207 protein-coding genes, 6 tRNA genes, 5 pseudogenes and 1 riboswitch (1 of these 219 cut by a window edge) are annotated in these 230,686 nt (G+C 44.2%); of the genes and pseudogenes, 87 read left to right on the forward strand and 131 right to left on the reverse strand.

Going from position 1 to position 230,686, the window contains the following annotated elements; all coding sequences use genetic code 11:
• Positions 1-104: 104 nt before the first annotated feature.
• Complete coding sequence (gene gap, locus AAA952_RS04980; protein WP_006081590.1) at positions 105-1,115, reverse strand: type I glyceraldehyde-3-phosphate dehydrogenase; 1,011 nt, start codon at positions 1,113-1,115, stop codon at positions 105-107.
• A gap of 201 nt (positions 1,116-1,316) precedes the next feature.
• Positions 1,317-2,216: a DUF2989 domain-containing protein gene (locus AAA952_RS04985; protein WP_338254963.1), complete on the reverse strand. Its 900-nt coding sequence runs from the start codon at positions 2,214-2,216 to the stop codon at positions 1,317-1,319.
• A 203-nt stretch (positions 2,217-2,419) separates the two neighbouring features.
• Between AAA952_RS04985 and AAA952_RS04990 the strand changes: the two genes are divergently transcribed.
• The 5 genes from AAA952_RS04990 to AAA952_RS05010 all read left to right on the forward strand — a co-directional run bounded on the left by AAA952_RS04990 (position 2,420) and on the right by AAA952_RS05010 (position 6,122).
• The gene (locus tag AAA952_RS04990) at positions 2,420-3,853 is read left to right on the forward strand and encodes a glyceraldehyde-3-phosphate dehydrogenase (protein WP_028759978.1); all 1,434 of its coding nucleotides are present in this window, start codon (positions 2,420-2,422) and stop codon (positions 3,851-3,853) included.
• Positions 3,854-4,226: 373 nt separating this feature from the next.
• Positions 4,227-4,302, forward strand: a tRNA-Gly gene (locus tag AAA952_RS04995).
• A 24-nt stretch (positions 4,303-4,326) separates the two neighbouring features.
• Positions 4,327-4,400: transfer RNA gene (locus AAA952_RS05000), tRNA-Cys, on the forward strand.
• Positions 4,401-4,449: 49 nt separating this feature from the next.
• A tRNA-Leu gene (locus tag AAA952_RS05005) sits at positions 4,450-4,536 on the forward strand.
• 392 nt (positions 4,537-4,928) lie between these two features.
• Complete coding sequence (locus AAA952_RS05010) at positions 4,929-6,122, forward strand: amino acid aminotransferase (RefSeq protein WP_105252476.1); 1,194 nt, start codon at positions 4,929-4,931, stop codon at positions 6,120-6,122.
• Between the two features lie 113 nt (positions 6,123-6,235).
• Here the strand turns inward: AAA952_RS05010 and AAA952_RS05015 are convergent, their stop codons facing one another.
• Positions 6,236-7,156: a YvcK family protein gene (locus AAA952_RS05015; RefSeq protein ID WP_306681979.1), complete on the reverse strand. Its 921-nt coding sequence runs from the start codon at positions 7,154-7,156 to the stop codon at positions 6,236-6,238.
• 310 nt (positions 7,157-7,466) lie between these two features.
• Between AAA952_RS05015 and AAA952_RS05020 the strand changes: the two genes are divergently transcribed.
• Positions 7,467-8,279 carry a glucosaminidase domain-containing protein gene (locus AAA952_RS05020; protein WP_028759975.1) on the forward strand — a complete coding sequence of 271 codons (813 nt, stop codon included), beginning with the start codon at positions 7,467-7,469 and terminating at the stop codon, positions 8,277-8,279.
• Entirely contained in the window at positions 8,272-8,895 is a 624-nt protein-coding gene (locus AAA952_RS05025; protein WP_131524185.1) for a DUF2987 domain-containing protein, read from the forward strand. Before AAA952_RS05020 ends, AAA952_RS05025 begins: the two co-directional genes overlap by 8 nt.
• 184 nt (positions 8,896-9,079) lie before the next feature.
• On the opposite strand, the gene ttcA is transcribed toward AAA952_RS05025, so the two are convergent.
• From ttcA to ccoN, 11 genes are all read right to left on the reverse strand, one after another.
• Positions 9,080-10,048, reverse strand: coding sequence for a tRNA 2-thiocytidine(32) synthetase TtcA (ttcA, locus tag AAA952_RS05030; RefSeq protein WP_173244915.1), 969 nt, complete (start codon positions 10,046-10,048; stop codon positions 9,080-9,082).
• Between the two features lie 78 nt (positions 10,049-10,126).
• On the reverse strand, positions 10,127-11,059 hold the full coding sequence (gene uspE / locus AAA952_RS05035; RefSeq protein ID WP_028759972.1) for a universal stress protein UspE: 933 nt from the start codon (positions 11,057-11,059) through the stop codon (positions 10,127-10,129).
• Positions 11,060-11,281: 222 nt separating this feature from the next.
• The gene (gene etrA, locus AAA952_RS05040; RefSeq protein ID WP_006081599.1) at positions 11,282-12,034 is read right to left on the reverse strand and encodes an electron transport transcriptional regulator EtrA; all 753 of its coding nucleotides are present in this window, start codon (positions 12,032-12,034) and stop codon (positions 11,282-11,284) included.
• Between the two features lie 55 nt (positions 12,035-12,089).
• A complete protein-coding gene (locus AAA952_RS05045; RefSeq protein WP_338254980.1) occupies positions 12,090-12,782 on the reverse strand; it encodes a sulfite exporter TauE/SafE family protein in 693 nt (230 codons plus the stop codon).
• A complete protein-coding gene (ccoS, locus tag AAA952_RS05050) occupies positions 12,779-13,027 on the reverse strand; it encodes a cbb3-type cytochrome oxidase assembly protein CcoS (RefSeq protein ID WP_028759970.1) in 249 nt (82 codons plus the stop codon). Before ccoS ends, AAA952_RS05045 begins: the two co-directional genes overlap by 4 nt.
• 38 nt (positions 13,028-13,065) lie before the next feature.
• Positions 13,066-15,465 carry a heavy metal translocating P-type ATPase gene (locus AAA952_RS05055; RefSeq protein WP_338254982.1) on the reverse strand — a complete coding sequence of 800 codons (2,400 nt, stop codon included), beginning with the start codon at positions 15,463-15,465 and terminating at the stop codon, positions 13,066-13,068.
• Between the two features lie 22 nt (positions 15,466-15,487).
• Complete coding sequence (locus tag AAA952_RS05060) at positions 15,488-15,967, reverse strand: FixH family protein (protein WP_113940485.1); 480 nt, start codon at positions 15,965-15,967, stop codon at positions 15,488-15,490.
• 111 nt (positions 15,968-16,078) lie between these two features.
• On the reverse strand, positions 16,079-17,047 hold the full coding sequence (gene ccoP / locus AAA952_RS05065; protein WP_113940484.1) for a cytochrome-c oxidase, cbb3-type subunit III: 969 nt from the start codon (positions 17,045-17,047) through the stop codon (positions 16,079-16,081).
• Positions 17,047-17,223, reverse strand: coding sequence for a CcoQ/FixQ family Cbb3-type cytochrome c oxidase assembly chaperone (locus AAA952_RS05070; protein ID WP_028759966.1), 177 nt, complete (start codon positions 17,221-17,223; stop codon positions 17,047-17,049). The genes ccoP and AAA952_RS05070 overlap by 1 nt, the downstream gene beginning before the upstream one ends.
• Positions 17,224-17,234: 11 nt before the next feature.
• Complete coding sequence (gene ccoO, locus AAA952_RS05075; protein ID WP_028759965.1) at positions 17,235-17,861, reverse strand: cytochrome-c oxidase, cbb3-type subunit II; 627 nt, start codon at positions 17,859-17,861, stop codon at positions 17,235-17,237.
• 13 nt (positions 17,862-17,874) lie between these two features.
• Positions 17,875-19,311, reverse strand: a complete 1,437-nt coding sequence (gene ccoN, locus AAA952_RS05080; protein ID WP_028759964.1) for a cytochrome-c oxidase, cbb3-type subunit I — start codon at positions 19,309-19,311, stop codon at positions 17,875-17,877.
• A 224-nt stretch (positions 19,312-19,535) separates the two neighbouring features.
• On the opposite strand from ccoN, the gene AAA952_RS05085 reads away from it, so the two are divergent.
• Positions 19,536-20,021 (forward strand): hypothetical protein, encoded by a 486-nt coding sequence (locus AAA952_RS05085; protein ID WP_445190372.1) that lies wholly within the window; start codon positions 19,536-19,538, stop codon positions 20,019-20,021.
• Positions 20,022-20,098: 77 nt separating this feature from the next.
• Here AAA952_RS05085 and AAA952_RS05090 read toward each other — a convergent pair whose 3' ends face one another.
• Positions 20,099-21,670 carry a DUF3369 domain-containing protein gene (locus AAA952_RS05090; protein ID WP_338254992.1) on the reverse strand — a complete coding sequence of 524 codons (1,572 nt, stop codon included), beginning with the start codon at positions 21,668-21,670 and terminating at the stop codon, positions 20,099-20,101.
• Positions 21,671-21,850: 180 nt separating this feature from the next.
• Between AAA952_RS05090 and AAA952_RS05095 the strand changes: the two genes are divergently transcribed.
• Together AAA952_RS05095 and AAA952_RS05100 are read left to right on the forward strand one after the other, a co-directional pair.
• Positions 21,851-22,069: a hypothetical protein gene (locus AAA952_RS05095; protein WP_338254994.1), complete on the forward strand. Its 219-nt coding sequence runs from the start codon at positions 21,851-21,853 to the stop codon at positions 22,067-22,069.
• A gap of 61 nt (positions 22,070-22,130) precedes the next feature.
• Positions 22,131-23,426, forward strand: coding sequence for a tyrosine-type recombinase/integrase (locus tag AAA952_RS05100; RefSeq protein WP_338254996.1), 1,296 nt, complete (start codon positions 22,131-22,133; stop codon positions 23,424-23,426).
• Between the two features lie 109 nt (positions 23,427-23,535).
• Here the strand turns inward: AAA952_RS05100 and AAA952_RS05105 are convergent, their stop codons facing one another.
• The gene (locus AAA952_RS05105) at positions 23,536-23,844 is read right to left on the reverse strand and encodes a hypothetical protein (protein WP_063882988.1); all 309 of its coding nucleotides are present in this window, start codon (positions 23,842-23,844) and stop codon (positions 23,536-23,538) included.
• A 193-nt stretch (positions 23,845-24,037) separates the two neighbouring features.
• On the opposite strand from AAA952_RS05105, the gene AAA952_RS05110 reads away from it, so the two are divergent.
• The 22 genes from AAA952_RS05110 to AAA952_RS05215 all read left to right on the forward strand — a co-directional run bounded on the left by AAA952_RS05110 (position 24,038) and on the right by AAA952_RS05215 (position 35,652).
• Positions 24,038-24,193, forward strand: a complete 156-nt coding sequence (locus AAA952_RS05110) for a hypothetical protein (protein WP_219250734.1) — start codon at positions 24,038-24,040, stop codon at positions 24,191-24,193.
• A complete protein-coding gene (locus AAA952_RS05115; RefSeq protein WP_198573986.1) occupies positions 24,190-24,417 on the forward strand; it encodes a hypothetical protein in 228 nt (75 codons plus the stop codon). Before AAA952_RS05110 ends, AAA952_RS05115 begins: the two co-directional genes overlap by 4 nt.
• The gene (locus tag AAA952_RS05120) at positions 24,405-24,629 is read left to right on the forward strand and encodes a hypothetical protein (protein WP_198573985.1); all 225 of its coding nucleotides are present in this window, start codon (positions 24,405-24,407) and stop codon (positions 24,627-24,629) included. Before AAA952_RS05115 ends, AAA952_RS05120 begins: the two co-directional genes overlap by 13 nt.
• On the forward strand, positions 24,620-24,799 hold the full coding sequence (locus AAA952_RS05125; RefSeq protein ID WP_219250736.1) for a hypothetical protein: 180 nt from the start codon (positions 24,620-24,622) through the stop codon (positions 24,797-24,799). Before AAA952_RS05120 ends, AAA952_RS05125 begins: the two co-directional genes overlap by 10 nt.
• Positions 24,789-26,699: a rolling circle replication-associated protein gene (locus AAA952_RS05130; RefSeq protein WP_338255005.1), complete on the forward strand. Its 1,911-nt coding sequence runs from the start codon at positions 24,789-24,791 to the stop codon at positions 26,697-26,699. The genes AAA952_RS05125 and AAA952_RS05130 overlap by 11 nt, the downstream gene beginning before the upstream one ends.
• On the forward strand, positions 26,678-26,878 hold the full coding sequence (locus AAA952_RS05135; protein WP_338255008.1) for a hypothetical protein: 201 nt from the start codon (positions 26,678-26,680) through the stop codon (positions 26,876-26,878). Before AAA952_RS05130 ends, AAA952_RS05135 begins: the two co-directional genes overlap by 22 nt.
• Positions 26,871-27,101, forward strand: coding sequence for a hypothetical protein (locus tag AAA952_RS05140; protein ID WP_338255012.1), 231 nt, complete (start codon positions 26,871-26,873; stop codon positions 27,099-27,101). Before AAA952_RS05135 ends, AAA952_RS05140 begins: the two co-directional genes overlap by 8 nt.
• Before the next feature lies 1 nt (position 27,102).
• Positions 27,103-27,486, forward strand: coding sequence for a hypothetical protein (locus tag AAA952_RS05145; RefSeq protein WP_338255014.1), 384 nt, complete (start codon positions 27,103-27,105; stop codon positions 27,484-27,486).
• Between the two features lie 57 nt (positions 27,487-27,543).
• Entirely contained in the window at positions 27,544-27,972 is a 429-nt protein-coding gene (locus AAA952_RS05150) for a hypothetical protein (protein WP_338255016.1), read from the forward strand.
• The gene (locus AAA952_RS05155) at positions 27,944-28,609 is read left to right on the forward strand and encodes a hypothetical protein (RefSeq protein ID WP_338255018.1); all 666 of its coding nucleotides are present in this window, start codon (positions 27,944-27,946) and stop codon (positions 28,607-28,609) included. Before AAA952_RS05150 ends, AAA952_RS05155 begins: the two co-directional genes overlap by 29 nt.
• A gap of 71 nt (positions 28,610-28,680) precedes the next feature.
• Positions 28,681-29,616, forward strand: a complete 936-nt coding sequence (locus AAA952_RS05160; RefSeq protein ID WP_338255021.1) for a hypothetical protein — start codon at positions 28,681-28,683, stop codon at positions 29,614-29,616.
• Between the two features lie 241 nt (positions 29,617-29,857).
• Positions 29,858-30,658, forward strand: a complete 801-nt coding sequence (locus tag AAA952_RS05165) for a major capsid protein P2 (RefSeq protein ID WP_338255023.1) — start codon at positions 29,858-29,860, stop codon at positions 30,656-30,658.
• A 9-nt stretch (positions 30,659-30,667) separates the two neighbouring features.
• A complete protein-coding gene (locus tag AAA952_RS05170; RefSeq protein ID WP_198573976.1) occupies positions 30,668-31,048 on the forward strand; it encodes a hypothetical protein in 381 nt (126 codons plus the stop codon).
• 118 nt (positions 31,049-31,166) lie between these two features.
• The gene (locus AAA952_RS05175; RefSeq protein WP_338255027.1) at positions 31,167-31,337 is read left to right on the forward strand and encodes a hypothetical protein; all 171 of its coding nucleotides are present in this window, start codon (positions 31,167-31,169) and stop codon (positions 31,335-31,337) included.
• The gene (locus tag AAA952_RS05180; RefSeq protein WP_206766181.1) at positions 31,277-31,675 is read left to right on the forward strand and encodes a hypothetical protein; all 399 of its coding nucleotides are present in this window, start codon (positions 31,277-31,279) and stop codon (positions 31,673-31,675) included. Before AAA952_RS05175 ends, AAA952_RS05180 begins: the two co-directional genes overlap by 61 nt.
• The gene (locus AAA952_RS05185) at positions 31,675-32,469 is read left to right on the forward strand and encodes a hypothetical protein (RefSeq protein ID WP_219250742.1); all 795 of its coding nucleotides are present in this window, start codon (positions 31,675-31,677) and stop codon (positions 32,467-32,469) included. Before AAA952_RS05180 ends, AAA952_RS05185 begins: the two co-directional genes overlap by 1 nt.
• Positions 32,469-34,025, forward strand: coding sequence for a hypothetical protein (locus tag AAA952_RS05190; RefSeq protein ID WP_338255032.1), 1,557 nt, complete (start codon positions 32,469-32,471; stop codon positions 34,023-34,025). Before AAA952_RS05185 ends, AAA952_RS05190 begins: the two co-directional genes overlap by 1 nt.
• A complete protein-coding gene (locus AAA952_RS05195; RefSeq protein ID WP_338255034.1) occupies positions 34,025-34,726 on the forward strand; it encodes a hypothetical protein in 702 nt (233 codons plus the stop codon). The genes AAA952_RS05190 and AAA952_RS05195 overlap by 1 nt, the downstream gene beginning before the upstream one ends.
• The gene (locus AAA952_RS05200; protein ID WP_198573971.1) at positions 34,680-35,075 is read left to right on the forward strand and encodes a hypothetical protein; all 396 of its coding nucleotides are present in this window, start codon (positions 34,680-34,682) and stop codon (positions 35,073-35,075) included. Before AAA952_RS05195 ends, AAA952_RS05200 begins: the two co-directional genes overlap by 47 nt.
• 8 nt (positions 35,076-35,083) lie before the next feature.
• On the forward strand, positions 35,084-35,308 hold the full coding sequence (locus AAA952_RS05205; RefSeq protein ID WP_219250745.1) for a hypothetical protein: 225 nt from the start codon (positions 35,084-35,086) through the stop codon (positions 35,306-35,308).
• 1 nt (position 35,309) lies between these two features.
• Positions 35,310-35,531 carry a hypothetical protein gene (locus AAA952_RS05210; protein WP_198573969.1) on the forward strand — a complete coding sequence of 74 codons (222 nt, stop codon included), beginning with the start codon at positions 35,310-35,312 and terminating at the stop codon, positions 35,529-35,531.
• On the forward strand, positions 35,509-35,652 hold the full coding sequence (locus tag AAA952_RS05215) for a hypothetical protein (RefSeq protein ID WP_198573968.1): 144 nt from the start codon (positions 35,509-35,511) through the stop codon (positions 35,650-35,652). The genes AAA952_RS05210 and AAA952_RS05215 overlap by 23 nt, the downstream gene beginning before the upstream one ends.
• 60 nt (positions 35,653-35,712) lie before the next feature.
• Here the strand turns inward: AAA952_RS05215 and AAA952_RS05220 are convergent, their stop codons facing one another.
• The 10 genes from AAA952_RS05220 to AAA952_RS05265 form a co-directional block, all read right to left on the reverse strand.
• The gene (locus tag AAA952_RS05220; RefSeq protein WP_242068458.1) at positions 35,713-36,207 is read right to left on the reverse strand and encodes a hypothetical protein; all 495 of its coding nucleotides are present in this window, start codon (positions 36,205-36,207) and stop codon (positions 35,713-35,715) included.
• 960 nt (positions 36,208-37,167) lie between these two features.
• A complete protein-coding gene (gene qatD, locus AAA952_RS05225; protein ID WP_338255040.1) occupies positions 37,168-37,905 on the reverse strand; it encodes a Qat anti-phage system TatD family nuclease QatD in 738 nt (245 codons plus the stop codon).
• Positions 37,902-39,236, reverse strand: a complete 1,335-nt coding sequence (qatC, locus tag AAA952_RS05230; protein WP_338255043.1) for a Qat anti-phage system QueC-like protein QatC — start codon at positions 39,234-39,236, stop codon at positions 37,902-37,904. The genes qatD and qatC overlap by 4 nt, the downstream gene beginning before the upstream one ends.
• On the reverse strand, positions 39,229-40,119 hold the full coding sequence (locus AAA952_RS05235) for a hypothetical protein (RefSeq protein WP_338255045.1): 891 nt from the start codon (positions 40,117-40,119) through the stop codon (positions 39,229-39,231). Before AAA952_RS05235 ends, qatC begins: the two co-directional genes overlap by 8 nt.
• Complete coding sequence (locus AAA952_RS05240) at positions 40,119-41,879, reverse strand: KAP family P-loop NTPase fold protein (protein ID WP_338255046.1); 1,761 nt, start codon at positions 41,877-41,879, stop codon at positions 40,119-40,121. The genes AAA952_RS05235 and AAA952_RS05240 overlap by 1 nt, the downstream gene beginning before the upstream one ends.
• A 148-nt stretch (positions 41,880-42,027) precedes the next feature.
• On the reverse strand, positions 42,028-42,303 hold the full coding sequence (locus AAA952_RS05245) for a transcriptional regulator (protein ID WP_338255047.1): 276 nt from the start codon (positions 42,301-42,303) through the stop codon (positions 42,028-42,030).
• Positions 42,304-42,428: 125 nt separating this feature from the next.
• Positions 42,429-43,685, reverse strand: coding sequence for a Y-family DNA polymerase (locus AAA952_RS05250; RefSeq protein WP_338255049.1), 1,257 nt, complete (start codon positions 43,683-43,685; stop codon positions 42,429-42,431).
• Complete coding sequence (locus AAA952_RS05255; RefSeq protein ID WP_063884436.1) at positions 43,685-44,092, reverse strand: LexA family protein; 408 nt, start codon at positions 44,090-44,092, stop codon at positions 43,685-43,687. The genes AAA952_RS05250 and AAA952_RS05255 overlap by 1 nt, the downstream gene beginning before the upstream one ends.
• 170 nt (positions 44,093-44,262) lie before the next feature.
• A complete protein-coding gene (locus AAA952_RS05260) occupies positions 44,263-44,481 on the reverse strand; it encodes a hypothetical protein (RefSeq protein WP_338255054.1) in 219 nt (72 codons plus the stop codon).
• A gap of 128 nt (positions 44,482-44,609) precedes the next feature.
• A complete protein-coding gene (locus tag AAA952_RS05265; protein WP_263254987.1) occupies positions 44,610-44,762 on the reverse strand; it encodes a hypothetical protein in 153 nt (50 codons plus the stop codon).
• On the opposite strand from AAA952_RS05265, the gene AAA952_RS05270 reads away from it, so the two are divergent.
• Together AAA952_RS05270 and AAA952_RS05275 are read left to right on the forward strand one after the other, a co-directional pair.
• A complete protein-coding gene (locus AAA952_RS05270; RefSeq protein ID WP_338255058.1) occupies positions 44,761-45,525 on the forward strand; it encodes an 8-oxoguanine DNA glycosylase OGG fold protein in 765 nt (254 codons plus the stop codon). The genes AAA952_RS05265 and AAA952_RS05270 overlap by 2 nt on opposite strands.
• A gap of 67 nt (positions 45,526-45,592) precedes the next feature.
• Complete coding sequence (locus AAA952_RS05275) at positions 45,593-45,733, forward strand: hypothetical protein (protein ID WP_014357957.1); 141 nt, start codon at positions 45,593-45,595, stop codon at positions 45,731-45,733.
• A 131-nt stretch (positions 45,734-45,864) separates the two neighbouring features.
• On the opposite strand, the gene AAA952_RS05280 is transcribed toward AAA952_RS05275, so the two are convergent.
• The 6 genes from AAA952_RS05280 to AAA952_RS05300 all read right to left on the reverse strand — a co-directional run bounded on the left by AAA952_RS05280 (position 45,865) and on the right by AAA952_RS05300 (position 51,923).
• Positions 45,865-47,358, reverse strand: a complete 1,494-nt coding sequence (locus tag AAA952_RS05280; RefSeq protein WP_338255063.1) for an Hsp70 family protein — start codon at positions 47,356-47,358, stop codon at positions 45,865-45,867.
• 206 nt (positions 47,359-47,564) lie between these two features.
• A complete protein-coding gene (locus AAA952_RS05285) occupies positions 47,565-48,161 on the reverse strand; it encodes a hypothetical protein (RefSeq protein ID WP_338255064.1) in 597 nt (198 codons plus the stop codon).
• Positions 48,162-48,262: 101 nt separating this feature from the next.
• Positions 48,263-49,255, reverse strand: coding sequence for a helix-turn-helix transcriptional regulator (locus AAA952_RS05290; RefSeq protein WP_338255065.1), 993 nt, complete (start codon positions 49,253-49,255; stop codon positions 48,263-48,265).
• A 383-nt stretch (positions 49,256-49,638) separates the two neighbouring features.
• Complete coding sequence (locus tag AAA952_RS05295; protein ID WP_338255067.1) at positions 49,639-51,009, reverse strand: Fic family protein; 1,371 nt, start codon at positions 51,007-51,009, stop codon at positions 49,639-49,641.
• A gap of 188 nt (positions 51,010-51,197) precedes the next feature.
• Positions 51,198-51,437, reverse strand: coding sequence for a DUF4113 domain-containing protein (locus AAA952_RS22365; RefSeq protein WP_432394285.1), 240 nt, complete (start codon positions 51,435-51,437; stop codon positions 51,198-51,200).
• A gap of 282 nt (positions 51,438-51,719) precedes the next feature.
• Positions 51,720-51,923 carry an MbcA/ParS/Xre antitoxin family protein gene (locus AAA952_RS05300; RefSeq protein ID WP_006087145.1) on the reverse strand — a complete coding sequence of 68 codons (204 nt, stop codon included), beginning with the start codon at positions 51,921-51,923 and terminating at the stop codon, positions 51,720-51,722.
• A 570-nt stretch (positions 51,924-52,493) separates the two neighbouring features.
• Between AAA952_RS05300 and AAA952_RS05305 the strand changes: the two genes are divergently transcribed.
• From AAA952_RS05305 to AAA952_RS05320, 4 genes are read left to right on the forward strand one after another with little or no spacing between them, the layout of a single operon-like run.
• Positions 52,494-53,126 (forward strand): Tn7 transposase TnsA N-terminal domain-containing protein, encoded by a 633-nt coding sequence (locus AAA952_RS05305; protein WP_263237738.1) that lies wholly within the window; start codon positions 52,494-52,496, stop codon positions 53,124-53,126.
• Complete coding sequence (locus tag AAA952_RS05310) at positions 53,107-55,041, forward strand: transposase (protein ID WP_338255073.1); 1,935 nt, start codon at positions 53,107-53,109, stop codon at positions 55,039-55,041. Before AAA952_RS05305 ends, AAA952_RS05310 begins: the two co-directional genes overlap by 20 nt.
• A 9-nt stretch (positions 55,042-55,050) precedes the next feature.
• Complete coding sequence (locus tag AAA952_RS05315; RefSeq protein WP_338255075.1) at positions 55,051-55,965, forward strand: TniB family NTP-binding protein; 915 nt, start codon at positions 55,051-55,053, stop codon at positions 55,963-55,965.
• A complete protein-coding gene (locus AAA952_RS05320) occupies positions 55,962-57,536 on the forward strand; it encodes a TniQ family protein (protein ID WP_338255077.1) in 1,575 nt (524 codons plus the stop codon). Before AAA952_RS05315 ends, AAA952_RS05320 begins: the two co-directional genes overlap by 4 nt.
• 1,839 nt (positions 57,537-59,375) lie before the next feature.
• Here AAA952_RS05320 and AAA952_RS05325 read toward each other — a convergent pair.
• The 5 genes and pseudogenes from AAA952_RS05325 to AAA952_RS05345 form a co-directional block, all read right to left on the reverse strand.
• Positions 59,376-59,573 (reverse strand): annotated as a pseudogene (locus tag AAA952_RS05325) (group II intron reverse transcriptase/maturase); the annotation flags it as partial.
• Between the two features lie 49 nt (positions 59,574-59,622).
• Complete coding sequence (locus tag AAA952_RS05330; RefSeq protein ID WP_338255080.1) at positions 59,623-59,898, reverse strand: hypothetical protein; 276 nt, start codon at positions 59,896-59,898, stop codon at positions 59,623-59,625.
• A 238-nt stretch (positions 59,899-60,136) separates the two neighbouring features.
• A complete protein-coding gene (locus tag AAA952_RS05335; RefSeq protein ID WP_338255082.1) occupies positions 60,137-61,171 on the reverse strand; it encodes a helix-turn-helix transcriptional regulator in 1,035 nt (344 codons plus the stop codon).
• 44 nt (positions 61,172-61,215) lie between these two features.
• A complete protein-coding gene (locus AAA952_RS05340; protein WP_338255085.1) occupies positions 61,216-62,205 on the reverse strand; it encodes a hypothetical protein in 990 nt (329 codons plus the stop codon).
• Complete coding sequence (locus AAA952_RS05345) at positions 62,192-63,145, reverse strand: hypothetical protein (RefSeq protein WP_338255089.1); 954 nt, start codon at positions 63,143-63,145, stop codon at positions 62,192-62,194. The genes AAA952_RS05340 and AAA952_RS05345 overlap by 14 nt, the downstream gene beginning before the upstream one ends.
• Before the next feature lie 401 nt (positions 63,146-63,546).
• On the opposite strand from AAA952_RS05345, the gene AAA952_RS05350 reads away from it, so the two are divergent.
• Both AAA952_RS05350 and AAA952_RS05355 read left to right on the forward strand, forming a co-directional pair.
• Positions 63,547-65,160 (forward strand): MATE family efflux transporter, encoded by a 1,614-nt coding sequence (locus tag AAA952_RS05350; RefSeq protein WP_338255091.1) that lies wholly within the window; start codon positions 63,547-63,549, stop codon positions 65,158-65,160.
• Positions 65,157-65,720 (forward strand): hypothetical protein, encoded by a 564-nt coding sequence (locus AAA952_RS05355; protein ID WP_338255093.1) that lies wholly within the window; start codon positions 65,157-65,159, stop codon positions 65,718-65,720. The genes AAA952_RS05350 and AAA952_RS05355 overlap by 4 nt, the downstream gene beginning before the upstream one ends.
• Positions 65,721-65,907: 187 nt before the next feature.
• On the opposite strand, the gene AAA952_RS05360 is transcribed toward AAA952_RS05355, so the two are convergent.
• Both AAA952_RS05360 and punC read right to left on the reverse strand, forming a co-directional pair.
• A tRNA-Ser gene (locus tag AAA952_RS05360) sits at positions 65,908-65,998 on the reverse strand.
• An 80-nt stretch (positions 65,999-66,078) separates the two neighbouring features.
• The gene (punC, locus tag AAA952_RS05365; RefSeq protein WP_338255096.1) at positions 66,079-67,350 is read right to left on the reverse strand and encodes a purine nucleoside transporter PunC; all 1,272 of its coding nucleotides are present in this window, start codon (positions 67,348-67,350) and stop codon (positions 66,079-66,081) included.
• A 115-nt stretch (positions 67,351-67,465) separates the two neighbouring features.
• Between punC and punR the strand changes: the two genes are divergently transcribed.
• The 6 genes from punR to AAA952_RS05395 all read left to right on the forward strand — a co-directional run bounded on the left by punR (position 67,466) and on the right by AAA952_RS05395 (position 70,810).
• Complete coding sequence (gene punR, locus AAA952_RS05370; protein WP_028759950.1) at positions 67,466-68,368, forward strand: DNA-binding transcriptional activator PunR; 903 nt, start codon at positions 67,466-67,468, stop codon at positions 68,366-68,368.
• Positions 68,369-68,707: 339 nt separating this feature from the next.
• On the forward strand, positions 68,708-69,367 hold the full coding sequence (locus AAA952_RS05375) for a Bax inhibitor-1/YccA family protein (RefSeq protein ID WP_028759949.1): 660 nt from the start codon (positions 68,708-68,710) through the stop codon (positions 69,365-69,367).
• A 69-nt stretch (positions 69,368-69,436) separates the two neighbouring features.
• Positions 69,437-69,826, forward strand: coding sequence for a sulfurtransferase complex subunit TusD (tusD, locus tag AAA952_RS05380; RefSeq protein ID WP_263197202.1), 390 nt, complete (start codon positions 69,437-69,439; stop codon positions 69,824-69,826).
• A gap of 14 nt (positions 69,827-69,840) precedes the next feature.
• Positions 69,841-70,197 (forward strand): sulfurtransferase complex subunit TusC, encoded by a 357-nt coding sequence (gene tusC / locus AAA952_RS05385; protein ID WP_028759947.1) that lies wholly within the window; start codon positions 69,841-69,843, stop codon positions 70,195-70,197.
• Positions 70,197-70,478 (forward strand): sulfurtransferase complex subunit TusB, encoded by a 282-nt coding sequence (gene tusB, locus AAA952_RS05390; protein WP_105252497.1) that lies wholly within the window; start codon positions 70,197-70,199, stop codon positions 70,476-70,478. The genes tusC and tusB overlap by 1 nt, the downstream gene beginning before the upstream one ends.
• Positions 70,472-70,810 (forward strand): TusE/DsrC/DsvC family sulfur relay protein, encoded by a 339-nt coding sequence (locus AAA952_RS05395; protein WP_219252346.1) that lies wholly within the window; start codon positions 70,472-70,474, stop codon positions 70,808-70,810. Before tusB ends, AAA952_RS05395 begins: the two co-directional genes overlap by 7 nt.
• Before the next feature lie 99 nt (positions 70,811-70,909).
• Here the strand turns inward: AAA952_RS05395 and AAA952_RS05400 are convergent, their stop codons facing one another.
• The 7 genes from AAA952_RS05400 to lrp form a co-directional block, all read right to left on the reverse strand.
• On the reverse strand, positions 70,910-71,032 hold the full coding sequence (locus AAA952_RS05400; protein WP_028759944.1) for a hypothetical protein: 123 nt from the start codon (positions 71,030-71,032) through the stop codon (positions 70,910-70,912).
• A 19-nt stretch (positions 71,033-71,051) separates the two neighbouring features.
• Positions 71,052-72,338, reverse strand: coding sequence for a serine--tRNA ligase (serS, locus tag AAA952_RS05405; protein WP_263166176.1), 1,287 nt, complete (start codon positions 72,336-72,338; stop codon positions 71,052-71,054).
• Between the two features lie 18 nt (positions 72,339-72,356).
• Positions 72,357-72,731: a fluoride efflux transporter CrcB gene (gene crcB / locus AAA952_RS05410; protein WP_028759942.1), complete on the reverse strand. Its 375-nt coding sequence runs from the start codon at positions 72,729-72,731 to the stop codon at positions 72,357-72,359.
• Positions 72,724-74,055 (reverse strand): replication-associated recombination protein A, encoded by a 1,332-nt coding sequence (locus AAA952_RS05415; RefSeq protein WP_338255108.1) that lies wholly within the window; start codon positions 74,053-74,055, stop codon positions 72,724-72,726. The genes crcB and AAA952_RS05415 overlap by 8 nt, the downstream gene beginning before the upstream one ends.
• Positions 74,056-74,063: 8 nt before the next feature.
• Positions 74,064-74,690, reverse strand: coding sequence for an outer membrane lipoprotein chaperone LolA (gene lolA, locus AAA952_RS05420; protein WP_028759940.1), 627 nt, complete (start codon positions 74,688-74,690; stop codon positions 74,064-74,066).
• Between the two features lie 55 nt (positions 74,691-74,745).
• Positions 74,746-77,511 carry a DNA translocase FtsK gene (locus AAA952_RS05425; protein ID WP_338255111.1) on the reverse strand — a complete coding sequence of 922 codons (2,766 nt, stop codon included), beginning with the start codon at positions 77,509-77,511 and terminating at the stop codon, positions 74,746-74,748.
• A gap of 342 nt (positions 77,512-77,853) precedes the next feature.
• Entirely contained in the window at positions 77,854-78,360 is a 507-nt protein-coding gene (gene lrp, locus AAA952_RS05430) for a leucine-responsive transcriptional regulator Lrp (RefSeq protein WP_006081649.1), read from the reverse strand.
• A gap of 179 nt (positions 78,361-78,539) precedes the next feature.
• Here lrp and ald point away from each other — a divergent pair, with 179 nt between their 5' ends.
• Together ald and trxB are read left to right on the forward strand one after the other, a co-directional pair.
• On the forward strand, positions 78,540-79,655 hold the full coding sequence (gene ald / locus AAA952_RS05435; RefSeq protein WP_338255116.1) for an alanine dehydrogenase: 1,116 nt from the start codon (positions 78,540-78,542) through the stop codon (positions 79,653-79,655).
• 336 nt (positions 79,656-79,991) lie between these two features.
• The gene (gene trxB, locus AAA952_RS05440) at positions 79,992-80,945 is read left to right on the forward strand and encodes a thioredoxin-disulfide reductase (RefSeq protein ID WP_338255118.1); all 954 of its coding nucleotides are present in this window, start codon (positions 79,992-79,994) and stop codon (positions 80,943-80,945) included.
• Between the two features lie 266 nt (positions 80,946-81,211).
• On the opposite strand, the gene rplT is transcribed toward trxB, so the two are convergent.
• From rplT to thrS, 4 genes are all read right to left on the reverse strand, one after another.
• The gene (gene rplT / locus AAA952_RS05445) at positions 81,212-81,568 is read right to left on the reverse strand and encodes a 50S ribosomal protein L20 (protein WP_006081652.1); all 357 of its coding nucleotides are present in this window, start codon (positions 81,566-81,568) and stop codon (positions 81,212-81,214) included.
• A 16-nt stretch (positions 81,569-81,584) separates the two neighbouring features.
• Positions 81,585-81,779: a 50S ribosomal protein L35 gene (gene rpmI, locus AAA952_RS05450; RefSeq protein ID WP_006081653.1), complete on the reverse strand. Its 195-nt coding sequence runs from the start codon at positions 81,777-81,779 to the stop codon at positions 81,585-81,587.
• 84 nt (positions 81,780-81,863) lie between these two features.
• Positions 81,864-82,406 carry a translation initiation factor IF-3 gene (gene infC / locus AAA952_RS05455; RefSeq protein ID WP_253988118.1) on the reverse strand — a complete coding sequence of 181 codons (543 nt, stop codon included), beginning with the start codon at positions 82,404-82,406 and terminating at the stop codon, positions 81,864-81,866.
• A gap of 3 nt (positions 82,407-82,409) precedes the next feature.
• Positions 82,410-84,338: a threonine--tRNA ligase gene (gene thrS, locus AAA952_RS05460; protein ID WP_028759936.1), complete on the reverse strand. Its 1,929-nt coding sequence runs from the start codon at positions 84,336-84,338 to the stop codon at positions 82,410-82,412.
• Between the two features lie 291 nt (positions 84,339-84,629).
• Between thrS and AAA952_RS05465 the strand changes: the two genes are divergently transcribed.
• Together AAA952_RS05465 and AAA952_RS05470 are read left to right on the forward strand one after the other, a co-directional pair.
• Positions 84,630-84,863: a hypothetical protein gene (locus AAA952_RS05465; RefSeq protein WP_338255128.1), complete on the forward strand. Its 234-nt coding sequence runs from the start codon at positions 84,630-84,632 to the stop codon at positions 84,861-84,863.
• 248 nt (positions 84,864-85,111) lie between these two features.
• Positions 85,112-85,312 (forward strand): CPXCG motif-containing cysteine-rich protein, encoded by a 201-nt coding sequence (locus tag AAA952_RS05470; RefSeq protein ID WP_338255129.1) that lies wholly within the window; start codon positions 85,112-85,114, stop codon positions 85,310-85,312.
• A 34-nt stretch (positions 85,313-85,346) separates the two neighbouring features.
• Here AAA952_RS05470 and AAA952_RS05475 read toward each other — a convergent pair whose 3' ends face one another.
• Complete coding sequence (locus AAA952_RS05475; protein ID WP_338255131.1) at positions 85,347-85,970, reverse strand: riboflavin synthase subunit alpha; 624 nt, start codon at positions 85,968-85,970, stop codon at positions 85,347-85,349.
• 33 nt (positions 85,971-86,003) lie between these two features.
• On the opposite strand from AAA952_RS05475, the gene AAA952_RS05480 reads away from it, so the two are divergent.
• The 4 genes from AAA952_RS05480 to AAA952_RS05495 all read left to right on the forward strand — a co-directional run bounded on the left by AAA952_RS05480 (position 86,004) and on the right by AAA952_RS05495 (position 88,515).
• Positions 86,004-87,383 carry an MATE family efflux transporter gene (locus tag AAA952_RS05480; protein ID WP_168827724.1) on the forward strand — a complete coding sequence of 460 codons (1,380 nt, stop codon included), beginning with the start codon at positions 86,004-86,006 and terminating at the stop codon, positions 87,381-87,383.
• Positions 87,384-87,633: 250 nt separating this feature from the next.
• Positions 87,634-87,710, forward strand: a tRNA-Val gene (locus AAA952_RS05485).
• A 37-nt stretch (positions 87,711-87,747) separates the two neighbouring features.
• Positions 87,748-87,824, forward strand: a tRNA-Val gene (locus tag AAA952_RS05490).
• Between the two features lie 388 nt (positions 87,825-88,212).
• On the forward strand, positions 88,213-88,515 hold the full coding sequence (locus tag AAA952_RS05495) for an encapsulin-associated ferritin-like protein (protein ID WP_338255135.1): 303 nt from the start codon (positions 88,213-88,215) through the stop codon (positions 88,513-88,515).
• A 441-nt stretch (positions 88,516-88,956) separates the two neighbouring features.
• Here AAA952_RS05495 and AAA952_RS22370 read toward each other — a convergent pair.
• The 7 genes and pseudogenes from AAA952_RS22370 to AAA952_RS05530 all read right to left on the reverse strand — a co-directional run.
• Positions 88,957-89,037: pseudogene (locus AAA952_RS22370) on the reverse strand (DUF3309 family protein); the annotation flags it as partial.
• A gap of 214 nt (positions 89,038-89,251) precedes the next feature.
• Complete coding sequence (locus AAA952_RS05505) at positions 89,252-89,437, reverse strand: CsbD family protein (RefSeq protein WP_131524760.1); 186 nt, start codon at positions 89,435-89,437, stop codon at positions 89,252-89,254.
• A gap of 829 nt (positions 89,438-90,266) precedes the next feature.
• A complete protein-coding gene (locus AAA952_RS05510) occupies positions 90,267-90,896 on the reverse strand; it encodes a DsbA family oxidoreductase (protein WP_338255138.1) in 630 nt (209 codons plus the stop codon).
• Between the two features lie 304 nt (positions 90,897-91,200).
• Positions 91,201-91,539, reverse strand: a complete 339-nt coding sequence (locus tag AAA952_RS05515) for a hypothetical protein (RefSeq protein ID WP_338255140.1) — start codon at positions 91,537-91,539, stop codon at positions 91,201-91,203.
• Positions 91,540-92,181: 642 nt separating this feature from the next.
• On the reverse strand, positions 92,182-94,353 hold the full coding sequence (locus AAA952_RS05520) for a TonB-dependent siderophore receptor (protein WP_338255142.1): 2,172 nt from the start codon (positions 94,351-94,353) through the stop codon (positions 92,182-92,184).
• Between the two features lie 271 nt (positions 94,354-94,624).
• On the reverse strand, positions 94,625-95,101 hold the full coding sequence (locus tag AAA952_RS05525; RefSeq protein ID WP_105252512.1) for a hypothetical protein: 477 nt from the start codon (positions 95,099-95,101) through the stop codon (positions 94,625-94,627).
• The gene (locus AAA952_RS05530; protein WP_263199462.1) at positions 95,101-96,270 is read right to left on the reverse strand and encodes a PepSY-associated TM helix domain-containing protein; all 1,170 of its coding nucleotides are present in this window, start codon (positions 96,268-96,270) and stop codon (positions 95,101-95,103) included. The genes AAA952_RS05525 and AAA952_RS05530 overlap by 1 nt, the downstream gene beginning before the upstream one ends.
• Before the next feature lie 128 nt (positions 96,271-96,398).
• Here AAA952_RS05530 and AAA952_RS05535 point away from each other — a divergent pair, with 128 nt between their 5' ends.
• Together AAA952_RS05535 and AAA952_RS05540 are read left to right on the forward strand one after the other, a co-directional pair.
• Positions 96,399-98,486, forward strand: a complete 2,088-nt coding sequence (locus AAA952_RS05535) for a TonB-dependent siderophore receptor (protein ID WP_338255332.1) — start codon at positions 96,399-96,401, stop codon at positions 98,484-98,486.
• 175 nt (positions 98,487-98,661) lie between these two features.
• Positions 98,662-99,624 (forward strand): hypothetical protein, encoded by a 963-nt coding sequence (locus AAA952_RS05540; RefSeq protein WP_338255145.1) that lies wholly within the window; start codon positions 98,662-98,664, stop codon positions 99,622-99,624.
• Between the two features lie 125 nt (positions 99,625-99,749).
• Here AAA952_RS05540 and AAA952_RS05545 read toward each other — a convergent pair whose 3' ends face one another.
• The 7 genes from AAA952_RS05545 to AAA952_RS05575 all read right to left on the reverse strand — a co-directional run bounded on the left by AAA952_RS05545 (position 99,750) and on the right by AAA952_RS05575 (position 108,447).
• Positions 99,750-100,547 (reverse strand): CLCA_X family protein, encoded by a 798-nt coding sequence (locus AAA952_RS05545; RefSeq protein WP_338255148.1) that lies wholly within the window; start codon positions 100,545-100,547, stop codon positions 99,750-99,752.
• A 174-nt stretch (positions 100,548-100,721) separates the two neighbouring features.
• On the reverse strand, positions 100,722-101,756 hold the full coding sequence (locus tag AAA952_RS05550) for a GGDEF domain-containing protein (RefSeq protein WP_338255151.1): 1,035 nt from the start codon (positions 101,754-101,756) through the stop codon (positions 100,722-100,724).
• A gap of 187 nt (positions 101,757-101,943) precedes the next feature.
• Entirely contained in the window at positions 101,944-103,848 is a 1,905-nt protein-coding gene (locus AAA952_RS05555; protein WP_338255153.1) for a hybrid sensor histidine kinase/response regulator, read from the reverse strand.
• Positions 103,838-104,137, reverse strand: a complete 300-nt coding sequence (locus AAA952_RS05560) for a hypothetical protein (RefSeq protein WP_173496906.1) — start codon at positions 104,135-104,137, stop codon at positions 103,838-103,840. The genes AAA952_RS05555 and AAA952_RS05560 overlap by 11 nt, the downstream gene beginning before the upstream one ends.
• A gap of 3 nt (positions 104,138-104,140) precedes the next feature.
• Positions 104,141-105,334 (reverse strand): EAL domain-containing protein, encoded by a 1,194-nt coding sequence (locus AAA952_RS05565; RefSeq protein WP_338255155.1) that lies wholly within the window; start codon positions 105,332-105,334, stop codon positions 104,141-104,143.
• Positions 105,331-106,299: a helix-turn-helix transcriptional regulator gene (locus AAA952_RS05570; protein WP_263202499.1), complete on the reverse strand. Its 969-nt coding sequence runs from the start codon at positions 106,297-106,299 to the stop codon at positions 105,331-105,333. The genes AAA952_RS05565 and AAA952_RS05570 overlap by 4 nt, the downstream gene beginning before the upstream one ends.
• A gap of 1,539 nt (positions 106,300-107,838) precedes the next feature.
• The gene (locus AAA952_RS05575) at positions 107,839-108,447 is read right to left on the reverse strand and encodes a VF530 family DNA-binding protein (protein WP_131524740.1); all 609 of its coding nucleotides are present in this window, start codon (positions 108,445-108,447) and stop codon (positions 107,839-107,841) included.
• Between the two features lie 675 nt (positions 108,448-109,122).
• Here AAA952_RS05575 and AAA952_RS05580 point away from each other — a divergent pair.
• Positions 109,123-110,733, forward strand: coding sequence for an ABC-F family ATPase (locus AAA952_RS05580; protein WP_263197450.1), 1,611 nt, complete (start codon positions 109,123-109,125; stop codon positions 110,731-110,733).
• Positions 110,734-110,830: 97 nt separating this feature from the next.
• On the opposite strand, the gene AAA952_RS05585 is transcribed toward AAA952_RS05580, so the two are convergent.
• From AAA952_RS05585 to AAA952_RS05605, 4 genes and pseudogenes are all read right to left on the reverse strand, one after another.
• Positions 110,831-111,412 (reverse strand): hypothetical protein, encoded by a 582-nt coding sequence (locus AAA952_RS05585; protein WP_338255161.1) that lies wholly within the window; start codon positions 111,410-111,412, stop codon positions 110,831-110,833.
• A 21-nt stretch (positions 111,413-111,433) separates the two neighbouring features.
• A complete protein-coding gene (locus tag AAA952_RS05590; RefSeq protein ID WP_168827119.1) occupies positions 111,434-111,862 on the reverse strand; it encodes a hypothetical protein in 429 nt (142 codons plus the stop codon).
• Positions 111,863-112,188: 326 nt separating this feature from the next.
• Positions 112,189-113,250, reverse strand: a pseudogene (locus AAA952_RS05595) (HNH endonuclease).
• Entirely contained in the window at positions 113,240-113,920 is a 681-nt protein-coding gene (locus AAA952_RS05605) for a class I SAM-dependent methyltransferase (RefSeq protein WP_338255170.1), read from the reverse strand. The pseudogene AAA952_RS05595 and the gene AAA952_RS05605 overlap by 11 nt, the downstream one beginning before the upstream one ends.
• A 391-nt stretch (positions 113,921-114,311) precedes the next feature.
• On the opposite strand from AAA952_RS05605, the gene AAA952_RS05610 reads away from it, so the two are divergent.
• A complete protein-coding gene (locus AAA952_RS05610) occupies positions 114,312-115,946 on the forward strand; it encodes a diguanylate cyclase (protein WP_338255173.1) in 1,635 nt (544 codons plus the stop codon).
• 108 nt (positions 115,947-116,054) lie between these two features.
• Here AAA952_RS05610 and AAA952_RS05615 read toward each other — a convergent pair whose 3' ends face one another.
• The 10 genes from AAA952_RS05615 to AAA952_RS05660 are packed head-to-tail and all read right to left on the reverse strand — an operon-like array spanning position 116,055 to position 126,789.
• A complete protein-coding gene (locus tag AAA952_RS05615) occupies positions 116,055-117,104 on the reverse strand; it encodes a protein-glutamate methylesterase/protein-glutamine glutaminase (RefSeq protein ID WP_338255174.1) in 1,050 nt (349 codons plus the stop codon).
• Positions 117,105-117,107: 3 nt separating this feature from the next.
• Positions 117,108-117,728, reverse strand: a complete 621-nt coding sequence (gene cheD / locus AAA952_RS05620) for a chemoreceptor glutamine deamidase CheD (protein WP_338255176.1) — start codon at positions 117,726-117,728, stop codon at positions 117,108-117,110.
• The gene (locus tag AAA952_RS05625) at positions 117,715-118,560 is read right to left on the reverse strand and encodes a CheR family methyltransferase (protein WP_338255178.1); all 846 of its coding nucleotides are present in this window, start codon (positions 118,558-118,560) and stop codon (positions 117,715-117,717) included. The genes cheD and AAA952_RS05625 overlap by 14 nt, the downstream gene beginning before the upstream one ends.
• On the reverse strand, positions 118,561-120,558 hold the full coding sequence (locus AAA952_RS05630; RefSeq protein ID WP_173496898.1) for a methyl-accepting chemotaxis protein: 1,998 nt from the start codon (positions 120,556-120,558) through the stop codon (positions 118,561-118,563). It lies immediately after the preceding gene.
• Positions 120,559-120,563: 5 nt separating this feature from the next.
• Complete coding sequence (locus AAA952_RS05635) at positions 120,564-121,076, reverse strand: chemotaxis protein CheW (protein ID WP_049821692.1); 513 nt, start codon at positions 121,074-121,076, stop codon at positions 120,564-120,566.
• A gap of 10 nt (positions 121,077-121,086) precedes the next feature.
• Positions 121,087-123,246, reverse strand: coding sequence for a chemotaxis protein CheA (locus AAA952_RS05640; RefSeq protein WP_338255184.1), 2,160 nt, complete (start codon positions 123,244-123,246; stop codon positions 121,087-121,089).
• A gap of 17 nt (positions 123,247-123,263) precedes the next feature.
• Positions 123,264-123,629: a response regulator gene (locus tag AAA952_RS05645; protein WP_011846804.1), complete on the reverse strand. Its 366-nt coding sequence runs from the start codon at positions 123,627-123,629 to the stop codon at positions 123,264-123,266.
• A gap of 3 nt (positions 123,630-123,632) precedes the next feature.
• Positions 123,633-125,339, reverse strand: a complete 1,707-nt coding sequence (locus AAA952_RS05650) for a fused response regulator/phosphatase (RefSeq protein WP_338255188.1) — start codon at positions 125,337-125,339, stop codon at positions 123,633-123,635.
• A 2-nt stretch (positions 125,340-125,341) separates the two neighbouring features.
• The gene (locus tag AAA952_RS05655; RefSeq protein WP_011846801.1) at positions 125,342-125,632 is read right to left on the reverse strand and encodes an STAS domain-containing protein; all 291 of its coding nucleotides are present in this window, start codon (positions 125,630-125,632) and stop codon (positions 125,342-125,344) included.
• A gap of 14 nt (positions 125,633-125,646) precedes the next feature.
• A complete protein-coding gene (locus AAA952_RS05660) occupies positions 125,647-126,789 on the reverse strand; it encodes a methyl-accepting chemotaxis protein (protein WP_338255191.1) in 1,143 nt (380 codons plus the stop codon).
• 276 nt (positions 126,790-127,065) lie between these two features.
• Here AAA952_RS05660 and AAA952_RS05665 point away from each other — a divergent pair, with 276 nt between their 5' ends.
• Positions 127,066-129,771: an acetate--CoA ligase family protein gene (locus AAA952_RS05665; protein ID WP_338255193.1), complete on the forward strand. Its 2,706-nt coding sequence runs from the start codon at positions 127,066-127,068 to the stop codon at positions 129,769-129,771.
• Positions 129,772-129,903: 132 nt separating this feature from the next.
• Here AAA952_RS05665 and AAA952_RS05670 read toward each other — a convergent pair whose 3' ends face one another.
• The 5 genes from AAA952_RS05670 to AAA952_RS05690 all read right to left on the reverse strand — a co-directional run bounded on the left by AAA952_RS05670 (position 129,904) and on the right by AAA952_RS05690 (position 137,038).
• Complete coding sequence (locus tag AAA952_RS05670; protein WP_028759897.1) at positions 129,904-130,932, reverse strand: GGDEF domain-containing protein; 1,029 nt, start codon at positions 130,930-130,932, stop codon at positions 129,904-129,906.
• A 188-nt stretch (positions 130,933-131,120) separates the two neighbouring features.
• Complete coding sequence (locus AAA952_RS05675) at positions 131,121-132,746, reverse strand: phosphoethanolamine transferase (protein WP_263191838.1); 1,626 nt, start codon at positions 132,744-132,746, stop codon at positions 131,121-131,123.
• Positions 132,747-133,014: 268 nt separating this feature from the next.
• Positions 133,015-135,108, reverse strand: a complete 2,094-nt coding sequence (locus tag AAA952_RS05680) for a prolyl oligopeptidase family serine peptidase (protein WP_338255199.1) — start codon at positions 135,106-135,108, stop codon at positions 133,015-133,017.
• A gap of 211 nt (positions 135,109-135,319) precedes the next feature.
• A complete protein-coding gene (locus tag AAA952_RS05685) occupies positions 135,320-135,784 on the reverse strand; it encodes a MarR family winged helix-turn-helix transcriptional regulator (protein ID WP_263181385.1) in 465 nt (154 codons plus the stop codon).
• Positions 135,785-137,038 (reverse strand): cation diffusion facilitator family transporter, encoded by a 1,254-nt coding sequence (locus AAA952_RS05690; RefSeq protein WP_338255204.1) that lies wholly within the window; start codon positions 137,036-137,038, stop codon positions 135,785-135,787. It lies immediately after the preceding gene.
• A gap of 640 nt (positions 137,039-137,678) precedes the next feature.
• On the opposite strand from AAA952_RS05690, the gene eco reads away from it, so the two are divergent.
• A complete protein-coding gene (gene eco, locus AAA952_RS05695) occupies positions 137,679-138,230 on the forward strand; it encodes a serine protease inhibitor ecotin (protein WP_028759893.1) in 552 nt (183 codons plus the stop codon).
• A gap of 86 nt (positions 138,231-138,316) precedes the next feature.
• Here the strand turns inward: eco and AAA952_RS05700 are convergent, their stop codons facing one another.
• From AAA952_RS05700 to AAA952_RS05715, 4 genes are all read right to left on the reverse strand, one after another.
• Positions 138,317-138,592 (reverse strand): hypothetical protein, encoded by a 276-nt coding sequence (locus AAA952_RS05700; protein WP_028759892.1) that lies wholly within the window; start codon positions 138,590-138,592, stop codon positions 138,317-138,319.
• On the reverse strand, positions 138,585-140,573 hold the full coding sequence (locus AAA952_RS05705; RefSeq protein WP_338255207.1) for a RecQ family ATP-dependent DNA helicase: 1,989 nt from the start codon (positions 140,571-140,573) through the stop codon (positions 138,585-138,587). Before AAA952_RS05705 ends, AAA952_RS05700 begins: the two co-directional genes overlap by 8 nt.
• Positions 140,574-140,920: 347 nt before the next feature.
• Complete coding sequence (locus AAA952_RS05710; protein ID WP_105252539.1) at positions 140,921-141,259, reverse strand: hypothetical protein; 339 nt, start codon at positions 141,257-141,259, stop codon at positions 140,921-140,923.
• Between the two features lie 166 nt (positions 141,260-141,425).
• Positions 141,426-141,953 carry a hypothetical protein gene (locus tag AAA952_RS05715; RefSeq protein ID WP_338255210.1) on the reverse strand — a complete coding sequence of 176 codons (528 nt, stop codon included), beginning with the start codon at positions 141,951-141,953 and terminating at the stop codon, positions 141,426-141,428.
• Positions 141,954-142,542: 589 nt separating this feature from the next.
• Here AAA952_RS05715 and AAA952_RS05720 point away from each other — a divergent pair.
• A complete protein-coding gene (locus AAA952_RS05720) occupies positions 142,543-143,658 on the forward strand; it encodes a tyrosine-type recombinase/integrase (protein ID WP_219250821.1) in 1,116 nt (371 codons plus the stop codon).
• A gap of 420 nt (positions 143,659-144,078) precedes the next feature.
• Complete coding sequence (locus AAA952_RS05725) at positions 144,079-146,136, forward strand: PhoX family protein (protein ID WP_338255213.1); 2,058 nt, start codon at positions 144,079-144,081, stop codon at positions 146,134-146,136.
• Positions 146,137-146,283: 147 nt separating this feature from the next.
• On the opposite strand, the gene AAA952_RS05730 is transcribed toward AAA952_RS05725, so the two are convergent.
• The gene (locus tag AAA952_RS05730) at positions 146,284-147,048 is read right to left on the reverse strand and encodes a tRNA-uridine aminocarboxypropyltransferase (RefSeq protein WP_105253122.1); all 765 of its coding nucleotides are present in this window, start codon (positions 147,046-147,048) and stop codon (positions 146,284-146,286) included.
• Between the two features lie 408 nt (positions 147,049-147,456).
• On the opposite strand from AAA952_RS05730, the gene ampC reads away from it, so the two are divergent.
• A complete protein-coding gene (gene ampC / locus AAA952_RS05735; protein ID WP_105252543.1) occupies positions 147,457-148,641 on the forward strand; it encodes a class C beta-lactamase in 1,185 nt (394 codons plus the stop codon).
• A gap of 377 nt (positions 148,642-149,018) precedes the next feature.
• A complete protein-coding gene (gene emrD / locus AAA952_RS05740; RefSeq protein ID WP_338255217.1) occupies positions 149,019-150,251 on the forward strand; it encodes a multidrug efflux MFS transporter EmrD in 1,233 nt (410 codons plus the stop codon).
• A gap of 153 nt (positions 150,252-150,404) precedes the next feature.
• On the opposite strand, the gene pssA is transcribed toward emrD, so the two are convergent.
• Together pssA and AAA952_RS05750 are read right to left on the reverse strand one after the other, a co-directional pair.
• The gene (pssA, locus tag AAA952_RS05745; RefSeq protein ID WP_028759883.1) at positions 150,405-151,718 is read right to left on the reverse strand and encodes a CDP-diacylglycerol--serine O-phosphatidyltransferase; all 1,314 of its coding nucleotides are present in this window, start codon (positions 151,716-151,718) and stop codon (positions 150,405-150,407) included.
• Between the two features lie 11 nt (positions 151,719-151,729).
• On the reverse strand, positions 151,730-152,062 hold the full coding sequence (locus AAA952_RS05750; RefSeq protein WP_028759882.1) for a DUF1904 domain-containing protein: 333 nt from the start codon (positions 152,060-152,062) through the stop codon (positions 151,730-151,732).
• Positions 152,063-152,491: 429 nt separating this feature from the next.
• Between AAA952_RS05750 and AAA952_RS05755 the strand changes: the two genes are divergently transcribed.
• Both AAA952_RS05755 and dacB read left to right on the forward strand, forming a co-directional pair.
• A complete protein-coding gene (locus AAA952_RS05755) occupies positions 152,492-152,668 on the forward strand; it encodes a hypothetical protein (protein ID WP_006081710.1) in 177 nt (58 codons plus the stop codon).
• 59 nt (positions 152,669-152,727) lie between these two features.
• On the forward strand, positions 152,728-154,221 hold the full coding sequence (gene dacB / locus AAA952_RS05760; protein ID WP_338255223.1) for a D-alanyl-D-alanine carboxypeptidase/D-alanyl-D-alanine endopeptidase: 1,494 nt from the start codon (positions 152,728-152,730) through the stop codon (positions 154,219-154,221).
• 101 nt (positions 154,222-154,322) lie between these two features.
• Here dacB and AAA952_RS05765 read toward each other — a convergent pair whose 3' ends face one another.
• The 10 genes and pseudogenes from AAA952_RS05765 to aroA all read right to left on the reverse strand — a co-directional run bounded on the left by AAA952_RS05765 (position 154,323) and on the right by aroA (position 164,521).
• On the reverse strand, positions 154,323-156,080 hold the full coding sequence (locus tag AAA952_RS05765; RefSeq protein ID WP_338255225.1) for an acyl-CoA dehydrogenase family protein: 1,758 nt from the start codon (positions 156,078-156,080) through the stop codon (positions 154,323-154,325).
• A 229-nt stretch (positions 156,081-156,309) separates the two neighbouring features.
• Entirely contained in the window at positions 156,310-156,852 is a 543-nt protein-coding gene (locus AAA952_RS05770; protein WP_338255227.1) for a DUF2058 domain-containing protein, read from the reverse strand.
• 70 nt (positions 156,853-156,922) lie between these two features.
• The gene (locus AAA952_RS05775) at positions 156,923-157,744 is read right to left on the reverse strand and encodes an SDR family oxidoreductase (protein ID WP_338255229.1); all 822 of its coding nucleotides are present in this window, start codon (positions 157,742-157,744) and stop codon (positions 156,923-156,925) included.
• 185 nt (positions 157,745-157,929) lie between these two features.
• Positions 157,930-158,625: an orotidine-5'-phosphate decarboxylase gene (pyrF, locus tag AAA952_RS05780; RefSeq protein ID WP_113940395.1), complete on the reverse strand. Its 696-nt coding sequence runs from the start codon at positions 158,623-158,625 to the stop codon at positions 157,930-157,932.
• 45 nt (positions 158,626-158,670) lie between these two features.
• On the reverse strand, positions 158,671-159,831 hold the full coding sequence (lapB, locus tag AAA952_RS05785) for a lipopolysaccharide assembly protein LapB (RefSeq protein WP_113940394.1): 1,161 nt from the start codon (positions 159,829-159,831) through the stop codon (positions 158,671-158,673).
• Between the two features lies 1 nt (position 159,832).
• Positions 159,833-160,108, reverse strand: a complete 276-nt coding sequence (locus AAA952_RS05790; RefSeq protein WP_263167349.1) for a LapA family protein — start codon at positions 160,106-160,108, stop codon at positions 159,833-159,835.
• Positions 160,109-160,230: 122 nt separating this feature from the next.
• Positions 160,231-160,518 carry an integration host factor subunit beta gene (ihfB, locus tag AAA952_RS05795; protein WP_006081718.1) on the reverse strand — a complete coding sequence of 96 codons (288 nt, stop codon included), beginning with the start codon at positions 160,516-160,518 and terminating at the stop codon, positions 160,231-160,233.
• Between the two features lie 73 nt (positions 160,519-160,591).
• A pseudogene (rpsA, locus tag AAA952_RS05800) lies at positions 160,592-162,262 on the reverse strand (30S ribosomal protein S1); the annotation flags it as partial.
• A gap of 99 nt (positions 162,263-162,361) precedes the next feature.
• Positions 162,362-163,054, reverse strand: a complete 693-nt coding sequence (gene cmk, locus AAA952_RS05805; RefSeq protein WP_220590307.1) for a (d)CMP kinase — start codon at positions 163,052-163,054, stop codon at positions 162,362-162,364.
• A gap of 186 nt (positions 163,055-163,240) precedes the next feature.
• A complete protein-coding gene (aroA, locus tag AAA952_RS05810; protein WP_338255237.1) occupies positions 163,241-164,521 on the reverse strand; it encodes a 3-phosphoshikimate 1-carboxyvinyltransferase in 1,281 nt (426 codons plus the stop codon).
• A gap of 435 nt (positions 164,522-164,956) precedes the next feature.
• On the opposite strand from aroA, the gene AAA952_RS05815 reads away from it, so the two are divergent.
• The 3 genes from AAA952_RS05815 (at position 164,957) to AAA952_RS05825 (ending at position 168,949) form a co-directional block, all read left to right on the forward strand.
• Positions 164,957-166,147, forward strand: coding sequence for an amino acid aminotransferase (locus AAA952_RS05815; RefSeq protein WP_338255239.1), 1,191 nt, complete (start codon positions 164,957-164,959; stop codon positions 166,145-166,147).
• Positions 166,148-166,521: 374 nt separating this feature from the next.
• Positions 166,522-168,081, forward strand: coding sequence for a YjjI family glycine radical enzyme (locus AAA952_RS05820; RefSeq protein WP_338255241.1), 1,560 nt, complete (start codon positions 166,522-166,524; stop codon positions 168,079-168,081).
• Positions 168,053-168,949: a YjjW family glycine radical enzyme activase gene (locus AAA952_RS05825; RefSeq protein ID WP_338255243.1), complete on the forward strand. Its 897-nt coding sequence runs from the start codon at positions 168,053-168,055 to the stop codon at positions 168,947-168,949. Before AAA952_RS05820 ends, AAA952_RS05825 begins: the two co-directional genes overlap by 29 nt.
• On the opposite strand, the gene AAA952_RS05830 is transcribed toward AAA952_RS05825, so the two are convergent.
• The 3 genes from AAA952_RS05830 to gyrA all read right to left on the reverse strand — a co-directional run bounded on the left by AAA952_RS05830 (position 168,946) and on the right by gyrA (position 174,201).
• Complete coding sequence (locus AAA952_RS05830) at positions 168,946-169,866, reverse strand: LysR family transcriptional regulator (RefSeq protein WP_338255245.1); 921 nt, start codon at positions 169,864-169,866, stop codon at positions 168,946-168,948. The genes AAA952_RS05825 and AAA952_RS05830 overlap by 4 nt on opposite strands.
• 357 nt (positions 169,867-170,223) lie before the next feature.
• Positions 170,224-171,315 (reverse strand): 3-phosphoserine/phosphohydroxythreonine transaminase, encoded by a 1,092-nt coding sequence (serC, locus tag AAA952_RS05835; protein WP_131524063.1) that lies wholly within the window; start codon positions 171,313-171,315, stop codon positions 170,224-170,226.
• Positions 171,316-171,450: 135 nt separating this feature from the next.
• Positions 171,451-174,201, reverse strand: coding sequence for a DNA gyrase subunit A (gene gyrA, locus AAA952_RS05840; protein ID WP_028759867.1), 2,751 nt, complete (start codon positions 174,199-174,201; stop codon positions 171,451-171,453).
• A gap of 385 nt (positions 174,202-174,586) precedes the next feature.
• Here gyrA and ubiG point away from each other — a divergent pair, with 385 nt between their 5' ends.
• The 5 genes from ubiG to yfaE all read left to right on the forward strand — a co-directional run bounded on the left by ubiG (position 174,587) and on the right by yfaE (position 180,429).
• Positions 174,587-175,297 (forward strand): bifunctional 2-polyprenyl-6-hydroxyphenol methylase/3-demethylubiquinol 3-O-methyltransferase UbiG, encoded by a 711-nt coding sequence (gene ubiG / locus AAA952_RS05845; RefSeq protein WP_028759866.1) that lies wholly within the window; start codon positions 174,587-174,589, stop codon positions 175,295-175,297.
• A 1-nt stretch (position 175,298) separates the two neighbouring features.
• Positions 175,299-175,970: an HAD family hydrolase gene (locus AAA952_RS05850; protein WP_338255249.1), complete on the forward strand. Its 672-nt coding sequence runs from the start codon at positions 175,299-175,301 to the stop codon at positions 175,968-175,970.
• Positions 175,971-176,472: 502 nt separating this feature from the next.
• On the forward strand, positions 176,473-178,761 hold the full coding sequence (gene nrdA / locus AAA952_RS05855; RefSeq protein ID WP_105252559.1) for a class 1a ribonucleoside-diphosphate reductase subunit alpha: 2,289 nt from the start codon (positions 176,473-176,475) through the stop codon (positions 178,759-178,761).
• 74 nt (positions 178,762-178,835) lie between these two features.
• Complete coding sequence (nrdB, locus tag AAA952_RS05860) at positions 178,836-179,966, forward strand: class Ia ribonucleoside-diphosphate reductase subunit beta (RefSeq protein WP_263172069.1); 1,131 nt, start codon at positions 178,836-178,838, stop codon at positions 179,964-179,966.
• A 37-nt stretch (positions 179,967-180,003) separates the two neighbouring features.
• Positions 180,004-180,429, forward strand: coding sequence for a class I ribonucleotide reductase maintenance protein YfaE (gene yfaE, locus AAA952_RS05865; protein WP_338255252.1), 426 nt, complete (start codon positions 180,004-180,006; stop codon positions 180,427-180,429).
• Between the two features lie 344 nt (positions 180,430-180,773).
• On the opposite strand, the gene AAA952_RS05870 is transcribed toward yfaE, so the two are convergent.
• The gene (locus AAA952_RS05870; protein ID WP_338255254.1) at positions 180,774-182,792 is read right to left on the reverse strand and encodes an NADPH-dependent 2,4-dienoyl-CoA reductase; all 2,019 of its coding nucleotides are present in this window, start codon (positions 182,790-182,792) and stop codon (positions 180,774-180,776) included.
• A gap of 165 nt (positions 182,793-182,957) precedes the next feature.
• Here AAA952_RS05870 and sppA point away from each other — a divergent pair, with 165 nt between their 5' ends.
• Both sppA and ansA read left to right on the forward strand, forming a co-directional pair.
• Positions 182,958-184,805, forward strand: a complete 1,848-nt coding sequence (sppA, locus tag AAA952_RS05875) for a signal peptide peptidase SppA (protein ID WP_338255257.1) — start codon at positions 182,958-182,960, stop codon at positions 184,803-184,805.
• A gap of 137 nt (positions 184,806-184,942) precedes the next feature.
• The gene (gene ansA / locus AAA952_RS05880) at positions 184,943-185,956 is read left to right on the forward strand and encodes an asparaginase (protein WP_006086774.1); all 1,014 of its coding nucleotides are present in this window, start codon (positions 184,943-184,945) and stop codon (positions 185,954-185,956) included.
• Between the two features lie 304 nt (positions 185,957-186,260).
• On the opposite strand, the gene AAA952_RS05885 is transcribed toward ansA, so the two are convergent.
• The 11 genes from AAA952_RS05885 to AAA952_RS05935 form a co-directional block, all read right to left on the reverse strand.
• The gene (locus tag AAA952_RS05885) at positions 186,261-186,542 is read right to left on the reverse strand and encodes a YeaC family protein (protein ID WP_338255261.1); all 282 of its coding nucleotides are present in this window, start codon (positions 186,540-186,542) and stop codon (positions 186,261-186,263) included.
• A complete protein-coding gene (locus AAA952_RS05890) occupies positions 186,539-186,856 on the reverse strand; it encodes a hypothetical protein (protein WP_028759858.1) in 318 nt (105 codons plus the stop codon). Before AAA952_RS05890 ends, AAA952_RS05885 begins: the two co-directional genes overlap by 4 nt.
• Positions 186,857-186,868: 12 nt before the next feature.
• Positions 186,869-187,996: a M14 family metallopeptidase gene (locus AAA952_RS05895; RefSeq protein WP_105252564.1), complete on the reverse strand. Its 1,128-nt coding sequence runs from the start codon at positions 187,994-187,996 to the stop codon at positions 186,869-186,871.
• A 224-nt stretch (positions 187,997-188,220) separates the two neighbouring features.
• Complete coding sequence (locus tag AAA952_RS05900) at positions 188,221-188,901, reverse strand: response regulator transcription factor (RefSeq protein WP_028759856.1); 681 nt, start codon at positions 188,899-188,901, stop codon at positions 188,221-188,223.
• A 223-nt stretch (positions 188,902-189,124) separates the two neighbouring features.
• Positions 189,125-191,662: a TonB-dependent receptor plug domain-containing protein gene (locus tag AAA952_RS05905; protein ID WP_028759855.1), complete on the reverse strand. Its 2,538-nt coding sequence runs from the start codon at positions 191,660-191,662 to the stop codon at positions 189,125-189,127.
• 744 nt (positions 191,663-192,406) lie between these two features.
• On the reverse strand, positions 192,407-193,411 hold the full coding sequence (gene ruvB / locus AAA952_RS05910; protein WP_028759854.1) for a Holliday junction branch migration DNA helicase RuvB: 1,005 nt from the start codon (positions 193,409-193,411) through the stop codon (positions 192,407-192,409).
• Positions 193,412-193,458: 47 nt separating this feature from the next.
• Positions 193,459-194,076 carry a Holliday junction branch migration protein RuvA gene (gene ruvA / locus AAA952_RS05915; RefSeq protein WP_006081742.1) on the reverse strand — a complete coding sequence of 206 codons (618 nt, stop codon included), beginning with the start codon at positions 194,074-194,076 and terminating at the stop codon, positions 193,459-193,461.
• Positions 194,073-194,594, reverse strand: coding sequence for a crossover junction endodeoxyribonuclease RuvC (gene ruvC, locus AAA952_RS05920; protein ID WP_006081743.1), 522 nt, complete (start codon positions 194,592-194,594; stop codon positions 194,073-194,075). The genes ruvA and ruvC overlap by 4 nt, the downstream gene beginning before the upstream one ends.
• Before the next feature lie 103 nt (positions 194,595-194,697).
• On the reverse strand, positions 194,698-195,444 hold the full coding sequence (locus AAA952_RS05925; protein WP_338255268.1) for a YebC/PmpR family DNA-binding transcriptional regulator: 747 nt from the start codon (positions 195,442-195,444) through the stop codon (positions 194,698-194,700).
• Positions 195,445-195,757: 313 nt separating this feature from the next.
• A complete protein-coding gene (aspS, locus tag AAA952_RS05930; RefSeq protein ID WP_338255270.1) occupies positions 195,758-197,536 on the reverse strand; it encodes an aspartate--tRNA ligase in 1,779 nt (592 codons plus the stop codon).
• Positions 197,537-197,720: 184 nt separating this feature from the next.
• On the reverse strand, positions 197,721-200,531 hold the full coding sequence (locus AAA952_RS05935) for a transporter substrate-binding domain-containing protein (RefSeq protein ID WP_338255271.1): 2,811 nt from the start codon (positions 200,529-200,531) through the stop codon (positions 197,721-197,723).
• A 150-nt stretch (positions 200,532-200,681) separates the two neighbouring features.
• On the opposite strand from AAA952_RS05935, the gene cmoA reads away from it, so the two are divergent.
• The 4 genes from cmoA to AAA952_RS05955 all read left to right on the forward strand — a co-directional run bounded on the left by cmoA (position 200,682) and on the right by AAA952_RS05955 (position 205,669).
• Positions 200,682-201,413 (forward strand): carboxy-S-adenosyl-L-methionine synthase CmoA, encoded by a 732-nt coding sequence (cmoA, locus tag AAA952_RS05940; protein ID WP_263202463.1) that lies wholly within the window; start codon positions 200,682-200,684, stop codon positions 201,411-201,413.
• On the forward strand, positions 201,410-202,402 hold the full coding sequence (gene cmoB / locus AAA952_RS05945) for a tRNA 5-methoxyuridine(34)/uridine 5-oxyacetic acid(34) synthase CmoB (protein WP_263161339.1): 993 nt from the start codon (positions 201,410-201,412) through the stop codon (positions 202,400-202,402). Before cmoA ends, cmoB begins: the two co-directional genes overlap by 4 nt.
• A 295-nt stretch (positions 202,403-202,697) precedes the next feature.
• On the forward strand, positions 202,698-204,557 hold the full coding sequence (locus tag AAA952_RS05950; protein ID WP_338255275.1) for a peptidase M3A: 1,860 nt from the start codon (positions 202,698-202,700) through the stop codon (positions 204,555-204,557).
• A gap of 203 nt (positions 204,558-204,760) precedes the next feature.
• Complete coding sequence (locus tag AAA952_RS05955) at positions 204,761-205,669, forward strand: LysR family transcriptional regulator (protein ID WP_268649249.1); 909 nt, start codon at positions 204,761-204,763, stop codon at positions 205,667-205,669.
• A gap of 147 nt (positions 205,670-205,816) precedes the next feature.
• Here AAA952_RS05955 and AAA952_RS05960 read toward each other — a convergent pair whose 3' ends face one another.
• The 9 genes and pseudogenes from AAA952_RS05960 to AAA952_RS06000 form a co-directional block, all read right to left on the reverse strand.
• Entirely contained in the window at positions 205,817-208,021 is a 2,205-nt protein-coding gene (locus tag AAA952_RS05960; RefSeq protein WP_338255279.1) for a putative metalloprotease CJM1_0395 family protein, read from the reverse strand.
• 5 nt (positions 208,022-208,026) lie between these two features.
• Positions 208,027-208,290 carry a chemotaxis protein gene (locus AAA952_RS05965; protein WP_263161351.1) on the reverse strand — a complete coding sequence of 88 codons (264 nt, stop codon included), beginning with the start codon at positions 208,288-208,290 and terminating at the stop codon, positions 208,027-208,029.
• Between the two features lie 102 nt (positions 208,291-208,392).
• Positions 208,393-209,508, reverse strand: a complete 1,116-nt coding sequence (gene thiH, locus AAA952_RS05970) for a 2-iminoacetate synthase ThiH (RefSeq protein ID WP_338255282.1) — start codon at positions 209,506-209,508, stop codon at positions 208,393-208,395.
• Positions 209,505-210,269, reverse strand: a complete 765-nt coding sequence (locus tag AAA952_RS05975) for a thiazole synthase (protein ID WP_338255284.1) — start codon at positions 210,267-210,269, stop codon at positions 209,505-209,507. The genes thiH and AAA952_RS05975 overlap by 4 nt, the downstream gene beginning before the upstream one ends.
• A 1-nt stretch (position 210,270) precedes the next feature.
• The gene (thiS, locus tag AAA952_RS05980) at positions 210,271-210,474 is read right to left on the reverse strand and encodes a sulfur carrier protein ThiS (RefSeq protein WP_338255286.1); all 204 of its coding nucleotides are present in this window, start codon (positions 210,472-210,474) and stop codon (positions 210,271-210,273) included.
• A gap of 16 nt (positions 210,475-210,490) precedes the next feature.
• Complete coding sequence (locus AAA952_RS05985; RefSeq protein ID WP_338255288.1) at positions 210,491-211,387, reverse strand: HesA/MoeB/ThiF family protein; 897 nt, start codon at positions 211,385-211,387, stop codon at positions 210,491-210,493.
• Complete coding sequence (locus AAA952_RS05990; RefSeq protein ID WP_338255291.1) at positions 211,380-213,332, reverse strand: bifunctional hydroxymethylpyrimidine kinase/phosphomethylpyrimidine kinase; 1,953 nt, start codon at positions 213,330-213,332, stop codon at positions 211,380-211,382. The genes AAA952_RS05985 and AAA952_RS05990 overlap by 8 nt, the downstream gene beginning before the upstream one ends.
• A gap of 2 nt (positions 213,333-213,334) precedes the next feature.
• A complete protein-coding gene (gene thiC, locus AAA952_RS05995) occupies positions 213,335-215,470 on the reverse strand; it encodes a phosphomethylpyrimidine synthase ThiC (RefSeq protein WP_338255294.1) in 2,136 nt (711 codons plus the stop codon).
• A gap of 200 nt (positions 215,471-215,670) precedes the next feature.
• A riboswitch (TPP riboswitch) is annotated at positions 215,671-215,769 on the reverse strand.
• 167 nt (positions 215,770-215,936) lie between these two features.
• A pseudogene (locus AAA952_RS06000) lies at positions 215,937-217,321 on the reverse strand (hypothetical protein).
• A gap of 507 nt (positions 217,322-217,828) precedes the next feature.
• Between AAA952_RS06000 and trhA the strand changes: the two are divergent.
• Positions 217,829-218,512 carry a PAQR family membrane homeostasis protein TrhA gene (gene trhA / locus AAA952_RS06005; RefSeq protein WP_338255296.1) on the forward strand — a complete coding sequence of 228 codons (684 nt, stop codon included), beginning with the start codon at positions 217,829-217,831 and terminating at the stop codon, positions 218,510-218,512.
• A 162-nt stretch (positions 218,513-218,674) separates the two neighbouring features.
• Here trhA and AAA952_RS06010 read toward each other — a convergent pair whose 3' ends face one another.
• From AAA952_RS06010 to AAA952_RS06020, 3 genes are all read right to left on the reverse strand, one after another.
• Complete coding sequence (locus AAA952_RS06010; protein ID WP_338255298.1) at positions 218,675-219,238, reverse strand: tRNA-uridine aminocarboxypropyltransferase; 564 nt, start codon at positions 219,236-219,238, stop codon at positions 218,675-218,677.
• Between the two features lie 193 nt (positions 219,239-219,431).
• Positions 219,432-219,962, reverse strand: coding sequence for an NUDIX hydrolase (locus AAA952_RS06015; RefSeq protein ID WP_012089309.1), 531 nt, complete (start codon positions 219,960-219,962; stop codon positions 219,432-219,434).
• A 253-nt stretch (positions 219,963-220,215) separates the two neighbouring features.
• Positions 220,216-221,007, reverse strand: coding sequence for a tRNA (adenine(22)-N(1))-methyltransferase (locus AAA952_RS06020; RefSeq protein WP_338255300.1), 792 nt, complete (start codon positions 221,005-221,007; stop codon positions 220,216-220,218).
• Positions 221,008-221,274: 267 nt separating this feature from the next.
• Here AAA952_RS06020 and AAA952_RS06025 point away from each other — a divergent pair, with 267 nt between their 5' ends.
• The 3 genes from AAA952_RS06025 to AAA952_RS06035 all read left to right on the forward strand — a co-directional run bounded on the left by AAA952_RS06025 (position 221,275) and on the right by AAA952_RS06035 (position 225,243).
• On the forward strand, positions 221,275-223,407 hold the full coding sequence (locus AAA952_RS06025; protein ID WP_338255303.1) for a glycoside hydrolase family 97 protein: 2,133 nt from the start codon (positions 221,275-221,277) through the stop codon (positions 223,405-223,407).
• Positions 223,408-223,847: 440 nt separating this feature from the next.
• Positions 223,848-224,750 carry a helix-turn-helix domain-containing protein gene (locus AAA952_RS06030; RefSeq protein ID WP_338255305.1) on the forward strand — a complete coding sequence of 301 codons (903 nt, stop codon included), beginning with the start codon at positions 223,848-223,850 and terminating at the stop codon, positions 224,748-224,750.
• A 43-nt stretch (positions 224,751-224,793) separates the two neighbouring features.
• On the forward strand, positions 224,794-225,243 hold the full coding sequence (locus tag AAA952_RS06035) for a carboxymuconolactone decarboxylase family protein (protein WP_338255308.1): 450 nt from the start codon (positions 224,794-224,796) through the stop codon (positions 225,241-225,243).
• 94 nt (positions 225,244-225,337) lie between these two features.
• Here AAA952_RS06035 and AAA952_RS06040 read toward each other — a convergent pair whose 3' ends face one another.
• From AAA952_RS06040 to AAA952_RS06050, 3 genes are all read right to left on the reverse strand, one after another.
• Entirely contained in the window at positions 225,338-226,345 is a 1,008-nt protein-coding gene (locus AAA952_RS06040) for a class I SAM-dependent rRNA methyltransferase (protein ID WP_338255310.1), read from the reverse strand.
• A 325-nt stretch (positions 226,346-226,670) separates the two neighbouring features.
• Positions 226,671-227,540, reverse strand: coding sequence for an alpha/beta fold hydrolase (locus AAA952_RS06045; protein ID WP_338255312.1), 870 nt, complete (start codon positions 227,538-227,540; stop codon positions 226,671-226,673).
• A 149-nt stretch (positions 227,541-227,689) separates the two neighbouring features.
• Positions 227,690-227,983, reverse strand: coding sequence for a YciI family protein (locus AAA952_RS06050; RefSeq protein ID WP_338255313.1), 294 nt, complete (start codon positions 227,981-227,983; stop codon positions 227,690-227,692).
• Between the two features lie 294 nt (positions 227,984-228,277).
• On the opposite strand from AAA952_RS06050, the gene AAA952_RS06055 reads away from it, so the two are divergent.
• From AAA952_RS06055 to AAA952_RS06065, 3 genes are all read left to right on the forward strand, one after another.
• Complete coding sequence (locus tag AAA952_RS06055) at positions 228,278-228,832, forward strand: DUF6795 domain-containing protein (RefSeq protein ID WP_338255315.1); 555 nt, start codon at positions 228,278-228,280, stop codon at positions 228,830-228,832.
• 38 nt (positions 228,833-228,870) lie between these two features.
• Positions 228,871-230,031 (forward strand): lipase family protein, encoded by a 1,161-nt coding sequence (locus AAA952_RS06060; protein ID WP_338255317.1) that lies wholly within the window; start codon positions 228,871-228,873, stop codon positions 230,029-230,031.
• Between the two features lie 187 nt (positions 230,032-230,218).
• A protein-coding gene (locus AAA952_RS06065; protein WP_259579437.1) for a hypothetical protein crosses the window boundary here: on the forward strand, positions 230,219-230,686 show its 5' portion. 132 nt of this gene lie beyond the right edge of the window; 468 of the gene's 600 nt are visible here — the first part of the coding sequence; it begins with the start codon at positions 230,219-230,221; the stop codon falls past the right edge of the window.

Genomic DNA, 230,686 nt, shown 5'->3' on the forward strand with positions numbered 1-230,686 from the left:
TAGTGTGGGGATTTTTTATGCCTGTTGTTTTTATTAAAACTAAGGCAATAAAAAGCCCCGCAAATGCGAGGCTTAATTGAGTAACGCGGAATCTAGTGACTAGATTACTTTGCGTTCATCAGTGCAACCGCGTTATCTAACATACGGTTACTGAATCCCCACTCGTTATCATACCAAGACATCACTTTCACTAAACGACCGTTTACACGGGTTTGAGTTGCGTCAAAGTTTGAAGAAAACGCATTGTGGTTAAAGTCGATAGACACCAATGGCTCTTTGTTTACCGCTAACACTTCGCTCAATGGCGCAACGCTGGCAGCGCGTTCGATAATGGCATTCACTTCTTCAACTGTCGTGTCACGGGCAGCGATGAAAGATAAATCCACGAGTGATACGTTAACTGTAGGTACACGAACCGCTAAACCGTCGAATTTACCTTGTAATTCAGGTACAACCAAACCTACAGCAGCAGCTGCGCCAGTTTTAGTTGGGATCATTGACAGTGCCGCAGCACGGGCACGACGTAAATCTGTATGGTACACGTCAGATAAACGTTGATCGTTGGTATAAGCGTGAATGGTGGTCATCAGGCCTGATTCGATACCAATCTCGTCATTTAACGGCTTAGCAAAAGGGGCTAAACAGTTAGTCGTACAAGAAGCATTTGAAATCACTGTCATGTCTGACGTCAGCACGTTGTTGTTCACACCGTAAACAACTGTGGCATCCACATTTTTACCTGGAGCAGAAATAATCACTTTCTTCGCGCCAGCGGTTAAATGTGGTTGAACGGTTTCTTTAGAAGTGAAGATACCGGTACATTCGAAAACCACGTCAACTTGCAACTCTGCCCATGGCAGTTTTGCAGGATCACGTTCTTGGAAAGTGAGGATCTTATCGCCATTCACATAAATAGCTTCGGCATCATGGTCAACTTTGGCATTGAAACGACCGTGAACAGAATCGTATTTTGTCAGGTGAGCGTTGATTGAAGCATCGCCTAAATCATTAATAGCGACAATCTTGATTGGGTAAGCTTTTTCGCTTTCGTACAAGGCGCGTAATACGTTTCTACCGATACGGCCATAGCCATTTATTGCTACACGGATAGTCATCTCATATCCCTCTGGTGATTATAAAATTCAACTGGTAGTAAAATTACCAAACTGACAGCTATCGTCAAGTTAAATCGGCATTTTACCGCTGTCTTGATTAACAAATTAGGTATTTTTTTTACATCGGTCGCGAAATCGCCATTTTTCACGCGTTAATTGGGTAAAAAATTACAAGATGGCAAACATTTTGCCATCAGTTGCTTAGTTTACTTTTTCGACAGGCGCAGGCGGCACTGCTTCGGTTTCAGTTGGCGCTTGGGCAACCGCTTGAGGATCAAGCCATTGTCTTACTGGACTCATAGAATAAGTGCCCTTTTTTAGCACATCGATAAGGGCTTGGGCTTTTAGATCGAGTTCAGTCGCCAGCGTTTTATTGCCACCGAGCAAGGCTAGCATTTTTTCCTCAGAATACTTCTGCTGCGTAAGTAGTAAATTTGCTTTCGTCAGCATATAGGATTTATCTAAAACTTGTTGCTGGCGATAGGCAGATGCGAGCCCAAGTAACCAGTTAACGTCGAAATCATCGTAATGGATCTCCGCAAAGACTTTAAGATAGAGTTGTTGCGCTTTGATGGCATTTCGATTGCTGTAATAGGTTGCGACTTGGGCAAGTAGAAAGGGGTCAGTCACTTCGCCGGCGTTTTCCTGTTCTAATAATCTATTTAACGCTGCGGTATCGCCAAAGCGAGTCCATTGGTAATAGGACATAAAAGGGTCTTGCCGTTCACGGGTTTGATCTTGTAGTAAACTTAAATTTTGAGTGCTTAGTCTAAAGGCTCTGGCTCTATCAGCTGTGCGATTGGTGTGGATGATATGCTGAACGCCAGAGGCGAGTTCAATGCAACGGCTGTAATCCTCAAGGTAGGTTAATTGTGAGTAGAGCTGCTTACCAGTGAGGTTTTCGTTGTCTTTTAACTTGTAGCGGTTTTGGATAAGTTTGGTCTTTTCAGTCAAACACCAGCTGTCCTTATGCAAATCGGCACAAATTTCAGGATTATTTTTACAAATCGCTGAGATATTTCGGTCATTATCACAACCGAAAAGACCGAAAAAGCTCATCCCTAAGGTAAATGATGTAATTATTACTAGATTTTGTCTCAAAACACTCTCCAAACGATAATTTTTCTAATAAAATTACAGATTTACAGAAAATATCTTACTGGCAACAAAGCGCGACTTTCATTACAATGGCGCCGACCAAAACAGGGTTTTCCCTAAAACCCGCATTAGATTATTGGTCTTTTCGTCATGTTACTCAAACCTTTCAGTACATTTTATTGAAAAGTGAGATAAAGGATCTGTAAATGAGCGCTGATAAACACCTACAAAGTTGGCAAGAACGTTTTGAAATGGCAGAGGCGATGCAGCCTTTGTTAGGCAAGTTGTACCGTAACCAAGGCGTTGAAGTCGTGGTCTATGGCAAGCCGTTACTCAATGCTTCTACGATTGAAATCATTAAAGCGCACCGTTTAGTTCGTCGTCATGTCGGTGAAAAATTACGTTTACGCGAGAGTTTCCCCTTCGTTCAAGCTTTGAGCAAACTCGCAGTTAAACAATGTAAAGTGGATATTGGTAAACTCGCTGTCAATTACTGGCGCGACCATACTGATGTCAGCGAAATTGAAAGCTATATGGCAAAAGAATTGGCCGATGCTATCGACCATGCCGATGATGTCGCACCGCGTGACGTCGTGCTTTATGGTTTTGGCCGTATCGGTCGCTTATTGGCACGCTTGTTGATTGAACGCACAGGTCGCAGCAATAAGTTAAGGTTACGCGCTATCGTTTTACGTGGCGGTAAGAAAGGCGATTTAGAAAAACGCGCGAGTTTACTGCGTCGTGACTCAGTCCATGGTCCTTTCAATGGCTCTGTTGAAGTTGACGAAGAGAACAACGCCATCATAGCCAATGGCACTTATATCCAAGTGATCTATGCTAATTCACCCGACGAAGTGGATTACACTAAATACGACATCAATGATGCATTGATTGTTGATAATACAGGTATTTGGAAAGATGAAGCGGGTCTTGGTTTACACCTTAAGAGTCCAGGTGCCAGCAAAGTATTACTGACTGCTCCTGCAAAAGGCGCGATTAAGAACATCGTTTACGGTGTGAACGAAGGCGATATTACCCCTGAAGACATTATCGTTTCTGCGGCGAGTTGTACCACCAATGCTATTACGCCAGTACTGAAAGCTGTGAATGATAAATATGGTATCGAGAATGGTCACGTTGAAACGATTCATTCTTATACCAACGATCAAAACCTGATTGATAACTATCATACCGCAGACCGTCGTGGCCGTAGTGCACCATTAAACATGGTGATCACTGAAACGGGTGCAGCAAAAGCGGTTGCTAAAGCTTTACCTGCATTAGCTGGTAAGTTAACTGGTAACGCGATTCGTGTGCCGACGCCTAACGTCTCTATGGCGATCATCAGCATGAACCTGAATGCTGAGACCAGTAAAGATGAGCTTAACGAGTATCTGAAAGATACGGCGCTACAATCACCACTGCAAAATCAAATTGACTACACAGACTCTACTGAGATTGTATCGAGCGATTTAGTGGGTTCTCGCTACGCGGGTGTGGTTGATTCACAAGCGACTATTGCAGAAGGCAAGCGTGCCATTCTTTATGTATGGTATGACAACGAATTTGGTTACAGTTGCCAAGTGGTTGGCGTAATGCAAACTATGTTAGGTTTAACGACGCTATCTCTACCTGCGTAAATTGCCCACCTAGGTTTTGCTCGCGTGATTAATGAGTTTGCCTAACCTTTGAATAAAGCGCCCAATAGGGCGCTTTTGTTTTTCTATACTTCTACAATTTTATTGGACTCGACTCCATAACTCACCATGATCCCCTGTTTATCTGCCGCGTTTAATTAGCGGTAGCATCGGCATCAGTATCGGTACAAAGCCTAAATTGATGAATGAAACATCAACTTTACTGAGGTGTGGCGGTTTATTGGGCAAACGATGCGGCTTAGATCATTTTTTAAAAATTGTTGATTGACTCTGAGGTCTAAATCGGTAGAATGCCAATCCGCAGTCAGGGGAAAGCATGCCGAGCATGAGTTCAAATGATTAAGCGCAATGATAGGCGACATTAGCTCAGTTGGTAGAGCGATACCTTGCCAAGGTATAGGTCATCGGTTCGAACCCGATATGTCGCTCCAAATTTTAATAAATTTGGCAGTTTGGGCGCGATGGCAGAATGGCTATGCTGCGGATTGCAAATCCGTCGATCTCGGTTCGACTCCGGGTCGCGCCTCCATAGATTAAAGTATTAATGACACGATTCCCGTCGTTAATATAAAGAGTTTGCCCGAGTGGTGGAATCGGTAGACACAAGGGATTTAAAATCCCTCGCTGGTAACAGCGTGCCAGTTCAAGTCTGGCCTCGGGTACCAAAAAACAGAAAAGCCCTGACTGATGTCAGGGCTTTTTTGCTTTATAACTTCTACACCCACATTTCATGATTCTTAATCTAGTATCACTACAGCTATAGATTGGTTAGGCCAAAGCCCACTATTTTACTCATTCAGTATTGCGACTTCTGACCTGTTTCTTTTCTACAATACAAAACTGAGTGATTTTGTGATCTAGATGTTGTAAATCGCTTTATTTAAGTAATGTCACTATTTGGCTAATAATTGCGTAATAAAATGTACTTTTTATTGTTGAATCGACAATAGTGTAATAATTTCCCTAAGAAGGGACTTAAGTCGCTATTACCCCCTTAAAGACAGTGGTATAAATAAGCCGAAATTTCCCCTACACGCGCATATTAGGATACGTAGTCATGATTTTCTCTCAAGTATTACTCGCACCCGCTGATCCAATTCTTGGTTTAACCGATACCTTTAAAGCTGATCCGCGTCAGGATAAAGTTAATCTTGGTGTTGGCATTTATAAGGATGAGGCAGGACAGACTCCCGTTCTGGCTTCAGTGAAAAAAGCCGAGGCCATTTTACTTGAGCAAGAGAAGACCAAAAACTACTTAGGCATTGAAGGCGTTCAAGCTTATAACCGTGTAGTACAAACCTTGTTGTTCGGCGAAGGCAGTGCATTAATTTCTTCTGGCCGTGCTGCCACAGCGCAAGCTCCTGGTGGGACAGGAGCACTGCGTATTGCTGCTGAGTTTTTACTGCGTAATACCGATTCGCACACGATTTGGGTGAGCAATCCAACGTGGGCCAACCATCAAAATATTTTTGAAACGGCGGGTTTAACGGTTAAAGAGTACGGTTATTACAAAGCAGAAGCCCATGACATCGATTTCGATACCATGATGACTGACTTGTCTCACGCCAATGCGGGTGATGTCGTGCTGCTACACGGTTGCTGCCATAACCCAACGGGTATCGATTTAACGTTGGCGCAATGGGAACTTGTTGCTCAATTGTGTGCTGATAAGAAACTCGTGCCACTGTTTGACTTTGCTTATCAAGGTTTTGGTGCTGGCATTGAAGAAGATGCGGCAGGTCTGCGTTTAGTCGCGTCTAAAGTGTCTGAGTTACTGGTCGCTAACTCTTTCTCTAAAAACTTTGGTCTATACAACGAGCGTATTGGCGCCGTGACTGTGGTGGCTGAAGATGCTGATGCTGCCGTACGTGCTTTTAGCCAAGTGAAACGTACCATACGCGCCAACTATTCTAATCCGCCAGCCCACGGCGCACTGATCGTCAGCACGATATTAAATGATGCAGCTCTGAAAGCCATGTGGGTGCAGGAAGTCAAAGAGATGCGTGAACGTATCGCCGAAATGCGTACTCTGTTTGTTGATAGCTTAAAGGCTGAGGGCGTGACTCAGGACTTCAGTTTTATTTCTCGCCAAAATGGCATGTTCAGTTTCTCAGGTTTAAACAAAGCCCAAGTGGCACGTTTGAAAGACGAATTTGGTGTTTATATTGTCGGCTCTGGACGCATTAGCGTTGCAGGCATGACTAAGACGAATATGCCTGTTATCTGTAAAGCCATAGCACAAGTGTTGTAATGGTTATTGCAGCCTTATAGACAGACTAAAGGGACATTCCTTTTAGCTTTACAATATAAAGGACAGCACTTGCTGTCCTTTATTATTTTGATTGAATGATTAACAGGTAAGCGTTAGCAGGCAAGCGGTTGTTGAGTGAGATCATTGAGTCGCAGCAGGGCGCTTAATGCATCTAATAGGTTCGCTTGATCATGCAAGTTTGGATTATGGCGATTCTTCAACGGAAAATAGTTAATCAGTGGCCCTAAACGCGTTTGTTCACCGTGGCGAAGTACTTTGTGAATAATGGGCTTGCCAATCACTTGGTGACACCAAGCGATACGTTGCTCAATGCTAAACCGACCCGCGGGTGAGGCCTCTTCGGCAAGGTTGTCGATAAAGATCACCTGCGCTTTAGTTGCTGCAAGACTTTTGGCAAATTTAGGTAACAGCAGCGGTGGCATGATACTGGTTAAAAAACTTCCAGGGCCTAAGATGACCAAGTCTGCCTGACGAACAGCTTCACAGGCTTCAAAGGTGGCATCGACCTGTGGTTCAAGGCAGAGTGCAATAGGAGCCTCATTCATACTGTCAACATTAATCTCCCCAAAGACTTTACTACCACAGGCTTGCAGGGCCACTAAGTGAGTGGGCTGCTCTGACATGGGAATAAGTTGGGTTTCTATCTTAAGTAAGTTACGGATGAGATTAACCGCTTCTAATGGACGAACGCAGAGTTGATCAAGAGCCAGTAAGATTAAATTACCTAAATTATGGCCACTGAGTTCAGTGGCACCTTGGAAACGGTATTCGAACAATTGCGAGCCAACGGAAGGACGATTAGCTAAATGGGATAAGCAGTTACGTAAATCACCCCAAGCAATGCAGTCTTGTTCGGCTCTCAGTCGACCAGTAGAACCGCCATTATCAGTGGTAGCGACAATCCCTGTAAGGCGGTTGCCTAAAAAATCGAGCGAGGATAATACTCGGCCTAAACCATGGCCTCCGCCGATGGCGACGACACGTTCAAATTGATTTAACATCAAATGCTGCATCTGGGTTTTTCCTTCCTGAATACCCGAAAATTTAATGTCATAGCCATCCATTGTCGCTATAAGCGGGATGACTCATGAGCCGTTGTGCAATGGTGATAACGCTAAGGAACCTTAGTATAAATACTCAGTCAAATGCTTGCATCTATAAATGACGGCGTAATAGCAAGCTCGACTCGATAATGGTGCCTCAGGCGTAATATTGTACCTGAGTTCGTGATCATGATGATGGGCAAATTTCGTGAAATCTGACAAATAGCTTATAATCCGGCCTTTATTTGCCCAATAAGGGCGTTACACCTAAGGTGAATGATTGAAAACGGGTAGAATCGGTTCGTTTACATTGGCATTAGCCATGGTCATAGTGGCGATTTTTGCATTACGAGTTTGGATCATTCCTCACTCGAATGACTCATCCGCTATTGCGCCCCAATTCGTTAGCGATGTCGATCCTGTTACGCAAGTCCCTGACTTTTCAGCGATCAGCGACATTACCGAAAAGAAGAAAGCTTTTTTTGATTTCCTGCGGCCGATTGTTCAGCAACAGAATGCCATTATCTTGATGGAGCGTGGCTTTATCAATGAGATGCTTGCCTTAGTCGATAATGGTAAGAGTTTATCTGATACTGAATTAGCGCAGATCAATGCGTTATTTGATAAATACCAATATGCGGCGCGTAACGTAGATGCTAAGTCATTAGCAAGCTTACTTAAACGTGTAGATATCGTGCCGGAATCTATGGTGTTAATTCAAGCCGCGAATGAATCGGGTTGGGGGAGTTCACGTTTTGCCAGAGAAGGTTTTAACTTTTTTGGTGAATGGTGTTTTACTTCTGGCTGCGGCATAGTGCCGTCTTCACGTGGTTCGGGTAAAAGTCATGAGGTAAAAGTGTTTTCATCGGTCGATGAATCGGTTTCATCCTATATGCGTAATTTAAATTCTAATACTGCCTATGCGTTATTTCGCTCTATTCGAGCAGATTTACGTTCACAGGAGCTAGAGCCAACAGCGGATCAATTGATTTACGGTTTAGTGAATTATTCTGAAAGACAAGAAGCTTATATTGATGAGCTGCTTGATATGTTACGTCATAATGAAAAATATTTGGTGAATGTCGATGTATAAAAAACTGTTGTTTAGTAGCCTGTTTTTTTTGGCAACTAGCGCCGCTGCAGAAACTGTATCCCTTGAATATAAAGGCTTTTATGATAGGTTAAAACAAGTCAATAAAGGCGGTTATCAACTCGTGGAAGTGGCTTTTAGTGTTCCAATGCAAAAGAATTGTTTGATCCAAAGTGGTTCTATTTCCAGTGAAAAAACCTCAACGCCACTGACGTATACTGATGCTCAGCGGTTATTCATTCCCTTAGATGATGATTTAAAAGATCAGCGAGCCTTGGTTAATCTGCATTTCGCTGGCAGCGCTGAGGGATGTGGTATTGCAATGCAAGTTAGAGCAAAACAGACATTAGCCGAGTACGATAAAACGCGCTTACAACAAATCATGACTGAGATGGACACGCTGCTCGGTGCTATGCAAGGCTTCCCGATGCGTTATTTTAGGGAATCCATTACTGGCTTAAACTTTGAATTCTCACCTGAACAAGAAGTCTATGTACGCCTTAATGGCCGTGAAAAAGCGATAAAAGGCAGTTATAAATTAGCCGCTAATGAACTTGAAAGCATCACCACGCTCAGCTTCAGTGCCCAGCCATTAGTGTTGAGTCCTTGGGTGAAGTAATCATCTTTGTATCTTGAATAGGTGTCTTGAGATAAGCGATTCAGAAGCGCTGGCTCAAAGATAAACTTATTCTGTAGCCATAAAAATGCCCACATTAAGTGGGCATTTTTGTTGTGTTAATTTATCTTGTTTACTTTCGTTGCGTTAACTTCTCTTACTGAATAGGCGCTAAATTCAGTCTAAGTTAGACTTCGTAAGTGTTAACAATATCAATGCGTTTTGCTGCATCCAAATCGATACGACCGCTATTGGCGATATCAAGAAAATCGAATGCAGGTAGATTGGCTTCAGCAACATCACCACGCATAGGCGCATCTGGGTCACGTGTTAGAGACACAAAGTCGAACTGTTCACGGTCAACACCCTGTGATGGTGCGGTGTTTTGCATGGCGGTGAAAATCGTTTCAATGCGGCCTGGGTATTGTTTATCCCATTGATTTAGCATGTCTTTGACTGCGGCGCGCTTTAAGTTTTCCTGTGAGCCACACAAGTTGCATGGAATGATTGGAAATTCTTTTAAGCTGGCATATTCTTCGAGATCTTTCTCGCGACAATAGGCTAGGGGACGTATGACGATATTAGCGCCATCATCCGACAGCAGCTTTGGCGGCATTGCTTTCATCTTACCGCCAAAGAACATATTTAAGAACAAGGTCTCGATAATGTCATCCCTGTGATGGCCTAGGGCGATTTTAGTGGCGCCGATACGCTGAGCAAAGCCATAAAGCGTGCCGCGGCGCAGGCGAGAGCACAAGGAGCAGGTGGTTTTACCTTCAGGGATTTTGTCTTTCACTATCGAGTAAGTATCTTTCTCGAGGATGTGATAAGGCACATTGAGCTTATCGAGATAGGCAGGCAATACATGTTCAGGGAAGCCTGGTTGCTTCTGATCTAAATTAACCGCAATGATTTCAAACTGAATGGGCGCGCGTTGCTGCAGATTCATCAAAATATCGAGCATGGCGTAGCTGTCTTTACCGCCACTGAGGCAGCACATGATCTTATCGCCATCTTCAATCATATTGTAATCGGCAATCGCGCTACCCACTTCACGACGAAGCCGCTTCTGTAATTTATTCAGACGGGTAGTTTGTTTTTTTGATAATTCTTCCGGCATAGGATTTACCGTAACTTCAGATATAGCTTCAAGCATAAAAAAGCGCCCAGTAACACAGTTTCAGGGCGCGTATTATTCCAGCTATCTTTGGCGGGGTAAAGAGCCGCGTATTGCTTAGGCTTCTTCTAACGGTGATTTATAACCGTCGGGCTTTATAGCCAATAAATCGCAGTTGATGCTATCGATAACATGTTCAGCGGTATTGCCTATCAGTGCTGCTGAAAATCCGGTACGACCGACAGTCCCTAGGATCACCAATTCAGCATCAAGTTTTTCAGCCAGTTCAGGGATCACATCCTCTGGTAAACCTTCTTTTACATGGCAATGACTTGGATTAATATCATAAGCGCTCGCAAGATAACTCACGCGCTGCTCATGCTGCATGCGAATGGTTTCGTTGTATGACTGGGCATCAAAGTCAGGAAGCTCGATGGCTAAGTTAACTGGCGTGCCGGGATAACCATTAACTAAATGTACTTCAGCAGAGAACTTTTTCGCCAAATCTTTTGCATGCTCAATAATTTTACCGTTAAGCATTTGATGATCGGTATCTTCGGTTGCCACATTCACAGCACAGAGGATTTTGCCCGCGGCTGGCCAGTCATGGGCTTTCACCATCAACACTGGCACAGGGGCTTTACGCATTAAATGCCAATCAGTTGGAGTGAAGATCACCGCCTTGAGTTTGTCGTGGGCATGGGTGCCTTTAACAATCAAATCATATTGCCCTGAAATAGCATGATTAATAATGCTTTCAAAGGGGCGATTATGCCAAATGACTTGAGTATCGATATTGAGTTGCAGATGAGTATAAGCGGCGAGTAAGTCTTGGATCCAGGCGAGCCGTTGATCTATGACACCTTGACGCATGGCTTCGCGTTCTTGATTCGACAGAATCGAAGTCATTTCGTAAGAGAAGTCGAAGATAGAAAGAAACACAGTGACTTGAGCGTTGCATTTACTGGCCAAGGCGACCGCTCGTGCAAGGGCAACTTGATTCTCAGTGGTAGGGTCAACCACAACCAGTATTTTTTGATAATCCTTCATGTTTGGTTCCTTTAGTCATAGGCTCAATATCATCATGAGCCTTTGGCAGTGAGCTGTATTGTTCTAGATCAAACTCATTTGAAATTGATTAAAACTCGCTTAAAAATCATGCCTTAATCTGCATGACATGTCTAGCAAGCACAGCTTTTACCATTAAACTGTTATGCTATTGGCGACAATTATTTAGGCTTGACCTCTCACGGTTAATGCTCTTGCGATTGGCTATCTCGCGATGCGAGAATTACCCGCTAACAGATTTAGCTCTTGCGAGTCGAGGATAGTGATGTACTTACCCTTAACCTCAATCAAGCCTGACTTTTGGAAGCGTCCAAGTAAGCGGCTGATGGTTTCAACGGTTAAACCGAGATAATTACCAATGTCACCGCGGGTCATGGTTAAGCGGAATTCTTTGGGTGAGAAGCCACGGCTGCCGAAACGATTTGCTAAATTGCTGATAAACGCTGCTAGACGTTCTTCGGCATTTTTCTTACTGAGCAGCAGGATCATTTCTTGATCGCTCATGATCTCATTACTCATTAGACGCATGATCTGCTGACGTAACTTAGGCATAGTGCCTGAAAGTTCATCGAGGATATTAAAGGGGATTTCACAGACCATAGAGGTTTCGAGGGCCTGCGCAAAACTCTGGTGCAACTGAGCGTGAATACCATCAAAACCAATCACATCACCCGCGAGATGGAAGCCTGTTATCTGCTCATCACCTTGCTCGGTAATAGTGTAACTTTTGATGGTGCCAGAGCGGATCGCAAACAGGGATTTCAACGCGTCACCTGACTTAAAAATTTGCTCGCCTTTCTGGATTGGCTTTTTACGCTCAATAATATCATCGAGCTGATCTAGCTCACTTGCATTGAGGGTAAAAGGAATACAAAGGGTACCCATACTGCAATCGTGACAATGGATTGTGCATCCGCTAGCGGCAGGACGACGATTCTTATTTTGTTCAATTGTCATGTTGATTCTCAAGTTAATCCACTGCTGCCATGTTAAACCAATTCACTCACTTGGGCTAGTTTAGCTGCGCGAGTGCGATATATAAAGTTTGACCACCAAAGGCGATTAACAGTAAGCCGCTCAATAGTCTAACGGTTTTCTTTTGTACCCATGCAGCAAGGCGTTTTGCCACCACGCCAGCGCTTAATAGGGCGGGTAAAGTACCCAAGCCAAAGGCTAACATAATCAAGGCGCCTTGGCTGGCAGAGCCAGATGCAACCGACCAAGTTAAGGTGCTATAGACGAGGCCGCAGGGGAGCCAGCCCCAAATGAATCCCGCCATGACTGCTTGGCTCGGATTCTTGATTGGCACAAGGCGCTGCGCTAGCGGTTTTAAATATTGCCATAGCCATTGACCTACACGCTCAATTTGCACTATTCCAACCCAAATTTTAGCGATGTAAAGTCCTGTTGCGATCATCATCAGTCCGGCAATAATGCGCAGGACAATCAGATAAATATCCAGCTCAAATAAGTGACCAAGACCTGCCGACGATGCGCCTACTAAGCCGCCTGCTAAGGTGTAACTTAAAATACGGCCTAAATTGTAACTCAGTAAATATTTAAGCTGATGGGCCAGCTGGTTACCTATTTTAGGATGAGGGATTTGGGCGGAAAACGCGCCCACTAAACCGCCACACATACCAAAACAATGTGCAGCTCCCATCAAGCCGACGAGAAAGGCACCGGTGACATTGTACTCAATCACAAAGGCATGCCTTTTTGCTGATTTTTTATCGCTTGCTGCGCTGCGATGTCATCATGTTCTGCTGTTGACTGAATGGCGGGGGTGGCTAGATGGCCAGGTTTGTCAGTATTTTCATCAAACAATATAGAAACACTTTGACGGTCAAGATCATCAAATTGCTCAGATTTCACTGCCCAAAAAAATACCATTACCGCAATGGCGACGAAGATCATGGCAATGGGGATAAGCACATAAATAATTTCCATAATGACCTCTTACTATCTGGTTAAACGTTTTATTATGATCACACTTTTACCCGTAATAATCTCAGGCTATTACCGACCACAATCAAAGAACTCGCCGACATGCCAATCGCGGCAATATAAGGTGCCACATGACCAGTGACAGCTAAAGGCAAGATAAGGGCGTTGTAACCCAGCGCCCAAGCTAAATTTTGTTTAATAATTTGCGTGGTCAGTTTAGCGACCGCGACAGCTTGGGTGAAACGGGATAGATGATCGCCCAGTAAAATCAAATCGGCACTGTTTTTGGCAATCGCACTGCCACTGCCCATGGCGACCGACAAATCAGCCCCCGCAAGTACAGGCGCATCATTGATGCCATCGCCAAACATCGCCACGCGAGTATGCTGTTGTAATTTCGTCACTAGTGCAAGTTTGCCCGCGGGGGTTAATCCGCTGTGCACATCTTCAATTCCCAGCTCTTTGGCCAGTTGATGCACATGTCCGGAGCTATCGCCACTGGCAATACTAATGCGGCAACCTTGTTGCTTTAATATCTCAATCGTGGCCTTACTGTCTTGACGAATATTGTCTTGGATCTCAAAACTGGCAAGCACTTCAAGCTGCTCATTGGCTGAGCGTGCTAACCAAATCTTTTGGGTTGGGTCCTGAGTATCGACACGTGCGCCAGTAAATACAGCATTACCAATTAAATAGTCAGTCCCCTCGATACGGCCTCGAACACCAAAGCCGACTTCATGGTGAACTTGCTCCGCGACCAAGGTATTATCGGCAAATAGGGCAAATGCAGCCGCAATCGGATGGCGAGAGCCCGTTTCCAGCGCCGCTGCAATGGCTAAGGCCTGCGTCTTTGTTAAATCGGCCATGCACTGCGTTTGCCCGATAGAGAGCGTACCACAGGTAAGGGTGCCAGTTTTATCAAAGACCACATGTTTAATCTGCGGCAGTTTTTCAAATACGCCGGCTTTGCGGGTAATGATCCCAAGACGGGTAAAAATGGCGGTTGCACAGGTGACGGCGGTCGGTGTCGCTAGCGCTAAGGCACAAGGACAAGTGGCGACTAGAACCGATAGCGTTACCCAAAAGGCATCCTCTGGGGAAACCTGTTGCCAAACCAAATAAGTCATCGTCGCGATTGTTAGAATCGTACCCGAGAAATAGCGGGATAATTTATCGGCTAATAGGGCTATCGCAGGTTTTGTATTGGATGCCAGTTCCTGCAGTCGAATAATTTCAGCCACGAGTTGGTCTTGCCCCAATGCGGTAACTTTAACTTTTATCGGTTGGTCGACGTTGATAGTACCAGCGTATACTTGCTGATCTTGCTGTTTTTCAATGGGCATTTGCTCACCTGTGAGCATAGCTTCATTGATGTTTGTGTGGCCTTCAATCACCACACCATCGGCCGCAACCATTTCCCCTGGTTTCACAAGGATCACATCATTGAGGCGTAACTTTTTGGCCGGAATTTCTTCTTGACCATTTTCGGTGATTAAGTGTGCAGTGAGCGGCACCAGTTTATGTAAATTACTGGAGTTGACCGAGGCCTTTTGTCTTGCCTTTTGCTCGAAGTAACGCCCAAGTAACAAAAAGAAAGTAAACATGGATACGGATTCAAAATACACTTCGCCTGTGCCATTCACTGTGGCAAAACAGCTTGCGGTATAGGCACCACCAATGGCAATCGAAACAGACACATCCATATTGAGTTTGCCGCTGAGCAGGGTACGAATGGCGCTAAAATAGAAGGGTTGCGCCGAATAAAGCACCACAGGCGTGGCAAAAATCATGCTAACCCAGCGGAAATAGTCCCGATACTGCACGTCTAAATCGGTGAAGTATCCAGTATAAAGGGCGAGGGCGAACATCATGACTTGCATGGTCGCAAAGCCAGCTAAGCCTAAACGCAGTAAAAATTTGCGACTATTGAGTTTATTGTTGAGCTCTTGTTCGTCAACTTGGTAAGGCGCGGCTTGATAGCCGATACGACTAATTTGTCCGAGAATATCGCTAAGTTTTACCTTGCGTTTATCCCAACTGATCATGGCGCGTTGGGTGGTTGAGTTGACTAGCACTTGGCTCACGCCCGCGAGTTGTTTGACTTTGTGTTCAATTAACCAAGCACAGGCGGCACAGGTAATACCATCGATGGAGAGAGACACTGATTCGACATTGTCCTCAGAATGCACAAAGTCTTGCTGCACTTCGGGCAAGTCATAGGCGCTAAATTGCGTTAATGCTTCGGGGACCAGGGCATTCTGTTTACTGCCAGGCTCAGTGCGGAACTTGTAATAACTGAGTAATCCCGCATCGACAATCGCTTGAGAAACCGCCTGGCAGCCAGGGCAACACATAAGTTCATCACGGTCATTAATGCGAGTCACAAACTGCTGGCCCGTCAGAACGGGCTCTTGGCAGTGAAAACAACTTGGATACGTCATAGCGCTACTTATTTAACCACAATCAATTCAGCCAAAGTTGGACGTGATCTTTTAATTCAACGCGTTGGTGAATTCGCCATTTACCGTCGTAACTTTCGAGGCGAACTTCCCAAGGGCCGGTTAGGGTAGTAGGGATGGTAATGCGATACACATTGCTGGCATCGGCCGTCGCAGTGAGTTTCATATCTCTGTCGGCAATGGTTGGATGATAGAACTCGACTTTCAAGGCGGCTTGATATGCAGGTCCCCCTTGCTGCGTCAGTAAAATCTCATTATTAGCTTGATCGAGTGAAAAATTCATGCCTATTTGTTTGGCATACTTCACTTTACTTAAGTCCATATTAATGGCTTTGCCATCTTTGTAGTAATCCTCGGCGACTAAAGAGTCCGAGTTCGTAAGGGCAATTTTTAGCGTGGTAAAACTTGCGACGACGGCACATAAAGGAAGAATAATTAAAAACCAAGGCCAGAATTGCTTATACCAGGCTTGTTGTTCGCTCATGTCAGATACCCATTCAAAAAATTTGCGCCATTTTACCGTTAAAAGCCGGTTTTAGCACTTTAAAAAAAAAGGCCTCGAAGTCTTCGAGGCCTTAGTGTTACTTATACCTAATTACTTGTTTGACAAGCTATAAACATAAGCTGTAATGACGTGAACTTTCTCTTCACCGAGAACGTCTTTCCACGCTGGCATCACACCTGCGCGACCATGTTTAATGGTCTCTTCGATCATGCCACGGCTACCGCCATATAACCAAACATCGTCAGTTAAGTTAGGAGCACCCATAAACTTGTTGCCTTTAGCGTCCATACCATGACACGCGAAACAACCTTTCATGAATGAGCCTTGACCTTGGGCAGCGAGTTTCTCGTCATGCTCACGACCAGACAATTTAACAACGTATTCAGCTAAACCAGCAATCTCGCTATCTTCGATTGGCAAACCACCTTTGGGTGGCATCATGCCATGACGACCTGCCATGATAGTGGTCTTAATCGTGGCTAATTCACCACCATATAACCAGTCACCATCGGTAAGATTAGGGAAGCCTTTGCTACCACGTGCATCAGAACCATGGCACTGAGCACAGTTTTGCAGGAACAAACGGCCACCCACTTTCAACGCTTCTTGGTTTTTCACTAATTCTTCTAGTGGTGTTGCCAAGTAAGCCGCGAAGATTGGGCCATATTTGTCATCGGCGTGCTTCACTTCCTGATCATATTGCACCCAGCGACCTTCTTTTGCGGCTAACTCAACCGCGGCAGCAGAATCGGCTTTAATCCCCTGTTCAGTACCAATACTTTGGTTCGCACTGCTCCAGCCTAATAGGCCTTTGTAGTTGCCTAAACCAGGATATAAGGCCAAATAGATCAAGCCAAACACGATAGTGATATAGAACATATAACTCCACCATTTTGGCAGTGGGTTATTGAGTTCTTCAATACCGTCGAAACTGTGACCCATGGATTCGCCTTCTTTTACGTCAGTGGTGTTCTTAGAACACACACGCAGTAATAGAAAACAACCCGCGATCACGACTAACGAGAGTACAGTAATCCAAACACTCCAGAAGCTACTCATCACTTATTCTCTCCTGAGTCCTTCGATACCTTGTTGACTTCCTCATCGGAAAACACAAGGTTAGCTGCTTCATCAAATGATTTTTGACGACGCGAGCTATATGCCCAAGCAAATATACCGACGAAGGTCAGCATCACAATGATGGTTAAAATGCCTTGTAATGTGCCGTAATCCATATATTGCCTCCTTATTTGAGTGCGTGACCCAAAGACTGAAGATATGCAATCAAGGCGTCCATTTCTGTCTTACCCGCAACAGCTTGCTGTGCGCCTGCGATTTCTTCATCGGTATAAAGATCATTACCTTTGTAACCGCCTTTATGCAGGTTACGTAGGATAGTCATCTTGTCACCCGTTAGTTTGCCGTCTAACTTGTTTTCGGCTAACCATGGGAACCCTGGCATATTCGATTGAGGAACTACAGCACGAGGATCGATTAAGTGAACTTCATGCCATTTATCGCTATAACGACCGCCAACACGTGCAAGATCAGGACCCGTACGCTTAGAACCCCATTGAAATGGATGATCCCAAACTGATTCGCCCGCGACAGAGTAGTGACCATAACGTTCAGTTTCTGCACGTAAAGGACGGATCATCTGGCTGTGACAGTTATAACAACCTTCACGAACATAGATGTCACGACCTTCAATTTGCAGGGCAGTGTATGGCTTTAAACCTTCAACTGGCTCAGTCGTATCTTTTTGAAAAATCAACGGTGTGATTTCAACGAGACTACCGAAGCTGATAGCGATAACAGTAAAAATCGCTAACAAACCGATGTTTTTTTCAACTATCTCATGATTAAATTTCATCGAGTTTGCTCCTTTAAGCCGCTGTTGGTTCAGCCAATGCTGGCAATGAATCTTTAGAGGCTTTCACAGTACGGATCACGTTATATGCCATGATCAGCATACCGGTCAGGAAGAAACAACCGCCAAGGAAACGTACGAAGTAGAAAGGATAAGAAGCTTCCAGACTTTCAACAAAGCTATAAGTCAAAGTACCGTCAGCATTCACTGCGCGCCACATCAGACCTTGCATTACACCTGAAATCCACATAGAGACGATGTAAAGCACAGTACCAATAGTTGCTAACCAGAAATGGACGTTAATTAACTTGATGCTGTACATACGGCCGTGACCGAACAATACAGGGATCAAGTGATACAGAGAACCGATTGACACCATTGCAACCCAGCCTAGCGCGCCGGAGTGAACGTGACCGATAGTCCAGTCTGTATAGTGTGATAGCGCGTTAACTGTCTTAATTGCCATCATAGGGCCTTCAAAGGTAGACATACCGTAGAAAGACAGAGAAACAACTAAGAAACGTAACACAGGGTCAGTACGCAGTTTATGCCAAGCACCAGACAAGGTCATGATACCGTTAATCATACCGCCCCAAGAAGGTGCGAATAGGATCAGTGACATCACCATACCTAAAGACTGAGTCCAGTCAGGTAAAGCTGTGTAATGTAAGTGGTGAGGACCAGCCCAGATATACAGTGCGATCAGTGCCCAAAAGTGGACAATAGAAAGACGGTAAGAGTACACAGGACGACCTGCTTGCTTAGGTACGAAGTAATACATCATCCCCAAGAAGCCTGCGGTTAATAAGAAACCTACAGCGTTGTGACCATACCACCACTGCACCATAGCATCGACAGCGCCGCTATACAGAGAGTATGACTTGAACAGACTGACTGGTACTGCCATAGAGTTAACTATGTGTAGTACGGCAACGGTAATAATAAAGGCACCAAAGAACCAGTTCGCCACATAAATATGCGAAGTTGTTCGTTTGATAATAGTACCGAAGAACACGATAGCGTAGGACACCCAAACGATAGTAATTGCGATATCGATAGGCCATTCTAATTCAGCGTATTCTTTTCCTTGGGTGAAACCCATTGGTAAAGAGATAGCTGCTGACAGAATGATGGCTTGCCATCCCCAAAACGTAAATGCGGCTAACTTAGGTGCAAATAGTCGGGTTTGACAGGTGCGTTGTACGACATAATAGGATGTTGCAAAAAGGGCTGATGTACCGAACGCGAAGATCACCGCATTGGTGTGTAATGGTCGCAAGCGACTATACGTTAACCAAGGAGTGTCAAAGTTCAGCTGAGGCCAGATTAACTGAGCCGCAATTAATACGCCGACTGACATACCAACAATACCCCACAAAACTGTGGTTAAGGCAAATTGGCGGACAATGGCGTAATTGTAATCAGCGCCTGTTGGCTGGGAATGGTTCATCATAATGCTTCCACTGCTTATTACTTTTACTTTTAGTAAAGACAAGCTTTACCTGTTATAAATGACATAAAACTCAGCCTCCCTATTAAGGTTGCTGAGTGATGTCAATGCGTTACCCTGCATATTTTTGCTCAAATATGAGGTTTCGCAATGATACTTGAGCCATATCAAAAAAGATACCAAAGAAGGGGTGTGGAAAGTTGATCTAGATCAACCTACGCCATAGAATGTTAACATATTGCATCATAAGGTTAATCTTTGTGCTAACTCGTCTGAGTCCCTATTTATTTATTGCATTATTTAGCTTCAATCTCACAGCTTGTAAGGAAGATGCAAAGCAAGTCACACTTAAAAGCAGTCTTGATCCTTCACTTTGCCAATTTTCTAAGGGGGATTGTGTTAAAGAAGTTGGGGATGTTGAGCTCACTTTTCGCTTGTCACCAGGGAGTGCACCAAGCGAAAAGCCATTGACATTACAGTTGTTATCTTCCATGCCAATTTCTAATGTGCAAATCCGCTTAGAAGGAAGAGACATGTTTATGGGTGTTATTCCTGTAAATGTGAAGCAAACTGACAAAATGACTTATATCGGTCAGTTAGTCTACGGTTCTTGTAGTAGTGGCTACATGGTTTGGCGTGGCTTTGTTAGTTTTAGCGTTAATGGTGAAACTAAAACGGCTGTTTTTGATTTTCTCGCAGATGACAATGGTTAAAACTGCCTTGATATATCTTTGAAAGTGCTTGATATGGCTTTCTAAACATCAAGACCATCAACTGGGCATATTACAGATTAGTGATCCTTCCAGTTTTCTTTTACTTTGACAAAAATGTCTACATTTTCAATAAAGAGTTGTAATAAGTGAGGATCAAAGTGTGTTGCCGCCCCTTTACGCATTTCAGCTAAAACCTCTTCTAAAGGCCAAGCTGTTTTATAGCAGCGGGCATGGGAAAGGGCATCAAACACATCTGCGATTGCTACAATCCGCGAGAAAATGTGAATTTCGTCTTGTTTTAGATTTGCAGGATAACCAGAACCATCATATTTTTCATGATGTTGTAGTGCAATAATTGATGCGGCCTTTAGTATTGGTCGCTCAGAATTTGCAAGAATTTGATGGCCAATCATAGGGTGCTGACGCATAACTTTCCATTCTTCTTCATCTAATTTGCCGGGTTTAAGTAGGACAGCATCGGGGATCGCAATTTTGCCTATATCATGCATTGGTGAGGCACGGCGCAGTAAATCGGCTTCGTATTCACTTAAACCGGCGAGTAATGCTAATTGAGAACAATACTCCGCCATACGTTTCACATGATTGGCAGCTTCTTTCGAGCGGCTTTCAACAACATCACCTAAACGTAAAATAAGCTCTGATTGTGTATCTTCCACCTCCTGATTGAGCAGCAAATTTTCAAAAGCTATGCCCACGTTGATGGCAAAAATATCAATGAGTTTCTTATCAAGATCATCAATTCTATCAATACCATCCATATAAAGTAGATTGATTAAACCGCCTTTGGTGGGAAAGTAACCGATAAAACAATTGTCTTCATAAAGGCACCGCTGTTGGGTGAGCGCACTGCGCAGTAGACGATCAATATGTTCAGGTAGTTGCGTAATGTGGGATTTATTAGCAAATTGGCCAGTACCAGCAAGGATTTCTATATTGACAGGTTCAACATGACCACTAATCGCATCAATTGCATTACAAGTCAGCAGTAGCGTTTCTGAATCGAGATTAAGTAGAGTGGCCACTTGAGTCAGTAGCCCATCGGCGAATTTATGTAGGGTGCGCAGTTCAAATAATCCTGAGGTGGCTTCTAGTACTCTTTCTAAGCCCTTACGGTGATTTATTTGGGTGCGCCTTGCTTGCTCGATTTCCATGATATCGCGATAAGAGCGAAGGGCTGAGTAGACGCTGGTCATCAGCTTACGGGAATCCAGTTCAGCTTTTGCTTTGTAATCATTAATATCGTAATTGACGATAACGTCTTCTTCAGGTGCTTGCCCTGGCTGGCCTGTACGTAAGATCAATCGAGTGGTTTTATTCAGTAATTCTTCACGTATCCACTTTACTAGTTCTAACCCTGCATGGTCACTTTCCATGACAACATCAATAAAGGCAATGGCGATGTCATGTTCTTGATTGAGTAATTCTTTTGCTTGTTCGGCACTATAAGCATTGATAAAGGTGAGGGCACGGCCATCAAGTTTAAAGCGGGAGAGGGCAAGCTTAGTGACGGTATGAACATCAGGTTCATCATCGACCACTAATACCTTCCAAGGAATACCAGACTCTGTTGTCTCGGTAGACTTTTTACCGGAAAAAAGAGGGTTTTTCTTTGCAAGATCAATCAGCATCCGATACCTCATTCAAGTAAAAATAATGATCACATAATCAGTGTAGTAGACACATTTCAAAGCGGTGCAAAATCTTGCATAAAATAGCGAGGTGAGTGGCAATCCTTAAATTACATTGTTGATAACGATTCTCATTTGTGTATTCTGTTACTATCAAACAATGATAGGGAGGGAAAGGGCATGACTAATCGAATTAACTTATCAATTTCAGCGCATAAATTGGCACAGCTAATACATGATGGACACATCTGCGCATCTGACTTCACGTGCTTAGATAGCCAATCGAAACAGCAAGTGTGGCAGCTATGCTTGATCTGTTGCAAAAAGCGTATTACTTGTCAGCAATGTTCATTTTCAATTTGCACTAAAAATCTGACATATCTTGATGCCGATAAATAACATTATCGGCATTTGCGTTTAAGTATTATCATACAAGAAACTCTTATAATTCAGATGTAATATGCAACTTCCTCCAGTAATCCCGCTATTTGACTCATTTGAATTCATACAAGTTGGCAATAGTGTTGTTAACCAATATATCACCCAAATTAGCATGAAAAAGGTGGTTGATGCGGGCTTAGTCATCGAGCATGCCAGTGATTGGCTATTTGAGCAAAAGCATAACGAAAACAACTATAAAGCTTATCGCAGTGAACTCACTACGTTTCTGCATTGGTGTTTTGATGTAGTTTCAATGTCTCCCATTCAAGTTACGCGCAAAGACATGAGCCGTTACGTTGATTATTGCCAAGCACCGCCGATAGCACTGATCGGTTATTTTAATGTGCCACAGTTTAAGTACGATAAACTGCATGATGAACGGGTTCCAAACTCGCAATGGCGACCATTTGTCGGCAAAAAACAACTCGGGCAAATACAGCCTTATGTGTTAAGCGATAATGCGTTAAAAACAAAAATGGCCATTTTGTCTTCGTTTTATTCGTACCTGACAAGTGAAGAATATTGTGAGCGGAATCCTGCACAAATCTGGCTTAATCACAGTCGATTTGCAGCAAACAGGCAATATCAGCGTCAAAGTCATGAAGATGAAAATAGTCTCGCATTCACTGAATTACAGTGGTCATATATTATGGCGACCGTTACTGGACTAGCAGAAGAATTTCCTGAGTTACATCAAAGAAGTTTATTCCTCGTTATATTGATTTATTGCTGTTATTTACGCATTTCAGATGTGTCTGCACGTGCGGGTTATTCGCCGGTGATGAACCAGTTTAAACGTAATCAGCAAACGGGCATCTGGAGTTTTCATATTCCGTTGAGTAAAGGTGGTAAAAGACGCAGCGTTGCGATTTCAAAAGCTTTGCTCGATGCATTAGTCAAATATCGTCAGTTTTTAGGATTAACGGATTATCCAGGACCAAACGAAAATCATCCTTTGTTTGTACGGCATAAAGCTGCTGGACGCGGCCGAGATGTTGGTATCCTCAATGCCAATCTAGGCATTCGTCATGTTCGCGACGAAATTCAAAAAATAATTAATCTGGCTGCAGAACGTATAGAAATCGATGGCTTTACACAAGATGCGGCGCAGATGCGCAAACTTACTGCCCACAATATTCGTCACACTGGTATTACGCACGATATCAATATCAACCGCAGACCGTTATCCCATGTACAAGCCGACGCTGGCCACGAAAGTATCGACACTACATCGCAATATTTGCACACAAGCCAAATTGAACGTCATGAGAGTGCGTTCAACAAACCAATCGATCATTTGAAAGGTATAGAGTGATTCGACACAAAGCTGCGCACAATGTATAGATCGTTACATTATTGCAATTATTGTTAAGTTCTTTATTTCAAAGGTTTAAGAAGGGTAGTCCGACGAAACACTTTCTTGATTACTGACCTACCTCCTCACAAAATGAGTCGTCGAATTTAGCATGTGCTATCGCTTCAATTAGACGGCTTATTTGTGCTTTCGCTTCGGGATCTTTCTCTCGCCATTCAAGGCTATACAGCATTAATACCCCTGCATTTATCTGCAAGATTTTACCGAATTGGATTAAGACTGAATTCTTAGGAAAAGCGGTGTTATTTCGCCAGCATGATACGCCACCCCGAGAAAAACCAAATTTCTGTGAAACCTGATAGTCAGAAGTGAGGCTGTATGCGGCTCGAACTAAATCGAGTAAATCAGATGGGTTCATATTTTCTAAAATCCATTTCCTTGCCTTGTTGGCTAATTTTAGTCCATGTTTCAATCAAGTTTATACGTCAAATGCACATTTGACGGTTCAAAGTAAATTAAACATCATGTTCCTGCCTTGTGTTGGGCGCTGGTCGTAGGACGCGACCAGTTAGCCCAAATCCAAAACAAGGTTAAACACAGGAGCAGACTAAATGACCAGCTACAAGAAAGTACCGAATTCAAATATTGAAGTCCCCGTATGGATGGACGCCACAGCCTTAACTAAGCCAATCAGTAACGCTTTGCGCCAACGGAATGCGGAAATTATCCGCCGCCTGAAAGAAAAATTTTTCGGGGGTGCAAGATGATTATTCAAATGAACATCACCACAGAAATGCGCCAGCGTTTGGCTTTTGCTGAAACGCTTTCGGTTGATATCAGTGCTCACCCTGAAATAGCAGAGCTTAAGGCTGACTTGGTCGCCGCTCATGCGCATATTGAACACCTTCACGGCCTTGTAAAAAAATACAATCTGACGAGAAAAATTGCTGAGGTAGTTAGCGCTTGGGAGGAATCCCAATGTCAACTTTAGCTGCATCTTTTGAAGGCGTTCAGCGTCTAAACCCTAACCCTAAATGGTCGCATGTCCCGTTTTTCCTGTCGCAATGTGAAAAATACATTGAAATGTCAGAGCGCTACATTTTGCGTGGTCATATCAAATTAGCCGTCCAAGCATTTGATTGTGCACAGGGATATTTGAGCCTTGCCAAAGATGCGGAGCTTAGGGGGCGTTCATGCAATTAACCGCCTACGCTCAGAGCCTTGTTGATTACGTCAACACACATACACGTTATGGCGAAATAGGTAGCCAAGTTTTTCTTGATGAATGCTTGGAGCCAAACTGGCGCTTAATGCAGGAACAGCCACCGATTAATGATGTGATCATTAGCGAGGGGGGCGACGATGACGAATAGCGCCGCCTTGCCACGGAATCAGACCAAAACCCTACAACAGAGGAGTAATGAATTATGGACAACCGCTAAACCGATAAAGGGGGCGCGGGTGCCCGTTTCCAGTGTTGAGATAACAGAGGAAACGCCGCCGCTCACCTTCGAGCCGCAAGACTTAACCGCCCCAAGGGGCGGTATTTTTGTATCTGAATTTGAGCAAGCAGCGGCCGAAAAATTAAAACTGGATTTAATGCGTCGCAATGCCAGCTTTTTTGCTGAAATGGCACTGAAAAACCCAAGCCCCGCAGGGCGGCCAACGGCCGAGAAAGCTAGGCTAGTCAAGGATTGCAAAAGTCCGACAGGCCACACAGTTGCCACGACAAACGCCCGTAAACAAGCCCGCATTGGTCGATATCTTGAACATTTACGCGCCAAGGATAGCGAGGCTCACGGCAGTGTTGCCGCCTCGCTTGGCGTGAATCTCGAAGCCTCAGAGCGTTTTATTGTTCGCGACATTTACGAAAAAGCGCCCGATACCGTTGCCCATGTGCCTAAAGTCGGGCGGGTAAATCTGGAAACGGGCGAAATATTGCCGCCGATGGACAACAGTACTCGCCACGACAAAAGCGGGGTGGTGATCTGCAAGACGCCAGTAGTCAGAGTTTCCCACCGCGCATGGTCCAACGAATACCGGTTAAGAGTTCAGGCCGACATGCCGCCGAGCGACGCGCCGCCGCAACAGTCGGGCGATAGAGTGACCAGCGATTTAAGCAGTCGCGGAGCCCGCAATATTTTAGATGCTGGCGCTTATATGGCCGCTGTCAAAGGCGGGTTTACCACGTTCTTAACCCTGACTTTTAATAGCGAAGCCCGAGAGCGGATCATTAGCGGTGATTCGACGATTGGTGCGGAGTGTTCGCGCTTCTTTGATGCCGCCAGCAAAATGTATCAGCGCGGCTGGTCTGCAGATGGGGCAGTCCTAAAAACGGAAAACGGCTTTGATTGCATTGGCGCGACGGATTTTGTCGAGCCGATGGGCGATAAGCTGGATTATTTATGGGTAGCCGAAGCGCCAAAGAACAAACAGGGCGAAGTTAACCCGCATTGCCATGTGCTGTTGCGCTGGCAGGTTGAGCCGTATTTGTTCCATGACTGGGCAAAGCGGATAGAAAATTTATGGGGGCAAGGATTCGCCAACTTGCAGCGCATAAAAAGCGCCAATGCCGCAGGGGGCTATTTACTCAAAGCCTTGGGCTATCTGACCAAAGGCGAAAAAGCCGACCAAGGCGAAATCAAAGGCAACCGCTATAACATTTCAAAAGGTGCCCGCGCCGAACCGTGGGAAACCATCGCCAGCTATCACGCCGAGCACATGGCCTCAATCATTGGCGAAATCAAATACAAGTTGGACAACCGCGCCGCGCCAATCCGCAAAGAGATTGGCCGAGCTTATGGCGCACTCGAAAAAGCAATCCGCGATAAAGCCGTGATGCAAGCGCAAAAACGCGCCGATGCCCTCGCAAAAATCAATAAACGCATTGCCGAGCTTGAGCAAAAAATCAAAACCAGTAAAGCCGCGCTCAAAGCGGGCGAGGTTCGCGCCCAAGATTACCAACTCACTTTTAAAGGTGCCCAATCACTCGCCAAGTTTTTCAATTGGGCGATCGGTGCTCGCCAGTGGCAAGGCTTAAGCCGTGAGAGTGAATTTATCGAAAACCGCATTTGTAAGCGCCTTTGGACAAAAGGCATCAAAGCCGCCCGCGCAACTTATAGCGCTGTGCGCAATCGCATTGCAGAAAAAGAGCGGCTTTGGTCGGCATGGCTGGCCGAGAAGTTAGCGCCTGAGAGTGATCGAGAACTAGAAATCTTAACCCACCAACAAAACCTGAAGGAGTACCACCAATGGCAATTCAAGACTTGCTAAAACAACACACCAATATCGGCGCGACAATTGAAGCCGCGAACAAGGCAATGCCGTTTCAGGCCATGACCTTAGCGAAAAAAGCCGCTAGTCAGAGTCACGAATTAATTGGCGATATTATTGACCATGTGAGCGCCCTTGAAGCCCGTATTAGTAAAATGGAGGCGGCAATCAATGGGTAACGCAGCATATAAACGCAAAATGGCAGCGGAGCACAATGCCCGTTATGCGCAACGCGATGCGGTGCGGCCGAAATTAACCCAAGTGCCAGGTCAAAAGGCGGAGAAAAAAATCGACCTAAAGCCAACCGAGCCAGAGCAACAACCGCCTAAACGCAAAGGTCACTTTGTCAATTTGTTAATGGCTGTATTTGCTGCTTTTATGCCTGCGTCATTAAGGGGGTAACATGGCTAGAAAACCTAAAAACGACGATATAGGCGAAATCCTATGCCCGTTCTGCAATGAAAAAGCCCCAGTGCGCCGCGACATTAACGGAAAACTTTATTATGTGAGCAAGGCGGGCATGATTAAGCCCAATATGCCTAACGGTCAAGACTGGATGTTAGAGAATGCGGTGATCTGGTCGCCAACGCAAAAGGCTGAACACAGCGCCGTAACGGAAACCGAAAAAACCAAACCCGTAACGAGTCCGACCATGCTCAATGGGGTAAAAATTCCGCCAATACCCGCCCGTGTACCCGTTAACGAGTCCACAGGACAAAATCCCGTTACAGGGTCAGAATCGCCGCCAGAGCAAAAGCCAAGCTTTGTGAAGTGGCTAATCGGTTAAAGCCAGTTCATAAAGCCCATTAACGGCGTGATGCCGTAACAGTCCCAAGGGGAAACCATGACACATCCTGACCAACTGCCAGAAGATGACCTCACCAACGTCGAACCCGAGCACTTTAGCGAGTTTGATGCCGCACTTGCCGCAGCTCAACAAATTGAAGGCGGCGACATACCCGCCAACGCCCAAGGCTATCAAGCTGTCGAAGCCGCGCACGTATCGGGTGCCGAGTTAATCGCGCCGATTATCGGCCTTGCTTGCATGGCCTTTGCACCCAATTGGAATATTGCGCCCGAAGAACAACAAGCCCTCGCTGAAAGTTACGGTGCACTTATCGACAAGTATTTCCCCGAAGGTGCGGGCGCGTTTGGGGTTGAACTCAACGCGCTAATCATCACAGGGGCGATTCTCGCGCCGCGCTTCAAAACACCACGCCATGCCGAAAAAGAGGTAAAAAACGATGAGCAGACCACCGAAAAAGCGGGTTGATGTTAGCCGCAAGGCTGATGTGCGCGTCGTGTGTGGGGCAACGGGTTCGGCCAAATCCAGTTATGTGAAAGCCGAGCTTAAACGGCTCAAGTGCTCGCGGGTGATTATCTGGGATCCTGTTGACGAGTACGGCGAGCTAAACGGCATCGTAAAAGTGACCAGCGCCGCCGCGCTGGTCGATTTACTCAGGCGTTACCCTAAGGGCGCTTTAAAGGTGCGCTTTGTGACGACTAACTTTAAGCTGTTTGAAGTGTGGGCACAGTGCGCATTTAGTTGGTGCAATGCCGCCGTGGTCGCCGAAGAAATTGCCGACGTAACCAGCCCGAGTAAAGCGCCGCCGTGGTGGGGGCAGGTTATCCGCAAAGGCCGCGCCCGTGGCCTAGCGCCTATTTTTGCTTTAACTCAGCGACCAGCCGAATCCGACAAAACCGCATTAGGTAACGCGACCATTATTCGCTGTGGCCGCCTAAGCCGCGCCGCCGACCGCAGGATGATGGCCGCCGAAATGGATATCAGTCCAAACGTACTAGCTAAGCTGGTGCCGCTGGATTATGTGATGAAGGACATGAATACAAATAAAGTTGTAAAGGGCAATGTTGCTAATAAGTCAATTACAAATGTTGAGTTACTAACATAGTAGGAGGTTTAACTACTTCTTTTATTGTTGATTTATGGTAGTTTAAGAAAAAATCAACATGAGATATTAAAATGTTTCAAGCTCTAACAACATCTATGAAAGCAACATTATATGAACGAACATCTAGTCCAATATTTAGTTCCTTTATTATTTCATGGTTGATTTGTAATTTTAGGATAGTAATTTTATTTTTTTCATCACTAGAGCCTAGATATAAGATATATGAAATAGAATTGGTGATTTCAAAGGATATTTTAAACATTCCTTTTTTAGAGTCATTCCACATACCATATTTTCATTTGTTTTTTATACCTTTAGCTATATCTTTGTTTTATACACTATTACTTCCTTTTATTGAGGCGAGATTGTATAAAGTATGGCTTAAAGGTCAGCGTGAGTTAATAAATGCAAAAAGTGAAAGTGAAGGGAAAACAACTTGGAGTCAGGCGCAAATAGATACTCTTAGACAAGAGCTACAGACTAATAAATATGAATCACTTACACTTCTAGAGAAAAATGACAGTGAAATAAGGCGCTTGAAGGGTGATTTGGAGTCGCAACGAATTGCGGAAGAAAAAAATACAAATCAAGCGATTGAAATTGAAACGGAACGATACACTGCAATTATCAAAGGTAAAAATAAAGAAATAGATGCTATGGGAGATGAGTTTAACTCGTTAAAAAGTGAAGTTGAAGAAGCAAGGCACACAATAGATGTTTTGTTAAATGAACTTAATGAATTCAAAGGGAAATCAGCTAGATTAGATGATTTGGAAGTTAAGGTTCTAACTGACATCGTAAATAGCAGTAATTATGCTTTATCGAAGTATGATTATATTGAAAGGTTCAAAGGTCCACAAAAAATTCAAGTAGAGAATACGCTAGCATCTCTTCTTAATAATGGATTTATATTTATTGACAGTGACTCATTTCAGTCTGAATACCTCATATTAAGTAATTCAGGAAAGGACTATTATTCGCAATTAACGAATATTAGTACCCGTTAACGGGTACGCTTTTCTCCCGCCTAACATCCCTGTATACCTATAAACCGCAAGCCCGCCAACGCTGTGAAGCGTGGGCACTTTAACTCGCCGTGAGGCGCTCAATTCTGCCGTGAGGCAGTGCATCCCAAGGGGAATAACATGCTTAAAAAATACCTGCCATTTGTGGCGATTGCTGTCGGCGTGGTTTATGCCGCCAATCGTGTTCCATCCGTTCGCCGTTTAATTGGTTAAGGGGTAGAACATGCGCACAACAGTTAAATTACCCTCGTTTTCTAATGTCGCCGCTGGCAATACTGCCACGCTTGAGCTTCCAATCGGCCGCACTTACGACAAAATCCATATTAATTATTCGGGCGTGACTTTAGCGCAGATGAAAAACATCCGCTTAGAAGTCAACGGCAAAGCAATCCTTGAATTTAAAGATGGCCAAGCCCTCGCAGACTACAACAAGTTTTACAAGCGAAACACCGCAGTCGGTGTTTTAGATTTTCATTTCAAGCGCGACGAAATGAAAACCTTGCTTGAATCTCGCATGTTTGGCCTAGGTACTCAGTCGGGTAGTTCAGGGATCATTTCAAACGTTACCATGCGTATTGAAATTGATGCGGCCGCAGCAACACCAAAGCTAGAAGGTTATGCAATCCAATCAGATAAAGCTGAAATTGGATATATTACCAAAATCAAAAACTTCCCCGTTGCCCTCAATGAAGGCATCACCGAAATCGACAAAATCCCGCGTCCAGCTTCGGCAAGTATCGCGGCGTTTCACATTATCACCGCTGCTGTAGTGACTAAGGTCGAGTTAGAAATTGACTCGTTAAAAGCCTTTGAAAGTGGAAAAACACTTTTAGAAAAAATCCAAGTTGACCATGGCCGCAGCCCACAAGCTGGCCGTGTAACGCTTGATTTTGTGCTTGAGGGCGACATGCTCCAAGCCATTCCGCTGGCTGGTTTGCAAGATTTGCGTTTACGGGTTTATACCGAAGGCGCGGGAGCGGCGACAGTTGTGGTGGAATACTTCGACGGCCTAGCGGGCATTTAAGGGGGCGTTATGGCTGTCGATTATCTGACTAGCTCATTTTCCGACATTATCAATTCAAGTGCGTCGGCAACTGCAACACAGTTGCCGAACGTTGCGCCAAACCCTTCAACAACGGGATGGTTTGACCGTGTGAATCAGGGCTTAGGCTCGGCGCTTGGTTTGTATGCGCAATATGAGCAAGTCCGCGCCTTTAAAAACGCCAACGGCTCAGGTGCAAAAGAGCACCTAGAAACATGGCAATCGCCAGCGGCGGGATATTCGGGTTATTACGAAACGCCAGCAGATGAACTGCGTCAGAAAATGGGGCAGGGTCTGCAAATTGGTACAGGGACATTTTTTGTCGTCGTGGGTGCCGTGGCGCTGCTGTACTTTCTCAGTAATAAAGACTAGGGGGCGCTATGAATAAAGCGTTTGTGATGCAAGTTGCGGGAGCAGTCGTCGCGGGATTAATCCTTAACTACATGACCACCAAAAAAGCCGAGACAAAATAATGGGTCCGTCTGGTGGAATGTCTAATTCCAGTGCCGCGAGTTCAGGCACTGGTGATCAGCTTAATAACGCCGCCTTTCAGGGCGGCAATGTGAACTTTGGAATAGGTAGCGGCAGCGGTGGCAATTTATGGCTAATTCTAGGTGCGGCGGCGATTGCCGCTTACTTCCTACTGAAAAAGAAAAAATAGCCGCCCTTGCATGGGAAAAATTAGCGCCCGCCTTAAATGATGACTTGCGCATAATTCAAAGCGAAGTTCAACAAGGCGTGGCGCAATTAATCGCATGGGGAGATTGCGAGTTTTTTACCGTAGTTCGTGGTGAAACTGCCGCTAACGGTAAAGAACTGGTGATTGTCGCCGCAGCGGGTAAGAACTCGGTGCATTACCTTGAAACAATTCACACGCAAGCAAAGGCGCAGGGGTTCGCCAGCGTTAGATTCCATACTAAGCGCCCCGAAGCCATGCTAAGAATGGGCAAAGTTTTAGGCTATGAAAAAGCCGAAACGATATTAAGGGCGGTCTTATAATGGGCTCAAGTTCACGCAGCGCATCAAGCCAAACAACTAACAACACTTCGAATACGTTCGGTATTCAGGGCGCAAACAATGGCCTTGTGATTAATGGCAGTGGCAACACTGTCACCGACGGCGGCGCATTTAAACTTATTGGCGATTTTGTCGATTCATTACCCGTTTATTTCAGCCAAGGCGCGGGCATGATTACAGACGGATTTAATGCTGTGACTGACGTTGCCATGATGGGCGAGCGTCAAAACGAAAATTTCCTCAATGCAGCGGTTGACCTCTTTGGCGAAACCAACTCAGCGCAACAAGATATGTATCGTGTAAGCACCAACGCTTTAACCGAGTTTGGCGACTTGCAATCACGCGGTTTTGAAACCTACACCAACGCCACCCGTGACAATCTCAGTGATTCACTTAAGTTTGCCGACGGTGCCGTCGCGGTTAACGCTGCCGTGTCGCAAGCCTCAATGGATAATTCAAAAAGCCTCGCCACTGTGGTCGCCGATGCACTTGCCAGAGCCAACGAAAACAACACCTACCTAGCAGGCAGCGCCATGAATAACAGCGCAGATTTGGCCGAATCATTAACGAAAGTTGCACTCGATTCAGGCAATCAGGCCAATAAAGACGCCACTGGGCAATTACAGCGTGGTTTTGACTCAATGATGGGCTTTGCCGAGCAATTTAGCCGCAGTGATGGCGCAGCCTTGGCCGAGTCAAACAATAAAACTATGTTGTATATGCTCGGCGGGACGGCATTAATCGCGGGCGCGGTACTTTTAGCAGGGCGCAAATAATGATTATTAATCAGACGATTAAAGACGGTTTTACCGTCGTCAATAAAACGGGCGCTTACTTTAGCCTAATCAGCGCGGGCGGCGTGGTGAATGTGAGCCTATCAGAAAAAGGCCGAACCGTTTTAGACACAAAAATGTGGGTCGGTATGTCCATCGACAAGGCGATCCCGTTTGATGAAATCACCATTAAAGGCGACGACGGCGCGGTCGAGTTTTGGGCGGGTGATGTATCTATGAATCAAAGCCGCGCAACCATTACAGGCGCAAAAGCGATTAGGACAAACAAGCTATTAGTAAATGGTCTTGTTCAGTTGACTAGTTCAGACTTTACCCGTACAGCGGTGAGAGTTCGCACCAATAAAGATGTATTCATCGGCGGCGCGGCAGTCAACGGTTCTGGTTGGCGTTTGGCTGCTGGCACAATGGAGGAGTTTCCTGTTGCTGGCGTCTTGTCTGCGTACAAATCGCCACCGCGTTTAAGTATCAAGGATTCACAATATATCGGCGAGGTTAACGATCTATTTAATGAAGGAGCTGAGGCAAGGGAATTGTTTATATCAGATGATGAAAAATGCCGTCTGTCATGGAATAAAACCCCTTTTGCCAGATTTCCAATTATTTGGACAGAAGACAATCCCGTTTGGTCTGCGCATCCGTCATTTGTCAATTTAGGGATTAATGCGGGGGGATTAATTAACTCACCGCTAACCGATTCGGTATTTTTTGTGCGCATGACTGGCACAAGTGGAAGTAGATCGTTTTCCTATTGCCAATACACTATTTATGAGTCAAAAGATGAAGGTAGAACCTTCTCGCAGTATGCCTATATCAATGCAAACTTAAAAGTTGACCAGAGTTTGATTAATAATTCAGGTATTGGGTTAAAGCTCGCTATTGTCGGAAAAAGTATGACGATTTCGCAAAGCGGGATTGCTATTTGTTTCAATATTATAGACAAATCTTGGTCAGCAATCGGCGGGGGAAGTGTGCCAGCAAATTACCTCTCGTCTGGTTTCAGCAATTTTGTTTATTTATCAGATGACGCCAAAATGTGCGTTTATTTATCGCAGTGGGATAACAAATTAAGGCGCTCAGATAATGGCGGCGTATCGTGGCATGAAATTGGTGGGCGAAGTTTTGGCGATATCGTTTTTGCCGACGCCAATAATTACTTTGCAACCTCAGATGGGTCAAGTAAGAAAAATTTGCTCAGTAATGACGGCGGCTTAAATTGGACGCTGTTTGGTGAATCATCTGTAAATGGCGCCGAGGATTACCCCATTTATTTAGCTGATGGGCTGTGGTTACGCTTTGATGGTCAATATCTAAAAACGATTTCGATTGATGAAAATGGAAATGCTTTAGTTGAAAACGCTACAGTCACACATGCAGCTTCAAGCTCTTCTCAGGATGGGGGCTATCTCACCAATAGCGGCATTTATTATCGGTTGATGAATGTCAACGAAGGAGGCTTTTGCAAAGCGGATAAATGGCAGCTTGATCTAAAAGGCGACCTGAGCCCCGCAGTTGTTGAAGTCATGGAGTTATTAAGCTAATGCGCCCTTTAATCGTAATTACAGCGGGCGCGGCCATGGCAGCGGCGGGGTATTGGTGGCTGAAAAATTCACAAAAGCCATTAACGCCCGTTGCCGTCAATACTGCGCCAAATCAAAGCACCTCAATACCGGTTAACTCGGGCAGCAAGCCGAGTTATGCCGACCTCGGTTTTCTCGATATTTTTTCGACTGACAGCTTTGAGGACATTATTTTCAATCGGGTAAAGCCTACGCCAACTGTGCAAACACCGTACTTGTATCCAGAGCCGCAGGAACCAGCCCCACGTCAAGAGGTCGGGAGCAGCATGTTACCCCCAAAAGGTATTCGCAATAACAATCCATTAAACGTCGAAAAAGGCGAAAACTGGCAGGGCATGACGGGCAATGACGGCCGTTTTGTTATCTTCCAAACGCCGTTTTATGGCATCCGAGCCGCTGCGCGTATTCTCAAAAATTACCGCGACAAATACGGCCTTAACACCGTAAACGGCATTATCAAACGATGGGCGCCGCCAAGTGATAATAATCCCACTCAGAAATACGCTGATTTTGTGGCTGCTAAAGCAGGGTTACAAGTTAACCAAGTTATTCCAGCCCAATATTACACGCGTGTAGTTTCAGCAATGATCCACTTTGAAAACGGATATAACCCCTATGACCAAAGCACTATCAATACCGCAGTTGCCGCAGGGTTTGAATAACGGCCTAATCGCCGTCGCGGTGATTTATGGCGTTTACATGCTCAGCAAAATGTACTCAGTAGGTGACAAACTTGCTGAGCAAGTCACCGAGCCCATCGGGCAAGCGTGGTCAGATTTAGCCGCATGGACAAACGGCTATAAGCCTGTTGAGTTCAGTAATGCCGCGTTTTACCTCAATAGCAAATACGTTGCCGACGATGGAAGCATTGATCCAACGTGGCGGGCTGCCATTGAGCGAGGACATACAGGTATTGCAGCCTTATTCGCCACCATAGCACCCAAAGGCAAACTATTAAGTAAATACAATTACTTGATTAACGGCGAAGTCAGCGCCAAAACCGTAAAATAGGGGAAAGCATGAAAACATTAACCAACTACTTAACCCAGTGGTCAACATGGCGTGGCCTTGTGTTGATTGGTGCTGCGGTCGCGGGGATCCATCCCGACGCTGTTAACGCCGTCGTCAATGTCGGTGACATTATCGTTCAAAGTGTTGCAGCTACTGCGGTAGCAGGGGCGGGCGCGTGGGAAGCGTTCCGCAATGAGCGCAAGCAAGATAAAACCAAAGTATGGCGGGGCTAAGATGGACGAAGAAAAGAAAAAACAGCTAGAGTTACTCAAAGGCAGCGGGATAGGGGGGTTTGGTATCATCCTATTGGGCATGATGTGGAACATTCAAACCAGCATCAACGACCAGCAAACCAGCCTAAACAAAGTGATTAACGAAATAGACAAGCGCGTGGTCGCGGTCGAGGTTCGCCAGCAGCGGGAGGACATTTATAATGTTCAGCGGGTTACCAAGTGATTTTAGTGTGGCGGTCAGAACACCCGACGCTGTAGTGGTAAAAATCCAGCCAAGCCAAGAGCTAATCCTTATTTTTGCCGCCGTTGTTATCGTTGCCGCCGCATGGGTTAAGCGCAGATAGTTATTGTAAAACCCCGAATCCATCAATGCCGATAAGTCACATTATCGGCATTTGTCGTTATTACTTACTCCGTTTAACGGTTCGCTTGGCCGAGGTCGCAAACTGCTTTTTAGGCGCTACAATAGGCGACTGCTTCAATTTAGACAGAGTGCTGATGATAACGTCCAGTTCTTCACGAATGGCGGCGGCTTCCTCGTCATTTCGCAAGCTGTCCACCTGAGCAGCAAGTTTGTCCTTTTCGACACGGTCAAATTTATTGAACTGTTTATCAAAAAACACCATTAATAACTGTCCAGCGGTAAATGTGTGCCGCTTATATGGTGTGATCAGTTTGCCGTCTTGGCTAAAGCTAAAGCCGCGCCAATCTTTAGTATTGGGGATTGCACGCTGATATAACTCAACGTAACGATCAACCCAACTCGGGCATCCAGTAGACCACCAATTATTAATGGTGCGCGTTGTTACACAGAAGAAATCGGCGGCTTGTTGCGTATCAACAGTGCCATTTGTACGAATAAAATGAGTTAAAATAAAAGTTCGGGTTCGTGGTTTCATCGTTTGAAATCCATTTTCACTGTATTTATTAGATTCTTTTCTCATAACGCGGCCGTCCTGATATTCTATTTAGTTACTAATGTTGGCTTTGCAATGTCACAACGACACCAAGAGCCGACCTGTAGAAAAGTAATAAAAAATAGCGTTTCGCGACCATTCCAAAACCAATGTCATTTATATAGAACTTTGACTTAAAGGAAAAACCTTCCTATGCGCACAATGTATATTATGTTAAATGCGCTCTATATGGTTCCCATCGCCGCTCTGTTTGTGTGTGGCTTGTCATTCCAAATGAGTTTTGTGTCATTTCGTGAGTCTTATTTTTGTTTATATATATCAATACTATAAGTTACTCCGTCAAAAACTTTGCTCCATTATAGTGCAAAGCTGTTCATCCAGAGCGCATTAAAGTTTGTGTTTGCTGCTTTTGACAAGGTGCATCTCACTCGCAGCTATGCGAACATCTTTGAAGTATAGATGACATGTTAAAAATGAATTTTATGAAATAATGCCCGAATCAAATCATGTCGCAGCATTAGAATGATTACTTACAATAATTCATAGGTTTACTAAGCTTAATTGGAATTGGTTCGTAGCTATATTTCCACTGCTTAATCTTACCGACTAATTTGTTTTAATGTTGATGACGTGATTTATCAACATCGGAGTCGTTCGAACACATCACCAGTTCCACTTGACTGTATCTTAAACAATTTAATCGTCGCTACGTGAATGCTTTGGCATATTGGACTCGCAAATTAGCCAGAATCACCTAGCAGCGCGCTTATGCTCGTCCAAAAAGTCACAATAACATACTAACATGTTGCTGATTTTGAGCCGCCATGGACATAAATATGTCATTTTCAGGAGTTTTTATAGATATCGAGTGAAGCGCCCTAACCTTCTTTTGGGCAAAGCCAGTGTCTAATACGCTGACTAGTAGTCATAAATTTTACAACACTAAGTTATGCCAACATTCAACAACAAAACCATGTTCCGCTTAAGTTGAGCAACAACATCCTCGGCGGTAACTTTCCACAGCAAAGACAACTCATTAACAGCAAGTCTGGCTTGTGAGGGTAACAGTGGGGAATTATCCACTTTTGCAAATGGACCATCAGTTTCGAGTAATACACGATCTGGCGGTATCCACGACGCAACTTTCATTCCCCGATTTGAATTTAACATTGCCGGGCCGACAGAGAAAAAACAGCCGTGTTCGGTTGCTTCCTGTACTTGCTTTTTGGTTCCTAAAAACCAATGAAGTATTGGGGTTCCTGCTCGGGGGTGTTTTTTCAAACAATCGATTACTTGTTCTGTCGCGTTTAGGCTGTGAATAGATAGAATTTTGTCATTGAACTGAGAACACTTCTCAAGAATATGGTTGAAAACATGGAGTTGATCCTCGATGTACGGTATGTAACCCTTTGAACCATCTAGACCAATCTCTCCTATATATCTAGTTTCACCTACTAATTCATCGAAGATGACTAGCTCATTCTTTCTCAAGTGGGCAAGCTGTGGGTGCAGCCCCAAAGCAGTCTTACAACGGGCGATTCCCTCAGTAAGTTTAACTGTACCTCTCCAAGCGGAAGGCACAGTTGTAACTGACAATACATAGTAATTGCATTCTCTCAAGTCATTCAGTACCTCGTGGTGATCCGGATACAAATCGACATGGCAATGCAAATCCATCATGCTAGGTTGACCGATTTCAAAAATGCTTCAACTTCTGCCAAACCTCTTCTCACCGTAGACTCCAGTTTTTCACGTGTCTCTTTATTTTGTGGCAAGGGTCCAGACTGGCGCAACCAAGCCATGTAGTCAGGACTTTTCTTTAATCTAATTATTGCAGTTTGTACTGCGTGAACGTCATCTCTTTTTTCTGATTCTTTCAGTATGCTTTGAAGTCGTGGAACCGCATAGTCTGCATCTTTTGTAAAGCCTGCATGAAACACCGAAGCTCGCCTGACTAAACATGGAAGACAATAGCCACATTGTAAATGTTCTCGATGCCAGTGACTGCAAGATACACTTAATGGTATCGCTTTTTTTACAGCATCTTGATCTACACAACCAGCTAGCATTTCGCCTTTAGTTTTAAACTGGTAAGGGTTTATAAAGTGAATATTAAATCCAACATCATTAAGCAATAATTCTAGTTGAGATAGAAAGTTAGGGTGAGTCGTCCGGGTGCTATGGCTACCAATGCGCCTTCGAGTTAACGGTGGATTAATCGATATATATCCATTTTCAGGCACAATAATCTGAGAGATAGTATCATCGTTATTTGCTTTCCTAAGTGCCGTAATCCCCAATACAGCCATCGCTAAGAAATTAAAGCTCCTTCCCCTCATGCTGGTATCGTTCGCATGATTAGCCTGACCTGATAGTTGAGGGGCTATCGAGTATGAAAACTCCCCAAATGGCTTTTTGAGCAGTTTTTTAATATCTTGCTGCTTCGCACCATCAGCTCGATATGCGTGGCTTACCAGCATTGGGCGAATATCAGAGTTACCATTAAGAATATCAATCGCTCCAATTGCGCTGTCTAACCCTCCAGAAAAAAGACAGACAGTATTCAATCCTTTCAATGATTCCGTTGTAAGCTTGGCCTGCTTGCTATTTATTGGCTTAGGTCGCTCTAATTCGGACTTGATAAAAGATAATTTCCATTGATCGCCAGTTAAAAAACCTAACAGTGATTCAAGTCTTTTTGCTACTGCTTCCCACTTATCTGGTGCAAATACAGGTATGTGGAGATTTAAGATTCGTGACCAAGAATTTGGCGCATTCTCTCTTGGCTCAAATGTCTCTGCCGAAGTCACTGCTGTTGCGATAGTTACCAAATCAAGTGCATCGGGATTAATCGCAACCCCAAGCTTTCTAATCTTGGTGAGCAACTCTTTCGATGCGTGACTGTATTGATACTTATTTAACGGATGGCTATCAAAAATTTGTACCGGGTGGCATTCGCCAGAGTAGTCAGGAAGTTTATCGGGGTCGTGATGGAAGTAAAAATCAGTCATTGAATTTCTCCCAATGCTCTACAGTTTTTGATATTGCCTCGATTTGAATTTTCTTAATGTTGTTCTTGGTGATATTGCTGGGATTGCCGTTTGTCGCTTTATCCATTTCTTGTTGTGCTATCACTTTAATCAGTTCCCTTAATTCGCTTTCCATTTTGTGATGCTTAGTTGCTACTTCTGCTTTGAACCATGCTTCTCCCATTCCTGTGACTACGTCTTGAAAAATTAAGTCGGTTAAATAACAGGAGATCGCATCTTGGATTACCTCGTCAGTAAAACTTGCAGGATCGAAGTCTTGTGTATCAGGAAGTGCTTCTTCCAAAGCATAATTGAGAGCAATGCGCACCGAGTCAGAATCTGAGTTATCTGGTGCTAAATGAGAGGCAATGCGATCAATCGCTTGATCAGTAGTAAGGCCTCGAAGGTCATTAAGAGATAAGGACTGGTCACCAACAGTAACGCTGTCCCCACGCATCATTCCTACGAGTCCAGCGCCTGCGGTTATACCACTGGCAAGTCTGCGACTTGTCCCTTTCCCGCCACCGGAGGAGTTTTTAGAGTAATGTTTTAGGGAGCGTCTAAGATCTGAACTCGTGCCAGCTGTACCAGCATATTTACCAAATGCTTGTCTCGCACTTATGTATCTGCTCGCGGGCAGTTGTGCTTGACCCGATGGACCAATTTCTTGCTGTACCTTATTGTTATCAACTTCTAGGCTATTGTCAGCACCATCGTTACCTTGGCCGCTGCCGCCATCACCGAGGCTCACGTCTCCATCAGTGTCAGTAGCTGGACCAATTGTTAATCCATTTCCGCCTTCTGCCCATGGTGGTACGAGGGGGTTTTTATCTTTAGGTCCCCTTGACGAGGCTGATGTTCCCATTATTTAGCTCCTTCTAGTTCTTCTATGATTGGTTTCATCCAACGCTCCGGCGGTAGGTGCTTCATAAAATCCAAGAAAGTGGCTTTGCACCTAACATCTTTTTCAGCGAGCAATCTCGCGCCAAAAATCCCGTCTGGGCGTTTGCTCCAATCTGCAATTGGTCTCAGCTTTTCTAGCACTGCATCCATTGCAGGTATGTAGTCATCTGGTGGAGTTTCTTCTATTGCTATAGTACTTGCTTGGCTGATTCTTTGGGTCTGCTTCAATAGTGCCACTACGAGTTTTTGAGCTGCTCCCGACATAACTGTTCCAAAAGCTCCCATAGGAACATTTTCTTTACTCAGGTAGAGAGCTGGGGTCAGATCAATATCAGAAAATTTAGGCGGCAGTTTTGCCCATTTAGCCAGAAAGTTTTTCTCTGACTGCAACTCTTCAGGCAGTTTTATGTCCTCGATATTGGCTCCAGCAGCTTCCAGTTCAGCTAAAATCTTAGGTTTTCCGTTTTCAGTATCAATCATTTGGTAAAGCTTGTTAGTGGCTCTTGTTCCAAGGCAACGTTCAAAGATAACCAGCTTGGTTATCGTTTTCTCATCTAATTGCATTCCGCGTCGGAGAGCTGTCTTTCTTCTGATTCTCACTTGATTAAGAAGGCGCTTAACTATTCGAGGGTTACCATTTATGTTGGATGATTCAGCTAAAAGAGGTGCAAGTTGTTCTGCGACGACAAACTTATTCCTCAACTCAGGAGTTCCTTGAATATTTTTCCCATCAAGTAAATCATCGATGTTTATTGCTTCCTCTTTCCAAGACATTTTTAGATTTATTTCAAGGGCATGTCGTAGTGTCTCTAATTGATCACCTTTAACACCGTGATCAAGTGCAACCAGCATTAACAGGTAGGCTCTAATTTCTAAAGTGCCGGGGCGCGGGACATGTATAGGTATTTGAATCAGTTTGTCCAAATAGTCAGTTTGATGCCGTTGAGATGAACCCTTGTGGTATTCACTGACTGCCAGACGAATCATGTCTTCATCGGCTGCTATTACAAATGCTGTGTTGGGCAGAAACAAGAAAAGGCGTATGGCTTCTAGCGTTGAAATCGCGTTGTAAGGCGAGCAACGGTCTAAATTATCAACGTAGACAATTAATGGCTTACCAAACTCGGCAAGAAGATCTGAGTATGCTTGTCTGAACTCCTTGATTTCTTTAGGTGGAGAGAAATCCTTTTTCTTGCTCAGAAGGTCTTTATTTCTGTTAGCAATCTCTTTAGCACCTTCGACTCCATCCTTAACATCATCGAAATCATACTCACCGTCTTCTCCGCCACTGAACATTCCGAAAAGCTTTTGGAACCCGCCAAATGTGGGGACACCTGCTGTGAGACTGCCTGCATCCATCAGAAGCCCCATAAGTCTGATCTTGTTAACACGGCCAGCAAAGTCTTTGGCCTTCGCGCTTAAGCTTTTGTCTGATTCGGCTCGTTTGACGAGTGTTGCAGCGATTGTCTCCAATAATGCAGCTTTGGCATCGTCGTAACCTTGGAACATCCATGCATCGAAACTTACTTGGATATAATCTTCCTTGTCGTTTGCAAGTGCAGACTTTGTTAGTTCTAAAACTGTTGACTTCCCTGCTCCCCAATCACCAAACACACCAACACTAATTGGCATAAGATTTTTTTCAGTAATTAGATCTTTGATGGATTCGGCAGTTTCATTGAAATTCAGAAAATCAATATTTGATTCTTTATCAGACCACATCTTTATATCCCTATTTAGCGTCACTTAGCGACTCTCAATCGCCACTATTTATGTCGTCACTTTGTGGCATTACTAAAATTTGGTCAACTAAGTCGGTCACACATTTTGCAAGGAGTTCTGCAATAGCAAGCTTTTGGGCAACAGTGAGTTACATTGGGAAGTGTTCATTTTCATATGATTCAACTAATGAAATCCATTTTTCAAGCTCGGAACCTTCAGCGGTATTAGGTATTGCATCAAACAATCCTTCAATTTTCTTTAAAGCTGCACGATACTCATCATCAGAACTCAGAGGTATCTCTTCGCAATAAGTAATAATCTCATTCCCAACAGAAGGAGAATTAACCCTTACCGCGAAGTCATCAGATAGTGGTGCGGTAGCGTCACATTTTGAGAGCAATATATTGATTTTAGTGTTCTTCATTATCAATTCCTCTATTCGAATCGTCATAGTTACAGTAGCCACTCTGTAGTATGACTAAAAATTGGGTCTAAGATATACTGACACGCTTTGAGGCATTAACGTGTTAATCCATCTACTGTCAGATATCAACATTTTATCTCTGGCAGACAATGCCACTTGGTCGTGTATTGCGGTGTGAGTAGGTCGCGGCGCATGGCCCATTTTTGCTCGATACCTTGGGCGGCAATGAATAAGGTGTCTGTGCCATAACGTCGATTGATGCAATCAAGAGTCTTCATTAACGCTGGTTTAGCTTTTGAAACATTGAATAAATCTAACTGGCCATGCTGGGTGCTAACTAAATCAATCAGACCTACACCGACTTTATAATAACGTACGCCTGCACGGAAAAGTTGAGATGCTGCTTGTGTCATACCTTGAGTGAGTTCAATACTGCAATCGGTGGCACAAGCAAAGTGCACTAAGGTCTTAAAGCCTGTTGGGCGTTCATCGTAGGGGGAATTGCTGGCAAACAACAACATCGTTTTACAACTTGAACCTTGCTTACGCGCTTTCGCTGCGGCAATCGCCACATGTTTACTTAAGGCTTGCAGTAAATCCTCATACTCAGTAATACGCTCACCCACACTACGAGTTGAGAATATTTGCTTCTTATCCGCCCTCGCCTCGTCCCACACTTTGCACGCTTGCCCATTGAGTTCACGCACAGTGCGTTCTATTTCAATACTAAATTGCTTTCGCGCTAAGCCTGCAGGGATTTTTGCTAAGTCATAGGCGGTTTTTACGTTCATCAATTCAAGTTTTTTGCTTATCCTGCGCCCAATACCCCAGACGTCATTCACATTCATTGATTGTAAAATTGAAATCCGGTCTTGCTCATTATCGATAACACACACCCCCTGATAGCCAGGTAACTTCTTTGCCGCGTGATTGGCCGCTTTAGCCAGTGTGAGTGTTGAGCCGATACCGACACAAACCGGTAAACGTGTCTCTTTCCAAACCGCTTTTCGAATCAACTGGCCTTGGGCTTGTAAGCACTTAATTGCGGGGTAACAATTTTTAAAGGAGAGAAAGCTTTCATCAATGGAATAGACATGCTGCTCTGGTGCAAATCGGCCAATGATATTCATCATCTTTGCGGATAAATCGGCATAGAGCTCATAGTTACTTGAACAAACAATGACACCAAGTTTTGTACACAGGTCTTTGACTTGAAAGTATGGCGCAAACTTAGGCACACCCCGTTCTTTCGCTTGCTTGTTTGCCGCTACGATGCAGCCATCATTGTTGCTCAACACAATCATTGGCTTACCACGCCAATCAGGTCTAAATACCTGCTCGGCACTGCAATAGAAACTGTTGGCGTCTACCAAGGCAAACATCAGATGTCAGCTAATAATGGACTTTGGCGATGACAACGAATAGAACGAATAACAACACCTTCAATCGTAAAGTTATCGTAATCGTGAATAGGCTGAGGTTGGTGCTGTTCATTCGACGACAGTAGCATGCGATGAGTTTTATCGAGGATTTTACATACAAATTCACCGTTGAAATTGGCAACAATCACATCACCATGACGCGCGGTTTCTTGGCGGTCAACAATCAAAATATCGCCATAAAAAATGCCCACTCCCTGCATTGAGTCACCTTTTGCGACACCAATAAAAGTCGCGCTGGGATGCACAACTAACAGCTCATCAAGGCTGAGACCCAACTGACTATATTCAGCTGCAGGGCTTTCGAAGCCAGTGATACCGGCACTGGCATAGATAGGGATAATACGCATAGTTAACACCACTGTTTTTATATACAGTAATTATAGGCGTTGTTAGGTAACTGGCAAGAATTATTGTGATGTTTCGATGTAACACCATTGGTTCTTTTCTTTATCAAACCCCACGTCAAAATTCACCGCGGTGGTGTCACCCATCTGGTCTCTCTTTGCAACGATATCTTTTAGTTCAGATAAATCATCAACACAGGGGACTCAAGCGCGGCGATGATCATAATTTTTACCCGAATAAACATCATTACCTCACCAAAAGGCGCGACGGACGACACGACTGCAGCAATGGTAAAAAGGCGTGTCCTCAAGACTGATCTGAGTTCTCCTTGAGGGCGGCTTAGCGAGTCTTCCACATCAACAATTTTATTGGCAGTAAGTGATGATTTCAAAGTCAAAGGCTTCCCAGTTTGAAACATTTAGAGCGAATTATTAGAAACATCTAATAAAACAACAATATGAGCAGTCTGCAGTGTGAGCAACTTCAAATACTTACCATGTTATTTATCCAAGAGCATTTTTAACCTGCAATAGACGTCATCGAATGACGCTTGGATAGCGAATACTGGCTCTTCGATACGCTGAGCCATGCCTTGATAGAGTTGTGCTCGGGAATAAAGCGTAAAAATACTTCTAGAACTCCATAGCGATAACCAGAGTGAGAGCCTGTCATGATGACTCCAAAGTTTCTGTTAGATAATATTTCAACAATTCGTGTGAATGATAATACTCAATTTAAAATACAACGCCCATATTACACATTTACACAATATTCTGTGATTGAAGATATTTTGAATAAATGCCCAAATGGTGAAATTAATCGTGGAATAGTCACAGATTTTTTTAAACGTGGAGAGCATGTTCATGGTTTTTTTGCGGCAATGATTTGGGGAGGGATCTCAACCGGAGGACCTACTGGAAATAATTTGTCTCTGTTGTTATCTGTCGAGCCTGAAATGTTGCAGAAACACATAGCGGTAGTGGGTGAGTATGTTAAACACAACAAGTTTTCAGGCGCTTATCATTATATGAACGGTGCTGGTAAGCTCAAAGGATTGGGCGACTCATTTTTTACTAAATTGTTTTTCTTCCTGGGTAATGCCAATGAGCAAGAAATTATTCCTCCAATTTTCGATAAATGGACAAAGTTAGCCTATGCAGCGCTCTTGGCTGATAGTGAAGACGATAAGATATTTCATCGATATATATCATCAGTAAAAGGAGTAGATGTCAGATTCCGTACAGCTTATCAAGGAGATGCATACAATGATTATGTTGTTAAGATGAACTGTTGGGCCAAGAATTGTGGAGTTAGTGTCAGCGATTTGGAACAATTTATTTTTGGTTGCAACAGAAAACAAGATCCTTCGGCGTCGAATCCAAGAATGATTTTTGAGAAGAAGGTCAATGAATTTATGCTTACGGCTGTGAGTTAGTCGATAGCTAAAAATTGAATCTTTGTAGGTTTAGATTGATGACTATTTGAAAGATGGAGATAGAGTTATGAAAGAATATATCGTTACTGGTACCTGTGACGGCCGTCGCGCCATGGTTCGGATTTTTGCCTATAGTGCTGGACAAGCTACCCGCCTCGCCCGTGAAGAACATGGTTTTTCGTCTACTGCAAGCACTAAATTGGCTTGATATTATTGTAACTCTTAATTGGATCAATTTAGACTTTGAGTTACTGTCACTGATTTTTCAGAAGAATCCCGAAATGGTAGAAACTGGTCGATGATAAGGAGGCTGAATTATTCAGCCTCCTTTGTTTGCCGTTATTCCCCGAAAGCAAGATGGGCATGAATGGCTGCGCCTGATGCCACAGAGTTGAATGGATCAGCGATGGTTATTTCTGTGCTGGGGAACCAATCTTTTATTGCTGTTTGTACTGCAGGAGATAAACCCATACCTCCAGTGATATAAATTAATTCAGGCGATGAATTCGCTGTAGTTATTGAATCATCTATTAAATGCTTTAGCTCATTCAACCAAGTAGTCATGGATTTGCTCATATCGATAGACTTGAGGGGAACTGCAGTGTTTTCATCGATGTAATCAAGTGATAGATTAAAACGATTGCAGTCGCTTAGGTTAATTTTAGCTTTCTCTACATCACTCATAAATCTGTGTACTAATTTACTTTTTTGCAGCGTTCGTAACCTATTTAGTTTATTGGCAGATTTGGCTAAACCCATAAAACGTTCAATTTCATGTCGATGCTTGGTTAGATAGAAGTCGTTTAATAAAGGAAAATTATCGATATCGACCATGCCATTGAAAATCATATGTGGAATAGGGGCGCCGTCGCGTAACAATTCCCCCCTTCCAAAATATGGCGATACTGATGTCATGGCAAAATATTTATCGCAGATGATGCCACCGATGCGGTTTCCCTTAACAGATAAAATATCCGCCTGCCGGTCAGTTTGATTCACGCGTTCCGGACTCAATTTACATATAACTACATCTGATGTACCCCCGCCAAGATCGATAATCATCACTGTCCGTTCTTGTTCAAGTTGTTTCTCAAAATGAAGGGCGGCTGCCATGGGTTCAAAAATAAACTGAACTTCATCAAATCCTGCCGCAGCGGCAGCTCTTTCCATTATGCTTATTGCTTGTATATTGCCCGCTTCGCCTAAGGTTGAATGATAATGAACGGGTCTGGCAATCACAGCCTTATCAATCGGTTGACCTAACTCGGCTTCTGCTTTCAAACGCAGATATGACAGCAATCGCCCCACGACGGTTTCGAATACTTGCAGATGTGATTTTCCAATGTCTGCACCAAGAAAATTCTTCGGACTGTTAACCAGTTTTCCAGCCTCGGGAGTAGATAGGTATTGCTGAAAGCCCGCTTCACCAAATTCAATGGTACCTTTAGTTAGCATTTCATCTAGAGACGCTGTTTTTAATTGTGCGTAAATTTCTGAAATAGCCAGGCGCTTAGCCCTACTACTTAATACATTGACGTTCTCTATTTGAGCGTCAACGTTGTTAATGGTGTTTATTAAACTTATGTATGTATTTGAGTTTTTATAAGTTGATGGTACTTTATTCGTCCCACGATTATTTTTTGCACTACCTATTAAATCATCTAATTGGTCTTGTGCACGAACTTTGTTTCTAGTTAGTTCATTTTTAATTTGCCCTATAAAATAGGTTATTCTTTCAGCTGTAGGTGTGGGTAATGGCTTGTCATCTTCTCTTATAAAAATTGAAGATCTTATTTTGAATTTATCATTAAAATCATCATCGACAGGTATCAAGACCACCTTTCCATCTACCCAAGCCGCAACTGAGCAATTACTGGTACCAAAATCAATACCGATATAATTTTTTTTTCACATAAACTCCATTTTTTTGAAAGTGTTTACTTAATCTATGTAACGGCATTTGACGCCGGAATAGTTGATGTTTAACTTATTGATTTCATCTACTACGTTTATCTAAAACAGACCGAAAATGTCTTTTATTATTTCAATAGCATTACAAAACTTGAAAAGGGTAAATTGCTTATCAGACAGCACATCTGTTCAGCCCCTAAGTCATGTTTAAGTTTTACTCCGCGCTGTTCATATTCTTCTATCGACATATCTAATGTTGAACTTGTGAACCAATATAAATATGCCCAAATAGCCTGAGTCGGAAGGACCTCATGCTCTGGAATTAAGACTAATTCTCGACAACGAATGAGTTTTTGCTCCAGTTCCCCCGGAGTGATGCTGAGAATACAATCTGGAGTATCATCAAAGAGACGACCGAAATAGTGGGGGATCAACAGTCGGATAAATTCCGATGCATCCATGTGTGTTTGCTGAACACTGCAGTGTTGCGCCGGAATGTGTTCTAATACAGAGTCATGTGGCAGGTTTGTGCTTGCTAACCACCATAGCGTTGCCCGGGTGCGCTTGCTGGCCCATTCAAGTACTGCGGCGTTTGGCAGCTTGATATCGATGATCACCAGTGCAGGCCCTTGGGGCTGGATACAACAAAGTTCAGCTGGGCTTCGCACTATGGCGTTCTCAATACCTTCTAACTCACCCACTTTCTCAGTGATCAGTAATAGCATCCCGGATCCTTTTTTAGTTTTACCGTTATAGGCTCATTCCAGTTCTATGTGCATATTAACCAGCTGAGGCGTCAAAAAATGTCGCTTATGTTGTTTTATCATTAACCTGAGTATTTTTTCTGTGCAATGGTTAGGCTGCGGTTAAGAGCTTCTCGCAGCGACTGAGGTGCCAACACTTCACTGATATCGCTCATCGACATCAGCCACCATTTTAGTTCTTCGGTATTTGGTAAATCAGCTTCTATGGTGAAATGCTTGCCATCATCCGAATGACTTATGGTTTGTTGCAAACTCAAGGGTGTTTCTAATAAGTGGTATCCCAGATTAAAATCGACCTTAAGCTTTAGGGTGATGAGTTCCTCTATTGGGAAAGCGAGATTGCCTTGTTTCAAGTAGGCGTTTAACTCGAAGTCTAGAGGGATTTTTCTCATTTCCAGCAACCGCTCGGCACTTTGAACCCTATGCAATGCAAAGTGTCGAAAAGCATCGTTGTCTGCTAAGGTGGCTATCAGGTAAATAGTGGTTCCTCGTGTGACTAAGGCAAGAGGATTGATACGATAGTGCTTAGGTTGATTTACTGACCGTGGGCGATAGAAAATCAATAAGCGCAGCCCTTCCATCAGTGCCTGCTCCAGCGGGGGCATGATTAATGGATCTATATGTGGTGCAAGTGGCTGAAATCCCGCTGGGATCGATGCTACGCATTTTGTCCAGCTAGCTAATTTGGGAGTATTAGCCAGTTTTAGTTCAGCTTGGTCGAAGAAGCTGTCGAGATTGTTTTTGAGCTGACTTGGTAATAGGTCCTGTAGGAATTGTTTGGTCAGACTTAAGGCTAAAGCTGTACTGGGTGTCATGTCTATGGCAGAGGGATGCAGGCCTTTGACACGGCACCAACTATGGGGGCGAAATGTTTCATTGCGGCTAATGTTGTAATGGTTACTTAGGCAGTCCAGATCCCGTTGAATGGTACGCAGGGGCGCATGTAATCCATCTCGTTCTAGTTTATTTTTGAGCTCAACTGTGGTGATCGATGAAGGAGCCTCTGGCAGATACTTGAGTATGGTCAAGTGGCGCTGGGTTTGTTTTTCTGACATATCCCTATGGACTCAATATGTAAGTAAATTGAAAATGGTATTAACTGCTCTGGGGACATTTATTCCCCTGAGGCAAATGTGTTATCTGACAAATTGACTGGATTGAACTGTATTAGCACTGACTAACATCGTGGCTTTTTGCTCTATTTCCTGACACCAGCTCAGTTTATGAGCCAGTGATTAGGTAGATTTTCGGCTCCGTAAAAGACCCCCACTAACTGGCATCAAATGGTTGCAGTATTATTTGCATCATCATCTAAGTTGGTAGCCATTATAAAACAATAATATACAATTTCGACCTAAAAACCGTGATTTTCAACCATAGATCACCAACTCATGGCGATGAGCAGAGATGACGTTGATAACAACGCAGCTTAATATGTTCATCCTAAAAAATATTCTGTCGCTTTACCTATTTTTTCACGCCTGAGTATTCCAGCAGTAACCATGTCATCAAGTCTTTGCTTAACCGTGTTATAACTAAGCCCCAGTAATTTTTCGACCTCTCTGGCTGTAATCGTCGTTTTTTTTAAATAACGAGGCTCATCAGCAACAAAACCAATAATTTTTTTCTTAATATCTTCTAAATTTGGATACTCCTTTTCTAATACAGTCATTCGATATGCGGCACGTCCATATGCAGAAACGAATTCAGTGATTGCACGATTGATAATACTTAACTGATATCGAATAAAATAGGTTAAATCTAACTTGTCATGCTCACAATTCAGATAGCTCTGACCGTATTTAATGGGCGATTTTTTCAACAGTGCTGAAATCGCAATATAGCGGAAACCCGTATAGCCACACTTAAACATATACCAATAAAACAAAGCTCTTGCTATCCGTCCATTACCATCACGTAACGGATGAACATAGCCAATGACAAAATGAAGAGTAATGGCCTGTATAACCGGATGAATCTGATCGTCAGTCGAGTTTAACCAATTCACGACGCGGGATAATAGGCACTCAATAGCATCATGCTTTGGTGGCTGATGAACGACCTCACCATCAGCGTTCACAACCGCAATATCATCAGTGGTTCTAAACATCCCAGAGGTGTAGTTTTTTTGCTCTAAGTGCTGCGTACCCATTCTATGTAAGGTTTTTATCAAATCAACACTGAATGCCTCATCCTTGAGGTCCCACGCTGCATTCATTAAGTCAGCATTCCCAACAATCATCCGCTCACCATCAGTACAAGGCCTACGCTTCTTTCGGAGCATTTCTTTCGCAATCAGCGTCGTTGTTGCAGCGCCCTCTAGCTGACTACTCGATATAGCTTCATCATCAATCAAATTATTTTTAAAGTGCTCAAAATGTACGCTTTCTCCGATTTGCTCAAGCACCCCAAGCATTGCACTATGTGTGGTGTAACGGTCAATCTGTGACAAAACCCGACTAAAATCATGCAAGTGATTAAATCGGCAATATGTCATGAAGTCAGGAGATTGCGATAGCGCTCGGTTTACGGACTCCGGCAGGTTTAGTGGTAACGGTTTATTTTCTAACGGGGTGAGATTGATTAGCGAACTGTCTCTATGTAGCCGAACTAACCACCAACAGAAATTAACATTTAGGCTAGGCTTAACGCTGCGTCTAAACTCATCAAAAGAATAATACTCGATATGAAATGAGCTGATGTAATCCATGTATTTATTAGGATCATCGCCATGATTACGGATCTCAAATACAACATCACTGATAGTGCTAAACGGACACTCAGGCGGTGATAGATACTGAAATGACATAAATCTTATCTCAAAAAAACCATTTATTGAGACAAGATTAATCAAATTGATAGAGTTGAACGAGCTTTTTGTTACACAGAACTTCATTCATGGCTTTGCAGTAATTAACGTACAGAGGCTTCATCGAATGCATTGAGTTAGGGCAAACGTGTAAATCTCTCTAATCACTTTATCTCGGGCAGACAATTCTACCCGGTCGTACAGTGTGGTGTGAACATGTCTGGGCGCGTGTTCCATTTTTGCGCGATACCTTGAGTGGCAATTAAGTGTGTGTCTGCGCCGTAACGCTGATTGTTAGAATCAAGAATTTGTATTAACGCGGGGTTAACTTTTAGCGCGTAGAACAAATCTAACCGGCGGTGTTTATGCTCACTAAATCGATTAACACTACACCGATGTTGTAAGGGTGATGACGGTGCATTTCTCATTCAAGCTGTTTCAAGCCAACTGGGCATCCCTTTTCAACCACCAACAGACTTAGACTGACGCCCTTCCAAATGAGTTATAGCGATATTAATGTTTGATAATCAAAAAGGTAGCAAAACATGTGTTTGGGGTTTTCATCTGGCCAGGTCAAAAAGGCCTTTGATAATCGCTCAGGCAAAAACCTTACGAGAAAGCTCAGACATTTATAGCCCTGTGTTACAGGGCATGCTTAATGGGATGTTGGATCGCAAGTGAGCATGGCCGTTTCAGTGCACTATTGAAGGCTAAGAATACTCCCCTGCTTCTATTTTATTTAGCCATTCATTGACTAATTTACAGCCCTCTGGTGTTTGCATTAATGCGATGGGCTTATTGTTACCTAGTACTGGGATTTCACTATTAAACAGTGTTTCAGCGAGGGTTTTCTCACCATAAATTTCACATGCCCTATTAAATAGGCACTCGGTACTTAGTGATGTTGAGTTCATAAGGTTAGTTCGCTTCTCGTAAAAGGTGTCATTCCAAGTGTAGCAAAATCATCAATGATTAGCCCTGTCATAATCATTTTCTGTTCATCAAGATATTTAGCGGCATTCATAGGTTTGAAAATACTTTTTAGCATAACAATTCACTCTGGACGATTAACTGCTTATATCTTTAGGCTGTATATTACGCTGCAATACACATTACTATTGAAATATATATCAAATAAAATTAAGTGTGCGCGGCAAAATAAAAGAAAAGTTAAATTAACCACACTGTAAAAGTATTAATAATATCCGAATTGAATATGAAATTAATAGGTGCGAAATTCATAAGTTTATGATTTTATGTTTGTTTATTTTTGGCATCATCATTCGTCACTGCTCTCGAATACAGCGTGTGTTTTCGTGAAAAATATAAACAAGTCAATATGAAAACGTGAGGCGCCGATGGGTGGCAACATATTTACGATATTCAACAAATATTCAAACCTCTCTTGCGTTCGCTAAAAATATTTATTTACACAATAATTTGGAATCACTAATGTGTATATCTATCCATAAAGCGAGGTTAATATGAAACCCAGAAAAATTCCGCGACACAGTAAAGTGATGGCGCGCATTCATTTCCATTCACAAAAAAATGATTCTACACGTTTCTGTGATAGTGAACTAGAAGTTGCTCGATTATTGCTATTGGAGTTTGAGGATGATGTCATTGCATATAATACCCAACCGGCGTCATTTACATATCTCGTCAACGGAAAAAATAGACGTTATACGCCTGATCTCATTATTTCACATAAACATAAAGGGGTGTATTTCGAGGAAATTAAACCAAAAGACAAACTCGGTAGTCAAAAAAATATTGAAAAATTCGATATTCTCTCAAAAGCCTTTGCCGCCATCTCTGACAATGGTTTAAAGCTCGTTACTGAAGAACAAATCTATGTCGGCAGTACAATTGCAAATCTAAAAAAACTCTATCATTACCGGTCACTTACGCTGTCAGAACAATGCCAGCAGGTAATGCAAGAATTACCCTCGCGTATCACATATTGTGGTCTCATTAGCTGGGCAGAATCTCATCAATGTCATGTTTATGATCCGATGATCCTATTAGCAAATCGATGCTACACATTCGACTTAACTTGTATGTTAAGCCCATTAACTCATCTGGAAAGATCTTATGGCTCAACAAATCTTTAAAGCCAATATGGTTATTTGTCGCAATAATCGTGACTACCGGATAGTCATGCTCGATGACACGTTAGTGACACTAGAGGTTGTGGACAGCAAACATCATCAGGTGTTATCGATTGACCAGCTATTGTCTGAATATCAACTAGGAAGTTTGAGCCTCCCTAAGACAAATCTGAATCTTGACCAATCTTGGCTAAACGAACAACAGAAGGCTGATCTTCGGCGTTATAACACCTACCTAAACTATCTAGACAAACTCGAATACCCAGGTGCAATACGTTCACTCAATATGGCTATTTCGACCTGCGGAGAGATATTAAATGAACCGGTTAATTGCCGTCCATCAACATCAACACTGCGGCGCTGGTATTCAAAATGGCTAAACAATAATAGACAATTCATCTATCTGCTGGCCTCCAGAAAACACGATCCAAACCTGACACTAAGCTGCAGAATCGATGCAGCGATGCGTTCTCTCGTCGACGATGTCATTGATAGTTTTTATCTGACTCTTAATGGCCCCAACGCGGCGGATTGTTACCGAACGCTTATGCAACAACACAGGCGCATGGCACTTGACTGCCTAATGATATCAAAATCGACATTTTACAGAGAAATAAAAAAATTAGATGAAAGCGTTATTATTAGGCGGCGGCAAGGTTCGATCGCTGCAAATAAATATCTGCGCACTGCAAACCATCAATATCAGGTCAATGGGCTATTTGAAAGATGTGAAATGGATGCGGTTCACGTCGGTATTTATCTCGTTGATCAACAGGGCGATATCGTTGGGAAGCCGATCATTTTCTTGATGATTGATGCTTTTAGCCGCTGCATTATGGGAATGCATATCAGTATCCAAGAAGGAGAAACCACTAATGCAGCGGTGAGCGCATTACGCCATGCCATTTTGCCCAAATCCAATCAACAATATTCCTTTATGGAAAATCCATGGACATGCCATGGTACGCCCATGGATCTGTACGTCGATTCTGGCGCAGCATTCATTAATGAATCATTCGACGCACTATTAGCTCAACTCAAGATCAATCGAATCGCTGGGCCGTCACGCCAGCCCTGGAAACACAGTTTTATTGAACGCTTTAATAGTACGTTACGCGACAAACTCAAGGGGATACCTGGATATGTCGGAAAATTAACGGATGGTTTCACCTATGATCACCCGGCAAAGCACTATGCCACCCTGACGGTCGAGGAATTCGAAAAGATTGTCTGTATTCTCATCAATGATATATACCATCAAGAAGCGCATGCAGGAGTAGGAAATCAAACGCCAATAGCGATGTGGAACACACATATTCGCTATTCTCCGGCTATTGTGCCTGCCAATGTTGCGATATTTGATCTTTACCTGCGGCAACAAAAACGAGGCACACTCCAGCAATTAAAGGGATTGCAGTATAAAAATCAGTTTTTTAATTCCATGGAATTACGAAACCTTTTTGAACAATTAAAAAAGAATAGTCGTGATCGCGGCAAAGTCACTTTTTATGTTGATGAGCTAAACGCCAGTAATATCATGGTCATTAACCCGTTAAACCAATCTGTGTTAACTGTGCCTAACACCAACAAATTAGCTTGGGGAAAAACCTTCCTGCAACTGAAAATGACCAAGAAAATTTTCATGCCGAACGCAGGCGAACTGAAGGTCAACGATATCACAAAACAGGCTCTCGAGCGTAAAAAGAAAGCCGCTCGAGACGTGAAAACGAGCCACAATCTTGCCGATGAGGCGTTGTCCATGGACACACCGCTGACTCAAGATGTTATTCAAGACATGTTAACTAAACGTGAAAAAGTGGCTCATCAAGCGCTGGTATTATCGCCAGCAAAACCGACGGGCAGCGATGTCCCAGAATCCGCCGTGATCCCTAAAATAATCAATTACCAAACCAGCTAGGAATAACACATGGATCACTATCAACCTCAACGAAAGCCTATTACCACAGCATTTTTATCTCGTTCAGTTTACCACTTTGAGTGCAATGCAGTGATTGCGGCATTAGAACGCAGCCTGAAAACAACTGGCCTTAATCCGACTGGGCTGATGATTGTCGGCGATTCTGGTCTTGGTAAATCCACAGCGCTGAGACTGTTTGAACAACGATTCAGTCGACCTGCAACAGAAACAAATTCCTACAAAACAGTCGCCAATGTCGTGACCCCTGTGGATGCCAGTGTGAAAAGCTTGTGCTCCGCACTACTGAAGGTCTTGGGTTGCCCGACGCCAGACAGAGGAACCGCCAACAGTATGTTCACTCGGATCACCACCTTGATCCATGAGCTCGATACAAAAATCATCATTTTTTATGAAATTCAACATCTAACTGAGCGTAATGCCCAGAAAAAAACGCGGCCAGTTATCAATCTCGTTAAAAACCTGATGACCGAAACAAACTGTCCGGTCGTCCTCGTTGGTATGCCTGACGCGACAGAACTATTGAGCATGGATCCGCAATTAGCACGACGATTTTCGAAATCGGTGACGCTCAAGCCTTTTAGTATGACTGATGAACTCATCACTGAGGAATACACGGCCTATGATCTGTATGTTTCATTTCTCCACTCGATTGCGTCTTTCATGCCAATCAAAACCATTAATCTCATCGATCCGAATGTTGCTCGTCGTCTCCTTGCCGCCAGTCGCGGAAAAATTTCTATCATTATTAAAATTTTGGAGTTTGTGATCGAGAATAGCCTTGACGGTAAGAAGGCGACGTTACTCGATTTTTCCACCGCGTTCCGTGATATTGCTGATCATGACATCTCACATTGTCCGTTTTTAATCACGAGCAACCAATTAGAAAAGTGGTATTTTTCATGAGCGCAATGACATTACCCATCAGATTGCGCCCCTATGAGGCCGAATCCCTGCCGTCCTACTTATGTCGGTTAGCCACCGTCAATGGCTGGTCAACCATGGCCGAATTTTTATTGGTCATGGGGATAAAGAAAACCAAAATCGATCCGGATGTCTCGCTTGACCGCCTAGTGCAATTAACCCACCTTCCCCACTCGGAGTTTTTACCGCGCATGGAGGAGATCCCAAGGTCCATGCCAGCGCGGATGTTCTATCAACACTCCCCCAGATTTTGTCCTATTTGCATCGGCACCACACCGTACGTGCGACATGTCGAGCACTTTAAGACAGCGCTATTTTGTGTAAAACATCGTTGTAAACGCATTGATCAGTGTCCTTGTTGTCAGCATCCCCTCACTTGGCAGCAGCATCTATTTAGTCACTGTTTGCAGTGCAAACAACCCTGGGCCACTTTACCCGCCAACCATGAAATCGATGTTGATTATCAACAATGGATTGAACAAGAAGAAGGCGCAGAGGAGCGGTTGCACTTATTGCATCGGGCAATCACCCGTCTGATTTATCCGACCGATCTCGATCCCCTTCCACCAAACCACAAATTGAGTCTAGACAGTCAGTACATTCTCGATGCATTTCACCTGTTGCAAGGCCGTTTTGACCTGATTTGGGGCAAACAATGTGCCGAAGATCGTCACTATCTCAGCCTCTTTGGTGAACATCATGTGCAGTCCCCCCTCACCAGCTTACGTGAGCTGAGTGGCTTACCGGCTCAGGTGGCAGAAACCCAATCCACATGGCCCAGTTATACCGTGCACGACAGAGTGAATAAACATCCACACATTACAGTGCCTTTAGCGTGTCGAGTGAGCACATTTTACCTGCGTCAGCTGCTCGACTTAACGGCTGTTCAACTGAGTATTCTCGAGGACAGTGGCCATTTTGATAGCCTATACCACCTATCCAATTCACGGCACCGAACTTATGATATGCGCCAAATTTATCGCTGGTTTAAGACACGTATTAGCCCAGATAAATGTGCCTATTACCCTGAACAGAGTTTTAACAAACTGCTCATGATGTATGGCATCGAGTTCAGTCGACTGTTCGAGGGGATCCATCAGGGAAAATTTCGAATAACCTTGGCCAGTTACAATGAACAATTAACACTCCACCTGGCCGCTGAGGATGTGAAACAGTTTGTGCAAGACAATGAAGTATTTGATCCACAAGAAGACAAATCGCAAAAGTGGGTTGCTAGGCGTTTGAGGATCCATGTTGCGGGAATGAAGGAGATGATCCGCCCAGGCCTATTTGCCTGCAGCCGCAATCGTGACATCACACGCGCGTCATTGCAGGCAGTGTTAGTGCAATATTCATCATTACAGCGCTGGTGTTACCTGCGTAGTTACCACCGTTATAGTGTTGAGCGTGTGATGGTCGAGGCACAAATTATCCCCATTTTTAGCTCAACGTATTGCACTCTCTTGACCCATGAACAGTTAGCGCAATTGGCAATGCTCACCGACAGCCGAGCCGAACTTCAATTAGAAAACAATCCAAAATGGGTGGTGTAGTGTCATTTTTGCATGAAGCGACGCTTCGACAATTCCAAGAGCAATGTGAGCCACAAACGGTTATAAACTTTCATGCCGTTGCAACGCTAAATCGCCGATTAAATGCGTATAAATCGACATTTGTGGGCGATTTTGCCTTAAAACGGCTATAAATCAGGGTAAACCTGCCGATTTAACATAAGCACGAATTGCGCGCAGTCGACCCCAGATGCCTTAACGCCTGATAAAGAGCATATAAGTAAATCAAGACGCCACAAGCTCACCTCAATGGCGGTCGTAGGCCAGACACAAAATACACTTGGCTCTGTCAAACGGAAGGGACAGTGAATGGGTTGAGGCATAGGTAAATAACGAAAGCTGATGCAAGGGGATCACGAAAAAGCGCCCCACAAAGGGCGCTTAGTCAACCAAGATCTAACCCAACGATCAATGCCACATTACGATGTATGACAAGCATTTGAGCAATAGTAGCAACCGTTTGATTGCGTATAATGTTTTTTTGCCTCCTTCACTGCTGAAGTACAATTATCAAAAATACCTAAATACAATCGATTATCTTCAATGGGAAGATATGTACATGTACTCGTGTGGACCTCATGATCGCCATTATCTTGTGCTTTCTTATTTACATAGTAAAAAGCCATATTTGTATCTCCCTTGTATACCCCTATGAAATTAAGGGCTAAAAAGGAAATACGGTCACAAACCAGACAATTCAATACGTCGTATTGAAAAGTATAAGAATTTCATACTTACGACTGATTCCGCCCTTGAGATACCTCTACTTTGAGCATACTAATTGCTCCTATAAGCAGACTATATAATGTCCATAACACTGCCACCCTGATAGCGTATAGCAAAGTATTTATAGTTATCCTTAAAAAAGATAATTTTCAAGCCAGATCGGCTAATCTAGATCTAGCCAGTCTACTATGCAAAAAACGCCCAATTAAGGGCGTTTGGAATAGTTCAAGTATTTTTTATTTTCTATTCAACAAAAGTTGTTTTGCATAACGCTCACCTCATTGCGCGTAGCCTATGCAACACTCACTTCAATCCAAGCTTTTTCAACAAAGCCCGCGTCAATGGTAACTTATCAAGGCGCTTACTCAATGGCTTCAACGCTGAGATCAAAATGTCTTCAAGGCCCTCTCGGTCATGGTGATAAAAATGAAAGAACGCTCGGCCGTGATGAGCTTTGATATCTTTTCTACATCACAAGGGATGACATTGACGTGCATCAAGCAGCTCCACAACGGCATCCAAGTGCTTTCTCTGTGCACTCATTCAATTAGTTATTTTGATCATGCTTTTTCTCTCAAAAGATTGTCTTCATTGAATTCAAATAGTCTTCACTTTAATTCCATGCTTACACTTCTGATAAAAATAGAGTGATAAATTACTTAAAAAACTATATTATTAAATATAAATAAAGTCATATTTCGGCCATCTTCAATCAGATGCGGATTGATTTATTAGCGCTTAAAATCATATTCTTTGACAAAAAAGCGCTTAAAATCATAAATTATGACAATTTAAAGCCTCCCAAAGAAAATCGTATTTTCTAACTCGTTGTTTCTACGCATTTCCCAAACTCATTTTGTATGACAAGCCACATGTGTGGCTTGTCATTCCAAATGAATTTTGTGTCATTTCGTGATTCTGATTTTTGTTTATAGATATCAATACCATAAGTCACTCTATCAAAAAGCTTGCTCCATTATAGTGCAAAACTGTTCATCCAGACCGCATTAAACTTTGTGTTTGCTGCTTTTTGACAAAGTGCATCCCGATCAATTTCTTGTAATGTTGATGACGTGATTTAATAACAACCAGAAAAAGAACGTTGCGCTTGCTCGATTTAATGAGCAGTTTGCCTTTGTACTTTCTAAGAGTGAATCCCAGAAAGTCAAAACCATCATCGATATGAGTTATGTGAGTTTTATCATCAGAGATTGTTAAGCCCATTTCCTTTATAAAACCAATACCTGTGATAACAAAATCGTCTGCATATCCGATACAGGTAGACCGAAACCCTTTTCACTTTGATGTAGGTCTCATCCATCCGCACCGGATCATTCAACGATTAATCGTGGTCAAAAGTTCCATCACGTACCATGGTGTCAAATGCATAAAGATTGTTCCAAAATTTGCCTAGTCGTGTTCTACCATCTTGTATATTAAGATCTGTAACTTCTTCCCTACTCAGTACATTCTGCGTGATCAGGGCCATTAGAAGACTATAAGGGCCACATGCGCCGTCGACATCACCTTGACGCAATGCAACAAGATTCTCTTCATTACCTATAAAAACGCCCTTTTCAATTAGCTGAAGTTGAGGTAAAACACTAATAGTACGCATAAAAAATCCTTTTGATGCTAATAAATAATAACTACAACAATAGTGAAGTTGTACTGTGGATTATTGTAAAAAAATGGTCAATCATTCTGTATTGTAAATGTATTCAAGTCACATCAGATGCATAATTCTTGCTCTATCTATTCGGTAAATAACCTAAACTTTGTCATTCTTAGTTTGAATTAATACTCTTCGTTCAATTTTACTTCGATTCTTATAATATATTTAAGTAGTATGAAATTTAATCAGAGTTTTGACTTGTATAAGCTTCAAGTGCTTTACGCAAGCTGTCACTAAGTTGAGTTCGAAGCGATTGCGGTTCGAGTACCGCTATATTTGCGCCCTGTCCTTTTAACCACCAGTTCAATTGCCAACTATTGTGCACTGTTGCTGTCAGTTCATAAAAGTGCTCGTCTAAAGGCATTAATACCATATCGTCAGACATAGGGCTTTCGGTTAGATAAAATGCTAACTCTGCGGTGATCTTAGCTTTAAGCTTTAGGGTTTCGCCGTTAGAGAAGTGCATTGCACCGTCTTGTATGTATTGCTGTAAATTGAAGTCCGCTGGACGAATACCTTGCTCGTAGGTACGTTTTACCGTTTGAAAACGGTGCATTGCGAAGCGCTTTATAGCGGCATTCTCATGCCCTTTTGTTATATCTTGAGCAATCAGGTAAAGCACGTCTCCACGTTGCACTAAGGCAAGCGGCATGAGGTGGTATTCAATCGCCGCGACCTTTTGCTTTGCCTGATAGTGAGTTCGAATAGTTTGATCCCTCAATAAAGCTTCTTGTATTTCTTTTAACAGTGTTTCGTTAATTACTGGGGGTTTAAATCCCATATCAGGCATTACACTCGCGACTTTATCTAACCACTGGGTGTTATAGTCATCTTTTAAGGTATTTAATAGCTGGCGAGAATGCTCAAAATTGTTTTGTAAATGTCGTTGCATCGCCGGTGGCAACAGTTGCTTTAGCGATTTTTCAACCAACATCAGCGACAAAGCATCCGTCAAACTTATAGTATCGATATGAGTCCGTAAGCCGCCCAATTCTGTGCTGCGCCACAGATAGGGTTTCTCCTCGGTTTCTGAATAAATGGGAAAATACTGTGATAGTACATCTAAGTCTCTTTGCAAGGTTCGGTGGCTAACGTTAAAACCTTCATTAGCAATCAACTCCAATAGTTCGGTGCTTCTTATCCCTTTATCTGTGGGAATACACTTAAGCAGTGTTTGTTGCCTGAGAAGCGTGTTTGCATTTTTATTTGCCGACATAACAGACCTTTTAATCTAATGATGAACAATGACACGATAAAGCTTTAGTGATTAAGCAGATAACCTACCTGAAAATATTTCTTGAAGTAGTCCATATATTCTGATTTATCTCGGTACCAATGTTTTGCTCTTTCTTGAGTATCTTCATCATAATATTCTTCAAATACGTTGATTAGTGCGTCACATTCATTGGCGCTAACAGGGACTCGGCTCATCAAATACATTAATTCTTCAGGTGCGAACCTTGGCATGTTCATCAATAAAAATAACCAGCCTTGATGTATTGCACAGTGCTTTTGCAATGTTCTACGAAACCAGTATTCATAGCCCCATTCCCCAACTGAATAATGTTCCGGCGCAAGGGCTAAGGCTTGCAGTAAGCTACTGCAGGGATGAAAATACATGACTATTTTTGCCGCCAGCATTATAGGCACAAAATCCCGATTGAAGGCTTTATTAGGCTCCCTTGGCTTTGATTTTCCCTTTCTTGCTGGCAAGGGTAATTTTGATTTAAACCATTGATGTTCAGTACAACTGCGGGGATCTCCACCATAGCGACGATTTAATCTTTGGATGGTCAGATAATGCGCATCAAGTAATAATTCAGCCTGTTCAAGTAAGACACTCGGTTGCAAAGCGGGATCACTGCTTGTTGACATTAAAGCCATCAATGATTCATTACTATTGAGAAATAGTGTCCATAAGCTATAAAAAGGTGAATCTTTTTCCATGGCGTATTTTCCTGAACGCGTAGCGCAAAGGGCTTTTACATTTCTAGCTGGATTTGGAAGCTTACTTTCCCAGCAATCTAATGCGAGACGAACCAACAATGTCATGTCGTATTCTTCGGCCCACGGGTTGTTGTAGTCATCTCTCAGGAAATTATCAACCCTATCAAACTCCTGAGATTCTTGGATCCATACGCGCTCTGTCAGAGTTGGTTGCTCAGCATAACCAATACCAAATTTATTCTCATCATCAAGGAGAGACAATAACGCTTCAGTTTCTTTTTTAAATGATTTAAAGATGATCATAACCCGCCCTCTTAGATTTTCGGTTGATGACTAAATCAAAATACTCTGTGTAATTTTCGAGTGAATTGTTTGCGCCTGGGTAATAGCCTTGCGGTTGGTATTTATCAAAAAAAGCTTGTTTGACAGCGATGCATTCAATAGCGTTTGAGTTCGGCTTTTCGAGCAAAAACAACAAATGCTCTGGAATAATGTGTTCGAAATTGTTAACTAGAAAGTTGATGCCTTCTTTTTGATAGCAATGACTGAGTAAAGTACGGATTAGCAATAATTCCCCTGCATTTGGGTACAGCAAATACGCTGGCCAACTGAGTGCGACATCCTTAAGAACGTGGCTATTGGGTTTTAAGTGCATCAGTAACACCGAGGCCAGCATAAAATGATTGCTGTAGGTTGAAAAAATTGCTGACCCATCATCACGTGCTACTTCTGTAGCTGCGCGATAATCATCCCAATGTTTTGATTCAAAACCTTCCTGCCGTTCCCTTAGCGTTGAATATGTTATTAACAAAAAATTTAATAGTGCTTCGGCTTCAATGACTAACTTTTCCTGAAATGCTGGAGAGGATGCTAGCATCTGACTCAGCATTCCATTATTAACGTTCGCGCAAAACGCAGCCCAAAGTTTAAATAGCTCGGGATAAGTATCGTGGTTATGAAGCGGATTACGTGATGCTAATAAGTGTTTAATTACAAGAGCATTAGCACATAACGATTGCGTCGATTCTTTTAATAACAATCGAGAAAGCAGTAGCTCATCATACCAACCTTCTGGCGTCGCTAATACATGTTGATATATTCCTTTCCAATCTTCAGATAGTGCTAACCAGACTCCTGGGAAGTCCAATAATATGTCCCCAGGTTTTAACTGTTCGTAATGTGGAACATCACCCACTTCAAGCAAGGTAAGTAGGCTGATTGACTCAATAACTAGACCATCCATAGTACACCTCAATTCGTTATTTTTTAATATTATACGCAGAGTTGCGACAGCTTATGTCGTAACTAAAAGGGAGTGTGTACAACGGACTTTTATATTATCGCTAGGTAATAAATCTTAGTAACCTGCGGCACAGAAAGTGGTTTAAGTGGCTTGTTGGATGGCGTCATTTATCGCTCATCTACTGGGAAGTGGTTAAATGCCTCCGTCAAATACGACAAGCTGATGATTGACATCGGGCGGATGAATGAGAATAATACGCGGCAGGTTGCAGAGAAGCCTGTCCGCAAAAGATGATATCACTCTGATAAATTAACAGTGTTGCGAATCGATTTCATATCGAACCCACAGCAATCAAATAAGTTTGGCTTAGCGGAATGCCAATAAACTTAGGAGAATTGTTTGTGAAACATGCAACAGCCAACACTTTCAAACCCGCTAGTATCAATGTTGAACCTGCTGATATTATGCCCTTGGCAGCCACCGAAACGCCCTCCCACGGGAAATCTCACTCAGGATCTCAGTCAACTGAGTCCTTAGGTACGTTAGCTATCCCTACTTTGTATTTGCGCTTTGCGTTACCCATGGCATTGGCCATGATGCTGAGCGGCAGCTACAACTTAGTCGACTCTTATTTTATTTTGAAATACATCGGTGCCGATGCATTGGCTGGGGTGACGATTGCCTTCCCGTTACAAATGATGATTTTTGCTTTGGCCTGCATGATAGGAAATGGTACTGCGACCTTAGTAAGCCGATTTTTAGGGGCAAACGAGTTTGATAAGGCGAGTCAAATCGCGAACACTGGTTTTGCGTTAGCCCTAGCTTGCGGCCTGATAGTGACTATCGTGTCACTCGCCCAGCTTGATCATTTATTGGCGTTTATTGGGGTAAGCTCAACACTTGCCTTAGCTGCTACAGAGTATCTACAACCCATTCTCTGTTTTAGTCTATTCACTTTTTTGTTATCTCTTAGCGGCGATTTACTCAGAGCACAAGGCAAAGTCGTGTTGATGCTGCTGGTTATCTTGTTGTCGGCGGTCATGAACATCTTGTTCGATACACTCTTTATTGCTGTTTTGGAGATGGGCGTGAGTGGTGCGGCGTGGGCAACGGTGGCGGGTCAATGTGTGAGTCTATTTATCGCTGTTGTCTATTTTGTCCCAAATAACCGCTTTGCCAGTAAACAGGTGCTTCATAAGCAAGCTACCCAGCCTATTTGTTTTAGAATGGAGCAGATAAAGCTCAATCTCACTGAGATAAAAGCGATTCTTGGCTTGGGTAGCCCAATACTATTATCATATCTTGGGATTGCCTGTGTGATCTCATCGGTAAATCATATTTTAGTCAGTCATTTAGCCAATATAGTGCCCCATACGCCAGCCGCGAATGAGGTTGCGTACATGATTAGCGCTTATGGTTTGATCGGACGCTTTAATATCTTTATCGCCCTGCCGCTTATGGCACTTACCAGCGCAGCGCAAACGATCAGTGCGTATAACTATGGGGCGATGGCATCTTCTCGGGTGTTAGCGTGTGCTAAATGGGGAATCGTCTTGACCTGCTGTTATCTGAGTTTAGTGACAATTATATTTATGGAGTTTCCTACCTCGGTTTTTGGTATTTTCACCGATGATCCCTCACTCATTGACGCTTGTATTAAGATTTCGAGTGTGACGTTTATCGCTTTACCTTTAGCGGGGATCACAGGTATTGCGATTGCTGTGTATCAAGGCACAAATCGCCCTAAGCTTGCTTTGCTATTATCTGGGATAAAAATCTATGGTTTGTTACTGCCCCTGCTGATCCTGTTGCCTCAACTATCCTTCGCAGATATTTCATTTATCACAGGTGCATTAAACATTTATATCATGCCAAACGCTTTGGCTGAGTTGTGGATGGCCTTTCCAATCGCGGACATTTTAGCTTGTCTCTTGAGTTTATTGATCATCAGTATTTGGCCTTTCATTCACGTGCCGCGAGCAAATCGAGTCAGTCATGGAGGTAATGCAAAATGAAGTTAGCCAAGATGAAAGACTCAAGCGCCATCGCATTAAATGAAACCAAAGTTCGCGCTAAAAAACTGCTCAAAGCTTGTCAGCAGGATGAGCCGTTAGCCAAGCAAAGAGTCGCAACCTTAATGGCGAAATTGGGCATATCACACTCAGATCTACAGCTTAAGCATTGCCAACAAGTGATTACACGTGAGCTAGGGTTTATCGATTTTCATCATTGCCAGCGAGTCCTGTCGGGTCAAGCCATACTAGGGGATGATTGGGGAGGCTTATTCCACACTAAGCAATGCGACACATTACTCAATCATTGGTTTACTGGCTATTTAGCCGCGCGTGAGTTTAATGCGCAAGCTGAGGGCACATTGCTACTCCCCTACAAGAAGCAGTTTTTTGTAGTGGAGCGGCGGGATTACTGCAATGCGCTGAATTTGCGGATAATTTTGCAACCGGTGGATAACGCTGGCGAACCGACAACACTCAGGGATCTGGTGAGTAGCTATGCTAATGCAAACTGGAACTCCTTTGCGCTGGCCATGGTCCAACACAAACTCCCCAAAGTGTAATGATGGCTGAGATTGTCAGGCATCATGTTGAATGAGGAAATCTAGAGTTAAATAATACAAACAAAAAAGGTCATCATTGCTGATGGTCTTACTTGTGAAATATGGCTGAAACACTGCGTTTCGGATCAGAAACACAAGGCTAAAATGCAAAAAGCCGCTAATTGCTTAGCGGCTTTTTGACTAAATATGGCGGAGGAGCAGGGATTTGAACCCTGGGTGGGCTATAAACCCACGCCGGTTTTCAAGACCGGTGCATTAAACCACTCTGCCACCCCTCCGAACGAGGCGCATAATATAAGTAAGTCTATTGACTGTAAAGCACTAACTCTCAATTATGCGCCAATTGTTGCTATTACACTCAATCCGCTGGATTTTGCTTCACATCGGACATTATGCCTACCCGTGCGGGATCTGGCTTAGTGAAATGTTTGGCAAAGTCGCCCCACTCTTGTTGACTCTTAAGTATATAGCCGACCACAACTAAAATAGCGCAACATAGGATACCCCAACCAATCGCCACTTCACCAAGACTTGCCCACATAGCGACTAAGCTTGATGCACCAAAGGCAATGCTGATCTGTAAGAAGTTCTGTAATCCTGCGGCCTTAGCGGCATTCTGACTAAACTGCTGTAGCGCGCTGTTTACGACTATCGGGTAAATGGCGCCATTAGCTGCGGCCAAAATCGAGAACGAAATAAGCAGTGGGAAAATCGTGCTCGCGGGATAAATCAGCGTGAACATGATGATTGAAATAACACAGGCAGCGAAAATCAACAACAAGATATTCAGTGTTTGATGCCCGCCAATACGTTTTATCAGTAACTTACTCGCATAACCACCGACAATAAACATGATGGTTTGCGGGATAAAACTTAACCCAATTTCAGTCGCTTGATAACCGTGCATTTCCATCACAATCGGCCACACAGTTAGGTAGGCAAAGAAAGCACCGGAACAGGCACCGAAGATCACGACGTTGCCTAAATAGCGGGTGTTTTTCAAAATTTGCCCATAAGATACTGCAGCATGTTCACTGTGTTTATGTTGACTCTTGCCTGGAACAAAGTACAAGGTCATCAATACCAGCAGAAATGCGATAACACACAAGGAGATAAAGATTGCACGCCAGCCTAATTCGTTCAGAATATAAGCGCCAAGGATCGGTGCTAATGCAGGCGATAATGCGACCAATGGCATAATGTTGCTGAAAATACCTTGGGCTTTATCGGCATCATATTGTTCAACCACAATCGCTTGCCAAATAACCCCTGCACTACAGGCGCCAATGGCTTGGAAGAAGCGCGCGGTATTGAGCATTAATATAGAATCACTGTTGGCAATAAACACGCTAGCAATGGCAAATAAAACAAGGCCAAAGATCAGTGCCCAACGTTTGCCGATTTTATTGACTAACGGGCCGTAAAGCAGCTGACCTAAGGCAAGACCCGCAAGGAAACAGGTCAGTGACATCGCCACCTGTGATGGTGTGCTGTTAAATGAGCCTTCAATTGCTTTGAAAGCAGGCAAATACATGTCAGTGGCAATAAAGCCAAGCATGCTCAACATGGCTAAATAGAATAGAAACATAAAGAACTTTATGTTTACAAAGGTGTTACTAGACGTTTTCATAAAATAATCGGGTCGGATTGACTAAAGTGTGCAGTCTAAAGACTTGTTAAATTTATTGGAAACGTTTATTTTTGACTTGTGCTATCAATTATTTTCATTGGAATGGACGTCAGTTATGCTCTCAGAACAAGCGCTAGAACTCATTGATATTGTGGCTCGTGTAGGTAGTTTCACCGCGGCGGCGAATCGGCTACATAAAGTGCCCTCTGCCGTGAGCTACGCGGTCAAGCAAATAGAAGAAGAACTCGGCGTCATTCTTTTTGAACGGCATCATCGCAGTGTAACCTTAACACCAGCGGGTGAACATTTTGTGAAGCAAGCCAGAACCTTGCTCACGCAGATGGACGAGATGAAACGTGGCACTCAGCGCGTGGCAAATGGTTGGCAACCCACCTTGTCCATAGCCCTTGATAATATCGTCCGTGCCGACAGGATCAGCGTATTAATTGCTGACTTTTATCGACACTTCCATGATATTGAATTAATTATTCGCATTGAGGTCTTTAACGGGGTTTGGGAAGCGCTCGCCACGGGTCGCAGTGATATTGCTATTGGTGCGACAACCGCAATTCCAGTCGGTGGTGTTTACCAATATAAAGACATGGGGGATATTGAGTGGGCGTTTCTTGTTAGTAAAAATCATCCCTTGGCCAGTATTGACCGCCCATTAAGTGACGATGAGCTGCGCCCTTTTCCCTCGATTTGTTTAGAAGATACCTCTCGGGAAATTCCAAAACGTATGACTTGGTTGCTAGAGAATCAACGCAGGTTAGTCGTACCTGATTGGATCCGTGCCATTAACTGTTTCCGCGAAGGTTTAGGCGTCGGTTATATGCCAGTGCATTTAGCGAGCGTGTTTATTAAGGCGGGTGCGCTTGTTGAAAAACAACTGGAAAATCCAAAGCAGACAAGCCCTTGTTGCTTGGCCTGGAATGCTGACAAGATGTCGCCTGCTCTCGCTTGGGTGCTGGAATATCTTGGCGATACTGAAAAATTGCACAAAGAGTGGCTGGCTTAAGCTTGGTTTAAACTCAATATGCTGATTTAGTCATTGAAATCAGCATTGAATGTGATTGTGTATCGTCTGCTTATGTACAGACTAAATCTTTACCTTCATAGTGGATGAAGACGCAGATACAAGAATCTTATTTTTTATGCTTTGCAGTTAAAGTTGAAATAAATAATTGAGTAAAATTTTGAAGATTAACAATTTGTTATTCATGGTTCTATGACTTTCACCCGTATCTCATGTACGGTATCATTGCACCAGTTAAGTTCATTTTAGGATTTTACGGGAACTTAGTGTGCTGTAAAAAATCAAAATGATCAGTTTGGAAATGTGTCAACGGAGATCAACATGACCCAAGAAACCTTATATTCGACGAGTGCGTCAACACTGGAAGTGAACAAACTTCTTAAAAACACTTATATGCTGTTATCGATGACATTGGCCTTCTCTGCACTGTGTGCGGGTTTGGCAATGGCATTAAATATCAGTCCATTAGTCTCCATTGGTTTATCGATTGGTGGCCTAGTACTGTTGTTTGTCACTTTACGTAAAGCCGAGTCTGCAGCGGGGATCTTCTGGGTGTTTGCCTTTACGGGTATGGAAGGTGCTTCACTGGGCTACATGCTCAATCACTACGCGGGTATGGCAAACGGTCCACAGCTGATCATGCAAGCACTGGGGTTAACGTCAGTGATTTTCGTTGCGTTATCAGCCTATGCCGTGACCACTAAGAAAGATTTCTCTTTCCTACGTGGATTCTTATTTGCCGGCTTGATTGTGGTGATCGCCGCCGCTGTGATTAATATTTTTATGGGTAACAGTGTTGCCTTTATGGCAATTAACGCGGGCTTGGCGTTACTGATGACAGGTTTTATCCTGTTTGATACTAGCCGTATCGTCAATGGCGGCGAAACTAATTACATTCGCGCGACTATCTCGTTATACCTAGACTTCTTAAACCTCTTCATCGCGCTGTTGCACCTGATGGGCATAGGCAACGATGACTAATCCTAGTTAGCGATTTTTAGCTTAACTTGCGTTAGAATGGCCCTACTTTTAGGGCCATTTTTATTTTAAATGAGCAAATTTATTATCCAAGTGAACGGGCCCGCTTATGGCACGTCGGCGAGTGTTAATGCCTTACGCTTCTCCCAAGCTGTACTTTTAGCTGGGCATCAGATTATCTGTGTGTTTTTTTATCAAGATGGCGTGTATAACTCCACAGATTTAAGCTTACCCGCCTCCGATGAAAACGATGTGATCAGTGACTGGAAACAGCTGGCGCAATCCCATCAGGTCCCGTTAGTCAATTGCGTTTCTGCAGCGCTACGTCGCGGCATTGTGAGTCACCAAGATGCTAGCGAGAATGGCCTTAGCCACTGGAATGTGGGCGAGTCATTTATTATGGGCGGCTTAGGTGAGCTAATCACAGGTATTGAATCGGCCGATCGTTTGATCAGTTTTTAACTCTCAGGGCTACTATGAAAAAATTGTGTATTCTATTTCGCTGCTCGCCACATGGTACTGTTCGTGGCCGCGAAGGTTTAGATCTTGCCCTGCTTAGCGCTAGCTTCGAACAAGAAGTGAGTTTAGTGTTTGTGGATGAAGGTGTGTTGCATTTGATTAAAGATCAACAGCCTGAGCTTATCGGTGCTAAAGATTACATCTCCACCTTTAAAGCACTGCCGCTGTATGATATTGGCTCTGTGTTTGTCTGTAAGCAATCCTTAGCCGATTACGGCTTAAGCCATGGCTTACTGTCGATCCCAGTGACAGTGGTCAACGATGAAGCCATCGCAGCCCATTTAAACCAAGTGGATGAGGTCTTAGTATTCTAATGATTTTACATCATATTCAAACATCTCCCAGTCGAGATAGCGCGCTAAAACTTTGTTTACGTTACGCCTGTAAGGAAGATGCGATTTTATTATCGAGCGATGGCGTTAACGCGTTACTGCTGCGCCAGTGGGCAATGGCATTATCGCCCTTCAAGTTGATGGTCTTAAAAGACGATGTTGTTGCACGTGGCCTATCTGAACGTTTAAAGAACGTGATGCTTATCGATTACAATGAGTTTGTGGCTCAATCATTACTCCATGACAAGGTGATAACGTGGTAAATCCATTGCAATTTAATGGCGCAGAAATCGCCCGTGACCATCAAGGTTATTTAAAAAATCTTAACGATTGGCAACCCGATATGGCCCAGTTGTTAGCAGCAGAAGAGCAAATTTTACTTACGCCAGCCCATTGGGAAGTGATTAACTTTGTTCGAGATTTCTATCTCGAATATAAAACGAGCCCTGCTATCCGTGTATTAGTTAAAGCCATTGGCCAAGCCTTAGGACCAGACAAAGGCAATTCAAAATACTTATATACCCTATTCCCGATTGGACCTGCGAAACAAGCAACGAAAATCGCGGGCCTGCCCAAACCCGCTAAGTGTATTTAATGGCAAAGGGTTAAGTCAACACGTAAACATGACACAAACAAAAAGGCATGTTCCCTTGGGAAACATGCCTTTCTTTTTACTTGAACAAAGTTGATAGGGTTATTTGACGTTTTCTAACACAACCCAGATGGCTTTGCCTACGGTGGCAAGCATTACAGCAAAAAATACTGCAATCACAGCGGTATAGGAAAGCCAACGGAGATAGCGTTGGCCTTTATCCATAGTATTATTTTGTGTTCCATTAGCCTATTTGAGTCAAACCGCCCATGTAAGGACGCAGAACTTCAGGGACTGTGATACTGCCATCAGCATTTTGATAGTTTTCTAAAATAGCCACTAACGTACGACCCACAGCTAAACCTGAGCCGTTTAACGTATGCAATAGCGCAGGCTTATTATCTGCTTTCACGCGGTAACGTGCTTGCATACGACGGGCTTGGAAATCCTTCATGTTTGAGCAAGAAGAAATCTCACGATAGGTATTTTGTGCTGGTAACCAGACTTCGATATCGTAGGTTTTGCTTGAGCCAAAGCCCATATCGCCAGTACATAAAATCACAGTTCGATACGGTAAACCTAAACGCTGCAACACTGTTTCAGCATGACCTGTCAGCGCTTCAAGTGCCGCCATTGAATCTTCAGGCTTAACAATTTGCACCATTTCAACTTTATCGAATTGGTGCTGACGGATCAGACCACGGGTATCTTTGCCGTATGAGCCCGCTTCGCTGCGGAAACATGCAGTATGCGCTGTTAACTTTATTGGCAGCTCGTCTTCATCAACAATGCTATCGCGAACTAAGTTCGTTAATGGCACTTCTGCAGTTGGGATAAGGCTCAAACCTTGGCCTTCTTCAGTTGCAGGTTTAGTGTGGAATAAATCTTCACCAAACTTAGGTAGCTGGCCTGTGCCGAGTAAGCTTGCCTCGTTAACCAGTAATGGCACATAGGCTTCGGTATAACCGTGCTCTGTGGTATGTAAGTCCAACATGAACTGACCAATGGCGCGGTTTAAGCGGGCGACTTGGCCTTTCATTACGATGAAACGTGAGCCAGTGATTTTAACGGCATTTTTAAAATCTAAGCCGTTTAAGCCTTCACCTAAATCGATATGATCTTTAATCGGGAAATCAAAAGTGCGTGGCGACCCCCAACGTCTCACTTCAACGTTCTCTGTTTCATCGGCACCCATTGGTACTGATTCATCAGGCAGGTTAGGCATAGACATGGCAATGGCATTGACTTCTTCAAGTACAGCGGCCAGTTCAATCTTTTTGGCATCCAACTGTGAACCTAAATCGCCCACTTGCGCCATGATTGCGTCAACATCTTCACCACGGGCTTTAGCTTGGCCAATGGATTTGGAGATGGCATTACGCGACGCTTGTAATTCTTCGGTAGCCACTTGCAGTGACTTACGCTTTTCTTCTAATTGAATGAGATGAGCTATGTCTAAAATAAAGCCACGGGTAGCCAGTCGCTCAGCGGTAACTTCTAATTCGTTGCGCAAAAATTTAGGATCTAACATGTGATATATTCTTAATAGTTAAATGCGAGAAAAAACCAGTTGTTGACCTAAGTACACCATGAATAAACATAGACTTAGATTCAACACCACATTCAAAATCGCCTTCAGCCAATCCCCCTCTTGCATCAGCAACAAGGTTTCATTAGAGAAAGTCGAAAACGTTGTCAAAGCACCTAATAGACCGATACCTATAAGCGCTTTGAGTTCAGGGCTGATATGACTCATTTGCCCCAGAGCGTAAATTACGCCCATAAAAAATGAACCTATAACATTAACCAACAGTGTACCAAAAGGAAAACTGCTGCCAAATACTTGGATCATGAATATTGAAATAAGATAGCGTAAAACTGCTCCAATTGACCCGCCGAAAGCCACTAATAAGATGTTAGTCATATCTTTTGTTCTCACTGGCTTGATCTAACTGGACTAATTGCGCCAATTTATCTTTGATCCGTTTCTCGAACCCTCGCTCAGTCGGAAAATAAAATTGTGCTGTTTGCAGGGATTCGGGGAAATAATTTTCACCACTGGCATAGGCATTGGCTTCATCGTGGGCATATCGATACCCAGCTCCCATGCCGATGTCTTTCATTAACTGAGTCGGTGCATTGCGTAAATGGTGCGGCACTTCGACTTGCCCTGTTTCGCGAGCTAACGCACGCGCCGCCTTAAATGCGGTATACACAGCGTTGCTCTTAGGCGCACTGGCAAGATAAACAATGGCTTGTGCTATTGCTCTCTCACCTTCGGCGGGGCCAACACGGTGAAAACAATCCCAGGCATTCAGTGCGATTGTCATCGCCGCAGGATCGGCATTGCCCACATCTTCAGAGGCAATCGCCAGTAAGCGCCTTGCCACGTAAAGCGGATCGCCACCGCCTTCTAATATTCGACAAAACCAATACAACGCGGCATCGGGTGCTGATCCGCGAATGGATTTATGTACAGCCGAGATTAAATCGTAAAACTGATCACCGTTCTTATCAAAACCAGCAACTTGGTGCCCCGCCACTTGAATTAACATTTCAGTAGTAAAGGTGCCACCGTCGATGAGCATATCACTCATCAACTCAATAAGATTTAACGCTTTACGGGCATCACCATCACAAAGTTGTGCCAATGTGGTGAGCACATCGGTTGGCATTACAAATCGTCGTAGGCCTAAACCGCGCTCGTTATCGTTTAAGGCTTGAGTCACTATATGGGCGATTTCATCATGGCTTAAGCGCTTGATAAGATAGACCCTTGCCCGCGAGAGTAAGGCATTATTGATTTCAAAAGACGGATTTTCTGTGGTCGCGCCGATAAAGATCACTGTGCCATCTTCAATAAATGGCAGAAAGGCATCCTGCTGACTCTTATTAAATCGGTGGACTTCATCGACAAACAATAGAGTACGTTGGCCACGAGATTCTGCAACTGCTTTTGCTTGCTCAATCGCGGCGCGAATGTCCTTAACGCCAGAGGTGACCGCGGAAATGCGCTCAACGTGAGCATTTGAATAATGTGCGATTAATTCAGCTAAGGTTGTTTTACCTGTGCCCGGCGGTCCCCACAACATCATGGAATGGGCGCGCCCTGCTTCCAATGCTTTGCGTAGTGGTTGGCCCTCACCCAGTAAATGGGCTTGACCTATGTACTCGCTAATCGTTCTTGGCCGCATGCGCGCGGCCAAGGGACGAAAATCGGGCGCAAAATTAAACGATAAACTGCTCACGCGATAGCCTAATGCGCTGCTTTACGACGTTGATCATCAACATCGACGCTGTCTGGGATCACAAAGGTGAACAAGGCTTTGTCTTTATTTGTGATGGCTTGCTGATTGCTTAAATCAAACAGGCTTAAATTACCTTTATCATCGGCAACATTAAAGTTGACTAACTGGGCATTTTTGAAACAAACATTAACGGACAATATGCCCGAATCAATCGCCTTAGGTTTGATCTCATAGCAATCTTGTTTCTTGGACACTGAATACTGTGACCAAGTCGCATCGTCGCGGTGGACGAGCAATGCGATGGGAGATGCATTGATTGCTTCAGCAAAATCCATGATGACCACCTCTTCGGCGAAAGGATTGTAGATCCACAAATCTTTACCATCAGCGACAATCTGTGATTCATCGGGCTGGGTTAAATGCCAATAAAATTGATTCGGATACGCCAAGGCAAAAATGCCTGACCCCGTTTGAATAACCTTTTTATTAACGTCTGTTACGGTTTGTTTGAAATCGGCTTTTAGTGACGCGGTACCAATCAATTTTTCCCTGAGCTGCTGCGCATCATCGGCAAACACAGCCGCGCTAAATAGCAAAGGTGAAGCTAACAACACAGCGCATAATCGTTTTTTCATTTTATTCCTTACCCTGTAAACCCTTGGGTGTATCAAAGCTACGCCTTAGCGCGGCTTAATAATGTTTTGGTGCTGGCGGCGCTAAGACTTCACGGTTACCGTTGTGGCCTTGAGCAGAAACAATACCTTGTGCTTCCATCTGTTCAATAATGCGTGCTGCACGGTTATAACCAATCTTAAATTTACGCTGTACGCTTGAAATCGAGCCGCGACGAGTTTCAGTCACAAAGGCAACTGCTTCATCGTATAACGGATCGTATTCTTCGTCTGATTCAGCGGTTTCACCAGGCAATAATACTTGTTCACCATCACTGGCACCGTTGAGGATTTCTTCGATATATTGCGGTTTGCCACGGGCGCACCAGTCGGCAACGACACGGTGAACTTCATGATCATCAACGAACGCACCATGAACACGATTCGGTACCGCGGTACCCGGTGGCAAAAATAACATGTCACCCATACCAAGCAAGGTTTCAGCACCCTGTTGGTCTAAAATGGTGCGCGAATCGATACGAGATGACACTTGGAACGCCATACGTGTGGGAATGTTGGCCTTAATCAAACCTGTGATCACATCCACTGACGGTCTTTGGGTTGCCAGGATCAAATGTATCCCTGCCGCCCGGGCCTTTTGCGCGATACGGGCAATCAACTCTTCAACTTTTTTACCAACAATCATCATCATGTCAGCAAATTCATCGACCACGACAACAATCGATGGGAGCTTATCTAACGCAGGCGCTTCTGGCTCCATGCTGTCAGAAGACTTCCACATAGGATCTAAAATCACTTCGCCATTGGCCTTCGCCTCGGCAATTTTAGCGTTATAGCCCTTGATGTTACGTACGCCCATCATAGACATCAGCTTGTAGCGACGTTCCATCTCGCCGACACACCAACGCAGCGCATTGGCAGCTTCTTTCATGTCGGTAACTACCTCACATAGCAAATGCGGAATACCTTCATAGACAGACAATTCCAACATTTTGGGGTCGATCATGATAAAGCGTACATCTTCTGGGCCAGACTTATACAGTAAGCTGGTGATCATCACGTTTACACCCACAGACTTACCAGAGCCTGTAGTACCGGCTACCAATAAATGTGGCATTTTACCAAGATCAACAACAACGGGGTCACCGGCAATATCTTGACCTAACACCATAGTTAAGTTGGATTTACTCTCAGTAAAGGCAGCACAATCTAACACATCGCGCATAAACACGGTTTCGCGGAATTTATTGGGCAATTCAAGTCCGACATAAGCCTTACCCGGAATAACTTCAACCACACGCACACTTTCAGCCAGTAATGAACGAGCTAAATCCTTTGATAGATTAGAGATTTTTGACGCTTTAACGCCCGGCGCTAATTCTAATTCAAAGCGTGTGATCACAGGGCCTGGATACACTCCCACTACATTGGCGATGATGTTGAAATCGGCCAATTTAAGCTCAACAAGGCGGGCGACTTGATCCAATTCCTCTGGGCTGATCGGATTCTTCTTACGGTCAGGTATGTCGAGCAAGTTAATACTCGGCAGAGGATCCATCGGTTTTTTCGGTGCGGGTTTGTCTTCTTGTCCTGGCAATACCACAATGCCATCGACAATTTTAGCTTTTTGATCTTGCTTATTACGCTGCGCTTGATTCACTGCACCTGTTGACACTTTAGTATCAAAATCAATGACGTCATCATCGCTAAAACCGAGACTTTCATCGTCTTCATTTTCTGTAAATGCTTGACTGCTAAACACTGGCTCATTGTCATCATGATCGAATGAATGCGAATTAAAATCGGCACTACCTTGCTCATCGGCATTTGAATGCTGAGGTTCAGCTAACCAAGGTGGCGCTTCAAAATTGCCATGGGCGGCCAAATCATCATTATCGATTTGTGGCTCAACCCGTTGTACACTCTTACTTTTACTGCCATTCAAGCTCAGAATTTTTGCAAGCGCCGATAGTTTGTTTTTTGGCGACGAATTATTCTCAGTTTCAGTAATAATACCTTCTGGTTCAATGACCATATCATCAGTGGCAGCATATAGCGTTGGGGTTATCTCAGCTCTACGACCAATATGACGCTCACGCACCTTAGGCTTTTCAACTATGGGGGGCTTTTCTAGCACATATTGGGATTCACGGCGTTGTTTAAACTTATCCACCACGGACATAAAACCACGGGTATCCTCGGTTTCATGCTCACGCTTCATCGCTTGCGGCAATAATTTTAACTTTTTATAAATCCAAATAGAGACTAAGCCGATTTTCTCGACCACAGTCAGCCAGCTAATCCCAGTCAACAGCGTAAAGCCTGAGCCCAAGAAACACAGCAGTAATAAGGTAGTGCCGAGTTTATTAAAATACGGCAACATGGCTTGGCCTATGACATCACCCGCCACTCCGCCTGCCGAAAACTCGTAGATGTTGTTGGCATTCATGCTCGCCAAAGCAGAAAATCCTAGAATGATCAGTAAAAATCCAATCAATCTCAGGGCCACTGAAAAGTAATCAATTTCAAGTAAATGATGGGCACGTTTGAACAATAACCAACCTGTCGATGCGACAATTATTGGCATGATATAAGCCGTAACGCCGAAGAAATATAACAGAATATCGGCAATCCAAGCCCCTACTGCTCCGGTCCAGTTTTTAATATCGCCTTGAAAATGCGACTGACTCCAACCAGGATCAGACGGACTAAAACTCGTCAATGCGAGCAAAATATAAGTGGCGAGAACACAACAAATGATGAGTCCGCCTTCCAGCAGACGTTGCAGGCCAGTGAGCGTGCGTACACTATTTCCTTGAGACAAACGACGTAATCCATAAAAGTGAAAACAGGTGGGCTAACGATACCAGAATCCCACTAAATGTGGAGCACATTAGCCTGTTTTTCTATACAGAATTGGTCATGATTGGCAAAATTTGGTCTATTGAGGTGTTTTAGTGTGCTTTTAGGGAGGAATGAGTTATTACACAAACACTTCCGTTAACAAGTTTGCTTAAAAATTCCACAAAAAGAAGCCCCTAAGTTAGCAAACTTAAGGGCAATACAAGGCGAATAGCAATAGGCGTAAAATGAGATGAACATATCGACGTTACTGATAAATAAGGGGCCTAAGCCCCTTATTGTAAAACCAAACAATCAGGGTAATTTAGATATCTGAGAGTAGATGATTTATCGCTACACGACTGGTGTGCTTAACTTCTTCCATCACAACATAAGTACGCGTGTCGGAAACAGAAGGTAATTTCAATAAAGTTTCACCTAACAAGCGACGATAAGCCGACATATCTGAAACACGAGTTTTCAGTAAGTAGTCAAAATCGCCTGAAACCAAATGACATTCTTGAATATCATCGAGTAGTTGCACTGCACGGTTAAACTTATCAAACACTTCGGGAGTATCACGGCTTAATGTGATTTCCACGAATACCAGTAGGGATGCACCCAAGAAATGAGGATTCACCAATGCGGTATAGCCATTGATGTAACCTTGCTTTTCGAGACGTTTTACTCTTTCTAAACAAGGAGTTGGACTTAGTCCGACTCTTTTTGACAATTCCACATTTGAAATGCGGCCATCAAGTTGTAGTTCATTAAGAATGTTGCGATCGATGCGATCCAAGTCTTTTACAGGACTCTTTTTATTATATGCCATTTATTTAACCTTGCTTTATCACTAAAACAACATTTTATTCTACGTATGCCGAAAGTTCAGCAGCATAAACTGCGTCGCCGATACTATACTAGATATCCCTGAATTAATCACGTTCAGGTCACGATAAAATAACAATTATGCCCATTAAAAGTGGGATTTCAGGCAATTGAGGCTCAAAGATGATTATTGGTGTTCCCAAGGAAATTAAAAACCACGAATATCGTGTCGGTATGGTTCCTTCTAGTGTTCGCGAGTTGGCGATCAAAGGTCACGACGTTTTTGTTGAAACAAATGCAGGCATAGGTATTGGTTTTTCAGATCAAGATTATATTGATGCTGGCGCCATAATTTTAGCGACTGCTGCTGAAGTTTTTGCTAAAGCGCAGATGATTGTAAAAGTAAAAGAGCCTCAAGCAGTTGAACGCGCTATGTTGCGTCACGATCAGATTTTATTTACTTATCTGCATCTTGCTCCAGATTTACCGCAAACTGAAGATTTAATCAAAAGTGGTGCCGTATGTATCGCTTACGAAACTGTGACAGACGATCGTGGTGGCCTGCCTTTGCTTGCTCCTATGTCTGAAGTCGCTGGTCGTATGTCAATCCAAGCTGGCGCTATGGCATTAGAGAAATCTTCTGGTGGCCGCGGTATGTTATTGGGCGGCGTACCAGGGGTTGAGCCTGCTAAAGTCGTCATTATCGGCGGCGGTATGGTTGGTACTAATGCAGCACAAGTAGCAGTTGGTATGGGTGCTGATGTTGTTGTGCTTGATCGCAGTATTGATGCTCTACGTCGTTTAAATGTGCAATTCGGTTCTGCTGTAAAAGCCATTTATTCAACTGCGGATGCAATTGAACGTCATGTTATTGAGGCCGATCTTGTGATCGGTGGTGTACTAATTCCAGGTGCTGCGGCGCCAAAATTGGTTACTCGTAGCATGATTTCACGTATGAAGCCTGGCAGCGCTATCGTTGACGTGGCGATCGATCAAGGCGGTTGTGTTGAAACTTCACATGCCACTACTCACCAAGATCCTACCTATATCGTTGATGATGTTGTGCATTACTGTGTTGCAAATATGCCTGGTGCGGTCGCTCGTACTTCAACATTTGCGCTTAATAATGCAACCTTACCGTACATTCTCAAGTTAGCAAATTTAGGCTATAAAGAAGCGCTGTTGCAAGACAAGCATTTTCTTAATGGCTTAAACGTCATGCACGGTAAAGTGGTGTGTAAGGAAGTGGCTCACGCCCTAAACTTAGCGTTCACATCTCCTGCGACACTATTAGTATAAGTTTTTAATTAATTTAACTTTTTATGTGGATTTTAGCTGGCTTTACTTAGTATGTAATTCAAATCGGTCTCGATACTATTGAGGCCGATTTTTTATTGGGTTGAAATAGGCTTCACTACGATCGTACCATCATATTCATACAAGCTCATCCCGTGCTTCATTTCGTGGTTTACACTTAAGCTATTTATGTTTCCACAGTAAAGTAAAACTGACACTCTCCATACCATAACGGATGGACTCGATTAGTGCAATCTAAAAGAATCGCCCTCCAACACTTTACCCCCACAGGTAAATTCCCTACAATCCTTGCAATTTGCTAAAGGCACGGAGATAAAAATGAGCCAGGTCAGACATTGTAACTTATTGATTTTGGGTTCAGGCCCAGCAGGATATACCGCAGCCGTTTATGCTGCGCGTGCGAATTTAAAACCTGTGATGATCACAGGTATGCAGCAAGGTGGTCAATTAACCACGACGACTGAAGTTGAAAACTGGCCAGGCGATGTTGACGACTTAACGGGTCCAGCCTTGATGGAACGTATGCAGAAGCATGCTGAAAAGTTCGATACTGAAATCTTGTTCGATCATATCAACGAAGTGACCCTTACCGAGCGCCCTTTCCGTTTGAAAGGCGATAACGGCGAGTACACCTGTGATGCGCTGATCATCGCAACTGGTGCATCTGCCCGCTACTTAGGATTAGACTCAGAAGAAGCTTTCAAAGGTCGCGGTGTATCAGCCTGTGCAACCTGTGATGGCTTCTTCTATCGCAATCAAAAAGTCGCAGTGATCGGTGGCGGCAACACCGCCGTTGAAGAAGCATTGTATTTAAGCAATATTGCTGCTGAAGTTCACCTCATCCATCGCCGTGACACCTTCCGTTCAGAAAAAATCTTGATCGACCGTCTGATGGACAAAGTCGCCAATGGCAACATCATCCTTCACTTAGATCAAACCATGGATGAAGTGGTTGGTGATGCCATGGGGGTGACAGGTCTGAAGATGAAGAGCACTAAAGATAGCTCGATCACTGACTTAGCCGTTGCTGGTGTGTTCGTCGCTATTGGTCACAGCCCTAATACCGGTATTTTTGAAGGCCAGTTGGAAATGAACCACGGTTATTTAAAAGTTCAGAGTGGCTTGCAAGGTAACGCCACGCAAACCAGTATCGAAGGTGTTTATGCCTGTGGTGATGTGATGGACCAACATTATCGTCAAGCCATTACTTCTGCCGGTACAGGCTGTATGGCCGCACTCGATGCAGAGCGTTATTTAGATGCTAAAAAATAATTAGACTCGATTTTTCAACGAATAGCAGGCTTAGCCTGCTATTTTTTTAGGTCAAAATCGTTAAGTAATAGCAAGATTTTTTGCAGGCTGTGCCAATTAATATTGTTCACGCACGCACATTTCTTTCCTTTGCGATTCTTAATTCCGCACCACTTAGATAGTACTTATATAAGTTCTTAGGTAAGTAAAATCATTTCGTTGAGCCTAAAATGGCGCACAAAAAAAGGGACCAAATGGTCCCTTCTCTACAGCAACAAACTAATTTCTTAGTTTAACGCTTCTTTTGCTTTTTCAACTAAAGTTGCAAATACAACTTTATCGAATACAGCGATGTCAGCCAAAATCTTACGATCGATTTCGATAGACGCCTTTTTCAGACCGTTGATGAAACGGCTGTAAGACAGACCATTTTGACGAGCGGCAGCATTAATACGTGCAATCCAAAGTTGACGGAATTGACGTTTTTTCTGACGACGGTCACGGTAAGCATATTGACCAGCTTTAGTTACTGCTTGAACAGCAACACGGTAAGTACGGCTACGAGCGCCATAATAACCTTTAGCTAATTTTAACACTTTCTTGTGACGAGCACGAGCGGTTACACCACGCTTAACTCTTGGCATTTTCTAATCTCCTAAATTAAGCGTAAGGTAATTGACGCGCGATTGCTGGAACGTCAGCTTTTGATACTAAACATTTGGCACGTAAGTGACGTTTACGTTTAGTGCTTTTTTTCGTCAAAATGTGACGTAAGTGTGCTTGCTTGCGCTTGAAACCATTAGCGGTTTTCTTAAAACGCTTCGCTACACCCTTGTCTGTTTTCATTTTAGGCATTTCTAAAACTCCGCATTGGGATGTTTAATAAAAAGCAAGGCGAGCAAAGGCCATAGACCTTTGCTACTTTAAGTTTTGCCCTACTTATTTCTTTTTAGGCGCTAGCACCATAATTGCTTGTCGGCCTTCCATTTTCGGGAAAGATTCAACAACCGCATACTCGTCCAAATCAGTCTTGATACGGTTCAATAGATCCATACCCAGGTTTTGGTGTGCCATTTCGCGACCTCGGAAACGAAGCGTAATCTTCGCTTTGTCCCCGTCTTCCAGAAAACGTATCAGGTTGCGTAGTTTTACCTGATAGTCGTTTTCGTCAGTTCCAGGACGGAATTTAATTTCCTTGACCTGAACCTGCTTTTGCTTCTTCTTTTGTTCCTTGGCTGACTTAGCCTTATCAAAAAGGAACTTACCGTAGTCCATAATGCGACATACTGGAGGTTCAGCATTTGGGCTGATTTCTACTAGGTCTACACCTGCTTCATCTGCCAAATTCTGAGCATCTCTGATGCTTACCACACCAATAGCTTCACCATCAATGCCTGTTAAGCGTACTTCTGGTACACCTGTGATTTCTTCATTGATTCTATTAGGGGCCGGCTGACGCCCTGCTGTTTTTTTGATCTTTATGACCTATTCCTCCAACAATTTGAGACTACGGAGCGAAATCTGTTGATGGATTTTAGTGGCGAAATCTTCAAGTCGCATCTTACCTAAATCGATACCATCACGGGTACGCACCGCTACTTCCTTATTTTCCATTTCTTGATCGCCAACGACCAACAAATAAGGGACACGCCTTAAGGTGTGCTCGCGTATTTTAAAGCCTATTTTCTCATTCCTCAAGTCAAAAGACGCTCGAATACCTTGTTCTTTGAAGAATTTTACGACTTCTTCAACATAATCAGCCTGTTTATCGGTGATATTCATCACGACAACTTGCATTGGGGCTAACCAAGTTGGGAAACGTCCTGCATATTCTTCTATCAAGATACCCAAGAATCGTTCCAAAGAGCCTAAAATAGCACGATGGATCATCACTGGGGTCTGACGGCTGTTATCTTCGGCAACGTAAGTTGCACCAAGACGGCTTGGCAACGCATAATCGAGCTGTACAGTACCACATTGCCACGCTCGGTCCAAACAATCGTGTAAAGTAAATTCGATTTTTGGTCCGTAGAACGCGCCTTCGCCTGGCAAAATAGTGAATTCAATATTATTGGCACGAAGAGCTTGCTTAAGTGCTTCTTCCGCTCTGTCCCACATCGCATCGTCACCGATACGTTTCTCTGGGCGAGTCGACAGTTTTACTACGATATTTTCAAAGCCGAAGGTAGCGTAAGTATCGTAAACCATCTGGATACAGGCACTCACTTCCTCTTGAACTTGGCTGTCAGTACAGAAAATATGAGCGTCATCTTGCGTAAAGCCACGTACACGCATTAATCCGTGTAACGAGCCTGAAGGTTCATTACGGTGACAGCAACCAAATTCAGCCATACGCAATGGCAGATCACGGTAAGATTTCAACCCTTGGTTGAAGATCTGCACGTGGCCAGGGCAGTTCATTGGTTTGATAGCGTATTCGCGGTTTTCGCTGCTGGTCGTGAACATGGCTTCTGAGTATTTATCCCAGTGACCAGAACGTTCCCACAACACGCGGTCCATCATTAATGGACCTTTCACTTCTTGGTAAGTGTATTGGTTTAGCTTACGGCGAATGAATCTTTCTAATTCGAGGAAGATGCTCCAACCGTCGTTATGCCAAAACACCATACCCGGCGCTTCTTCTTGCATGTGATACAAGTCGAGCTGCTTACCGATTTTACGGTGGTCACGCTTAGCCGCTTCTTCAAGACGGGTTAAGTGTGTGCTCAGGGCTTTTTTGTCGGCCCAAGCGGTACCATAGATACGTTGCAACATCTTGTTTTCTGAGTTGCCACGCCAATAAGCGCCGGCAATGCTCATTAATTTAAAATGCTGGCAGAAACGCATGTTAGGTACGTGCGGTCCACGACACATGTCAGTGTATTCTTCGTGATGATACAGCGCAGGCGTCGCGTCCTTGCTGATGTTCTCATCCAGAATGGCAATCTTATAATCTTCACCGCGCGCAGCGAATGTATCACGGGCTTCTTGCCAGCTAACGACACGTTTTACTACGTCATAGTTGGTTTTTGCCAGTTGAAGCATGCGCTTTTCTAATGCGTCGATGTCATCTTGAGTCAACTTGTGCTCAAGGTCGATATCATAGTAGAAGCCATTATCGATAACAGGACCAATCGCCATCTTGGTTTCTGGCCACATTTGTTTAATCGCGTGACCTAATAAATGCGCGCAAGAATGGCGAAGAATTTCAACACCTTCTTCGTCTTTGGCGGTAATGATTGATAGCTCAGCATCGGTTTCAATGAGATCGCAAGCATCTTTTAATTCGCCATTAACGCGGCCAGCGATACAAGCTTTCGCTAAACCAGGGCCAATATCGGCGGCAACATCGAGGGTCGATACAGCATGAGCAAACTCGCGTTTGCTACCATCGGGAAGTGTAATTACAGGCATGAAATGTCCTTTCCAGTGGTGACCCACACGTAGGGCCACTTGGTTTTAGTTAATGTAAGAGAAATGCTCGCTAGGTTAAGACAGTACAGGAGTCTTAGCCGCCTTGCGTAGCAGGGCGTTTATTCTAAGGGATTGTAGCTAAAAGGCGCAAGCATATTGACCAGAATTGGGATTGGAAACAAAAAGCAAATTCATGATTTTGCAGTGTCTTGGTAACTTCTTGGTCATCTAACTCCCCTATTCTAGCGCCAGTTTATTGGGCATCACTGAAAACATGACAAGGGAGTTGATATGTTGAACTGCATTCTACTGGCTGTAACACTCACGCACACTGCAACCGCTTTACCTGAGCCGCAGGTGAAAATCGCAAGCAAATCTTTGGTTGATACTCAAGTGTTACTCGTTGATATTAAAGGTGAACTTGAGCAACAGATGCAGCGTTTAACGCTGGATATTACCCAAGATGCCCGCGATGGCGTGTTACACAGCAGTGAAATGGAGGGGTTAGTGACGGTAAAGGACTAGTTTTTAGAAGAGATAATGATCCAACAAGAAAATATTTAACCAGAAGGTCTATCATGCTGGGTTTTGAGACCTACTTCATCTAAGTCAGTGCACTGCACTCTGCTGTATACTCAAATGGAAAGCACATAAAGCGCACTCAAGTTTCGAATATCGACAAAGCGCAGACAATATAAGCGATAAGCGTACGAAGTATGAGATGCGTTGATTGAGCAGAGCGATTCGCTCTATTGGCGATAAGGAGTTGCACCATGAGAGTCATGAACAAAGTTATTGCTTGTCCCCACTGCGGGCACCATCAAGATATCAGTATCGATGCCAGCTGTGGAGACCAAGATTATTACGATGACTGCCGAATTTGTTATAATCCGATTCACTTACGCTTACACATCGATGAATCGAGACGAACGGTTGAGCTGTATATCGATTCAGACGACGAGCAAATCTATTAAACGAGATTGCACTACACGCTGCGATGTCACAAAACTAACGTGCTTGTTCGTTAAAACGCCTGGCCAGCAAGCGCTCGACTGTGTCGACGATAATTTGTGTTTGGCTGTCGATCTCAATATTGAGTTCACCACCCACTTTATACTGACTTAAATTGGTCAGTTTTAGGGTTTCAGGAATTAAGTGCAACTTAAAACCGGAGTCACTCACCTCGCCAACCGTTAAACTACAGCCATTAACGCCAACAAAACCTTTATAAAAAATGTAATCCATCCATTTAGGCTCAATGCCCAGTGTCAGATCATAATGCTGTTCTGTATGGCTAATATCGATGACTTTGGCCTTAGTATGGATATGGCCAGAGAGAATGTGTCCACCAATTTCACTACCAAAAGTTAACGAACGCTCAACATTAACGCTTTGACCTATAGACAAATTAGCCAGATTCGTCAGTCGCAAGGTCTCTTCCACTACGTCGAAAAATACCCTATCATCAACGACCTGAGTCACAGTAAGACATACCCCGTTATTTGCCACACTTGCACCAATCGCAAGTCCCTCATGCAAATCAGGTTCGAACGCTACCTCAAGGGTATTTAGGCCATCTTTCTTATGTATTGCAACCACCTCGCAGGTGGCTTGAACTATACCTGTAAACATTTTCTGCTCGCTTAATCGTTAAAGGCTGTATTTATGAATCATTCAGGCTATCAAGCCAAACGTTTAATCCAATTGGCGCTGCCGGTGCTAATAGCTCAGGTCACTCAGACCATGATGGGCTTTATTGATACCGTTATGGCGGGCCGTGTTAGCGCGGTTGATATGGCCGCTGTTGCGGTCGGCACTAGCCTTTGGTTACCCGCTATTCTGTTCGTCCAAGGTTTACTGATGGCTTTTACGCCTTTATTTGCCCACTACAATGGAGCGAATAATCAAAAAGCTATCCAACCTTTGGCCTTTCAAGGTGCCTATCTTGCCATTATAGGCGGCATTGGTGTGATGGTTTTCCTTGCATCAGCACCCTTTGTGCTTGGCCACATGGACTTGGAGCCTGAATTATACCGCTTAACCATAGGATATCTCGACGGTATTTTATGGGGCGCGCCCGCATTTGTACTATATCAAGTGCTGCGCGGCTGTAGTGAAGGGATTTCTTATACATTACCGACCATGGTCATTGGTTTTGTCGGTCTAGCCGTAAATATCCCCGCTAACTATATTTTTATTTATGGACACTTTGGCGTACCGGCCATGGGCGGTGCAGGCTGTGGTATCGCCACTGCTCTCGTATTCTGGGCCATGCTAGTTGCCATGACCATTTACATGCAGTTGCATAAAAAATTCGCGGCTTTAGCTCCCTTCAGTAAATTTCATCGCCCAGACTTTGAAACGATGAAGAAAATGACCAAACTCGGCATGCCGATAGCAATGGCGCTGTTTTTTGAAGTGAGTTTATTTGCCATCATAGCGCTATTACTCGCGCCACTTGGCGCAACAGTGGTCGCAAGTCACCAGATTGCACTCAACTTTTCTGCCATCGTATTTATGCTGCCGTTATCTATCGGTATCGCGGTATCGATTCGGATTGGTTATTACTTAGGCCGTGATCGCGCTGATATTTCCGCGGTGGTTACTAAAGTGGGCTTATGGCTGGCACTATCCCTTGCTCTAACGACAGCGGTTTTGACCGTATTATTTAGATTCCAAATTGCGAAACTTTATAATGGTGATCCTGAAGTGGTTGCCTTAGCCGGCAGCTTGATGTTGATGGCAGCCCTGTATCAATTATCTGATTCAGTTCAAGTGGTCGCAGCGGGTGCTCTTCGCGGTTATAAAGATACACGCAGCGCTTTTTATATCACGCTGTTTTCCTACTGGGGGATTGGTATGTCACTCGGTTATACCTTAGCTTATACGGACCATATCGTTCCCGCGATGGGCGCCCATGGATTCTGGGCAGGATTGATTGCGGGCTTGACCTCTGCAGCGCTGTTATTTTTCATTCGTCTGCGTTACATCCAAAAGCATGGCGTGCATTTGAGCCTTATTGAAGGTGACAGTGTTCACCATTGATTGCATTAATGGCGAGCGACAGTGCTCGCCTTTTGGTTTATCAGTTTGATTTCGATGCATTCTCTGAAGTAAAGCGAATAAAAAATTGCGGTTTTATCGGCGGCATTGTTGAAACACTGGGCAAGTTGCACAGCAATTCACCATTTGACGACAAATTTGTTTTTTTTGCTTGCCAGCCCTGCGCTATGCCCCTAATATAGCGCTCGTTCCAAGGCGCAACGCTTTTGAATAGCTTGTTAAATTTTGCGATGCACCCGTAGCTCAGTTGGTTAGAGCACTACCTTGACATGGTAGGGGTCGGTGGTTCGAGTCCACTCGGGTGTACCACTCTCTTCAAAGAGTCTAAATTTGAAATTCAAACAGTGCACCCGTAGCTCAGTTGGTTAGAGCACTACCTTGACATGGTAGGGGTCGGTGGTTCGAGTCCACTCGGGTGTACCATTTCTTATTATGTATTTCATTAATCCACCTCTGCTTATCAAGCTAAATACAATTAATCTGCCTTTTAAAGCAGGTTTTTATGGTTTTCACTGCCTTTATCTTTTGATTTAAAATTCATTCCCACATATCTCAAAGTTCAACATCCAAAGTAATATCCTGTGCTAAATCAAATATTCGCAGTGGTATTTCTGCGCCTTTCCAATCCTTTTAAACGAGCGGCCTAAAAATTTCTGACTAAGTACGGCATCGAACAGACACTCGACGGTTAAGGTCGCAGAATAATGCATTCAAAGTCTGTTTGTTGAAAATAGCGTTAAGACAATCATCTGCAATTATCATCACCGCTCAATAGTGAGCGATCCTATCTGCATTTAGCGAGGAAACCCCAATGTCGAATGAAGGTTATCATGAACCCATTACTGAACTCACCGATAAAACCAAGGATATGCACCGTGCACTTACATCACTGATGGAAGAGCTTGAAGCAATAGACGGGTATAACCAAAGAGTTGATACGTGCCAAAATAATGAGTTGAGAGAGATACTTATACATAATCGAGACGAAGAAAAAGAACATGCTGCAATGCTACAAGAATGGATAAGGAGACAAGATCCGAGCTTTGATAAACAGCTAAAACATTACCTTTTTACAGATACGCCTGTTGCTCACACACCTATTGTTCACAAATAAGTATTCAATCTGGCTGTTTGAGCAAGCCATTTTCGTGAGCAAACGCCTTTAGTCACTAAGTTGCCGTTCTTATAATACAAACCTCTGCATATGTTATTGCACCATTTAGCTCATTTCATACAGCCTTGCAGAATACTAGCGTGCAAATGTATTACTACGGACACTGTATTCTACGGACTTAGTGACTTTCATTTTTAGCGTGAAGGACTTCACCTAATGCCACCTTAACGAAATATCTTGCGTATAAACCATATCTCGCGTGTAAATCTTAGGCGTACAGGACCTTTCAATCTCAGTATAGCGAGCACTGCCGTGCAAGAAAAACGAGCGATGTCAGCCATTTTTGAACGACTAAAAACATCACTCACTATTTTTAGCTACCTACGGCAGTTAGAAATGACGACTCAATATTGAGGTCGTACATGACTTAGGCTTTATCGCTCAAATTTTACCGAGTAGAAGGAATATAACGAGGATCAATACTACCAAACCTAATCCACCGCTCGGGCCGTACCCCCAGCTCTTACTGTGTGGTCAAGTCGGAGCCACACCGATCAGCATCAGAATCAAAACCACCAATAATATTGTTCCTATACTCATGAGAGTCTCCTAGACATTATGGATATAACTCGAACCAGAAATCTTAATCAATATGACTAAGATCCTTTTAAATACCCACATAAAGCTGCCAAACTTTATGCTTAAGGTGCTTACTTAATTGTAAAAGCCGCTAACATCAACTGTGTTTGTCGGCATCCTTAGCCGCTTCTTTTACATTACCAATTGCTTTTTGAGTTTTACCTTTTATCTGTTTCTGAACCCCTTTCATCTGCTGTTTCGGGTTGCCAACGATCTCACCAATTTTTTGCTGCACTTTGCCTGCAGCGTCTTTTATTGAACCTTCTATCTGGTCTTTGTTCATGGTCAATTTCCTTTTGTTGTTGATATAACATCTAAATAATAATGAGCGCTAACAATCAGCTATGAGCTATGAGCTATGAGCTATTTTTCATTTTAGTAAATAGCGTTTAGCAAACATCTACATATTTTTAATAAATATCTTAGTTGGTAAAATATCAGTAAAACCATATGGTAAATTAGACGGGAAAAATAAATTCCCGTGTTTTCATAAAATTGTGTGACTGGTTACACATCAATCACACCGCGTCAACTTAGGTATTAATTTTACAATATAACATTGGTTTAAATATGGGTGATTATGTAGCAATCTTGAATTTTATCTTAAGTATAAATTGTGGAGATTATTTTATTTACTGAAATTCAGTATTAGTCATGGCTGAATTCAATTATTTAATTATCTAGTGATTTTTCAGCTAAAGCTGACATCATAATGATGAGCCACAACATCAAGATAAATAACATAAAATATCTTATTAAGATAAAGCTTACCCATTAAAGGCATATCAATCTAAACTCTGTATCCAATTTATAATTTATCTAAAAGTGTGTCTGTGCGATAGCGTACACATTATAAATATTTTAATCCGCAATTTAACTTAAAACACAATGAGACATCAGCTGATACCTAATGTAGCTACATTTTGGTATGTCATCGATGCCATTAAAAATATGTATATGAGTGTTCAGTGGATAAACTCAGAAGGAACTAAGAGGTATAACTCTAAAAACGTTAAAATGGTCTAGAGGTGTTCATAGCATCTTGTAGAACTTAGAAAACCACAGCTTGTAGTCTAAGGTTTTTAGCACCAACTAGCCTCGACTGCTGATTTTTACAATAATGCTTCTATATTCGCAAGAAGAACACGATAACCTACGTTACCATAAAATATTTGTCTACCTTCGTCGATAATATAGCTTGGACTGCCTTGTAGATCTTGTTGTGCTGACTTTTGGTAGTTGCTCATTAATGCGGCTATAGCAGAACCATCATGAACGCTTGAGGTGATTTTTTTCTGTTCCAGCCCATAGAAATCAACCAGATCATAAAGTATTTCAAGCTTACCAATATCCAATGCGTCGATAAAAAATGCACTCCGAAATTTCAATGCCATATTGATACTGGTGTTTTTGTCATAGATAAGTTCAATGGCTTTAAGCACTAAATGAGCATTGGCCGACGTTGTCGGTCTGACTTCTGTCCATATTTTTGAGTTTGTGGGAACGTCATCACGGATAGATGCAGATTTATGTACATGCTCTGCAAAACCATTATATTGACCTTTCTGTTTCCATTGCGTCTCAATTTTTGTTTGAACATCACCAAATACATCAAGATAATGATATTTAAAATAAATTTTATTTTCTAACTTTTGATTTAACTCATCAATACGTTGTTGTGCAACCCAAGCCCACACACAAAGAATATCAGAATAGTAATCAATGATCAGGGGTTGATTCATGTTAATCCTTAATAAGGTGGCAGTTTAAGTCATTCACTCTAGTTTCAAGGCTAATCAATAATTATTGTGATGGCAGATCTACTTGTTACCCACATGAAGTCAAGATTTCAATATCTAAACTACAGAATAAATACCGAAGCTACACTGAGCAATAGGTACAAGGATGTGATTTTTAGCAGACATACTAGAAGTCATCAATTTGTTTCATATTACGTGCCAGTAATCGCTTTTCAGCTTCTTCAAGGGACAGTATATTGCTAAGAAATTCTGTTACGGAAGGTGCAGAACTGCAGTTTTGTAGATATTAAAACAGCCCTACAATATTTTTATGATACTCAAGTGTGGCCATCGCTATTTCATCCGTATCCATCCTCTTAAACGGATGTCCACCTATGGTGTTAAAAGGAATAGCGGTTTTTTCATAATAATGCCGACAATAAGTGTTAAGTGCATTGCTATTGCCATTATCTTCGAACTGCCTGATAACCAGTGCCATTTTTTGCTCGTGGGCTGAAATATACTCCAACAGTAATCCGCTTCTTTCGCTATCATTTGTAAGTGCGCAATGTGCCGCAAATGCATGCAGCTGTTGGTGTATATTTCTAGTCCATTGCATAACATCATAAAGCGTTTCTATTTGCATATTATTCTCCTCAAAACGGGAGTCCTTGGTCTTTACTGTGAAAAGTGAATCACTTTTCTATGCATTGATGAAAGTAAACTTACTAAACAAGCCCATATTTACTATGACATTATGTCTCATTAAAAGTGCAGTTTTGAAATGATTATTAACTAAATAGTCAAACGCTGATGTCTATTATTAATGATATAAATTATTGACAACTTGTCATCAACATAAAATGCTTTATAGGTCCAACAACGGCTTAATCTATATAACATCTGGTCTTTAGCTTAAAAAGCTGGCGATAAGCCACAACCTTGTAATAAGGCTAATGGCATGAGTATACCTATATTTTTCTATTGACTCTGTTCGTTGCCGCACTGATTGTTGACAATACAATGCGCACAAGAAAAAGGGTAAACTACCAACACAATACGTTGCCATTCCATAACTAGATTGAAGGGCATCATCTTCCCGCTTTCAGTTAATAACAGTATTATATTTTGGAACGAACCATAGGTGAGTTAGCCCAATATTTACCGATATCAGTACTGAGTCGTTAATACGCACGAAACAAGCCATCAAAATATTGGGAATAACAATAATAGAAGATAAAAAAGGAGTCGCCGATAACGCGGCTACTCCTTTTATTTAGCGGAAAATTTAAAAGCGGTAATTAAAGCTCAGGGTCACATTACGTGGGGTTCCGTAATGATACACACTATATGCTTCGGACATTGAGGCAGAAGCAGACATATAAGCATAGTATTTTTCGTCTAATAGGTTCTCTACGTTAAGTTGCAGATCCATATTGTCAGTAAGGTTATAACGAGCCATCAGGTTGACTAAAGAGTAAGCATCCTGATCGATTGTAACTGTCCCCCCTTCAGAGTAACTATCACTCTGCCAGTTAATACCACCACCCACGGTCAATTCAGGCAGGTAATCAACAAACTGATAAGTTGTGAATAGTTTAAACTGTTTGCGAGGGCTAGTAGTTGCCACTTTTTTTCCGTCAGCATCTTCCGCTGTAAACTGCGAATAGCCAGCCGTGATATTCCATCCATCGATAAACTCCCCCACCACTTCTAACTCAAAGCCTGTACTCTCAGTACCTTGAGCAGCTTTGTAATAAGTGGTTGGAGTACCGTCAACAATGATAGTCCCAGCGGCTGTTGCCAGATTATCCTGTTCAATCTTAAACAGTGCCACAGCAGTGTGCAGACGATCATCTAGATAAGCGCTCTTTAAACCGATTTCATAGGCTTTACCTTCGAGTGGATCTAAATAATCACCGTTAATATCCTTACTGTTCTGCGGATTAAATATTTCGGTATAACTGGCGTAAACACGATGCTCTTCGTTTATGTCATACAAGGCGCCAACATAAGGAACGAACACGCCATCATCACCAAAGTTAGTATCAGTACCATAACTGATCCCTTCGCGGTTCCAACTAGAAATACGGCCACCGGCAATCACTTTTAAATCATCGGTAATTGTCAGCCGCGTTGCTGCGTAGAAACCTTTCTGCTCGGTATCCATATTCAACTGGCGATTGGCATTTGTTGACCATTCAGGCTCTTCAAAGGCGTTGCTTTGCCAATCATAAAAGTTTTCAACTGCCTTTGAGTCCCAGCCCGTCATATTCTCACGGATGGGTTCATAGGTATCTGCATAGGATTTCTGTTTGCTGTATAAGGCACCAGTCACAAATTGATGCTCACGGTTAAAGAGTTGGTAATCGCCTTTCAACTGAAAATCGAAATTATCAGAGTTACTTTCACCATGGCTGTGATAACGCTGGCCGCTCAATCCTGCACCGGTTTCTTTATTCAGTAAGCCAGACATATAGATCATTTTGGTGGTGGTTTCATATTCCATGCGATTATAGTTCGCCACCAACTGCCAACCATTGCTGAAATAATGGTTCAAGTTAGCAAAATAGTTGATGTTAGTCGTTTCCCAACGGCTCCAATCTGCCGCTGTTGTAGTAGAAACATCCCAATCAGTAGCCGAACCATTGCTGAATACTGCTGGTAATGCACCCCACATCGCTCCTTTGGGGTTATTGTTATTGTAACTACCGCCGATGCGCAGCATAGTGTTGTCAGTAATGTCTGAATCAATTACGCCGTAAATAATAGTCTTACGATCTTGATAAAGATCCTGATAAGAATCGCTATTGACATATTTCGCGACCATGCGACCACGTACACTGCCACTGTTGTTAAGGCCATTAGAAACATCTGCGGTAACTTGTTTTTTATCCCAGCTACCCGTAGCAACATCAACATAGCCCTTAAGTTCGTCACTGTCGGCATGTTTGCGCACTAGGTTGATTGAAGCAGAAGGATCCCCTGCCCCCGTTAGTAAGCCTGTTGCACCACGCACCACCTCTACGCGCTCATACAGAGAGATATCAGACACAGTCTCACCTGCATCGCCACCCAAACTCCAAGATAAAGGAACACCATCGATCTGGTAATTCTGAACCGCAAAACCACGGGCCATAAAGCCATTTCGAACGTTATCTGTTTTAGATGAAGACAAACCTACTGTGTTATTAACCACATCAACAACGGTATTGAGTGCCTGATCCTGGATCCGTTCGGCGGTCAAGATGCTCACTGACTGTGGCGTTTCCTGCAGTGACAGCCCTAAACCTGTGGCGGTATCAATGGTTCGACTCACAGTGTACTTGCCCATCACTGTTATTTTTTCAATATTTTGATCATTTGTATCTGCTGCAGAAGACGGCTCTGCAGCCAAAACTAACAAAGGGTTTAATGCCAAAGTAATGGCAGACGCGAGAGGTAGTAGATAAAAGCGCATAGTAATTTAGGGAGTTTATTTAGGATGAACATACGGTAACACTATTGCGAATCACTTTCATTTGTATTTTGGTGATGTATATAACAAATTCATCATTTATTAATGAGGAATAAACGTCCCCGTTGTGTTTATGCCTTCAAAAGTGAGCGTTTACGGTGAAAAAGGTTATTCTTTACCCGTATTCGGTTAATCATTCTTAATCTACGCCACTAAAAGCGACCCTGAGATTATTACTCCATAGGATCGCCATTAGTGTTTAGTTTTTATCTCATCAGTGTGTCTGTACTATTAGCTCGGCAGGCAGAGGCCACTTTGCCACTTGCCACTCACCTTGCCAATTCTCAATCGATATCCACAGACTATCGGCGGAGGTTAGCGTCTTAGTTGCGATGGCGTGTACGTGTTGGCCATGCTTATTACCGTGTAAAATACCATTCTCGCTGCGCTGTAAATCTGCTATTGGCAAAGCCTGCGTTCCAATATTGGCATAGCCTTGGCGTATATTGCCTACCTCACCTTTTTCAAAAACCAACATAAAATCTTTCACATAGTCATCATGATGCACATAGGGTGCTTTTAGATCTAAGGGTAAAGGGGCTATTTTAAATTCACCTAACTCTTGAGCCTGCCAGGCCGGTGGAAATGTAGGTGTTAGCGACTGATACAAAAACAATAGGGGGAGCAATAGAATAAACCCACTCAGTTTATATTTATTTTTTTGCCAAAAAGTTGAATGAATGAAAGCCATTAACGTACCTCCTCTAACCTATCTGCCACAGTACTGGGGGATTCCATTTTTTTAATTGCACGCACATTACGCAGTCCCCACATCATAAATCCCGTGATTGACATACCCGATAGGATCACCCCAAAAATAAACCAAATGATTTTTGTCCAGATACCACCGAAGGTACCGTAATGCAAAGGATCTGCGATATGCATTAGCGTTTGTATTCCTGTCATCGTCTCGGGTGATGCCGTTTTTGCAATCTCCCCCGTCCAAGGGTTAATGCTGAGGTTGTAAGAATACTGATCGTAAAAAATGTGATCGCCGCTACCACTCAGATGATACATGTCACGATTATGCTCTGGTTTCATCACATAGCTTGGTTGAAAGTCTGGAAAGTGCGTTTGCGCTAATGTTAAGGCTTGTGCAAATGACACGCTTGGATCAACGGGATTCACATCACCCTTTTGGATAAAGGGCAATTGCTCAGCAGCAACCAATGGCGCATGTGGCTCGATATCAATATCTGCATGCCAAAAAATGGCTTGGACTAAATACCATAATCCGGTAACGGCCATAATCGCGATAAACCAAATAGACCACACACCAGACAATTTATGCAAATCGGCCAATAGTGTCTTTTTACCTTGACTCACTCGCAATTTCGGAGCAAAAAAACTTCGCCAAAAACGTTTATAAACAATGAGTCCCGTCACTAAAGACGCGAGCATAAACAGCGCCATCGAACAGACAAGGTAATAGCCCAAGCTGTAACCGCTTTGCCAAGGAAATAATAACCAAGCATGCAAAGATCTGATAAAGCCGGCAAATGTCATGCCTTCATTAATCTGTTGGATCTCACCAGTGTATTGATTGACATAGGCCATGGCATAGGGTTTATCAGCGTCACTGAACATGATCACATTGACCATATAAGGTTCTAAGGTCATAGCACCAGAGACTGCCGCACTTGGGTAGGCTTCCTCAACAATCGTCATTAGTTCACTAACCGGTTTTACGGGTAAATCATTAGGGTTCAACGCCCTCGATGCAGGATTCGTTAACCAAGTGATCTCATGACTCAGTACCGCAATCGTCCCCGTCAAGCAGATAAAACAAAATAACAACCAAATTGGGAGCGACACCCAACCATGCAACATAAACCAGAATCGGTTACTGATCTTCGCCATTTGTGACTTTCCTAACACTTATCGTATTTCGCGAGTGTAAAGGTAATGCAAATTGTTATCAATACGATGTGCTGGGAATTGTTTTCAATTAGAATGCCGGTCACAAAATACTATGATGGGGAATCATGATGGATAAAACCTTGTTAGCAGCGCTCATTTCGAGCCTATTGTTAGCGCCGAGTTCCTACGCCGACGAAACTCAATCTGACGCAGACGCCAATATCGAAGTGATCAGTATTAAAGGTAGTCGTTTAGATAAAGCTGCTACAGCAACGGGCTTACCTTTAACACTGAGAGAAACACCGCAGTCAGTGACGATTATAGATCAAGAATTTATTCAGAGTTTTTCTCTTAACAATGTTGCTGACTTAATGTTTTTAACACCGGGTATTTCTGCACAGAAAGCAGAAACTAACCGCTACTTTTTTAGCGCCCGTGGTAATCCAATCACTAACTTCCAATTTGATGGTGTGCCTGTTAACTATTCTAGTTTCTTCAATGATGCTTCGACCGATACAGTTATCTTCGATCGAGTAGAAGTGGTTCGTGGTGCAACCGGATTATTAACGGGTGCAGGAGAACCCTCGGCCGCCATCAACCTCATTCGTAAACGTCCAAAATCTTCACCAGGGGGTTACCTCAGTGCAAAAGTAGGTTCATGGGACAGTTATCGTGTAGAAGGTGATAGTTCAGTGGACATAACAGAAGATGCCGATGTCCAAGCACGTTTTGCCGCCGCCTATGAAAAATCAGATAGTTTTACCGATCTAGCCGAAGATGAAAATCTGCAAATTTATGGCGTCGTTACTGCAAGATTAAGTGATAGCACATTATTCACTTTGGGCGCGGACTATAGTGACCGCGATCCTAAAGGCTCCACTTGGGGAGCGCTGCCACTGTTTTATGCCGACGGCAGTTTAGCGAGTGACCTTCCCCGTTCGACGACCACTGCAGCATCTTGGTCTAGTTGGAAACGCCATGGTGCGAACGTTTTTTCTACTTTAGAACACAACTTTGATAATAACTGGGAACTCAAACTCGACATAGAACATCGTGAGGATAAGATGGATGGACACTTGCTATATTTATATGGCTCCCCAGATAAAATCACAGGTTTGGGGATGAGTGCATTGCCTATGATCTACCAATCAACCCGTAAGCAAGATGCGGCGCGAATATTTGCTTCAGGGCCATTCGAACTATTGGGTCGAGAACATAAACTAACAACCGGCCTACTCTATTCAAAACAAGATATTAGCGCCGACTCTTTCTACACCACAGATGTTTTAAGCATAGGCAATTTCTTTGAGTGGGATGGCTCGATTGCAGAGCCAAATTATCCATCGATTCCCACCAATGAAGAGACTGAAGAGATCCAAAATGGTGCCTATATTGCTACCCAACTCAATTTGCACGATCAGGTCACACTGCTGTTAGGAAGCCGTATCAGCCAATATAAAGTCGATCCAGGTTATGAGCACAATGATGTCATTACGCCGTATGCGGGATTGATTTACGATATCAGTGACAGTGTGTCGATTTATACCAGTTACACTGAGATTTTTCAGCCTCAAGATGCCAAAGATGCTAATAACAAACGCTTAGACCCGACAACTGGCAATAATATTGAACTTGGCAGTAAAGCCGATTTTTTCGACGAAAAACTCACCGCCAGTGTTGCAGTGTTTAAAGTTCAAAAGGAAAATGTGGCGGAAAAAGATCCTAACATTAAAGACCCACTTCCTGATGGTAGCTTTCCAATGCGCGCTGTGGATGGCACCAGTAACCGTGGTTTTGAAATGGAACTAACGGGTAGACCCACAGAGGATTGGGATCTGTACTTCAGTTACACCTACAGTGAATCTGAAAAAGCCGATGGTTCGGCCTTTGGCACACATTTGCCTAAAAACTTAGTACGCTTATCTTCGCTCTATCACTTTGATGGCGCTCTAGAAGATCTCACATTAGGTGGCAACTTAAGCTGGCAGAGCAAGATTTATGTAGAAAACGCGGGGCCTAACGGCGAAAGCTCTGAACAAGCCAGTTATTTCCTTACCAATCTTATGGCAAGTTATCAACTCACTGATGATGCGATTGTTCGTTTGAATATTCGAAACTTGTTTGATGAAAAGTACTACTCTAGTATCGATTTCTACAATCAAGGTTTCTTCGGCGAACCGCGAAATGTCGAACTTAGCCTGAGCTATAATTTTTAGTCTAATTGTTAATCGCCAATACCGCGCATCACTTTTATGCGCGGTATACCTAAAGCTAAACTATCCTGCGTTAAAACAGCATCCGGTAAACTTCAATGGATTAACCCTTTGGGCTCAGGGGGATAATCCATTACAATGAAGTCCATTTTGAGTTCGTAAAACAGATGTTCCGCCTATGCCTAAGTCTCACACCCACATGCATCAACATTTGCAGATGCCACATGCTAAATTAGATCTGCAAGCTCTAGCGGGCACCCTTGCCTTTGAGCAAGTGACCATTATTGGTAATGCTTCTGGCGATTGGCAACCTGCGACCACAGGTACGACATTTATTTTTAACGGTACTCAATGGGCTGAAAACAGCAATGCAAATAATCAGATAGTAAATATCGCCAACGGTGGTTTTGCTGAATCAAAATATGCTTTTGTAGTACAAGGTCATCCACAAAGTGGTCTGCTTACCCAAGCCTTGACGCAAGTTGCGATTGAATTAACGCCTCAGCTTGGTTGCTGGCCTTCATCTGGGTTAACCACAATAGTATTGATGCAGCAATTGTCTCAGCATGTGCAAGTGCAGCGGATGTCGCTGTTTCCGAGTTTATCAAGACCCAATGATTTACCGCTTGAAGACCACTTACCTTGCATGGTGCATAATTGGTTAGGCGAACGACGGATTGCCCAGGCTTTGGTACCATCGGTCGACTGGCCTGAATTTAGCTTAGCGTCCGTATTTTTACCTCGCCTATCCGCAATAAACCAAATGCAACCATGCCAAGTCGCACCTAGGATAAACGCAGGTAATCCCTTTGATTTGCTTGTGCGTTTACAAGAGTCGAGCTCATTAATCGCAGATGCACTAAATCCAGCCACACGGCAGATGCAACTTGAATGGCTAATCACACTGGCGCATACACACATCAACATTTGGCTGCAATTTGCTCACACTAGCCAGCTCATCAATGCTGAAGCTTTATTTTTCAACCACATGCCAGAATCAAAACCCAGCTATTGGTATTTAATGGATACTCAGGCATCTCAATATCTTGATGCGATTCGCCATAGTTTGGCATATTGTTGGCAAACGTTGTCGACTAAGCACGCGAGCTTGATTGGCAATGAGCCTTCAAACGGCTCGTGACCCTCCCCCAGTCCACTGCCATTCGCATTCGCATTCAAAATACCTAAGGCGAATGTCGTTTTACCTTTTACCTTGCTCTCTAGCGACGCTAAACCAACCTCTGTTCAAATGCATGACTCAAAACGTCAACACGCCCTAGTTAAGGGATTTTTACCCAATGCGATCCCCAACGGTTCAAAGTAATTGATCAGCGCCTGAAAAATCACTTGTCTGTGGGCCTCATCGGGATAAGCTCCCTCCTTTGCCATTGCTGAAAAACGGGTTCCCGACACTAAATACGGATTCGAAATATCAGTATAGGATTCAATACAGGCTTCAAATGCTCGCGCCATCATCTCCGTTGGCCGAGAGAAGTACTGCATCCCATGTTTTTTATCTAATGCAATCGCTCGGCGAACATAATCATGGGGCTCATCACCCTGTCCACTCAACAATGTCACTTTGAAGATCTCAGATAATCGAACATTTAATGGATGCTCTATGATGGGCAGATCGGATAGCCAAAGATCGCTCGCACACTGAAACCGCTTATTAGTGGGTTTGAATGATTTAGCGGCAATATAATGGTCAAACGCATGCCAAAACTCATGGGCTAAAGCACCAGCACCTGCATTTTTAGCCAATGCCAACTCTCGGGTCGCGGGTGCATAATGGGCCTGTACGCCCTTTTGACCGCCATGTCCAAAGGCCAGGCTGACGGTTTCCCGCAGCCCTAAAGTCAAAGGTGGCAATTTTAAGATAAAGGCCAGATCGGCTAGCGAATCAAACACTAAATCCGCAGCAATGCGTGATTCATCCCGCGTCACCCAGCGGCCCACACGCACATGGCTAAAACCAAAGGTTTGTTTAATATCAAGAAAAGTGACTTGCTCACCAAATCGATAATCGGGTCCATGGCGGTTATATTGCTGATTGATTAACACGGCTTACCTTGAACCCTATGCAGTGAGAGACACATTAAGCTGGCTATTTTAGGTGAAAATGCAGAGGAACAAAACGCTGCATTAAGTACAATATCAAGTTAAGAATAGGAGCCAAGCAGCGCTTACTCTTGGTTTGGTATCGCGATGCTTAGATTTCGACAACCACAGGGTTCGTTAAGCTTTAGCCGTTAATATCACATCATCCCAAACCACGACACGATTTCGCCCCGTAGTTTTAGCGTGATACAAGGCTTTATCGGCCTCGGCCACCAGCTTTTCAGCATCTGAACGGCACTGACTCCCTATCTCAATCGGTGAAGGCACAGACTGAAGCACTAAAATACCGCCGTTTTCTTCGATGGCATGATGAGTGATCACAGGTGTTAACGCACTCACTCCTGCCGAAAATTGATAGTGAAAATCGGCGACTATCGCTGAAAGATCTTCATTCGCAAGCGCTGACATCATACGCGTCACAATTTTCTGCGCGACATCGACCGACGTTTCTGGCAGTAATAGCGCAAATTCCTCACCGCCGAAGCGACCAAAGATATCGTATGGGCGCGTGCAAGCACTGATAAATTGGGTAAAATGCTGCAGTATCTTGTCACCCACTTGATGCCCATAGCGATCATTAACGAGTTTAAAATAATCGATATCCATCATGACAAGGCACAAAGGTAACTGTAGACGACTCAAGCGTTTGATTTCATGCTCTAACTGCTGGAAAAAATGCCGTCGATTGGCAATACCGGTTAATTCATCGGTGAGTGCGAGTCGATTCAACTCAGTCTGCGCATTCCTTAGGGCAAATTCGACCTGTTTTAACTGGGTAATATCGGTGCAAACAATGACCATATCGCCATTGTGATAAACCTGCTCAGAAAGTTGCAACCAGCTACCGTCGACCAGATCCACTTCAAAACGTCGAAAAGCTGATTTACGTTGATTCGCATGAATAAGTTCAAGCCATTCCTCTATGGTTTCATGATCAATTTTAGGCCCTTGCTTATGGGTAAAGGTAAAGTGCATCATGTCGTCAAAATGCCGGCCAGCCATGTCTTGATCAACAAAACCAAACATTTTCGCAAAGGTATGGTTATAAAAGATAAAATGATTGTGCTTGTCCAAAACAGCGAGGCCATTCTCGCTTAGCCGTAAGGCTTCGGTTAAAAAGGGGTAAACAGACTCAAGAGATTCTTTTTCCATCGATTATTCCTAGCAATGACGCTTTTAGAGAAGATCTCCGACATGTTTAGATTAGCAGCGTTCTACACTAATCACAGCGTCTTTGTCTTTACCCCCATATTACCGCAACGGGATTGGCTCTACCGCGATATAAATCCCACACATTCGGCAAATAAGCTTTAAAAATCAGATCCAATACTTTGATAATTTACGATTTTACGGCCAATTTACTGAGAAATATTTCAGCACTAAAAGGTTTCTGCATGAAATGTACCTCAGGGAATAATGCTAACTCAGGAATATCATCGCTATCATTAGCTGAAAGCAAAAAGAAGCGACAGTGATGCTCAATCAGGGTATCACTGGCAAGGTTTTGTAATGTTTGTTGCATCTGTTTAATAAGTTGCAAGCCATTCATATCTTGTAAACGGTAATCCACAATAACAATATGTGGCAATGAGTGAATCAACATCTTAAGTGCTTGCGCTGCGTTATCAACACTGAAGGTTTGAAAATGATAGTGCTCTAGCATGGCTTTGCAAATCTCAAGGTTAAACAGATTATCATCTATGATTAACACTTTTTGTTGATCATATTGAATCGTTAATCGTTCTTTCACCTCGGTAAGTTGGCAGGGAAAATGTAACAGCACTGTGGTGCCTTTGCCCTTTTGACTGCGCAACATAAACTTACCGCCAATTTGCTCAAGCAATCGATTACAAGTATAGAGTCCTAATCCCATGCCCGATGTTGTTGTATATGAGTTAGATGCGTGCATAAAGGGATCAACTAAAGCGCGCTGCGCTTCCTTTGACATACCCTCGCCAAAATCGCGGATCAGTACCCTAAGCATAGGACTATGGTCTTTATGGTTACGTTTAAGGCGTAAGTCCATATAACAATGCACTTCGCTACCCGTACTGTATTTAAAGGCATTATTGATAATGTTAGTCATGAGTTGGAATAACTTAGTCCCATCAAGCTCGATAAACTTCGGCAAAGACTCATTCACGACAACCTTTAAACGTTTACCCGATGTCGCACTAAAAGCACGATAGTAATCCTCAATGTTGCTCAGATATTCGTGTAAATTGACTAAATGCCGATTCAATTTTAACTGCCCAGCTTCAGCCTTACTGTAATTCAACGTATTTTCGGCAACCGAGTAAAGTAAGTTAGCTGACCAGGTCATTTTATCGATAATTTCGTCCAGTTTTTGTGGCTGTGAGCGCGCTTTTTTTAACATGCGACTGTAGCCAAGAATGGCATTGATAGGAGTGCGGATCTCATGATTTATGCTGGAAAGCACTGCTAATCTAGATCGATTATCGAGCTTTATCTGCTCTACAATATGCTGATTTTTAGACTTAAAGTACAAAAGAAAAGACAGAGTAATACCAAGAGAAGCAATCAGTAAGATAATCACGATTAGCTCGACAACCTCTTTTTGTGGCACTTGATATTCTATGCGTAAATCTACCCGGGTTTGGTATCCAGGAATATCCAAAGTTCGGCTATCTGTGTAGCTAAACATTGAAAATATGCCTGTGGAAAACTCATGGTTACAGGATGAACTTTGCAATAACGATTGTTCAAATTGATAGCTAATACATACACCCTGCTCCTGCTCAATCCGCGCTAATATCCGCTGATGAGAAATGGCATAGACTAAATAAAGCATATTAGGCCCATCGATATTAACAACCGCTAACGTGTAATCGGCAAGGCTAGCCTGAAGTTCCCCTTTACTATTCTTGACTAATTTAAGTGGCTTAAGTTCTGGCGCCATTGTCTGATCAGAGATATAGGCCAGTTCAAGTTCGGGGGTCAGTGTAAAAGCGACAGCAGATTTGATCTTCAGTAAGTCCTTAGCAAAAACCTCAAATTCCTGTGACGTTACCTCACTCGAAGCATAAAAAAACGATTTTAGCGCATCCAACATAATTTCATGTTGTAAGAACATATCCCGTGAAGAAGTAAAAACCGCTTCTGCTTTTTTATTGTAAATGGAGTCAAATTCATAACGTGAGTGGGACAAGGTTAACCACAGCACCAACAGAGTGACCCATAAGCCACTGAACATATTGATACAAGCGCTATATTTAAAGCTCATTAGCGTAATCCATTACGGCCTTTAGCAAGCTGCATAACTGATGTTCAAACTGCTCTCGCTCGCAAACATCCATGACAGACAGCATATCTTTAAGCTGCAAGTAGCGCGCAATACCCGTAAATTGATGTTTCAGGCCTTCGATACTGTCAGAGGACTCATATTGTTCTAGCCCAAGTCGCATTCGCTGTAATTCAGCAATCAGTGTCAATCGCAGTCGCGATTGCTGTTCTTGGCTGTATTGCTCAAAGAATACAGATAAGGCCTTGGGTAACTCAGTATTAGCATTCATACATTAGGCACTCCTATTATATTGAGCAATCCAATCAATAAGATAACGACCTTCAATCGGGGGGCTGTACAAATAACCTTGGGCAACATCACATCCCAACTCAGAGAGAATTAACTCTATTGCACTTGTCTCAACGCCTTCTGCAACCACCTTTACGTGCATCTTTTGCGCAAGCGCGATGGTGGACTCTACGATGAGATAATGTTGATGATTGATATCCATATCGGAGACAAAACTTTTATCAATTTTGATCTCTTTAAAGGGAATGGCATCAAGACGATCATAGGTAGAATAACTTTTACCGAAATCATCGAGGGAAATATCAATATTATTGATGATCAGCCGTGCAATTGAATTAAGTACTCTATCTTGGTTAATGATTTCCTGTGATTCGGTGAGCTCTAAAATCAAATGGATTTGTTTATACTCACGACCACATTCGATGATGTACTCAATGAGTTCATCACAGGTCAAATCATCTGCGGTAATGTTAATCGACAGGGCAAACGCCATTAATAACGGTTGGCGCGACCAACATTGCAATGCTTGGGAAATAACCATCCGCGAAAACAAGCTATTTAGCCCCTGCTGATTCACCAGTGGCAAAAAAACGTCGGGATAAATATAGCCATTGGATTGATCGCAAAGCCGCGAAAGCACTTCAAAACCGATGATATCCTTTGTTTTAAGGTTAATCTTAGGTTGATAACACAAAATTAATTGTTCATTTTTGAGCAATTGCCGCACATTGATATTCGCCGCCATGTCTTGCACGATAGACTCATCTTGATGGACACGGTTTCTATCGTCGGAGGCGTCTAGCAATGGCGTTAAAATGTCATTCACATTGATAGGTTTAGCAAATACGCCAAGCAAGTTGAGTTTCAAACCCGTGATAATGCTATCCACCAGTTCTAAAGTCCGTTTATCCGAGGAGCTTATCACCGCAATCGGAATGGCTGTAAATCGGGGCTCGGAGGCCAACATATTAATCACCGCAATACCGTCACCTTGATCCATTTTTAAATCTAAAATGACTAAATCAAGTTTTGCTTCTACAGCTAAGATCAGTTCAATTCCTTGATTACCATTACTGGCTTCATAGATCTCCACATTGTCCTCTGCTAAGTACTTATGGATATCAGCTTTCATGGTTTCTCTAATAAAGCGTTGATCATCTATGATGAGAATATTCATATATTGGTCTCTAACTGCATAAAGAAAATGGGATCGATCGTCTGGGATTTGGATGTAGGGATAACAGAAAGCTTGAGTAAATTACGATTCGCCATGACTTCTGTGCGACTGGAGAAAAACGAATAGTTTTTGACTGGTTTGAAGCCGCCTTCTATCGTTCTTACTTTAAATATGGGCAACTTAAATTGCGTCAATTTTCGTTTTAGTGACTCATCGCAGATATTAAAACTCAAAAACTTAAGTGAGCGACTCGTGGCTAATTCATTGAGATAAACAGACATCATATAATTTTCAATATAAGGCGTTACGCCAAAGGAGGAGAACACCATTAAGGTATCTGGCAAAGCTTGACTGTTATGGTTAATGACCTCAAACAAGTCCACCTCATCATTCATAAATTCGAGGGCAATTTTGCCTTGAGTGCGGCAGAATAGACTGTGTCCAATGATTTGATCGCCAAAGCTAAAAGCCACCACCAATGAGAGTCCACGAAAAAAAGGTTGAGACAACTTACGGCTCACAAAGGATAAACGCGGGTTACTTTCATAAACCAAGCTAAGTTGCAGCAGGGTCATAAAGTTTTGATGGTGGCTTTCGATAAACTCGACACGATAAGGAGTATTACGGTAGTACGGATGATCACTGCGTTCTATGGTCGATTCAAAAAGGTTAATTAACGCTAAACCTTCGTTGATGAATTTTTTGTCCTCCCGATAAATATCAAACAGTTCAGAGCCAAATATTTCAACGATTTCAGACTGTTTAGCTAGGGATGGAATGTTAACTCCCCGCTCCCAACGGCTAATAGTGATGGAATCTAACATATCGAACAGGCAGCTTTTTTGCCTGAGCAGACTACATAAATCTTCTTGAGATAAATTATTCTCAGTTCTGGTGTGTTTTAAGAAATTGGAGAATGTCTGTGCACTTGTTTTGCTTTGATAGGAGATAGGTGTACAAATCATATCGCGTTCCATCTGAATTTTTTATTTTATCTAGCAGCTCCATATACGTCTTATGGTCGATGTCATCTACTGGCTCTGGATGTCTAAATGTAAAAGTAATCCAAATGCGTTGAAGTTTCTCGATGAAATAAAGTCCAGTGATTTTTTCGTCACTCATCACTCAGTTCCTCCATCTCAGCCTTTTATTCACCACGTTTTTTTGCAATAGGAAAACGAGTATAAATGCCATTGTTTATCTGAGACCATGGCACAGTCAAAAAAGCGATGGAAAAAAGTGTCTAGTTATTCGTTCGGTTAAATCATTGCATCATAGATAAAACCGCAATCAACAGAACCCCCTATAAAACCGCATAAAATATAAGATTCACCAGCAAAGGCCATAAAACGCCAAATTGATTATTTATGCATTAAATATTCAAAATATGGGATATGGCGTCGGGATTACTCTCACTGATCTGCGCTTTCCCTGCATGGTTATTCACATTTGGAATAGGCAAACCGCGGCAGTATCAGCTTAGAGATATAAGTAGGATAGTTTTTAATGGCTTATGGCTTAAGCAAGCCAACTGCGAAAATAAGTGGGTAATTGGCCAGTCCAGCGTTTAAAGGAACGCCTATAATCACTGGCGTCGCAGAAGGATAAAGAAGTGGCAATACTGTGAGCATCTTGCGCAGGTGTCGCCAAGTTATAGCGTGCTTTGATTAAACGGGTCTCATCAGCAAGTATCAGCGAGTTGGGCAAAGTTTAAATCCATCTCGGCCAAACACCGTTTTAAGGTGGCTGGGCTCATTGTCAGTTTTTCCGCTATGTCAGGCAAACTTAAGTTATCCCGCATTAGACACAAAAGAATACCAACCACTAAGCCTAACCGCAGTTCGCATATAGTAGTGATTGAAATATCCCTTGGCGCGGAATGACGGCAGCGCCGAAACCTATGGTTTGGCCATTACACATCAGCCAGTCGGCAGCGGCGTTTGGCAACAGGGAATGCTGGTGGAGCAAGACGGCTAAAACTACTTACCCAATGATAATCAAACATTTAAATGGTTACCTTGGAGCTGTATCGTCAAACACCTTGACGTTAACTCTGGGCATTTAGCAGACTAAGATGAACAAAGGTATAGAATATAAAGCACAGGTGTTAGAGAAGGCGCTGGTATTGGTCGTAAACATGAGCAACCGGCACCATCTGATTGCAAATTGATGAATTAACTGGTTATGCACATGATATGCAAATCTAAAACTATAATCCCCGATATTTTTCTCACCTTAATGCAATAAAGTGAATAGTTAATCATAAAAAAGAGGTTAGCTGTATTCAACAACTAACCTCTTCTCTTTAAATCAGGCGATAAATCAGATGTTCTATCATACAACCAGAGCCATGACTTCAAAACGACTCTTACAAAAGCTAACTCATACCAGAGCTAATTTTTTACGGGTACGAAAATAGCAAGTTGAGGCTCGTCACTGTAAATCACGAATGTAAAACTAACGCCTGTGAAAAACCATACCCACTCAATTCGGCAGACATGGGATTAGCCGCGTTTAGTGCCCCACGGATCGTTGTCATCCGTCGATGGGCTTGGTCCGGAACGCTCAGCCATTCTTGAATCGTTTCTTGGCTCGTTTCGGGGTTCGCTGCGGCGCTGTGAGTTGCTATTCGATGAAGCATATCCAGAGCCGGTGCCACGTCCACCCGTAGGTTTTTTGCCTGAGCTTTTACCTGAACCATTACCAAAGCTCTTACCTGAGCCATAACCAGAGTTAGGACGTTTATTACCCGCTTCGTACTCGGCGCTGGCTTGTGCCTGCATTTTAGCGATAGATTCTATGGTGAGTTCCATCGGTTTACGCGGCGCGATACCTGAGGCAAAACCTCGTTCGCGTGGCTTAAGATCAAACTGCTCACCGACGGCTTTAGGCATACGCTTGAATCGATACAGGTAAAAGTTTTCCACTTTCTCCCGCGCCCACTCAGTCTTCTTGAGGAAAATAATACAGGCCTCAATGGTCGGGTTGGTGTTAAAGCAACCTAGCTTTAATGCCGCGTATAAAATTTTCCAGCCATAAAAATCGACTAACTCAGTGATCATTGTCTCGAGTTTGAGGCCGTGTAACGGGTTGTTCTGTTGCTCTTCAATCATGGGAATTCCAAGTTCAGCCCTATTGGCTGATTTTACTGTATTAGTTTACGGTTTTGAGTTGTTAAACGAGTGACTCAATTCGCTACTAAAATTCGCGATTAGAGAAATCACTCAAGTTATGAAGTCATGAGCCACTGACGTTGTTACGGCAATAGCATAGGGCGTTAAGCCTTGTTACTCGTGATGCTTAGATCTTAAATCTTAAGGACCTGAAGCCTCCAAACTGAGCCATTAAATATTAGCCGTAAAATCTGCTGCTCGACAAAACTGCGGGAATAATAACGGTAAATAAGCTAAACGCCTTCTTTTATTTGCGCTAGCGAGGTTTGGCATCGGCTTTAGGGCAAAGAAAATACGCCGCAGCCGACGGTTTTAATCTGCATATCCGCGATATCACGCTAACAGGTATGAACTCAGCATCAAGCTCAAACCCGTTTCTAAATTTTACCTATGATCCGCTGATGCCTTGGGTCAACCTCAAAATAAACGCAACTGAAACGGCTCGATTTATAGCTGCGCATCACATCCTTGCTCGCATCTTTAGCCCTTAGTCTGTATACTCCGCGACCTTATTATCCCAACTTTAATGTTTTGGCTTAGAGTGGGTGAAGCGCATGTTTCATTTTGAGGCTTGTTTGTCACAATCCCCGTTAGCAAATACCTAGGAAAGCTCCTTTGATCTCTACCGCGAACATCACGATGCAGTTTGGCCCTGAGCCATTGTTTGAAAACATTTCAGCGAAATTTGGCAATGGTCACCGCTATGGTTTGATCGGCGCGAATGGCTGTGGCAAATCGACCTTTATGAAGATCCTCAGCGGAGCGTTAGCGCCAACCTCTGGCAATGTGTCCATCACGCCCGGCTTAAAAGTCGGTACCCTAAGCCAAGATCAGTTCGCGTTTGAACAATACAGTGTGATCGATGCGGTGATCATGGGGGATGTAGCCCTGTGGAAAGTCAAACAGGAACGCGATGCAATTTACGCCAATCCGAATATGACTGAAGAAGATGGCATGCGTGTTGGCGATCTTGAAAGTGAATTTGCCGAAATGGATGGCTACAGCGCAGAAAGCCGCGCCGGTGAAATCCTGCTCGAAGCGGGTATTGAAGAATCTTTCCATTACGGCCTAATGCAGCAAGTCGCACCGGGTTGGAAACTGCGGGTACTGTTGGCACAAGCACTATTTGCCAACCCAGATATTTTGCTGCTCGACGAACCAACCAACAACTTGGACATACATACCATTAGCTGGTTAGAAGCCGAGTTGAACAAACGCAAATGCACCATGATCATTATTTCCCATGATAGGCATTTCTTGAATGCCGTATGTACCCACATGGCCGATATCGATTACGGCGAACTGCGCATTTACCCTGGTAACTACGAATACTTCCTTGCACAATCGTCTTTGCTCCGTGAACAATTATTATCGGGTAACGCCAAGAAGAGTGCTGAAATCGAAGAACTGCAAGACTTCGTCAACCGCTTCGGTGCCAACGCATCTAAGGCAAAACAAGCCAGCTCGCGCGCGAAAAAAATGGACAAGATCAAGCTTGATGAAGTGAAATCATCAAGCCGTATTCACCCTTCTATTCGTTTCGATGCCGGCAAGAAAATGCATCGCCAAGCACTGATCCTCGAAGATTTGGCCCACGGGTTTGATGGTGAGCTGCTATTCGAAGGCGGCGACTTAATCCTCGAAGCCGGTGCAAAATTAGCGATTATCGGCGAAAACGGCGTGGGTAAAACCACTTTCCTACGTTGCTTAGTCAATGATTTAGAACATAATAAAGGCGTGATCAAGTGGTCAGAAAACGCATCAATCGGCTACTGTCCACAAGACAGCAGTGACGAATTTGATAATGACTACACGTTAATGGATTGGATGTCACAGTGGCGCCAACCTAAGCACAACGATCTTATGGTACGCGCCATGTTAGGCCGTCTGCTGTTCACCGAAGATGACGCGAACAAGAAAGCCCGTAACTGTTCAGGTGGTGAGAAAAACCGCTTGTTATTCGGTAAGTTAATGATGCAAGACATCAATGTGCTAATCATGGACGAACCGACTAACCACATGGACATGGAAGCCATCGAAGCACTCAATAATGCGTTGAAAGACTTTGAAGGCACTTTGATATTCGTCAGTCATGACCGTGAGTTTGTATCGTCACTCGCAACACGTATCATTGATATTAAAGATAAAAAAGTGATTAACTTCCAAGGTACTTTCGATGAGTACCTTTCAAGCCAAGCTGAAATGGAAGCGAGAAAGAGCGCGTAATGTTATTCGGCTAACTTACGCCGATTAACCCAGCGTTATCGCATTAAAAAGTCGTCATTGGTTATTCTGTGACGACTTTTTGTTGGGCTAAATCTGACTAGTTACTCATTAGCTTATTAATTTTTTTAACCAATATCTCACGATTTTTAGCCAGTTTAAAAATTGTCGGCAAATGTCGAATGACTATCGGCTCAGACTCGAATACCGCATCGCGATCTTTGGCCTGAATGTAATCACGGATCTGAAGCATCATCTGTTTATTAAATGCCCAAAGTGAATGACCTTTAAACTCAAGGGAATAAAATGCGTCATTGGGCCATTCAAGTCGATGTTTCTGTTTTGCCATACACTGATAACAACAAATAAGACCAAGATCTGTACCATCTGTAAAAGCACTGTTTGCCCTATGTTCCCAAGTCGAAGTACCTTGGTATTTTTCTGGCAATTTTTCCCGCCAAGAAGCATCCAATAGCGGAGGGAAAAACAGCACACCTGGCCATTTATGGGCAAACCTTTGATTAAACTGCTTGATCTCAAACTGCCTATCCTCAAATAAATGCACATCTTTTTTCTCTAAACGAAAAACATGGGCAAAGGTAAAAGTGGCGCAGCCAGTACAATGGGGGCAAGTAACCTCAACTCCGTTTGGCAGGCTAAAAAACTCATAAAATCCTGTCATTGATACGATATTCCAAATGATTTAGAGACTAATTTGGAGCTCATCAATTTTCCAACCACCTTCATTTATCATGCTAATTCTTTGTTTTTCATTCGCCTCCGATGCGTTACCACAGAGATCTTTTTGTGCATATTCAAGGACGGCCGTATCCCCTTCTATCACCTGCGACACTAAGGTGAGTGCTTTGCACTTGGCTGTCGCTTTTGAAAATGAAAGATAAGATGCGATCACTTCATCGCGGGACAGCTTCATCTGCTGCATATACTGTGGGAACTTAGACTCAACATCCGCTTGCTTACGTTGGGTATAGTAAGCCTTGTCCTCTTGATAACTCATCCCCTGCTGTACCTTAGTATTGTACTCGTCATAGACTTCGCTCGGCGATTTAGGCGTTGTACAACCTATCAGCACAAGCACAGATATGGGCAGTAAGAAAATCGATTTCATCATCAAACCTCCAAAACTAGACATGTATTATCAATATATTCCATGGTGCATTCATCTGCTTGTTGTCACTGAACGAGTGCGCCATATATGTCCACCAAATACTCCTTATTTTCTTTGAAATCAATTACCTTATCAGGAAGTAAACCTTTACTATCAACAGGTAACAAAATCAATGAAGATAAAATGTAATGCCACCAAGATAACATGTAAATAGTTCATCGATTACTTTAGCTTGGCAGCGTTGCTCATTCAATTGCAGCACAGTTGCTTTAAGGTCACTCGACCTTGACGAGTGCTAAAAATAAGTGCCATAAAACTGTGAGCATGCTCTAAATTGCTGTACTTGATAAGTCATTATCTATCACGTTAAAAGGCACAAAGGTCTTTTTATCGAGCCAGAGAAGCGAGCGATTTTCTCCTGCAAGCTGATAAGCCCACGTCGTAATGGCTTCAGAGCGATCACTCTCACAGACGAAATATCGATTGAGTTCAGAGTGTAACGTTTGGCCATGCTGGATAATATTTTGCTCATACCAGTTATCTTTATGGTGCTGAGCGGCAAGATGATCGCGTTTTTGATTATTACAACTGCTATGTGCGAGGACAAAATTATGGCCTAAATCATTAGGATATCGTGCCCAAGGGATAAAATGATCCACTTCGCCTGTTTCTTTTAATGATTTTTGGCAATAGAAGCATTGGCCTTTTTGTATATCACGCAGTACAGGTCTAGCATAGGTGATCGTCTGTCTGTCGCTACCAAACAGAAACTCACTTAAATTGCCTTTACTGCCTATAATGACCTGATTTGCTGGAAAATCGGCGATTTTTTGTACCCATTGAGTACGAGCCAATGACACCACTAAATCGTGAAATCGCCTGAAGCAAAATGCGATCCCCGGATTCAACTCGATGTAATTTTTCGTTTTATCATGGGGATAAAGGAAACATTCTTCATTACGTGACAAGTTTTGTAAGCGCCATAAGGGGCCATCTTTAAACGTACCGCGCGTTTTACGCAATAAAGCTGGATAACTAAGATGCGCTTTTAACTGGGATAGACTGTTAACACCTTGATGGCGTAGTTCAATCAAACTGTTGATCAAGGCTGATTGCTTTCCACTATTTTAGATCAGGACAAAATACCCATCATTGGCACCAAAAGGCAAAGAGTGTTGCCAGTAAAGTTCAATAAACTTCTCTACCAAATCATCAATACTAATCGCGGTTTTCAGCGCAGGATCGGCATTGAGTATTAATGGCCGTTCGATACAGATATCGGCGATCGCATGCAGTAAGGCAAATTTGTAAGTTGCAACGAAATCCCCTTCAACTAATAGACGTTGTAAATAGCTAATAAATTCAACTTGTCTTCTCGCATCAATCGGCATTCAGTCGCTCCTGAATAATAACGCTTGCTTCAGGTGCATTTACGTTTGGCATCAGTTTGGGTGTGAAAACTAGCGTCTGCCAATGCACTTGTGAGCGACCGAGTTTATCGGTTTCATCTTGGCTCAAATCTAAAAGTTGTAGCTGACAATCTGCAGCCAGTGTGAGCAGTTCATCGACACTGACTGGGTGCATAACGCGCGCATCGGGGCTTGGGCCATGGCGCAAACTGATGATTAAAAGTCCAGTCGAATTGAGTAAGCGCGAAAGTGTTGCTAGTGCAAGTGGGCGCTCTGAGGAAGATAAATGCATCCACACAGCGCTGAGTAAAATCAGATCAAACTGTTGCGCTAGGCCAACCACTTTTTGCAACTGAGGTAAACTATCCTCAATCCAACGCACGGATAGATCCCGAGTTAACACCTGCCCCATTTTTGCTAAAACAATCGCAGGTTCGACTGCAATAATTTGTGTCTCTTTGCCCTGTGCTTTTTCGGCTAAATAATACACATCCCGGCCAGAACCTGCTCCCACATCCAATATCGACAATGTATTTTTGGTGAGTAGAGGCAAAAGATGATGCAACCAACTCGAATGCACTTCTTCAAAGGTTTTAGACAAATACTGTGCCGCGAGTATTTCGGCGTGGTCATTATAAAACACTGTGATCACTGACAACGATCCTTTTGCAACAAGTGATTGTTTTTACAGACGCTAACTTATCACAGTCGTATTTGATTAAAAATACATGTCATCATTATCATGCTGTTTTACATAAAATATTTAGCATTATGCCGCTCGTGATCACTGTGCTGATTTCAGCTATTCGACCCAAAATTCTTATCAATACCTATGCAATCTCAGCATTTCCCCGTCGTTTTTGTCGCAGTGGTTTACACTCTATGAGTGAGTGTAAAGATAAGTGCAATTGATTGAATCTGTTACATGCTTCTCCAGAGCAGTTTCCATTTCAGTGTCGGAGTGAACGGGTTTTAACGTCTTAGCGTAGCGTATACATAGAGATTAAGACCTAGGGCTCAATTATTTAGGATATCTATTGCCTATGAGTTTTGAAGATTCGTTAGAGCAACTTAAACGACAGTTTTTACATGCACTGCCGGATAAAAAGAAACAAATCATTACCTTGTGGATTTCATTGCGTAAAAATTGGGACGCACACATGCTGTCTGCCGTGTACCGAGAGGTGCGTAACTTAAAAGGGTCGAGCGAGACCTTTGGGTTGTCAGATACCAAACACATAGTCGATAAACTTGAGTTGCTGCTTAAGGGGCTGCTCAATGCGCCAGCCCCCGAACTGCCTACTATCAAAAGCTTAGATACTCTCTTCCACCAGTTGTTACAAAACAATATGCGCGGCCAACCGTCGGCGCCGGTAGTGGAGGCGCAAATGCAGCAAAGCCCCTATAAACCGTCAAAGGCGCGCCATGAGCACCATATTGCCATCATAGAAGACGATGGTAATGTCGGTGCGATGATCACAAAGCAGCTGCGAGAGTTCGGTTTTAGTGTGCAGCATTTTTTGAATTTCACGAGCTTTTTGGTGGTGCAAAATGAAACGCCCTTCGATCTGATTCTATTGGATTTAATTCTGCCCGATTGGACTGAAGAGGCCTTGTTCGAAGCCGCCACTGAGTTTGAGAAGAACAATACCCGAGTGTTTGTTTTATCCTCGCGGGGGGATTTTGACATGCGGCTATTGGCCATTCGTGCCAACGTCAGCGAATATTTTGTTAAACCTGCGGAAACCACTTTATTGGTGCGCAAAATCCATCAATCTCTCAAAATGTCAGAGAAACAGCCGCTTAAGGTGTTACTGGTGGATGATCAACAATCTATGGTGGATTACTTTTCAAGCCTGTTACGCAGTCACGGTTTAATGGTAAAAGGGTTATCCAGTGCCGAGCAAGTGTTACCAGCCCTTGAACAGTTTGAACCCGATCTGTTTATCTTCGATTTGTACATGCCAGATGTGAACGGGCTTGAGCTGGCCAAGATGATACGCCAACTGGATAAATACACCTCGAGCCCAATTCTCGTATTGAGCTCAGACGATACTATGCAGAATAAGGTCAGCATCATACAAGCGGGATCCGATGACTTAATTTCAAAGCAAACCGCGCCGAGTTTATTCGTCGCGCAGGTGATTTCCCGTGCTCAACGGGGTCATGACATTCGCAGTTCGGCTAGTCGCGACAGCTTAACTGGGCTGTTAAACCATACCCAAATTCTGGTGGCTGCGAGACGCTGTTTTAACGTAGCGAAACGGATTAACTCTCAAGTTTGTATCGCTATGTTCGATTTAGATCACTTCAAAAAGGTCAACGATACTTATGGTCATTCCGGTGGTGATAAGGTGTTGTTGGCATTTGCCCATCTGCTACAACAATCCTTACGTCAAACTGACTTTACCGGCCGCTACGGTGGTGAAGAATTTATGTTAGTGCTGCCAGATATGCAAAAACCACTGGCGATTGCCAAGTTGAATGCGATCCGTGAAAGCTTTAGCCATATCGTATTTGTTGAAGATGGCGTCGAATTTAAGGTGACGCTCAGCGGCGGTTTAGCCTTTTCGGATCAATGTGAGGAATTTCAAGATTGCCTGTTACTGGCAGATAAAAACCTTTACGAAGCTAAGCGTTTAGGCAGAAATCAGCTCGTGGTTTCTACGACTGACTAACCCTAAACAGAATGAGCCACTGCAGCGCACAAATCAGTTCGGCGTAATGCTCTTCCTGCGAGGCTCACGCTCTATTCGTTACTTTTTAATCCCACTCAGCGTGGGCGGTCACAGTGAGCTTAAATGGTTAATGAGCTTGCTCGGCATCTGCGATAACTCCACCACATAATCTACTGCACGGCACTTTATTGCTTCTCGTGGCATGCCAAATACCACACAACTTTGTTCATCTTGGGCAAATGTAGTGACGCCTTTTTGGTGTAGCGCCACCATGCCTTCGGCGCCATCTTTGCCCATACCGGTTAAAATCATCGCGCTCATATTGGGCGCGGCACATTGCGCCAAGGCCGTAAACATCACATCGACCGAAGGTCTGTGGCCACTGACCTTTTCATCTTGGGTTAATTTGACTTTATAACTACCACCCACTTTGATGATCTCAAGGTGATGATCGCCAGGGGCAACATAGGCATAACTGGGTAAGAGTCGCTCACCGTGCTCCGCTTCTTTAACAGTGATCCGCGACAGTCGATTTAAGCGTTCGGCAAAAGTGCGGGTAAACCCCGCGGGCATATGTTGGGTGATCACTATCGGTGGCATAGCCGCAGGTAAATGCTGTAACACATACAAAATGGCTTCGGTGCCGCCTGTAGAGGCGCCTATCGCAACTAGATGCTGGGTTAGGGTCGTATTGGCCAGTACCGGCCGCTTACTCGACACTGGGCGTGTTGACTCAACAAATTTTTGCGGTTTGATGATGTTGGCTTTCGCGGCGGATTTGATCTTATCTAAAATCAAATCCTGATAATCATGGATACCTTGGGGCGAGTCTAATTTCGGTTTCGGGATAAAATCCACCGCGCCTAAGGCCAAAGCGTTAAAGGTCGCATCCGCGCCCTGCTCGGTTAACGAGGAAATCATCACTACCGCTGTGGGTCTGGCTTTCATCAAGCGGTCCAGAAAGGTTAAGCCATCCACTTTAGGCATTTCGATGTCTAAGGTAATCACATCGGGGCGAAATTGATTCACCAGATCCTTGGCCTCAAAGGCATCGGCAGCTTGCCCAACCAGAGACAGTTCAGGGTCAGCCTCAATCATTTTACCGAGCAAGCTGCGCATCAGCGCAGAATCGTCAACAACTAACACTTTGATCGTCATAACTTAATCACCAAATAGTTCAACGTCGCCGCCCGAAGGTAAATTACGAACCCGTAAACGGTACTCACTTTCCCTATCAAGAATTGTACTGTTATGCATGGATTTAATTTTGCGAACTTTCACTTTGCCCGTATGGGGGAAAAAATACACTTTGCGCGGATACACATCGAGTAAATCGGCGGCAATAATCGGGATATTTTCCGTATTAAGATATTCAATGACAAACTCGGCATTACGCTCACCAATGTTATGCAGTGTAAAACCTTGCAACATGTTGCCGCCACCAAATACCTTTGCCTCAATTGCACTTCGACGTGCACCGAGTTTTAGTAAGTCATTTAATAACAGTTCCATTGCATACACACCGTAGCGGGCAGAGTCGGCGAGCACCCCAGTGCTATTACTGTTATCGCTTGGTAATAGAAAGTGATTCATCCCGCCGATTTTGAGCTTAGGATCATACAAGCACACTGACACGCAGGAGCCAAGCACTGTCACTATCATGGTATTTTCACGGGTGGCAAAATATTCGCCGGGTAAGATCTTCACCGCTTCGCAACCAAAATGACTATCATGGTAGCGATTCGGTTCTGTAACGGCATATTCGATATTAGGTTTTAGCACTCGAACTCCCTTTCGCTGCTCGATAAGTGGTCTGTCCAACCGCCGTTATAATCTGCGGAAACATATTAAAATTTTCCGAATGTCCCGCAATATAAAGCCCATCCTCGCTAAGGGAGTTCATCATGTGTTTTAATATGACTTCCTGCGTTTCTTTATCGAAATAAATCATTACATTACGGCAAAAAATTACATCGATTGGCGTTTTTAGCGGCCAAAAAGAATCGAGTAAATTGATGCGGGTAAACTTGAGCATCTGCTTTAATTCGGGCACAACGCGCACATTGCCCAACTGTGAACCGCGTCCGCGGTGAAAAAACCGTTTCTTGCGGATATCGCTGACTGTATCGATCCTGTCTAAGGGATAAATGCCCATTTCAGCCTTTTTAAGCACGCCGCTGTCGATATCGGAAGCAATGATCTCGATAGGCGTTTTAAAACTGTTGAAATGTTCAGCGACAGCAATCGCAATCGAGTATGGTTCTTCCCCTGTGCTACTGGCCGCACACCAGATCCTGCGGGTATCTGGGTTATCGATTAAATATTGCTTTAACACTTCAAAGTGATGCGGTTCCCGAAAAAATGCTGTTTGATTAGTGGTTAACGCATTGATAAATTCTTGGTGTTCGTTTTCATGGCTTAGCAGATACTCAAAATAAGCCGAAAATCCGGCTAATTTCAATGTTCTGATCCGCCGCACTAAACGGCTATACACCATAGCATCCTTGCTATCGGCGAGTTTGATCCCCGCTAAGCGGTACAGCGTCGTCCTCGCGGTATTAAAGTGCACCGAGGTATAGGTAAACTCTCGTTCCAATGGTTTGTTTTCACTCAATTAAAATTCTTCCCATTCATCTTGATCTTGCTTCATGGGCTTCATCGCATTGGTTTTAGGTTTCTCTGTCACCCTTGATTTTGCCATAGGTTGAAGCTGCTGTTTGATGGGTTTCATCGCCTTCGCTTTGGGCGCCGCTAATCTCGCGTTGCTGCGTCTTGGGGCTTCATCTTCGTCGTCCACGCGAAAACTGGCGACACTGTCTGAGAGTTGCTGCGCTTGGGATTGCATGCTTTCCGCTGCAGCGGCCGCTTCTTCAACCAATGCCGCATTTTGTTGCGTCATTTCATCCATTTGCACTACGGCTTTGCTGATCTCATCGATACCGATGGCCTGCTCATTAGAGGCTGAGGCAATTTCCGCCATGATGTCGTTCACCCGTTTAATGGCAATGACAATTTCCTTCATGGTATCGCCGGACTTACCGACAAGGCTGTTGCCACTCTCGATTTTAGACACAGAATCCGAGATCAGTGCCTTGATATCTTTAGCTGCATTGGCCGAACGTTGGGCTAAGCTACGCACTTCTGACGCGACCACAGCAAAACCGCGGCCTTGTTCGCCCGCCCGCGCCGCTTCAACCGCAGCATTGAGCGCTAAGATATTGGTTTGGAAAGCAATGCCATCGATAACACCAATAATGTCGGCAATCTTACGCGCCGATTCATTAATCGATGCCATGGTCTGGACAACTTGCTGAATAAGCTCACCACCGTCCACAGCGACTTCAGCCGCTTTAGAGGCTAAGGCATTGGCTTGACTGGCGTTATCCGCATTGAGTTTCACTGTACCTGTGAGTTCCTCCATGCTGGCCGAGGTTTGCTCTAGGCTCGAAGCTTGTTCTTCGGTGCGGCTGGATAAATCAGCGTTGCCTTGAGCTATTTCTGCCGAAGCGGTATTGATGGTATCCGCGGCTCGTTGAATATCTTGGATCATGAAGGATAACTTTTCAGCAGTTTGATTTGAGTAATTTTTCAAATCATCAAAGGTGCCTTCATAGTCGTTATAAATACGAGTGGTCAAATCACCATCCGCAAGCGCCATCAGCACCCGAGCCACATCTTGCAATCCACGTTCCGAGGTTTCAATTAACGAGTTTAAATTGTTCGCCAGCATTAAAAAGAAACCTTGCTTGCCATCTGTTTCCGCCCTTTGGGAGAAATCACCCGCCGCTGCGGCTGTGACTATGCGGGAAATTTCCTGCTCGGTTTGGACTTCAATGGTGCGGTCGAGCCATTCAACTACAGTGCCTAAGCGCTCACCTTCTTTAGACACTATGGGGCTGGCCGTTAAGCGAAAATGGCAACTCGCGACCTTAATAAGCGATTCATATTTACGGTCTAATTTATCGAGTAAACTTGCTTGGTGAGCAGGATTGCGGTGGAAGATATCCATCGAGCTGCCGAGGATCTTATCTACGGAAAAATGCGGTAAGGCTTGTCTGATCTCACTTTCAGAATGGCGCAACATAGTTTCGACCGAGCGATTCATATAAATGATCGTACGGTTAGCATCGGCTATCATGACGTTGGTACTGGTATTATTGAGCGCTTCGAGGATGCGCTGGGTTGCTCGCTCGGCTTCGATACTTTCGGTGCGATCTATCCACTCAACACCTGTACCTAAATGTTTATTTTCAGCGGTGATAATCGGTGTCAGAATCAACCTAAAGGTACGTTTGCCTATGGTGATTTGCGCGGTATGGGATTGGGTTAGACGCTCTAATAAATTACGCTGATGTGCAGGATTTTTATGGAAAATGTCGATATTACTGCCGATCAGTTTGGCAACCGAGAACTGAGGTAACTCTTTACGAATATCGTCCTCTGCCTCTTGCAGTAAACGGACGACGGCTTTATTCGCATAAATAATATTGCGCTGACTGTCAGCGATCATAAAGCTGTTGCCACTGTTATCAAGTAGCTGAAAATAGCGCTGACGCTCTTCATCCCTTTGCTCACGCGCCTCATCATTGCCAAAAAATTTGAAGATACTCATTATTGTTACTCCTGATCAGTCAGACTATTTGCATCAATTAGACCCAGCTCATCACTGCTGATCAGAGCCTGAATATTTACTAAAATGATCATCTTATCCTCGACCGTGGCTAAGCCTTTGAGGTAGCGGCTATCGAACGCCACCCCAAATTCTGGGGCAGGTAAAATTTCCTCCGCCGACAGCTTAATCACATCGGAGACGGCATCGACCACTATGCCAACAATACGTTCAAACACGTTGAGCATAATAACGATAGTGAACTCGTTATAAGTGGCTGTTCCAACAGCAAATTTCATCCGCAAATCCACTATGGGCACTATGTCACCGCGTAGATTAATCACGCCTTTTATAAAGCTAGGGGCGTTGGCGATTTTAGTGACCGACTCATAGCCGCGGATTTCTTTGACGGACATAATATCGAGGGCATAGTGCTCTTCGCCTAACATAAAGCTTAAAAACTCCACCTCATCATGGGCGTTGTATTCCACTTTGGCGGTCATAGTTGATCGACTCTCCATGGCTATTTCCTTAATTTTTAATGTGCAGAGCGAGTGATTCGACATCGAGAATCAACGCGACGCTGCCATCGCCCATGATGGTGGCGCCGGAAACACCGGGGATCCTACGATAATGTTTTTCAAGACTTTTAATCACCACTTGCTGCTGGCCAACTAAGGCATCAACGCACAGGCCAAAGCGCTTGTGGTTGCTTTCGAGCAATACGACTATGCCCTCTTCTGGGCAGCGGGCATTGGGCTCAATTTCCATCAGCTGATAAAGATTGAGCAGAGGTAAGTACTCTTCACGTACTTTTAAGAGTCTTTCTTTGGCGAGAAATTTAAGTTGTTCCGTTTGCGGCTGAATAGATTCTATGATGTGCACTAAGGGCAGAATGTAGATCTGATTTCCCACAGAAACCGTCATACCATCGACAATGGCGAGCGTGAGTGGCAACTGGATTTCAAAGGTTGAGCCTTGGCCCTCAGTGGACTCAATATCAATGCGTCCGCCTAAGGCTTCAATATTACGGCGCACCACATCCATACCAACACCACGGCCTGACACATCAGTGACTTCCTCCGCGGTTGAGAATCCTGCGGCAAAAATCAATTGCCAAATTTGCTTGTCGCTACTGTTATCAGCCACTTGCAAACCGTTTTCCCGCGCCTTTTGAATAATGCGCTCACGGTGTAAACCTGCACCGTTATCGTGCACAGCGATAACGATATTACCGCCCCTTTGACTGGCTTTAAGGGATAACACGCCCACTTCGGATTTACCCGCTGCGAGCCGTTTTTCAGGTTTTTCGATGCCGTGATCTAAACTATTGCGCACTAAGTGGGTCAGCGGATCGACGAGCTTTTCAATCATGCCCTTGTCAATTTCTGTGTTGCCACCTTCAATCACGAGATTGACGTTTTTACCCAGTTGCTCAGAAAGGTCCCTCACTAAACGGTTGAAACGGTTAAACACAAAGGATACCGGCAGCATACGCACCGACATCACTGCCTCTTGCATCTCACGGGTATTACGTTCCAATTCATTGAGTGCAGTCTTAAGGCGCTCGCCTATCTCGCCAGTCAACTCATTCCCAATCAGAGTCAACATAGACTGAGTTATGACCAATTCGCCCGCCAGATTGACCAGAGTATCGATTTTGGAGGTTTCGACCCTTAAGGTGGCATCCGGAGCTGACGCGGCGGTTTTTTTAGTCGCTGCTTTCACCTCAACTTGAGTATTTTTTGGCGTAATGGCTGGATTGAGTGCTGCGGTCGAGCTTGGTGCTACTGTTGTACTTGCAGACACGCTGGTAGCTGGCGGTGCTTTGGGATCTGTTTCCTTCTCTTTAAATATGCTACGTTTTGCTTGAGTATTAGCGGTCACCTTAACTTGATTCGCTCGATTTGTGGCAGGTTTAGCTGCCGCAGGTTCCACTGGCTTTGAGCTCAGTAACTCGATTTCATTGGCGAAGGATTCAGGGGTTAATGCCTCAAAAAAGCCAAAACCCAATTCATCATCAGAGGCAGTAACTAACTGCTCTGCGGTACTATTAACACTGACACTAACCTCAGATGTTAAACTCTCAACGCTAATATCCTCAGCTTGATAAGCCTCTTCAAAAAATCCAAAGTCTTCACCTTCGATAACAATATCGCGCTCCATTTCATCTTCGAAAAATCCAAAACCCAGCTCATCCTCGGTTTCCACTAGTGCAGAAGGCTCTGCATTGAGAGTTGGAGTCACAGGAGTGTTAGCGATATCAGTGCCATTTCGTACTGCAACCGATGAGCTAAAGGATTCACCATTTAACGCTGCCACCAATTGGCTTTTACTGTATTCCACCTCCTGCCAATCAATTTGTTCTTCTTCGCGGTACAGGCTCAATATATGGGATAGCGTATCAACGGTACTCAGCAGTAAATCGATAATCGATGAGGTGAGTTGGAAGTTGCCCTTGCGGGTCATGTCCAGCAGGTTTTCCATCACATGGGTGACACTGGTCAGTGCGGTAAAACCAAAAATACCACTGCCACCTTTAATCGAGTGGGCAGCACGGAAAATCGTGTTCAGTTCTTCAGGATCGGGAGAAGCAAGGTCCAATGCCAATAGCAATTGTTCCATATTTTCAAGATGTTCATGACTTTCTTCAAAAAAGACCTGATGAAACTCGGCCATATTGATGGACATAGCGCACCCCGTTGCAGTTAACCCAGCACTTTAGCCGTAATCGCTAACAGCTTTTGAGGATCAAAGGGTTTTACCATCCATCCCGTCGCACCTGCCGCTTTTCCTTGCGCCTTCATGTCATCGCCCGCTTCCGTCGTGAGCATAATGATCGGAGTGCGCATAAATGCCGACATAGCACGTAAGGATTTAATTAAGGTCAGTCCATCCATTCGCGGCATATTTTGATCCGTCAGGATAAAATCAAATCTTTGCCCATTACAAAGATCAAGGGCTTCACGGCCATCTTTGGCCAGTACCACTTGGTAGTTAGCCGATTTAAGGGTCGCTTCGACCATTTGTCGAATCGCAGCGGAATCATCAACCACTAATATTTTTTTACTCATGCGCTATTCCATTATGACTTTCGTTATATTTCCTGGTGATACTAATTCGTAGGTCTTAGATAATGTTTTCACCAGTGAGAGTCCTCGTCCAGAAAGCTGAGGGATATCTACAACTTTATTTTTATACCCCTTAAATCCTTGACCACTATCTGCCACACATATATGCAACTCATTCGTTATGGAACACCAAACTAAACTCACTTTTACCCAATCATTCATTGTGAGTCGTGCTGAAGAACTGTCTCTAATACTATGGTACAGTTCGAAACCATCCGGATCACTTTTTAGCCGAGAATCTAATTTTAGTACACCATGATCGATAGCATTACTAAATAGTTCGGCAACCACTGTAAAAACCCTTTGGCAAAAACTTGTCGCAAATCCAAACATACCTAAGAATTGATTCAAAGAATTCAAATATTCAGCACTTAACAACATAGGCCCAGCGAGTTTGACCTCCCAATCAAATTCGCCATCCATATTTGACCGAACAAGGCAGATATCATACTGTTGATGCCACTCACTCAATCGTTCAAAGTCTAATGTGCATACTGTAATATCATCCGTTATAGGCTTACCATCGAAAACGTTTTTAAAGTTTTCTGTTAAGTATGGGATAAGCTCACTCGCGTGTTGAATAAATAATGAGTTTAAAGTTTCAATGCCGAATGGTTTGTTTTCATTAGTGTATTGTTCAATTAATCCATCACTAAATAAACAAGCATGGCCGACAACGGGTAAATCAACCGTAGCAATATCCGCCACGAAGGTTTGGGAGGGCAAAATTCCAAGAGCCATGTTTGTTGATTTGAATTTTATGATATTTTTTATAGGATATTGGTCTGAGGCTGTTTCAGTTTCAAGATGGTTTTTGATATATACGGGTGGCATGCCGCCGTTCCAAATATGTATTTTTTTCCGATAAAAATCGACTTCTAAAACAATACAAGCAACAAAGCGATCATCAGGATTTTCTCTATGTACTTTTGAGTTCAGTTCATATATTAGCGTTGCTAATGAAAACCCCTTTGAAACCATGGCTCTAAATGTACTTGCAACACGCATAATTGGCATTGCTGCACTTAATCCGTGGCCCGTTGAATCTGCAAGCATAAGGAAAAAATTGCCATTAGGAGCTAACCCTTTAAGGATTATGTCACCACTAAAATTGGCACTTGCCTGGCAGAAAGTACGAACAAACTCGAATTGGGTATTATCAATATTGACTAAGTGCTCGAATAAGTTCCTAGCCATTTTTTCTTCTCTGGCTTTCTCATACAGCATTTTTTCAAGTTCAACTCTTTGTAGCTTAACTTCATGCTGTAACTTAACCCGAGTTAATAAGCACTCGACTTTATACCAAAATATCTCAAGGTTAATTGGCTTAACAACAAAATCTAATACGCCCATCCGAAAACATTCTAATACGGACTGATGTCCCTTAGTATTGCTGATCACTATGACTGGAGTTGTTATTTTTTCTTCATTTAAATGTTCAAGTAAAATTAGAGCTGTACCATCTGGCTGCCAAAAATTAATCAATATAAGATCAATCTTATATTGTGACAACTCTGAGAAAGCTTCCTCAAGATTATTACACACAATGATGTGGTAACCTTTCCCATGAATAAAGTCACTAATTGTCTGGCTCATCATAACATCGTCATCGATGACTAATATATAGTTCTTCTTTGCTATTAATGATTTCATGACTAGCAATTCTCTATAATGTAGAGTTTCTGCATGTTAGCAATGTTGAGTATTTCCTCAGCTTGACCATGCGCACCTTTAATAGAGGTCGAAATATGTAGCTCCTGTGCCTTACGATGTAGTAGTACCATCATACCTAAAGCGGAACTGTCCAAATAAAGCACTCGGCTAAAATCGAGAATAATATGATTAATCCCTTCCAGTTTAATGATGCTTTGATAGCTGTACGTAAATGTTTTGTGATAATAGAAATCAAAGCGTTCTGGCAATGGAATCGTTTGAATATTTGACATTGTGATATCCCTATTTAAAAGAGTTCAATTTCACCACAGGTTATTTGATCCCTCGATACGGGATTATGCGTCTCCTGGCGTCGGCGACTCATTTGTGTCGAAATGTCATCACCTTGAATGCCAAACTCCTGTTGTGACATAGTGGCAACACGATTGAGTGACTCTTTTAAATGACTTAAGGATTGGTTGGTATAAATCAGACTTTGGGAAGTGATATCACTGAACTGCAAGCCTCGAATCGTATCTGAAATGGCCTGTTCGAGTTCATGTGCCGATGAATCTATGCGTGCTATCACATGAGAATCCTTCTCTGCTTTGACAATAATATGTTTAAGTGCAGTATCAATATCTTTCTTTGCATCAATGATATAAGTCATATCTTGAGCGGCAACTTTACTCACGTGTACGGTTAATTGTTCAATCTGAGTTTGAATCGATCTAAGCTGTTTTTGTATACCTTCACTAAAGCCTGAGCTTCGAGTAGATAAAGCCCGCACCTCATCGGCCACAACCGCAAATCCCCTGCCTGCATCGCCCGCTCGCGCCGCTTCAATTGCCGCATTTAAGGCGAGTAAATTGGTCTGGGAAGAGATTTGATCTATATCCTGTAAGGCTTTCATTGCTTGGGGCATGGCCTCGTAGATGAGATTGACTTTTTCCAACAACTCCATGGTCGATGCTGACATATCTACTGTGGTTTGAATAAAGCGCTCTAACGTCATTGAGGTATTATTGGCAAATTGCTTCATTTGATCTGAATGGAATAACTCATCATCGTCGGCACTTTTTACGAGATCTGAAATAAACCCAGTTTGCTCTGTCATCAACCGCCCTAAGCCATCGAACGATTCGCTTAGCAAATTGACCGCATCGCCCTGCACTGTCAGCACGCTATCAATGTTAGATTCACAACTGTTGAGTGTGGTGATCGTTTCTTGATACAGATTGACGTGGGCTTGCCAATCGGCGGCAAGATGGGTGTTTGAGGACTTATCATCATGCTGTTGAACTGATTGCATTTGCTTGTGCTGAAAAGATTGCCACAGCAACATAATCAACACGGAAATAATCGGCCCCATAGCCCAGAATGTCATTAAGCTAAGCAGATATCCAATGCCTGCCGCACTCACTGCAACGACCCCATCCTTGTATGTCATATCTATTTCACAATAATTGTACAGTGATTAAAAAGTAGTTTGGTACTGAGCAATTTTCAAACATGAAAGTGAAATTTTTCACATTGTTACGTGTGGCAATGCGGAAAATGCAGTTATCCCGTTAGAAAACCTCTGTATTGGGCGCAAATCTTCAGTAAATTGCTGTAAATTCATGATTTGCTAATAAACTTGCCTTTATAGAACCCGAAACTTAACTGTGCAGTATTCATACCCTAGGTTACACTGGAAGCGTCATTGATTGGGATGGAATCGCTTATGAGTCAACGTACATTACACTCCTTATTTAAACCGACTTCCGTTGCCATTATCGGCGCTTCGAATACCGAAAAACGCGCGGGTAATGTGCTGATGAAAAACCTACTATCGAGTGGTTTTTCTGGGCCTATCATGCCAGTCACCCCTAAGTATCGGGCAGTGATGGGTGTGCTCGCCTATCCCAATATTGAAGCCTTACCCATCAAACCCGATTTAGCGGTTATTTGTACCCGCGCTTGCCGTGTGCCCGCCATCGTTGAAACCCTTGCGCAATTTGGCTGTAAGGTGGCCATTATTATGGCAGCGGGGATGGCGCAGGAATTTAACGAAGATGGCGTGAGCCTGCTCGACCTTGCCATGCAAAATGCTAAGCGTTACGGGATGCGTATTCTGGGGCCAAATAGCTTAGGAATGCTATTACCCCCATTGGGATTAAACGCCAGCTTAGCCCACGCCAGCGCCCTACCGGGCAAAATAGCCTTTGTGTCTCAATCGGCTGCTATTTGTACAACGGTACTCGATTGGGCCAATAACAAAGGTATTGGCTTTTCCTCCTTTATCTCCCTCGGTGATGCCACCGACATTAATTTTGACGAACTGCTCGATTACCTTGGCCGCGATAGCCGCACCAGCGCCATCATGCTTTATATCGACTCAGTGAATGAGAAGCGCCATTTCCTCTCGGCTGCTCGAGCCGCTTCACGCAATAAACCAATTCTAGTGATTAAATCGGGCCGTAGCGCCGAAGGTGCCCGCGCCGCAAAATTGCATACGGGCGGTGTTGGCGGTAACGATGCAGTATATGAAGCGGCGTTTCGCCGTGCAGGTATGTTGCGGGTTAACGATTTAATTGAACTGTTTGCCGCGGTTGAAAGTTTAGCGCATTCCAATCCGCTGCAAGGTGAGCGCTTAGGGATTATCAGTAATGGTGGCGGTCCTGCCGTATTAGCGGTAGATGAACTCATTATGCGCGGCGGTAAACTGGCGGAATTATCAGAAGACACAATAGCCAAATTAGAAGCCGTGTTACCTAATACTTGGTCAAGGCAAAACCCCATCGATATCATTGGTGATGCGAACGCATCACGATATGCTAAAGCTTTGACTATCTTGATGGATTCCAATGAACTTGACGCTATTTTGGTCTTGCACTCCCCTTCAGCACTCGGTGAAAGTGTTGAGATAGCTGATGCTTTGGTGAGTGTGATCCACGCGCATCCCAAAAAGAATCGCCTCAATATTTTGACTAACTGGAGCGGTGAAGACTCGGCTTATCAGGCACGAAAACGCTTCACTAAGGGCGGTATATCCACCTACCGTACACCCGAAGGTGCTGTGGGTGCCTTTATGCACATGGTTGAATACCGTCGTAACCAAAAACTGCTGCAAGAAGTGCCGCAATCGATCCCCGATAATATTCCGACAGATAGCCTCACGGCGCGCAAATTACTGCAAGCGGCTCAAGCTAAAGGAAAATCGGTACTGGAAACCCATGAGGCCAGCCCTATTTTGCGTGCTTATGGGCTTAACACCATAGACACTTGGTTTGTGAAAGATGCCGATGAAGCGGTGGCCATTGCGAATGAAGCGGGCTATCCCTTAGCGTTAAAAGTGCAATCCCCTAACATCTTGCATAAGTCCGATGTGCACGGAGTGATGCTCAATTTAACCTCGGCTGAAGATATCCACCACGCCGCGAATGCGATTACTCAGAGGGTGCATCAAGCCAATCCCGAAGCCATTATTGAAGGCATGATAGTGCAGAAAATGGCGTTGACCGCTGGCGCGCAGGAAATCCGCGTGGCCGTGATAAGCGATCCCGTCTTTGGTCCGGCGATTTGCCTTGGCGAAGGTGGCTCAGAATGGGACCCCACCAATGATGCTGCCGTTGCCCTGCCTCCCCTGAATATGGCACTGGCGCGTTATATGGTGATCCAAGCGTTAAAGACCCATAAGTTAAAAGACAGACATTTACCACTGGGCCTAGACATGAATGCCCTGTGCGTGATGTTAACGCAAATATCCCATATTATTATCGATTGCCCTGAAATCGCCTCGTTAGATTTAAACCCAGTACTGGCCGCGGGTGAAAACATCACTCTGCTCGATGTGAATATCCGTTTGCATGATGCCAATGCCGACAGTTCATCGCGGATGGCCATCATGCCCTATCCGAAGGAATTAGAAGAATTCGCTGAGCTTAAAAATGGCCTTAAGGTAATGCTAAGGCCGATTTTGCCCGAAGATGAGCCTAAACATTTGGCCTTCGATAATTCGCTATCCGATGAAGACAGATACAAACGCTATTTTGGGGTGCGCTCGAAAATGACCCATGAAGAAATGGCGGTATTAACTCAAATCGATTACGCCCGTGAGATGGCCTTTATCGCCACAGCTAAGGGACCCGATGGCGATGACATCACCTTAGGTGCCGTGCGTGCATCTATTGACCCTGATAATACCGAGGCCGAGTTTGCCATGGCGGTGCGTGGCGATCATCAAGGTATAGGGTTAGGTAAGTTGTTACTCGAAAAACTAATCAAATATTATCAGGCCAACGACACGCCCGTGCTCACTGGCTTTACCATGTTTGAGAATCGCAATATGGCCAGTCTTGCCAAGAGTCTCGGTTTTAAAGTGACCTTCGATATGGAGGAGCATTTGATCAAAATGCACATGGATTTAAAACCGCCCAGTGATCAATAGCACCTACCCAGACGAACAAAAACGCCGCAAATCATTGCGGCGTTTTGTTATCCTAAGTAAATGATTATTTAACGAAATAGCGACCGAGCTAATACTTAACGCCTTGAAACATCGACACTCGCCCCCACATTCTCAGCCTCTAACACAGTTACGACCTTCGGACTTAGCTTGGTACAGTGCTTTATCGGCGCGACTAAACAGCGTTTCAGCATCATCCCCCTGTTGCAATGAGGCCATCCCAATCGAGACAGTAATCGCGCCAAGGGAAAGCTTTTTGTCTTTCCCTACCGTTAAACGTCGCTCAGAAATACGTTCACGCAGATTTTCAGCCACTTGCAATGCGTCGTGAAAATGGGTGTTAGGTAGCACCACCACAAATTCTTCGCCGCCATAACGCGCAACAAAGTCATCCCCACGCACACATTGCTTTAAGGCTAATGCGACATAGGCCAATACTTTATCGCCGGTCAAATGACCATAGGTGTCGTTAAAGGCTTTAAAGTTATCGATATCAATCAGTAAGAGACTACAGCGGGTCTGGTGATCTTGTGAACGGTAGATTTGATCCTGAATACTCAATTCATAGGCGCGGCGATTATGCAGAGACGTTAATTGGTCTGTCATCGCCGCGAGGCTAAGATTTTCCATTTCAGATTTAAGATTTTGCACTTCTTGACCCATGGTACACAGACTTTGCTCCATCTCACGGTTGTTGATAAGTAGCATCTGCATCTCATCGACCACACCATCAACCAGCTCGTTCAAGGTATTGATATCGGGATTAGTTTGTAATCGCAAACCAAACTCGGCTAATGAGCCAGAAAATGCCGCGGTTCCTTGACTCAACTGGCTGATTTTATTCAACAGGCTATTGATCAAGATTTGTGTTTCAATCTGAACATTTTCAATCACTTCTGGTGACTGTTCTTGGATAAAGGTTTTATAAAGACTGGTATTAACTTCCTTGGTAAAAGAGACAGAATTCGCCAAAAAACCATCAATCGCGCGATTTAAATCGAGATTTGTACCTGCAAAATATTCATACCAAACAGTGTAATTTTCAGGAGTAACAGGAATATCGAGGGCAGACATTTGCGGCACGGCCAAACGTAAAATTTGCGCGGCAGAATCAAGTTCTTTATTTTCTGCAGTAGAAGACATAAATCGCGAACCATAGATTTGTTATGTTTTTGTATATATTAAGTTAACTCAACTGATTCGATTTGGATATGAGAGAAATCAATTATTATGACAGGGAGCAAAAGAAAAGAGGATGTTGCCATCCTCTTCCTCATCATGGTGTCGAACCAACTAGAACGAGCTAAACCTCGCGACAATTAAGTCCACAATTAACCGCGGCAGCGAGCAAAGATATCTAATTCAGGCTGATATACCTCAGTTTTGATATTCATTAGTCCCAATAGACTATCGAATAAATTGTCATGGGAAAAACCACCTTTCGCCGCATGCTCAGCCAAACAATCCATATCCAATTGATTATCTTTGCTAAAATCTTTTGACACCCAAGCAAGCATAGGAATGCTCGTCTGCTCAATCGGTGCGATACTGTAAGGCGCGCCATGTAAATACATGCCTTTTTCGCCTAAAGACTCGCCATGATCGCTCAGATACAACATGGCTGGATCAAATTTATCTTGTTGGTTTTCTAACTTTTTAACCACTTCGCTAATAATATAGTCAGTGTACAAAATACTATTGTCATAGGTATTCATCAGCTCATCTTCACTGCAGTTTTGTATATCACTGCGCTGACAATCCGGTGTGAACTTACGGTGTTCTGCTGGATAACGTAAGAAATAAGTCGGGCCATGACTACCAATAACATGCAATACAATCACAGTATCTTTGCGTTCTGCGTTGGCTAAGGCTTCATCTAATTTGTTCAGTAATACTTGGTCGAAACAATATTGGCCAGTGCACAACTTAGGATCACTGTTCAAATCAATGGTTATGTTTTCAACTTGGTCACACACCCCTTTACAGCCAGAATCATTGTCAAACCATTGAACTTTAATACCGCCATGATCCAACACATCAACGGCGGTGTCTTGAGCATAGGCACGGCGTGAATCGTAATCTTCCCGTCCCATGCGAGAAAACATGCAAGGCAAAGATACCGCCGTTGCCGTGCCACATGAATGGGTATCTTTAAAGACAATTAATCCTTGGTCTTGGGTATGGGCGTTGGTTGGCTTGTCGTAGCCATAATACTGATAACTCATTGAACGCGCGGTTTCCCCCACAACTAGGACTAATAAATTCGGTTTACCATTTGAGTTGGCACTGACATTTTTTGCATCGAGGCCAAGTTGCTGATATTCCATTGGCGTTTGCAAGTACTGCACATTGATGTACTTAGACACAGCGCCGATAAAATATGTCGGCACGATGTAACGTTTTAGCTCGTCGTTGTTACGGCCAAAGGCCGCGTAATCTTGAAAATAGAAGAAAGCAATAATGCCCAGTCCCGCCAACATCGCCAGCATAAAAAGCACTTTATGCAGTAGTTCTTTTAGGAAAGGTTTGTACTGAATATCCGCTTTATAGATAAGGTACGCGGGTAAAATCCCAGTCAGTAACATATTCATTATCGAAGCAAAATTCACATACATGAACGCTTCGGCATGATTGGTTTGGAAAGTGTTTTCTATCATGCCGTAATCGAAGACGACATTGTATTGGTAGGCAGCGAAGAACACACTCGATGATAACAAGGTGAGTAAGATGAAAAACGGTTTAACGAGATACTTCACCGTAAATAAGGAAAATATAAAACTGAGTGCAAAGGTTAAAAACAACGGCACAGTAGCGATGAAGATAGGATCGACATCAGGTTGTTTTTCAATGCCTTTCTTAATGATGCCAAACAATGGGATATTGAAAATACAGACGTAAAATAACGCTGTGATAAAAGTGAATCGATTCACCGATAGAGTCTTAAATCTTGCTAACACTGATAGCTCTCACTCAAATTAGTTGTTTGTCGAGAATAACTTAGTATTCTTAAGGTAGTCTTAGCCTTTGACAGTGAAATTTTTTCGCAATAGTAGCAAGCTCTCGGCAATGGCTCAAATTATCTGTGGGTATTGTTAACATTAAATAATAAACTTAAAAAAACGGCCGAACCTCAATAAGTTCGACCGTTTTCTGCTCCCCAACCTATTAGGGTCTTGCTCGGTTTTACCAGTGAAGAGTTAACAATTCATGCTAACCCAGCGGTAATTATCTTAATTGCTGTAATAAGTAGGCAAACGCCATTGAATTAAGTTCCGCGGCTTGATTATTATCTGCAGCGCCGGCGTGGCCACCTTCAATATTTTCGTAGTACAAGACATCAATTCCCATGTCTTTCATCTTAGCAACCATCTTACGGGCGTGACCTGGGTGAACCCTATCATCACGGGTCGATGTGGTGAAAAAGACCTTTGGATAATGCACGTCTTTATGCAGATTATGGTACGGAGAATAAGTTTTAATGTAAGCCCATTCCTCAGGAATATCCGGATTACCGTATTCGCCCATCCAGCTGGCACCGGCGAGTAACTTATTGAATCTAAACATGTCAAGCAGAGGCACTTGACACACTACAGCGTTATACAGATCAGGCCTGCGGGTAAACGCCGCCCCCATTAACAGGCCACCGTTACTGCCACCTTGGATGCCTAAATGTTTGCTTGACGTGATTTTACGGGCAATCAAATCTTCCGCTATCGCCTCGAAATCCTCATAGGCTTTATGTCGATTTTGCTTTAACGCCGCTTGATGCCAAGCTGGGCCATATTCGCCACCGCCACGAATGTTAGATAACACATAGACGCCGCCCTGCTCTAACCAATTCTTACCAATGGTGGCCGAATAGGATGGACGCAGTGAGACTTCAAACCCACCATAGCCATAAAGTAGCGTAGGATTAGTGCCATCGAACTTAAGATCCTTAGCCATCACCACAAAGTACGGTACTTTAGTGCCATCTTTAGACGTCGCAAAGTATTGCTCAGTTTTAAACTTATCCGCAGCAAACTGTTGCGGCATACCTTTAATTTTCTTCGGATTTAAGGTTTTTGCATTAACCGTATAGAGGCTTGAAGGCTCAAGAAAACTGGTGTAATTCACAAAAAAATCATCACTGTCTTGCTCAACGTCCATTACCGTCAAGGCGCCATTCGCTTCGAATAGGACTTGGGTGCTTTGCCAAGCGCCCTTTTCGTCTTGCTCATACCGTACTAATTTGCTTTTCACGTTATCGAGCCAATTCACGAAAATCGCACTCTTACTAAAACTAAGCTGCGCTATCGATGCGGTCTGAGTCGGGCTCACAAATAAACTGAATTTGGCTTTTTGGGCGATAAGATCCGCCACATCGACATATATGACCGCGCCTTGCTTAAAATTACCGTCTTTATTGGTTAAATCGCTCTTTAACTCAATAAATAACTTACCTTTAAAATAACCTTTAATCTCAGCATCTTGAGGTAATGGCAACCCTATGAGTTTGCCATCTTGATAGACATATTGGCTGGCGGTATAAAAAGTATGTGCCTCGGTGACTAAACTCAGCGGCGTTTTATCATCGAATAAAACCCAGCCTGATACTGCGACTGAGGTTTTGTCACCAGTGAAAATCGGTTTCGCTTGCTCGAGTGCTGTACCACGTTGCCAGAGTTTCACTTCCCGTGGATAACCTGAGTCAGTCATGCTTTGACCATCACCAAAATCAGTACCGACAAAGGCGTGGTCTTTATCTATCCAGCTCAGACTTGATTTGGCTTCTTTCAAAAAGAATGGCTTATCTTTGGTGGCAACAAAGGATTTAGTATTTAAATTAAATTCTCGCACTTCCACCGCATCGGCACCGCCGCGGGAAAGTGAGATAAAACAGCGCTCATTCTCGGGATACTGACAGCTAATATCCTTAAATACCCAATTGACGGATTCAGCTTTACCTAGAGCATCGATATCGAGCACGGTTTCCCATTTGGGATCGGGTTTAGCATATTCTTCCATAGTAGTACGGCGGTAAATACCGCGCACATGGGTGTCATCCTTCCAAAAGTTGTATAACTTGTCGCCAATGTGGGTCGCGTAGGGAATGCGTTCTTTATCGTTCAGGATGGCGAGACTGTTCGCCACTAAGGTATCAAAACCTTTAAACGCTTTAATTTCGGCGGCAGATGCAGCATTTTGGGTTTTCACCCATTCCATCGGCTTTGCGCCTTCAACATCTTCTAACCAAATGTATTTATCTTCTTCTGCGTGAAGTTGACCGCTCATACCGAGCACTCCTGCAATGCACAAAGGCAGTAATTTATTATTCATTCTATTCCTTTTAAACAAAGTCCATCTTGAGATCTGCCCTTACATTACCTTAATTAATATCCAGTTCAACTATTAATCCAACAAGAATGTAACAAAAGGTAAGATACTGTAATAGCTGATGATTAATCTTGAATGAATCGTGTTTTTAAAGATGTCATGCTATAAAAAAGCGTCCACGAGGGACGCTTTTTAGTGGATGAAATAGGGTAAATTAAAACTCGTTATTCATACGAGACAACAAATTGAGCAGTACGATTCGTTCCTCACTGCTCATTTTAGCGGTGAGATCTGTGGTGAGTTGTAGATGTAATGCATCATGTTCGAGGAACAAAGTTTGGCCCTTTTCGGTTAACTCCACCAGAATCGAACGACGATCGGTTTCATGGGGACGACGTACAACCCACTCAGCTTCTACCATTTTGTCGATTTGGACCGTTAGTGTGCCTGTTGTGACACCAATTTTATCCGCCAGTTCTTTCATCCTCATAGCGCCGTGCACGCCGAGTAACTCAATGGTGTGCACCTGCGATAGGCTAAAACCTTTGTCACGTACAATGGCGTGTTCCCAAGACGACAGCTTTTCGTAAAATTCAATAATCACATGATTTAATGCATGATCTGTTGAATGTGCGGCCGTTGAATTCAGGTTTGATGAATGATGATGTTCAACAGTCATTTAGGCTTCCTTAGCCATACACTCGCGCTGACGACAAGTATGGAGTTCAATAGTGATATGAGCCAATTCAGGAAATTGTGACAGTAACTGATTAAAATAACTGACATCTTTCGGTGAATGGGACACGATAGACACCATAATAGCATGGTGATCGGCACTCACTCGCCAAAGATGTAAATCGGCCACTTGATGATCCGGTACGGCCTCAAGAGTTTCCACGACCTTACGCTGCAATGACGCTTTAACACCACCGTCAAGTAAGATAGGACTCGTTTGCTGAATGAGTCCCCATGACCAACGGCTAATAATCACAGCACCCACTATACCCATAACCGGATCGAGCCAAGTCAGTCCCATGTATTTACCAAACAACAAGGCCGCAATGGCGAGCACTGACGTTAACGCATCGGCTAATACGTGAAAATAGGCGGCGCGTAGGTTGTGATCATGACCACCGTGTGCCTTCTGACTCTCATGCTCATGCTCATGCTCATGCTCATGCTCAGCAGCATGGTGCTCCTGTTTATGATGGCAATGGCTATGATCTTGATGACTTTCAACGTGTGCATGTGAGTCATCATGTGTATGTGAATCCACACCATGTGAATGAGCCGTATGGACGTGAACGTCATGGGAGTGTGCTTCGCAGCTGTGATGAGTATGCTCGTCTTCATGATCATCTTGATGTCCATGATCGTGACTATGACCATGAGCGTGCCCGTTATGATGCCCATGGTCGTGGGTATGGTGATCTTTGAGTAAAAATACACTCAGCACATTCACGCTCAAACCTATGACAGCCACAAATATGGCTTCGTTAAAATGGATTTGCTCAGGATTAATCAGTCGCATTCCCGATTCAATCAACATCACCAGTGCCACAAGTCCTAGCGCTATTGCGCTGGTATAACCGCCAAGCACACTCACTTTGCCAGTACCGAAAGCAAATGCAGGATCGTTAGCGTGTTTACGGGCATACGAATAGGCGAATAACGTGATCATAAAGGCCGCGGCATGGGTTCCCATGTGCCAACCGTCGGCGAGCAGTGCCATAGAACCGTAAATGGTTCCGGCAGCAATTTCAGCCACCATAGTGATCACGGTTAAATACAGTACATAGCGAGTGTTCTTCTCGCCATCGCGGTTCTGACTCGAAAACTCATGGGCGTGCTGCCACTGGGCGAGTGAGTGCCCTTGGCTGCTTCCCGTAGTAGCTTGATGCCCTGTCGCTTGCTCGGCTGTCATTGATTTCATTGTATGGCCCCTGCTCCATTTCTATCGCTATTAATGGTGAAAAACTCGTCGCTTGAATTATAGTTTGAAAATCAAAATATATGAAGATCAAATTAACTATTTATCAAGATATACTGTTTTCAAACTTTTAAACGTGTATTTGAATCCCCATAATGCATCTGCCCTCCTGCCATCAGTCGAGACACTGATATGTGAATTAAGATAGGCAGCTAGACTAGGCAAAGAATATCAGGCAAGGTTTAATGGATTAGCGCTTGATTTATGAGTAAAAACAGCTCACATAGCTGAGTTAGATTGGCTTTATTACAGCCTTATGCAGTTATAGACAGACACAGCGGTGGCTTTTCAGTGCAAGTTGAAATCCAAGTTTTAAGGTTTTTATCTAGGCTATTTCGTATATTTTTCCCATGATATGAGTCATAAAACAGCCACAGCAAAGAATTGAAATAGCTGCGAACTTAACAAAATAAGTCATTGGAAAGTGTAATTAACCCTTATTATTCAGATTGATAAAGATTATTTGAATAAAAAATCGATTTTTATTGAATAATTTAACCCTTTTTTACCTCTGCTGCGTTTATAGGGAGCAGAACACAGACAAATTTATCGACATCAATTCAGTTCGATTAGGAGAAACAAAATGAAATTGAAGACCTTATTTAGCGTTAGCACTGTTCCCCTTGCATTTGCACTATTGTCATTCAATGCCGCGGCGGTGAGCCCACCACATCCAACAGGGTTAAATGCGCCTATGATCAGTATTCAACGTTTCGATCCAAAAGATTACAGCGCACAGGAAGCCACTAAGATGTTCCCTGCTCCGGCAGCAGGTATGGTGCAGCACATTTTAAGTTTACCTAAATTAGAAAACGAAGATGACTACATGGTCGAAATCCAAATTGGTCAGACTCAAATGGTTGATTGCAATAAGCATGGATTAAACGGGGAATTGAAGGAACTGACAGTGCAAGGTTGGGGTTATAACTACTATCAAGTGGATGAAATCGCTGAAGGCCCAAGCACTATGATGGCCTGTTTCGAATTGGCGAAGAAAGAAGCTTTTGTACGTATTCCGGGTGAACTAAAAATGCGCTATGACAGTCGCTTGCCTAAGGTGTTTTATCTACCAGAAGGCGCTGAACTGCGTTTCAGAACTTGGAAAGTAGATTCAACCTATCAATATTCCAAGTAAATAGCCAAATTTAACTCTTGCGTCATCAATCAAATGCGCTTCGAGTCTTTGCTGATTGATAAAAGCAAAGACTCGAAGCGCATTAACTAGAATCGTTTGATTCTAACAACTTGCATAATTTCTATTTCAAAACCTGCCACAGTTTCTGTCTCTGGGTAATAGATGACATTGATCTTTTGTCCTTGCAGATTACGATACTTTTTGACTCGTCTAAATTTAAACGGCACGTCACAATCTTCAATCATAACAGTATGTTGTATCCACTCCGCTTTTTCCCTTTGCATATGCGAAACCACAGTCACACCTTCAGAGTGAACCAAATGTTCATGGGTGGCTAACATCTTTTTTACGGCCTTATTCATGTTCAACTCTTTTATCATCTAGTTGCGACAACAGTGACTCAACTTTCTGTTTAATTTCAGCATATCCCAATTTTTCACAGCGGCCGAAGCCACTTAACTTACGCACTTGAAAACGACTCACCAAAGGAACCGACATGCCAGCGAGGCAACGACAATAGGTATCGAGTGACAAAGTCTCAATGCCTTTAGCCGTTAAATGATGTTTCAACTCACGCAAATCAGCCAATATCTGCTGATCTGTCGGCCAAGTTGGTTCCGTCGAATAGCGCAACTTAGCAAGATTGCCGCGGCAAACACTGCAATGACCGCAGACCGCTGGCGTCTCATTATCATCAAAATAACGGGATAAATTGTGGCTTAAGCACGTCTCAAGTTCAAAAAAGCGGACTAACTGCGCGATTCGCGCAATTTCTTTCTGCTCTTTATCGATAAAATAATGGTACAGCTCATCGATGAGTTCGGGACGCGCTAATGCGGCAACATCCACCCGATACACATCAGTAATTCGTTTAGTTTCTAATTCAATGAAATGATGTTCAGCTAAATATTCCAGCGCGGCTAACACGCGGCTGCGCTCATGACCCGTCGCACTGTACAAGGCATCAAAATCTAACGCGCCCCATATTTTCTTCATCTGCGTATGATTAAAAATCTGTGTCAAAAACGCCTGCCGCTCTGGATTAAATCGGCTCAGAATAGCGTGTTTGTCGACCAAAAACTTGTAATTAACGTCAGCGTAGTAAGCGAATAACGGCTTAACCACACCTAAAATTTCTAGCTGCACAAGTAACGTTTTTAACGGTAACTGGCGAATATTACTCGCCGTCGACACGCCATTGAGCTGACATTCCCACTGACCGGAATCTTGTTCAAGTCGAATAGCCTCAATGACTTGTGTTATACCTTCTCGCTCCGGCGTATCGCCATACACAAAATTCTCAACGGTATTGAGCCCGTCAAGATTGGCCAAGGTGACACAATGGGATAACGCACCATCACGCCCTGCTCTGCCGATTTCTTGGCTGTAGTTTTCAATGGATTTAGGCAAATCGTAGTGGATCACAAAACGAATATTGCTCTTATCGATTCCCATGCCAAAAGCGATGGTTGCCACTACCACTTGCAGCTTATCCTGCATAAAATCATTTTGAATTTGTTGACGTTTTTCATCTTCAAATCCAGCATGATAGGCACTGGCGACTATACCTTGTTGGCTCAAAAGTCGTGCGACCGTTTCGGCTGTTTGCTGCAAAGTTACATACACAATGCCGGCACCTAAGAAAGATGCAATCTGCTGAACCAGTAAGGCATTCTTCTCTTGCGTTGATACAGGCAGAACAGTCAAATCTAAATTGGGTCGATAAAATCCCGTTTGCACTATGTGTTCAGGCGCAATATCAAAGCGCTTGGCCATATCCAGTTTCACTTTACGTGTTGCTGTGGCCGTCAATAACAGTACCAATGGGATCTCAAGCTCACGCCGATAGTCGGGCAATTTAAGATAATCGGGCCGAAAATTATGGCCCCACTCTGAAATACAATGCGCCTCATCGACGACCAGCATGGACAGCGGAACCGATTGAATAAATTGCCGAAAACGTTCATTTTTGAAACGTTCCACCGACACCATCAAGATTTTCAGCTTGCCAGAGCGCGCATCTGCCATCACTTGCTGACTCTGCTCGGCGCTTAAGGTTGAATCTATGCTGGCCGCATGAATTCCCTTAGATTGTAAAAACTCCAGCTGATCTTTCATCAAGGCGAGTAAAGGCGAAATAACTAAACTCAAATGGGGTAACTGCAATGCTGTAAATTGATAACAAAGGGATTTACCAGAACCCGTCGGAAAAATCGCTAAACTCGACTTCCCCGCCAACAGTTGTGTTATCGTTTGCGCTTGGCCAGGCCGAAATTCAGAAAACCCGAAATCTTGCTGCAACAAACTAATGTATGGATTGGTTTCTGGAATGGGATTGAACATCAACCGTCCTTTACACTTATCCTTACCACCCACAAAATTCGGGCATACCGCAAGAAAAAGATTCAGCATTAAGTGAGTCGACTAGTCTAGCAAATTTTGACGTACTTTACGGAGTTAATTAGCAACAACTGAGTTTTCAAGCCAACTTAACTGCTCATCAGGAGCGTAATTATAGGTGCAGATTTTATTGCAACACGATGATTAATATATAATTAATTTACTTTTTTAGTCAGCAATTAAATATGAAAATAAAACCGATTTGTAAAAATTCGATCCGATATCTCCTATGAAAAAACAAGACGTCAGATGAATCTCAGCAAAAAATACATCTCCGATAAATTGAGCATTTAAGGTTTTCTAGCAAGATATAGATTGATCAGCGACGTCAGTTTGTCCTGAAATCTTTCTTCAAAACCATCAATGTCACGCCCTATAGAAACTAAATATTTAGTTGCCTGCTCACGCGAAAGCAGCTTATTTGCAAGACTATATTGCATCTCTTCTAAGGTTTTATCATATCTTGGGATCAATACCCAAGTGCCGACATCGACGTCAAAATGTTGCATCGCTTTCTGGGCTAAAGCACAAAAAGCCTCAATATGATCTACGCCATCAGGTCCGAGACAGCCAGGTTCAATTCGGCATAAAACCGCAATTTTCCTATCGTTTGCAATACTTAAACTCATCTCTAATGCCCCGCCTTATCTAGTCGTAAATATAAGATCTTAACAGTAATTTTACGTGTCTGCACAGATAAGTCACGACTAACTTACCCTTATTAGATAATCCATTTTAGGCAATAGAACAACTGTAAAGTCATATTCTTCAAAACATAGAGCCGCGTTTTTTGTTCTATTCATCAACAATATCGTCTACAACACCCTCATCAGTATGCTGTAAAACATTAAGCGAAATATTTTCATTATGCTCTGACAATAGGGTATCAATGGCTTGGTCAAAACTGTCTAACTTTTGAGTTTCCATATAACGTTTTAACCTCAAAATAATATCCCTACTCAGCTCAATATGAGACTTTTTTTGCCGTTTTTTTATTTGAGATAATTCTTTACGAACCATACGCCAGCCAAAATCAGTAAAATACTGATTAAGCATTTTGTTTACATTAGTAAGCTCGTTGTCGATCCGCTGTGCCTTTTTGCGTAATCGGACCAATTCATTTAGTTGTGTCACCAACTTAGTATAGAAAACCGTTTGTAACTCAGCGTCACAAAACCAATCTGGTTTAGATGCCACAGCTTCAGGATTGATAAGGCGATAAATTAAGGGTAAGGCAAAAATTAATTCTGCTTCCTCAAGCAATAATAATTTTCTCCCTGCTGTTGGTTTGTCTTGTTGATATATCCAGGCTTGCGGTTCCATAAATACGTTTCTTTAGCTAAGCATGCGTCTAATGCAGATGAAATAAATCGGTCCTTATGCTAGTACAAATCGATAAGTATTAATATATGGTTCAACCATTTTTTGTGTGTGATATCGATTCCTTGTGCTTCCTTTTACTTTAGGAAGAATAACTCAACTCGTATCAGGTCAAATACCTAGTAAGCTGTTGTACTTATTAGCTTAAATTTCATCCAATAGACAAGCCTAGTTTAGCGGCATTCCATTCAACAAAGTCAATAAAATGGTTAAACCATTCTTTAAAGTTGTGATTCTTTGGCTAACCAAGTACGAAACCACCGCATATAGAAAGTACAAATTTCATACTATTTTTGCTTTTAATTCTATATCCGCATACTTAATCGCCATTGTTCAAACGGCTTTATCTTGGCTATTTTTTAAACTAAAAAAACCAACTAAATGCTATTTAATGCGCCCTATTCCGATAACAGAAGTTTATTTGAACAAATAAGCACTCTACCAGTGATAATGACGATTATCACTGGTAGATGTAGGCGTAATTTGCGTATAATTACGCCTTCTTAATTCGATATCAGGTGACTTCAACGGCATGTCTAAAATGATCCGGACAAATAGTAATGCTCAAAATAACACCAATGTATCGAATGAAAGAGTGACTAGATCAGATCATCACAATAATAACCGTGCTGAACAGCCACGTTTTTTTGAAGAGACTTTCCTGCCACAATCTGTTCGAAGTGATTATTTAAGTGCTGCCGAAGAAACTGAATATGAAATTTCAGCCAACACCCGCCGTGTTTATAATACGAGCTTTAGTCTATTTAGCCGTTATTGTGCCGAACACCAACTGCAGGCTCTGCCCGCAGATCCCCGTAGCGTGATTTCATTTATTGGTTATCAGAAAGAATTGATCCAAGAGAGTACTGGAGTACAACTTTCTAAACAGACATTAACGACTCGACTCGCGGCGATTCGCTACCACCATATTCAAGCGGGATTCCACTCACCTACCGAGCACCCTCTGGTGATCAGAGTGATGCGCGGTTTAAGTAGAAATCAATCTCGCCATGTGAGTGATTATGATCAACAACCGATTATGTATGATGAAGTGGAAATGCTCATTCAAGCTATCGATGAACAAGTGCAGCCATTAACCCGAGCAAGAGACAAAGCCATTATTCAGTTAGGATTACAAGGTGGGTTTCGCCGTTCTGAACTTGCAGATATAAAAGTTCAATATGTCAGTTTTTTACGCAATAAGCTAAAAGTTCGCCTACCTTATTCGAAGAGTAATCAGCAAGGCCAACGGGAATGGAAAGACCTGCCGGATCATGAACCTTTTGCAGCACTCAACGCGGTAAAAAATTGGTTATCACTAGCCAATATAGAGGATGGACATTTATTTAGATCGCTTTCCCGTGATGGGAAATATTTACGCCCTTATCAAATAGTAGAACATCACTCTGAAGCTAATTCAAGTTTACATAAAAATAGTGGTTTTCTCACGGGAGATGATATTTATCGCATCATTAAAAAATATTGCACAAAAGCGGGCCTACCTGCAAAGTTTTATGGTGCCCACAGTTTGCGTAGTGGTTGTGTCACTCAACTCCATGAAAATGATAAAGATCATTTATACATTATGGCCAGAACTGGCCATACCGATCCGCGCTCACTTCGCCATTATTTAAAACCAAGAGACTAAAACACAAAAGACTAAACTAGATCATGACTCGATAAGAATCAGTTAGTCTTTTACCTAAAATAAAATAGCAATTTTAACGTTAAATATAAATCTATCATGTTTATGAAAAAAAATGATATTCAGTAATTATATTAAAATTATTTCCAATTTTTAATTTGAAAAATAATTAAAGCAATAACTTCACATTATATATTTTTATCTGTGACACAAGATTTGACATCATAGCAGAATAAAAATCCTAATCGAGGTACTTTGACCTCAGCAGCTTAGACCATAGCAAACAGCTGGTTAACATTTTTATAGCATATCGGGTTTATTGCTCACTGCAGTATTATTGTAATATAAAATCATCTTTATTGTCATATTGATACTTTAGCCTTAGTCACGAAATTTAATCCATCGTACTAGCCGGAGTAATATATGAGTAAGGCCACCTTTGATCCTACACTTTATAATAAAAGTAATAACGAGCCATTTAACCAAGTGTTGGATAAACATTTATCTCGCCGTAACTTCGTAAAAAGTGGTTTAGGCCTCAGTGCTATGACAGCTTTTGCCAGTGTAGGCTTAACTGCTTGCGGATCAGATGACACACCCGTTACAAAACCTGTTGATCCAGTGACACCTTTGCCACCGACAAAAAGTACCGCCAAGCTAAACTTTACGTCAGTTGCGGGTTCTCGTTTAGATGCCGTCGTTGTACCAGAAGGCTATACAGCGCAGGTACTTGCACCATGGGGCACGCCATTAAATGCAAAAGCAGCACCATGGAAAAGCGATGGTAGTAACACTGCCGATGACCAAGCGAACTCAGTCGGTATGCACCACGATGGCATGCATTTCTTTCCATTAAATGATACGGGTAATGACGGTTTACTTTGCATTAACCATGAATATATTGATGAAGTTGCATTACATCCTGCAGGACAAACTTTTGATCCTACTTCAGGTTTGCGCACGATTATCGATGAGGTACGTAAAGAAATCAACGCCCATGGCGTATCTGTTGTACGTATAAAACTGGTTAGTAATCAATGGGAAGTGGTTAGTAATGATAACCATAACCGCCGATTCACCGGTGCGACTGTAATGGATATTAGCGGTCCTCTCGCCTACTCTTCTCTACTCGAAACCCGCTACTCTCCCGACGGTAGTCAGGCTCGCGGTACATTAAATAACTGCGGCAATGGTTACACGCCTTGGGGCACTTATTTGACCTGTGAAGAAAACTGGCCAGGCTACTTCGCTAACCGTGGTACGTTAACTGCCGAGCAAAATCGCATTGGGATCAGCAAAACCAGCACACGTTATGGCTGGGATGATCTTGCAGGTCATGATGAAGAACGTCTCGATGAATTCGCGCGTTTTGATGTCACGCCAAAAGGTGCAAGTGCTCAAGATGACTATCGTAATGAAGCGAATGGTCACGGTTATATTGTTGAAATTGACCCTTTCAATCCAACATCGCGCGCAGTAAAACGTACCGCGCTTGGTCGTTTCCGCCATGAAGGCTGTACCTTTGGCAAATTAACTGAAGGTAAGCCAGTAGTGTTCTATTCTGGCCACGATTCACAATTCGAATACCTCTATAAATTTGTCTCGGCCGCGGCATGGGATGCAAAAGATGCTGACAGCAGTAATCGCATACAAACTGGCGATAAGTATATGAATGAAGGTACTTTATATGCAGCTAAGTTTAATGCAAATGGTGGTGGTGTTTGGTTGCCTTTAACCTTAGATAGCCAGACTACGGACGGAAAAACCCTAGGCAATACTTTCGCTAGCTTAGCCGAGATTATTTTGAACACCGCAGGTGCAGCGGATCTTGTTGGTGCAACACCTATGGATCGCCCTGAATGGTGTGCTGTCGATCCTTTCACAGGTTCAATTTATTTGACCTTGACCAACAACTCAAAACGAACTGAAACCAATCCAGCGAACCCAAGATTGAAAAACCACTTTGGCCATATTATTCGTTGGGATGAAAGTGGCAAAGATACTGAATTTACATGGGATATCTTCGTATTCGGATCACCAAGTGATGGTAACGCAGAGACAAACTTATCAGGCTTAACGGATCTTAACCAATTTGCCAGCCCAGACGGTTTGGCCTTCGATCAACGCGGTATTTTGTGGGTTCAAACCGACAATGGAGCCAAGGAGGTCGCAGAAGAAACCAACGATCAGATGCTAGCAATAGTACCTTCAACGCTTGTTGATGGCCAAGAGAAACAGCTCGGCGTAACGGCTGATAACCAAATGGAATTAAAGCGTTTCTTCGTTGGACCAAACGACTGTGAGGTTACGGGTTTTGCTATTAGCCCTGATTACACTTCTGTTTTTGCTAACATTCAGCATCCCGGTAATTGGCCTTATTCGTCCAATGCCGCTGAAAAAACGCCTGCGGGCACGACATTACGCCCTCGCGCCGCTACGGTCGTTATCCGTAAGTTAGATGGTAAAGAAGTCGCGGTATAAACAATTATGCTTGTGCGGGGTATCTTCTTAAATATGAAGTTCCTATAAGTTAATTGCTACACATATAAAATCCCCTCACTGTAGGGGATTTGTTATTTAAGAAGATAGTTAACTAGCCTTTTCAAAATAGATTAAATCCAACATCTATTAACTCTTACTGCGACTTGCTTGTTCAAAGGCCAGTTCAAAGGCATCAGTAAAATCTGTAATTGGCAGAAGGTCCTCACGGCAACGGCGATTGCGGCCAAGTAAGGAAGATTCAACAAACAAATCAAACCAAGTACTTAAGGCTTTGCCATTAGCCGCTTCGCCAATCGCTCCTAAAGCCAATGATGCCACCTCGGCGGTACCAAGTTGAAAATCATGACTACCTTTACGCAATGCATAGGTCGCAAACGTGTCGGGATCGAAGGAAAGCAACGGCAGTGAGTGTAAGTAAGGGCTCTTACGGAACATTTTAATCGCTTCACGCCAACTGCCATCAAGCAGAACAAGCAGCGGCCGTTTACCTTCGGCCAATGTCGACATTGGCACTTGGTTTAGTACGGTTTGCCCTTGCTCTGCATACTGGGCAGGAAACACTAAATAGGGTTGATATTGCGGCGAATTCAGCAAAGCAAGCAACTCAGCTTCAGGTTCTGTACGTGACCAAATATAGGCGTGGGTATCAGGAATAAGATCCGCTATGAGTCGTCCGCTATTAGTCGGCTTTAACACCTCATCGTTATACATAATCAGCAGGAAACTGGCGTGAGTATCTAACTGACGGCGTAGCGCACAGGTACAGAACTGCTCACCTAAGAGGCATAATGGACAGCGGATCAGTTTTTTACCGCGGGCACCAAAGGGTTTAGTCGAAATAGACTTACGGTACTGATATAAATGGTGCACTGCATGGGGGGCTAAAGCCATAAAAACCAATTCTCTATCAAACTTATTAAGGATCGCGACCACATCATTTAGCACTTTTTTATCGCGGTGGCGCAGTTTATCCCTTGGCCATCAATGGTGCAATCGCGTAATACATTATCGTGATAAAAGGCCGGTGTCAGTGGTTGATGGTTTCATATGCAGCCTAACGCCAGTGAGATAATTTAAGAGCACAGAGCAATTATCTCTTAAAACAACTGTAATGTATTAATCTGTGTTACCACTTAGTATGCAATAGCGTGCAACACTAAACCGACTAAATTAACGTTTAACTTACTTATTGGGGGAGTATTTAAGCTAAATATCAGTAATGACTTAACTTCGTGTGGAATTGCCCTAATATCATGCGAAAATCTACTCTACAAATACAGTCTCAATGAAAGGTCAATTATGCACCCAAAAGCCCCGATCGCTTCTATACCGTTATTAAGCGGCGTACTGCTCTCTGCTACGCTATTTTCTAATGTCACTACGGCCCAAACGCTTAATACCAAAGACATCCAGTCAATTGTAGATTCCGCAGTTAAACCACTGATGGCCGAGTATGCTATTCCCGGTGCAGTAATTGGCATCACCATAGAAGGTAAACAGTATTTTTACCAATATGGCGTCAGTTCTAAAACCTCTGGGCAAAGTGTGACTGAAGATACCCTGTTCGAGATTGGCTCTATCAGTAAAACCTTTACCGCAACACTGGCTAACTATGCACAGGGCGAAGGTAAATTAACACTCACGGATATGGCCAGTGATTATGTTCCAGCATTAAAAGGCAGCCATTTTGATAAGATTAGTCTCATCAATTTAGCCACCCACACAGCGGGTGATTTGCCGATGCAAGTTCCTGATAAGGTCACTAATAACGCAGAGTTAATGGATTACCTTAAGCATTGGCAACCATCATTTGCCGCGGGGACCCATAGGAATTACGCCAATCCGAGTATTGGGCTGCTTGGCATGATTGCCGCGCAGAGTTTAGGGCAAACGTTTCCACAAGTACTTGAGCAAACACTATTTCCACAATTGGGTATGACAAACAGCTATCTCAAGGTTCCTAGCAACAAAATGGTCGATTATGCCCAAGGCTATGATAAGCAAGACATGCCAGTGCGAGTCAATCCCGGTGTATTAGCCGATGAAGCCTATGGCGTTAAAACCTCTGCCAAGGATTTACTGCAATTTGTTGAGGCCAATATGCAAATGCACCCGCTTGCCAAACCACTGCAAACGGCACTCGATGAGACCCACACGGGATACTTTGATGTGGGCATGATGACCCAAGATATGATTTGGGAGCATTACTCATATCCTATTGATCTTGATAAAATACTTATGGGCCATACTCAGGAAGTCGTGTTTGGCAGTACACCCGTTAAACCCATAGTGCCGCCCCTCGCGCCGCAGCAAAATGTGTGGATCAATAAAACAGGTTCTACTGGCGGTTTTGCCGCTTATGCAGCATTTATTCCCGCGCAAAAGCTTGGCATAGTATTGTTAAGCAATAAAAATTATCCCGTACCGCCTCGGGTGACTGTGGGGTATCAGATTTTAACTGGGATCGAAAAGTTGCAAAAATAACCATGCACTAGGATAGAGGAGATAAGTATATTGGTGCTATCTCCTTTTTCTTAACAATATTCTTGTCGCTACTGATTTATGGCTGACACCTTGCTGCTAACTCACAGTTTCCTTGCAATCTCTCTTTTCTCATGGCGGCTTGTAAGAAAAGATGCACCACAGAGTTAATCCTTGCGTTAATTCATTTGCAACTCATCGACCTAGTTAACAGACAAATAACCTATCGTAAGTTTAGCTTTACAGCTTAAAATCAGGATAAAAACTTATGTATCACATTAAAAATTATTTCGTTAAATCAATATGATTGACACTTGAAGTTACGATTTTAGGGAGTAAGATGCGCACAAATACCTTAAGTGACCTTTTTCGGGAATATCATGTCAGGCACGCCACATTCTCCTATTCATCACGATGTCGCTCCAGCGGCGAGTCAGTCTAGCCTACTGTTAATGATTGTCTTTATGGTCGCCAGTGGCCAAATGGCGCAGACGATTTTTGTACCTGCCCTTCCACAAATCGCACTCGGGCTCCATGTGGACGCCAGCCAACTACAAGCCGTGATGGCCTGTTACTTACTCTCCTACGGGATGTTTCAATTTGTGTATGGCCCAGTGTCAGATCGCGTTGGCCGTAAAATGCCACTCATCGTGGGTATCGCAATTTTCGTTCTAGGCGCTGTGTTCGCGGCGAAGGCCACAAGTTTTAACCAACTGATAATGGCGAGCCTTATCCAAGGATTAGGCACAGCCAGCGCAGGCGCATTATGCCGGAGCATTCCCCGCGATCATTACTTTGGCGACCGACTGGTAAAATTTAATAGCTATGTCTCTATGGCTGTGGTGTTTTTACCTTTGCTTGCACCATTTATCGGCAGCGCCAGTGCAGCCTATTTCGGCTGGCAAGCCGTATACTGGGTATTAGCGGTATTCGGTGTCATGGTCTGGCTGTTGTTAATATTCCTCTTTAAAGAGTCTTTACCTAAGGCGCAACGGGAACATCAAGCCGTTTTCAAATCCTATAAGCATGTCCTACGCCATAGAGCGTTTCGCGCTTATTTATTTTCATTGATCGCAACCTTTGCCGGTATTGCCGCTTTTGAAGCCATTGCTGGCGTACTCTATGGCCAATATCTCGGACTGACACCTTTTATGGTCAGTTGTTATTTTGTTGCGCCAATTCCTGGCTACTTACTGGGGGCACTCATCGCTGGCCGACAAAATAAGCCACAAAGGGTTGTTTACCAAGGTGTTGCGTTACTCGGTGCTGGCGCATTATTTATGTTGATCCCAGGTCTTTTTAATTTAGTGGTTGGCTGGAGTTTACTTATTGGATCGATTTTATTCTTCAGTGGCGCAGGCATGCTGTTCCCTACCCTAACATCTGCTGCGTTAGAACCATTTCCACGTCAGGCGGGGATTGCGGGCGCATTACTGGGGGGATTACAAAATTTTGGTGCCGGACTTGCCGCATTAACTATGTCTTTAGTGCCTATGGGCGGCCAGTTAAGCATAGGTATATTGAGTGCTGTAATGGTAGTTTTAGTGATTCTGTCTCTGTATTACGCCAAAGATCAAAATGATGCTCACCAGAATTTAATGCCACAGATTTAATGCATATGATTTGAAGCGACAATTCTTGGTTTAAGCTAAATCTATTACCGTCAGTCAATAAAAAGCCCACATTGTTGTGGGCTTTTTAAATCGATAACACACTGTAATAAATAAAAAATACCGATTAATTTATAGCTTCGATAGCTTTAATCGTTACAGAATGCGACGCAGTAAAAAATCAGCTTTAAGGCGACGAATTCTAGTCATGATCTTCTTCACTGGCGCAGGATAGCTCTGTAAAGTATCCACTTGGCTGTAGTGATATAACCGCTGTGTGTGTTCCAGAATATGTGCCTGCTCGGCTTCAAACTGAGCTTTCCAGCAGCCAATTTCATCTTGGATCAACAAACCATTCTCAAGATCCAGCGCCCAAGCTCTTGGATTCAGATTAGAGCCTGTGATCAAATGCTTATTACCGTCAGCACTGATGCCCTTGAGGTGATAACTGTTGATGCCGTGTTTCCACAGATGGATATTCAACTGACCATTATCAATCGCCCACTGTTGGCGTTTAGCGAACTTACGCAATGATTGCTCATACATATAGGGTAAGGCACCTATGGTCGAGAAATCCTGCTCAGGCGGAATATAAAAATCGTTAGCCGTCTTGTCGCCCACAACGATATCGATGCGTTTGCCATTGCGTAAATGCTTCGCTAAAGCGCGCACTAAAATGTACGGCGGATTGAAATAGGGTGTGCAAATAAACAGCGAGTCTTTTGACTCTTCCACCAAGGCGACAACCACTTTATTGAGCAAGTTTTTCTTACGTCCTAGCCCAAGTAACGGCGTGATGCGATTGCCATCACGGGTCTCCTTAAACTGATACTCAGCATCAGACAGTCTCAGCTTAAAGCTACGCATATCCGTCTTTGGTGGTAGCACTTCTTGCTCGGCATCTTGCGTTAATGAACACACAGCTGGATCAGAAATGATATTTTTCTGGATCATCGCGCGCATACTACGCGCTAATTCGGCAGACTCAATCAAGTGATAACGATCGAAACGGTACTTATCGTGTTGTTGCAAATAGATATTATTGAGACTGGCACCGCTATAAATCACGGCATCATCGATAATAAATCCCTTAAGGTGCAACACACCCATAAATTCACGGGATTTGACGGGTACACCTAAGATATCGATGGGATGTTCGGCTTCAGCCATAACTCTACGGTACATCAAATAGTTACCGCTATCACCTTTATGGCCAATCAAGCCACGTCTCGCACGGTGAAAATCGACTAACACTTTGATATCAAGCGTTGGATTTGCTGCTTTGGCATCCATGAGGGCTTGTAATATCTCACGACCCGCTTCGTCATCTTCTAAATACAGCGCCGCAATATAAATACTGTGCTTGGCGCTCGCAATACGAGCGAGTAATTCTGCCTTGAAACGGCATGGCGTGAGCAACCACGTTAAAGCCTCGGGTTGAACGGCTATTCCACCAAGCTTATCTAGCAAGGCATCCTCCTTTAAACATGCTGACCACCCCGATAGGAAGCACTGGGGTTCAGTGATAAAAACATCACAGCAATATGTGTTAACTCTGGATAGGCCTCTGTCACTGCCAACCTGATCGTTTGTTCTACTTTAAGATGTATATCAGGGTCCTTAGGGAACCAGAGTAACTCAACTTGGACAAAGCGTTGATCAATTTTTCCATTTCGAAAACTGATGCTTGGGATCCAATCTAATGTAAAACTCTCTGCATTACCTTTACATATATCCGCCAATGACTGCAGTAATGTTTGGCTGAACGCTGCAACGACCGCTTGTGGTAAGCCGCGCATACTAATATGTGGCATGGTTTAGTTGTTACCTAAGAACCTAAAATCGTAAGGGGTAGAAATTACCGACTTCACCTCGTCTCGGCAAGACTTTTCTCCCAAAAGTCTTGTTAAACCTAACGGTTTTGCTGGTAATTTGACCTCACGCGATTTTATTCCACTTCAGTGCACCGATTTACCTAAAAATCTTCTTCATTTATCCTTGCTTGAAATCGCATTTTACGGCGAGTATTCTCGGCATTATTTGCCCGTCCACACAATATGTTGCCCCTAAATAGGGTGATTCTTAACGCTACAAATCAGTCCAAATTTCACTAAACTGCACCCAAAATGTCTGCCAAATCACAAAATAATCTTCAAACCCATTTCATTCACCCCGAATCCAGTGATTTAGCGTAAACTAAACCGCCTATTTGCGATTAGACCACACGATACAAGATTAAGACTATGAACAAAAAAATTCTGCTGACGTTAGCACTGACATTGCTGTTTGCTTGGGGTATTTTCCATTTTAAAACCCAGTTAGGGTTACTCATCCTGCCGTTGTTTATTGGGCTGGTATTGTTTGTTACCCTACGTTTATATCGCTTGATGGAAAAGGATGACGGCAGCAGTGAGGATTAACCGCACACAATACCAACCTAATCTTAATGATGTTTTGATAAAAATGGCCAATAGCTAACATGGAAACGTTACTGAAAACCACTCTATATGCCGGCCTGCTCCTAGCCGCAAGTCATAATATGGCCTATGCAGAGCAACATGATTCTAGGCCGATAAGTGCTCAAACCACTTCGCTTAGCCAAGCAATCAGCAAGATCAGCCCTCGACATTCACAAATCGCCTTACTGGCAATGGATATGTCGAACAATCAAGTGATCTATAGCCAACAAGCTGAGACCTTGTTTATTCCAGCCAGTACCCAAAAGCTGCTCACGGCAGTCAGTGCTGTGGCTCAGCTTGGGCCTGATTTTCGTTATGTCACACAATTATGGACAGATGCACCGATACGCAAGGGCCATATCGCAGGCAGTGCTTATCTGCGTTTTAGTGGCGATCCCACGCTAACTCAAGCCGATCTCAAGGCCATTTTTGCCAATCTCGTAAAACAAGGCATTAATCGCATTGATGGACATCTGTATTTGCTCGGCGATAAACAAGAGCAAATGCAAGCTCCGGGTTGGGTTTGGGATGATTTGGGCATTTGTTTTGCCGCGCCAGTGTCGAGTTATATTATCAATCAGAACTGCGTCTATGGTCAGTTTAGCCCAAGCTCTACCAGCAAACCTTCACAGGTAAGTCTGCGCGCGGGGAGTTATGGAGTTAAAATCAGCAGCGATGCGGTGTTTGATCAAAAGGCGAGCCGCGAATTTTGCCAACTTGATATGGTCAGATTAGGTCAAAATAACTACCATTTACGCGGCTGTTACCCTGGCGGTGAGGCGATACCACTGGCGATTGCGGTCAGCGATCCGTTCAAATTTGCCCAAGATAACCTCACCTCTCTACTTAAAGGCGAGATGTCTCTTGCGGGTAAAGTACAACTCGGCATTAGCTTACCCCAAAAGGCAAAACTAATTGCCAGCCATAGCTCGGCGCCCTTACCTGAGCTGCTCGAGACTATGCTGCTCAAGTCAGATAATTTGATTGCCGATAGCCTTTTTAAGCAACTTGGTAAAAGTTATTTTAAGACCCAAGGCAGCTTTACCAATGGTACCGCTGCCATGCAGCGAATTTTAACGAATTTAGGCATAGATTTGAGTAACGCCAATATTGTGGATGGTTCAGGATTGTCACGCTATAACTTGCTCAATGCCAAGCAGTTAGCCGCGGTGTTGGCGCTAATCCACCAAGATAGCCGCTTTAGTCCGTTAATCACTAGTCTGCCACAGGCAGGGATCAGCGGCACCTTAAGATATCGTATGGGCTACAACAAGCCGCCGCTTAAACAGCAAATTTTTGCTAAAACAGGCTCGATGCAAGGCGTGTCTAACTTAGCGGGCTTTATCCGTTTGCCCCAGCATAACGATACCTTGTTTGTAATCCTTGAGAATGGCATGAGTCCTGAATTGAAAAATCAACATAAACCCTCATTCAATGCCGAGTTTCTTAAACAATTGATTTCAGTGCTGCAACCGTCATCAACCACTGCGACTGTGAATACTGCGGCTCACTAGAGTCATTAATTAACTGCTACAGAGTAAAAAACTTGCACAAAAAAGCACTGAGTCATCAGTGCTTTTTCAGTTTTTATCTAAACGAATATACCGAAGCCTTGTTAAAACAACTCCGCAGGCATCGCCATAGTCGTCGCATCACCCGCTCTGACTTGAGCGATATGGTAATCCGCTTTTGGCAATAACTTATCAAAATAGAACTTAGCCAAATAGACTTTCTGCTCGGCGAAAGCTTTATCTTCATGATCCGCGACCTTATCGACCATAGCCAACCAGTAGAAACCATAAAGGGTGTAACCAAAGGCATCTAAAAAGTCGACCGCGCACGCATTAATAAGTGCAGGCTGAGCCACTTTGCGATCATTAACTGACTCGGCAACGATGACCAAGGCATCTAAACGTGCACATACTGCCGCCACTTTCACCGCATCAACATGGGTGAATGTCCGCATTTGTGCCTTCAAGTCTGCCACAAATTCGTTTAATGCGGCTAAGTTATCGCCGGTGACTTTACGACCGAGGAAATCAATGGCTTGAATGCCATTGGTGCCTTCATAAATCTGAGCGATACGGGTATCACGGACTAATTGCTCAATACCTGTTTCACGAATATAACCATGTCCACCAAAGACTTGTTGCGCCATGATAGTCGCATCTAGACCCCGATCGGTTAAAAATGCTTTCGCCACTGGCGTTAATAAACCCACATAACGCGCCGCTTTGGCCTTAACCTCATCTTGGGCATATTTTGCTAAATCCAGCTGTTGTCCTGTAAACACAGACAAAGCACGGCCCGCTTCTGTCATCGCACGAATAGTCAACAACATACGGCGCACATCGCCGTGGACAATAATGGGATCAGAATCACTGCCCGTCGGTGAGCCGCCAGCGGCGATGCCTTGATTACGCTCTTTAGCGTAATCGGCCGCCATCTGGTACGCCGCCTGCGCACTGCCAAGTCCTTGAATACCAATCGCTAAACGCTCATAGTTCATCATAGTGAACATGCATACGAGGCCGCGATTAGGCTCGCCAATCAAGAAACCTTGGGCATTATCAAAATTCATCACACAGGTCGCAGAACCTTTAAGGCCCATCTTTTGCTCGATAGACCCCACTGATACACCATTGGCATTGGCTAAGCTGCCATCGGTATTTACCGATATTTTAGGTACCAGAAAGAGTGAAATCCCTTTACTATCCGGCAGCTTAGCAAGCACTAAGTGGATGACGTTTTCAGTTAAATCATGATCGCCACCCGTGATAAAAATCTTGCTGCCCGTGATGGCATAACTACCATCATCCTGCGGTAAAGCTCGAGTGCGAATATTACGCAGATCAGAACCCGCTTGCGGCTCCGTCATATCCATAGCACCCGCCCATTCGCCGGAATATAACTTAGGCAAATAAGCTTGTTTCAATTCTTCGCTGCCGTGGGCATTGATACATAAAGCCGCTCCCGCGGTTAACGAGCCATAAAGCGTAAACGCATTACAAGCACTGTAAGCCATTTCGTCGACTAAGATCCCCAGCATCTTCGGCATCCCCATGCCACCAAATTCAGGATCGCCACACAAACCAATCCAACCGCCCTGAGAATACTGCTCATAAACGGCTTTGTAGCCATCAGGGGTAATCACTTGATTGTCTTGATGCAACACGCCCTGCTCATCGCCCGTCCGGTTCAGCGGATGGATCAACTCACAACTTATCTTGGCTGCTTCTTCCAAAATGGCATTAGCCGTGTCGATATCGACCATTTCTGCAATCTCAGGCAATTGTGCCCAAGTGTTTGGAGCATCAAATACCTGTTCCAGTAGGAAACGCATATCCGTTAACGGGGCTTGGTAAGGATTCATTGGTAGACTCTTAAACGTAGGATTAAAACAGTTGTTTTAATTTATACCAGTTCACTGTAGAAAACAATCTCATTACAAATACAGCTGTGAATAATATAAAAGTATGCGAGTGTGCGAGCTAAATATAAATTTAACGCATAAAAAAGCCCTTAAGCCTGAACTTAAGGGTCTCTATTTTATAAGCTTTACCACAGGATTGTCGCAGCGTTAGCTCACAAGCTTGTGGCAATTACCACATTAAATCATCAGGAATTGCGTAATCTGCATAGGGATCATCTTCAACAACCACAGCTTTAGATTCATCCTGTTGCCACAGATAACCACACCACTGCGGCACCAGCAGTTTCACTCGCTCGGCTAACTTATGTGGTACTAAGTAACTCTTATCTTCGTAACGTACGATGCCTAACTGCCCTTTAAGCAATTCTACCTGCAGTTTTTCATCTATGTATAAAGAATAGATTTTATTATCAAGAGTATAGTTAAATTTCACTTCAGCATAAGCTGGGATCTTAATCGCAGACTTAGTGAACTCAGTGATTAAACCGCGCACCTGCCCACGCTCTGATGCCTCTGCAAAACGTTGCTCATTTAGCGCTTTATCTTTTTGCGCCTGCAACCGTTTTTGCTCTGCCACTTCTTGCTTAAAAGCACTTGAGCCATCATCAACTCGAGATTTTTTATCTCGGCGTTTTTGAGTCTTAACGTCGCGAACCTTTTGTTTACTGGCAAGCCCTGCTTTGAGTAGCTGCTCTTGTAATGCATTAGCCATGGATCATTACCTACTTAATTTCTATAAAATCAAAGTTCTCTATTTTGAATATCAATAATCTAAAACCAAACTACATTTTTGCGGCCAGTTCGCCAAGCTCTGTCATCGCTATACTGGCGCCACCAAGTGACCAACCGCCATCAACCGGCAGCACAACTCCCGTAATATAGGAAGCTAATTCAGAGCCTAAGAATAGTGCGGCATTGGCGATATCCTGACCTACGCCGTTGCGTTTTAGCGGAACGGATTGGGCAACCTTTTGCTGTAATGCGGCGCTGGGGGCAAGGCGATTAAAACCTTCAGTATTGGCGATGGGGCCAGGCATAATCGAATTAATTCTCAGCCCTTCACAGCCCCACTCTAACGCTAAGGTTCGCGTCAGCATATCCACACCCGCTTTAGCCGCACACACATGAACTTGCATTGGCATAGCGATCGAAGCCTGCGGCGCCGAAATCTGGATAATATTGCCATTGGGGCGACGCAGCAAAGGATAAGCCTGCTTTAGCACTTGAAAACTGCCGAGCAAATCAATGTCCATCACCGACTTAAAACCATTGGCCGAAAGCTTTGCGGCGCTGGCAGGGAAATTCCCCGCCGCGCCGCTTACCAGCACATCGATAAAACCAAACTCAGAAGCGATTTTATCAAAACCGACTTCAAGGGCGCTAAGATCGCGCACATCAAAACTCACCCCCAAATGAATACCGTCAGGATTGGCCTGTTGCAACTGCAATACCGCGGCATCGATTTTATCTTGACTGCGGCTCGCAACGGCCACATTTGCGCCAGCCTGTGCGAACGCAATGGCAATCGCGAGATTTATCCCACTGGTTCCTCCGACAACGACAACATTCTTACCTTGATAGTTAAACATCGTAGCATTAAACATGGGCGTTCTCCGTGAACAGTGAGATAAGCACTCAGGATGTGATTCATTATTCTATGTTGTCATTTAAGATACTATTTCAATTTTTATCCATCATCTCAAGGATACCAACGAGCGATTTCAAGCTTTTTTATTTAAACAACGATCAAACGACTTTCAAACCGCGCTTTAGACGGCTAGTGTGGCGTCTATGCCAATGATTGGTGAATCGCTTGCAATGCCGCTAACGGATCGGCAGCTTTGGTAATTGGGCGACCAATCACTAAGTAATCAGAACCCGCTGCTATCGCTTGAGGTGGCGTCATCACCCGATGTTGATCGCCAGCATCACTGCCAACTGGGCGGATCCCCGGAGTCACGAGCTTGAAATCATGACCTAACAGTGATTTCAAGGCTGTCGCTTCTTGGGCGGAACACACCACGCCATCGAGTCCCGCTTGCTGCGTGAGCTTCGCCAAACGTTGCACATGCTCAAACGCAGGAACATTGATGCCGAGTAATTTAAGATCGTCATCACTCATCGAGGTTAATACCGTGACCGCGATCAGCATAGGCGCTTTATCGCCGTATGGCAGTAAGGCTTTTTTAGCCGCTTCCATCATGGCTAAGCCACCACTGGCATGTACGTTCGTCATCCATACGCCCAGCTCTGCGGCTGCGGCCACGGCTTTGGCGACAGTATTGGGAATATCGTGAAATTTCAAATCAAGGAATAAATCAAAACCACGATCATGGATATCTTTCACCAGTTGCGGGCCAAACAAGGTAAACATTTCTTTGCCGACTTTAAGGCGGCACATGTTGGGATCGAGTTTTTCTATCAGTTGTAAAGCATGGTTTTTATTATCGTAATCAAGCGCTACGAGGATAGGTTTAGTCGTCATCATCTCTCCAACGGGGTTACACAAACTGTGTATTCTTCTAATAGATTATTCGCCGTCTAGGCCTCGGATCCGTTTAATGCTGCCCCAGTTTTTACAGGAAGGACAATGCCAGTAAAGGGCATGGGAAGGAAAACCACACTCCTTACAACGGTAACTCGGACGGAATTTAATTTGTTGTTCAACAAGCTGCTCTAGCATAGTTAAACTTTGCTTAGCTTGCCCTTCTTCGGCTTGGCGCAAATGCATCTGCATCAAGTGTTGAAAACCTTTCATGGTCGGATGGCGATATAACGCATCGAGTACCATGGTCTCTGCCGCTTTAATCTCATCAAGACTTATCATGTGCTGCGCTAAGGCGACCACCACAGAAGCACCGGCGCCATCGGCCATGGCGCCCGCGAGTAATTCTTGAAAACCTTCTTTATCTTGAGTGTCGCGATAAACTTGTTTGGCCGTTGGAATTGCATCGGCAAAAAGCTCGATATCGGCTTTTTTCAGTTGCAGCAGCATTTGCTTACACTGGGCATAATCTTGAATATCGAGGAATTTTTTCGCTAGGGTCAATAATGCACGACCGCATTGGGGATCTTGCTTCAGCGCTTGCTGTAGCAGTTTAATTTTCTGCGCATCATCACTTGCCTCATCGGCTAACTGGCAATAGAAATGCGCCGTTAACGGCTTTAATACTTGCTGACGTTTACGACTCAAACGCTTAGTGATATCAATGGCTTTTTGCCACTCTTTAATCACTTGATAGATAGCAATCAGCTGTGTTTCAGATTCTTCACTGTGATCGTCTTGGCTGACCAAGTTGATAAAGATTTCTTCGGCTCTGTCGTAAAAACCTGCTGCTAGATAATCTTTACCCAGCTCCATCATAGCGATGTCACGCTGCTCATTAGTTAATGTAGGCCGCGCGATTAAATTTTGATGGATACGAATAGAGCGGTCGACCTCACCTCGCTTACGGAACAGCGAACCGAGTGACAGATGGGTATCTATGGTTTCATCGTCAACATCTAGCATACTGATAAACAAATCGACGGCTTTATCCGATTCGTTCGACAGTAAGAAATTGAGGCCAGTAAAATAATCCCGGCTCAATTGTTTACGTTGATTACTTTGATTCTGCCTTATGCTCCGTCGCCCCATATACCAGCCATAGGCGGCAGCAATGGGAAGCAACAGAAAGAGGATCTCAAGCATATTAGGCGTCTACATCCTGAGGGATTTTAGTGATCACTTGATTTAGTTTCTTTTTAGTTGCCGCTAAACTTAATTTCAAGCGGACAATATAGTAGCTAGCAAATAACCAACTCAAAATAAAACCAGCAAAAAAGACAATCGCTAAGACAACAGGTAAACGATATTCACCCTGTGCGACAAAATAGCTGATGGTCACCACTTGTTCGTTGCGCGCGCCAAAAATCAACGCCAGAATAAATAACAGTGCCACAAGCACAGTTGCTACAAATGATTTCACGCTGCACTCCCTAAACGCGTTTCAATTTAATGATTATCCAAGAAATTTACTAAGCTGACCAGCATTGCCTTGCAATCGATACAAAAAAGCCTCCTAACGGAGGCTTTTTACTATGCGGTCAATCACACATTAACGGCGTCAACACGCTCGCGCAGTTCTTTGCCTGGCTTAAAGTGCGGGACGTATTTACCTTCCAAATCGACTGATGAACCAGTCTTTGGATTACGGCCAGTCCGCGGTGCACGATAGTGAAGCGAGAAACTACCAAAGCCACGGATCTCAATACGATCACCGCTTTCTAATGTTGTTGCCATTTGCTCCAACATTTCTTTGATTGCGCCTTCAACCTCTTTCGCCGACAGCTGCGACTGCCTGGTGGCGAGTTTTTCGATAAGTTCAGATTTCGTCATCCTAGCTATCCCCTATTATCAAGCCAAACACAGTCGCCTAATGGGGAGAGATGTCTCCCCAAACAACAGGCGATTATTTACGAGCTGCTTTAAACGCTTCAGCCATTGCATTGCTAATAACAGCGTCATCTTGTTTGTTCAGAGTCGCCATTACTTCTTTCTCTTCAGCTTCGTCTTTCGCTTTGATTGACAGGCTGATAGAGCGGTTCTTACGGTCAACACCCATGAACTTAGCTTCGATTGCATCACCTACATTATAGACAGTAGATGCATCTTCGATACGCTCACGTGAAATGTCAGCTACACGGATGTAACCTTCAACAGTGTCAGCCAGTTCAACAGTCACACCTTTAGCATCAACAGCAGAAACAGTACCGTTTACGATAGTACCTTTCTTCTTGTCAGCCAAGTATGCGTTGAATGGATCATCTTCAGTTTGCTTAACACCTAAGCTGATGCGCTCACGCTCTGGATCTACAGACAGAACCACTGCATGGATTTCATCGCCTTTCTTGTATTCAGAAACTGCGTCTTCGCCAGTACCGTTCCAAGAAATGTCAGACAGGTGAACTAGACCATCGATACCGCCGTCAAGACCGATAAAGATACCGAAGTCAGTGATTGACTTGATCTTACCAGAAACCTTGTCGCCTTTGTTGTAACGAGTTGCGAAGTCATCCCATGGATTGGTCTTACATTGTTTCAGACCTAGAGAAATACGACGACGCTCTTCATCGATGTCCAGAACCAGAACTTCAACTTCATCACCTAAGTTAACCACTTTAGATGGGTGAATGTTCTTGTTAGTCCAATCCATTTCAGAAACGTGAACCAGACCTTCAACGCCTTCTTCGATTTCTACGAAGCAACCGTAGTCAGTTAGGTTAGTAACGCGACCAGTTAAACGTGTGTTTTCTGGGTAGCGTTTGCTGATTTCTAACCATGGATCTTCGCCAAGTTGTTTCAGACCTAGAGACACACGAGTGCGCTCACGATCGTACTTCAGTACTTTAACGTTGATTTCATCGCCAACATTGACGATTTCTGATGGATGTTTAACACGTTTCCACGCCATATCTGTGATATGTAGCAGACCGTCAACACCACCTAAATCTACGAATGCACCGTAGTCAGTCAGGTTCTTAACGATACCCTTAACTGCTTGACCTTCTTGCAGGTTTTCTAACAGTGCATCACGCTCAGCGCTGCTTTCTGATTCGATAACTGCACGACGAGAAACAACAACGTTGTTACGCTTCTGGTCTAGCTTGATAACTTTGAATTCTAATTCTTTGTACTCTAAGTGAGCGGTGTCGCGAACTGGGCGCACGTCAACTAGAGAACCTGGTAAGAAGGCACGGATACCGTTTAATTCAACAGTGAAACCGCCTTTAACTTTACCATTGATGATACCGATTACAGTTTCAGCATCTTCATAAGCTTTTTCCAGAACGATCCAAGCTTCATGACGTTTCGCTTTTTCGCGAGACAGTTGAGTCTCACCGAAGCCGTCTTCAACAGAGTCAAGAGCTACGTCAACTTCATCGCCAACTTGAATTTCTAAAACGCCTTGAGCGTTTTTGAATTGTTCAGCTGGGATTGGGCTTTCAGACTTCAGACCCGCGTCAACCAGTACCATACCGTTTTTGATTGATACAACAGTACCACGAACGATAGAGCCTGGACGGAATTCCAGAGTTTGAAGGGATTGTTCAAATAGATCAGCAAAAGATTCAGTCATGTTTAGGTTACTTTCTTTATTAAACCACTGTCCGTCCTAGACGTGGAGTCAGTCAAATTATCCGTATCATCCTTAATACGAATACCTATCCGGTGAGCTAACTTAGTTAGTGCCGGATAATTTTTGGTTGATAAAGTTAAGCGCAAGCGCTAACACTTCATCAATACCCTTTCCGCTTGTATCGATAATGAGCGCGTCCTCGGCGGGGACTAAAGGAGCCACCGGACGATTCATATCGCGGTCATCACGTTCGATAATTTCACTTAAAAGGCGCTCGATATTAACATCGAAGCCCTTGTCCTGCAACTGATTATAGCGTCTTTGGGCACGCTCTTCAGCTGAGGCGGTTAAATATAATTTTGCCGGCGCACTTGGGAAAACCACGGTTCCCATGTCGCGACCATCGGCAATTAATCCTGGCGCCGTTTTAAAGGCCCGTTGACGACGTAATAAGGCTTCTCTCACCCGTGGAAACGCGGCGACTTTCGAAGCGGCATTCGAGCACTCTTGAGTGCGAATATCGGTGGTGACGTCTTCACCTTCCAATATCACTTGAACCGGATCTTTATCATTGCCTGTTAGAAACTTCACATCGAGATGTGCCGCTAACAGCGTGATAGATTCTTCATTTTCCAGTTCAACGTTATGATGAATTGCTGCGAGCGCAAGAACTCGGTAAATAGCACCACTATCAAGTAGTTGCCAACCTAGATGCTGAGCCAATAATTGACTAATTGTACCTTTGCCAGCACCACTTGGGCCGTCGATTGTGACTACAGGAGCCCGTTCAGACATACATTCCTCCGCAAAAAATTACCATCATCCGTGAGTTCATCAAGTGAGCCCCCGAAAATGAGCGCGCCGCATTGTACAACAAAAGACAAACAAAATCCGTGGATTTTTTATGAAGATTAGCAGCCGCGCAAATACGGCTGACTATTCTTGACATCGCTTGTTGTTACAAAAACAAAACAGAATGACTTAGCCTTGCAGGCTCGCAAACTGCTTAAAGTAGTCAGGGAATGTTTTAGAAGTACAATCTGGATCATTGATGGTGATACCGCAATCGGCAAATGCCAGCATAGAAAAGCACATGGCCATGCGGTGATCGTTGTAGGTATCAATTTCAGCGGTGTTAATCACGGCTGGCGGGGTGATTTTAATGTAGTCATTCCCCTCTTCAACCTCGGCGCCCACTTTACGTAATTCCGTCGCCATAGCCGCTAACCGGTCGGTTTCTTTAATACGCCAGTTATAGATATTACGAATAACCGTCGTGCCTTTAGCAAATAACGCGGCCGTTGCAATGGTCATGGCCGCATCGGGAATATGGTTCATGTCTAAGTCGACGGCCGTTAATTGGGAGCCGCGGGCAATAATATAGTCATCGCCCCACTCGATATCTGCGCCCATTTTTTCGAGCACATCGGCAAATTTTACATCGCCTTGAATACTCAAACGGCCCACCCCCGTGACTTTGACTTCGCCGCCCTTAATCGCCCCTGCCGCGAGGAAATACGATGCCGATGACGCATCGCCCTCTACCAGTACTTTGCCTGGTGATATATAACGCTGGCCTGCAACAATCTCAAAACGCGCGTAGTCATGGTTAATGACTTTAACGCCGAACTGCGCCATCAAGGCGATAGTAATATCGATATAAGGCTTAGAGACTAACTCACCTTTGACATGGATATTGACGCTGCCCTTAGCAAGCGGCGCCACCATCAACAAAGCCGTTAAAAACTGGCTCGATAAATCGCCTGCAATTTCAACATCACCGCCATTAAGGCCAGTGGCATTAATCGTCAGCGGTGGGAAACCGTCATTTTTAAGGTAAACGACATTGGCACCGAGTTGCCTTAAGGCATCGACTAAATCGCCAATCGGACGCTCTTCCATACGTGGTTCGCCCGTGAGGGTAAATTCACCTTGGCCTAAGGTTAAGGCGGCGCATAAGGGGCGCATTGCGGTACCCGCATTGCCTAAAAACAATTCCTGTGCGGATGCTGAGGAAATCACGCCACCTAAACCATCGAGTTCACACACAGTATTGTTTTGCGATAAACGGTAGTTCACCCCTAACTGCTTGAGGGAGGCCAACATGTGGCGGATATCATCTGAATCGAGCAGATTGGTGAGCGTGGTCGTACCTTGGGCTAAGGTGGCCAATAATAAGGCTCGATTTGAAATACTTTTTGAGCCCGGAATATTGATTTCACCGCGGACTTGCACAACAGGTTCAAGACGTAATTGCTTCATGAATAAATCTTCTTTCTCTATAGGGCGTCATCATCACGATCACGCGGACTGAATACGCAAAATGGCAACTTCACGCTACAGCGCGTCAAGTTAAGATTACAAATAAAAGGAGATTGGGGCCTTGTTGGTGCTTCGTCGTTATAAAATTACCGATTGTCGCTAAGGATTCAACCGTTTTTTCGAGAAAAATGACATTTTGGTCAGATTATTTGCTGAGAACAGTGTAAAAATAACAAAAACGCAAAATTTAAGCGGTTAATTTATGATTTAACCGTATTTTTGGCAGGCTTTTTTGCCAAGATAACTGGCGTGTAATCACAGTTTTCACTTTAATTACTTTACCTTTCCGCGCTATTCTAACCTCCAAACGATAAATAACGCATATCTGATACGAACAATCACGTTTACACTATAACCAGAAAGGTAGATGGAGCTATGTTTAACTCACTCATCGCAATGCCAGCGGACCCCATCCTTGGCTTGTTAACTCAGTACCGCGAAGACTCTCACCCACAAAAAGTGGATTTAGGTGTGGGCGTTTATAAAGATCCTACCGGCGTTACCCCTATTTTAAGCTGCGTGAAAAAAGCGGAAAAATTCCGTCTCGATACCGAGACCACCAAAGTGTATATTGGCCCAACAGGCTCACCACAATTCAACACCTTGATGACGGAATTAGCCTTTGGTGCTGGCCACAGTGCCATTATCGCTAACCGTATCCGCACCGTTTCAACACCCGGTGGTACAGGCGCGCTGCGCGTGGCGGGTGACTTTATCAAACGCTGCAACCCAAATGCCGTGTTATGGGTAAGCGATCCAACTTGGGCAAACCATATCGGTTTATTCGAAGCGGCTGGCATTACTGTTAAAACCTATCCTTACTATGACTACGATAGAAAATCATTGAAATTTGATGAGATGCTTGCTGCATTATCGCAAGTGAGTCCTGATGATGTGGTGTTATTCCACGCCTGTTGCCATAACCCAAGCGGAATGGATTTAACCACAGAAGAATGGGATAAAGTGATTGCCCTGACTAAAGAGCAAGGCTTTACCCCACTGATTGACATGGCCTACCAAGGCTTTGGTGATGGCGTTGATATTGATGCCTACGGCGTGCGTCATATGGCGGCAGCGGTCGATAATATGATCCTGTGCAGCTCATGCTCGAAAAACTTCGGTTTGTACCGTGAGCGTATTGGTTCCTGCTCTGTGATTGCCAAAGATGCCAATACCGCCAATATCGCGCAATCGGTACTGCTTTATGTGGTTCGCTGCCTTTACTCTATGCCACCTGCCCATGGCGCAGCGATTGTTGAGACGATTTTAGGATCAAAAGAATTAACCCAAGAATGGCTTGATGAGCTGAAAGTGATGCGCGATCGCATCAACGGCAACCGCGCCATTTTAGTGGATAAACTTAAAGCCAACGGCGTAAACCGTGACTTTAGCTTTATCGCCCGCCAAAAAGGTATGTTCTCTTTCCTTGGGGTGGCTCCAGAGCAAGTGGCGCGCCTACAAAAAGAATTCAGCATCTATATGGTAGGTTCAAGCCGCATCAGTATTGCTGGGATCAGTGAAGATAACGTTGATTACTTAGCCCAATCGATTGCTAAAGTGCTTTAAGCCGCTGAGTTTATCTGCACCGCTCACTCTGCTGTATTCACTCAATAAAGGAATACAGCAGAGTTCACTTACCGCCTCAAGTGTTAAATTTTTTTAATCATCCCACCCGATAAGTTTTGGCAGTTCATTATCCTCTGTTTCATATCCCCAATATGACAAGCAAGGCCACGTCTCACTGTTCAAGCATTTATTTTTAATCGTAAAACCACATTCTAGCGATTTTGACATCGCGGCTTTATCGCAATAAGCCACAAATTGTGACCTCAGTCGGCGGATTTCCATTTCATTAATCAGGACTGCGGCTATTTTCACTTTTTAAAGCCAACGCCACTGAGTAGATTAGTGGTTATCATAGAACTTGTGGATGTTCAGCCATGTTATTACAAGATAAATTAGTGCAAATCGTCACCAACCCGCTGCTTTCACCCAAGCAAAAATCCAACTATTTAGCATTAGAAGCGGAAGCCAGTTTGCCCTATATGTCGATATCGCCCGAGGTAAAAGCGGCGATGAATGACGGTATTATTTGCGACATGTTTGAAGGCCATGCGCCGTTTAAACCACGCTATGTGTTGCCAGATTATGCCCGCTACCTTCAACAGGGCTCTGAATACTTAGAGTTATCAGCGGCAAAAAACTTGGACGAAGCTATCAATGCCTTAACGATTATGTATCACCACGTGCCATCGGTGACCAATATCCCCGTGTATTTAGGTCAGCTGGATGACATTTTGATGCCTTTCGTTGAAGGAATAGATGCGGAAGTCCTTTATCGTAAATTAAAGCTGTTCTGGATCATGCTCGACAGAACCCTGCCCGATGCCTTTATGCACGTGAATATTGGTCCTACAGATAACATCGTTTGCCGCACCCTACTGCGCATTGATGCAGAGTTAAAACAAGTTGCCCCCAATTTGACCTTTATGTACGACCCCGCCGTCACGCCGGATGAATTGTTGTTGCTTGCGACCACCAATATTTGTCAGTGCAGTAAGCCGCATATCGCGAATTACCCACTGCATGCCAGTGCGTTTGATGAGCGCGGTTTTGGTATAGTCAGTTGCTACAACGCGTTGCCGTTAGCGGGCGGCGCCAATACCTTAGTTCGACTTAATCTTAAAGAAGTTGCGTTAAAGGCCAATTCTATAAACGATTTTTTTGATACTGTATTGCCAAACTACTGCTCACTCACCTTTGAGCTCATTGAAGCGCGCTCGGCATTTTTGCATCAAGAATCACACTTCTTTGACAGCTTTTTAGTTAAAGAGCAATTGATCGATGAATCGCGCTTTGCACCCATGTTTGGTATTTACGGCATGGCAGAAGCCGTGAATATTCTGCGGACATTCACTGCAACTGATGCAACGAAGTTATCTCAACGAGATCAACACACTGACTATGGTCATCAGGCAGATGCAAATCAACTTGGCTACCGTATTTCTGCTGCGCTCGATGCCATAGTGAAATCCACACCCGTCGCACATGGTTACCATGGGCGGGCACTACTGCATTCACAGGGCGGTATTAGTATCGACAACGATGTGACTCCTGGCGTTCGCATCCCCTATGGCACTGAACCGAATCCCATCGCCCATATTCAAGCCCTAGCGCAACATCATCAGTATTATACGGCGGGGATTAGCGATATTTTGACCATAGATGAAACCGTGAAATCCAATCCTCAAGCCATGTTCCAACTGTGTAAAGCCGCGCTTGAGTTAGGTTTTAGGGAGTTTACCGCCAATGTCGCCTCTAACGATTTAATGCGCGTCACTGGCTATATGGTAAAACGCTCAGATATTGAAGCGTTTAAACAGTGCGGCTCGCGTCTCAATACCACAGGCTTAGCCGCAGAAGCTGCGGTTAATACGGGAATATTGCAACGACAAGCACGAGTTATCGCCCATGAACACTCCCCTTGTGTCTTTAAATAGACACGCTATTGTCAGTCAGCTATTGCCCTTTTCATGCGTCGACGGGCCTGGCAGCAGGCTCGTATTATTCCTGCAGGGCTGCAACTATCAATGCAAAAACTGCCATAATCCACATACCATAGGCTTATGTGATGCTTGTGGCGATTGTGTCACCACCTGCCCTGAAAATGCGCTGACATTGATGAGTCTCAATAATAAGCCTCACATTCAATGGGATAGTGAGCGTTGTAGCCAATGCGATACTTGTCTTACCGTATGCCCGAAACAAGCGAGCCCTAAGGTCAGTCGTTACACAGTCGAGGAGATACTGACGATTCTCCATAGTCAGCGTCACTTTATTAATGGTATTACGGTTAGCGGCGGCGAAGCGAGTCTGCAACTGCCGTTTATTATTGCGTTGTTTCAAGCGATTAAGGCCTCAAAGCCGTTATCACACCTGACTTGCATGCTCGACACCAATGGCAGTTTAAGTCTAACGGGATGGCATAAACTGCTGCCGTTTTTAGATGGCGCTATGGTGGATCTTAAAGCGTGGCAGCAAGATACCCATAGGTATATTACCGGTCGTGATAACCATGCCGTGTTCAAATCAATCCAGTTATTGGCTAAACAGCAAAAACTGTATGAGGTGAGATTGCTGCACATTCCGAGCATCACGGATTATGAGGAAGAAATAGACGCGCTAGCGACCTATTTACTTCTGCTAGACCCAGATACACGAGTTAAGTTAAATGCCTTTCACCATCATGGTGTTGTCGATGAAGCACTCAATTGGCCAAGCTGTAAACAAGCCGATATTGAACGCTTAGCCGCAACGCTTGCAAAGCGAGGCGTAACCAATCTCGTGTTACCTTCCATATACCTTTAACGACTGCAAAGCAAAATTTGCTCATAAAGCCAGCGTAGTGCGGGATCTTTCATGCTTTGACTATGCCAAACTAGGCTGTAAGCCACTTTGCCATATTCTATGGGTAAAGATTTAATCGTTAAGCCTTGAGCTTGGCTAGCGATGGATGCCCAGCGGCGCGAGCAGGTAAAGAGCAACTCACTGTGATGGCACATTAACGCCGCACTGCCAAAGTCTGGGACCGAAATGGGAACGGCACGTTTTTTAGATTGCTGGGCGAGCAAAATATCAAAAAAAGGCGTACTGAGATCCGTATCGGTAATGCCAATATGGCTAAAACTCAGGTAATCATCGAAGCTGATATGCGGCTGTTTAGCCAAGGGATGGGATGAATTCATCAGGCAGATCATTTCATCGCTAAATAAGGTTTCCCACACCAGATCGTCTTGAAGAGGATTAGGTTGACTCAGATCATGGGGTAACAGCACAAAGTCTAATGTACCTTTAAGCAATCCATCAAAACCAATATTGTCTTTACTGTAAATATCGAGGCGGATATTAGGAGCCAAGCTCAGAATATGGGCGCTAAGTTTGGCGGCCAGCAGTTCAAAGGTACTTTCGCGCATCGCAAGCGAAAAATGCCCCTCAAAATGAGCAGGGTTAAACGCATCCTGACTCATGATCTGATTCATATCATTGATCATTTGCTGCACGCTTGGGCCTAATCGTCTTGCCAATGGGGTTGCTACCAGTGAGTTGCCGTTACGATAGAACAGTTCATCGTTCAAGCTGTCCCTGAGCTGGCTTAAGGTTTTACTGACGGATGAGGGACTTAAACATAAACGTTCGGCGCTGGCGGTTACGCTCAAGGTATCGAGCATCACATGCAAAGTGATCAAATGCTTCATACTAATCCGCGAAAGCTTGGCCAAATCCATCGGTGACATCCTATTGATTTATCGTGTACACGCATTTAAAGATACGTTCTTTTAATCATGATAAACAATAGCATACAACTAACCCAGCATCTTATTCAGTAATGCGCGTCAGCTCACAGGCTTTCTCACAGCGAGTGTTCTTGAAGGCATCTGGTCTCAACGTCATCTTGCTTAACGCTATTGTCGATAAATTAAAGCTAACAAAAAAACGAATGCATTTGAGCATTCGCTTTTGGGATGTCTCACTTGAGATGGCTAACTGATGATCAACATTCAATAAGCATAACGTTGATATTCAGGCAGAAAAGCCTAGACGCTAAGCGTCGCAAGCTAATGAGTGACTCAATACAGCTAAGCCTAGCTATGTTTGTTTGCAAACTCATTCATAAACTTGACCAAAGCAACTACACCATCGAGTGGCATTGCATTATAGAGGCTAGCACGCATACCCCCTACGATACGATGGCCCTTTAAGGCTACGAGTCCAGCTATTTGGGCTTGCTTTAGGAACTCACTATCGAGTGCTTCGTTGACTAATTGGAAAGTCACGTTCATTTGTGAGCGGTTCGCTGCAACAACCCCATTACGGTAGAAAGCATTACCATCAATGCATTGATATAACATCTGCGCTTTTTGTTGATTAATTTTTGCAATACTCGCAATGCCGCCAATGGACTTAAGCCAAGCAAAGACTTCAGCGGCGAGATACCAAGCAAAGGTTGGCGGTGTGTTGAACATAGAGTCATGCTCAACGGCTAAACGATAGTCCATGATGGACGACTGCGGTAAACTCGGCAGTTTTAACATGTCATCGCGCACTATCACTATCGACAGACCCGATGGACCTATGTTCTTTTGTGCGCCAGCGTAAATCAAACCGTAGCGGCTGACGTCGATTTCACGTGACATAATGGTTGACGATAAATCGGCAACAATTGGCCAAGGTGAGTCTAATTCATCAAAAATTTCGATACCATCTACTGTCTCATTAGGGCAGTAGTGAACATAGCGATAATCGGCATCGATTTTATGTAAATCAGGCAAGACAACCGCATTGAGTCCATTGTGTTTTTCAACAATATTCAAGCTATCAATCTGCGCTTCACCCACGAGCTTTTGTGCTTCGGCTAATGCGGCAGATGACCATTGACCACTGACTAAATACAGAGCTCGGCCATGATTACCTAAAAAATTATTCACAACAGCGGAGAACTGTCCACGACCACCGCCGTGCATAAATAGCACATGGTAATTTGTGGGGATCTGCATCAGTTCACGTAAATCGGACTCGGCTTGTTGTGTAAGCGCGATGAACTCTTTACTTCGGTGGCTGATTTCCATCACGGAAACGCCTTGGCCATTCCAATCAAGTAATTCCTGTTGTGCTTTTTTCATTACCGCTGCGGGTAACATTGCAGGTCCAGCACAGAAATTATAAATCGCGCTCACTGACACTCTCCTTAATCCCAACCATGATGTAGGTATTGATAAATACGAAACCATTCTAAAACGAACAATGCTATCAACATCAATGCCATTAAAAAAACGAGCGTCCAATTGGACGCTCGTTAATATGACACTTAATTACTCTTCGTCTTGCTCATCATCAGCAAGCTCGTCTTCATCTTCGTCCAACTCTTCTTCGTCATCCAGCGCTTCTTCAAGCGCCTCGTCGGCTAATTCACCTTCGATAATGACAGGAACAATCGGTAAACCGTTTTCATCCAGCTCGACTTCATCTTCTTCAGTTTGGATTTCGTCGATACGTTGTAGGCCGACCACTTTCTCGTCGCCCGCAGTACGGATAATCGTTACACCTTGAGTGTTACGGCCAATGATAGACACGCCGCTCGCAGGTGTACGCACTAAGGTACCTTTATCACTGATGAGCATCAGTTCGTCGTTAAGACCGACTTGAACAGCCCCAACAACAGCGCCGTTACGTTCGCTCACCTTGATTGAAACCACACCTTTAGTCGCACGGCTCTTCGCAGGATATTCAGACAGCTGCGTCCGTTTACCGTAACCGTTTTCAGTCACAGTCAGAATCGCGCCATCGCCTTTGGGTACGATAAGCGACACGACTTTTTGACCTTCTTCTAAACGGATACCACGAACGCCTGTTGCAGTACGGCCCATAGGACGTAAGGACAAGACTTCTTCACCGGTTTCAGGATCGGTTTTTACTTCGCCGGTTTCAGAATCACGAACTTTCTCACCAAAGCGAACCACTTTACCTTCGTTCGAGAACAACATGATTTCGTCATCACCGTTAGTGATATCGACACCGATCAGTTGGTCACCGTCTTTGAGGTTAACGGCGATAATACCGTTTGCACGTGGATTGCTATAAGCAGTTAGTGCGGTTTTCTTCACAGTACCGTGTGAGGTCGCCATGATGATGTACTTGTCCGCAGCGTATTCACGTACTGGCAGAATCGCAGTAATGCGCTCGCCATCGGATAACGGCAACAAGTTAACAATTGGACGACCACGGGCCGTACGGCTCGCTAATGGCAGTTGATACACTTTGAGCCAGTACATCTTACCAAAATCAGAGAAGCACAAAATGGTATCATGGGTATTGGCAACTAACAGCTTCTCGACGAAATCTTCGTCTTTCACTTTCGTCGCGGCTTTACCTTTACCACCACGGCGCTGGGCTTGGTAATCGGTCAATGGTTGATACTTGGCATAACCTAAGTGCGACAGTGTTACCACAACGTCTTCTTCGTTGATCAAGTCTTCAAGACTCATATCGACTTCGTTGGCATTGATCACTGTACGGCGCGCATCACCATATTCTTCAAGGATTTGAACTAATTCTTCCTTGATCACTTCCATCAAACGCTCAGGACTGCGCAAAATAAACAGCAGACCCGCGATAAATTCGAGCAGTTCTTCGTATTCGGCGATGATCTTATCGTGCTCAAGACCGGTTAAACGGTGCAAACGCAGTTCCAGAATGGCCTGAGCTTGTTGCTCAGTCAGGAAGTATTGACCGTCACGAATACCGTATTGTGGCTCTAACCACTCTGGACGCGCGGCGTCATCGCCCGCTTTTTCCAGCATGCCTTGAACGTGGCCTAATTCCCAACCTTGCTCAACCAATTTCACTTTGGCATCCGCAGGCGTTGGTGAGGCTTTGATCAGTGCAATAATCGGGTCAATGTTAGCCAGTGCAACCGCCAGCGCTTCCAAAATATGGGCACGCTCACGGGCTTTACGCAGTTCAAATACGGTACGACGCGTCACCACTTCACGGCGATGCAGAATAAAGCATTCGAGCATTTCTTTAAGGTTAAACAGTTTAGGCTGACCATTGGTCAGGGCCACCATGTTAATCCCGAAAGAACACTGCATTTGCGTTTGAGCATAAAGGTTATTTAGTACAACCTCGCCCACTTCACCGCGCTTAATTTCGATAACGATACGCATACCGTCTTTATCAGACTCGTCGCGTAGGCCGCTGATCCCTTCAAGCTTTTTATCTTTAACCAGCTCGGCAATCTTCTCGATTAAACGGGCTTTGTTCACTTGATACGGGATTTCAGTGACGATAATGCGCTCACGGCCATTATCTTCGGTTTCCACATCTGCCAGAGCACGCATGATCGCGCGGCCACGGCCAGTTTTATAGGCATCAATAATACCTTTACGGCCATTGATAATCGCTGCAGTGGGGAAATCCGGACCAGGAATGTATTCCATCAACTGTTCAATCGACAGTGAGGGTTCTTCAATCAATGCCAAACAGCCTTTCACGACTTCCGTTAGGTTGTGTGGTGGGATGTTGGTTGCCATACCCACGGCAATACCCGATGAACCGTTAATTAACAGGTTAGGTACGCGTGTAGGTAATACAGCTGGGATCTGTTCTGTGCCGTCGTAGTTAGGGACGAAATCCACTGTCTCTTTTTCAAGATCAGCCAGTAATTGGTGCGCTAACTTATCCATACGGATTTCGGTATAACGCATTGCCGCCGCTGAGTCACCGTCGACCGAACCGAAGTTACCTTGGCCGTCTACTAAGGTGTAACGCAGTGAGAATGGCTGGGCCATACGGACGATAGTGTCATAAACAGCAGAATCACCATGGGGGTGATATTTACCGATGACGTCACCGACCACACGGGCAGATTTTTTGTAAGGCTTGTTCCAATCGTTCTTCAATTCACTCATGGCAAACAGAACACGGCGATGAACCGGCTTTAAGCCGTCGCGCACGTCTGGTAATGCACGTCCCACGATAACGCTCATGGCGTAATCAAGGTACGAATTCTTTAGTTCGTCTTCGATATTAATTGGCGAAATAGATGATGCCAGATCAGTCATAAACTGCTCGTTCCCCTGAAAAATAGCCGACAACGTATAATCCGTATCATTGCCTAGCCCAAAAACGTGATTTGGCATTCTAACACAGTTATTTAATGTCGCCAGACCTATCATTATCGAATTGAGAGTCTGGTGGCTTAATAGATGAAAACACTGTCAATTTGGTCGTTTGTGCGATAAACAAGCGTTGAAATTCACGGCTTACGATGAGGAAAAATCGTCAAAGGGATAAAGTAAAAGGTCGATACGGAGCACAACAATTAACATAAAAGCAGATAACTGCTGAAAATTCACTCAACCACAAGGGCTTAGCTCAGTCGAGCACTTTGTTTATCAAACATAGTCGTTATAATAGCCGCACAATACAGCTTCTTCAGGTAATAGCATGCATCAGAATACCAATGTAGACCCACAGGAAATCGCAAAGTTTGAACGTATGGCCGAAACTTGGTGGGATCTCAACGGCGAATTTAAGCCGCTGCATCTATTAAACCCGCTGCGCTTAAACTATATCGATCAAACCGCAGGCGGTATTTTCGGCAAGAAAGTGCTCGATGTCGGCTGTGGTGGCGGCATTTTGTCTGAAAGCATGGCCCGCATCGGCGCCGAGGTTGATGGCTTAGATATGGGTGATGAGCCCCTAGAAGTCGCGCGCCTGCATGCCCTCGAAACGGGCGTGAGCATTAATTATGTAAAAAATACCGCCGAGGCCCACAGCCAAGATCATCAAGCCTATTACGATGTGGTGACCTGCATGGAAATGCTCGAACATGTACCCGATCCACAATCTGTGATTAAAGCATGCTGTGACATGGTCAAACCCGGTGGTCATGTGTTTTTCTCCACCATCAACCGCAACATTAAATCCTACGTGCACACCATTTTAGGTGCGGAATATTTGCTAAAAATGCTGCCAGTTGGCACCCACGAGCATAAAAAATTCATTAAGCCTTCGGAGCTGATTGAGCTAGTAGATAATACCGATCTTATCTGTACCGATGCCTTAGGGGTAAGCTACAACCCATTGACGGGCATTTTTAAGTACACGCCTAAGGTTGATGTGAATTACATGATAGCGACGCGTAAGGTTGATTAATATGAGTCTGGCACAGATCAAAGGCGTACTGTTCGATCTCGATGGCACCTTAGCCGATACCGCGCCGGATCTGGTGCAAGCCCTCAATTTAAGTCTTCAAGACATCGGCATTGCCGCGCAGCCGTTAGCGGCCATGCGCTACGCCGCATCCCACGGCAGTTTTGCCTTAGTCGATGCAGCGATCCCTGATGCGGCAGAAGATCTTCGGTCTCAAGTACAGCAAGGACTGCTCGCCCACTATCAGCGCATAAATGGCGATCATTGTGCGCTATTTACAGGCATAGCGGCATTACTCGACTGGCTCGAGTTAACTCAGTTGCCGTTTGGGGTGATCACCAACAAGCCAGCCCGGTTTACCCGTCCCTTATTGCGAAAACTGAATTTACACTTGCGTATGCCCGTTATCATTAGTGGCGATTCTACAAAACACCCAAAACCCCACACTGCACCTATGCTGTTAGGCGCACAACAGCTGAACTGTGCTCCAGAACACATTTTGTATCTTGGGGATGCCGAGCGAGATTTGCTCGCGGCCAAGGCTGCTGGCATGTTAGGCGGCGTTGCCCTATGGGGTTATCTGGGCGTGAACGACAAGCCGTTGCAATGGCCAGCGCACGCGCATTTTGCGAGCCCAACTGAGCTACATCAAGCACTAATCGAAGCATTGGCTTAACAACATCAACCAAAAACAGCGCCTACAATGCTCACGAATAAGGCATCCAATACGTAACTTCACTGACGAACATCAGTGTGTCAGCATACTATTTATGACCCACGGAAAAAGTCAGGCGGATAAAAGATCGGCACTCGTGAGCGATCGCGATCTAAAGAAAAGATCGCCTAAAAATCCCCCATGAGTGTGACACGCTAACCTGAAATTGAGCTTCAAGGTTAGTCGTTACTAACGCAAAATTTTATCCTCACGTTATCCACAAGATGTCCCCTGAATTCAGACTTGCAAATAGGGGCAAACCTCACTATCTTGTATCCCATATAATTTAAAACACCATATCTTGTGTATAGGTAACAATCAGACACACTAGAAGCTCGCCGCTTAATTGACTCGTTTGTAACCAGTCAGCTGTATTTAAGGGACGATTATTGATTGTTTTACAAGGATACGTACGGTGATTTTGCTCACCTAAATACATATAAGAACCAAGGCCTATCTCCAAATGAATAGCACTATGACAGTCACAAAACGCTGTGGCGATCGTGAGAATATCGATCTCGAAAAAATACACCGCGTAATTACTTGGGCAGCCAAGGGATTAAAAAACGTTTCTGTTTCGGAAGTTGAACTTCGCTCGCACCTACAGTTTTTCGATGGCATCCCAACCGAAGCTATCCATGAAACCATTATCAAGGCTGCGGCGGATTTAATTTCTCCAGAATCACCGGACTATCAGTTCCTCGCTGCCCGTTTAGCGGTGTTTCATTTGCGTAAGAAGGCCTTCGGTCAGTTCGAACCGCCCGCATTGTATGCTCACGTGACTAAATTGGTTGAGCTGGGTAAATACGATCAACACATTTTAAGAGATTACACCCGCGAAGAGCTGGATGTGATGGATACCTATATCGACCATTGGCGCGATATGGATTTTTCCTACGCTGCGGTAAAACAGCTTGAAGGCAAATATTTAGTTCAAAACCGTGTGACCCACGAAATCTATGAGAGCGCGCAGTTCCTTTACATTTTGGTCGCGGCTTGCTTGTTTGCCCGTTATCCAAAAGAGACGCGCCTGAAATACGTTAAAGATTTCTATGACGCGGTATCAACTTTTAAACTGTCGCTGCCAACGCCAATTATGGCCGGTGTGCGCACCCCAACGCGTCAGTTTAGCTCTTGCGTACTGATCGAATGTGGTGACAGCTTAGATTCTATCAACGCGACCGCTTCGTCTATCGTGAAATACGTCAGCCAACGTGCGGGTATCGGTATTAACGCCGGTCGTATTCGCGCCTTAGGGAGCCCAATCCGTGGTGGTGAAGCCTTCCACACAGGTTGTTTACCTTTCTATAAGTATTTCCAAACCGCAGTGAAGTCGTGTTCTCAAGGCGGCGTGCGTGGCGGTGCTGCGACCCTGTTCTACCCTATTTGGCACTTAGAAGTCGAATCTCTACTGGTATTGAAAAATAACCGCGGCGTCGAAGACAACCGTATCCGTCATTTAGACTACGGTGTGCAGTTGAACAAAGTCATGTATCAACGTCTGATCAAAGGCGAAAACATCAGTTTATTTAGCCCATCTGACGTACCTGGCTTGTACGATGCTTTCTTTGAAGATCAAAACGAATTCGAACGTTTATATCTGCAATATGAGCAAGACAGCAGCATTCGTAAGAAAACGATAAAAGCCGTTGAGCTGTTTTCACTGATGATGCAAGAGCGTGCCTCAACGGGCCGTATCTACATTCAGAACGTGGATCACTGCAACACTCACAGCCCGTTTGATTCAAAAGTCGCGCCGATCAGACAGTCTAACCTGTGTCTTGAAATCGCCCTGCCGACTAAACCATTAAACAACATCGATGATCCAGAAGGTGAAATCGCGCTTTGTACGCTGTCAGCACTTAACTTAGGTTCTATCAAAGAGTTATCTGATATTGAGCCATTAGCCGACCTCGCCGTACGCGCACTGGATAATCTATTGGATTATCAAGATTACCCTATCAAGGCCGCTCAAATTGCCTCGATGAATCGCCGTACTTTAGGCATAGGCGTGATCAACTTCGCTAACTATTTAGCGAAAAACGGCATGAAGTATTCCGATGGTAGCGCGAACGCTTTAACCCACAGAACCTTCGAAGCGATTCAGTACTATTTACTGAAAGCCTCAATGAACTTAGCCAAAGAGCAAGGTGCATGTCCGTTATTCCACGAGACCACTTACTCTCAAGGTATTTTGCCAATCGATACCTACAAACGTGACTTGGATAAAATTTGTGCCGAACCATTGCACTTAGACTGGGAATCACTGCGTAGCGATATCAAGCAATATGGCCTGCGTAACTCAACGCTGTCGGCATTAATGCCATCAGAAACCTCGTCGCAAATCTCCAATGCGACCAATGGTATTGAGCCACCACGTGGCCTTATCAGCGTGAAATCGAGCAAAGACGGTCAGCTAAAACAAGTGGTACCAGATTTCGATACACTGAAAGATAGCTATGAATTGCTGTGGAAAATGCCAAGTAACGACGGTTACTTACAGCTAGTGGGTATTATGCAGAAATTCGTTGACCAAGCGATTTCGGCTAACACTAACTACGATCCTTCACGTTTTGAAGGCCGTAAAGTACCCATGCAAACCCTGCTGAAAGATTTGCTCAATGCTTACAAGTTAGGTGTTAAAACGCTTTACTACCATAACACTCGCGATGGTGCGTCGGATTCACACGATGACATCACCAATTTAGAGAAAGAAGATGACGGTTGCGCCGGCGGCGCATGTAAAATCTAGTCTTTAACTTTAACGTTAACGGTTTTATAGGGATCCCTATTTAGTGGATCCCTATCCATTGGAAAAATAGCACCATGGCCTACTCTACCTTCTGTCAAACACCCAACGATGCCACCCGTGAACCTATGTTTTTTGGTCAATCGGTCAACGTGGCGCGCTACGATCAACAAAAATATGAAGTGTTCGAAAAACTGATAGAAAAGCAGTTATCTTTCTTTTGGCGCCCAGAAGAAGTAGACGTCAGTCGCGATAAGATTGACTACGGTGCATTGCCTGATCATGAAAAACACATCTTTATTTCGAACCTGAAATACCAAACCCTACTCGACTCGATTCAAGGTCGCTCACCCAATGTGGCCTTTTTGCCGCTGGTATCACTGCCTGAATTAGAAACCTGGATTGAGACTTGGTCTTTCTCTGAGACGATTCACTCGCGCTCATACACCCACATCATTCGTAATATCGTTAACGATCCTTCAGTGATCTTCGACGATATCGTCGTGAACAAAGAAATATTAAGCCGTGCGACCGATATCGCCGCTTATTACGATCACTTGATCCAACTGACTCAGATATTCCATTTACTCGGTGCAGGAACCCATGTTATCGATGGCAAAGAAGTCATAGTCAATACCCGCACCCTGAAAAAAGCCTTGTACCTATGCATGATGTCAGTCAACGCCCTAGAAGCTATTCGTTTCTATGTTAGCTTTGCCTGCTCATTTGCCTTTGCTGAACGTAAACTGATGGAAGGTAACGCGAAAATCATTCGCCTTATTGCCCGTGATGAAGCCTTACACTTAAACAGCACTCAGCATATTTTAAGCATCATGCAAGGCGGTAAAGACGATCCAGAAATGGGTGAAATTGCTGCAGAATGCCAACAGGAAGCTTTCGATTTATTCTTCAAAGCCGCAGAGCAAGAAAAAGAATGGGCCAAATACCTGTTCAAAGACGGCTCTATGATAGGTTTGAATGAACAGATCCTGTGCCAATACGTTGAGTTTATTACTAATCAACGCATGAAGTCGGTGAATCTACCGCAACCATACCCAGAAATAACCAATCCATTACCTTGGATGAAAAACTGGTTAGAAAGCGATGCAGTGCAAGTTGCACCACAGGAAGTTGAAGTCTCTTCATACCTTGTCGGCCAAATCGACTCCGCGGTTGATGGTGATGAGTTCCTCGACTTCGATCTCTAAGACGCTCAAAAGTGACATTAAAAATGGCATTGCAACAGTGACATCGAAAAAACGACCACAAAACCTGTTTGCGAAGGCGCCAATCGTGCGCCTTCAAGGTCAACCTGTGTTGCTCTTTACCGAGCAACAAGGCACCTTGTTGCAAGCGCTCGAGGCAAAAAACGTCAAAATCTTCTCAGAATGCCGCAACGGTTTCTGCGGTGCCTGCAAAACACGCGTCATCAGCGGAAAAGTCAGCTACTTAAACGAACCCTTAGCCGAACTTAAACATGATGAATGTTTGCCCTGCTGCTGTGTGCCAACCGAAGATTTAGAGCTGGACTTATCACCTGAAGGTGCAGCGGTGGTCACCTATACGTGTCAATCTCATCAGAATAAAGCCAGTTTGGCTAAGCCAAAGCAAACACAAAATGTAGCAAGTGACACACGCACGCAGAAACAGGCAGTGTTTGAAGACTCATAACGGCAAAACTCGATTGTTCAATAAGCTGCTTTAAACAAGATGTGGCGTTAAAACCCAAAATCGCTTTAAAACAAAAATGAGCTTTTAAACAAAGAGTAGCTTTAAGACAAACAGCCCCTTTCAATACAGCCTTATTCAATCCGCGCCATTAGATACCAAACGTTTTAAAACCCACTATTCTCCCGTTTCTCTATTTACAATGCATTCACACAAAAAACTAAAACAAGCTAAAACAAGCTAAAACAAGCTAAAACAAGCTAAAACAAAAAAGCCTGAACACAAGTTCAGGCTTTCAGGATCTAAAATTGAATACTTAAGGTTTAAAACGTAAGGCTTATCAAATTCTATAAACGCATTGCCAGTTCAGCACCTTGGCGGATTGCACGCTTAGCATCAAGCTCTGCCGCGACATCTACGCCACCAATCAGATGCACAGGCAGGCCCGTCGCTTTCATCTCATCCACTAACGTGCGATTCGATTCTTGCCCAGCACACAAGACGACGTTATCGACGGCCAGCACTTCAGCGGTTTCACCCACGCGAATATGCAGTCCTGCATCATCAAACTTGTCGTAACTCACGCCCGTTTTCATCTTCACATCATGTTGCTTAAGCACAAGACGGTGGATCCAGCCTGTTGTTTTGCCTAAGCCTTTGCCCATCTTCGACGTTTTACGTTGCAGTAAAAACACCTTACGATGATCAGTAGTGTCGGAGTGAGGTTCAGTTAGGCCGCCCGCATGCTGGTAAGTTTTATCTATGCCCCACTGTTGTAGCCATTTATCGGGGTCCAAGGTGCTCGAGTGGCGCTCACACAAAAAGTGCGCCATATCGAATCCTATACCGCCGGCGCCAATCAAGGCCACCGTATTACCGACAGTCACTTCACCCGAGAGCACTTTTTGATAATCGACCACCCGTGGGTCGTCAAAACCGGGTAAGACTAAATCACGCGGCATAACGCCTGAGGCGATTACCACTTCATCAAACTTTTCGGTCGCCAACACACTGGCATCGAGGCGAGTGTTTAATCTCAGCTCCACCTTATGCAGCTTAATTTGGTTAATGAAATAACGAATAGTCTCGTTAAACTCTTCTTTCCCAGGGATTTTACGGGCGAGATTAAACTGACCACCCACCTCGGATTTCGCTTCAAACAAAACAACGTCATGGCCACGCATGGCGGCATAAACAGAAAACGCCATGCCCGCAGGACCTGCACCCATCACCGCAATACGCTTTTTATTTACTGTGGGTAAGAAGTTGATTTCAGTCTCATAACAGGCGCGAGGATTCACTAAGCAAGTTGCGCGCTTGAGGGAAAAGGTATGGTCAAGACATGCTTGGTTGCAGCCAATGCAGGTGTTGATAAGCTCCGGTGTGTTCGCCGCTGCCTTATTCACAAACTCAGGATCGGCAAGGAAAGGCCGCGCCATCGACACCATGTCAGCTTGACCAGAGGCGATAATCTGCTCACCAATCTCCGGGGTGTTAATGCGGTTAGTCGCAATTAAGGGAACGGAAACAGATTGTTTGAGCTTTTCCGTCACCCACGCAAAGGCGCCACGGGGCACGCTTGTCGCAATGGTCGGTACACGCGCTTCATGCCAGCCAATGCCCGTATTTAGAATGGACACACCAGCTTGCTCTAACCACTGGGCGAGCTGCACCACTTCATCCCAAGTTGAACCGTTATCCACTAGATCGAGCATAGATAAACGGAAGATAATGATGAAGTCTTTTCCGACCTTTGCCCGTATCGCGTTAACAATCTCAATCGGGAATTGCGCCCGCTTTTCAAACGCACCGCCCCATTCATCGGTGCGAGTGTTGGTGCGCGCACTGACAAACTGATTGATCAAATATCCTTCAGAGCCCATCACCTCAACACCATCGTAACCCGCTTTCTTGGCAAGGGCGGCTGAACTGGCGTAATCCTTAATGGTCGAGCGCACTTGGCGACTAGACATAGCAGACGGCGTAAAAGGTGTAATGGGTGATTTAATCTTGCTCGGTGCTTGGGAAAAAGGATGATAGCCATAACGTCCCGCATGCAAAATTTGCATACAGATCTTACCGCCAGCCTCATGCACCGCCTGCGTTACCACGCGATGCTTACCCACTTGCCAAGGAAAACTCAGCTGACAGGCATGGGGCGTAAGGCGACCACGAAGATTGGGGGAAATACCACCCGTCACAATCAAACCCACACCGCCCAGAGCGCGTTCTTTGTAGAACGCTGCCAGTTTCTCAAATCCGCCCTTTTCTTCTTCCAAACCTGTGTGCATTGAGCCCATAAGCACGCGGTTTTTGAGCTGGGTAAATCCCAGATCTAAGGGTTCTAATAAATGGGGAAACGACATTCAAACATCCTTTTAAAACAAGTGATTTAAATCAGCATACCTTGTGTCAAATCTAAGCTCAACCGTTGGATCGAGGCCATCAGTCAAAATCCTTTACAATTGTGTTTAGCCTGTAGCGCCATTTTCAGTTAGCATTGGCAGATTGGACTTATAAAGGAGTGGCAGATGTCCGCTAACCCATCGTTTTTCAAGAGAATATGTTTGTTTATTTGGCACACCCTGAACGGGACGCGTAAACTCATCCTCAATCTAATCTTTTTTGGACTCTTAGCCGCGATCATTATCTCCATTGGCAGTAGCGAAGATATCCAAGTTGAAGATAATTCGGCACTGGTGCTTAATTTAGCAGGCTCTATTGTCGATCAGAAACAACAAGTCGATCCCTTAGAAGCCGCATTCAAACAAGGCCAAAATGCCAACGCCGATGGTGAAATCCTACTCGCCGATGTGCTTTATGTCATTGACAGTGCAGCGCAAGATCAACGTATTAGCGTACTAGTGCTCGATCTGGTCGATCTTAAACGTGCTGGGATCAGCAAACTACAATCTATCGGAAATGCACTCAATCGCTTTAAAGAGAGCGGTAAAAAAGTCATCGCCATCGGCAACTACTACGAGCAAAATCAATATTTCCTCGCCAGTTTTGCCGACACCATTTACCTCAATCCCCAAGGCGGTGTCTCGCTTGATGGCCTGAGTATGTACAACCAATATTTCAAATCGGCCTTAGAAAAACTCAAAGTCAAAGCGCATATTTTCCGCGTGGGGACCTTTAAATCTGCGGTTGAACCCTACATACGTGACAATATGTCAGATGCTGCCCGGGAAGCCAGTAGTGCACTGTTAGCCGATGTATGGCAAAGCTACACACAAACGGTTGCTGGCAATCGCAATATCGAACCGAATTCTCTGGTGCCCGACGCAACCACTTATTTGGCAGAGCTCGATAAGGCCAATGGCGATTCAGCCACAATGGCAATTAACATGAAATGGGTTGATAACCTAGCGACCACAGAAGATTTTCGTAAAACCATGCTAGAAACCGTAGGAAAAGCCAGCAGTGGTGACAGTTTCAAGCAAGTCAGTTTTTATGATTACTTAACCTTAGTGACGCCATTACCCAGCTTTGTAGAGCAAGACAGTGTTGGTATTATTGTGGCAAGTGGCACAATTTTGAACGGCACTCAACCTGCGGGCCAAATTGGCGGCGAAAGCACTGCCGAACTGTTACGTAAAGCGCGTTTTGATAAACACGTTAAAGCCTTAGTACTGCGTGTCGATAGCCCTGGCGGTAGCGCCTTTGCCTCGGAGCAAATTCGTCAAGAATTACTGGCACTTAAAGAGGCGGGCAAACCTGTTGTCGTCAGCATGGGCAGTTTAGCGGCTTCAGGAGGCTACTGGATTTCGGCCAGTGCCGACTACATCTTCGCAACGCCAACCACGCTTACGGGCTCGATTGGGATCTTCGGCATGATCACCACCTTTGAAGATTCTCTGGCCAGTATAGGCGTACATACCGATGGCGTATCAACCTCTGAATGGGCAGGATTATCTATTACCCGCACACTTTCCCCCCAGATTGAAGCGATTATCCAACGTCATATTGAACGCGGCTATTCGGACTTTATCTCCCTGGTCGCCAAAGAACGTAAGATGACCATAGAACAAGTCGATAAGATTGCTCAAGGCCGTGTGTGGAGCGGTAAAAAGGCTCTTGAGCTTGGCTTAGTCGATGAACTGGGTGATTTAGATGAGGCGATTGCTAAAGCCGCTAAACTCGCGGATATGACGCTATTTGATACCCGCGTCATCGAGCAAGAGCTGACACCCGAACAAAAATTCATGCAGCAGATGTTTGCCTCAGTATCGAGCTACCTGCCCGCCTCACTAAGTCAGTCATCGATGTTAGAGCAAATGCTACAACAGTGGACTAGCAGTTTGAAAACGTTAACCTCTTTTGATGATCCAAATAACGTCTACATCTACTGTGATACTTGCAATATGATGAACTAAATCTGCTAGCGTCTAGGTTGCAGCTCGCAACTTCAAGATGATGACAAAGACAAAGCCCGGATCTCCGGGCTTTTTTATTGGGTTTATGTCAGTAAAATCGTATAATTCGGCCACTTGAAGCTAAGAAAACGACAAGAATGACTAAACGCTCCATTTATGTTGCCTATACTGGCGGCACCATCGGTATGCAAAAGACCGATAACGGCTTTGTCCCCGTCGCGGGATTCCTGACTCAGTGCGTGCAATCTATGCCTGAGTTTTACCATGAAGAAATGCCGACATTCGTCATCCACGAATACTGCCCGCTTATCGACTCTTCCAATATGGCACCAACCGATTGGCAGATGATCGCCGACGATATACAAGCCAATTACGATAAGTACGATGGCTTTGTGATCCTTCACGGCACAGATACCATGGCGTACACGGCTTCGGCACTGTCGTTTATGCTGCAAGGCTTGTCAAAACCTGTGATAGTGACGGGCTCGCAAATTCCCCTCGCCCAGCTACGCTCAGACGGCCAAACCAATTTATTAAACTCACTCTATATTGCAGCGAATTATCCGGTCGCAGAAGTGTGTTTATTCTTCAATAACAAACTCTTTAGGGGTAATCGCTCGACTAAGGCCCATGCCGACGGCTTCGATGCTTTTGCTTCGCCTAACTTCCCGCTACTGCTTGAAGCTGGGATCAAAATCAATCTGCGCGCAGGCAAGATCACCGTTGCCAACGATACCCCATTAGAAGTCGCTCATATCAGCCCACAACCTGTCGGTGTGGTGACCTTGTATCCTGGGATATCAACACAGATTTTTGAGAACATTCTGCAACAGCCAGTTAAAGCCCTCATACTGCTAACATTTGGTGTGGGTAACGCGCCGCAGGATGCCGCCTTACTCAAAACCTTAAGGCAAGCAGATGAACGTGGCATAGTGCTGGTGAATCTAACCCAATGTTTCCAAGGTAAGGTGAATATGGGTGGCTACGCCACAGGCAATGCATTAGCCAAAGCAGGCGTGATCAGTGGCGCCGATATGACCATAGAAGCGGCCTTAGCAAAACTGCATTATTTGCTATCTAAAAATTTGCAGCCAGCTGAGATAAAAGCGGCCATGTTACAAAATCTAGTCGGTGAACTGAGCATAGATTAAAGATATAGTCTTCTAATCTGTTTGTTGCCCTCAAACGCTAGCAACAAAAAAGCCCATATTTGATGGGCTTTTTTGATTTAAACTCAGACTAGATTTTAGTTCAGACTTAACAGCACTAAATGAGCGTTTATTTTAAGACTTTTGCGGACCAAGAGTTGCATTGAAGTTATTTTATATCAAATCAATGTTAGCATTGATATCACTAACAAAAGATAAAATGCTAGCTCCCCTTGCCAACCTCAGACTTACACCTAATTCCTAATAAAGCACACCTTGCAAGCCGATCTGCGCGGCCAGTCAGAAATTATAAATCCTGCGCTTTAAACTCGGCAATTGGCTCACCGCGGAATTGCTTTTTCAGCTCGGCCTTAGACAGCTCATTAATTTTACCGTCAGATGCAATAGTGAAATGCTCTGTTTGCTCAAGCTTACGCGCTTGATACAACATAACCACCTGCAGAGTCGATTCACGCTGAGTCTCACTCAACACAGTACCATCCTCCCACTTACCCAGCTCTGCAGCACTGCGAAGCCTTTCATAGACTTCAACGGGCATTTGGTCGATCACTTGATTAATATCCGTCATACACTTTTCCGCTTATGTAACACGATTCTGACTCGTGTAATGAGATAACCTACAAAACCAAACACAAAGCATATTCCGGCGATATTCGCACGCATACCTTCGGCGGGTTCCCCACCCCAAAACCAAATCACCACACCAGCAATGAACAAGGTCATAGCAACGAAACTCTGATTCATTAAGCTGCTGGACTTTTGAATATGGCTAATGCGCGATAAGGACTCATTGTCGCCATCGGTTTTTGCTTGGCAATGGGGGCATGAAGGCGCTTTGCTCGACATACGTTTACGACACACCGGACATTCAATTAATGCCATATCAGCCTCGCCCTAACGTAACTTATCAACAACGGCGAGCATGGCAATTAGCGATGCTTCACCTAAATAAATACTGCGTTCTGGTGACCAACCCACAAAAGGATCGGCCAGATTGTTATTGTCTTTAAACGGCATCTCAAGGGTATTTGATAAACACTTGAAGGTCTGGGCAACCCAATTAGACGCTACGGTCAGATTCGCTTGACCGGGCTCATCTTTATCATACCCATACTGAGTTTGAAAATCGGCACTGGCTAAGGTCAATGCTTGACTAAAGTCCGCTTGCAGCTGCGCGAGTTTATCATTATAAGCGGGGACGCCTTCACAACCCGCTAGAAACACATAAGGTAAGCCTTCATCACCATGCACATCATAAAACAGGTCAACACCCGTTTGCTGCATCTTGTTGACGACGTGATATACCTCAGGGCTTTTTTCTAAACTCGGTGTTTGCCACTCGCGGTTAAGATTAATCCCAATCGCGTTAGTGCGCAGATGGCCTCTGACACTGCCATCGGGATTCATGTTGGGCACTATATAGAAATTGGCCTTATCAAGCAGCGCCTTTGCCGTGGGACAGTCATTATCGAGTAAACGATTCACTAGGCCTTCAACTAACCATTCAGCCATCGTTTCACCCGGATGTTGTCTGGCGGTGATCCAAATATTGCGTTTAGAAGGATCGCCATTCCCTACTTTCATCAGAGTAATATCGCGGCCATCTAAGGTCAGGCCTAAATGCTCTAAATTGACATCTGGGTGTAACTGGGCGCCGCTGAGTAAATCTAAATGACGCTCATAGCTGTAGGGTGCAAAGTAAGCGATTTGAATGGCATCGCAATCTAATTCTATGCTAATGCTCAGTTTACCATCTTGATATTGAGTAGGAATACGGAACCAATGCTGGCGATCATAACTGGCTACCGCCTGATAATCTTCCCATCCTTTGGTATAAGAAGCGGTTCCCGCATTGATAATATTCAAGGTGTAATGGTTACCCACCTCACCTTCAAATCGAAAATTGAACCATTGATAAAACTCACCACCCGCATCAGGGCGGATAGCAAGTTGAATATCGTCTTTATTATCAAGATTGACGACTTGGATATTTCCGCCATCAAAGTTGGCACTGATCCGCATAATGATTCCTAATAGGTTGTTAAAACTAAGGGCAATTTAATGGCGTGCGACAGATAGCACACGGCACATTTTATTATATGGCCGATAGAATAAACCAAAACATCCCAAGGGGAAAACGAAAGCCATTAAATTCAGTCAAGACACTTGCAATCGGCCTTTAATTAACCAGTTAACACGCCTAAAATCCACAAAAAAGAGCCTTTCGCTATAAATTAATGAAGATATTAGACCATAAAACTATAACCTTGGCCTCGTACTGTATTTATCAAATTACGCGGCAAGCTGATATTGGCTAGCTTGCGGCGAGTGTTACTAATGTGCATATCCAGATTGCGGTCAAATCGGCCCAAATCTTTCTGTAGCACTGAGCGCTGCAACTCTTGCTTAGTGATGACTTGGCCTTTTCTTTCAAAAAGATATTTAAATAATTTAAACTCGGTTTGGGTCAAATCGACATAGCGGGTGCCAATAGTGATCCTATAACTCATTTCATCGAAGTTAATCACTTTAGCCGCCACAGTCGCCATTTGCGGCGAGTGAGAGTGACCAGCACAGAGACGCCGCTCTAAGGCTCGTAAGCGGACAAAAATCTCTTTTATGCTAAACGGCTTACTCAGAAAATCATCTGCCCCCAATTCATAACCAGTGATGCGATCATCTTCATTGTCACGTGCTGAAATCATCAATACTGGCGTTGAACATTCACGCGCTTTTAGCAACTCAAACCCATTCATCTGTGGCATCACTAAATCAAGCACTATGATGTCTGGAGCAAAACTTTCAATGCATGCCAGACCCTCTATGCCATTAACCGCACACTTAACCTCATGCCCTTGCGTACATAGGGCATCAGCTAACCACACGCTAAACAATGGATCATCATCGACCAAGAGTATTTTACTCATCCTTAAAGCCCAAACGAGAATCTATATCATTTATATTACCATGCGAATCGAGACGACTCTAGCGCTATTACATTCGTTAAGAAGTGTGATGTTGAAAACTGTGAACAAAATACGATATTAACAACCAATCAACGGATGATTAGCGACTCTAAAATCATCTCGTAAACTCCCAATAAAAAAGCGCCCTAAGGCGCTTTTTAGAAACTAAGAGTCTGAACTTAGCTTAGAATTTAACAGTTACACCACCGTAAATCACGCGGCCGACTGTGTCATATACTTGTGGAACTGTACCACCATCGCTACCGTTAGAAACAGTAACTGGTTTTTCATCAGTGAAATTCTTAACGCCTAAACTGACAGTCGTCATATCATTGATATGATAAGTACCAGAAATGTTATGGTACAAAATTGAGTCTACATCAGTACCTTGAGCTAGATCTGTCATTCCGCCGATATAACGATTGAAGTACATAACACTCCAATCATCTTGACCCGCTGACAAGCTAAAGTTGTTACGAACTCGGGCATAAGCACCAAAGTTACCATCAATAGTACCAGTATAGCTTTCACCATCCTGCTCGAAGTTAACTAAGTAAGTTGTGTCATTGTTTAGTTTCCAATCTAAACCAATAAGCTCAAAGCTGTAGGCTAAGTTGAAATCTACACCACTCGTGTCTTGTGTACCCACGTTAGTTAAAGCATTCGTTAAATTATCTAAATCGCCATTAGCGCCGATATTGAAAATTTCACAAGATGCTGCACCTGTTGCATCGCCATCTACTTGGAATCTATGACATGCATCTAGACCTGCTTGAGTGTCCATACGCGCAATCGCGTTATCAACTTTGAAACTCCAGTAATCCAAAGTCACAGACATACCATCAAGATAGCTTGGCGAATACACTAAACCAGCCGTATAAGACTCTGATTCTTCAGGCTTTAAATCTGGATCTGATGTACGATTTACTAAAATTTGTGGATCTTGAGCATTGCCCCATGGATCATCTAAATAATCAAACGAACCTGAGTTACCACCATACAATTCAGCAACACTTGGAGCACGGAAACCAGTAGCCGCTACACCACGAACCATTAACTCATCCGTTGCGGCATAAGTTAAGCCAATCTTCCAAGTCGTTGCTTTACCAAAAGTAGAGTAATCATCTAAACGTAGCGCAAATTCACCCGTTAATTTCTCAGTGAAAGGCACACTTACTTCTTGGAAAATAGAGATAACGTTGTAGTTACCATCTGTAGGGTCTTGTTGAGCAGCAGTACTTTCACCAGCAACAACTACAGGATCAGGATTATAAAAACCACTTTCACGACGGTATTCTGCACCAATCGCAAAACCAACGGCACCTGCTTTTAAATCAAACAATTCGCCATTTAAACCAGCAGAAAGTGTTTGTTGCTCATTACCACCATTTGCTTGCTCTGAATAACCGATTTCGTTAATCATTTGCTGTGTTAATGGGGTGCCACTAAACCATGCATTAGGATTTGCATAGATCGAATCAAGCATATCTGATGCATTGATAGAATTATCTACTGCAGTTTTAGCTTGGTTTTTACCATAGGTGTAGGTTACATCCCAATTCATACCAGTATGAACATCTAAGGTGCCCGCTAAACCACCTGATAAACGCCAAGTATCAGTATCCTGAGTATAAATACGAGGACCTACATCGTTAGTCCGGCGACGATAGTTAACTAAACCCTTATCATCGGCTTTAATACCTGCTGCGATCATGCCGCTATCAAGCGTTACACATGGAGCTCCGGCTGGAACGCCCGCCGCGCCGCAAACATTTAGCATAAGATCAGCGGGTTGAGCAGCCATTTGCTGGTTAGAACGACGGTTGGTATAAATAGCATCTGCAGTTAACACAACATCATTACCTAACTCTTGAGTCATGTTAGCAAATAAACTACGACGTTCACTTGGTGTTTGATAGTAACTATCTTGGGTAAAATCATAACCGTATGAACGGTCTACCCAGTTGCCATTGGCATCTTTAATCTTGCCGCCTAAAGTACCTTCAGGGATAAATGAACTTGCACCAGGTTCAGTCCAATCACGGTCACCTTGGATCACGCCACGACGGTCAGAAAAAGCAGCACCAAAGGTGTAATTACCACCATCGGTATTGAAACCGTATAGTGCACTTACGTCGCCATTTTTACCGTCACCCTTGTCAGTGCCACTACCGTTAAAATCGAGCTGGAAACCTTCAAAGTCTTTCTTAGTGATAATATTCACTACACCAGCAATCGCATCAGAACCGTAAACCGCTGATGCGCCGTCTTTCAGAATTTCAACACGTGCAATCATAGCGACTGGAATAGAGTTCAAATCCACAGAGCTGTTAGCACCGGAACCAGAGTTCACCATGCGGCGACCGTTTAATAACACAAGCGTACGTTGTGAACCCATGCCACGTAAATCAACTTGTGCAACACCGTCTGCACCGTTGTTTGTTGTTGAACCAATTGCCGCACCCGCCATCGAAGTCTGTACTTGCAGCATTTGGTCAACAGAAGTAAAACCTTCCGCTTTAATCGCAGCAGCATCAATAACGGTCACAGGAGATGCTGTTTCCATATCTTGGCGTTGAATGCGTGAACCTGTCACTTCAATACGTTCAACTTTTGCTTTTTCTTCAGCAGCAAATGCGCTTGACGTAACAAATGCACCAGTAGTGATAGATGCAACGATAGCTAAGTTAATAGCTGACGCTACTTTAGTTCTTTTGATCATGTATGAATGCTCCCTAGATCTTACTATTATTTTTATGCTTACAGCTTGTACAGCTATTGCTGTACTAGTGTTGCACCTGATACTGAGGATTCACTTTAACTCCGTCAATGCTCAAAATTTTAACCAATAAAACCATATTGTTAATTATTGTGATTTATTTGGTTAATTAATTTGAATGTTATTTTTCAACACCCTTATTAACCACACTTACGCAGAGTTAATCACCACCAGATTGATATTGAGCAGACTTTAAGACTGTTAACGGGAAACATAAGCGCAACATTTTGCACATTAAAAAATGTGATGCGGATCACACTTTTAAATCATTATTAAAGTTATCTAGAAGAACAGTGTATTGATTAACTATTGTTAAATCTGCATATCTAGCAATATCCACAGATAGCCAAAGCGCTAAAATACCGATAAACATAGATAAATTGCATTAAAACAGAGATACACTATGTATCAATTGTGCTAATTATGCATTTTAACAACGTCTAAAATTATGGTTTAACAATTAAGGTACAAATAATTCTGCACGCCTTTGAAATGACTATTTGTTACTGATCTTGCATATTAATTTTAAATATAAGTATTAGCTTCCAATCCCTCTAAACACTCCCTATTTCTTATTCTTAAATAAATGACTTACATCTCATACGGACCACATTCAAGGAAAAATTTTCTTTATAAAAAAGCGACCACTTAGGTCGCCTCTTAGAGTCTGTATCATCAAACTGATGATTACTCGGGTTTGATCAACTCAAAATGTTGATATGCCCGTGCGGTTGCAATACGGCCGCGGGGCGTGCGTTGGATAAAGCCTTGCTGGATCAAAAAGGGTTCTAGCACATCTTCAATAGTTTCGCGTTCTTCGCCTATGGCTGCTGCTAAGTTATCGAGTCCAACTGGGCCACCCATAAACTTATCGATAATGGCGAGTAGTAACTTGCGGTCCATGTAATCGAAACCTTCATTATCGACATCCAGCAAGTCTAGTGCATGGTCGGCAACAAACTTAGTGACAGCGCCATCATGCTTCACCTGCGCGTAATCCCGCACGCGGCGAAGCAGTCGGTTAGCTATCCGCGGTGTACCACGTGAACGGCGTGCGATTTCAAATGCACCTTCAGCATCAATATCCAGTTCCATCACCTGCGCCGAACGCGTGACTATGGTGCTTAAATCTTTGATATTATAGAATTCAAGCCGTAGCGGGATCCCAAAACGCGCCCGAAGTGGTGAAGTCAAAGCCCCTGCCCGTGTTGTCGCCCCCACTAGAGTGAACGGCGGTAAATCAAGCTTGATAGAGCGCGCTGCCGGCCCTTCACCTATCATAATATCCAGCTGATAATCTTCCATCGCCGGATACAAAATCTCCTCCACCACAGGGCTTAATCGGTGGATTTCATCGATGAATAACACATCACCGGATTCGAGATTGGTTAAAAGTGCGGCGAGATCGCCCGCTTTTTCCAGCACAGGCCCCGAAGTGGATTTAATGTTCACCCCCATCTCGTTCGCCACAATCATGGCTAAGGTGGTTTTACCCAATCCCGGCGGACCGTAAATCAACATATGATCTAAGGCTTCATTACGATTCTTTGCCGCTTGAATAAACACCTTAAGCTGTGCCCGAGTGTCATCTTGACCCGTGTATTCATCGAGCATTTTAGGGCGCATCGCCCTATCGATGGATTCATCTTGAGCTTGGATCTGCGGCTGGATGAGTCTGTCTGCCTCAATCATTATTATTCCTTATCGCAGCTTTCATCTTAATTATCATCATTGTTCAATTAAAGCATCGATTTAAGGGCGGCTTTGATCAGGGTTTCTGAATCCATGCCCTCTTTGTAGGCTGCAGAAACCGATTTGCTCGCCTGCGGTGGTTTATAACCCAGTGAAATTAAAGCTGAAATAGCATCTTCTTCGGCGCTATTGACTGTCGGCGCGGGTGAGTAATTGGATTGCAGCACGAACTCACGCTCAGAGCCTGCTGAGGCTTCCATCAAACTCTTGAGCTTATCGCGCATTTCTACCAGTAACCGCTCGGCGGTCTTCTTACCCACTCCCGGTAATTTCACTAAGGTCACTATGTCATCGCGCTCAACGCAGCCCACAAATTCTCCGGCTGTCATGCCTGATAAAATGGTCAGTGCGAGCTTGGGACCGACACCATTGGTCTTGATCAGTAAGCGAAATAACGCCCTTTCCTGCTTAGTGATAAAACCATAGAGTAGCTGTGCATCTTCACGTACCACAAAGTGGGTGTAGACCATAGTTTCATGATTAACTTCAGGCAGCTCATAAAAGCTAGTAAGTGGCATCTGCAACTCGTAACCGACACCGTTAACATCGATCAAAATTTCTGGTGCTTGTTTCTCAACGAGCACGCCCCGTAAACGACCTATCATCTGTACCGTCCGTATGTTCTTGCCGTTGCCCGGCCACTCAATGCAATTAAACTCTGGCTGGTGTGATAATGACACACAGCAACTCCGAGTGCATCTGCGGCGTCAGCTTGTGGGGCTGCGGGTAATTTAAGTAGTTGTTGGATCATGTGTTGTACTTGGGCTTTCTGTGCTCGCCCCGTACCAACGACTGCGCTTTTAATTTGAGTCGCACTATATTCAGCCACAGGTAAATTGGCGACGGTGGCGGCGACAATCGCCGCGCCACGTGCTTGACCAAGCTTGAGTGCAGAATCGGCATTTTTTGCCATAAATACGCGCTCAATCGCAAATTCGTCCGGTTGATACTGACGAATAATCTCAGTGATCCCATCAAATATTTGCTTGAGCCTGCCAGGCAGCTCTTCTGACGAAGTGCGAATACAGCCACTGCCGAGGTAAATCTGATGCCGTCCCTGACATTGGATCACGCCGTAGCCTGTGATCCGTGAACCTGGGTCAACACCTAAAATAATTGCCATTCAATACCTTATAGGGGATCTACATTTGCGTCCCTGTTCCTACGTTAGCGTTTGCGGGCTGAAATGGGCATCAATTGACGCCCTAATTCAGCTCACAGTCAATCTAGCCTAGGCTTGCCATCACATCATCGGAGATTTCCGCATTATGATACACCTCTTGCACATCATCGTGATCTTCAAGGGTATCGATAAGGCGCATAAATTTTTCGGCGGTTTCTAGATCAAGCTCAGCTTTCGTCGAGGCTACCATCGCGATTTCGGCATTATCCGCCACAAAATGGGCGTTATCGAGCAGCTCTTTCACCGTATAGAAATCAACAGGATCGGTAAACACATCCACTGCGCCATCATCATAGCTGACAATATCTTCCGCGCCCGCTTCAAGCGCCGCTTCCATCAATGCATCTTCATCGGTTCCCGGCGCATAGGATAACACTCCACGCTTAGTGAACAGGTAAGAAACCGAACCATCCGTACCTAAGTTACCGCCCGATTTACTAAACGCATTACGTACACCACTCACAGTACGATTACGATTGTCCGTCATGGTTTCAACCATCACAGCGGTGCCGCCTGGGCCATAACCTTCATAGAGAATGGTTTCGAGTTGCTGGCCTTCTAATTCACCGGCGCCACGTTTAATCGCACGCTCAACCGTGTCTCGGGTCATATTACCACCGAGGGCTTTATCGATGGCGACACGTAATCGTGGATTAGAGTCGGGATCTGAGCCACCTTCACGGGCTGCAACGGTTAACTCGCGAATGAATTTAGTAAAGAGTTTACCGCGTTTAGCATCTTGAGCCGCTTTACGGTGCTTAATGTTGGCCCATTTACTGTGACCTGCCATGGGAAGTCTCCTCTACTTAGGTATCATCTAGGTGCCATCGCAAAGCTTATCAAGAGCCGAAGGTGGAATAAGACTAAATAACGGCTATTTACTTAAAGGATTGAACTAACAGATATTGATAAGCGGTGGAATGACGGTTCACTAAAACAAACCGAGGCTCATGCCTCGGTTTTCGGTACGACTAAAAATAACTGACAAGGGTTAACCCAAATCGACTTACACAAAAATGAGTTACACTAAAACGATTTACATAATGTCGATTTGAATAAGGTCGATTTACAAAAGTCGCCTTACAAAGCCCTCTTACAAAAGATCAGTCTTCCGCTTTAACAGCTTTCTCAACCACGGCAATACCAAGTTCAGCTAATTGCTGCGGATTGGCAAAACCAGGCGCGTTAGTCAGCGGACAAGCGGCAGTGGTGGTTTTCGGGAACGCCATCACATCACGGATTGAGCTTGCGCCCGTCATCAGCATGATGATGCGGTCTAAACCAAACGCTAAACCAGCATGTGGCGGTGTGCCGTAACGCAACGCTTCTAACAGGAAGCCGAATTTCTCTTTAGCTTCATCGTCAGTAATACCCAGAATACGGAATACCGCAGACTGCATTTCTTGGTTGTGGATACGCACTGAACCACCGCCTAATTCGCAGCCGTTTAATACCATATCGTAAGCATCAGAAACGCGATTTGCTGGGTTAGCTTCAAGTTCAGCTGCCGTTACGCCGCGCGGTGCGGTGAACGGATGGTGAACCGCGTGGAAGTTGCCGTTGATTTTCTCAAACATTGGGAAGTCAACTACCCACAGTGGACGCCATTCACCTTGCAATAAGCTGAAATCTTCGCCCGCTTTAAGACGCAGTGCGCCCATAGATTCGGCAACCACAGTCGCCTGATCTGCACCAAACAGGATAATGTCACCAGTTTGCGCTGCCGTGCGGCTCACGATTTCATTGACTATGCTTTCGTTTAAGAATTTCAGCACAGGTGATTGAATGCCTTCTAAGCCAAGGCTTAGGTCATTAATCTTCATCCACGCTAAGCCTTTAGCGCCATAGATGCCAACAAACTTAGTGTAATCATCGATTTGCTTACGAGACAGTGCAGCGCCGCCCGGAATACGCAGTGCAGCAACACGACCTTCTTCATCGTTCGCAGGACCAGAGAATACCGCAAATTCCACTTCTTTGAGTAAATCGGCAATGTCCACCAGCTCTAATGGGTTACGTAAATCTGGCTTATCTGAACCAAAACGACGCATCGCTTCGTTGTAGGTCATGCGCGGGAACTCGCCGAGATCGACGTTCAGCATTTCAAGGAACAGACCACGCATCATCTCTTCGGTTTTCGCCATCACTTGCTCAGAGCTCATGAAAGACGTTTCGATATCGATTTGGGTGAATTCTGGCTGACGGTCGGCACGTAAGTCTTCATCACGGAAGCATTTTACGATTTGGTAGTAACGATCAAAGCCTGACATCATCAGTAACTGTTTAAACAGCTGTGGCGATTGTGGCAAGGCAAAGAACTGACCTTTATAAGTACGGCTTGGTACTAAATAATCGCGGGCACCTTCTGGGGTTGCCTTGGTCAGGATCGGTGTTTCTATGTCTAAGAAACCGTTTGAATCGAGGAAACGACGCACAGAACTGGTCACTTTAGCGCGGAAAATTAATCGCTGCGCCATTTCTGGACGACGTAAATCTAAGTAACGATACTTAAGACGTTGCTCTTCGCTGTTGTTCTGGTAGTTATCCATGCTCAATGGCAGTGGATCGGCAGCATTGATAATCGTCAAGGCTTGACCTAAGACTTCAATCTCACCCGTCTTCATTTGACCATTGACTTGGCTATCAGGACGGGCACGAACTAAGCCTTTGACCTGAACGCAAAATTCGGCGCGCAGCGTGCTAGCGACATTGAACACCTCAGGTAAGTCTGGATCATAGACCACTTGGATGAGACCTTCTCTGTCTCTTAAATCTAAAAAGACAACGCCACCCAAATCACGGCTACGATTAACCCAACCTACCAAGGTAACTTCTTGTCCAACGTGAGACTTATTGACGTCTCCACAATAATGACTGCGCATCTAACTCTATCCTTTATCCGGAAACCGGTGCTTTGGAAATAATCAAAACGAGATAAAAGCGGCATTATAGTAAAATAATGCCGATTACCAAAGTACTTCACACTTAGGCGGTGAAGTATCAAACAGTTTTACGCCCTTGACTAGAGGCGAACGCACTATCTGAGCATGAGCGTTCAAAAAAACATCAAGCTGAGCGATAACAACGCCCGCCGCTACTTTTTGCTTGATACATCAGCTGATCGGCTTTTTTCAACAAACCTATCGCTGTGTCACCATCGCGGGGGTAAATCACCACGCCGATACTAACGGCAATGCTGACACTGACGCCTTGAATAAGCAAAGGGCTCGACAGTGCCTGTAGAATATTATCAGCAACTTGGGTTGCAGCATCGAGATCTTGCACACGATTTAGCAGGATAACAAACTCATCGCCGCCAAATCGCGCAACGGTATCTGAGCCACGGATAACCTTGGTTAACTTTTGGGCGACCAGTACCAGTAATTCATCGCCAATGGGATGACCATGTTGATCATTGATTTGTTTAAAACCATCGAGATCAATGAATAACAAAGCGAAATGTGCCTGTTCTCTGCGATGAGATAGCAAAGCTTGGGTTAGTCTGTCATCAAGTAAGGCACGATTGGGCAACTGAGTTAAAGCATCATGATTAGCCACATGCAACAAACGTTTTTCTGCCACCAATCGCTGGGTGATCTCACGATTTAAGCGACGATTCACTAATAACACCGCCACCATCACTAAGCACAAGATTATCACGCCAAACACGATATAACGCAGCCATTGCAGATATTTAGCACTCTCTGTCGCCACAGAAAATGACACCCAGCGCGTATATATTTTTTGCTGATGTTGAGCGTCAATCAAGGCTAAGGCTTTGTTAATCAGCGGCACCAGCGGCGCAAATTGAGGATAAACACCAATATGACTATGCTGATCGGCGAGATCACTGAGCAGCGACATTTTCAGTGTCGGATAGTGGCTGGTTTTAAGCTCAGAAGCTAAAGTCACCACTTTATCGATAAACACATCCGCATTGCCATTCGTCACGGCCGCTAATCCGGCCTGCGTATTTGGCACTATGACTAACTTGAGCGAAGGCTCCAGACTCATCAATTGCGCCACTAAATGATATCCCTCAACCACAGCCACCCTTTGACCTGCGAGCTGAGCAATATTAAAAACCGAGACTTGTTCCAGTTGCGACACTAAGGCCCACGGCGATGGCCAATAGGCTTCACTAAACGCTAAACGCTGCTGGCGCTCCGCCGTTTGCGCGACACTGCCGGCTAAACTCACCTCGCCCTTTTGCAACGCCTCGATTAACGAATGCCAATCATCAAAGGCAACGGGCGTGAGCTTAAGTTTGAGTTGTTCCTTGAGCAATTTGACGATATCGCTATTGATCCCCGCAAACTCACCCTGCTCATCCATAAACTCCATCGGTGGCCATTGCTTTAAATAACCGACTTTGAGTTCGCCTACACTTTCCACATAGGCCTGTTCTGCGGGGCTTAGGCTGACATGGCGCTCAGCTTGGGTAAAAACATGATCTTTAGGATTGAGCATCCATTTATGTTCAATCTCAGCAAATTCTTGATTGCTAATACTGTTAAACCCATTGGCTATCCTCTGTGTAAGGCCAGCATCATCGCTACGGGTCAGCACATAAATGTTGGTGCTAAATTCGAGATCAGGATACTGGCTAAAGTCAGACCAGCCTTTATTGAGCAGTAAATAATGGGATGTCCATGCACCCGCGGCGATAAAACCGACAACTTCTCCAGACCTCGCCCCCGCCACCATGGCATCCATACTGTCGTAATAACGCAGTGACACTTGGGGTAATGCTTTACGCAACTCCACCAAATAAGGCGCTGTCGGCACCACACCAATACGTTTACCTTTTAAGCTGTCTAAATCGGTTAACTGTTGCTGATAGAGAAAGAGTCGACTCTTCACCGTATATAAATGCCAAGCCTGAGTAAGGCCCGTTTTAACATCATCACTTTCAGGATAACCTATGTGGGCATCGGCGAGACCACGACGAACATCGTCCACGCTGGAGTTCATATCACCAGAAATAAAATCAACGGCAATACCCGTTTTCTCAGACCAAAGCTGCCACATGTCCACATACAAACCATGGGGTAAACCATCAACCCCTAAGTCCACAAAAGGCTCGGCGCCCAGTTGCATCGAAATAACAATCCCAGCTTGTTGACGTTGATAGCCAAGCCAACGTCGCTCCGTTTGCTGAATAAAGTGCGCATCGAGCACAGTGAAACCTTTATTGATTTTATCAACTAATGCAAGATTGCCCTTTTGAACTGCGGGTACAAACTGCATCGCCTTAATTTGAAGGCGTGCAGTATTCGGAAAGTTTGCGGCAATCTCTTGGGATGAGTCGGGATCTTTCAAATAGCCTTCTAACCCCGCAAAGACTACGATCTCGCCCGCGGCGACCCCTGCCAATAATTTCTCACGACTTTCGTAGCGTTTAAACACAAGCTGCGGTTCGATACGGTGTAATTCCGCTTCATGGGATGAAGCCGCTACCACACCAATTTGAAAGGGGATCAGTTCTTTGATGGATTTTTTGCCCTGCAGGGATTTATGCAAATACAAAAAAGTACCGACATCGGCGATGGGCACAGCAAAGTCGAACTCTTGCTCTCGCTCTGGGGTTTTCCCCATGCCGATATGCACTTGCGCCTTACCTTGCCGCAGTTGTTCAAGGGACTCATGCCAGTGGCGCGCCACAAAAACGACTTGGGTATGGCTTTGTTTAGCCCACTCTTTCCATAAATCAACCAGTAATCCAGTCGGCTCGCCATCGTTGTCGACATATTGATAGGGAAAGCTATCCTCACCCATAACGATGATTAATGGCTCAGAGGACAACGGACTTGCCTGCCCCGTTATGCTCAAAAAACAGCTGCACAAGATCACAATTAAGTGGATCACAAACTTCAAGTTGAGCCCTTAGTACTTGATGTACATGTAACGATTTTGTTATCTATTAAGTATTAGACAAAAATTTATCGCAAATTACTAGCATGAGACTTGCTGCTAATCGCTCTGATTCGTTAAAATGCACAGTTGAATTCCCATGAAAAATCTCAGATGAACGTTTCTCAAGACACTATCTACGCTCAAGCGAGCGAGCATATTAGCGATTTCCAGTTTGATAACCGTGTAGCAGGCGTATTCAGTGACATGATCCGCCGCTCAGTGCCTGGATATGCGCAAATTATCAATACCATAGGCGATTTTGCAGATCGTTTCGTCATGCCAAATACTCAAATTTACGATTTGGGTTGCTCACTCGGGGCTGCGACCTTAAGTATTCGTCGCCAAATCCAAGGCCGCCAATGTCGCATTATTGCTATAGATAACAGTGAATCTATGGTCGCACGCTGCCAAGAGAACCTGAATGCCTATGTCAGCGATACGGATGTCGATCTGGTTTGCGGTGATATTCGCGATATCGATATTCAAAATGCGTCATTGGTGGTACTCAACTTTACCTTGCAATTTTTACCGCCAGAAGACAGAGAAACCCTGATAGCGAAGATTTATCAAGGTCTGAATCCCGGCGGGATGTTAGTACTATCAGAAAAAATTCGCTTCGAAGATGCCCCGATCCAAACCCTATTGGAAGAGCAACATTTAGACTTTAAACGCGCTAATGGCTACAGCGAACTCGAGATCAGCCAAAAACGCAGTGCGCTGGAAAATGTCATGAAGCCCGACACCTTAGCCACGCATCAACAACGACTCACCAGCCAAGGCTTTAGTCACTTTAGTCTCTGGTTCCAATGCTTTAACTTTGCTTCTATGGTGGCCATCAAGTGATCAGCTTTAGCTCGTTTTACCAACAAATCGCCGATTCGAATCTACAGCACTGGCTCGAAACCCTGCCGAGCATTTTAGGCAAGTGGCAACGAGATCATAAACACGGCAACTTGCCAAAGTGGGAAAAAGTGCTCAACAAGCTGCACTATCCTGCTCCCGACCAAGTGGATTTTGTCGATAGCGTGACCGTCGGTAGTGGCGAGCAACTCAGCCCAGGCGAAAAAGAGAAGCTTGAAAACCTACTGCGTCTGTTTATGCCATGGCGTAAAGGCCCCTTCCACATTCACGGTATCCATATCGATACCGAATGGCGCAGTGACTGGAAATGGGATCGCGTTAAGCAACATATTTCGCCGCTGAAAAACCGCACTGTGCTCGATGTCGGTTGCGGCAGTGGTTATCACATGTGGCGCATGTTGGGTTCTGGCGCCAAACGTGTCGTCGGTATCGACCCTTCACCGTTGTTTTTATGTCAGTTTGAAGCGGTAAAACGCTTAGCTGGTACACATCATCCCGTGCACTTGTTGCCCCTTGGCATTGAAGAGTTGCCACCGCTCGATGCATTCGACACCGTTTTTTCCATGGGCGTTTTGTATCACAGACGCTCTCCTATCGATCACTTGCTACAACTGCGTGATCAGTTGCGCACCGGTGGTGAGCTAGTGTTAGAAACGTTAGTGATAGATGGCGACGAAAACGCCGTACTCGTGCCTCAGGATAGATATGGCAAAATGAATAATGTATGGTTCATTCCGTCAGTTGCCGCGCTCATGCTCTGGTTAAAGAAGTGTGATTTTACCGACATACGTTGTGTCGATACCGATGTCACCGCCCTTGCTGAGCAACGCCGTACCGACTGGATGCCCAACGAGTCACTGGTTGAATACTTAGATCCTAACGATATCACCAAAACAGTTGAAGGTTATCCTGCGCCCAAACGTGCCACGATTATCGCAGTGAAAAATCAACCTAATCAGGATTTAAACTAACCTTTTCAGTCTGAAGTAAGCGAATATCAGTCATTGCGTCCTCAGGGTTTGAGTTGGTAATGGCTGATATCAAAAGCCGAAAGATCACCATTCATCTAGTTAATCTGGAATATGTAAGTGTTCAGCAGCTCAGTGTAACTCCTTCCTTGAATAGCAATACATTTGCGACTCCCACCCTTATCGTTGACATCCAGAACAGAACAGGGTTTCATGCATAACAATGACTTGAAGCTAACTCAATTGGATACTAAGTCAAAGTTAACTCATTCCATCACAGATGCAGAACACATAACCCATGTTAAAACCCACTTTACTGGTTAGCCTGTTTGGCTTGAGCCTTTATGTTACGAATGCCGCCTATGCGGCGCCAAGCCCTGTTCCCCTTTTAGTTGAACAATGCCTGCGTTTACCAAGTATTGATCTCGCGACTGTGTTCGCCAATGCGCGTTTAACGGCATCTGAATTAACCTTGGCCCAGCGCGCGCTTATTTTTGAGCAACAGATGTTAGGGCTTAATAATATCAACGACAGACTCAACTATTACCGTGGGTTTAACTTACCGAGTGAAGAGCGCGAAGGTTTACTGCAATGCCAGTTACACCTCGCCGACACCCTGTCGCAACTTCTCAGCCAAGCAGAATTGAGCCAACTCGCCTACGCCTTAGCCCAAGGCAATGCAGAACAAATACTGCTGAGCCAACAGCTTAAACAATTGCTACAACAACATTGGCGCGCCGAGGAGAAAGCGAAATTACATACAGCGCAAGCCAGCATAGGCCAAGGGTTAGGCAGTCAACAATTTAGTCTTGCCTTCAATGACAGCCAATGCCAACCTGAAGTGACTCAGCAACATCATCTGCATAAAAAAGAGGATAAAAGTGACGAGCCGAAGCCCGACAGTTCAAAGCAGAGCGACTTTTCTGGCACTATCGCCAGTTACTTACTGACGCAAGAAAACGCCGTATGTCGCCAAAATGTATGGCTGGCCTACCAAGCCAGAGCCAGTGAAACCAATCAAACGGCATTAGAGCGAATTGCTGAGCAGCGCCAACAAGCCGCCACAGCTGCAGGCTTTACCGATTACAGCGCATTAGCGCTTAGTTCGCAGCAGTTATCGTCCCCTGAATTAGTCAAAGCCTTTCTCGATAGCCAAACCCAAGATCTGCAAGTGGCTCCCTGGGATATTGGGCGAACCCTGTCACAACAAGCATCAGCCAAGGGGCCGACATGGCAAACTTCTGACGTCTTGAGTCGCAGCTTTACTTATCTGCAAGTGTTTGGTTTACACTTTGAGACCATAGAAACCACTAAGGTCGATAAAATACCTGCCGTTCCCAATCGACCGCATATCGTCAGGGTCTACCACCAGCAAAGATTGTTAGGTGAAATCTATGTGGCGTACAACCAAAATCCACAACAAGGTAGTCAACAGCAGACATTGCGTCAAAGTGTACTCGGCCAGCAATTTGGACAACAAGCTTTAGATCTCAAGCCACAGCTGAGTAACTACAAAGACATTGAGCAATTAACCGAGTCCATCGCAGAGGCTGTCACTTCCCTTGCTAAAGCGAGCCATTTCTACCTCAACAATGCCATGGGACAGAATCAAGATAGCTATTTTGTGGCGAGTCTTTGGTTAGCAGAAGTACTGCGCCATCAACTCTTTCCGCAGTTTGAGCACGCCTATTTACAGGAGCGTGAAACACTGGCTAAAGCTTATTCGAAGCAGCTTAAAGTCTTTCGCGCTAAGGTTGCAGTCAACTTTTACCAAAACTCAAGTGCACAAGTCTACCCCGATCTCGGTGCGGAGTTTAATGCGAGCTTTGGTCAAGACTGGCCACAAACACAGGATTATCCTTATAGCTTCAATGCTATCGCCAACGAAGGACCGCTCTACTACCAATCACTCTGGCAAGCATCGCTAGCCCAGCTGGTAGCTCAATCCACATTCAACTGCCAAGACAAACTAAAATTATTCAATGTATTAGTCATCAATGAAGACGCTTTAAGCTTCAGTGACCAATTAAAAGCGGTCATTGGCGCCCCCGTTGATAGTGCTGCGCTGATCCAAAGAATTTCAAATAGCACCACTTCAGAACATGCTGACAATTCCAACAATCAAACTTTCGACGCAATAGGTTCTTGTGCGTTTTAAGTGTGAATGCTTAGGATGTGCTTGTGACTCGCTCGGGCGCAAACACTGAAAATCGTCATGATTAGCCTCTCTATCCCCTCACTAACTTAGCGCGACATAACTATCTATATGTCGTGAGAATGACTGACTCTATGATATTTAATTGAAAAAGTCGTAAGAAATGGCCACTATAAGCCTCAATCTATCGTTTTTTTGAGATTATAATGACTCGGGCTAAATCTACCTTAGAACAATGGCGTATTTTGCAAGCGGTGGTCGATTTTGGCGGCTATGCCCAAGCAGCCGAAAAACTCAACAAGAGTCAATCGTCACTTAACCATGCCGTTGCCAAATTACAGCATCAGTTAGGTATCGAGCTACTAGAAGTCAAAGGCCGTAAAGCCTATCTCACCCCGCAGGGCGAAGTGCTGCTGCGCCGCTCACGGCATGTTACCCAAGCCGTCAACGAGTTAGAACAACTTGCGAGTAATCTCGAACAAGGGTGGGAGCCGACACTCACGATTGCCCGTGAAATTATCTATCCGATGGAAAGCTTAGTGTGTGCCCTCAATGCGTTTCTGCCCCACAGTCGTGGCACTCGAATCATCATGCTGGACTCAGTGATCACCGGCACTCAAGAGCTCATTCTGCAGAGTAAAGTCGATATTGCTATCTGTGCAGGGGTGCCGCCTAAAGGGTATTTATCCGAACCCTTATGTGAACAAGAACTCTACCTCGTCTGTCATCCAAATCACACACTCACTGACTTAGGCACAATTGAAGACGATAAACTACTGGCACAATATTTACAGTTAGTGATTAAAGATACTGGAGTGCAATCCAACATTGATATCGGCTGGCTCAAAGCTGAACAGCGCTGGACAGTCTCTAACTTCCATGAAGCTAAAGTCATTTTAAATCAAGGTATTGGTTTCTGTTGGATCCCCTCTTTCTTAGTCCAAGAAGAATTGGCTTCGGGTAATCTAGTACGTTTACATCTTGAGGGCAGCCAAAAACGTCGTATCATGTTGAGCTTAGTGATCCCTAAAAGAGATCAACAAGGGCCTGCATCAAAACTGCTTGCTTCCTTGATTTTAAAACAGCACGGAATTGAAACGACGAATAGTCATTAACAGCAAGATACTAAACGAGTTATCAATTCGAGTGAGCAAAACGATAAGTGCTAACTGCTGATTAAATGGTTAGTTCTTAGTGGTACTGAGAGGTTGTTTCGCAAAAGATGATGAATAGCGAATCATGGGAATAGTTAAAGCCTAATCTTACACACTAAAGTCGACATAGCGCGCTTGTTGATAACCCAAGTATTGCGGCTGAATAAATCCTGTCTCCTGCAAGAGGTCATCTTCCACATATAACTTGCTCTGCAAAGACACATTCGAATTCGCGCTAGCACTGATATTTGAAGACTGCTCATTTACATCATTTGCGGACAAAACATCCGTAGATTGCAAATTGCTATGCAGCTCATTTGAAGATGCCAGATACGAAGGCTGAATATTGGCTTGCTGCGTCATATCGACACGAGCTGAAGGTCCAGCACTGGCTTGTGCAACTGCGGCATAATAACGGCTTACAGCACTATCGGATCTTGAGATAAAACCCGTCGCTAAATCCGCTGAAGTTGAAGCTTCTCCAAATGCTAAAGTTGCGGTCGGTGGCTCAATCGTTTCCACTGTGATCGATGTAGTGATTGAGTCACTGATATCAGAAGAGGTTTTCGAACCCGTATCAATAACTCTCGTATTGGCCGTTTGCGCCTCGATCGCTTGTTTTAGGTTATCAAGCGCAGTAGAGGCGGGGGTGAATACAGCTTCTTGGGGCTGAGCAATATTACCTGACTCATCAACGTCTCCCGTCACTACAGGTGTATGTTTTTCTAACGGTGGCAACTCTTTGATTTGAGCATCCGCGTCTATTAATGTTTGAGCCGTTTGCAAGTCAACAATTTGTTTTTGTCGCTCCTCTGCCAGCATCACCTTAGCTTCATTCATTTTTTGCAAGGCTTCCGCGGCAACACGGATATCCGCTGATGACGGGTCAACAGGAGCCATTGCTGCGGCATAAACTTGCTTCATTTTGTTTATCGTTGCAAGCGGGTCGCCTCCCACAGGAGAGACATCAATCTGCACTTCGCCATCGGTGGCGTAACGTTGGCCATCAGCACCCTTTTCATACTTAAAACTCGGGCTCTGAGCGTATTGTCCTCCGACGGTTGCGTGGGCATGCTCATGGGCTTTAACCTCTGAATCTCGAGTTTTAAGTTCATCGACTTGCTGTTGCTGTTGAGCCTGTACTTTTTCTTGGGCTTGTATCTCTTGTTCCTGAGCCTGCTGAACCAGTGATTGCTGCTTTGCCTCTTCCGCTGCTGCTATTTGCTGTTTCCGCGATTCTTCTTCCTGTACTTGCTTTTCAAGCTGATTATCATTTGGGGCAAAGACAGCAGCTAAGACTTGTTGACTATCATCTGGATTAGACGCTGTCGCAGGAGCATCTACAGGACCAGCTTGAGCCTGAGCTTCACCGAAAACTTGAGTAAATTGCTCTAACACAGTCGGTTGAGCAACATCATTGCTAGCTGATTGATCTACGGCTTGCGCAGGGTTTGACTGACCAACAGGACCTGCACTCGTTGCTATATTCTTATTTACAGCACTCTTATTTGCAGAACTGTTGATTGCAGAATCGGTCGTAGTGGGATCAACTAACGCAGCTCCAGTAAAGACAGTTTGTGGTCCAAACACTGCAGCTAAATCAGGCATTATTGGAGAAATATCACCCGTATTGGATGGATTGAAAGCAGGAATATCAGTACCACTCGTGCCAATTGATGGACTCAGAGGCGTAAAAATATCAACGGGAATATTGCTCGTTACGCTGATATTTGGACTTATTGTAGCCAAGGAGTTAACCCCAAGTCCGCTATTACTCGTCCCCGCGACAGGCGAAAATACCTGAGTAGAAATAGGTGTCGCAATCTGTCCCCCGCGTACACCAGAAATGGATCTTGGTCCTGTTAACAAACTAAAACTCGCATCGGCATGTAAGCTAGCTCGATCATTTAACGTATTTACCTGAGGATTGCTCCTTGGCGTTGGTACGGAAAAAGGATCGATCTTGGGTGCTTGGCTTGCACCATTCAGTACAGGAAGTACAGATGCAGCAGTTGATGAAACAGCACTAGAAGCAGCAAAAGACACATTCGGTGATGAGTGGAGAGATTGAGAAACGTTAGCAGCTAATGAAGTAATAGGCGTGGCTTGAACTGGAGCAAATGAAGTTCCAGTAACCTGTAGTTCATGGACACCACTCGCTTCAATTTTTGCGGAGCCCGCAGTGTGAGCGCTGGCTCCTTGATAAGTGCTATTAGCGTGACTCTGGCTTAGATTCGAGCTTAGCATCTTATCATGTGCCGAAAATGAAGAGGATGGCGCTCCAACCTTAGGTGATAGCGCCACAACCGACATGATATTTACACCTTAATATTAATGATCGAACCTATCGTTTCAGAATCAGTTTCAATCACTTCTGTTGACGCTTCCCCTTGTCTTAATGACTCATTAGCGTTAAGTAATGCCGAGGTTTTATCAGGCTGCGCAACATCTCTTGTAGATTCAGCCGGAGATGCACTTTGCGTCGGTGTCGGTTTAGCCACATCTATTGTTGCTTGAGTGAGCCCAGATTGAGCACTTTGCAAGCCTTGCAGACCGGATGAATAAGCAGATTGGATTTGCATAACGGTATTCCTGCACGCTGTGATTAATGGGTCAATTATTGACCAACCACCTGCAAAAGTACAGGTTTTATCCGCATTCTCACCATTTATTTACGGTCTTATTTATCCTGTGATCCAATTGGCTTCCCAATCCTTAAATACGGGATTAAAACCCTGCCGTTGCATCTGTTCAATGACTTGCTCGACGCTGCGATCATCGCTTATCTCAAATTGATCGAGTTGACTGTCGGGTGCTTGATAGCCGCCCGGTTGTGTCGAACTACCCGCACTGATGTGAGTAATTCCAAGTGGTAAAAGATTATCCCTCAGCTCAGGGCTTTCCCTTGTCGACATGCTGATATCAAGCTGATGATTAAAAAGTCTAAATGCACAAATCATTTGTACTAAACCTAAATCCGATAGAATAACTTTTGGAGTGATCCCGCCAGTACAAGGCCTTAACCTTGGCAGCGAAATACTAAAGCGAGTGCGCCAATAGCGACGCTCTAAATAGTCAATATGATATCCCATCATTAACGCATCTAAACGCCAATCATCCAGCCCCAGTAACACCCCAAGACCAATTTTATCAACGCCCGCCGCCGCAACTCTGTCCGGTGTTGCTAAACGATAGGCAAAATCCATTTTTTTACCTCGGGAATGGTGACGAGCATAAGTCTCGGGCTGATAGGTCTCCTGATAAATCATCACAGCATCTAAACCTAGCGCGACTAACTGGCGATAATGGTCCTCACTCATGGGCTGAACCTCCATCGCCACATAGCTAAATTGCTGCTTTACCAATGGCAAAATCTGCTTGAAGTAATCGATACCAACCTTAGTTTCATGCTCACCCGACACCAGTAAAATCGAATCGAACCCCCTATCTTTGATAATGGCTATTTCGGCCATCAACTCCTGTTCATTCAAGGTTTTGCGTTTGAGTTTGTTACTCATGCTAAAGCCACAGTAATCACATTCATTAGCGCACAGATTCGAGACGTATAGCGGTAAATACATGCCCAGATTCGCGCCAAATCGCTGCCGCGTAAGCGCCGCTGAACGTTGTGCCATGGTTTCGATATAAGGCTCTGCCGCAGGTGATATCAAGGCCAGTAAGCTGCGTAAATCCCCTGCTGGACTCACTAACGCCCGCTCGACATCTTGGGCTGTGCAAGAATACAGATCGAGTAACAGTTTATCCCGTGGGATGTTGGCAAATTCCTCTACAAAACTCATTGGTTTAAAAATCCCGTCAGAGGACTGGTCTGTACCGCGCCAGTTTGTACTCGGCCAAGCCCAGCTTCAAAGGCTCGCCGACCGCATTGCACCGCCTCCTTAAAGCACTCGGCCATCACTATCGGCGACGCGCTGCTGGCGATAGCAGTGTTGACGAGCACAGCATCTGCGCCCAGCTCCATTGCCCGCACAGCCTGTGAAGGCGCGCCAATACCGGCATCGATCACCACTGGCACCCGCGCCTGCTCTATGATGATTTTTAAAAAGCTTTCAGTGACTAAACCCTGATTACTGCCAATCGGACTCGCCAGTGGCATAACCGCAGCGCAGCCCACCTCTTCCAAGCGGCGACAGAGCACAGGATCGGCATGCACATAGGGCATCACGATAAAACCTTTATCACAGAGAATCTTGGCCGCTGCTAAGGTTTCAATTGCATCGGGCATCAGGTACTTAGGATCGGGGTGGATTTCGAGCTTAATCCAATGAGTTCCCAGCATTTCACGGGCAAGCTCAGCCGCAAACACCGCTTCCTTGGCGTTTCTCGCCCCAGAAGTATTAGGCAATAGTTGTACACCCGCTTGACGTAACGGCGTGAGCAAATCATCTAGCCCCATTTTGAAATCAATTCGTTTCATTGCAACTGTGACTAACTGCGATTTTGAAGCCATTATCGCCTCGATCATCACTTGGCTATTACTGAACTTTCCCGTTCCGGTAAATAACCGCGACTCAAACTCCACATCAGCAATCTTTAACATATTAGCCTCCCGCCACTGCTGAAAAAAGTTCTAATTTATCTTCATGTTGGCAGAGAATAGATTGCCAGCGATTACGCGGAATCACCTCAGCATTCAACACGATAGCAACCGAATCGAGGGCTATATCTTGCGCGAGGATCACAGCCGCGAGTGACGTCGGCTCAGATAACGACTGCGGGATATTGTTTATGTGAATTAAAATCATATCAAACCTCCATACTTTATAGTTTGCTGGGCTTATAGGATGATGAACGAACCTCTTTTGGACCACATACGTCACAGTGGGGATCCCGCGTTAATGCCGCCGCTGTCCATGAAAGTGACTTAGCGTCGAAGCGCCAAAAACGCCCCAACAAGGCACTTTTCGATTCATTACAACTATCCATATTCAACAAAAGTTGCATAGCCACCAAAGATTGCATTGACGCCATCACGCCCACGCTCGGACCAAGTACGCCTTGGGTACTGCAGCTCTGTGACACTCTCGTCGGTGCGGGGAAAATACAGTGATAACAACCACCAGAGGGGAACTGCACTTGATCGACTGCAAACAATTGGCCGCTAAATGCTGCGATTGACGCGCTGACTAAAGGTAAAGCAGCTTCGATACAGCTGCGATTAATGGCTTGGCGGGTCGCAAAGTTATCAGTGCAGTCAAGCACGAGCACTCTTTTACCCTGTTGTTTTAATTGTAAAACCTCAGCGAAGTGATGAGCTGATGTCTCAGCACTAAATGCTGTTTCATGGGCAGTAACAGTGCACTGCGGCGCTAAGCCTTTGAGCTTTTGCTTGGCAACTCGCGCCTTATTGAGTCCAATGTCGGCATCGGTGAATAGCAATTGTCTTGGTAGATTCGAAACTTCAACCTTATCCATGTCGATTAAGGTCAAGTTGCCAATGCCAGCACAAGCCAGATACTGCGCCGCCAATTGCCCTAAGCCGCCAAGCCCTACAATAACAACGCTGGCTTCGACCAATTGCAATTGCCCTGCCTCACCGACCTCTGGCAATAAGACTTGCCGAGAATAACGCATGAAATCTGAATCACTGAGTGTATGAGCGCTTTGTGTACCGTCGCAAAGAACCTCTGCGTGAGCAAGCGGTTGGTTTTTACTCATGCTTAGCAACCAACTCATGCTTTACAGCCAGTTCTTCAGACAAGCTACATTGCTCCCAAGCTTGGCTCAACTCTGCAAATGCTGCGACTGGATCCTGAGCCTCGGTTATTGCGCGCACCACAGCAATATTGCCGACCCCAGTGGCTTTCACCTTTGCCAGATTAGCTAAGTCGATGCCGCCAATGGCGACCAAGGGATAGTGGTCTTGGAGTAACGCCACATAATGTTTAAGTTTTGCGAGCCCTTGGGGCGCCGAAGGCATTTGCTTCGTCGTGGTTGAGAATATATGCCCAAGCGCTATGTAGGATGGCGAGTATTGATGCGCCAGTAGCAACTCAAAATAACTGTGGCTGGATAGACCTAACGCGAGTCCCGCGGCTTGAATGGCCGCTAAGTCGGTAACGGCGAGATCTTCTTGGCCTAAATGTACCCCAAAGGCATGGTATTTTATCGCTAACTGCCAGTGATCATTGATAAAAAGCTGCCCATTAAAATGCTTGCCTAAGGCAATGGCCGTTTGAATTTTTGCCTCTAATTCAGAGCCAATTAACTCAGGTTCGCCTGACTTAGATTTGCCTGACTCACATCTACCTAGCGCAGACTTACCTGAATCAGATTCGGCTAACACTGCAGCGGTTGACTCGCTTGAATCGGTTTTTATCCGTAACTGCACGGTTTTAACGCCGGCAACTAACAAACTTTCCAACATGGTTAAATCACTCACCACGGGATAAACACCAAGATCGGCATCGAGCACTTTAAAACCGTGGGATAAAATATTTTGAGGTGGCGTCGAGACTATTCTTACCTGAGCGGTTGCCTGATCTGTTGCAGATAAAACTGTTGCAACTAAATCACTTCTAACATCAAGATGTTGATTGAGGTGATGACTTATAAAATTGCCATCACACAGATTTATCTTGGCAAAGCGGGACAAGTCATTGGGCCACCCCGTACGGGCCAACGGCCCTGGACCTTGCCCTAAACCAATCGCCGAGCTTAAGCCTTGACTCACATAGGCTTTTGCAACAACCACAGCATCTTGCAATACAAAACCCTGCGCTAACACGGCGGCAATAGCCGATGACAAAGTGCAGCCGCTACCATGGTTATGACGGGTATTAACCCGCTTGCTTACTAACCAGAAGCACCCATTTTGATGCAGCTCAGAGCTCGCGCGCACGTGATGGCAAACCAGATAATCCTCGGCAAGCCCATGATCCCAGCCGTTGCTATCGAGAGTGCTAACATGAACGTTAGCCTGAGTTTGAGCATGAGTGTTATCGTGAGTTTTAGCATGAGTATCATCAAGAATATCAGTGCTGCCAAAGCTCACATCGCCCCCTTTAGCAAGCACACTGCAATCTAAACTCTGGGATAAAGCCTGTGCTGCAGCAACGAACTGCGATTTGGTCAAAACATCACTGTGAGTTAACCGCCCAAGTTCAAGCACATTGGGCGTGATAAGTTCGATTAAACCTTTGAAAGGCCTAAAATCTAAGGCTGATTTAGCCGTACTTTTTATATCCTGACAGTTATCTACTGCTAATGCATCGCCACAACTGGCGACCATCACAGGATCGACAATCACAGGCACAGATGGATAGTGGATTTTAAAACTCGCGATCCAATCTGCCAACAATGCCACTTGAGTTTGATCTGCAAGTAAGCCGATTTTAATTGCTTTGGGTGGCAAGTCTGAAAGCAAAGTCGTCAGCTGAGCCATTAACATCGCCGCTGATACGGGCTCGACTAAAGTGACTGCTACTGAGCTTTGCGCCGTCACAGTGGTGATCACGCAGCAACCGTGACAGCCCAAATCTTGAATTGTCGCCATGTCCGCCTGAATACCGGCACCGCCGCCGCTGTCTGAACCGGCTATAGTCCAGACAAACGTGGGGCGCTCGGTATTCATGGGCGAATTACCCCCATGAATACCCGACATAATTAGGCTTCCTCTGCTTCGGCGACAAGCTTGTCTTTCACGTGATAGATCTCGGCGCCCGAAGCAGCAAATTGTGCCGATTTTAGCGCCATTGCTGCTTCCAACTCCTGCGGCGTCTTGATTGTGACTTGCATGACTTGGTCAGCTGCTTCAACGGGTTCTGGCTTTGACTCTGCCTTCGTTTGTGCTGCTTCTAAACCTGCAGCATAGGCGCGCACATCTTGGGTGATTTTCATCGAACAAAATTTAGGGCCGCACATAGAGCAAAAATGCGCGACTTTAGCCGATTCCTGCGGTAAAGATTCATCGTGATAAGCACGTGCGGTTTCAGGATCGAGTCCTAAGTTATATTGATCTTCCCAGCGGAATTCAAAACGCGCCTTTGCCAGCGCATTATCACGAATTTGCGCACTCGGATGACCTTTGGCCACATCGGCGGCGTGGGCAGCAATCTTATAAGCAATCAAACCTTGCTTAACATCTTGTTTATTCGGTAATCCTAAGTGTTCTTTTGGCGTGACATAACACAACATAGCGCAGCCGTACCAAGCGATCATGGCCGCACCTATGCCGGAGGTAAAATGATCATACCCAGGTGCGATATCGGTGATTTGCGGGCCAAGCGTGTAAAACGGCGCTTCATCGCAGTGAGCTAACTGCTTGTCCATGTTCTCTTTAATGAGCTGCATCGGGATATGTCCCGGCCCTTCGATAATGGTTTGTACGTCGTATTCCCATGCGATTTTGACTAGCTCACCTAAGGTTTCAAGCTCTGCAAACTGGGCGGCATCATTGGCGTCGGCAATTGAGCCTGGACGCATACCATCACCTAAAGACAGGGATACATCGTAGGCAACGCAAAGCTCACAGATTTCACGAAAATGGCTGTAGAGGAAGTTTTCCTTGTGGTGACTCAGGCACCATTTGGCCATAATTGAACCGCCGCGGGAAACGATCCCAGTAACGCGTTTAGCCGTCATCGGCACGTAACGCAGCAGCACACCAGCATGAATAGTAAAGTAATCAACACCTTGTTCCGCTTGTTCAATCAAGGTATCGCGGAACACTTCCCAGGTTAAATCCTCTGCCACGCCGTTCACTTTCTCCAGCGCTTGATAAATCGGCACTGTGCCAATGGGCACTGGCGAGTTGCGGATGATCCACTCGCGGGTCTCGTGGATATAACGCCCCGTGGATAAATCCATGACCGTATCTGCGCCCCAACGGGTTGACCAGACGAGCTTTTCCACTTCTTCCTCGATGGAAGAGGTCACCGCAGAATTACCGATATTGGCGTTCACTTTCACCAAAAAGTTACGCCCTATGATCATAGGTTCGGCTTCGGGATGGTTAATATTCAGCGGAATAATCGCGCGGCCACGGGCGACTTCAGCGCGGACAAATTCGGCGGTAATCGGTTCGCCGACTAAGGCACCAAAAGCTTCGCCCTTGGCTTTACGATTGAGGATTTCATCCTGTACTTGCGCAAGTGCCATGTTCTCGCGGATCGCCACATATTCCATTTCGGGAGTGATAATCCCTTGACGGGCATAGTGTAATTGGCTGACTCGTTTACCCTGCAGCGCTCTGCGTGGACGGACAATTGCACTCGAGCCCGCCTCAAAACGCAGATGGTCTAAACCATCATCGGCGAGTCTTTGTTGGGTAAAGTCTGAGGTCGCGCAGGGTAATTGCTCTGTATCGTTGCGGGCTAGGATCCAGTTTTGTCTTAATTTTCCAAGGCCTAGACGCACATTGATATCGGCCTCAGGATCGGAATAAGGTCCAGCGCAATCATACACGCGGATTGGCGGATTTTTTTCCATGATAGGCGCATCATCTGTACCGCCGACAAGGGTGTCAGTCTGCAGGATTTGCCGCATGCCAACGCGAATATCGGCACTTGAACCTTCGAGATAAATCTTTTGTGAATTAGGATGTTGCAGCGGCGCTAACGTATCGATAAAGGCTTGGGCCTGCGCGCGGGTTTCGCGGCGACTCGGCGCCTTAGGCACGATTGATTGACTAGACTCAGCCGATTTATTAGGCACTGTCGATTTATTAGGGATTGTCGAATCTGGCGCTGTGATTTCTATCGAATTGGCAGCTACAGCTGGGTTTTGGTTTGAACTGGACATAAGCAATCTCACGTTAAAAAATGGAGTTGCTTGTCTGGAGAATTGAGTTGTTGATAGCTGGACACGGCAATCAATTTTTGTGGCCAACACTGGCTTCGAAAATTGAGTTACCCTGCTCAATAACAATTAAATCTAACATTAAGTCTTAAAACACTGCTGAGTTAACAGGTGTTCAAGCCGTCTATTTTGGCGATTTAATATGTGTTATTACGCTTGTTTCCTTCGCAGGTTTTAACCTGATCAGGTTCAACGGATCCCGAATAAACGGTCTCAGCCAAGAGGCACTCCGACAAGATGAGTGCGCAGTATAGACAGAAGCGGCAGCAACAAACAAGGGAAAAAGCAATTAAAAATCTTAACCACCAATCCAAAATAAAGATTCATAATTAATTGTTTTTAATTGATTAAATAAAATTAAACTAAAAAGACTATAATTAGAATGAAAATAAATCATAAAAGAAAGTCACTATTTATGGGGTTTGTGCATCATTTTGTTTAATCGAGATTGAATGGCATCATCAATAGCTTGATTGATTTTTTTGCCACTGCAGTTAATGGGAAAACCTAAATTTTCGGCGTTAGGATTAACTTGAGTGCCGACTTGTACCACGCGATAACAAGTATCCCCTTTACGCACAATACGATTTGGGTCTAAGGGTAAATCTAGACTCGTTGTGCCACCGAAATCATCAGCATTAGGGACAAATAGCACCTCCATCTCTGGGCTCATTTCACTCATATTCGATTTCCGGGTGAACTTATCGGCCTGTTCAATGACGAGAGCATCGAGCGCTTGCTCGCGCTGACGTTCAAAATATTGCTGGGTGAATAAACTCATGCTTGAGCTTGTCGCTATTGTGCTCTCACCTTCTGCTGCAGGCGAGCTCTTAGCGCCAAGCTGCGGCTTTAATTCTGTGGTATCAAGCGTATTAGTTGTTTTTTTGCCGTCACTTCAGCGGGCTGTACTTCACTTTGGGCACTTGATTGAGTTCTCTTTGATTGAGATTGGTTCGATTGATTGATGTCCGGTTTAACCGTATCTGGCTTCACTTTTCCCTGCTCTACTTTTTCCGCTTCCACTTTTTCAGAGACGGCCTTTTCAGGTGCTATTGTTTCAGGCATGACCTTATCAAGTATTGGCAGAGGCTTAACTTGAGTTGGAGGTGTGGGAACTGGTATAGGCTCAACTAAACTTGTCGCTTCAGTCTTATCCTCGGCCTTGATCTCAGTTTCGGACTCCGAGGTTTCAGCTTTCTCTACCGCGGGAGCATAAATAAAGTAAGCCTTGATCGCTGTCACTTTAGGGCCACGGCTTTCTATTTCCTTCAATCCAAAGGGATTTAACTGCGGGCGCCACAAAATGCAGATAAGTAAAAATAAACACGCATGCACTAAGAGCACAAAAAATAACAAACTGAATCCTTTGAAATACGGCTGACGAGCACGCAAAACGGATCCCGTCCCCAATCCCTGAACACTAGTTTGTATCGTCCTAGACAGTTCAGGTTTGGATTCAGATTCAGAAACCAATTTATCTTGATCTTGATGTTCAGCACGGATTTCTTGCAGTACCAAATCTTGGGCTTGCTCTTGGTCTATAGCTTGGGTGTCATGCTCAGTGACTAAAAAGCCTGCACCGCTATTGAACGCTAATGGCTCCGCATTAGTGGTAAAAACAGGCGTTTGAGCAGCATCCAGTTCACCGAGCTGATGATCAAATGCGATAAAAGTCTCACCTTCTGGCGATGTGACCGAAATCAGCAAAGCACTATCAGCATCATCTCCAATCGCTATCGCTGTAGGAGATGCTGTCAATAAAGGCGCGGCCTTGGGTTGATGTTGAAAAGGCAAAATCCATCCTTAGGTTTTGTATAGTATCCATTGATTTCAATGACGCTTAACGTGGAACGATTGCACTCTAATTCAATATCAATCCAATATCAGGTTGGTGAATATTGAAAACGAATTATCCAATGATTGCATTTACTTGCGAGTGCTCAACGCAGATTAGAGGAGGCAAACAGGGTAAAGTTCAACGCGAATGCAACACGTTACAAGCGCAGTGCTTACGCTAATGCTTAGTAAGACACTTGTCAGTTGAGACAAATAAGGCTGGGAATTGAGATCACAATCGCGCTAAATTGATGGGAAAATGCTTGCTAACTCTTACGTCTTAAAGCGGATAACATCATCAATGCGATACGCTGACGGGAATACAAGACGGCGTAAAAAAGATAAAAGGTGAAAACAATAGAAGCCAATCATGAAATTTAAGCTTACAAGTGTACGCTTAAATATGGTGATTTATTTTCCTAACTGATAGACTCAGTCATTATCGTTTGCGAGTGTGTATCTACCATGTCGAGTCAAAGTGTTATCGAACAACAAAACCCAGCTAAAAACCCTGCTAAGTCTGGGCCGTATAGTATTAAAGAAGAGATCGCTAATAGCGTATCCCATGGCTTAGGCGTCATCGCAGGCATAGTGGCATTGGTACTGATGTTACTCAAAGGGCAAGATCATCTAACGCCAATTCAACTAACAGGCGTTGCCATTTATGGTGCGAGCATCATAGTGCTTTTTCTATGCTCGACCTTATACCACAGCGTTAGCCATTCAGGCTGGAAACATAAACTTAAGATCGCCGATCACTGCGCAATTTACTGCTTGATTGCAGGAACTTACACACCTTTGATGCTGATAAGCCTACAGGGGACGCAATCGATAGTGATTTTAACAGCGATTTGGTCGCTTGCGATTGGTGGGGTCCTATTTAAGACGCTATTTATTCACAAATTCAAAAAGTTAAGCTTAGTCTTGTATCTCGCCATGGGTTGGCTATGTGTCACTGTGATGGGCGATTTAACGGCGGCCATGTCGGAGTTAGGTTTTAATCTATTGATCTTAGGCGGATTATTTTACACTTTAGGTGTTGTGTTCTACGTCGGGAAACGCATTCCATTTAACCATGCCATTTGGCATTTGTTCGTGCTTGGCGGTGCCATGAGTCACTTTCTGTGTATTTATCTGACTGTTATTTAAATGACTATGATTTAACTGATGGTGATTTAACTGGCTCTGATTTAAATGACTATGACTTAACAGATGGTGATTCAACTGACGGTGGTTTATATAAGGGTCAAAGCTAAAAGTCGTTAATTATCTATTCATGCACTTCCTCAAACGTTCTCTCGAACATCGCAATCAAGTACGGCTATTCAATTCAGTAAACAGCGACGCTAATAGCGTCGCTTGTTCTGCTCTGCCACACTGGCGCCAAAGCGCAATAATACATTCTGCGGTACACAAGCCCCCTTCTTGTTGATTACGCCGCAATATAAAAGCGGATTCAGGCATAAGTGGTGGCAAACTGACTCGTGCAGCCGTTTTCAGATAGGGGCTCTGGCGCAGCATCTTACGTGCCTCCTGCCAGGTTGCATCTAAAATCACCACTTGGCTCGGCATTCGCTGTTCTGCTATCACTGTAGATTGTGCTGCCGCTAACAACATTTGTGCATTCGAGAGCACTGGCTCAGCTAAATCCGTATCTAAGTAGTTATGTTCAGTGGGCAAAGCGGGCTCAGTTTCACTTGCTGGAAACAACAGTTTAGCCTGCTGCGATGCCAGCATAGCCACTAAATCGTTATCAGGTGCCGTTCTCGACCAGACGATACTTTTCACCTCTTCAGGGAATGCGGCTAACGCGAGTTGACCAGTATTTGTTTTGCGGCTTAACTCGCGTTCGTGGGTCAATAAAATAATCTGCATTGCCTTCCTTGCTGCGGCAAAAGAATGAGAAATAGCATTAAACATCTACTGTTGTCAGCCACAGGCTCGAAGCAGTATCAGCTTAAAAGATCAGGTTGAAATAACGACGTTTAATCGCTAACCAAACCCTGCTCACTCAGTTATGTGTGAAATAAAATCATATATTAAACACATGATTTGAAAGTGATATAACTTACAAACATTCCAACACTATCTGTTTTAGCAGAAAAGTTTCACGCTCTATTGATTGGCCTTTATGGGGATGATTACGCTGAATATCTTCGTTATGAGCGATAGCTTGATGAATATTAAGCCATTCAGGCCGCATGCCATTTTTTATCTCATGGGCTTCTAATCGAGTCTCACCTAAACCACGCTCGCCCAGTGAGGTGTCGATACGGCACACGTAACAGAATGACTCCATGTGCACTACGTTCGCCCCTTCACGATACCAAGGCCGAAACTCTTCGTAACGACCAAAGGGGGCTAACACTTGAATGTCTAGGGCGCCGGTTTCTTCCTGTAGCTCGCGGATCAGTCCATCCTCGAGGCTCTCGCCGTCGTCAATCCCGCCGCCGGGTAAGCTGTAATCGCGATATTTTTGGGTATACAGCAGCAAAATGTCTTCACCCGATAACACTATCGCGCGGGCAGCTCTGCGATAAAAAACGCGTGCCGTCTGTAGGTTAACCGCTGGATCTTGGGTGGTTCTCAATAAACGCATAGTCTTAGCCATTTGCCGAAAAGGAGTCGCAGCATAAACGAAAATGTGCCAAATGCAGATCAAAAACTGTAGCAGAGGCAATAATCACACTCAGTCCCGTTCGAGTGATTAATAGGTTTTAGCGATTAGACTCTTGATTATTAACGGGTTAAACTAAAATCGTTTTACACATGATGTTAAGATCGCGATGCATCATCTCTTTCGCCTGATTCTCATCTTTAGTGCTCACGTAATGCCTAAACGGCAAAAATGCTCAAGAGCATTCAAACTCACTATGCTCACTCAAGAGCTGGGCCAATTGCTGCTGATAAGCATCAATAATCTCTGGTGTTTGCTTATGCGTGGGCATGCGTTGGTAATGACCAATCACCTGCGACAGATAACGCTGCGCTCGCGGCAAACTTGCTTCATCTAGCATCTGCCACATTAACGAACCCGTAGCACTGATAGGCCGACCATTTGGAGCCGCGATTGTACTGACATGGAGGATTTCGTAGAAACGTTGATTCTCTTCCAATAAGTGTTCCGACTTCAGCCCTAACCCTAAGGCAGTGAGTGATTGCCTGACATAATAATTATGATGCACGGGACACAAAATAAATTCGAGGTGCCGCTGTGGGTGCTTGGCTAGAATTGCCTTCACTAAGTCCACCAGCAGTTCACCGCCCACACCAGCGATGATAATCAACTGTTTATCTTTGTCACTGGTTTGCGCGAGCGGTAAAGCCGCAACATCAAGGCAATGCACTTGCCACTGAGTATGACGACTTAAATTTGGGTCCATGTCTAGGTTTAAGTGTGGGTCTGAGTGGAGGTCTAAGTGTGGATTAAGGCCTGATATGTCAGCGGGGAAGAAACGCTGCAAACGCAGTTCAAGCGCCTGCATCAGCGAAGGCACACAATCGACAAAGTGTACATGGCGGGCAGCGCTCCTTTCTAGCAACAGCATACCGAGCAAACCATGATCGCAGCAGCAATCCCAAATATGATCGTAATGGCCACTGATCATGCTGTTTATCTGTTGTAAACGTTGGCTAATTTTCACGGTTTGACCTTACTGCTGCGGCTCAAAATACTATAAATCCCACTGTAAATCCCACGCTAAATTGCATTTTTAAGCAAAAAGAAAGCGCGCATATTACCCGAGTCAAAAGCAAACCACATCTTTTGTTCGTGCCCTCGCAATACTTCTCGTCACGTCTGTTACGTCACGCCTTAATGTGGTGAATACGTATGCAGGCCGTTGCGGTTAAAAAGCCATCGCCACTAGTATGCTGTGAGTCACATTCATTATAAAAACAAGGATCAAGGAATGTTCATCAAGACCAACCCTATTCAGTTTACTGGCCGTCACTTAACAAAGAGTCACGCTCGCCAGAGCTCATCACGCCAAAAGCGATCGCAAGCGCGATTAAGCCATTCACTTATCGCCCTTGCAGTTACGAGTCTTTTTAGTGCCAACGTATTTGCTAAAACCGTTACCGTCAGCTCACCCAACCAACAAATTCAAATCAGCTTGAGTGACGATACAGGCCGCCCCGAATATAAAATCGATTTTCACGGCAAAACAGTCATAGAACCGAGCCGCTTAGGCTTAGTTTTTCAATCCCTTGGCGAACTCGGTCAAGGATTACAGATAAAAAGCAGCGAGAAAAAAAGTGCTGATGACAAGTGGCAACAACCTTGGGGCGAACAGGAATGGATCCGCGATCAGCACAATCAACTGACTGCAGTATTAAGTAATGGCAAGGTGCAACTCGAAATCGAATTTAAAGCCTTTGACTATGGGATTGGCTTTCGCTATCACTTAGCCCCACAAGCTGCCCTGCCCGCCAATTCGCCGCTATTAATCACTGACGAGTTAACCGAGTTCAATGTCGGCAAAAGCGATAAAGCTACAGCATGGTGGATCCCTGCCCGCGGCTGGAATCGCTACGAATATTTATATCGCACCACAGCGCTTAAAGACGTCGATAGAGCCCATACCCCCTTCACCTTTAAACTCGCAGACGGTACGCACTTAAGTATCCACGAAGCCGCCTTGGTGGACTTTGCCGCCATGACCTTAGATCAACAGCGCGATGGCAAACTAAAGGCGGATCTCACGCCTTGGTCCGACGGTATTCGCGTCAAAACCCAAGTGGGTTTTTATACGCCATGGCGCACCATTCAAATTGCCGACAAAGCAACTGGGCTACTCAATTCGCACCTCATCCTAAACCTCAATGAACCCAATAAACTCGGCGATGTTACTTGGGTAAAACCAGGGAAATACGTCGGTATTTGGTGGGGAATGCACTTAAACGAAAATACCTGGGGCTCGGGCCCAACCCATGGCGCAACCACCAGTGAAACAAAGCGTTATATGGATTTCGCCGCTAAATATCAGTTTGATGGCGTACTAGTAGAAGGTTGGAATGAAGGTTGGGACGGCGACTGGTTCCACAACGGCGATCAATTTAGCTTTACCAAGGCCTATGCTGATTTCGATCTGCCCGCCATCACAGCCTACGGAGCAAAGCAAGGTGTACGTTTAATCGGCCACCATGAAACCGCAGGTTCAGTCACGCATTATCGCGATCAAATGGCTGATGCCTTCGCCCTGTATGAGCAGCATGGTGTTACTCAAGTCAAGACGGGCTATGTCGCCGATGGTGGCCAAATCAAGCGCATAGATGACAAAGGCATTACCCGTCACGAGTGGCACGACGGCCAGTTTATGGTCGGTGAGTATTTGCACAATGTCACCGAGGCTGCGAAACACCATATCAGTATCAATACCCACGAGCCGATTAAAGACACAGGCCTGCGCCGAACCTATCCAAACTGGATCTCCCGCGAAGGTGCCCGTGGCCAAGAATACAATGCTTGGGGTAGCCCACCAAACAACCCTGAACACACGGCCATGTTACCCTTTACCCGCATGCTTGCGGGTCCAATGGACTTTACTCCGGGGATTTTTGACTTAGCGCCCAAAGGGTTGGATGCAGAAAATCGTGTGCAGACCACGTTGACCAAACAGCTCGCCTTGTACGTTGTGCTCTATAGTCCAATCCAAATGGCAGCGGATCTGCCGCGCAATTATGAAAAGCACTTAGATGCCTTCCAATTTATCCGCGATGTGCCCACAGATTGGTATCAAAGTGTCGCGCTGGCCGGTGAAGTCGGTGACTATGTGGTCTTTGCTCGCCAAGCGAAGGATCAAGGTGATTGGTACTTAGGCGCACTCACGGATGAAGCCGCACGCAAGGTCACGGTCAAACTGGATTTCCTCTCCCCGAATAAACGTTATCAAGCACAAATTTACCGCGATGGCGCAAAAGCCGATTGGAAAACCAATCCCTATGATTATGTGATTGAAACCAAAGAGGTAAGTGCTAAAGATAGCCTAAACCTCGCACTCGCCAGCAGTGGCGGCACGGCAATAAGGTTCAAAGTGCTTTAGGTTTAGTACTTTAAATTCAGCACTTTAGGTTTAACTCTTTAAATTCAGCATGTTAACGTTAGCGCGTTAACTGAGTGTTTGAGCGAGTGTTTGAGCGAGTGTTTGAGCGAGTGTAAAAATACAGAGTAAACAACAGAAAGTCACCAAGGATGTACCTTGTCCTTGGTGACTTTTTATTGCCAGATAGCACCTGTTTATCCCAATACAAAACGTAAAAGTTAATCTCCCCTTGAAGCGTCTTAGTTGATGTTGGCGTAAATTCAGTTCGTGCCCATTGACCGACAAATCGGTATAAATCGAATAAACAGGCTATAAATGCCCTCGCAAACTCACCATAATTGTAGACAGACCATGCCAGTACAAGGCAAATGCGTACAAGCAACACAGGTGCAAAAATGCCTCAGCTCAGTTAGATTAATCTGACCTTCCTTTACTTGCTTATGGTGCTCAGCTTGCGATATCGGGCAAATTTATTAGAAATGCGCAGCTTTAAACGTTTCGAAACTGAACTCGCGCACTTAGGCTTTAGCCATTTTAAACCCTTAGCGCCACTTCGCCCTTGGGTGCAGCGCTATTTTCATTTGCGCGTAGCGACTGATTTACCGCAGAGCATTGAGCAGACATTTTATCCAGACGGCGGCACTAGCCTGCATTTCTATTTCCAAACGCCAACTCAAACGCTCAACGGCGAAGAGCCTCAAGTGTTATTTCACTGTGGTCAAAGCATACATTCCCACGCCTTTTTGCCAGGAATCGAGCTGATGACAGTTCGCTTTCACCCCGGCGGCGCATTTCATTTACTCGGCATTGAACTGCAAGATATTCTGTCTGCCGCATCAGTGACGACTATTGATGCGACACAATTACAACTAATGGGATTGAAGCAACTGTTATCGCAACTGGCGGAAACCAATCAGCCAGCCCAACGCATCGCCCTACTTGAGCGCTGGTTGTTGCAACTCTCCCAGCAGCAATTTGGTGCGGTGTTAACTCGACATAAAAGCGCTATGGTTGGCTTAGGGCAGGCGAATTTACCAAAGCTTATTCAAACCCAAGCCAGTTTAGAGGATTTCTATAAGCAACTTCCCTTAAGTCGCCGTCAGTTTGAACGAAGATTTAAACAAGAAACCGGATTGTCACCCGCGCAGTTACTGCAATTAAACCGAGTCAAAATCGCCCGAAACTTACTCAGCCAATCACCTAACCTCAGCCTAGTGCAGGTCGCATTCGATTGCGGATTTTACGATCAAGCCCATCTACATCAACACTTTGTACGGGTGACACAGCAAACTCCAGGACAATACAAAAAGCGTAAAATGTCGCAAATCTCCAATCCTACATAGCGCTAACCGCTTAGATTAAAGCCTCAGCTTATAGGAGGCATTTATGTCAGAACGTATACCACTCCAGCGAATTTACCAGCTACAACCCGTACTTGCTAACGCATTGCTCAGCTTAGACAAAGCGGCCGGTGACTCCCACTTTTCGCCATTACTGGTGCATTTAGTCAAGCTTAGAGCATCGCAACTCAATGGCTGCGCGTTTTGTCAGCGAATGCACGCCGAGGAAGCCAGAAGTGACGGTGAAGAACAACTACGTTTAGATTTACTTGCCGCTTGGCAGGAGGTCGATGGAATCTTTAATGAACGGGAACGTGCAGCGCTGCTCTGGACAGAAATCTTAACCCAAGTTGCTACTGCCCCCGTGCATGACAGTCAATATGCGGCGCTTGCAGAGCATTATTCCGAGAAAGAAATTGTCGACCTCACCAGCTTAATCATTGCCATTAATGGCTGGAACCGCGTCGCGATTGCCTTCCACTTGCAACCCATCTAGCGGCACATAAATGGACAAATAAAAAGGGCACCGAATCGGGTGCCCTGCTTGTTGATATCGCTATGTGGTTCTTATCACTATGCCGTTTGTATAGTTAACTTAATGTCAGTGCTACTATTTTAAGTGGATGATTGTCATCGAACGAAGGGAAATCCTCATGGGGATCTAGCCAAGTGTACATAGTGACTGTACGGCCTTGTTTTTCAACGCAGCGCACTAAACTGTCGAACCATGCTTGGCGCTCGACTTTCGCCACATTGTTACAGCAAACGATAGTGCCACCGACTTTGGTCGCCATTAATGCGGGCTTAAACAAACCTTGATAATCATTGACCAAATCGACAATACCAAAAGCACTCTTGGCATAACGCGGCGGATCGAGGAACACCAGATCAAACTGGGTTTGCGCCAATTTGGGATAACTCGGTAATTTTTGATTGCGACGCCCTCCCACACTCAAGCCTGCCAATTGGCGCAATGCCGGAAACGCATCACTCTGCACAAACTCACATACATTCGACACCTGATTTAACGCCGCATTCGCTTTGCCCGTCGCTAAAGCAAAGGAAGAAAAATCAACATTCATCACCTGAGTCGCGCCGCCGATGGCTGCCGCAGTACCAATGCCGCAGGTGTAGGAAAACAAATTCAGCACGGTTTTATCTTGGCTGTGTGCCCGCACATATTCGCGGCCAACACGCATATCAAGGAATAACAGCGGATCTTGTCCTTCGTGGCGCAGTTTAGTGCTGAACTTGATGCCATTTTCCTGCATTACTCGCTCAGAACTCGCGATCTCTGTCAGTGCGGGTGATAAGGCATTCAATACACGGGAATGGCCTAATGAACGATCGTTATACACTATCGGCAAATCGGCCTGTTGTAACAAAACAGTGCCGACATCAACCAACTCTTCGTCGGTTAAGGTCTGATGAAAACTCTGCACTAACCAAACATCGCCGTAGCGATCGACATTCAAGCCACTGACGCCTTCGACTGTCCCATAGAACACCCGAAAACAATCGGTTTGATCCTGTTCTGCTTGTTGTAAAAAATCATGGCGTTTCGCCAGAGCCGTCGATAACAGCGTTTGAATAGACATAAAAAGCAGGACTCGCGCAGCGGAAACCTGCGTAAGGTTTCAAGAGAGAAAACGGCATAATACCAAACTAGGTCGCAGAATATCGGATAAATTCACCAAGCCAGTGCTAAAAAACGGGCTTTGGCCCGATCCAACGAGGGCCCGACGCCCTTCGCATCGATCTCTAAATATCACTGTTGAATATAGCGTTCGATACCGCTCATACTGATCAGTTTGGATAATCATTAGCTTGAAATCTAGCGCTCGTGTTTAGCTAGCGTCAGTGCGATCTTAAATTAAGCCGTTTTCTGAGTGCCCTTTCATTCTTAGTGCATCTGAAATTCACTTATTTCACCCGTTTGCTATTCAGTTCACTGAGTCCTTGATGTATAAGGGTTAAGCAGGCAGATGGGTCTTCTAATGGCAGCAGATGTCCATATCGCTTATCTTCTAAAAATACCGTATCCGGCGTGAGCTGTTGCCAGCGCAGCCAGGTCGCTTCAGAAAAGAACACTGACGGTTTCCCTCGGATGGCGACGCAGGGAAGCTTTATCTGCTTCAATATCGATAATACATTCGGCGGTTGAGTGTAGTTATGCGCTTCCCATCGTTTAGGAAACTTCAACGTGAATTGGCCATCATTGTGTTGATAAACCCCGAATTGGGCTAAGGCGGCAAAAGCCTCATCATCAAAGCGTTTGTATAACTTACTCATTTTGCAATATTCAAGGAAATGCTCACGACTTTCCCACGCATCGCGCTTCTTTAAGGTGTTTTTGGCGGGCGCGGTCAAATTCATTAATGATTTAGGCATTAACTTGGCAAACCAAGCGATAGGGCGCGACACCATTGCAGGTTCAATAAGTATCAGTGCTTTAAACAAATCGGGTCTTTTGTTAGCGGCAAGAATGGTACTGGTTGCTCCCATCGAATGACCCATTCCCACAATTGGCGCACTGCAATGCAGCTCAATATGCAAGATCAAATCATCGGCATATAGCTGCCAATCTCGGCGCTTAGGCGGCAAACCTACATCGGGCCATGTCGGCCTTAACTCGAGTGCATTAAGGCTAAAGGCTTGCTGCAACTTGGCCAATAAAGGCGCATAAACACCTAATGGAAAACCATTGGCATGGTAGAAATGTACGCTTTCACCAGTATCATAAAAGGTTTTAAAAACCTTAGCCTGTTGTAATTCAGTCCAAATTTGATCCATTAAATCCTACTTATCGCGTCCCAATTTTCTAGTTCAACGGATTCAATCGCACTAATCTCAGCCACTAGGCACCTTCCGCTCAAGCTACGAAATCTAGCGATGAAATCAAACCTGTCGATATCAGTCTTTACGACAGCCTTAAAAGGTCATTAAATCACTTCAATTAACTGCTCTAATCCGGGCGCAGTTTTAGTCGGCACAAACTCTATTACCTCAAACTCGGCAACATCGGCAATGCAGAACGGATCTTGCTGCAAAATAGCCTCTAGCGCCGCACGACTATCAGCCATAGCGAGGATAACGCCGCCGGTTCGAGGCACCTTGCGACCCGAGGCAATAAAAGTCCCTACAGCATAATTCTCATCAAGGTAGGCAATGTGCGCGGCTAAATGTAACTCCACTTCGGCAATCGTTTTTTTATAGGTGAGCGAAACAACAAACATAGGTATCCTTTCTAATAAGAACATAATCTCTGATGCTATCACTTTTGGATGACTTCATCATGAACATAAAAGTTAATTTACCATTAAACTAGCACCATCAAACTTTAATCGGAAACACCAAAACCAACCAAACTCCACCTCTCATTTATCAACACTTACACAACATTAGTAACAACCAAAATATAGCACTTTAGTACTGTTGTACCATCGATTCTCTTACTCTAATATTTTATCTTATTTTCAGAATTGTGAATTGATTTCGCATAGTTTTCTTTCAAGCATAAGACATTAAAAATGAATGAGTTTTCGTCAAAGAAGAGCATTGGTCAACGCGGAAAATTTATATTCAGAGTCATTGCCAGCACTATTATTATTTTTATATCTACACAGGTAATTGCAGACATGTTTGATTTTCTAAAGAAATACGATGTACACCTGTCCCCTGAAGTACATGGTGCCATAACCTTAAACGGTTTACCTGTTGAGGGTATCACTGTGGAGCGAAATCTCAATTACGACAAAGTGTATATTGATAAAACAGTAACAGACAAAGAAGGCAAGTTTCATTTTCCAGACATTAATATTCGCTCTCGTCGTCCTGGGAAAATGTTAGATGAAACAAGAAATAGGCAAGCTATTTTTGCTTACTATAACAATGCTGATTATCTGCTTTGGTTAACAACGACAGACAGCGTCAAACCTATTAAGAAATTTAGTGAAATACTTAACAATCTTGTTTGTGAGTTAACTTCTCCTGAAATGAGTTATTACCTTACGAATGATGAGCATCCAGACTTTCCGTATCCAGTTAAATCTATCTGTCACTTTGTAAATGAACAACCGATTTAGTTATCCCCATCGGAAAACGTTATTAAAAGGAATTTACTATGCCAACACTGCCACCCAAAATAGCAGTACAATTAGCCTCTTTAGCCTACGACATTAAAGACCCCATTAATGGTCGATATACTTTAAACTCCCCAGATGTTGAAAGAAACTTTTCTTTTGATCTTTCAAACGGTCCCATTAAAGGGGTTTCTGGAAGCATATTCTCTCGATTATTAAATCGAAAAACAGGTTTTGCAATTGTTGGCACAGGTAAAGAACAGTTCAAAGATGACCATGTCATTTCTATAAGAGGCACTGACGGACTAGAAGATGCAATAACTGATGGACACTTTGGTCTAACCGTCGCAGATAATAATGCTTTGATCCATGCAGGTTTCAACAAAACATTTCAGAGCATTAAACCTGCACTTGAAAGTACATTAACCCCTCTGCTGTCAAAATCATCTTCAGGAATTGTCCATTGTGTTGGTCACAGTCTTGGTGGAGCACTTGCACATTTGACTGCAGATTGGGTTAAGCATCGCTATAAAAATAAAGTCTTTCTTTATTCCTTTGGTGCTCCTAGAGTTGGATTGGATAGTTTCTCTATTAAAAGTACCAACTCTATAGATAAGATTTTTCGTTGTACTCATGCATCAGATCCAGTTCCTATGGTTCCACTCTGGCCTTATGTCCATGCACCTTATCAAGGTTCAGAAATATTACTCGCCTCTGGTGATGGTATTCGCCCTGAAGCACATAAAATGTCAACCTCTGCTAACCCTGGGTATCTTAATACCGCAAACAGCAGTAGCTGGAGGAATCTACAACAAAAATCTTCACTCAATTTAGCGACGGTAAGATTAGATTATCAAAATCGCTATCAAGCATCATTTTCTGGCTATTGGGCCGATAGAATCAGTGCAGGCTTAATTACCCTTCTCAAAGATGCAGGATATTATGCAGCTGTCATGGGACAAGCAACTATTGGTACAGGCCTTACCTTTTATGATTTGCTAGCAAGAGCGCTTGAAGGTATTGCTAAAGCCTCAGTTAAGTTTGGAGAACAAACTAAAGGTTTACTAGGGCACATGCTTGTATTTGCAGGGCAAGTTGTGACTGAAATAACAGAATTATCATATAGATTTATAAAGTGGGTTTTAGATAAAACAATTGGCGCACTTTATAAAAGTGCACGACAAGCTATGGATAATTTATAATAGAAATCATATTTTTAATCTGGTACATGGCTAGAATCACTAATCTAGTCATGTACCTTATTTTAAGAATAAATCTCATCATAAACCACCTATCTACCATAGAAAATATAACTCTGGTTCATATGCTCGCCCTCATTATCATTAGTATTCAAATCGATACTATGACTTATCTTAAAAAGGAACAAAAATGCCAACAACACTGACAGTATACCGTGGAGAGAAAAGTGCATGGTGGCCTGAACCGAGTATTCGCTTAATAAGTGGAATGACCTTATACCAGCCTTGGCCAGTAAACACACCATTATCATTATGGAATAAACTAAAACAAGAAGTATCACGTCAAGTCGGATTTACGGTAGATAAGAAAGTAGCAGCCTATGCACAATTTCTAAGATCATCAGGTCAACCCTATGCATTATCGACCGCATGGACTGAAACAGGCTCGTTTACTTCAGATTTCAACTACGTAATCGAAATTCCAAATGTACACATTTTTTACTGGGGAGGAACCAAAGAGAATCTAGAATTAGGGGAACAAGTCAATATTTCTAGTCCAAGCCAAGTAACTAAAGACTTTATCGTGCTAAACGCTTCAACATTAGCAGCATCAACAATTTTAGGTTTCGGTCATAATACTGGCACTAAAGAAATAACC

It is taken from the genome of Shewanella sp. M-Br (assembly GCF_036245925.1).
Taxonomy (GTDB): domain Bacteria; phylum Pseudomonadota; class Gammaproteobacteria; order Enterobacterales; family Shewanellaceae; genus Shewanella; species Shewanella oncorhynchi.

Bases quoted from the DNA above. Each gene is read 5' to 3' on its own strand.
- AAA952_RS05705 (WP_338255207.1), bottom strand. From the start codon at position 140,573: ATGTTCAATCCCATTCCAGAAACCAATCCATACATTAGTTTGTTGCAG.
- AAA952_RS06060 (WP_338255317.1), top strand. From the start codon at position 228,871: ATGCCAACACTGCCACCCAAAATAGCAGTACAATTAGCCTCTTTAGCC.
- trhA (WP_338255296.1), top strand. From the start codon at position 217,829: ATGTCGAGTCAAAGTGTTATCGAACAACAAAACCCAGCTAAAAACCCT.
- lrp (WP_006081649.1), bottom strand. From the start codon at position 78,360: ATGGCATATAATAAAAAGAGTCCTGTAAAAGACTTGGATCGCATCGAT.
- AAA952_RS05520 (WP_338255142.1), bottom strand. From the start codon at position 94,353: ATGCGCTTTTATCTACTACCTCTCGCGTCTGCCATTACTTTGGCATTA.
- AAA952_RS05025 (WP_131524185.1), top strand. From the start codon at position 8,272: ATGTATAAAAAACTGTTGTTTAGTAGCCTGTTTTTTTTGGCAACTAGC.
- AAA952_RS05190 (WP_338255032.1), top strand. From the start codon at position 32,469: ATGATTATTAATCAGACGATTAAAGACGGTTTTACCGTCGTCAATAAA.
- lapB (WP_113940394.1), bottom strand. From the start codon at position 159,831: ATGCTTGAGATCCTCTTTCTGTTGCTTCCCATTGCTGCCGCCTATGGC.
- AAA952_RS05575 (WP_131524740.1), bottom strand. From the start codon at position 108,447: ATGATTGAAGAGCAACAGAACAACCCGTTACACGGCCTCAAACTCGAG.
- AAA952_RS05185 (WP_219250742.1), top strand. From the start codon at position 31,675: ATGGGCTCAAGTTCACGCAGCGCATCAAGCCAAACAACTAACAACACT.
- AAA952_RS05615 (WP_338255174.1), bottom strand. From the start codon at position 117,104: ATGACGATCAAAGTGTTAGTTGTTGACGATTCTGCGCTGATGCGCAGC.
- AAA952_RS05270 (WP_338255058.1), top strand. From the start codon at position 44,761: ATGATGACTCCAAAGTTTCTGTTAGATAATATTTCAACAATTCGTGTG.
- punR (WP_028759950.1), top strand. From the start codon at position 67,466: ATGCTCTCAGAACAAGCGCTAGAACTCATTGATATTGTGGCTCGTGTA.
- qatD (WP_338255040.1), bottom strand. From the start codon at position 37,905: ATGATGGATTTGCATTGCCATGTCGATTTGTATCCGGATCACCACGAG.
- AAA952_RS05665 (WP_338255193.1), top strand. From the start codon at position 127,066: ATGAGTCAACGTACATTACACTCCTTATTTAAACCGACTTCCGTTGCC.
- AAA952_RS05765 (WP_338255225.1), bottom strand. From the start codon at position 156,080: ATGAATCCTTACCAAGCCCCGTTAACGGATATGCGTTTCCTACTGGAA.
- AAA952_RS06035 (WP_338255308.1), top strand. From the start codon at position 224,794: ATGTCAGAACGTATACCACTCCAGCGAATTTACCAGCTACAACCCGTA.
- AAA952_RS05700 (WP_028759892.1), bottom strand. From the start codon at position 138,592: ATGAATAAGGCCGTAAAAAAGATGTTAGCCACCCATGAACATTTGGTT.
- AAA952_RS05135 (WP_338255008.1), top strand. From the start codon at position 26,678: ATGGCAATTCAAGACTTGCTAAAACAACACACCAATATCGGCGCGACA.
- AAA952_RS05820 (WP_338255241.1), top strand. From the start codon at position 166,522: ATGTTATTACAAGATAAATTAGTGCAAATCGTCACCAACCCGCTGCTT.
- AAA952_RS05975 (WP_338255284.1), bottom strand. From the start codon at position 210,269: ATGTTAAAGATTGCTGATGTGGAGTTTGAGTCGCGGTTATTTACCGGA.
- AAA952_RS05130 (WP_338255005.1), top strand. From the start codon at position 24,789: ATGACGAATAGCGCCGCCTTGCCACGGAATCAGACCAAAACCCTACAA.
- AAA952_RS05925 (WP_338255268.1), bottom strand. From the start codon at position 195,444: ATGGCAGGTCACAGTAAATGGGCCAACATTAAGCACCGTAAAGCGGCT.
- AAA952_RS06030 (WP_338255305.1), top strand. From the start codon at position 223,848: ATGGTGCTCAGCTTGCGATATCGGGCAAATTTATTAGAAATGCGCAGC.
- AAA952_RS05115 (WP_198573986.1), top strand. From the start codon at position 24,190: ATGATTATTCAAATGAACATCACCACAGAAATGCGCCAGCGTTTGGCT.
- AAA952_RS05590 (WP_168827119.1), bottom strand. From the start codon at position 111,862: ATGATGAAATCGATTTTCTTACTGCCCATATCTGTGCTTGTGCTGATA.
- AAA952_RS05090 (WP_338254992.1), bottom strand. From the start codon at position 21,670: ATGCTGATTGATCTTGCAAAGAAAAACCCTCTTTTTTCCGGTAAAAAG.
- ihfB (WP_006081718.1), bottom strand. From the start codon at position 160,518: ATGACGAAATCTGAACTTATCGAAAAACTCGCCACCAGGCAGTCGCAG.
- AAA952_RS05690 (WP_338255204.1), bottom strand. From the start codon at position 137,038: ATGAAATCAATGACAGCCGAGCAAGCGACAGGGCATCAAGCTACTACG.
- AAA952_RS05060 (WP_113940485.1), bottom strand. From the start codon at position 15,967: ATGAGCGAACAACAAGCCTGGTATAAGCAATTCTGGCCTTGGTTTTTA.
- AAA952_RS05250 (WP_338255049.1), bottom strand. From the start codon at position 43,685: ATGTTTGCCTTGGTAGACGCCAACAGTTTCTATTGCAGTGCCGAGCAG.
- AAA952_RS05345 (WP_338255089.1), bottom strand. From the start codon at position 63,145: ATGGATGGTCTAGTTATTGAGTCAATCAGCCTACTTACCTTGCTTGAA.
- AAA952_RS05475 (WP_338255131.1), bottom strand. From the start codon at position 85,970: ATGTTTACAGGTATAGTTCAAGCCACCTGCGAGGTGGTTGCAATACAT.
- AAA952_RS05985 (WP_338255288.1), bottom strand. From the start codon at position 211,387: ATGAGTAAAAACCAACCGCTTGCTCACGCAGAGGTTCTTTGCGACGGT.
- AAA952_RS05160 (WP_338255021.1), top strand. From the start codon at position 28,681: ATGTTTCAAGCTCTAACAACATCTATGAAAGCAACATTATATGAACGA.
- AAA952_RS05305 (WP_263237738.1), top strand. From the start codon at position 52,494: ATGAAACCCAGAAAAATTCCGCGACACAGTAAAGTGATGGCGCGCATT.
- AAA952_RS05965 (WP_263161351.1), bottom strand. From the start codon at position 208,290: ATGCAAATCCAATCTGCTTATTCATCCGGTCTGCAAGGCTTGCAAAGT.
- AAA952_RS05125 (WP_219250736.1), top strand. From the start codon at position 24,620: ATGCAATTAACCGCCTACGCTCAGAGCCTTGTTGATTACGTCAACACA.
- AAA952_RS05830 (WP_338255245.1), bottom strand. From the start codon at position 169,866: ATGGATTTGGCCAAGCTTTCGCGGATTAGTATGAAGCATTTGATCACT.
- aroA (WP_338255237.1), bottom strand. From the start codon at position 164,521: ATGAAGCAATTACGTCTTGAACCTGTTGTGCAAGTCCGCGGTGAAATC.
- AAA952_RS05145 (WP_338255014.1), top strand. From the start codon at position 27,103: ATGGCTAGAAAACCTAAAAACGACGATATAGGCGAAATCCTATGCCCG.
- thiS (WP_338255286.1), bottom strand. From the start codon at position 210,474: ATGATTTTAATTCACATAAACAATATCCCGCAGTCGTTATCTGAGCCG.
- AAA952_RS05655 (WP_011846801.1), bottom strand. From the start codon at position 125,632: ATGTCAAATATTCAAACGATTCCATTGCCAGAACGCTTTGATTTCTAT.
- thrS (WP_028759936.1), bottom strand. From the start codon at position 84,338: ATGCCTGTAATTACACTTCCCGATGGTAGCAAACGCGAGTTTGCTCAT.
- AAA952_RS05175 (WP_338255027.1), top strand. From the start codon at position 31,167: ATGTCTAATTCCAGTGCCGCGAGTTCAGGCACTGGTGATCAGCTTAAT.
- AAA952_RS05330 (WP_338255080.1), bottom strand. From the start codon at position 59,898: ATGCGTACTATTAGTGTTTTACCTCAACTTCAGCTAATTGAAAAGGGC.
- tusD (WP_263197202.1), top strand. From the start codon at position 69,437: ATGAGCAAATTTATTATCCAAGTGAACGGGCCCGCTTATGGCACGTCG.
- AAA952_RS05775 (WP_338255229.1), bottom strand. From the start codon at position 157,744: ATGTTTAATGCTACGATGTTTAACTATCAAGGTAAGAATGTTGTCGTT.
- AAA952_RS06045 (WP_338255312.1), bottom strand. From the start codon at position 227,540: ATGGATCAAATTTGGACTGAATTACAACAGGCTAAGGTTTTTAAAACC.
- AAA952_RS05300 (WP_006087145.1), bottom strand. From the start codon at position 51,923: ATGAACTCAACATCACTAAGTACCGAGTGCCTATTTAATAGGGCATGT.
- ansA (WP_006086774.1), top strand. From the start codon at position 184,943: ATGACTAAACGCTCCATTTATGTTGCCTATACTGGCGGCACCATCGGT.
- AAA952_RS05105 (WP_063882988.1), bottom strand. From the start codon at position 23,844: ATGAACCCATCTGATTTACTCGATTTAGTTCGAGCCGCATACAGCCTC.
- AAA952_RS05955 (WP_268649249.1), top strand. From the start codon at position 204,761: ATGACTCGGGCTAAATCTACCTTAGAACAATGGCGTATTTTGCAAGCG.
- AAA952_RS05150 (WP_338255016.1), top strand. From the start codon at position 27,544: ATGACACATCCTGACCAACTGCCAGAAGATGACCTCACCAACGTCGAA.
- AAA952_RS05070 (WP_028759966.1), bottom strand. From the start codon at position 17,223: ATGGATTACGGCACATTACAAGGCATTTTAACCATCATTGTGATGCTG.
- AAA952_RS05870 (WP_338255254.1), bottom strand. From the start codon at position 182,792: ATGTCGTTTCCCCATTTATTAGAACCCTTAGATCTGGGATTTACCCAG.
- pyrF (WP_113940395.1), bottom strand. From the start codon at position 158,625: ATGACGACTAAACCTATCCTCGTAGCGCTTGATTACGATAATAAAAAC.
- AAA952_RS05660 (WP_338255191.1), bottom strand. From the start codon at position 126,789: ATGACATACAAGGATGGGGTCGTTGCAGTGAGTGCGGCAGGCATTGGA.
- AAA952_RS05565 (WP_338255155.1), bottom strand. From the start codon at position 105,334: ATGAATATTCTCATCATAGATGATCAACGCTTTATTAGAGAAACCATG.
- AAA952_RS05825 (WP_338255243.1), top strand. From the start codon at position 168,053: ATGAACACTCCCCTTGTGTCTTTAAATAGACACGCTATTGTCAGTCAG.
- AAA952_RS05650 (WP_338255188.1), bottom strand. From the start codon at position 125,339: ATGAAATCATTAATAGCAAAGAAGAACTATATATTAGTCATCGATGAC.
- AAA952_RS05200 (WP_198573971.1), top strand. From the start codon at position 34,680: ATGACCAAAGCACTATCAATACCGCAGTTGCCGCAGGGTTTGAATAAC.
- AAA952_RS05195 (WP_338255034.1), top strand. From the start codon at position 34,025: ATGCGCCCTTTAATCGTAATTACAGCGGGCGCGGCCATGGCAGCGGCG.
- ruvB (WP_028759854.1), bottom strand. From the start codon at position 193,411: ATGATTGAGGCAGACAGACTCATCCAGCCGCAGATCCAAGCTCAAGAT.
- rplT (WP_006081652.1), bottom strand. From the start codon at position 81,568: ATGCCAAGAGTTAAGCGTGGTGTAACCGCTCGTGCTCGTCACAAGAAA.
- AAA952_RS05100 (WP_338254996.1), top strand. From the start codon at position 22,131: ATGCAACTTCCTCCAGTAATCCCGCTATTTGACTCATTTGAATTCATA.
- AAA952_RS05015 (WP_306681979.1), bottom strand. From the start codon at position 7,156: ATGCAGCATTTGATGTTAAATCAATTTGAACGTGTCGTCGCCATCGGC.
- AAA952_RS06050 (WP_338255313.1), bottom strand. From the start codon at position 227,983: ATGTTTGTTGTTTCGCTCACCTATAAAAAAACGATTGCCGAAGTGGAG.
- AAA952_RS05610 (WP_338255173.1), top strand. From the start codon at position 114,312: ATGAGTTTTGAAGATTCGTTAGAGCAACTTAAACGACAGTTTTTACAT.
- nrdA (WP_105252559.1), top strand. From the start codon at position 176,473: ATGAATAGCACTATGACAGTCACAAAACGCTGTGGCGATCGTGAGAAT.
- AAA952_RS05510 (WP_338255138.1), bottom strand. From the start codon at position 90,896: ATGAATCAACCCCTGATCATTGATTACTATTCTGATATTCTTTGTGTG.
- eco (WP_028759893.1), top strand. From the start codon at position 137,679: ATGAAATTGAAGACCTTATTTAGCGTTAGCACTGTTCCCCTTGCATTT.
- AAA952_RS05275 (WP_014357957.1), top strand. From the start codon at position 45,593: ATGAAAGAATATATCGTTACTGGTACCTGTGACGGCCGTCGCGCCATG.
- AAA952_RS05140 (WP_338255012.1), top strand. From the start codon at position 26,871: ATGGGTAACGCAGCATATAAACGCAAAATGGCAGCGGAGCACAATGCC.
- lolA (WP_028759940.1), bottom strand. From the start codon at position 74,690: ATGAAAAAACGATTATGCGCTGTGTTGTTAGCTTCACCTTTGCTATTT.
- AAA952_RS05755 (WP_006081710.1), top strand. From the start codon at position 152,492: ATGAACAAAAAAATTCTGCTGACGTTAGCACTGACATTGCTGTTTGCT.
- ccoP (WP_113940484.1), bottom strand. From the start codon at position 17,047: ATGAGTAGCTTCTGGAGTGTTTGGATTACTGTACTCTCGTTAGTCGTG.
- AAA952_RS05320 (WP_338255077.1), top strand. From the start codon at position 55,962: ATGAGCGCAATGACATTACCCATCAGATTGCGCCCCTATGAGGCCGAA.
- AAA952_RS05465 (WP_338255128.1), top strand. From the start codon at position 84,630: ATGTTGAACTGCATTCTACTGGCTGTAACACTCACGCACACTGCAACC.
- AAA952_RS05725 (WP_338255213.1), top strand. From the start codon at position 144,079: ATGAGTAAGGCCACCTTTGATCCTACACTTTATAATAAAAGTAATAAC.
- AAA952_RS05730 (WP_105253122.1), bottom strand. From the start codon at position 147,048: ATGGCTTTAGCCCCCCATGCAGTGCACCATTTATATCAGTACCGTAAG.
- AAA952_RS05170 (WP_198573976.1), top strand. From the start codon at position 30,668: ATGGCTGTCGATTATCTGACTAGCTCATTTTCCGACATTATCAATTCA.
- AAA952_RS05645 (WP_011846804.1), bottom strand. From the start codon at position 123,629: ATGAGTAAAAAAATATTAGTGGTTGATGATTCCGCTGCGATTCGACAA.
- AAA952_RS06015 (WP_012089309.1), bottom strand. From the start codon at position 219,962: ATGCGTTTATTGAGAACCACCCAAGATCCAGCGGTTAACCTACAGACG.
- AAA952_RS05950 (WP_338255275.1), top strand. From the start codon at position 202,698: ATGTTAAAACCCACTTTACTGGTTAGCCTGTTTGGCTTGAGCCTTTAT.
- ccoO (WP_028759965.1), bottom strand. From the start codon at position 17,861: ATGAAATTTAATCATGAGATAGTTGAAAAAAACATCGGTTTGTTAGCG.
- AAA952_RS05055 (WP_338254982.1), bottom strand. From the start codon at position 15,465: ATGACGTATCCAAGTTGTTTTCACTGCCAAGAGCCCGTTCTGACGGGC.
- AAA952_RS05265 (WP_263254987.1), bottom strand. From the start codon at position 44,762: ATGACAGGCTCTCACTCTGGTTATCGCTATGGAGTTCTAGAAGTATTT.
- AAA952_RS05515 (WP_338255140.1), bottom strand. From the start codon at position 91,539: ATGCAAATAGAAACGCTTTATGATGTTATGCAATGGACTAGAAATATA.
- AAA952_RS06040 (WP_338255310.1), bottom strand. From the start codon at position 226,345: ATGTCTATTCAAACGCTGTTATCGACGGCTCTGGCGAAACGCCATGAT.
- aspS (WP_338255270.1), bottom strand. From the start codon at position 197,536: ATGCGCAGTCATTATTGTGGAGACGTCAATAAGTCTCACGTTGGACAA.
- AAA952_RS05245 (WP_338255047.1), bottom strand. From the start codon at position 42,303: ATGAAGAACACTAAAATCAATATATTGCTCTCAAAATGTGACGCTACC.
- rpmI (WP_006081653.1), bottom strand. From the start codon at position 81,779: ATGCCTAAAATGAAAACAGACAAGGGTGTAGCGAAGCGTTTTAAGAAA.
- AAA952_RS05235 (WP_338255045.1), bottom strand. From the start codon at position 40,119: ATGGGAACATCAGCCTCGTCAAGGGGACCTAAAGATAAAAACCCCCTC.
- cmk (WP_220590307.1), bottom strand. From the start codon at position 163,054: ATGTCTGAACGGGCTCCTGTAGTCACAATCGACGGCCCAAGTGGTGCT.
- AAA952_RS05635 (WP_049821692.1), bottom strand. From the start codon at position 121,076: ATGGAGAGTCGATCAACTATGACCGCCAAAGTGGAATACAACGCCCAT.
- AAA952_RS05560 (WP_173496906.1), bottom strand. From the start codon at position 104,137: ATGAATGCTAATACTGAGTTACCCAAGGCCTTATCTGTATTCTTTGAG.
- AAA952_RS05585 (WP_338255161.1), bottom strand. From the start codon at position 111,412: ATGACAGGATTTTATGAGTTTTTTAGCCTGCCAAACGGAGTTGAGGTT.
- AAA952_RS05570 (WP_263202499.1), bottom strand. From the start codon at position 106,299: ATGATTTGTACACCTATCTCCTATCAAAGCAAAACAAGTGCACAGACA.
- AAA952_RS05630 (WP_173496898.1), bottom strand. From the start codon at position 120,558: ATGAGTATCTTCAAATTTTTTGGCAATGATGAGGCGCGTGAGCAAAGG.
- AAA952_RS05340 (WP_338255085.1), bottom strand. From the start codon at position 62,205: ATGATCATCTTTAAATCATTTAAAAAAGAAACTGAAGCGTTATTGTCT.
- AAA952_RS05640 (WP_338255184.1), bottom strand. From the start codon at position 123,246: ATGTCCATCAATATGGCCGAGTTTCATCAGGTCTTTTTTGAAGAAAGT.
- AAA952_RS05670 (WP_028759897.1), bottom strand. From the start codon at position 130,932: ATGTCTTCTACTGCAGAAAATAAAGAACTTGATTCTGCCGCGCAAATT.
- AAA952_RS05255 (WP_063884436.1), bottom strand. From the start codon at position 44,092: ATGCGTATTATCCCTATCTATGCCAGTGCCGGTATCACTGGCTTCGAA.
- gap (WP_006081590.1), bottom strand. From the start codon at position 1,115: ATGACTATCCGTGTAGCAATAAATGGCTATGGCCGTATCGGTAGAAAC.
- ampC (WP_105252543.1), top strand. From the start codon at position 147,457: ATGCACCCAAAAGCCCCGATCGCTTCTATACCGTTATTAAGCGGCGTA.
- ruvC (WP_006081743.1), bottom strand. From the start codon at position 194,594: ATGGCAATTATTTTAGGTGTTGACCCAGGTTCACGGATCACAGGCTAC.
- AAA952_RS05505 (WP_131524760.1), bottom strand. From the start codon at position 89,437: ATGAACAAAGACCAGATAGAAGGTTCAATAAAAGACGCTGCAGGCAAA.
- AAA952_RS05525 (WP_105252512.1), bottom strand. From the start codon at position 95,101: ATGGCTTTCATTCATTCAACTTTTTGGCAAAAAAATAAATATAAACTG.
- dacB (WP_338255223.1), top strand. From the start codon at position 152,728: ATGGAAACGTTACTGAAAACCACTCTATATGCCGGCCTGCTCCTAGCC.
- AAA952_RS05240 (WP_338255046.1), bottom strand. From the start codon at position 41,879: ATGTGGTCTGATAAAGAATCAAATATTGATTTTCTGAATTTCAATGAA.
- AAA952_RS05355 (WP_338255093.1), top strand. From the start codon at position 65,157: ATGAAGTTAGCCAAGATGAAAGACTCAAGCGCCATCGCATTAAATGAA.
- AAA952_RS05530 (WP_263199462.1), bottom strand. From the start codon at position 96,270: ATGGCGAAGATCAGTAACCGATTCTGGTTTATGTTGCATGGTTGGGTG.
- tusB (WP_105252497.1), top strand. From the start codon at position 70,197: ATGATTTTACATCATATTCAAACATCTCCCAGTCGAGATAGCGCGCTA.
- AAA952_RS05905 (WP_028759855.1), bottom strand. From the start codon at position 191,662: ATGATCAAAAGAACTAAAGTAGCGTCAGCTATTAACTTAGCTATCGTT.
- cmoA (WP_263202463.1), top strand. From the start codon at position 200,682: ATGAACGTTTCTCAAGACACTATCTACGCTCAAGCGAGCGAGCATATT.
- AAA952_RS05890 (WP_028759858.1), bottom strand. From the start codon at position 186,856: ATGGCATTAATTGAATGTCCGGTGTGTCGTAAACGTATGTCGAGCAAA.
- AAA952_RS05750 (WP_028759882.1), bottom strand. From the start codon at position 152,062: ATGCCACATATTAGTATGCGCGGCTTACCACAAGCGGTCGTTGCAGCG.
- ubiG (WP_028759866.1), top strand. From the start codon at position 174,587: ATGCATCAGAATACCAATGTAGACCCACAGGAAATCGCAAAGTTTGAA.
- AAA952_RS05550 (WP_338255151.1), bottom strand. From the start codon at position 101,756: ATGGAAAAAGAATCTCTTGAGTCTGTTTACCCCTTTTTAACCGAAGCC.
- AAA952_RS05215 (WP_198573968.1), top strand. From the start codon at position 35,509: ATGTTCAGCGGGTTACCAAGTGATTTTAGTGTGGCGGTCAGAACACCC.
- ccoN (WP_028759964.1), bottom strand. From the start codon at position 19,311: ATGATGAACCATTCCCAGCCAACAGGCGCTGATTACAATTACGCCATT.
- AAA952_RS05375 (WP_028759949.1), top strand. From the start codon at position 68,708: ATGACCCAAGAAACCTTATATTCGACGAGTGCGTCAACACTGGAAGTG.
- ald (WP_338255116.1), top strand. From the start codon at position 78,540: ATGATTATTGGTGTTCCCAAGGAAATTAAAAACCACGAATATCGTGTC.
- uspE (WP_028759972.1), bottom strand. From the start codon at position 11,059: ATGAAGGATTATCAAAAAATACTGGTTGTGGTTGACCCTACCACTGAG.
- AAA952_RS04990 (WP_028759978.1), top strand. From the start codon at position 2,420: ATGAGCGCTGATAAACACCTACAAAGTTGGCAAGAACGTTTTGAAATG.
- ruvA (WP_006081742.1), bottom strand. From the start codon at position 194,076: ATGATAGGTCGTTTACGGGGCGTGCTCGTTGAGAAACAAGCACCAGAA.
- AAA952_RS05540 (WP_338255145.1), top strand. From the start codon at position 98,662: ATGCCTAAGTCTCACACCCACATGCATCAACATTTGCAGATGCCACAT.
- AAA952_RS05110 (WP_219250734.1), top strand. From the start codon at position 24,038: ATGACCAGCTACAAGAAAGTACCGAATTCAAATATTGAAGTCCCCGTA.
- AAA952_RS05180 (WP_206766181.1), top strand. From the start codon at position 31,277: ATGGCTAATTCTAGGTGCGGCGGCGATTGCCGCTTACTTCCTACTGAA.
- AAA952_RS05310 (WP_338255073.1), top strand. From the start codon at position 53,107: ATGGCTCAACAAATCTTTAAAGCCAATATGGTTATTTGTCGCAATAAT.
- gyrA (WP_028759867.1), bottom strand. From the start codon at position 174,201: ATGACTGATCTGGCATCATCTATTTCGCCAATTAATATCGAAGACGAA.
- AAA952_RS05680 (WP_338255199.1), bottom strand. From the start codon at position 135,108: ATGAATAATAAATTACTGCCTTTGTGCATTGCAGGAGTGCTCGGTATG.
- AAA952_RS05960 (WP_338255279.1), bottom strand. From the start codon at position 208,021: ATGTCGGTTGTGGCGCTATCACCTAAGGTTGGAGCGCCATCCTCTTCA.
- AAA952_RS05095 (WP_338254994.1), top strand. From the start codon at position 21,851: ATGACTAATCGAATTAACTTATCAATTTCAGCGCATAAATTGGCACAG.
- AAA952_RS05815 (WP_338255239.1), top strand. From the start codon at position 164,957: ATGTTTAACTCACTCATCGCAATGCCAGCGGACCCCATCCTTGGCTTG.
- AAA952_RS05010 (WP_105252476.1), top strand. From the start codon at position 4,929: ATGATTTTCTCTCAAGTATTACTCGCACCCGCTGATCCAATTCTTGGT.
- AAA952_RS05555 (WP_338255153.1), bottom strand. From the start codon at position 103,848: ATGAGCTTTAAATATAGCGCTTGTATCAATATGTTCAGTGGCTTATGG.
- punC (WP_338255096.1), bottom strand. From the start codon at position 67,350: ATGAAAACGTCTAGTAACACCTTTGTAAACATAAAGTTCTTTATGTTT.
- AAA952_RS05205 (WP_219250745.1), top strand. From the start codon at position 35,084: ATGAAAACATTAACCAACTACTTAACCCAGTGGTCAACATGGCGTGGC.
- nrdB (WP_263172069.1), top strand. From the start codon at position 178,836: ATGGCCTACTCTACCTTCTGTCAAACACCCAACGATGCCACCCGTGAA.
- AAA952_RS05850 (WP_338255249.1), top strand. From the start codon at position 175,299: ATGAGTCTGGCACAGATCAAAGGCGTACTGTTCGATCTCGATGGCACC.
- thiH (WP_338255282.1), bottom strand. From the start codon at position 209,508: ATGAGTTTTGTAGAGGAATTTGCCAACATCCCACGGGATAAACTGTTA.
- AAA952_RS05400 (WP_028759944.1), bottom strand. From the start codon at position 71,032: ATGGATAAAGGCCAACGCTATCTCCGTTGGCTTTCCTATACCGCTGTG.
- AAA952_RS05315 (WP_338255075.1), top strand. From the start codon at position 55,051: ATGGATCACTATCAACCTCAACGAAAGCCTATTACCACAGCATTTTTA.
- AAA952_RS05295 (WP_338255067.1), bottom strand. From the start codon at position 51,009: ATGTCATTTCAGTATCTATCACCGCCTGAGTGTCCGTTTAGCACTATC.
- AAA952_RS05900 (WP_028759856.1), bottom strand. From the start codon at position 188,901: ATGAGTAAAATACTCTTGGTCGATGATGATCCATTGTTTAGCGTGTGG.
- AAA952_RS05220 (WP_242068458.1), bottom strand. From the start codon at position 36,207: ATGAAACCACGAACCCGAACTTTTATTTTAACTCATTTTATTCGTACA.
- AAA952_RS05710 (WP_105252539.1), bottom strand. From the start codon at position 141,259: ATGAGTTTAAGTATTGCAAACGATAGGAAAATTGCGGTTTTATGCCGA.
- qatC (WP_338255043.1), bottom strand. From the start codon at position 39,236: ATGACTGATTTTTACTTCCATCACGACCCCGATAAACTTCCTGACTAC.
- AAA952_RS22365 (WP_432394285.1), bottom strand. From the start codon at position 51,437: ATGAGAAATGCACCGTCATCACCCTTACAACATCGGTGTAGTGTTAAT.
- AAA952_RS05155 (WP_338255018.1), top strand. From the start codon at position 27,944: ATGAGCAGACCACCGAAAAAGCGGGTTGATGTTAGCCGCAAGGCTGAT.
- AAA952_RS05470 (WP_338255129.1), top strand. From the start codon at position 85,112: ATGAGAGTCATGAACAAAGTTATTGCTTGTCCCCACTGCGGGCACCAT.
- AAA952_RS05165 (WP_338255023.1), top strand. From the start codon at position 29,858: ATGCGCACAACAGTTAAATTACCCTCGTTTTCTAATGTCGCCGCTGGC.
- thiC (WP_338255294.1), bottom strand. From the start codon at position 215,470: ATGTCCAGTTCAAACCAAAACCCAGCTGTAGCTGCCAATTCGATAGAA.
- AAA952_RS05290 (WP_338255065.1), bottom strand. From the start codon at position 49,255: ATGTCAGAAAAACAAACCCAGCGCCACTTGACCATACTCAAGTATCTG.
- ccoS (WP_028759970.1), bottom strand. From the start codon at position 13,027: ATGGAAATTATTTATGTGCTTATCCCCATTGCCATGATCTTCGTCGCC.
- AAA952_RS05685 (WP_263181385.1), bottom strand. From the start codon at position 135,784: ATGACTGTTGAACATCATCATTCATCAAACCTGAATTCAACGGCCGCA.
- AAA952_RS05535 (WP_338255332.1), top strand. From the start codon at position 96,399: ATGGATAAAACCTTGTTAGCAGCGCTCATTTCGAGCCTATTGTTAGCG.
- AAA952_RS05895 (WP_105252564.1), bottom strand. From the start codon at position 187,996: ATGCGGATCAGTGCCAACTTTGATGGCGGAAATATCCAAGTCGTCAAT.
- tusC (WP_028759947.1), top strand. From the start codon at position 69,841: ATGAAAAAATTGTGTATTCTATTTCGCTGCTCGCCACATGGTACTGTT.
- AAA952_RS06010 (WP_338255298.1), bottom strand. From the start codon at position 219,238: ATGCAGATTATTTTATTGACCCACGAACGCGAGTTAAGCCGCAAAACA.
- AAA952_RS05770 (WP_338255227.1), bottom strand. From the start codon at position 156,852: ATGGCTAATGCATTACAAGAGCAGCTACTCAAAGCAGGGCTTGCCAGT.
- AAA952_RS05085 (WP_445190372.1), top strand. From the start codon at position 19,536: ATGTTAACATATTGCATCATAAGGTTAATCTTTGTGCTAACTCGTCTG.
- AAA952_RS05285 (WP_338255064.1), bottom strand. From the start codon at position 48,161: ATGCTATTACTGATCACTGAGAAAGTGGGTGAGTTAGAAGGTATTGAG.
- etrA (WP_006081599.1), bottom strand. From the start codon at position 12,034: ATGACAATTGAACAAAATAAGAATCGTCGTCCTGCCGCTAGCGGATGC.
- ttcA (WP_173244915.1), bottom strand. From the start codon at position 10,048: ATGCTTGAAGCTATATCTGAAGTTACGGTAAATCCTATGCCGGAAGAA.
- AAA952_RS05210 (WP_198573969.1), top strand. From the start codon at position 35,310: ATGGACGAAGAAAAGAAAAAACAGCTAGAGTTACTCAAAGGCAGCGGG.
- emrD (WP_338255217.1), top strand. From the start codon at position 149,019: ATGTCAGGCACGCCACATTCTCCTATTCATCACGATGTCGCTCCAGCG.
- AAA952_RS05885 (WP_338255261.1), bottom strand. From the start codon at position 186,542: ATGACGGATATTAATCAAGTGATCGACCAAATGCCCGTTGAAGTCTAT.
- AAA952_RS05495 (WP_338255135.1), top strand. From the start codon at position 88,213: ATGTCGAATGAAGGTTATCATGAACCCATTACTGAACTCACCGATAAA.
- serS (WP_263166176.1), bottom strand. From the start codon at position 72,338: ATGTTAGATCCTAAATTTTTGCGCAACGAATTAGAAGTTACCGCTGAG.
- sppA (WP_338255257.1), top strand. From the start codon at position 182,958: ATGTCCGCTAACCCATCGTTTTTCAAGAGAATATGTTTGTTTATTTGG.
- AAA952_RS06025 (WP_338255303.1), top strand. From the start codon at position 221,275: ATGTTCATCAAGACCAACCCTATTCAGTTTACTGGCCGTCACTTAACA.
- AAA952_RS06055 (WP_338255315.1), top strand. From the start codon at position 228,278: ATGAATGAGTTTTCGTCAAAGAAGAGCATTGGTCAACGCGGAAAATTT.
- AAA952_RS05990 (WP_338255291.1), bottom strand. From the start codon at position 213,332: ATGTCGGGTATTCATGGGGGTAATTCGCCCATGAATACCGAGCGCCCC.
- AAA952_RS05120 (WP_198573985.1), top strand. From the start codon at position 24,405: ATGTCAACTTTAGCTGCATCTTTTGAAGGCGTTCAGCGTCTAAACCCT.
- trxB (WP_338255118.1), top strand. From the start codon at position 79,992: ATGAGCCAGGTCAGACATTGTAACTTATTGATTTTGGGTTCAGGCCCA.
- AAA952_RS05720 (WP_219250821.1), top strand. From the start codon at position 142,543: ATGTCTAAAATGATCCGGACAAATAGTAATGCTCAAAATAACACCAAT.
- AAA952_RS05480 (WP_168827724.1), top strand. From the start codon at position 86,004: ATGAATCATTCAGGCTATCAAGCCAAACGTTTAATCCAATTGGCGCTG.
- AAA952_RS05715 (WP_338255210.1), bottom strand. From the start codon at position 141,953: ATGGAACCGCAAGCCTGGATATATCAACAAGACAAACCAACAGCAGGG.
- crcB (WP_028759942.1), bottom strand. From the start codon at position 72,731: ATGACTAACATCTTATTAGTGGCTTTCGGCGGGTCAATTGGAGCAGTT.
- AAA952_RS05335 (WP_338255082.1), bottom strand. From the start codon at position 61,171: ATGTCGGCAAATAAAAATGCAAACACGCTTCTCAGGCAACAAACACTG.